Source organism: Variovorax sp. P2_H12 (assembly GCF_056403395.1).
On the sequence record NZ_JBFUFO010000025.1, the window covers coordinates 54,316 to 264,091 of the forward strand.

At 66.8% G+C, this 209,776-nt stretch carries 223 protein-coding genes, 3 tRNA genes, 3 pseudogenes and 1 riboswitch (1 of these 230 cut by a window edge); of the genes and pseudogenes, 117 read left to right on the forward strand and 112 right to left on the reverse strand.

Features of this window, described 5'->3' with window-relative positions:
* Window positions 1-826: the 3' portion of an ROK family protein gene (locus tag AC1DYK_RS19245; protein ID WP_478167757.1), read on the forward strand. 251 nt of this gene lie to the left of the window's left edge; only the last 826 of its 1,077 coding nucleotides appear in the window; its start codon lies beyond the left edge, outside the window; it ends in the stop codon at window positions 824-826.
* A gap of 45 nt (window positions 827-871) precedes the next feature.
* On the opposite strand, the gene AC1DYK_RS19250 is transcribed toward AC1DYK_RS19245, so the two are convergent.
* The 4 genes from AC1DYK_RS19250 to AC1DYK_RS19265 form a co-directional block, all read right to left on the reverse strand.
* Entirely contained in the window at window positions 872-1,549 is a 678-nt protein-coding gene (locus AC1DYK_RS19250; protein WP_478167948.1) for a dienelactone hydrolase family protein, read from the reverse strand.
* Between the two features lie 75 nt (window positions 1,550-1,624).
* The gene (locus AC1DYK_RS19255) at window positions 1,625-3,007 is read right to left on the reverse strand and encodes a phospholipase D-like domain-containing protein (protein ID WP_478167758.1); all 1,383 of its coding nucleotides are present in this window, start codon (window positions 3,005-3,007) and stop codon (window positions 1,625-1,627) included.
* Window positions 3,004-3,672: a glutathione S-transferase family protein gene (locus tag AC1DYK_RS19260; RefSeq protein ID WP_478167759.1), complete on the reverse strand. Its 669-nt coding sequence runs from the start codon at window positions 3,670-3,672 to the stop codon at window positions 3,004-3,006. Before AC1DYK_RS19260 ends, AC1DYK_RS19255 begins: the two co-directional genes overlap by 4 nt.
* A gap of 160 nt (window positions 3,673-3,832) precedes the next feature.
* Complete coding sequence (locus AC1DYK_RS19265) at window positions 3,833-4,948, reverse strand: 5-methyltetrahydropteroyltriglutamate--homocysteine S-methyltransferase (protein WP_478167760.1); 1,116 nt, start codon at window positions 4,946-4,948, stop codon at window positions 3,833-3,835.
* Window positions 4,949-5,094: 146 nt separating this feature from the next.
* Here AC1DYK_RS19265 and AC1DYK_RS19270 point away from each other — a divergent pair, with 146 nt between their 5' ends.
* From AC1DYK_RS19270 to AC1DYK_RS19310, 9 genes are all read left to right on the forward strand, one after another.
* Window positions 5,095-6,198, forward strand: coding sequence for an aromatic ring-hydroxylating dioxygenase subunit alpha (locus AC1DYK_RS19270; RefSeq protein ID WP_478167761.1), 1,104 nt, complete (start codon window positions 5,095-5,097; stop codon window positions 6,196-6,198).
* Entirely contained in the window at window positions 6,195-6,956 is a 762-nt protein-coding gene (locus AC1DYK_RS19275; protein WP_478167762.1) for a GntR family transcriptional regulator, read from the forward strand. Before AC1DYK_RS19270 ends, AC1DYK_RS19275 begins: the two co-directional genes overlap by 4 nt.
* Window positions 6,957-7,101: 145 nt before the next feature.
* Window positions 7,102-8,112, forward strand: coding sequence for a PDR/VanB family oxidoreductase (locus tag AC1DYK_RS19280; RefSeq protein WP_478167763.1), 1,011 nt, complete (start codon window positions 7,102-7,104; stop codon window positions 8,110-8,112).
* Between the two features lie 159 nt (window positions 8,113-8,271).
* Window positions 8,272-9,444: an ABC transporter substrate-binding protein gene (locus AC1DYK_RS19285; protein ID WP_478167764.1), complete on the forward strand. Its 1,173-nt coding sequence runs from the start codon at window positions 8,272-8,274 to the stop codon at window positions 9,442-9,444.
* Window positions 9,445-9,471: 27 nt separating this feature from the next.
* Window positions 9,472-10,344 carry a branched-chain amino acid ABC transporter permease gene (locus tag AC1DYK_RS19290; RefSeq protein WP_478167765.1) on the forward strand — a complete coding sequence of 291 codons (873 nt, stop codon included), beginning with the start codon at window positions 9,472-9,474 and terminating at the stop codon, window positions 10,342-10,344.
* The gene (locus tag AC1DYK_RS19295) at window positions 10,344-11,399 is read left to right on the forward strand and encodes a branched-chain amino acid ABC transporter permease (protein ID WP_478167766.1); all 1,056 of its coding nucleotides are present in this window, start codon (window positions 10,344-10,346) and stop codon (window positions 11,397-11,399) included. The genes AC1DYK_RS19290 and AC1DYK_RS19295 overlap by 1 nt, the downstream gene beginning before the upstream one ends.
* Window positions 11,396-12,169, forward strand: coding sequence for an ABC transporter ATP-binding protein (locus AC1DYK_RS19300; protein ID WP_478167767.1), 774 nt, complete (start codon window positions 11,396-11,398; stop codon window positions 12,167-12,169). Before AC1DYK_RS19295 ends, AC1DYK_RS19300 begins: the two co-directional genes overlap by 4 nt.
* Window positions 12,162-12,866: an ABC transporter ATP-binding protein gene (locus tag AC1DYK_RS19305; RefSeq protein WP_478086351.1), complete on the forward strand. Its 705-nt coding sequence runs from the start codon at window positions 12,162-12,164 to the stop codon at window positions 12,864-12,866. The genes AC1DYK_RS19300 and AC1DYK_RS19305 overlap by 8 nt, the downstream gene beginning before the upstream one ends.
* 55 nt (window positions 12,867-12,921) lie before the next feature.
* A complete protein-coding gene (locus AC1DYK_RS19310) occupies window positions 12,922-13,314 on the forward strand; it encodes an SRPBCC family protein (protein ID WP_478167768.1) in 393 nt (130 codons plus the stop codon).
* 124 nt (window positions 13,315-13,438) lie between these two features.
* Here the strand turns inward: AC1DYK_RS19310 and AC1DYK_RS19315 are convergent, their stop codons facing one another.
* Window positions 13,439-14,056, reverse strand: a complete 618-nt coding sequence (locus tag AC1DYK_RS19315) for an NAD(P)-dependent oxidoreductase (protein WP_478167769.1) — start codon at window positions 14,054-14,056, stop codon at window positions 13,439-13,441.
* A 44-nt stretch (window positions 14,057-14,100) separates the two neighbouring features.
* On the reverse strand, window positions 14,101-14,793 hold the full coding sequence (locus AC1DYK_RS19320) for a DsbA family protein (protein WP_478167770.1): 693 nt from the start codon (window positions 14,791-14,793) through the stop codon (window positions 14,101-14,103).
* Window positions 14,794-14,870: 77 nt separating this feature from the next.
* Between AC1DYK_RS19320 and AC1DYK_RS19325 the strand changes: the two genes are divergently transcribed.
* Window positions 14,871-15,830 carry a LysR family transcriptional regulator gene (locus AC1DYK_RS19325; RefSeq protein ID WP_478167771.1) on the forward strand — a complete coding sequence of 320 codons (960 nt, stop codon included), beginning with the start codon at window positions 14,871-14,873 and terminating at the stop codon, window positions 15,828-15,830.
* Here AC1DYK_RS19325 and AC1DYK_RS19330 read toward each other — a convergent pair.
* From AC1DYK_RS19330 to dnaG, 4 genes are all read right to left on the reverse strand, one after another.
* Entirely contained in the window at window positions 15,775-16,899 is a 1,125-nt protein-coding gene (locus AC1DYK_RS19330; RefSeq protein ID WP_478167772.1) for an HPP family protein, read from the reverse strand. The two genes, AC1DYK_RS19325 and AC1DYK_RS19330, sit on opposite strands and share 56 nt — an antisense overlap.
* 247 nt (window positions 16,900-17,146) lie before the next feature.
* Window positions 17,147-18,388 carry a multidrug effflux MFS transporter gene (locus tag AC1DYK_RS19335; protein WP_478167773.1) on the reverse strand — a complete coding sequence of 414 codons (1,242 nt, stop codon included), beginning with the start codon at window positions 18,386-18,388 and terminating at the stop codon, window positions 17,147-17,149.
* A gap of 84 nt (window positions 18,389-18,472) precedes the next feature.
* Window positions 18,473-20,788, reverse strand: a complete 2,316-nt coding sequence (gene rpoD / locus AC1DYK_RS19340) for an RNA polymerase sigma factor RpoD (protein ID WP_478167774.1) — start codon at window positions 20,786-20,788, stop codon at window positions 18,473-18,475.
* Window positions 20,789-21,076: 288 nt separating this feature from the next.
* Window positions 21,077-23,023 carry a DNA primase gene (dnaG, locus tag AC1DYK_RS19345; RefSeq protein ID WP_478167775.1) on the reverse strand — a complete coding sequence of 649 codons (1,947 nt, stop codon included), beginning with the start codon at window positions 23,021-23,023 and terminating at the stop codon, window positions 21,077-21,079.
* 81 nt (window positions 23,024-23,104) lie between these two features.
* On the opposite strand from dnaG, the gene AC1DYK_RS19350 reads away from it, so the two are divergent.
* Entirely contained in the window at window positions 23,105-24,070 is a 966-nt protein-coding gene (locus AC1DYK_RS19350; protein WP_478167776.1) for a YihY/virulence factor BrkB family protein, read from the forward strand.
* Here the strand turns inward: AC1DYK_RS19350 and AC1DYK_RS19355 are convergent.
* Complete coding sequence (locus AC1DYK_RS19355) at window positions 24,018-24,776, reverse strand: 3-hydroxyacyl-CoA dehydrogenase (RefSeq protein WP_478167777.1); 759 nt, start codon at window positions 24,774-24,776, stop codon at window positions 24,018-24,020. The genes AC1DYK_RS19350 and AC1DYK_RS19355 overlap by 53 nt on opposite strands.
* 155 nt (window positions 24,777-24,931) lie before the next feature.
* The gene (locus AC1DYK_RS19360; RefSeq protein WP_442282454.1) at window positions 24,932-25,489 is read right to left on the reverse strand and encodes a phasin family protein; all 558 of its coding nucleotides are present in this window, start codon (window positions 25,487-25,489) and stop codon (window positions 24,932-24,934) included.
* Window positions 25,490-25,658: 169 nt separating this feature from the next.
* Here AC1DYK_RS19360 and AC1DYK_RS19365 point away from each other — a divergent pair, with 169 nt between their 5' ends.
* Entirely contained in the window at window positions 25,659-26,597 is a 939-nt protein-coding gene (locus AC1DYK_RS19365; RefSeq protein ID WP_478167778.1) for a histone deacetylase family protein, read from the forward strand.
* Window positions 26,594-27,028, forward strand: a complete 435-nt coding sequence (locus AC1DYK_RS19370; protein ID WP_478167779.1) for an acyl-CoA thioesterase — start codon at window positions 26,594-26,596, stop codon at window positions 27,026-27,028. Before AC1DYK_RS19365 ends, AC1DYK_RS19370 begins: the two co-directional genes overlap by 4 nt.
* A 113-nt stretch (window positions 27,029-27,141) precedes the next feature.
* Here the strand turns inward: AC1DYK_RS19370 and AC1DYK_RS19375 are convergent, their stop codons facing one another.
* Together AC1DYK_RS19375 and AC1DYK_RS19380 are read right to left on the reverse strand one after the other, a co-directional pair.
* The gene (locus tag AC1DYK_RS19375) at window positions 27,142-27,537 is read right to left on the reverse strand and encodes a hypothetical protein (RefSeq protein ID WP_478167780.1); all 396 of its coding nucleotides are present in this window, start codon (window positions 27,535-27,537) and stop codon (window positions 27,142-27,144) included.
* Between the two features lie 51 nt (window positions 27,538-27,588).
* Window positions 27,589-27,822, reverse strand: a complete 234-nt coding sequence (locus AC1DYK_RS19380; protein WP_478086330.1) for a CsbD family protein — start codon at window positions 27,820-27,822, stop codon at window positions 27,589-27,591.
* A 187-nt stretch (window positions 27,823-28,009) separates the two neighbouring features.
* Between AC1DYK_RS19380 and pncB the strand changes: the two genes are divergently transcribed.
* Genes pncB through AC1DYK_RS19405 form a run of 5 tightly spaced genes read left to right on the forward strand, consistent with a single transcriptional unit; the run spans window position 28,010 to window position 34,158 of the window.
* Complete coding sequence (pncB, locus tag AC1DYK_RS19385) at window positions 28,010-29,227, forward strand: nicotinate phosphoribosyltransferase (protein ID WP_478167781.1); 1,218 nt, start codon at window positions 28,010-28,012, stop codon at window positions 29,225-29,227.
* Window positions 29,224-30,654 (forward strand): sodium:proton antiporter, encoded by a 1,431-nt coding sequence (locus tag AC1DYK_RS19390; protein WP_478167782.1) that lies wholly within the window; start codon window positions 29,224-29,226, stop codon window positions 30,652-30,654. The genes pncB and AC1DYK_RS19390 overlap by 4 nt, the downstream gene beginning before the upstream one ends.
* Window positions 30,655-30,656: 2 nt before the next feature.
* Entirely contained in the window at window positions 30,657-31,643 is a 987-nt protein-coding gene (locus AC1DYK_RS19395; RefSeq protein WP_478167783.1) for a 2-hydroxyacid dehydrogenase, read from the forward strand.
* A gap of 8 nt (window positions 31,644-31,651) precedes the next feature.
* Window positions 31,652-32,998, forward strand: coding sequence for a DNA recombination protein RmuC (locus tag AC1DYK_RS19400; RefSeq protein ID WP_478167949.1), 1,347 nt, complete (start codon window positions 31,652-31,654; stop codon window positions 32,996-32,998).
* Entirely contained in the window at window positions 32,995-34,158 is a 1,164-nt protein-coding gene (locus AC1DYK_RS19405; RefSeq protein WP_478167784.1) for an MFS transporter, read from the forward strand. Before AC1DYK_RS19400 ends, AC1DYK_RS19405 begins: the two co-directional genes overlap by 4 nt.
* A 67-nt stretch (window positions 34,159-34,225) precedes the next feature.
* On the opposite strand, the gene AC1DYK_RS19410 is transcribed toward AC1DYK_RS19405, so the two are convergent.
* The 3 genes from AC1DYK_RS19410 to earP form a co-directional block, all read right to left on the reverse strand.
* Window positions 34,226-35,095, reverse strand: a complete 870-nt coding sequence (locus AC1DYK_RS19410; protein ID WP_478156543.1) for an LOG family protein — start codon at window positions 35,093-35,095, stop codon at window positions 34,226-34,228.
* Between the two features lie 128 nt (window positions 35,096-35,223).
* A complete protein-coding gene (gene efp / locus AC1DYK_RS19415) occupies window positions 35,224-35,778 on the reverse strand; it encodes an elongation factor P (protein ID WP_478086321.1) in 555 nt (184 codons plus the stop codon).
* A 122-nt stretch (window positions 35,779-35,900) separates the two neighbouring features.
* Entirely contained in the window at window positions 35,901-36,971 is a 1,071-nt protein-coding gene (gene earP / locus AC1DYK_RS19420; protein WP_478167785.1) for an elongation factor P maturation arginine rhamnosyltransferase EarP, read from the reverse strand.
* Between the two features lie 47 nt (window positions 36,972-37,018).
* Here earP and AC1DYK_RS19425 point away from each other — a divergent pair, with 47 nt between their 5' ends.
* The 4 genes from AC1DYK_RS19425 (at window position 37,019) to AC1DYK_RS19440 (ending at window position 40,979) form a co-directional block, all read left to right on the forward strand.
* The gene (locus tag AC1DYK_RS19425; protein WP_478167786.1) at window positions 37,019-37,501 is read left to right on the forward strand and encodes an OsmC family protein; all 483 of its coding nucleotides are present in this window, start codon (window positions 37,019-37,021) and stop codon (window positions 37,499-37,501) included.
* Window positions 37,502-37,506: 5 nt separating this feature from the next.
* On the forward strand, window positions 37,507-39,471 hold the full coding sequence (uvrC, locus tag AC1DYK_RS19430; protein WP_478167787.1) for an excinuclease ABC subunit UvrC: 1,965 nt from the start codon (window positions 37,507-37,509) through the stop codon (window positions 39,469-39,471).
* A 69-nt stretch (window positions 39,472-39,540) separates the two neighbouring features.
* Entirely contained in the window at window positions 39,541-40,107 is a 567-nt protein-coding gene (pgsA, locus tag AC1DYK_RS19435; protein ID WP_478156542.1) for a CDP-diacylglycerol--glycerol-3-phosphate 3-phosphatidyltransferase, read from the forward strand.
* Window positions 40,104-40,979: a DMT family transporter gene (locus AC1DYK_RS19440; protein WP_478167788.1), complete on the forward strand. Its 876-nt coding sequence runs from the start codon at window positions 40,104-40,106 to the stop codon at window positions 40,977-40,979. The genes pgsA and AC1DYK_RS19440 overlap by 4 nt, the downstream gene beginning before the upstream one ends.
* Here the strand turns inward: AC1DYK_RS19440 and AC1DYK_RS19445 are convergent.
* Window positions 40,969-41,904 carry a LysR family transcriptional regulator gene (locus AC1DYK_RS19445; protein WP_478167789.1) on the reverse strand — a complete coding sequence of 312 codons (936 nt, stop codon included), beginning with the start codon at window positions 41,902-41,904 and terminating at the stop codon, window positions 40,969-40,971. The two genes, AC1DYK_RS19440 and AC1DYK_RS19445, sit on opposite strands and share 11 nt — an antisense overlap.
* A 75-nt stretch (window positions 41,905-41,979) precedes the next feature.
* On the opposite strand from AC1DYK_RS19445, the gene AC1DYK_RS19450 reads away from it, so the two are divergent.
* From AC1DYK_RS19450 to AC1DYK_RS19470, 5 genes are all read left to right on the forward strand, one after another.
* Window positions 41,980-42,870, forward strand: a complete 891-nt coding sequence (locus AC1DYK_RS19450; RefSeq protein ID WP_478167790.1) for an alpha/beta fold hydrolase — start codon at window positions 41,980-41,982, stop codon at window positions 42,868-42,870.
* A 3-nt stretch (window positions 42,871-42,873) separates the two neighbouring features.
* Window positions 42,874-43,959, forward strand: coding sequence for a tartrate dehydrogenase (locus AC1DYK_RS19455; protein ID WP_478167791.1), 1,086 nt, complete (start codon window positions 42,874-42,876; stop codon window positions 43,957-43,959).
* A 225-nt stretch (window positions 43,960-44,184) separates the two neighbouring features.
* On the forward strand, window positions 44,185-44,457 hold the full coding sequence (locus AC1DYK_RS19460; protein WP_007830705.1) for an HU family DNA-binding protein: 273 nt from the start codon (window positions 44,185-44,187) through the stop codon (window positions 44,455-44,457).
* Between the two features lie 16 nt (window positions 44,458-44,473).
* A tRNA-Val gene (locus AC1DYK_RS19465) sits at window positions 44,474-44,549 on the forward strand.
* 178 nt (window positions 44,550-44,727) lie between these two features.
* Window positions 44,728-45,861, forward strand: a complete 1,134-nt coding sequence (locus AC1DYK_RS19470) for a site-specific integrase (RefSeq protein ID WP_478167792.1) — start codon at window positions 44,728-44,730, stop codon at window positions 45,859-45,861.
* Here AC1DYK_RS19470 and AC1DYK_RS19475 read toward each other — a convergent pair.
* The 17 genes from AC1DYK_RS19475 to AC1DYK_RS19555 form a co-directional block, all read right to left on the reverse strand.
* The gene (locus AC1DYK_RS19475; RefSeq protein ID WP_478167793.1) at window positions 45,826-46,281 is read right to left on the reverse strand and encodes a phage protein NinX family protein; all 456 of its coding nucleotides are present in this window, start codon (window positions 46,279-46,281) and stop codon (window positions 45,826-45,828) included. The two genes, AC1DYK_RS19470 and AC1DYK_RS19475, sit on opposite strands and share 36 nt — an antisense overlap.
* Window positions 46,278-46,517 (reverse strand): helix-turn-helix domain-containing protein, encoded by a 240-nt coding sequence (locus AC1DYK_RS19480; protein WP_478167794.1) that lies wholly within the window; start codon window positions 46,515-46,517, stop codon window positions 46,278-46,280. The genes AC1DYK_RS19475 and AC1DYK_RS19480 overlap by 4 nt, the downstream gene beginning before the upstream one ends.
* Window positions 46,514-46,780 carry a hypothetical protein gene (locus AC1DYK_RS19485; protein WP_478167795.1) on the reverse strand — a complete coding sequence of 89 codons (267 nt, stop codon included), beginning with the start codon at window positions 46,778-46,780 and terminating at the stop codon, window positions 46,514-46,516. Before AC1DYK_RS19485 ends, AC1DYK_RS19480 begins: the two co-directional genes overlap by 4 nt.
* An 88-nt stretch (window positions 46,781-46,868) precedes the next feature.
* Window positions 46,869-47,342, reverse strand: coding sequence for a hypothetical protein (locus AC1DYK_RS19490; RefSeq protein ID WP_478167796.1), 474 nt, complete (start codon window positions 47,340-47,342; stop codon window positions 46,869-46,871).
* The gene (locus AC1DYK_RS19495; RefSeq protein WP_478167797.1) at window positions 47,339-47,836 is read right to left on the reverse strand and encodes a hypothetical protein; all 498 of its coding nucleotides are present in this window, start codon (window positions 47,834-47,836) and stop codon (window positions 47,339-47,341) included. Before AC1DYK_RS19495 ends, AC1DYK_RS19490 begins: the two co-directional genes overlap by 4 nt.
* Complete coding sequence (locus tag AC1DYK_RS19500) at window positions 47,833-49,749, reverse strand: ParB/RepB/Spo0J family partition protein (RefSeq protein WP_478167798.1); 1,917 nt, start codon at window positions 49,747-49,749, stop codon at window positions 47,833-47,835. Before AC1DYK_RS19500 ends, AC1DYK_RS19495 begins: the two co-directional genes overlap by 4 nt.
* Before the next feature lie 16 nt (window positions 49,750-49,765).
* Window positions 49,766-50,545 carry a hypothetical protein gene (locus AC1DYK_RS19505; protein WP_478167799.1) on the reverse strand — a complete coding sequence of 260 codons (780 nt, stop codon included), beginning with the start codon at window positions 50,543-50,545 and terminating at the stop codon, window positions 49,766-49,768.
* Window positions 50,545-51,234 (reverse strand): deoxynucleotide monophosphate kinase family protein, encoded by a 690-nt coding sequence (locus AC1DYK_RS19510; RefSeq protein ID WP_478167800.1) that lies wholly within the window; start codon window positions 51,232-51,234, stop codon window positions 50,545-50,547. Before AC1DYK_RS19510 ends, AC1DYK_RS19505 begins: the two co-directional genes overlap by 1 nt.
* Window positions 51,231-51,614, reverse strand: coding sequence for a hypothetical protein (locus AC1DYK_RS19515; protein ID WP_478167801.1), 384 nt, complete (start codon window positions 51,612-51,614; stop codon window positions 51,231-51,233). Before AC1DYK_RS19515 ends, AC1DYK_RS19510 begins: the two co-directional genes overlap by 4 nt.
* A complete protein-coding gene (locus AC1DYK_RS19520; protein WP_478167802.1) occupies window positions 51,611-51,892 on the reverse strand; it encodes a hypothetical protein in 282 nt (93 codons plus the stop codon). The genes AC1DYK_RS19515 and AC1DYK_RS19520 overlap by 4 nt, the downstream gene beginning before the upstream one ends.
* Window positions 51,892-52,116: a hypothetical protein gene (locus tag AC1DYK_RS19525; RefSeq protein WP_478167803.1), complete on the reverse strand. Its 225-nt coding sequence runs from the start codon at window positions 52,114-52,116 to the stop codon at window positions 51,892-51,894. Before AC1DYK_RS19525 ends, AC1DYK_RS19520 begins: the two co-directional genes overlap by 1 nt.
* On the reverse strand, window positions 52,113-52,370 hold the full coding sequence (locus AC1DYK_RS19530) for a hypothetical protein (RefSeq protein ID WP_478167804.1): 258 nt from the start codon (window positions 52,368-52,370) through the stop codon (window positions 52,113-52,115). The genes AC1DYK_RS19525 and AC1DYK_RS19530 overlap by 4 nt, the downstream gene beginning before the upstream one ends.
* On the reverse strand, window positions 52,367-52,756 hold the full coding sequence (locus tag AC1DYK_RS19535; protein ID WP_478167805.1) for a hypothetical protein: 390 nt from the start codon (window positions 52,754-52,756) through the stop codon (window positions 52,367-52,369). Before AC1DYK_RS19535 ends, AC1DYK_RS19530 begins: the two co-directional genes overlap by 4 nt.
* Window positions 52,753-52,965, reverse strand: coding sequence for a hypothetical protein (locus AC1DYK_RS19540; protein ID WP_478167806.1), 213 nt, complete (start codon window positions 52,963-52,965; stop codon window positions 52,753-52,755). The genes AC1DYK_RS19535 and AC1DYK_RS19540 overlap by 4 nt, the downstream gene beginning before the upstream one ends.
* A complete protein-coding gene (locus AC1DYK_RS19545; RefSeq protein ID WP_478167807.1) occupies window positions 52,962-53,177 on the reverse strand; it encodes a hypothetical protein in 216 nt (71 codons plus the stop codon). The genes AC1DYK_RS19540 and AC1DYK_RS19545 overlap by 4 nt, the downstream gene beginning before the upstream one ends.
* Window positions 53,178-53,341: 164 nt before the next feature.
* Window positions 53,342-53,635 (reverse strand): hypothetical protein, encoded by a 294-nt coding sequence (locus tag AC1DYK_RS19550; RefSeq protein WP_478167808.1) that lies wholly within the window; start codon window positions 53,633-53,635, stop codon window positions 53,342-53,344.
* Between the two features lie 10 nt (window positions 53,636-53,645).
* On the reverse strand, window positions 53,646-54,224 hold the full coding sequence (locus AC1DYK_RS19555) for a hypothetical protein (RefSeq protein WP_478167809.1): 579 nt from the start codon (window positions 54,222-54,224) through the stop codon (window positions 53,646-53,648).
* Between the two features lie 83 nt (window positions 54,225-54,307).
* Here AC1DYK_RS19555 and AC1DYK_RS19560 point away from each other — a divergent pair, with 83 nt between their 5' ends.
* The 27 genes from AC1DYK_RS19560 to AC1DYK_RS19690 all read left to right on the forward strand — a co-directional run bounded on the left by AC1DYK_RS19560 (window position 54,308) and on the right by AC1DYK_RS19690 (window position 79,208).
* Entirely contained in the window at window positions 54,308-54,532 is a 225-nt protein-coding gene (locus AC1DYK_RS19560; RefSeq protein ID WP_478167810.1) for a hypothetical protein, read from the forward strand.
* Window positions 54,533-54,548: 16 nt separating this feature from the next.
* Entirely contained in the window at window positions 54,549-54,872 is a 324-nt protein-coding gene (locus AC1DYK_RS19565) for a hypothetical protein (protein WP_478167811.1), read from the forward strand.
* 119 nt (window positions 54,873-54,991) lie between these two features.
* Window positions 54,992-57,388 (forward strand): VapE domain-containing protein, encoded by a 2,397-nt coding sequence (locus tag AC1DYK_RS19570; RefSeq protein WP_478167812.1) that lies wholly within the window; start codon window positions 54,992-54,994, stop codon window positions 57,386-57,388.
* A 361-nt stretch (window positions 57,389-57,749) separates the two neighbouring features.
* Complete coding sequence (locus AC1DYK_RS19575; protein WP_478167813.1) at window positions 57,750-58,058, forward strand: hypothetical protein; 309 nt, start codon at window positions 57,750-57,752, stop codon at window positions 58,056-58,058.
* Between the two features lies 1 nt (window position 58,059).
* Window positions 58,060-58,851: a hypothetical protein gene (locus tag AC1DYK_RS19580; RefSeq protein WP_478167814.1), complete on the forward strand. Its 792-nt coding sequence runs from the start codon at window positions 58,060-58,062 to the stop codon at window positions 58,849-58,851.
* Window positions 58,852-59,017: 166 nt separating this feature from the next.
* Window positions 59,018-59,548, forward strand: coding sequence for a hypothetical protein (locus AC1DYK_RS19585; RefSeq protein WP_478167815.1), 531 nt, complete (start codon window positions 59,018-59,020; stop codon window positions 59,546-59,548).
* Window positions 59,545-61,602: a phage terminase large subunit family protein gene (locus AC1DYK_RS19590; protein ID WP_478167816.1), complete on the forward strand. Its 2,058-nt coding sequence runs from the start codon at window positions 59,545-59,547 to the stop codon at window positions 61,600-61,602. The genes AC1DYK_RS19585 and AC1DYK_RS19590 overlap by 4 nt, the downstream gene beginning before the upstream one ends.
* Window positions 61,599-61,889 (forward strand): Mor transcription activator family protein, encoded by a 291-nt coding sequence (locus AC1DYK_RS19595; RefSeq protein WP_478167817.1) that lies wholly within the window; start codon window positions 61,599-61,601, stop codon window positions 61,887-61,889. Before AC1DYK_RS19590 ends, AC1DYK_RS19595 begins: the two co-directional genes overlap by 4 nt.
* A 70-nt stretch (window positions 61,890-61,959) precedes the next feature.
* Window positions 61,960-62,508 (forward strand): hypothetical protein, encoded by a 549-nt coding sequence (locus AC1DYK_RS19600; RefSeq protein WP_478167818.1) that lies wholly within the window; start codon window positions 61,960-61,962, stop codon window positions 62,506-62,508.
* Window positions 62,505-64,016: a phage portal protein gene (locus tag AC1DYK_RS19605; protein WP_478167819.1), complete on the forward strand. Its 1,512-nt coding sequence runs from the start codon at window positions 62,505-62,507 to the stop codon at window positions 64,014-64,016. Before AC1DYK_RS19600 ends, AC1DYK_RS19605 begins: the two co-directional genes overlap by 4 nt.
* Entirely contained in the window at window positions 63,958-65,955 is a 1,998-nt protein-coding gene (locus AC1DYK_RS19610; RefSeq protein ID WP_478167820.1) for a phage major capsid protein, read from the forward strand. Before AC1DYK_RS19605 ends, AC1DYK_RS19610 begins: the two co-directional genes overlap by 59 nt.
* Before the next feature lie 26 nt (window positions 65,956-65,981).
* The gene (locus tag AC1DYK_RS19615) at window positions 65,982-66,278 is read left to right on the forward strand and encodes a head-tail joining protein (RefSeq protein ID WP_478167821.1); all 297 of its coding nucleotides are present in this window, start codon (window positions 65,982-65,984) and stop codon (window positions 66,276-66,278) included.
* A gap of 3 nt (window positions 66,279-66,281) precedes the next feature.
* Window positions 66,282-66,728 carry a hypothetical protein gene (locus tag AC1DYK_RS19620; protein WP_478167822.1) on the forward strand — a complete coding sequence of 149 codons (447 nt, stop codon included), beginning with the start codon at window positions 66,282-66,284 and terminating at the stop codon, window positions 66,726-66,728.
* Between the two features lie 12 nt (window positions 66,729-66,740).
* Window positions 66,741-67,382 carry a phage tail tube protein gene (locus AC1DYK_RS19625; RefSeq protein WP_478167823.1) on the forward strand — a complete coding sequence of 214 codons (642 nt, stop codon included), beginning with the start codon at window positions 66,741-66,743 and terminating at the stop codon, window positions 67,380-67,382.
* Window positions 67,383-67,488: 106 nt separating this feature from the next.
* Window positions 67,489-67,857, forward strand: a complete 369-nt coding sequence (locus AC1DYK_RS19630) for a hypothetical protein (protein ID WP_478167824.1) — start codon at window positions 67,489-67,491, stop codon at window positions 67,855-67,857.
* A gap of 77 nt (window positions 67,858-67,934) precedes the next feature.
* Window positions 67,935-68,189: a phage tail assembly protein T gene (locus tag AC1DYK_RS19635; RefSeq protein ID WP_478167825.1), complete on the forward strand. Its 255-nt coding sequence runs from the start codon at window positions 67,935-67,937 to the stop codon at window positions 68,187-68,189.
* On the forward strand, window positions 68,190-70,361 hold the full coding sequence (locus AC1DYK_RS19640) for a hypothetical protein (RefSeq protein ID WP_478167826.1): 2,172 nt from the start codon (window positions 68,190-68,192) through the stop codon (window positions 70,359-70,361).
* Window positions 70,358-71,290 carry a hypothetical protein gene (locus tag AC1DYK_RS19645; protein WP_478167827.1) on the forward strand — a complete coding sequence of 311 codons (933 nt, stop codon included), beginning with the start codon at window positions 70,358-70,360 and terminating at the stop codon, window positions 71,288-71,290. Before AC1DYK_RS19640 ends, AC1DYK_RS19645 begins: the two co-directional genes overlap by 4 nt.
* A 17-nt stretch (window positions 71,291-71,307) precedes the next feature.
* Window positions 71,308-72,162, forward strand: a complete 855-nt coding sequence (locus AC1DYK_RS19650) for a DUF2163 domain-containing protein (protein ID WP_478167828.1) — start codon at window positions 71,308-71,310, stop codon at window positions 72,160-72,162.
* Window positions 72,159-72,584: an NlpC/P60 family protein gene (locus tag AC1DYK_RS19655; protein WP_478167829.1), complete on the forward strand. Its 426-nt coding sequence runs from the start codon at window positions 72,159-72,161 to the stop codon at window positions 72,582-72,584. The genes AC1DYK_RS19650 and AC1DYK_RS19655 overlap by 4 nt, the downstream gene beginning before the upstream one ends.
* Complete coding sequence (locus AC1DYK_RS19660) at window positions 72,581-75,793, forward strand: phage tail protein (RefSeq protein WP_478167830.1); 3,213 nt, start codon at window positions 72,581-72,583, stop codon at window positions 75,791-75,793. Before AC1DYK_RS19655 ends, AC1DYK_RS19660 begins: the two co-directional genes overlap by 4 nt.
* On the forward strand, window positions 75,790-76,845 hold the full coding sequence (locus AC1DYK_RS19665; protein ID WP_478167831.1) for a hypothetical protein: 1,056 nt from the start codon (window positions 75,790-75,792) through the stop codon (window positions 76,843-76,845). The genes AC1DYK_RS19660 and AC1DYK_RS19665 overlap by 4 nt, the downstream gene beginning before the upstream one ends.
* The gene (locus AC1DYK_RS19670) at window positions 76,845-77,669 is read left to right on the forward strand and encodes a hypothetical protein (RefSeq protein WP_478167832.1); all 825 of its coding nucleotides are present in this window, start codon (window positions 76,845-76,847) and stop codon (window positions 77,667-77,669) included. Before AC1DYK_RS19665 ends, AC1DYK_RS19670 begins: the two co-directional genes overlap by 1 nt.
* A 4-nt stretch (window positions 77,670-77,673) precedes the next feature.
* On the forward strand, window positions 77,674-77,937 hold the full coding sequence (locus AC1DYK_RS19675; RefSeq protein ID WP_478167833.1) for a hypothetical protein: 264 nt from the start codon (window positions 77,674-77,676) through the stop codon (window positions 77,935-77,937).
* Window positions 77,934-78,119 carry a hypothetical protein gene (locus tag AC1DYK_RS19680; protein ID WP_478167834.1) on the forward strand — a complete coding sequence of 62 codons (186 nt, stop codon included), beginning with the start codon at window positions 77,934-77,936 and terminating at the stop codon, window positions 78,117-78,119. The genes AC1DYK_RS19675 and AC1DYK_RS19680 overlap by 4 nt, the downstream gene beginning before the upstream one ends.
* Window positions 78,119-78,619 (forward strand): hypothetical protein, encoded by a 501-nt coding sequence (locus AC1DYK_RS19685; RefSeq protein ID WP_478167835.1) that lies wholly within the window; start codon window positions 78,119-78,121, stop codon window positions 78,617-78,619. Before AC1DYK_RS19680 ends, AC1DYK_RS19685 begins: the two co-directional genes overlap by 1 nt.
* Window positions 78,620-78,674: 55 nt before the next feature.
* A complete protein-coding gene (locus AC1DYK_RS19690; protein WP_478167836.1) occupies window positions 78,675-79,208 on the forward strand; it encodes a DUF2514 family protein in 534 nt (177 codons plus the stop codon).
* A 70-nt stretch (window positions 79,209-79,278) separates the two neighbouring features.
* Here the strand turns inward: AC1DYK_RS19690 and AC1DYK_RS19695 are convergent, their stop codons facing one another.
* Window positions 79,279-79,779 (reverse strand): pilin, encoded by a 501-nt coding sequence (locus AC1DYK_RS19695; protein WP_478167837.1) that lies wholly within the window; start codon window positions 79,777-79,779, stop codon window positions 79,279-79,281.
* A 146-nt stretch (window positions 79,780-79,925) separates the two neighbouring features.
* On the opposite strand from AC1DYK_RS19695, the gene AC1DYK_RS19700 reads away from it, so the two are divergent.
* A complete protein-coding gene (locus AC1DYK_RS19700; protein ID WP_478167838.1) occupies window positions 79,926-80,264 on the forward strand; it encodes a hypothetical protein in 339 nt (112 codons plus the stop codon).
* A 1-nt stretch (window position 80,265) separates the two neighbouring features.
* Here AC1DYK_RS19700 and AC1DYK_RS19705 read toward each other — a convergent pair whose 3' ends face one another.
* The 4 genes from AC1DYK_RS19705 to AC1DYK_RS19720 form a co-directional block, all read right to left on the reverse strand.
* Window positions 80,266-80,649, reverse strand: a complete 384-nt coding sequence (locus AC1DYK_RS19705; protein ID WP_478167839.1) for a hypothetical protein — start codon at window positions 80,647-80,649, stop codon at window positions 80,266-80,268.
* Between the two features lie 68 nt (window positions 80,650-80,717).
* On the reverse strand, window positions 80,718-80,963 hold the full coding sequence (locus tag AC1DYK_RS19710; protein WP_478167840.1) for a hypothetical protein: 246 nt from the start codon (window positions 80,961-80,963) through the stop codon (window positions 80,718-80,720).
* A 10-nt stretch (window positions 80,964-80,973) separates the two neighbouring features.
* Window positions 80,974-81,303 carry a hypothetical protein gene (locus AC1DYK_RS19715; protein ID WP_478167841.1) on the reverse strand — a complete coding sequence of 110 codons (330 nt, stop codon included), beginning with the start codon at window positions 81,301-81,303 and terminating at the stop codon, window positions 80,974-80,976.
* Window positions 81,300-81,581, reverse strand: a complete 282-nt coding sequence (locus AC1DYK_RS19720) for a hypothetical protein (protein WP_478167842.1) — start codon at window positions 81,579-81,581, stop codon at window positions 81,300-81,302. The genes AC1DYK_RS19715 and AC1DYK_RS19720 overlap by 4 nt, the downstream gene beginning before the upstream one ends.
* A 196-nt stretch (window positions 81,582-81,777) precedes the next feature.
* Here AC1DYK_RS19720 and AC1DYK_RS19725 point away from each other — a divergent pair, with 196 nt between their 5' ends.
* The 3 genes from AC1DYK_RS19725 to AC1DYK_RS19735 all read left to right on the forward strand — a co-directional run bounded on the left by AC1DYK_RS19725 (window position 81,778) and on the right by AC1DYK_RS19735 (window position 84,352).
* Window positions 81,778-83,691 (forward strand): SurA N-terminal domain-containing protein, encoded by a 1,914-nt coding sequence (locus AC1DYK_RS19725; RefSeq protein ID WP_478167843.1) that lies wholly within the window; start codon window positions 81,778-81,780, stop codon window positions 83,689-83,691.
* Between the two features lie 30 nt (window positions 83,692-83,721).
* Window positions 83,722-83,797 (forward strand) — tRNA-His (locus AC1DYK_RS19730).
* A 216-nt stretch (window positions 83,798-84,013) separates the two neighbouring features.
* Window positions 84,014-84,352 (forward strand): H-NS histone family protein, encoded by a 339-nt coding sequence (locus tag AC1DYK_RS19735; protein WP_442282432.1) that lies wholly within the window; start codon window positions 84,014-84,016, stop codon window positions 84,350-84,352.
* A 175-nt stretch (window positions 84,353-84,527) separates the two neighbouring features.
* Here AC1DYK_RS19735 and AC1DYK_RS19740 read toward each other — a convergent pair whose 3' ends face one another.
* Window positions 84,528-85,514, reverse strand: coding sequence for an NADPH:quinone oxidoreductase family protein (locus AC1DYK_RS19740; protein WP_478167844.1), 987 nt, complete (start codon window positions 85,512-85,514; stop codon window positions 84,528-84,530).
* A gap of 128 nt (window positions 85,515-85,642) precedes the next feature.
* Between AC1DYK_RS19740 and surE the strand changes: the two genes are divergently transcribed.
* The 5 genes from surE to rlmD are packed head-to-tail and all read left to right on the forward strand — an operon-like array spanning window position 85,643 to window position 90,589.
* A complete protein-coding gene (surE, locus tag AC1DYK_RS19745; RefSeq protein ID WP_478167845.1) occupies window positions 85,643-86,416 on the forward strand; it encodes a 5'/3'-nucleotidase SurE in 774 nt (257 codons plus the stop codon).
* A 1-nt stretch (window position 86,417) separates the two neighbouring features.
* Window positions 86,418-87,191 carry a protein-L-isoaspartate(D-aspartate) O-methyltransferase gene (locus AC1DYK_RS19750; protein ID WP_478167846.1) on the forward strand — a complete coding sequence of 258 codons (774 nt, stop codon included), beginning with the start codon at window positions 86,418-86,420 and terminating at the stop codon, window positions 87,189-87,191.
* A gap of 11 nt (window positions 87,192-87,202) precedes the next feature.
* Window positions 87,203-88,120 carry a peptidoglycan DD-metalloendopeptidase family protein gene (locus tag AC1DYK_RS19755; protein ID WP_478167847.1) on the forward strand — a complete coding sequence of 306 codons (918 nt, stop codon included), beginning with the start codon at window positions 87,203-87,205 and terminating at the stop codon, window positions 88,118-88,120.
* Between the two features lie 4 nt (window positions 88,121-88,124).
* Window positions 88,125-89,114 (forward strand): sigma-70 family RNA polymerase sigma factor, encoded by a 990-nt coding sequence (locus AC1DYK_RS19760; protein ID WP_478167848.1) that lies wholly within the window; start codon window positions 88,125-88,127, stop codon window positions 89,112-89,114.
* A gap of 41 nt (window positions 89,115-89,155) precedes the next feature.
* Window positions 89,156-90,589: a 23S rRNA (uracil(1939)-C(5))-methyltransferase RlmD gene (gene rlmD, locus AC1DYK_RS19765; protein ID WP_478167849.1), complete on the forward strand. Its 1,434-nt coding sequence runs from the start codon at window positions 89,156-89,158 to the stop codon at window positions 90,587-90,589.
* Between the two features lie 43 nt (window positions 90,590-90,632).
* Here rlmD and AC1DYK_RS19770 read toward each other — a convergent pair whose 3' ends face one another.
* Window positions 90,633-91,334 (reverse strand): Bax inhibitor-1/YccA family protein, encoded by a 702-nt coding sequence (locus tag AC1DYK_RS19770; RefSeq protein ID WP_478167850.1) that lies wholly within the window; start codon window positions 91,332-91,334, stop codon window positions 90,633-90,635.
* A 182-nt stretch (window positions 91,335-91,516) separates the two neighbouring features.
* Between AC1DYK_RS19770 and AC1DYK_RS19775 the strand changes: the two genes are divergently transcribed.
* On the forward strand, window positions 91,517-91,924 hold the full coding sequence (locus AC1DYK_RS19775) for a GlcG/HbpS family heme-binding protein (protein ID WP_478167851.1): 408 nt from the start codon (window positions 91,517-91,519) through the stop codon (window positions 91,922-91,924).
* A 170-nt stretch (window positions 91,925-92,094) separates the two neighbouring features.
* Here AC1DYK_RS19775 and hemP read toward each other — a convergent pair whose 3' ends face one another.
* The 13 genes from hemP to bfr all read right to left on the reverse strand — a co-directional run bounded on the left by hemP (window position 92,095) and on the right by bfr (window position 103,267).
* Window positions 92,095-92,307 (reverse strand): hemin uptake protein HemP, encoded by a 213-nt coding sequence (hemP, locus tag AC1DYK_RS19780; protein WP_478093588.1) that lies wholly within the window; start codon window positions 92,305-92,307, stop codon window positions 92,095-92,097.
* A gap of 95 nt (window positions 92,308-92,402) precedes the next feature.
* Window positions 92,403-92,816: an ExbD/TolR family protein gene (locus AC1DYK_RS19785; protein ID WP_478167852.1), complete on the reverse strand. Its 414-nt coding sequence runs from the start codon at window positions 92,814-92,816 to the stop codon at window positions 92,403-92,405.
* Between the two features lie 5 nt (window positions 92,817-92,821).
* Window positions 92,822-93,538: a MotA/TolQ/ExbB proton channel family protein gene (locus tag AC1DYK_RS19790; protein WP_478167853.1), complete on the reverse strand. Its 717-nt coding sequence runs from the start codon at window positions 93,536-93,538 to the stop codon at window positions 92,822-92,824.
* 20 nt (window positions 93,539-93,558) lie between these two features.
* On the reverse strand, window positions 93,559-94,245 hold the full coding sequence (locus AC1DYK_RS19795) for an energy transducer TonB (protein WP_478167950.1): 687 nt from the start codon (window positions 94,243-94,245) through the stop codon (window positions 93,559-93,561).
* Window positions 94,246-94,348: 103 nt separating this feature from the next.
* A complete protein-coding gene (locus AC1DYK_RS19800) occupies window positions 94,349-94,621 on the reverse strand; it encodes a (2Fe-2S)-binding protein (RefSeq protein WP_478088183.1) in 273 nt (90 codons plus the stop codon).
* A gap of 114 nt (window positions 94,622-94,735) precedes the next feature.
* Complete coding sequence (locus AC1DYK_RS19805; RefSeq protein ID WP_478167854.1) at window positions 94,736-95,416, reverse strand: Fe2+-dependent dioxygenase; 681 nt, start codon at window positions 95,414-95,416, stop codon at window positions 94,736-94,738.
* 85 nt (window positions 95,417-95,501) lie between these two features.
* Entirely contained in the window at window positions 95,502-97,895 is a 2,394-nt protein-coding gene (locus AC1DYK_RS19810; RefSeq protein WP_478167855.1) for a catecholate siderophore receptor Fiu, read from the reverse strand.
* 232 nt (window positions 97,896-98,127) lie between these two features.
* On the reverse strand, window positions 98,128-99,492 hold the full coding sequence (locus AC1DYK_RS19815; RefSeq protein WP_478167856.1) for a sulfite reductase subunit alpha: 1,365 nt from the start codon (window positions 99,490-99,492) through the stop codon (window positions 98,128-98,130).
* Window positions 99,489-100,529 (reverse strand): FAD:protein FMN transferase, encoded by a 1,041-nt coding sequence (locus AC1DYK_RS19820; protein WP_478167857.1) that lies wholly within the window; start codon window positions 100,527-100,529, stop codon window positions 99,489-99,491. The genes AC1DYK_RS19815 and AC1DYK_RS19820 overlap by 4 nt, the downstream gene beginning before the upstream one ends.
* A gap of 40 nt (window positions 100,530-100,569) precedes the next feature.
* Window positions 100,570-101,373, reverse strand: a complete 804-nt coding sequence (locus tag AC1DYK_RS19825) for a DUF4198 domain-containing protein (RefSeq protein WP_478167858.1) — start codon at window positions 101,371-101,373, stop codon at window positions 100,570-100,572.
* Window positions 101,374-101,409: 36 nt separating this feature from the next.
* Complete coding sequence (locus AC1DYK_RS19830; RefSeq protein ID WP_478167859.1) at window positions 101,410-101,931, reverse strand: DUF2271 domain-containing protein; 522 nt, start codon at window positions 101,929-101,931, stop codon at window positions 101,410-101,412.
* Window positions 101,932-101,949: 18 nt separating this feature from the next.
* Window positions 101,950-102,594, reverse strand: coding sequence for a PepSY-associated TM helix domain-containing protein (locus AC1DYK_RS19835; protein ID WP_478167860.1), 645 nt, complete (start codon window positions 102,592-102,594; stop codon window positions 101,950-101,952).
* A 196-nt stretch (window positions 102,595-102,790) separates the two neighbouring features.
* Entirely contained in the window at window positions 102,791-103,267 is a 477-nt protein-coding gene (gene bfr / locus AC1DYK_RS19840) for a bacterioferritin (protein WP_478167861.1), read from the reverse strand.
* A gap of 216 nt (window positions 103,268-103,483) precedes the next feature.
* Here bfr and ahpC point away from each other — a divergent pair, with 216 nt between their 5' ends.
* The 7 genes from ahpC to AC1DYK_RS19875 all read left to right on the forward strand — a co-directional run bounded on the left by ahpC (window position 103,484) and on the right by AC1DYK_RS19875 (window position 111,807).
* On the forward strand, window positions 103,484-104,056 hold the full coding sequence (gene ahpC, locus AC1DYK_RS19845; RefSeq protein ID WP_478167862.1) for an alkyl hydroperoxide reductase subunit C: 573 nt from the start codon (window positions 103,484-103,486) through the stop codon (window positions 104,054-104,056).
* Between the two features lie 83 nt (window positions 104,057-104,139).
* Window positions 104,140-105,726, forward strand: a complete 1,587-nt coding sequence (gene ahpF / locus AC1DYK_RS19850; RefSeq protein ID WP_478167863.1) for an alkyl hydroperoxide reductase subunit F — start codon at window positions 104,140-104,142, stop codon at window positions 105,724-105,726.
* Window positions 105,727-105,945: 219 nt separating this feature from the next.
* Window positions 105,946-108,165, forward strand: coding sequence for a TonB-dependent hemoglobin/transferrin/lactoferrin family receptor (locus AC1DYK_RS19855; RefSeq protein WP_478167864.1), 2,220 nt, complete (start codon window positions 105,946-105,948; stop codon window positions 108,163-108,165).
* Between the two features lie 24 nt (window positions 108,166-108,189).
* Complete coding sequence (locus tag AC1DYK_RS19860; protein ID WP_478167865.1) at window positions 108,190-109,263, forward strand: hemin-degrading factor; 1,074 nt, start codon at window positions 108,190-108,192, stop codon at window positions 109,261-109,263.
* Entirely contained in the window at window positions 109,260-110,138 is an 879-nt protein-coding gene (locus tag AC1DYK_RS19865) for a heme/hemin ABC transporter substrate-binding protein (RefSeq protein WP_478167866.1), read from the forward strand. Before AC1DYK_RS19860 ends, AC1DYK_RS19865 begins: the two co-directional genes overlap by 4 nt.
* Entirely contained in the window at window positions 110,135-111,172 is a 1,038-nt protein-coding gene (locus AC1DYK_RS19870; protein ID WP_478167867.1) for a FecCD family ABC transporter permease, read from the forward strand. The genes AC1DYK_RS19865 and AC1DYK_RS19870 overlap by 4 nt, the downstream gene beginning before the upstream one ends.
* A complete protein-coding gene (locus AC1DYK_RS19875; protein ID WP_478167868.1) occupies window positions 111,169-111,807 on the forward strand; it encodes an ATP-binding cassette domain-containing protein in 639 nt (212 codons plus the stop codon). The genes AC1DYK_RS19870 and AC1DYK_RS19875 overlap by 4 nt, the downstream gene beginning before the upstream one ends.
* 275 nt (window positions 111,808-112,082) lie before the next feature.
* On the opposite strand, the gene ppsR is transcribed toward AC1DYK_RS19875, so the two are convergent.
* A complete protein-coding gene (gene ppsR / locus AC1DYK_RS19880; protein WP_478088216.1) occupies window positions 112,083-112,904 on the reverse strand; it encodes a posphoenolpyruvate synthetase regulatory kinase/phosphorylase PpsR in 822 nt (273 codons plus the stop codon).
* Window positions 112,905-113,103: 199 nt separating this feature from the next.
* Between ppsR and ppsA the strand changes: the two genes are divergently transcribed.
* The 7 genes from ppsA to dnaB all read left to right on the forward strand — a co-directional run bounded on the left by ppsA (window position 113,104) and on the right by dnaB (window position 119,368).
* Window positions 113,104-115,497: a phosphoenolpyruvate synthase gene (ppsA, locus tag AC1DYK_RS19885; RefSeq protein ID WP_478167869.1), complete on the forward strand. Its 2,394-nt coding sequence runs from the start codon at window positions 113,104-113,106 to the stop codon at window positions 115,495-115,497.
* 214 nt (window positions 115,498-115,711) lie between these two features.
* On the forward strand, window positions 115,712-116,194 hold the full coding sequence (locus AC1DYK_RS19890) for a hypothetical protein (protein ID WP_478167870.1): 483 nt from the start codon (window positions 115,712-115,714) through the stop codon (window positions 116,192-116,194).
* Between the two features lie 161 nt (window positions 116,195-116,355).
* A complete protein-coding gene (gene rpsF / locus AC1DYK_RS19895) occupies window positions 116,356-116,730 on the forward strand; it encodes a 30S ribosomal protein S6 (protein ID WP_286610166.1) in 375 nt (124 codons plus the stop codon).
* A 4-nt stretch (window positions 116,731-116,734) separates the two neighbouring features.
* Window positions 116,735-117,031, forward strand: coding sequence for a primosomal replication protein N (priB, locus tag AC1DYK_RS19900; protein WP_478167871.1), 297 nt, complete (start codon window positions 116,735-116,737; stop codon window positions 117,029-117,031).
* Window positions 117,032-117,049: 18 nt separating this feature from the next.
* On the forward strand, window positions 117,050-117,331 hold the full coding sequence (rpsR, locus tag AC1DYK_RS19905) for a 30S ribosomal protein S18 (RefSeq protein WP_007830781.1): 282 nt from the start codon (window positions 117,050-117,052) through the stop codon (window positions 117,329-117,331).
* 13 nt (window positions 117,332-117,344) lie between these two features.
* A complete protein-coding gene (rplI, locus tag AC1DYK_RS19910) occupies window positions 117,345-117,797 on the forward strand; it encodes a 50S ribosomal protein L9 (RefSeq protein WP_478090842.1) in 453 nt (150 codons plus the stop codon).
* Window positions 117,798-117,967: 170 nt separating this feature from the next.
* Complete coding sequence (gene dnaB, locus AC1DYK_RS19915; RefSeq protein WP_478167872.1) at window positions 117,968-119,368, forward strand: replicative DNA helicase; 1,401 nt, start codon at window positions 117,968-117,970, stop codon at window positions 119,366-119,368.
* Window positions 119,369-119,480: 112 nt separating this feature from the next.
* Here the strand turns inward: dnaB and AC1DYK_RS19920 are convergent, their stop codons facing one another.
* The 7 genes from AC1DYK_RS19920 to AC1DYK_RS19950 all read right to left on the reverse strand — a co-directional run bounded on the left by AC1DYK_RS19920 (window position 119,481) and on the right by AC1DYK_RS19950 (window position 124,622).
* Window positions 119,481-120,176 (reverse strand): helix-turn-helix transcriptional regulator, encoded by a 696-nt coding sequence (locus AC1DYK_RS19920; RefSeq protein WP_478167873.1) that lies wholly within the window; start codon window positions 120,174-120,176, stop codon window positions 119,481-119,483.
* 56 nt (window positions 120,177-120,232) lie between these two features.
* Window positions 120,233-120,688, reverse strand: coding sequence for a GyrI-like domain-containing protein (locus tag AC1DYK_RS19925; RefSeq protein ID WP_478167874.1), 456 nt, complete (start codon window positions 120,686-120,688; stop codon window positions 120,233-120,235).
* A gap of 20 nt (window positions 120,689-120,708) precedes the next feature.
* Window positions 120,709-121,158 carry an EVE domain-containing protein gene (locus AC1DYK_RS19930; protein WP_478167875.1) on the reverse strand — a complete coding sequence of 150 codons (450 nt, stop codon included), beginning with the start codon at window positions 121,156-121,158 and terminating at the stop codon, window positions 120,709-120,711.
* A 14-nt stretch (window positions 121,159-121,172) separates the two neighbouring features.
* Window positions 121,173-121,547 carry a VOC family protein gene (locus AC1DYK_RS19935; protein WP_478090847.1) on the reverse strand — a complete coding sequence of 125 codons (375 nt, stop codon included), beginning with the start codon at window positions 121,545-121,547 and terminating at the stop codon, window positions 121,173-121,175.
* A 145-nt stretch (window positions 121,548-121,692) separates the two neighbouring features.
* Window positions 121,693-123,438, reverse strand: coding sequence for a PhoH family protein (locus AC1DYK_RS19940; RefSeq protein ID WP_478167876.1), 1,746 nt, complete (start codon window positions 123,436-123,438; stop codon window positions 121,693-121,695).
* A 190-nt stretch (window positions 123,439-123,628) separates the two neighbouring features.
* Window positions 123,629-124,105: a peroxiredoxin gene (locus AC1DYK_RS19945; RefSeq protein WP_021006537.1), complete on the reverse strand. Its 477-nt coding sequence runs from the start codon at window positions 124,103-124,105 to the stop codon at window positions 123,629-123,631.
* A gap of 133 nt (window positions 124,106-124,238) precedes the next feature.
* On the reverse strand, window positions 124,239-124,622 hold the full coding sequence (locus AC1DYK_RS19950) for an Mth938-like domain-containing protein (RefSeq protein WP_478156523.1): 384 nt from the start codon (window positions 124,620-124,622) through the stop codon (window positions 124,239-124,241).
* 67 nt (window positions 124,623-124,689) lie between these two features.
* Between AC1DYK_RS19950 and AC1DYK_RS19955 the strand changes: the two genes are divergently transcribed.
* The 6 genes from AC1DYK_RS19955 to AC1DYK_RS19980 are packed head-to-tail and all read left to right on the forward strand — an operon-like array spanning window position 124,690 to window position 130,811.
* Complete coding sequence (locus tag AC1DYK_RS19955; protein WP_478167877.1) at window positions 124,690-125,913, forward strand: pyridoxal phosphate-dependent aminotransferase; 1,224 nt, start codon at window positions 124,690-124,692, stop codon at window positions 125,911-125,913.
* Between the two features lie 27 nt (window positions 125,914-125,940).
* Window positions 125,941-127,263 (forward strand): homoserine dehydrogenase, encoded by a 1,323-nt coding sequence (locus tag AC1DYK_RS19960; protein WP_478089935.1) that lies wholly within the window; start codon window positions 125,941-125,943, stop codon window positions 127,261-127,263.
* Window positions 127,263-128,759 (forward strand): threonine synthase, encoded by a 1,497-nt coding sequence (locus AC1DYK_RS19965; protein WP_478167878.1) that lies wholly within the window; start codon window positions 127,263-127,265, stop codon window positions 128,757-128,759. The genes AC1DYK_RS19960 and AC1DYK_RS19965 overlap by 1 nt, the downstream gene beginning before the upstream one ends.
* Window positions 128,760-128,771: 12 nt before the next feature.
* Window positions 128,772-129,317, forward strand: coding sequence for a molybdopterin-guanine dinucleotide biosynthesis protein B (mobB, locus tag AC1DYK_RS19970; RefSeq protein ID WP_478156521.1), 546 nt, complete (start codon window positions 128,772-128,774; stop codon window positions 129,315-129,317).
* The gene (locus AC1DYK_RS19975; protein WP_478167879.1) at window positions 129,310-130,557 is read left to right on the forward strand and encodes a molybdopterin molybdotransferase MoeA; all 1,248 of its coding nucleotides are present in this window, start codon (window positions 129,310-129,312) and stop codon (window positions 130,555-130,557) included. Before mobB ends, AC1DYK_RS19975 begins: the two co-directional genes overlap by 8 nt.
* A gap of 2 nt (window positions 130,558-130,559) precedes the next feature.
* Window positions 130,560-130,811, forward strand: coding sequence for a MoaD/ThiS family protein (locus tag AC1DYK_RS19980; protein WP_478089931.1), 252 nt, complete (start codon window positions 130,560-130,562; stop codon window positions 130,809-130,811).
* On the opposite strand, the gene dapA is transcribed toward AC1DYK_RS19980, so the two are convergent.
* Window positions 130,798-131,688 carry a 4-hydroxy-tetrahydrodipicolinate synthase gene (dapA, locus tag AC1DYK_RS19985; protein WP_478167880.1) on the reverse strand — a complete coding sequence of 297 codons (891 nt, stop codon included), beginning with the start codon at window positions 131,686-131,688 and terminating at the stop codon, window positions 130,798-130,800. The genes AC1DYK_RS19980 and dapA overlap by 14 nt on opposite strands.
* A 251-nt stretch (window positions 131,689-131,939) precedes the next feature.
* Between dapA and AC1DYK_RS19990 the strand changes: the two genes are divergently transcribed.
* The gene (locus tag AC1DYK_RS19990) at window positions 131,940-132,416 is read left to right on the forward strand and encodes a molybdenum cofactor biosynthesis protein MoaE (RefSeq protein ID WP_478167881.1); all 477 of its coding nucleotides are present in this window, start codon (window positions 131,940-131,942) and stop codon (window positions 132,414-132,416) included.
* Window positions 132,417-132,553: 137 nt separating this feature from the next.
* On the opposite strand, the gene AC1DYK_RS19995 is transcribed toward AC1DYK_RS19990, so the two are convergent.
* Window positions 132,554-133,546, reverse strand: coding sequence for a Bug family tripartite tricarboxylate transporter substrate binding protein (locus AC1DYK_RS19995; protein ID WP_478167882.1), 993 nt, complete (start codon window positions 133,544-133,546; stop codon window positions 132,554-132,556).
* A 90-nt stretch (window positions 133,547-133,636) separates the two neighbouring features.
* Here AC1DYK_RS19995 and clpB point away from each other — a divergent pair, with 90 nt between their 5' ends.
* Together clpB and AC1DYK_RS20005 are read left to right on the forward strand one after the other, a co-directional pair.
* Window positions 133,637-136,258, forward strand: a complete 2,622-nt coding sequence (gene clpB / locus AC1DYK_RS20000) for an ATP-dependent chaperone ClpB (RefSeq protein ID WP_478167883.1) — start codon at window positions 133,637-133,639, stop codon at window positions 136,256-136,258.
* 5 nt (window positions 136,259-136,263) lie between these two features.
* The gene (locus tag AC1DYK_RS20005; protein WP_478089926.1) at window positions 136,264-136,605 is read left to right on the forward strand and encodes a hypothetical protein; all 342 of its coding nucleotides are present in this window, start codon (window positions 136,264-136,266) and stop codon (window positions 136,603-136,605) included.
* On the opposite strand, the gene AC1DYK_RS20010 is transcribed toward AC1DYK_RS20005, so the two are convergent.
* The 6 genes from AC1DYK_RS20010 to AC1DYK_RS20035 form a co-directional block, all read right to left on the reverse strand.
* Entirely contained in the window at window positions 136,606-138,426 is a 1,821-nt protein-coding gene (locus AC1DYK_RS20010) for an AMP-dependent synthetase/ligase (RefSeq protein WP_478167884.1), read from the reverse strand.
* Window positions 138,423-139,241 (reverse strand): ABC transporter ATP-binding protein, encoded by an 819-nt coding sequence (locus tag AC1DYK_RS20015; RefSeq protein ID WP_478167885.1) that lies wholly within the window; start codon window positions 139,239-139,241, stop codon window positions 138,423-138,425. The genes AC1DYK_RS20010 and AC1DYK_RS20015 overlap by 4 nt, the downstream gene beginning before the upstream one ends.
* A gap of 123 nt (window positions 139,242-139,364) precedes the next feature.
* Window positions 139,365-140,546 carry an ABC transporter substrate-binding protein gene (locus AC1DYK_RS20020; protein ID WP_478167886.1) on the reverse strand — a complete coding sequence of 394 codons (1,182 nt, stop codon included), beginning with the start codon at window positions 140,544-140,546 and terminating at the stop codon, window positions 139,365-139,367.
* A 23-nt stretch (window positions 140,547-140,569) separates the two neighbouring features.
* Window positions 140,570-141,607, reverse strand: a complete 1,038-nt coding sequence (locus AC1DYK_RS20025; protein WP_478167887.1) for a branched-chain amino acid ABC transporter permease — start codon at window positions 141,605-141,607, stop codon at window positions 140,570-140,572.
* Window positions 141,607-142,488, reverse strand: coding sequence for a branched-chain amino acid ABC transporter permease (locus AC1DYK_RS20030; RefSeq protein ID WP_478167888.1), 882 nt, complete (start codon window positions 142,486-142,488; stop codon window positions 141,607-141,609). The genes AC1DYK_RS20025 and AC1DYK_RS20030 overlap by 1 nt, the downstream gene beginning before the upstream one ends.
* Window positions 142,485-143,345: an ABC transporter ATP-binding protein gene (locus tag AC1DYK_RS20035; RefSeq protein WP_478167889.1), complete on the reverse strand. Its 861-nt coding sequence runs from the start codon at window positions 143,343-143,345 to the stop codon at window positions 142,485-142,487. Before AC1DYK_RS20035 ends, AC1DYK_RS20030 begins: the two co-directional genes overlap by 4 nt.
* Window positions 143,346-143,463: 118 nt before the next feature.
* On the opposite strand from AC1DYK_RS20035, the gene AC1DYK_RS20040 reads away from it, so the two are divergent.
* Both AC1DYK_RS20040 and arfB read left to right on the forward strand, forming a co-directional pair.
* The gene (locus AC1DYK_RS20040; RefSeq protein ID WP_478167890.1) at window positions 143,464-144,141 is read left to right on the forward strand and encodes a TetR/AcrR family transcriptional regulator; all 678 of its coding nucleotides are present in this window, start codon (window positions 143,464-143,466) and stop codon (window positions 144,139-144,141) included.
* Window positions 144,142-144,144: 3 nt separating this feature from the next.
* Complete coding sequence (arfB, locus tag AC1DYK_RS20045) at window positions 144,145-144,558, forward strand: alternative ribosome rescue aminoacyl-tRNA hydrolase ArfB (protein ID WP_478167891.1); 414 nt, start codon at window positions 144,145-144,147, stop codon at window positions 144,556-144,558.
* On the opposite strand, the gene AC1DYK_RS20050 is transcribed toward arfB, so the two are convergent.
* Window positions 144,527-146,239, reverse strand: coding sequence for a SulP family inorganic anion transporter (locus tag AC1DYK_RS20050; RefSeq protein WP_478167892.1), 1,713 nt, complete (start codon window positions 146,237-146,239; stop codon window positions 144,527-144,529). The genes arfB and AC1DYK_RS20050 overlap by 32 nt on opposite strands.
* A gap of 70 nt (window positions 146,240-146,309) precedes the next feature.
* Between AC1DYK_RS20050 and AC1DYK_RS20055 the strand changes: the two genes are divergently transcribed.
* Window positions 146,310-147,707, forward strand: a complete 1,398-nt coding sequence (locus tag AC1DYK_RS20055) for a coniferyl aldehyde dehydrogenase (RefSeq protein WP_478167893.1) — start codon at window positions 146,310-146,312, stop codon at window positions 147,705-147,707.
* A gap of 10 nt (window positions 147,708-147,717) precedes the next feature.
* On the opposite strand, the gene AC1DYK_RS20060 is transcribed toward AC1DYK_RS20055, so the two are convergent.
* Window positions 147,718-148,560 carry an AraC family transcriptional regulator gene (locus AC1DYK_RS20060; protein ID WP_478167894.1) on the reverse strand — a complete coding sequence of 281 codons (843 nt, stop codon included), beginning with the start codon at window positions 148,558-148,560 and terminating at the stop codon, window positions 147,718-147,720.
* An 89-nt stretch (window positions 148,561-148,649) separates the two neighbouring features.
* On the opposite strand from AC1DYK_RS20060, the gene AC1DYK_RS20065 reads away from it, so the two are divergent.
* On the forward strand, window positions 148,650-149,891 hold the full coding sequence (locus AC1DYK_RS20065; RefSeq protein ID WP_478167895.1) for an MFS transporter: 1,242 nt from the start codon (window positions 148,650-148,652) through the stop codon (window positions 149,889-149,891).
* A gap of 21 nt (window positions 149,892-149,912) precedes the next feature.
* On the opposite strand, the gene arsC is transcribed toward AC1DYK_RS20065, so the two are convergent.
* The 5 genes from arsC to AC1DYK_RS20090 all read right to left on the reverse strand — a co-directional run bounded on the left by arsC (window position 149,913) and on the right by AC1DYK_RS20090 (window position 153,531).
* Entirely contained in the window at window positions 149,913-150,278 is a 366-nt protein-coding gene (gene arsC, locus AC1DYK_RS20070) for an arsenate reductase (glutaredoxin) (protein WP_478167896.1), read from the reverse strand.
* Window positions 150,279-150,289: 11 nt separating this feature from the next.
* Window positions 150,290-150,964 (reverse strand): glutathione S-transferase, encoded by a 675-nt coding sequence (locus tag AC1DYK_RS20075; RefSeq protein WP_478167897.1) that lies wholly within the window; start codon window positions 150,962-150,964, stop codon window positions 150,290-150,292.
* Window positions 150,965-151,028: 64 nt separating this feature from the next.
* Complete coding sequence (locus AC1DYK_RS20080; RefSeq protein WP_478167898.1) at window positions 151,029-151,541, reverse strand: 6,7-dimethyl-8-ribityllumazine synthase; 513 nt, start codon at window positions 151,539-151,541, stop codon at window positions 151,029-151,031.
* A gap of 86 nt (window positions 151,542-151,627) precedes the next feature.
* Window positions 151,628-151,785, reverse strand: a riboswitch (FMN riboswitch).
* A gap of 106 nt (window positions 151,786-151,891) precedes the next feature.
* On the reverse strand, window positions 151,892-152,983 hold the full coding sequence (locus AC1DYK_RS20085; protein ID WP_478167899.1) for a DNA glycosylase AlkZ-like family protein: 1,092 nt from the start codon (window positions 152,981-152,983) through the stop codon (window positions 151,892-151,894).
* A 56-nt stretch (window positions 152,984-153,039) separates the two neighbouring features.
* Window positions 153,040-153,531 carry a SixA phosphatase family protein gene (locus AC1DYK_RS20090; RefSeq protein WP_478167900.1) on the reverse strand — a complete coding sequence of 164 codons (492 nt, stop codon included), beginning with the start codon at window positions 153,529-153,531 and terminating at the stop codon, window positions 153,040-153,042.
* Window positions 153,532-153,667: 136 nt separating this feature from the next.
* On the opposite strand from AC1DYK_RS20090, the gene AC1DYK_RS20095 reads away from it, so the two are divergent.
* From AC1DYK_RS20095 to AC1DYK_RS20110, 4 genes are all read left to right on the forward strand, one after another.
* Window positions 153,668-154,177, forward strand: a complete 510-nt coding sequence (locus AC1DYK_RS20095; RefSeq protein WP_478167901.1) for a C40 family peptidase — start codon at window positions 153,668-153,670, stop codon at window positions 154,175-154,177.
* 115 nt (window positions 154,178-154,292) lie between these two features.
* Window positions 154,293-155,531: a thiamine pyrophosphate-dependent enzyme gene (locus AC1DYK_RS20100; protein WP_478167902.1), complete on the forward strand. Its 1,239-nt coding sequence runs from the start codon at window positions 154,293-154,295 to the stop codon at window positions 155,529-155,531.
* Between the two features lie 2 nt (window positions 155,532-155,533).
* Window positions 155,534-156,547, forward strand: a complete 1,014-nt coding sequence (locus tag AC1DYK_RS20105; RefSeq protein ID WP_478167903.1) for an alpha-ketoacid dehydrogenase subunit beta — start codon at window positions 155,534-155,536, stop codon at window positions 156,545-156,547.
* Between the two features lies 1 nt (window position 156,548).
* Window positions 156,549-157,811, forward strand: a complete 1,263-nt coding sequence (locus tag AC1DYK_RS20110; protein WP_478167904.1) for a dihydrolipoamide acetyltransferase family protein — start codon at window positions 156,549-156,551, stop codon at window positions 157,809-157,811.
* Window positions 157,812-157,822: 11 nt separating this feature from the next.
* Here AC1DYK_RS20110 and AC1DYK_RS20115 read toward each other — a convergent pair whose 3' ends face one another.
* The 4 genes from AC1DYK_RS20115 to AC1DYK_RS20130 all read right to left on the reverse strand — a co-directional run bounded on the left by AC1DYK_RS20115 (window position 157,823) and on the right by AC1DYK_RS20130 (window position 161,917).
* A complete protein-coding gene (locus AC1DYK_RS20115) occupies window positions 157,823-158,440 on the reverse strand; it encodes a DUF2894 domain-containing protein (RefSeq protein ID WP_478167905.1) in 618 nt (205 codons plus the stop codon).
* Between the two features lie 62 nt (window positions 158,441-158,502).
* Window positions 158,503-159,144, reverse strand: a complete 642-nt coding sequence (locus AC1DYK_RS20120; protein WP_478167906.1) for an OmpA family protein — start codon at window positions 159,142-159,144, stop codon at window positions 158,503-158,505.
* A complete protein-coding gene (locus AC1DYK_RS20125) occupies window positions 159,144-161,234 on the reverse strand; it encodes a DUF802 domain-containing protein (protein WP_478167907.1) in 2,091 nt (696 codons plus the stop codon). The genes AC1DYK_RS20120 and AC1DYK_RS20125 overlap by 1 nt, the downstream gene beginning before the upstream one ends.
* On the reverse strand, window positions 161,231-161,917 hold the full coding sequence (locus AC1DYK_RS20130) for a DUF3348 domain-containing protein (protein ID WP_478167951.1): 687 nt from the start codon (window positions 161,915-161,917) through the stop codon (window positions 161,231-161,233). The genes AC1DYK_RS20125 and AC1DYK_RS20130 overlap by 4 nt, the downstream gene beginning before the upstream one ends.
* A 168-nt stretch (window positions 161,918-162,085) precedes the next feature.
* Here AC1DYK_RS20130 and AC1DYK_RS20135 point away from each other — a divergent pair, with 168 nt between their 5' ends.
* On the forward strand, window positions 162,086-162,721 hold the full coding sequence (locus tag AC1DYK_RS20135; protein WP_478167908.1) for an FABP family protein: 636 nt from the start codon (window positions 162,086-162,088) through the stop codon (window positions 162,719-162,721).
* Between the two features lie 388 nt (window positions 162,722-163,109).
* On the opposite strand, the gene AC1DYK_RS20140 is transcribed toward AC1DYK_RS20135, so the two are convergent.
* The 9 genes from AC1DYK_RS20140 to AC1DYK_RS20180 form a co-directional block, all read right to left on the reverse strand.
* Window positions 163,110-163,988: a sugar phosphate isomerase/epimerase family protein gene (locus tag AC1DYK_RS20140; protein WP_478167909.1), complete on the reverse strand. Its 879-nt coding sequence runs from the start codon at window positions 163,986-163,988 to the stop codon at window positions 163,110-163,112.
* A gap of 7 nt (window positions 163,989-163,995) precedes the next feature.
* Window positions 163,996-165,183 (reverse strand): dihydrodipicolinate synthase family protein, encoded by a 1,188-nt coding sequence (locus AC1DYK_RS20145; protein WP_478167910.1) that lies wholly within the window; start codon window positions 165,181-165,183, stop codon window positions 163,996-163,998.
* A gap of 8 nt (window positions 165,184-165,191) precedes the next feature.
* Window positions 165,192-166,367 (reverse strand): Gfo/Idh/MocA family protein, encoded by a 1,176-nt coding sequence (locus AC1DYK_RS20150; protein ID WP_478167911.1) that lies wholly within the window; start codon window positions 166,365-166,367, stop codon window positions 165,192-165,194.
* Between the two features lie 25 nt (window positions 166,368-166,392).
* The gene (locus tag AC1DYK_RS20155) at window positions 166,393-167,367 is read right to left on the reverse strand and encodes a tripartite tricarboxylate transporter substrate binding protein (protein WP_478167912.1); all 975 of its coding nucleotides are present in this window, start codon (window positions 167,365-167,367) and stop codon (window positions 166,393-166,395) included.
* A gap of 35 nt (window positions 167,368-167,402) precedes the next feature.
* A complete protein-coding gene (locus AC1DYK_RS20160) occupies window positions 167,403-168,848 on the reverse strand; it encodes an enolase C-terminal domain-like protein (RefSeq protein ID WP_478167913.1) in 1,446 nt (481 codons plus the stop codon).
* 8 nt (window positions 168,849-168,856) lie between these two features.
* The gene (locus tag AC1DYK_RS20165) at window positions 168,857-169,639 is read right to left on the reverse strand and encodes an ABC transporter ATP-binding protein (protein WP_478167914.1); all 783 of its coding nucleotides are present in this window, start codon (window positions 169,637-169,639) and stop codon (window positions 168,857-168,859) included.
* A 10-nt stretch (window positions 169,640-169,649) separates the two neighbouring features.
* Entirely contained in the window at window positions 169,650-170,654 is a 1,005-nt protein-coding gene (locus tag AC1DYK_RS20170) for an ABC transporter substrate-binding protein (protein ID WP_478167915.1), read from the reverse strand.
* A 35-nt stretch (window positions 170,655-170,689) separates the two neighbouring features.
* On the reverse strand, window positions 170,690-171,463 hold the full coding sequence (locus AC1DYK_RS20175) for an ABC transporter permease (protein ID WP_478167916.1): 774 nt from the start codon (window positions 171,461-171,463) through the stop codon (window positions 170,690-170,692).
* A gap of 142 nt (window positions 171,464-171,605) precedes the next feature.
* Window positions 171,606-172,253, reverse strand: a complete 648-nt coding sequence (locus AC1DYK_RS20180) for a TetR/AcrR family transcriptional regulator (protein WP_478167917.1) — start codon at window positions 172,251-172,253, stop codon at window positions 171,606-171,608.
* A gap of 98 nt (window positions 172,254-172,351) precedes the next feature.
* Here AC1DYK_RS20180 and AC1DYK_RS20185 point away from each other — a divergent pair, with 98 nt between their 5' ends.
* Window positions 172,352-174,079: a thiamine pyrophosphate-binding protein gene (locus AC1DYK_RS20185; RefSeq protein WP_478167918.1), complete on the forward strand. Its 1,728-nt coding sequence runs from the start codon at window positions 172,352-172,354 to the stop codon at window positions 174,077-174,079.
* Window positions 174,080-174,145: 66 nt separating this feature from the next.
* On the opposite strand, the gene AC1DYK_RS20190 is transcribed toward AC1DYK_RS20185, so the two are convergent.
* Together AC1DYK_RS20190 and AC1DYK_RS20195 are read right to left on the reverse strand one after the other, a co-directional pair.
* Window positions 174,146-174,574 carry an SWIB/MDM2 domain-containing protein gene (locus AC1DYK_RS20190; protein ID WP_478167952.1) on the reverse strand — a complete coding sequence of 143 codons (429 nt, stop codon included), beginning with the start codon at window positions 174,572-174,574 and terminating at the stop codon, window positions 174,146-174,148.
* A 173-nt stretch (window positions 174,575-174,747) separates the two neighbouring features.
* Window positions 174,748-175,674, reverse strand: coding sequence for a DMT family transporter (locus AC1DYK_RS20195; RefSeq protein ID WP_478167919.1), 927 nt, complete (start codon window positions 175,672-175,674; stop codon window positions 174,748-174,750).
* A 30-nt stretch (window positions 175,675-175,704) separates the two neighbouring features.
* Between AC1DYK_RS20195 and AC1DYK_RS20200 the strand changes: the two genes are divergently transcribed.
* Together AC1DYK_RS20200 and aceA are read left to right on the forward strand one after the other, a co-directional pair.
* Entirely contained in the window at window positions 175,705-176,115 is a 411-nt protein-coding gene (locus AC1DYK_RS20200) for a gamma-glutamylcyclotransferase family protein (protein ID WP_478167920.1), read from the forward strand.
* Window positions 176,116-176,360: 245 nt separating this feature from the next.
* The gene (aceA, locus tag AC1DYK_RS20205; protein WP_478156505.1) at window positions 176,361-177,692 is read left to right on the forward strand and encodes an isocitrate lyase; all 1,332 of its coding nucleotides are present in this window, start codon (window positions 176,361-176,363) and stop codon (window positions 177,690-177,692) included.
* Between the two features lie 78 nt (window positions 177,693-177,770).
* Here aceA and AC1DYK_RS20210 read toward each other — a convergent pair whose 3' ends face one another.
* On the reverse strand, window positions 177,771-178,733 hold the full coding sequence (locus AC1DYK_RS20210) for a GlxA family transcriptional regulator (RefSeq protein WP_478167921.1): 963 nt from the start codon (window positions 178,731-178,733) through the stop codon (window positions 177,771-177,773).
* Window positions 178,734-178,846: 113 nt separating this feature from the next.
* On the opposite strand from AC1DYK_RS20210, the gene AC1DYK_RS20215 reads away from it, so the two are divergent.
* The 12 genes from AC1DYK_RS20215 (at window position 178,847) to AC1DYK_RS20270 (ending at window position 188,411) form a co-directional block, all read left to right on the forward strand.
* On the forward strand, window positions 178,847-179,158 hold the full coding sequence (locus tag AC1DYK_RS20215; RefSeq protein ID WP_478167922.1) for a putative quinol monooxygenase: 312 nt from the start codon (window positions 178,847-178,849) through the stop codon (window positions 179,156-179,158).
* Between the two features lie 218 nt (window positions 179,159-179,376).
* Window positions 179,377-181,284: a threonine--tRNA ligase gene (thrS, locus tag AC1DYK_RS20220; protein WP_478167923.1), complete on the forward strand. Its 1,908-nt coding sequence runs from the start codon at window positions 179,377-179,379 to the stop codon at window positions 181,282-181,284.
* 98 nt (window positions 181,285-181,382) lie between these two features.
* On the forward strand, window positions 181,383-182,009 hold the full coding sequence (gene infC / locus AC1DYK_RS20225) for a translation initiation factor IF-3 (RefSeq protein ID WP_478167953.1): 627 nt from the start codon (window positions 181,383-181,385) through the stop codon (window positions 182,007-182,009).
* Between the two features lie 150 nt (window positions 182,010-182,159).
* Window positions 182,160-182,363, forward strand: a complete 204-nt coding sequence (gene rpmI / locus AC1DYK_RS20230; RefSeq protein WP_028253491.1) for a 50S ribosomal protein L35 — start codon at window positions 182,160-182,162, stop codon at window positions 182,361-182,363.
* A gap of 24 nt (window positions 182,364-182,387) precedes the next feature.
* Window positions 182,388-182,747, forward strand: a complete 360-nt coding sequence (gene rplT, locus AC1DYK_RS20235) for a 50S ribosomal protein L20 (RefSeq protein WP_012747009.1) — start codon at window positions 182,388-182,390, stop codon at window positions 182,745-182,747.
* A 133-nt stretch (window positions 182,748-182,880) separates the two neighbouring features.
* A complete protein-coding gene (pheS, locus tag AC1DYK_RS20240; protein ID WP_478087016.1) occupies window positions 182,881-183,957 on the forward strand; it encodes a phenylalanine--tRNA ligase subunit alpha in 1,077 nt (358 codons plus the stop codon).
* 23 nt (window positions 183,958-183,980) lie between these two features.
* Window positions 183,981-186,413: a phenylalanine--tRNA ligase subunit beta gene (pheT, locus tag AC1DYK_RS20245; RefSeq protein WP_478167924.1), complete on the forward strand. Its 2,433-nt coding sequence runs from the start codon at window positions 183,981-183,983 to the stop codon at window positions 186,411-186,413.
* Window positions 186,410-186,781 carry an integration host factor subunit alpha gene (locus AC1DYK_RS20250; protein WP_442282333.1) on the forward strand — a complete coding sequence of 124 codons (372 nt, stop codon included), beginning with the start codon at window positions 186,410-186,412 and terminating at the stop codon, window positions 186,779-186,781. The genes pheT and AC1DYK_RS20250 overlap by 4 nt, the downstream gene beginning before the upstream one ends.
* 63 nt (window positions 186,782-186,844) lie before the next feature.
* On the forward strand, window positions 186,845-187,306 hold the full coding sequence (locus AC1DYK_RS20255; RefSeq protein ID WP_442282332.1) for a MerR family transcriptional regulator: 462 nt from the start codon (window positions 186,845-186,847) through the stop codon (window positions 187,304-187,306).
* A gap of 26 nt (window positions 187,307-187,332) precedes the next feature.
* A tRNA-Pro gene (locus AC1DYK_RS20260) sits at window positions 187,333-187,409 on the forward strand.
* A 231-nt stretch (window positions 187,410-187,640) separates the two neighbouring features.
* Complete coding sequence (locus tag AC1DYK_RS20265; protein WP_478167954.1) at window positions 187,641-187,964, forward strand: Arm DNA-binding domain-containing protein; 324 nt, start codon at window positions 187,641-187,643, stop codon at window positions 187,962-187,964.
* A gap of 315 nt (window positions 187,965-188,279) precedes the next feature.
* On the forward strand, window positions 188,280-188,411 hold the full coding sequence (locus AC1DYK_RS20270; protein WP_478167925.1) for a hypothetical protein: 132 nt from the start codon (window positions 188,280-188,282) through the stop codon (window positions 188,409-188,411).
* Between the two features lie 722 nt (window positions 188,412-189,133).
* On the opposite strand, the gene AC1DYK_RS20275 is transcribed toward AC1DYK_RS20270, so the two are convergent.
* The 7 genes and pseudogenes from AC1DYK_RS20275 to AC1DYK_RS20305 all read right to left on the reverse strand — a co-directional run bounded on the left by AC1DYK_RS20275 (window position 189,134) and on the right by AC1DYK_RS20305 (window position 200,023).
* A complete protein-coding gene (locus AC1DYK_RS20275; RefSeq protein WP_478167926.1) occupies window positions 189,134-190,417 on the reverse strand; it encodes a GH36-type glycosyl hydrolase domain-containing protein in 1,284 nt (427 codons plus the stop codon).
* Window positions 190,369-190,950, reverse strand: a pseudogene (locus AC1DYK_RS20280) (hypothetical protein); the annotation flags it as partial. The pseudogene AC1DYK_RS20280 and the gene AC1DYK_RS20275, both read right to left, overlap by 49 nt.
* A gap of 39 nt (window positions 190,951-190,989) precedes the next feature.
* The gene (locus AC1DYK_RS20285; RefSeq protein WP_478167927.1) at window positions 190,990-196,866 is read right to left on the reverse strand and encodes a glucoamylase family protein; all 5,877 of its coding nucleotides are present in this window, start codon (window positions 196,864-196,866) and stop codon (window positions 190,990-190,992) included.
* Window positions 196,863-197,081: a hypothetical protein gene (locus AC1DYK_RS20290; RefSeq protein WP_478167928.1), complete on the reverse strand. Its 219-nt coding sequence runs from the start codon at window positions 197,079-197,081 to the stop codon at window positions 196,863-196,865. The genes AC1DYK_RS20285 and AC1DYK_RS20290 overlap by 4 nt, the downstream gene beginning before the upstream one ends.
* Window positions 197,082-197,342: 261 nt before the next feature.
* Entirely contained in the window at window positions 197,343-197,552 is a 210-nt protein-coding gene (locus AC1DYK_RS20295) for a hypothetical protein (RefSeq protein WP_478167929.1), read from the reverse strand.
* A gap of 554 nt (window positions 197,553-198,106) precedes the next feature.
* Window positions 198,107-199,849 carry a SagB/ThcOx family dehydrogenase gene (locus AC1DYK_RS20300; RefSeq protein ID WP_478167930.1) on the reverse strand — a complete coding sequence of 581 codons (1,743 nt, stop codon included), beginning with the start codon at window positions 199,847-199,849 and terminating at the stop codon, window positions 198,107-198,109.
* 18 nt (window positions 199,850-199,867) lie between these two features.
* The gene (locus tag AC1DYK_RS20305) at window positions 199,868-200,023 is read right to left on the reverse strand and encodes a putative 2OG-Fe(II) oxygenase (protein ID WP_478167931.1); all 156 of its coding nucleotides are present in this window, start codon (window positions 200,021-200,023) and stop codon (window positions 199,868-199,870) included.
* A gap of 396 nt (window positions 200,024-200,419) precedes the next feature.
* Between AC1DYK_RS20305 and AC1DYK_RS20310 the strand changes: the two genes are divergently transcribed.
* Window positions 200,420-200,728 (forward strand): hypothetical protein, encoded by a 309-nt coding sequence (locus AC1DYK_RS20310; protein WP_478167932.1) that lies wholly within the window; start codon window positions 200,420-200,422, stop codon window positions 200,726-200,728.
* A 176-nt stretch (window positions 200,729-200,904) separates the two neighbouring features.
* On the opposite strand, the gene AC1DYK_RS20315 is transcribed toward AC1DYK_RS20310, so the two are convergent.
* From AC1DYK_RS20315 to AC1DYK_RS20340, 6 genes and pseudogenes are all read right to left on the reverse strand, one after another.
* A complete protein-coding gene (locus AC1DYK_RS20315) occupies window positions 200,905-201,081 on the reverse strand; it encodes a hypothetical protein (protein WP_478167933.1) in 177 nt (58 codons plus the stop codon).
* 381 nt (window positions 201,082-201,462) lie between these two features.
* Entirely contained in the window at window positions 201,463-201,672 is a 210-nt protein-coding gene (locus AC1DYK_RS20320) for a hypothetical protein (RefSeq protein ID WP_478167934.1), read from the reverse strand.
* A 172-nt stretch (window positions 201,673-201,844) separates the two neighbouring features.
* Entirely contained in the window at window positions 201,845-202,159 is a 315-nt protein-coding gene (locus tag AC1DYK_RS20325) for a hypothetical protein (RefSeq protein ID WP_478167935.1), read from the reverse strand.
* Window positions 202,160-202,286: 127 nt separating this feature from the next.
* Window positions 202,287-202,502, reverse strand: coding sequence for a hypothetical protein (locus AC1DYK_RS20330; protein ID WP_478167936.1), 216 nt, complete (start codon window positions 202,500-202,502; stop codon window positions 202,287-202,289).
* Window positions 202,503-202,542: 40 nt separating this feature from the next.
* Window positions 202,543-202,818 carry a hypothetical protein gene (locus tag AC1DYK_RS20335; RefSeq protein WP_478167937.1) on the reverse strand — a complete coding sequence of 92 codons (276 nt, stop codon included), beginning with the start codon at window positions 202,816-202,818 and terminating at the stop codon, window positions 202,543-202,545.
* A 362-nt stretch (window positions 202,819-203,180) separates the two neighbouring features.
* A pseudogene (locus AC1DYK_RS20340) lies at window positions 203,181-203,372 on the reverse strand (VIT1/CCC1 transporter family protein); the annotation flags it as partial.
* A 244-nt stretch (window positions 203,373-203,616) separates the two neighbouring features.
* Here AC1DYK_RS20340 and AC1DYK_RS20345 point away from each other — a divergent pair.
* The 3 genes and pseudogenes from AC1DYK_RS20345 to AC1DYK_RS20355 form a co-directional block, all read left to right on the forward strand.
* A complete protein-coding gene (locus tag AC1DYK_RS20345; protein ID WP_478167938.1) occupies window positions 203,617-204,300 on the forward strand; it encodes an SOS response-associated peptidase in 684 nt (227 codons plus the stop codon).
* Between the two features lie 23 nt (window positions 204,301-204,323).
* Entirely contained in the window at window positions 204,324-204,611 is a 288-nt protein-coding gene (locus AC1DYK_RS20350; RefSeq protein ID WP_478167939.1) for a hypothetical protein, read from the forward strand.
* 544 nt (window positions 204,612-205,155) lie between these two features.
* Window positions 205,156-205,545: pseudogene (locus tag AC1DYK_RS20355) on the forward strand (CoA transferase); the annotation flags it as partial.
* Here AC1DYK_RS20355 and AC1DYK_RS20360 read toward each other — a convergent pair.
* From AC1DYK_RS20360 to AC1DYK_RS20370, 3 genes are all read right to left on the reverse strand, one after another.
* Window positions 205,445-205,717, reverse strand: a complete 273-nt coding sequence (locus AC1DYK_RS20360; RefSeq protein ID WP_478167940.1) for a DUF1488 family protein — start codon at window positions 205,715-205,717, stop codon at window positions 205,445-205,447. The pseudogene AC1DYK_RS20355 and the gene AC1DYK_RS20360 sit on opposite strands and share 101 nt — an antisense overlap.
* Window positions 205,692-205,958, reverse strand: a complete 267-nt coding sequence (locus AC1DYK_RS20365; RefSeq protein WP_478167941.1) for a hypothetical protein — start codon at window positions 205,956-205,958, stop codon at window positions 205,692-205,694. Before AC1DYK_RS20365 ends, AC1DYK_RS20360 begins: the two co-directional genes overlap by 26 nt.
* 116 nt (window positions 205,959-206,074) lie before the next feature.
* Window positions 206,075-206,764 carry a Crp/Fnr family transcriptional regulator gene (locus tag AC1DYK_RS20370; protein WP_478167942.1) on the reverse strand — a complete coding sequence of 230 codons (690 nt, stop codon included), beginning with the start codon at window positions 206,762-206,764 and terminating at the stop codon, window positions 206,075-206,077.
* A gap of 134 nt (window positions 206,765-206,898) precedes the next feature.
* Here AC1DYK_RS20370 and AC1DYK_RS20375 point away from each other — a divergent pair, with 134 nt between their 5' ends.
* Window positions 206,899-207,084 (forward strand): hypothetical protein, encoded by a 186-nt coding sequence (locus AC1DYK_RS20375; RefSeq protein WP_478167943.1) that lies wholly within the window; start codon window positions 206,899-206,901, stop codon window positions 207,082-207,084.
* Window positions 207,085-207,240: 156 nt separating this feature from the next.
* On the opposite strand, the gene AC1DYK_RS20380 is transcribed toward AC1DYK_RS20375, so the two are convergent.
* Both AC1DYK_RS20380 and AC1DYK_RS20385 read right to left on the reverse strand, forming a co-directional pair.
* Complete coding sequence (locus AC1DYK_RS20380) at window positions 207,241-207,798, reverse strand: DUF1003 domain-containing protein (protein WP_478167944.1); 558 nt, start codon at window positions 207,796-207,798, stop codon at window positions 207,241-207,243.
* Window positions 207,799-208,472: 674 nt separating this feature from the next.
* Window positions 208,473-209,189 (reverse strand): Crp/Fnr family transcriptional regulator, encoded by a 717-nt coding sequence (locus tag AC1DYK_RS20385; RefSeq protein WP_478167945.1) that lies wholly within the window; start codon window positions 209,187-209,189, stop codon window positions 208,473-208,475.
* Between the last annotated feature and the right edge of the window lie 587 nt (window positions 209,190-209,776).

The window sequence follows — 209,776 nt, forward strand, 5'->3', positions numbered from 1 at the left end:
CGACCAGGCGATCGGCCAGAGCGAGGCGTCCGAGGCTTCGGACGTGCTTCACGGCGCGATCGAGGCGTTCGCGCAGGAACTGGCCTGGGTGATCGAACGCTTTCTGCGCCAGCCGTCGTGGACCGGTGTGGAGCGGATCGTGATCGGCGGCGGATTCCCGGGCAGCGACGTGGGCGAGCGCGCCGTGCTGCAGGCGGCAGCCATGCTGCAGGACCTCAAGGTGTCGGTGGAACTGGCCCGGATCTGCCACGAGCCGGACGACGGCGGGCTGCTCGGCTGGGTGCACCTCGTGCCGCCGCCGGTGCTGAAGGGCCACGACGCCATCCTCGCGCTCGACATCGGCGGCACCAACGTGCGCTGCGGGATCGTCAAGCTGCGCAGGAAGCGCGCGCCCGACCTGTCGAAAGCCAAGGTGATGCGGCGCGAGAAATGGCGCCACGCCGACGAGCGACCGAGCCGCACGCTGCTGATCGACCGCCTGGCCGAAATGCTCGAGGCGCAGATCCGCTACGGCAGGAAGAAGGGCATCCGCCTGGCGCCCTTCATCGGCATCGCCTGCCCGGGCCTGATCCGCAAGGACGGCTCGATCTCGCGCGGCGCGCAGAACCTGCCGGGCGACTGGGACAGCGACAGCTTCCACCTGCCGAGCGAGCTGTGCAAGAAGATCCCGGCCATCGCCGGGGCGCCGACCGTGGCGCTGCTGCACAACGATGCGGTGGTGCAGGGCCTGAGCGAATTGCCGTTCATGCAGGACGTGAAGCGCTGGGCGGTGCTGACGATCGGCACCGGGCTGGGCAATGCCAGCTACACCAACAAGCCGAAGTAGGCGCGTCCATCGGGCCGCCGCATCGGCGGCCGCGACCGACCGCCGTCAGCCGAGTTCCCGGCCGAAGAAGCGCAGCGTGCGGTCCCAGGCGAGCTGGGCCCAGACGGCGTCGTATTGCGTGATGGGGATCCGGCCCGGGCCTTGCGCGGTTTCGTTGGCGAAGGCGTGATGGGCCTGGTAGCGATGCCCTTCATAGCGCACGCCCGCCGCGCTCAGCTTCTCTTCGAGGGCATCGACACCCGCAATGGCGAACGCCGCGTCCTGCGTGGCCCAATGCGCCATCAGCGGCACGGTGATCTTCGAGGCATCGACATACTCCAGCGGCGGGTAGCCATACCAGATCACACCGGCATCGGCCTCGGACGCCATCGACGAGGCCAGCAGGGTCAGCGCGCCGCCCATGCAGTAGCCGGTGACGCCCACCTTGCCGCCGCGCGCCTTCAGATACTGCAGCGCGCCGCGCACGTCCTGCGAGGCCGCGTCGGCGAAGTTCAGCCCGCTCATCAGATGGTGGGCTTCCTCGGCCTCGACGGTCTTCTTTCCGCGATAGAGATCGGGCACCAGCGCGGTGAAGCCGGCTTGCGCGAATCGCTGGGCCACACCGAGGATCTGGTCGTTCAATCCCCACCACTCCTGGATCACGACCACCGACCCGAAGGCCTTCTCGGCCTCGGCCAGATAACCTCGCACCGCGCCGCCATCCGGGCGCTTGAATTCGATCATGGTTCCCATGAGTCTCTCCTGATGTTGGGGTCAAGACAGGGAGTATCGGACATGGGGCATGTTCGCGTGCATCGCTCAAAGCTGGAAGGCGATCGTGAGCAGCAGCCCCTCGGCGACGTCGCGCAGCAGCCCCGGCGTGCGTGCCCGGTAGGTCTCGCCGGCCGAGGCGGTGGTCTCGATCCATTGCGCCAGCCAGTCGATCTCGCCGCGGCCGTAGAACACCACCGCCGCCTCGTGGTTGAGCAACAGGCTGCGCAGGTCGAGATTGATCGAGCCGCACAGCGCCAGGTCGTCGTCCATCACCACCGCCTTGGCATGGGCCATGAAGGGCAGCATCCTGAAGAGCACGCCGGCGCGCGCCAGGTCGCGCATGGTGCGGGCGCGCACGAAGTCGGCCAGGCGATGGTTCGAGTGCGCCGGAATCGCGATCGTCACCTGCACGCCGCGCCGGGCCGCCAGCCGCAGCGCATCGCGCAGGCCGTCGCCGGGCACGAAGTAGGGCGTGACCGCGAGCAGGCGATGCTCGGCGCGGAAGCAGGCGTCGATCAGCAGTGCCTGGGCCGTGTCCTCGGTCTGGTCGGGTCCGCTGGGCAGGAACTGCGCCGGGCTGCCGTCGCTGCGTGGTCCCGTGTCGGCGGCGATGATGCGCGACGTGCGGCCGCGCACCGAGGTCCAGTCGTGGTCGAACTGGCGTGCCGCCGCGGTCGCCACGTCGCCCCGGAGGTCGAAGGACAGGTCGCGCCAGGCCACCGGATGGGCATCGTTGCCGACGAAGTACTCGCCCGCGAGGTTCCTGCCGCCGGACCAGAGCCAGCCGTCGTCCGCGATCGTGAGCTTGCGGTGATTGCGCAGGTTGCGCGGGCCGCTGCGGCGCAGGCTGAAGATCGGGCGGAACACCGCCACCTCGGCGCCTGCATCGCGCAACGAATCGAAGTGCGAGCGCGGCAGCGACAGCGCGCCGAAGCCGTCGAGCAGCACCCGCACCTTGATGCCCCCGCGCGCTCGGCGCGAGAGCCGGTTGATCACCTCGTGCCCGAGCGCGTCGTCGCCGATGATGAACGTCGAGACGTCGACGGAATGCCGCGCGCCCTCGATCACCTCGAACAGCGCATCGCGCGCGGCGGCGCCGTCGGAATGAAGTCGCACGTCGCAGCGGCTGGGCGCGGCGAGGCCGAAACTCTCGACCAGGTCGGCCGCCCAGTGGCCCGCCGGCGCCGAACGCGGCGGCCGCGGCGTGCCCACGGGCCGCAGCTTGCGCTGGCCGAACACCAGGTACATCGGCAGGATCACATAGGGAAGCAGCGCGAGACCCATGACCCACGCGATGGCGGTGGTGGGCGCGCGCTGCTCGCGCCGCGCGCGGGTGGTGAGCACATAGACCAGCAGCGCGAAGGTCACCACCAGCAGGTGCTGCGATGGCGAGGGCAGCCAGTCGAGCAGGTCGTCGATGCGGTTCACGTGCGGAGAAGCGCCTGCAGGTAGGGCGGCACCGGACGCCCCTGCGATGCCAGGAACTGCATCATGGGTCCGACCACTTCGCGCACCGGGCCGCGCGCGCCCACGCGCTCGCGCCAGGCGAGCAGCCGGGGCGTGGCCCCGGTCATGGGAGCGCCCTTGCGTTCGGCGAACACCTGCGCCATGTAGAAGGCGATGTCGGCGAAGGAGTAGCCGCCGGCCAGGTAGTCACGCCCGGCCAGCAAGACTTCGAGCTCGGCGTAGAACGCCGTGCAGCCGGCGCAGGCCGCGAGCGCTGCCGGACTCTGCATCTCCTGCTGCAGCCCGAAGAGCCTGATCACATGAGGAAAGAAGACCTCGTCCGACATCAGTTCGAGCTGGCGGGCGCGCGCCCGGGCCGCGACTTCGCGAGGCCACAGCGCCGGCTCCGGCACGCGGTCCTCCAGGTACTCGAAGATCTGCGTCGAGTCGAACAGCTCGACCTCGCCGTCGATCAGCACCGGCACCTGCCGCTTGGGATTGACCCGAAGCACCTCGGGGTGCTTGGGCAGGTAGTGGTCGTCGCGGTCGAAAGGCACCATGACGCAGTCGAGGGCGACGCCCTTCTCGAGCGCCGCGATCTGCGCCTTGGCGCCGAACATGCTGAGGGGACCGGTGAAGAGCTTCATGGACACAGAGCCTACTTCACCCCGACCCCAATTCAAACCGGCCAGTGAAGCGAGGCCCTTTCGTGAAACACCGCGGAACTGGCTTTGCCAGGCCGCTGGTGTTGCCCCCGGCAGGGGGTGGGAGGGCTACACGAAGTGAGCCCGACCTGGGGGCGAGCTTTTACCCCCAGACTTCCTGGGCCGTCTCGACCACCAGCCGCAGCTTGGCGCGCTGCGCCTCGACCGCGATGTTGTTGCCATGCACCGTGCTGGAAAAGCCGCACTGCGGCGACAGCGCGAGCTGGTCGAGCGAGACGTACTTGGCGGCGGCTTCGATGCGGGCCTTGAGCTCGTCCTTGTCCTCCATTTCGCCGAACTTGGTGGTCACCAGGCCCAGCACCACGGTCTTGCCCTTGGGCAGGAAGCGCAGCGGCCGGAAGTCGCCCGAGCGGGCGTCGTCGTACTCGAGGAAGTAGGCATCGAGGTCCATCTCCTTGAGCAGCGCCTCGGCCACCGGCTCGTAGTTGCCGGCCGCCGCGTGGGTGCTCTTGAAATTGCCGCGGCACAGGTGCATGGCGAGGAGCATGCCTTCGGGCTTCTGCGCCACCACCTTGTTGATGAAGGCGGCATAGCGGTGCGGCAGCTCGTTGGGGTCGTCGCCGCGCTGGCGGGCGGCCTCGCGCATCTTCTCGTCGCACAGGTAGGCGAGGTTGGTGTCGTCCATCTGCACGTAGGTGCAGCCGGCCGCGGCCAGCGAGCGCAATTCGTCGCCGTAGGCCCTGGCGACGTCGTCGTAGAACACCGGGTCGAGCTCGGGGTAGGCCTCGCGGCTGATGCCGGCGCGGCCGCCGCGGAAGTGCAGCATGGTGGGCGAGGGGATCGTGACCTTGGGCGTGTTGCCCGCCGACACCTGGCTCTTGAGGTATTCGAAGTCCGCGAGCTGGATGTTCTTGGCATGAACGACCTTGTCGATCACGCGCATCACGGGCGGCGCCAGTTCCTCGGTGCCGTCGGGCTTGCGGATCGTGACCGGGATGTCGGTCTTCACGCCGCCCAGTTGCTCCAGAAAGTCGATGTGGAAATAGGTGCGGCGGAACTCGCCGTCGGTGATGCTCTTGAGGCCGATGTCTTCCTGGAATTTGACGATCTCGGTGATCGCCTTGTCTTCGACCTTGCGAAGCTGTTCGGGCGTGATCTCGCCCTTGGCCTTCTGCTCGCGCGCTTCGAGCAGGTACCGGGGGCGCAGGAAGCTGCCGACGTGGTCGTAGCGGGCAGGCAGGGCGGCGTGCTGGGACATGGGTGGGCTCCGTCGAATCTGGAAAAGAACGGTCGATCGTATCCGGACAGTGAACCCCTTCGCTGGATACAGAAAGATCGGTATTTACCCTGAATTTTGCCAAAAAGCATGGACTTTGGCTCATCAATGTATACATTGCGTATCCCATGAAAGCCTCAGACAGCCCTTTTCCGCTCAACGCCTGGTACGCCGCCGCCTATGACGTCGAGGTCTCGCACGCATTGCTGGCGCGCACGATCTGCAACCAGAAGCTGGTGCTCTACCGGCGCACCGACGGCCAGGTCGCGGCCCTGGAGGACGCCTGCTGGCACCGCCTGATGCCGCTGTCGCTCGGGCGGCTGGAGGGCGACGAGGTGGTGTGCGGCTACCACGGCCTGGTCTACAACAGCCAGGGCCGCTGCACCTTCATGCCGAGCCAGGAAACGCTCAATCCCTCGGCCTGCGTGCGCGCCTATCCGGTGGTCGAGAAGCACCGATTCGTCTGGGTCTGGCCCGGTGACCCGGCCAAGGTCGACCCGGCGCTGGTGCCCGACATGCACTGGAACGACGACCCCGAGTGGGCCGGCGACGGCAAGATGATCCGCGTCGCCTGCGACTACCGGCTGGTGGTCGACAACCTCATGGACCTGACCCACGAGACCTTCGTGCATGGCTCGTCGATCGGCAACCGCGAGGTGGCCGAGGCGCCTTTCGTCGCCACCCATGGCGACCGTTCGGCCACCGTCACGCGCTGGATGGAGAACATCGACCCGCCACCGTTCTGGGCCGGTCAGATCCACCATGCGCACGGCTACCGGGGCAAGGTCGACCGCTGGCAGATCATTCGCTTCGAAGGGCCCTGCACCGTCAACATCGATGTCGGCGTGGCCGAGGCGGGCAGCGGCGCCGTGCCGCGCGATGGTGCGCCGGGCGACCGCAGCAAAGGCGTCAACGGCTTCGTGCTCAACACCATCACGCCCGAGACCGACAAGACCTGCCTCTACTTCTGGGCCTTCGCGCGCAACTACTGCATCGGCGAACAACGGCTCACGCACCAGTTGCGCGAGGGCGTGTCGGGCATCTTCCGCGAGGACGAGCTGGTGCTCGAAGCCCAGCAGCGCGCGATCGACGACCGGCCCGACTACAGCTTCTACAACCTCAACATCGACGCCGGCTCGATGTGGGCGCGGCGGCTGATCGACCAGATGGTGGCGCGCGAGAAGCCGCGGGCGCCGACGATTCCGATCCAGCCCGCGGAGCTCGCCCGATGAGTGCGCTGCCCGTGGCCGGCGAGCCGGGCGAAGCCGGCGGCTCCCAGGCGGTCAAGGCCCAGTTGCGGCTGCGCGAGATGATCCTGGCCGGCGAGTTGCCGGGCGGCGCGCGGATCGCCGAAGTGGCAGTGTCGGAATTGCTGGGCGTCTCGCGCACGCCGGTGCGCAGCGCGCTGATGCGGCTCGAACAGGAAGGGCTGCTCGAAGCCCTTCCCAACGGCGGCTATGCGGTGCGCACCTTCTCGGAACGCGACGTGGCCGACGCCATCGAACTGCGCGGCACGCTCGAAGGCCTGTCGGCGCGGCTGGCCGCCGAGCGCGGCGCACCGCCGGTGGTGCTGCGCGAGGCCAGGGCCTGCCTGCGGCGCATCGACGAACTGCTGCGCGATCCGGCGCTCGACGACACCGCCTTCTCGCGCTACGTGGCCTTCAACGAGGAATTCCATCGGCTGCTGTCCGAGATGTCGGGCAGTGCGCTGATCGCCAAGCAGATGGAGCGTGTGATCAATCTGCCCTTCGCCTCGCCTTCGGGCTTCGTCGTGGTGCAGGCCAACTCGCCCGCGGCGCGGGACATGCTCCTGATCGCGCAGGACCAGCACGGCCAGGTGCTCGATGCGATCGAGAACCGCGAAGGCTCGCGCGCCGAGGCGCTGATGCGCGAGCACAGCCGCATCGCGCAGCGCAACCTGCGCGAAGCCCTGCATGGCGCCCAGAACCATCCGCTGCCCGGCGTGCAGCTGATCCGGAGGAGAGCATGAACCACCCCCGAAGCGCCTGCGGCGCCGCCCCCCCAAGGGGGCGATACCAGCCGCCTGGCAAAGCCAGATCCGCGGTATCCCTGGACTTGGGGCGTGACGGTTTCACGCGTCGCAGTTCACGCGACGCGCGTGCTGGAAATCTAAGATGAAAAGCGATATCCACTGGATGCCCGCGCGCATCACCTCGCTGCGCGACGTCAGCGCGACCGTGCGCGAGTTCGAGATCAGGCCCGAGTCGGGCATCGTCGACGGGCATGAACCTGGCGCCCACCTGCAGGTGCAGGTGCTGGTCGGAGAGCCCGGTTCGGGGCGCATGCAGAACCGCTCCTATTCGGTGGTCGGCGCCCCCGACGGGCGTGGCTGGCGGATCGCGGTCAAGCGGCTCGACGACGGCCGCGGCGGTTCGCTCGCGATGTGGCGGCTGGCCGTCGGCGACCGGCTGCTGGTGAGCGAGCCCCAGAGCCATTTCGGCCTCGACCTGACGGCGCCCGGCTACCTGCTGGTGGCGGGCGGCATCGGCATCACGCCGCTGGTCCACATGGCGCAGCGCCTGGGTGCGCTGGCCGAGCGCAGCGGGGTGCCGGTGCGCATGCTCTACGGCGCGCGCAGCGAGCAGGAGCTGGCCTACCTGTCTGATTTGCGGCTGGCGCTGGAGCCGCACCCGAGCGCGAGCGTGCAGGCCTACACCGGCAGCACGCCCATCGATTTCGCCGCCGAGATCGCCGCGCTGCCCGCGGGCGGCCAGCTCTACACCTGCGGTCCGGTGCCGATGCTCGAAGCCGTCAAGCGCGCCTGGGCCGCCGCCGGCCGGCCGCAGGCCGACCTGCGTTTCGAGACTTTCGGCAGCAGCGGCCGGCTCGCGACGCAGGCCTTCGAGGTGCGCATTCCGCGCCACGACCTGGTGCTGACCGTTCCCGTCGGCAGCACCCTGCTCGAAGCGCTCGAGGGCGCCGGCGTCCAGACCCTGTGGGACTGCCGGCGCGGCGAATGCGGCCTGTGCGCGATGGACGTGCTCGCGGTCGACGGCGAGATCGACCATCGGGACGTGTTCCTGAGCGAGCACGAGAAGGCATCGGGTCGCCGCATCTGCGCCTGCGTCTCGCGCGCGGTCGGCACGATCACGCTCGACTCCGCCTGGCGGCCCGACCCTCCGTGAGGCGCCGGACTGTCTGCGCGATCATCGCGCATTCGATTTGATGATCGCGCAGAATTTGATTCCACCGGGGCGAGCGCTAGGTGTTTGCCGGAGCCCGGGCTCGCTTGCATCTGGTCACAATATCCCCCGTCCCGCATCCCATTGAATCAGGAGAGTTCCATGCTTCGTCGCCACCTTGTCCAGGCTGCCAGCCTGACCGCCATCGCGCTGGCCATGCCCCTGGCCCACGCGCAAGACAACACCTTCAAGATCGGGATGATCCTGCCGATGACCGGTCAGCAGGCCTCCACCGGTCGCCAGATCGAAGCCGCCGCCCGTCTTTACATGGCGCAGCATGGCGACACGGTCGCCGGCAAGAAGGTCCAGCTGATCGTCAAGGACGACACCGGCCTGCCCGATGTCACCAAGCGCATCGCGCAGGAACTGGTGGTCAACGACAAGGTCAACGTGCTGGCCGGCTTCGGCATCACGCCGTCCGCGCTGGCCGTGGCGCCGATCGCGACCCAGTCGAAGACCCCCGAAGTCGTGATGGCCGCGGCGACCTCGAGCATCACCCAGGCCTCGCCCTACATCGTGCGCTCCAGCTTCACGCTGCCGCAGGTCTCGGTCGCGATGGGCGACTGGGCGCCGAAGAACGGCGTCAAGACCGTGGTCACGCTGGTGGCCGACTACGGCCCGGGCAACGATGCCGAGAAGTACTTCAGCGAGCGTTTCGAGCTCAACGGCGGCAAGGTGATCGAGAAGCTGCGCGTGCCGCTGCGCAACCCCGACTTCGCGCCTTTCCTGCAGAAGGTGCGCGATGCCAAGCCCGACGCGCTGTTCGTCTTCGTGCCCTCGGGCGCCGGTGCGGCGGTGATGAAGCAGTTCCTCGAGCGCGGCATGGACAAGGCCGGCATCAAGATGATCGCCACCGGCGACGTGACCGACGACGACCAGCTCAACGACATGGGCGACGGCGCGCTCGGCGTGGTCACCTCGCACCACTACTCGGCGGCCCATCCCTCGGCCATGAACAAGAAGTTCGTGGAAGACTTCCAGAAGGCCAACAAGAACATGCGGCCGAACTTCATGGCCATCGGCGGCTATGACGGCATGCGCGTGATCTACGAGGCCCTCAAGACCACCAAGGGCCAGGGCGGCGGCGACGCGCTGCTGGCCGCGATGAAGGGCCAGGTCTTCGAGAGCCCGCGCGGCCCGGTGCTGATCGACGCCCAGACCCGCGACATCACGCAGGACGTCTACCTGCGCAAGGTCGAGAAGAAGGACGGGCAGTTCTACAACATCGAGTTCGACGTGATCAAGCAGGTCAAGGACCCGGGCAAGACCAAGTAAGCCAGCCAAAGGGTTCCGGACAGTCGCATGCTGACAATACTTTTCGATGGCATCGCCTACGGCATGCTGCTGTTCGTGCTCGCGGTAGGCCTGGCCGTGACGCTGGGGCTGATGAACTTCATCAACCTCGCGCACGGCGCCTTCGCGATGGCCGGGGGCTATCTCACGGTGTTCGCGATGCAGAAGCTGGGCGTGCCGTTCCTGCTCTGCCTGCCGCTGGCCTTCCTGGTGGTCGGCGCGGCGGGGGCGCTGCTCGAACGCACGCTCTACCGGCCGATGTACGGCAAGGCGCACCTGGACCAGGTGCTGTTTTCCATCGGCCTGGCCTTCATGGCGGTGGCCGCGGTCGACTACTTCGTCGGCTCCTCGCAGCAGAACATCCACCTGCCCGAGTGGCTGCGCGGCCGCACCGAGATCGGCGACGGCGCGCTGCTGCTGGGCATGGGCCACTACCGGATCTTCATCATCGCGGTCTGCGCGCTCCTGACCGTGGTGCTGCAGCTGATCCTCTCCAGAACCCGCTTCGGCAGCCGGCTGCGCGCCGCGGTCGACGACCCGCGCGTGGCGGCCGGGCTGGGCATCAACGTCAACGTCGTGTTCCTGCTCACCTTCGCGGTGGGCTCGGGGCTGGCGGGACTGGGCGGCGCCCTGGGCGCCGAGATCCTCGGGCTCGACCCGACCTTCCCGCTCAAGTACATGATCTATTTCCTCATCGTGGTGTCGGTCGGAGGCACCTCGTCGATCACCGGGCCGCTGCTGGCCGCGCTGCTGCTCGGCATCGCCGACGTGGCCGGCAAGTACTTCATTCCGAAGATGGGCGCCTTCACGGTCTACCTGCTCATCATCCTGATCCTGATGTGGCGGCCGCAGGGGCTGTTCACGCGCAAGGGGGGCAAGTGATGACCAGCGACGCCGGGCCGCCCCAAGGCGCGAAGGGCCCCTCGGGGGGCAGCGAGGACACGCGAGTGCCGAGCGTGGGGGCACAGTCCTTCCAGCAACCGTTGCTTGAAAAGGCGCGCTGGCGGCCCTGGGAATACGCGCTCTGGGCGCTGGCCTTCGTGCTGCCGCTGGTCATGCCCTCGCACGCGCTGATGATCAACGAGATCGCCATCGTCGCGCTGTTCGCGATGTCGCTCGACCTGATCCTCGGCTATGCCGGCGTCGTCTCGCTCGGCCACGCGGGCTTCTTCGGCTTCGGCGCCTACGCCGCGGCGCTGTTCGCCAAGCACGTGATGCCCGATCCGACCGTCGGCCTGCTGGTGGCCGTCGTGCTGTCGGCCGCCCTCGGCGCGGTTGCGAGCATCACCATCCTGCGCGGCAGCGACCTGACCCGCCTCATGGTCACGCTCGGCACCGCGCTGCTGCTGCTCGAACTCGCGAACAAGCTCGACTGGCTGACCGGCGGCGCCGATGGCCTGCAGGGCGTGGAGATGGGGCCGGTTCTGGGCTTCTTCGCCTTCGACATCTCCGGTCGCACGGCCGCCTGGTACTCGCTGTCGGTGATGCTGCTGCTGTTCCTGCTGATGCGCCGACTGGTGCACTCGCCCTTCGGCGCCACGCTCAAGGCGGTGCGCGACAACCGGCTGCGCGCGATGGCCATCGGCATCCCGGTGGTCTCGCGGCTGGCCGTGATCTACACCGTGGCTGCGGCGATCGCGGGCGCCGCGGGCGCGCTGCTGGCGCAGACCACCGGCTTCGCCTCGCTCGACGTGCTGGCCTTCGACCGCTCGGCCGACGTGCTGCTGATGCTGGTGATCGGCGGCGTGGGCTGGCTCTATGGCGGCATCGCGGGCGCGATCGTCTTCAAGCTGCTGCAGGACACGCTGTCGACCGTCACGCCGCAGTACTGGATGTTCTGGATCGGCCTGATCCTGGTGCTGCTGGTGCTGGTCGGGCGGGATCGGCTCTTGAAGCCCTGGAACTGGTTCGGCGCGCGAAAGGCGGTCCGGTCATGAGCCGTACTCCAGCGAGCGAGATCGTGCTGTCCGCCACCGGCCTGGTGATGCGCTTCGGCGGCATCACGGCCACCAACGATGTCTCGCTCAACCTGCGGCGCGGCGCCCGCCATGCGCTGATCGGTCCCAACGGCGCCGGCAAGACCACGCTGATCAACCTGCTGACCGGCGTGCTCACGCCGACCGCGGGCCGGATCGTGCTCGAGGGCGAGGACATCACGCGCCTGGCGCCGCACCGCCGGGTCGCGCGCGGCATGGTCCGCACCTTCCAGATCAACCAGCTGTTCGATTCGATGACGCCGCTGGAGACGCTGGCGCTGGTGGTGTCGCAGCACACCGGCGTCGGCGCGCAATGGTGGCGCCCGCTGGGGTCGTCGAAGGCCGTGGCCGAGCGCGCCGGGCAGTTGCTCGAGCAGTTCCGGCTTGCCGACGTCGCGCAGCAGCAGACCAGGCACCTGGCCTACGGCAAGCGCCGGCTGCTCGAGATCGCGATCGCGCTGGCCTGCGAGCCGCGCGTGCTGCTGCTCGACGAGCCCGTGGCCGGCGTGCCGGCCGGCGAGCGCGAAGAGCTGCTGGAGACCGTGGCGGCGCTGCCGGCCGACGTGTCGGTGCTCCTGATCGAGCACGACATGGACCTGGTGTTCAGCTTCGCCGACCGCATGACCGTGCTGGTCAACGGCTCGCTGCTGACCGAGGGCGACCCGGACACGATCGCCAACGATCCCAAGGTGAAAGAGGTCTATCTCGGCCATGGAGCCGTGCATGAGTGAATTGCTTCGCATCGAGAACCTGAGCGCCGGCTATGGCGAGGCCGTGGTTGTGCACGACATCGCGCTGGCGCTCGGCGAAGGCCAGACACTGGCGCTGCTGGGCCGCAACGGCACCGGCAAGACCACGCTGATCAACACGCTGGCCGGCGCGACGCGCCAGCACGGCGGCAGCATCACGCTGGGCGGCGCGGCGCTGCACAAGCTGCCGCCGCACCAGCGCGCCGCGGCGGGCATCGGCTGGGTGCCGCAGGAGCGCAACATCTTCAAGTCGCTCACGGTGCACGAGAACCTCACGGCGGTGGAGCGGCCCGGGCGCTGGAACCCGCAGCGCGTCTACGAGATGTTCCCGCGCCTCGCGGAGCGCAAGGGCAACCTGGGCACGCAGCTGTCGGGCGGCGAGCAGCAGATGCTCGCGGTCGGCCGGGCGCTGGTGCTGAACCCGACGCTGCTGCTGCTCGACGAGCCGCTCGAGGGACTGGCGCCGATCATCGTCGAGGAACTGCTGCGCGCCATCCGCCGCATCACCCGCGACGAGGGCCTGGCGGCCATCATCGTCGAGCAGCATCCGCAGGCGATCCTTGCGATTTCCGACGAGGCGGTGGTGCTGGACCACGGCACCGTGGTGCACGCCGACCATGCGGCCACCCTGCGTGCCCAGCCCGAGGTGCTGGAACGCCTGCTCGGGGTTGGCCGCTAGGGCGCATCGGCCTACACTCGCGGGCCACGATCCAGGCTGATCGGAAAGGCGAACCATGGCATCGATTCGACAGGAAATCCAGGTCGCGGCGAGCGCCGAGACAATCTGGGACGCGGTGCGCGACGTTGGCGAGATCCACCGCCGGCTGGTGCCGGGCTTCGTGACCGACTGCTGGCTCGAGGGCGGCACCCGCATCGTCACCTTCGCCAACGGCCTCGTGGCGCGCGAGCTGATCGTCGATTGCGACGATGCGGCGCGGCGCCTCGCCTGGTCCGCGAGCGGGGGGCGCCTGACGCACCACAACGCCTCGCTGCAGGTGTTCGCCGAAGACGCCACCCACAGCCGCCTGGTCTGGATCGCCGACCTGACGCCGAACGAGATGGCGGCGCCGATCGCCGCCATGATCGCCGACGGAATGCGGGCGATGAAGAAGACCCTGGAAGCTTGAGTCCAGCCTCCGCCACGCGCTCTTCACGGGAGCCGCGGCGGAACCGGCTCCGCCGGGCCGCAGCGCGGCGCCCCCTGCAAGGGGGTGGGCGGCCACACGAAGTGAGGCCAACCTGGGGGTGTGCTCAATACCCCACGGTGAAGCGCTGGCGGGAGTGCTTCGGAGATTCGATCTCGTCGACCATGGCGATCGCGTAGTCCTCCATCGAGATCCAGCTCTTGCCGTTCGCATCGCTCAGCAGGCCGTCGCCGCCGAGCCGGAACCTCCTCGTGCGCGGGCCCGGCTCGAAGATCGCGGAGGGCGACAGGAAGGTCCAGTCGAGCGACTTTTCCGCCCGCAGCGCGGCCAGCATCACGCCGCCGGCCTTCGCTTCGGGCTTGTAGGCGTCGGGGAAGCCGGGCGTGTCGAGCAGCGCCACCCCCGGCGCGACCTCCAGGCTGCCGGCGCCGCCGACCACCAGCAGGCGCGGCACGCCGGCCTTCCTGGCCGCAGCGACGAGGGTGGCGGCATCGGTGCCGCCGGCGAAGCGGGTCGCGCTGAGCACGGCGTCATGGCCGCGCAACAGGGGAACCAGGGCGTCGACCGATGTCGCGTCGGCGGTCTTCACGGTCAGCCCGGGTCGGGCTTCGACGCCGTCGACCTTGCGCGCGATGCCGGTGACGCTGTGGCCGCGCGCCAGCAGTTCGTGGGCGATGCGTGAACCGGCGCGGCCGGTGATGCCGAGGAGGGCGATCTTGCTCATGTGGGATCCTTGGGTGGTGGTTGGAAAAAGGGCGATGCCGTGCTTCAGCCGAACGAAGCCGTCGGCGGCAGTGCGTCGATCAGGGCGTCGAGTTGCGCGGCCCAGGCCTCGGGTCGGCCGAGGTAGCGGCCGGTGTCCAGCGGCGTCAGCCGGCCGTCGGCGGTGGCGAGCGCCAGGGTCGGAAAGCCTTGTCCGCCGGCCCTGTCCAGCCAGCGCCGGCTGTCGTCGATATGGCGCTGGGTGGGCTCGCCGGCCAGGAAGTCGAAGGTGTCGGAATAGGCCGCGGCATCGAGGCCGAGTTCTGCAGCCAGTTCGCGCAGGACCGCTGCCTCGGCGATGCGGCGGCCTTCGACATAATGGGCGCGCTGCACGCGCTCGATCATGTCCAGCCCCCGGCCGGCCTCTGCCTCGGCCGCGAGCACCGCGGTCAATGGCGGCGCGGAGTCCAGCGTCGCGCCGGTGTCGTTCAGGAGTCCGTCGAAGTAGGCGGCGCCGAAGGGCTGGCCGCTGAGTTGGGCGATGCGATGGTCATGCGGCATCACGTAGTCGCGCCATTCGGGCGTGATGGCGCGCCGGTTGCTGCCGGTGAGCATGCCGCCGCCGTGGAATTCGATGGACAGGGCCGGCACGCTGCGCGCGGCTTCGATCAACGGCGCCGCGGCATAGCACCAGCCGCACAGCGGATCGAAGACATAGTGCAGGATCGCGCGCCGGGGAAGGGGGGACGATTCAGTCATGGCCCGAATCGTATGTTTCTTGATTCGATCAAAAAACCCCGTAGCATGCAATTATTTGTTGCTTGAATCGATCGAATATGGACCGCATCACCGCCGCCGAGGTTTTCGTCCGGATCGCCGAGCGCGGCAGCATGACCGCCGCCGCCGAGGCGCTCGACATGTCGCGCGCCATGGTCACCCGCTACCTTGCGCAGATGGAGCAGTGGGCCGGCGCGCGGCTGCTGCATCGCACGACGCGCCGGCTGAGCCTCACGGAGGCCGGCGAGGAAACGCTGGCGCGCTGCCGCCGGATGCTCGAGGCCGCGGCCGAGATGRCAATGGCCTCCAGCGCCGGGGCGGACCAGCCCCGTGGCCTGCTGCGCGTCGCCTGCGCGCAGTCGCTGGCCCAGGACGTGCTCGCGTCGGCGGTCGCCGACTACCTGCGCCGCTACCGCCAAGCAGCGATCGACCTCCACATCGATGCCCGGCCGGTGAATCTGGTCGAGGAGCGCATCGACCTGGCGATCCGCATCACCAACGAACTCGACCCGAACCTGATCGCCCGCCCGCTGGGCCGCTGCGCTTCGGTGATCTGCGCCTCGCCCGCCTATCTGGCCGCGCACGGCACGCCGCACAGCGTGCAGGACCTGGCGACCCACAACTGCCTGACCTACTCCTACTTCGGCAAGAGCCTGTGGCAGTTCGATCATGGCGACGAGCGCATCGCGGTGCCGGTCAGCGGGAGGCTCAGCGCCAACGAGTCGCAGGTGCTGCTGGCGGCGGCCCTCGAGGGCGCCGGCATCGCGATGCAGCCAGCCTATTCGGCCAACGGTCCGATCGCGCAGGGCCGGCTGGTGGCGCTGCTGCCCGGCTTCGTGCCGCAAGGCCTGGGGGTCTATGGCGTCTACGCGTCGCGGCGCCAGATGCCGGCGTCGCTGCGGGTGCTGCTGGATTTCCTGGTGCTGCGCTTCGCCGACCCGGCCCACTGGCCGCCGCAGGAACTCAGCCCTCCGGCCCCACCGCGCGGTAGAGCGCGCGCACGAAATCCGACTGCGTGATCATGCCGGTGAGGCGGCGCTCGCTGTCGATGATCGGAATGTGGTGGTGCCCGCCTTCGGAGAACAGTGGCACCAGCTCCGCCAGCGGGCGCTCCTCGCTGGCCACGCGCACCTGGCGCGTCATGATCTGGCCCACCACTTCGGGCTTGCTCGACATCACGCTGCGGGTCGCGCGGATCAGGTCGCGCAGCCGCCCGCCGATGCCGTCGTGGTGCTGCAGGTCGATCTGGCGGAAGAAGTCGGCCTGGGTGACGATCCCGACCACCCGACGCGTGCGGTCGATCACCGGCAGCGCCTTGATGCGGCGCTCGTGCATCAGCGACCAGGCCTCCTGCAAGGGCGTGCCGAACTCGGCCACCACCGGCTCGCGCGACATGATGTCGACGCAGCGCACCGTGCCCAGCCGCCGGCGCCAGGATTCCATCTCGGTCTCCCGGATCAGGGTTTCCAGGTCGTCGCGGCTGATGTCCAGCACCTGGTTGTAGCGTGCCAGCACGGCGTCGATGTCGGCGGAGCTGAAGCGGGTATCGGCCGTGGGCTGGCGCGGCGCCAGCTGCACATGCGGGTAGCGGCGGCCGGTCAGGCTGTTGTAGGCCACGCCGGCCAGCACCAGCAGCAGCGAATCGACCATCACCGGCAGGAAGGCGAAAGGCAGTTCGCCGGTGTGCGTGAGCACGGCCAGCAGCGCCACGGCGCCGCCCGGCGGGTGCAGGCAGCGCAGCGCGAACATCAGGCTGATGGCCAGCGCGGTCGCCAGCGCACCGACCCAGACGGCGTCGGGCAGCCAGCGGGCGCAGGCGACGCCGACCAGCGCCGCGAGGGTGTTGCCGCCGATCACGGGCCAGGGTTGCGCCAGGGGGCTGGCCGGCAGCGCGAACACCAGCACCGCGCTGGCGCCCAGCGGCGCGACCAGCCAGCCGCTGCCGCCGGCCAGCCATTCGCAAACCAGCCCGGTGAACAGCAGCCCGAACGCGGCGCCCGCGGCCGCGCGCAGGCGTTCGCGTCCATCGACCGGGGTCCGGCCTGGCAACCAGGCGCGCGCGAAACTCCGCAGGTCTTCGGTCCGCATCACTTCGTCTTTGCGCCGGGCAGGGGCGTGGCGCGCGGCGCATGAAGTCGTCGCTGCCCGAGGCCAGGTGCACCGCGGAACCGGCTTTGCCGGGCCGCTGGTGTTGCCCCCTTGAGGGGCTGAGGGCCGCGGCTCCGAGCCTGCCTGCGCAGGCTCGGACGGCTCGGACGGCCCCGAAGAGCCGCCACCTCCGGCGGCGACTCGGAGGCGGCTACACGAAGTGAGCAAGCAACGGGGGTGGGCGTCATCAGGCTGCCTCGCCGCCGGCGACCAGTCGCCCGATCTCGGGCCAGCGCCCGTGCAGCCAGACCCAGGCCACCAGCCCGACGCTGAGCATCAGCAGCGAGGTGGCGGCCAGCCACAGCGTGGAGTGCATCACCAGCGGCGCGATCACGCCGGCGACGACGCCGTTGGCCGTGGAGCCGATCACCGCCTGCAGCGACGAGGCCATGCCACGGCGCTCGGGGTGGAGGTCGAGCACCAGCAGCGTCACCACCGGCACCATCAGCGCCCAGCCGAAGGCGAACACCGCCAGCGGCCAGAGCGCCCAGGCGGCATGCGGCGGGAAGAGGGCGTTGGCGGCCACGTTGACGACCGAAGTCGCCAGCATGATCACGAAGCCGTCGCGGATCTGGCGCTTCGGTGCCACCTTGCCGGCCATGCGGCCGCTGGCCCAGGCGCCGGCCATGATGCCGCCGATGGTCAGGATGAAGAACCAGAAGAACTGCGTCGGCGCCAGCGCGAGGTGATCGCCGAGGAAGGCCGGAGCCGCCAGCACGTAGAGGAACATGCCGTTGAACGGCACGCCGCTGGCCAGCGCCAGCAGCAGAAAGCGCGGGTCGGAGCACAGGTCCCAGTAGCCGCGCATCAGGTGCCGGACCTCGAAGGGCTGGCGCTGGTCCAGGTGCAGCGTCTCGGGCAGCAGCTTGAAGTTGGCAACCCACAGCACCACGCCGACCCCGACCAGGAACCAGAAGATGCTGTGCCAGCCGAGGTGGACGAACAGGAAGCCGCCCACGATCGGCGCGATCGCCGGCGCGACGCCGAAATAGATCGTCACCTGGCTCATGACCTTCTGCGCCTCGGCCGGCGGGAACATGTCGCGGATCACCGCGCGCGAGACGACGATCCCGGCACCCGTCGACAGGCCCTGCAACGCCCGGAACAGGACCAACTGCCCGATGGTCTGCGACAGCGCGCATCCCAGCGATGCCACGGTGAAGACCGCCAGGCCCCACAGCACCACCGGCCGGCGCCCGAAGCTGTCCGACAGCGCGCCGTGGAACAGGTTCATGAAGGCGAAGCCGAACAGGTAGGCCGACAGCGTCTGCTGCATCTCGCCCGGCGTGGCGCCGATCGAGCGCGCGATGCCCGAGAAGGCCGGGATGTAGGTGTCGATGGAGAACGGGCCCAGCATGCCCAGCACCGCCAGCAGCACGGCCAGCGCCCAGCGCGGCGCGCGCCAGAGTTTGTCGGCATCGGGGTTCATGGTCGGTGTCTCCGGTCGGTTCTTGGTGCTCTTGAAAAAAGAAGGGCGCCCGAAGGCGCCTTTCTTGTCCGGCTTGCAGCGAGCCTACAGGGTATCAATAAAGCTGCGCAGCTTGTCCGAGCGGCTCGGGTGCTTGAGCTTGCGCAGCGCCTTGGCTTCGATCTGGCGGATGCGCTCGCGCGTCACGTCGAACTGCTTGCCGACTTCTTCCAGCGTGTGGTCGGTCGACATCTCGATGCCGAAGCGCATGCGCAGCACCTTGGCTTCGCGCGGCGTCAGGCTGTCGAGGATGTCCTTGACCACGTCGCGCAGGCCGGCCTGCATCGCGGCCTCGATCGGCGCCGTGTTGCTGCTGTCCTCGATGAAGTCGCCCAGGTGCGAATCGTCGTCGTCGCCGATGGGGGTTTCCATCGAGATCGGCTCCTTCGCGATCTTCATGATCTTGCGGATCTTGTCTTCCGGGATCTCCATCTTGGCGGCCAGGATGCCGGCGTCGGGCTCGAAGCCGAACTCCTGCAGATGCTGGCGGCTGATGCGGTTCATCTTGTTGATGGTCTCGATCATGTGCACCGGGATGCGGATGGTGCGCGCCTGGTCGGCGATCGAGCGGGTGATGGCCTGGCGGATCCACCACGTCGCATAGGTCGAGAACTTGTAGCCGCGACGGTATTCGAACTTGTCGACCGCCTTCATCAGGCCGATGTTGCCTTCCTGGATCAGGTCCAGGAACTGCAGGCCGCGGTTGGTGTACTTCTTGGCGATCGAGATCACGAGGCGCAGGTTGGCCTCGATCATTTCCTTCTTGGCATCGCGCGAGGAGGATTCGCCCTCGTTCATGCGCTTGTTGATGTCCTTGAGCTCGGCCAGCGGCACCACGACGCGCGACTGGATGTCGGTCAGGCGCTGCTGCAGTTCCTGCACCGGAGGGATGTTGCGCGCCATCACGGCGCTCCAGGGCTTGGCCGAAGCGGCCTGCTTCTCGACCCACTTGAGGTTGAGCAGGTTGGAGGCGACGCGGTTGCCGTTCTTGTCGTAGCCGCTGAAGTCGCGGATGAACTCTTCCTGCGGGAAGCCGCACTTGTCCACGATGATGCGGCGCAGCTCGCGCTCCTTCTTGCGGACGTCGTCGACCTGGGTGCGAACCAGGTCGCACAGCTTCTCGATCGTGCGGGCCGTGAAGCGGATGGTCATCAGCTCTTCGGACACGGCCTGCTGCGCCTTGGTGTACGCCGGCGTGCCGTAGCCTTCTTTTTCGTAGATCTTGTGGATCTTCTCGAACAGCACGGCGATGCGATCGAAGCGCTCGAGCGCGTCGCGCTTGAGTTCCTCGAGCTTCTTGGTCAGGGCCTTGGAGCCGCCCTTGCCGTCGTCGTCGTCTTCCTCGTCGAACTCGTCGAAGTCTTCCTCGGCCACGTAGTCGTCGGCCTCGTTGGGGTTCGAGAAGCCGTCGACGATGGTCGAGATCACGACCTTGCCATCACGGATCGTGGCGGCCATTTCGAGGATCGCGGCGATGGTCGCGGGCGAAGCCGAGATCGCTTCCATCATGGCCATCAGGCCGCCTTCGATGCGCTTGGCGATTTCGATTTCGCCTTCGCGCGTCAGCAGCTCGACCGTGCCCATTTCGCGCATGTACATGCGGACCGGGTCGGTGGTGCGGCCGAACTCGCTGTCCACCGTGGACAGGGCGGCTTCGGCTTCTTCTTCAGCTTCCTCGACCGTGGTGGCGGTCGGGGCGGTGTTGTTCAGCAGCAGCGTTTCGGCGTCGGGCGTCTGCTCGTAGACGGCCACGCCCATGTCGTTGAGCATGGTGACCACGACTTCCATGGTCTCGGCGTCGACCAGCTTGTCGGGCAGGTGGTCGGAGATTTCGCCGTGCGTGAGGTAGCCGCGGGTCTTGCCCAGCGTGATCAGGGTCTTCAGGCGCGAACGGCGCTTGGCCAGGTCTTCCTCGGACAGGACGGTCTCGTCGAGGCCGAACTCCTTCATCAAGGCGCGTTCCTTCGCCTTGCTGATCTTCATGCGCAGCGGCTTGACCTTTTCCTCGGTCGTCGTGGCCGCCGGTTCTTCACCGACCAGTTCGTCCTCGATGTCGGACAGGTCGACGTCGCTGGACGTCGCTTCGTTGCCGGCCTTGGGCTTGCGGCCGCGCTTGGCGCCGGTGGCGGTGGAGGTGCCGGCGGCCTTGGGCGGACGGCCTACTTTCTTGGCGGCGGGCTTGGCGGTGGTGGGTTCGGCAGGGACAGTCGTTTTGGTGGGCACGGTTTTCACTTTCGTTGCGGCAGACGCCTTGGAGGCGACGGCAGCCGTCTTGGTTGCCTGCAGCGCGGCGGACTTCGACGGTTTTTCTGCAGCGAGCTTCTTGGCAGCGGACACGGCAGGCTTCTTTGAACTGGGCATACGACCTCGTACAACAAGATGGACCAAGCGGAATCACACGCGCCTCAAACCCGGCGCAGGCAGGAGCACAAACACTGCGGCGTCGGGGACATGAATCCTCGAACAGCCGTCAAAAGGCAAGATGTCGGGCGAACATTTGGTGTGCAGTCCTTGCGGTGTATTGACCCGTTTCCCGTTGGGAAGTGCATTGCGCATGGGGTCGGCCCGGAGGTGCTGCTGTCGCTCTTGCCTAATTCGCCAGACGCTAGCGTCTAACTAAGCCTTACATTATAGCGCGCTGTGCGTTTTTCAAGCACTGTTTGAGCTCGGATTGAGGCGATTGCGCAACTCCAGCCGGCGCATCTCGAGCGCCTTGTAGCGCTCCAGCGCCCGTGGATCGCTGCCGACGGCGGCGATCGCCTCGCTCTGCTGGGCCTTGAGCAGGTCGTCCAGCATGTAGTCGAGGACATTGCGCAGCTCCCGGGCCGCGTCGGCCGCCTGCTCGCCCTCGGCGTCGCCGACCGGGCCGCCGTCGGAGCCGGTCATGACCCGCACCGCCAGCGACTCGAAGGCGAGGCCGCGCAGGCCCTCGCGCAACGCCGCCCAGGGTTGGGTGCCGTGCTCGTGGGCCTGGCTGTCGAGCCAGGCGAAGAGCTGGCCGTGGTCGCCGGGGAGGTCGCACAGCAGGGCGTGCAGTTCGTGCGACAGCGCCTCCCATTCGGCAGGATTCGAAAGCACCAGCCGTGCCGCTACGTCGGCCCGGCTGGTCGGCAGGCGGCGCCCGCCGGGCGGAGGGCGCGGGGCGGGCGGGCGGAAGGACTTGAAGCGCTTTTTTCCTGGGCCGGCGCGCGATTGCTCGTCGAACCACTGGTCGCGGCTGTCCCAGTCGTCATCGGAAAAGGGCGCGGGGGCGCGGGCCGGCGCCGGGGCTGGCGGCCGCGGTGCCGCTGCGGGCGCCCAGAGCTCGCCGAGCTCCTGGGCGCTGAGCTGCGCCAGGGCGGCCAGCTCGCTCAGCAGCTGGCGCTTGAGCGCCCCCTCGGGCAGCGCGCTCCACAGCGGCCGGGCATTGCTCGCCATGTGGGCCCGGCCTTCGGCGCTCGACAGCTCGCAGCCTTCGCGCGCCGCCTCGATCAGGAAGCGGCTCAGGGGCGTGGCCTCGCTCACGAAACGCGCGAAGGCATCGGCGCCGAACTCGCGGATGAAGCTGTCGGGGTCGTGCTCGGCCGGCAGGAACAGGAACTTGATGCTGCGCACGTCGGTGGCATAGGCCAGGGCGCCGTCGAGCGCCTTGCGCGCGGCGCGCCGGCCGGCGCTGTCGCCGTCGAAGCTGAAGACCACCGATTCGGTGAAGCGGAACAGCTTCTGGACGTGTTCGGGCGTGCAGGCGGTGCCGAGCGTCGCCACCGCATTCGGGAAGCCCAGCTGCGCCAGCGCCACCACGTCCATGTAGCCCTCGGTGACCAGCGCATAGCCGCGGTCGCGGAAGGCCGCGCGCGCCTCGTAGAGGCCGTAGAGCTCGCGTCCCTTGCTGAAAACCGGGGTTTCGGGCGAATTCAGGTACTTGGGCTTCTCGTCGCCGAGCACCCGGCCGCCGAAGCCGATGCATTCGCCCTTGACGTTGCGGATCGGGAACATCACGCGGTCGCGGAAGCGGTCGTAGCGCTTGGCGTCGCCGCCTTCGTCGGCCTCGCCGACGATCACCAGGCCGCTTTCGGCCAGGAGCGGATCGTCGTAGTCCGGAAACACGCTGGCCAGCGAGCGCCAGCCGGCCGGCGCATAGCCGATGCCGAATTGCCTGGCGATCTCGCCCGAGACGCCGCGGCCCTTGAGGTACTCGATGGCCCCGGGCGACTGGCGCAACTGCTTGCGGTAGGCCTCGCCGGCCTTCTCGAGCACCTCGGACAGCGTGGCCTGCTTCTGGCGTTGGCCGGCTGCGCGGGCGCGCTCCTCGGGCGAGGCATCGTCTTCGGGCACCTGCAGGCCGTACTGGCCGGCCAGGTCGTGCACCGCCTCGACGAAACCCATGCCGGCGTGCTCCATCAGGAAGCCGATCGCGTTGCCGTGCACCCCGCAGCCGAAGCAGTGATAGAACTGCTTGGTCGGGCTGACCGAGAACGAGGGCGATTTTTCCCCGTGGAAGGGGCACAGGCCCATGAAATTGGCGCCTGCCTTCTTGAGCTGGACGTAGCGTCCGACGATTTCGACCACGTCTGCGCGTGCGATCAGTTCCTGGATGAAAGAAGCGGGGATGGTCATGTAGGCTCGGAACTCCAAATGATACGCAAGCCGTCAAGCCCGCACCGGCCCCACGAACCGCCGATGGCCCGGAACCACCGAATGATCCGCCATTCCATCACCCATGCGGCCGGCCCCGTGCTGCGCCATCCGCTGCGCTTCGCCTGGCAGGCCCTCAAGAGCTTCAAGGCCAACCAGGGCCTGCTGCTGGCGGGCGCCGTCGCCTACTACGCCCTGCTGTCGATCGTGCCCCTGCTGATCGTCAGCGTGATCGCGCTGTCGCAGTTCATCGATCAGGCGGCCCTGCTGAGCGCGGTCGGGCGCTACCTCGAATGGCTGCTGCCGGGGCAGTCGCGCGCGATCGTCGCCGAACTGTCGAACTTCCTGAACCACGCCGAGGTGCTCGGGCCGGTGTTGCTGGTGACGATGATCTTCTTCAGCTCGCTGGCCTTCACGGTGCTCGAAAGCGCGATGTCGGTGATCTTCCACCACCGCAAGGCCGAGCATTCGCGCCACTACCTGGTCTCGGTGGTGATGCCCTACATCTACATCCTGTGCCTGTGCATCGGGCTGCTGCTGGTGACGCTGGTGTCGGGCGCGCTGCAGGTGATCGGGGAGGAGAGCGTCGAGTTGCTGGGCTACCGCTGGTCGCTGTCGGGCGTCTCGGGGGTGCTGCTGTACCTGCTGGGGCTGGGCGGCGAGATCTTCATGCTGACCTCGCTCTACCTGGTGATGCCGGTGGGCCGGCTGCGGCTGCGCCATGCGCTGATCGGCGGCGTGACCGCGGCGCTGCTGTGGGAGGTCACGCGGCGGGTGCTGGTGCTCTATTTCGCGACCCTGTCGCAGGTCAACGTGGTCTACGGCTCACTGACGACCGCGATCGTGGTGCTGCTGAGCCTCGAGATCGCGGCCACGCTGGTGCTCTTCGGCGCCCAGGTGATTGCCCAGTTCGAGCGCCTGGAGCGAACCGGAAGCCTCAAGCCGCCCGAGGACCAGGAGGGCGGCCTGGGCGAGATTAGCGCGGCGCCAGCCGGATCGCGCCGTCGAGTCGGATCACCTCGCCATTGAGCATGTCGTTCTCGATGATGTGCTTCGCGAGCTTGGCGTAGTCCTCGGGCGTGCCCAGGCGCGAAGGGAAGGGCACGCTGGCGGCCAGCGCGTCCTGCACTTCCTGGGGCATGCCGAACAGCATGGGCGTGCCGAAGATGCCGGGCGCGATCGTCATGTTGCGGATGCCGCTGCGTGCCAGGTCGCGCGCGATAGGCAGCGTCATGCCGACCACGCCGCCCTTCGAGGCGCTGTAGGCGGCCTGCCCGATCTGGCCGTCGTAGGCCGCGACCGAGGCGGTCGAGATCAGCACGCCGCGCTCGCCGGTGGCTTCGGGCTCGTTCTTGCCCATGGCGTCGGCGGCGAGCCGGATCATGTTGAAGCTGCCGATCAGGTTGACCGTGACGGTCTTGCTGAACACCGCCAGCGCGTGCGGCCCGTTCTTGCCCACGGTCTTCTCGGCCGGCGCGATGCCCGCGCAATTGACCAGCCCGACCAGCTTGCCCAGCTTCTGCGCCGCCGCGACCACCGCCTGGCCGTCGGCCTCCTGGCTGACGTCGCACTTGACGAAAACCCCGCCGATCTCCTTTGCGACAGCTTCGCCTTTTTCGGCCTGCATGTCGGCGATCACCACCTTGCCGCCGTTCACCGCGAGCATCCGCGCCGTGCCTTCGCCCAGGCCCGAAGCGCCGCCCGTCACGATAAAAACCTTGCCGTTGATTTCCATGTCGATCTCCAGATGTGTGCCGGCCATTATCGAAGAGCGGAACCACCCAAAAAAAAGGCCCTGTCCGAAGACAGGGCCCTGAATTGGATCCCGAAGGACCCAAGGAGACAATCGTCGCCCGCTCGAAGCGGGCTTTGAAGAGAGGCCGGCTAAGCTCAGCGCTTGCGGGTCGCGGTCTGAGCGGTGCTCTTGGCAGCGTTCACGGCGGTGGTCTGCACGGCCTGGAAGTTCGCTTCGGCGACGTCGGAAGCTTGCTTGACGGCCTTCTGCACCGATTCGAAAGCGTTGTTGGCGGCAGCCACGGCGCTCTTCATCACGGCAACGGCGGTTTCCGAACCGGCCGGGGCGTTCTTGGCGGCGCTGTCGACCAGGCCGACGAAGGCTTGCTGGGCTTCAGCGGCCTTGACTTCGAAAGCCTTGGTGAATTCGGCGCCGGTGCCTTGGGCGATGTCGTACAGGTGACGGCTGTAGGCAGCGGTCTTCTCGGCCAGGGGCTGGAACAGGCTGGCTTGCAGCGACAGCAGTTCTTGCGCGTCCTTGACGCTGAGCAGGGCTTGCGTGGTGCCGGCGGCTTCGCTGAGCGCAGCCTTGGAGGCGGTCACGTTCAGTTCGACAAGCTTCTCGACGCCTTCGAAGGCCTTGGTCGTCAGACCGAACAGGGTTTCGAGGCCGGCTTTTTGCGAAGAGATGATTTGGTCGGCGGTGAGGGACATGTGGATGCTCCAGTTGAATTGAAAAGGTCGGATCTCGCTTTGAGCTGCCCCTTCACTCATGTTGCGGTGCAGCATGGCCTCAAGTATAGGCAGCCGCGCGTTTCGGACAAGGGGTTTTTGCTGCTGTGCAGCAATTTAGAACGCGCCTTCTAAATCGTGTCCGCGGACAATGTTCCGCATGCGTGCGTTCAATTCCGGCCAGTTCGTTCTGCCCCTGCCCGCCGGCCATCGCTTCCCGATGGGGCGCTATGCCTTGCTGCGCGAACGGCTCGAGGCCCGGTTGCCCGAAGTCCGGATGATGGAGGCGCCGCGCGCCAGCGACGGCGAGCTGGCGCTGGCCCATACGCCGCAATGGATCGCGGCCATCAGCAACGGCAGCGCAGCGCCCGAGGCGATGCGCGAGATCGGCTTTCCATGGAGCGAGGCGATGGTCGAGCGCTCGCGCCGGTCGGCTGGCGCGACCATCGCCGCCTGCCGCACCGCGCTGGGGGAGGGCGTCTCGGCCAACATGGCCGGAGGCACCCATCACGCGAGCGCCGGCAAGGGCGGCGGCTTCTGCGTCTTCAACGATGCCGCAGTGGCCGCGCGGCTGATGCAGGCCGAGCAGGGACGGCGCGGGCGCTTGCCGCTCGGGGTGGCGGTGATCGACCTCGACGTGCACCAGGGCAATGGCACGGCCAGCATCTTTCGCGACGACGCCAGCGTCTTCACGCTCTCGCTGCACGGCGCGAAGAACTTTCCGTTCCGCAAGGAGGCGAGCGACCTGGATGTGGAACTGCCCGACGGCTGCGGCGACGCCGACTACCTGGCCGCGCTGGAGCAGGCGCTCGACGAACTGGAGCGGCGCTTCACGCCCGGCCTGGTGATCTATCTGGCGGGTGCGGACCCGTTCGAGCGCGACCGGCTGGGCCGTCTCAAGCTGAGCTTCGACGGCCTGGAGGCGCGCGACCGCCGGGTCTTCGATTTCGCCTGGCAGCGCCGCATTCCGCTGGCCTTCGCCATGGCAGGCGGCTATGCCAGCGATATCTCGGAGACCGTGCAGGTGCAGCTGGGCACCTTCAGGGTGGCGCTCGAGTACTGGCGGCGCTGGCAAAATGCCGCGCCATGAGCGTTCGACCGTCCCCCCATTCCCGCAGCAGCTACCGCAGCTTTCGCAGCATCCCGACGCGCTGGGCCGACAACGACATGTACGGCCATGTCAACAACGTCGTCTACTACGCCTGGTTCGACACCGCGGTCAACTCCCTGCTGATCGAGCGCGGGGCGCTGGACATCCACCAGGGCACGACGGTCGGTTTCGTGGTGGAGACCCAGTGCAACTATTTCGCGCCGCTGGCCTTCCCGCAGGCGGTGGAGGCGGGCATCCGGGTGGCGCACGCCGGCAGTTCCAGCGTGCGCTACGAGATCGCGCTGTTCGCAGAAGGTGCGCAAACCGCTGCGGCACAGGGCCATTTCGTCCACGTCTACGTCGACCGGACGACCCAGCGCCCGGTCAAGTTGCCGGCGGCCTTGCAAGCCGTGATCGACGATCTGAAATAGAAACACCCCTTTCCAGGGTCCTCGCGGAACCGGCTTTGCCGGGCCGCCGAGGACGCCCCCGGAAGGGGGTGGGCGGCTACACGAAGTGAGCCAACCTGGGGGAGAGCTTGGGCCTACATTTTTTTGACTTCGGCCATGCCCTTGGCTTCGTCGGCCTTTGCCTGCTTCTCGCAAGCGTCCTTGGCATCGCCCTTCAGGTCGTCGCACTTTTCCTTGGCGACTGCGTAGGCGGCCTTCACCTTCTCTTCCGCCACGTTGCGGGCATGGGCCTTGGTCGGCTTGTATTGCTGCTCGAGTTCGGCCATGGCCACGTTTTCCTTGCCCTTGGCGTCCTTCTCGCAGACGTCCTTGGCGTTGTCCTTCAGCGTGTCGCACTGCGCCTTCGCGACCTTGTAGTCGGCCTCGACCTTCTCCTTGGCGACCTTGTATTCGTCCGAGGTCATGGCGCTGGCCTGGCCGGCGACCAGGCAGGCCGATGCGATGGCGAGCATCAGGAAATGTTTTTTCATAGGGTGTTCTCCAGAGTTAAGCAATGGGTGTGACGAGGCGGGCGTCGACCTTCAGAGCCGCTCCGTCCAGATCTCCGAGGGGCTGCGGCCATCGCGGCTTTCCCAGTCGGCGACCTGCTTCTCGGCCTCCTCCCGGCTGATGCCGTGGCGTTCCTGGATGCGGCCCAGCAATTGGTCGCGCTTGCCGGCGATGACGTCGAAATCGTCGTCGGTCAACTTGCCCCATTGCTCCTTGACCTTGCCCTTGAACTGCTTCCAGTTGCCTTCGACGGTGTCCTTGTTCATGACGTATCTCCTTCAGGTTCAGATGGTTGCTCGCCGACCGGAGCGCTTGCTGGCCGGCGTGAGGACACTCTCGCGTGACGCCGCTGTCGCCCTGGTAGGACGCCCGGGGAAGGGGCCGTAGGCACTTGCCGACGCGGCCCGTGATAATCGAACGCACACCGAAATCCGGAGACCAGCGCGCCGCACCATGATCATTCACAGCCTGCTCGATACCGACCTCTACAAGTTCACGATGATGCAGGTGGTCCTGCACCACTTTCCGGGCGCGCGGGTGGAGTACCGCTTCAAGTGCCGCAACCCCGGCATCGACCTGGCGCGCTTCGCGGTACAGATCCGCGAGGAGGTGCGGCATCTCTGCTCGCTGCAGTTCCGCGAACCCGAGCTGAGCTACCTGCGCTCGATGCGCTTCATCAAGAGCGACTTCGTCGACTTCCTCGGGCTCTTCCGCCTCAACGAGAAGTACATCGACATCGTTCCGCAGCCCTCGGGCGAGCTGGAGATCAGCATCAAGGGGCCGTGGCTGCACACCATCCTGTTCGAGATCCCGGTGCTGGCGATCGTCAACGAGGTCTACTTCCGCAACACCCAGCCGCAGCCGGACCTCGCCGAAGGCCGGCGCCGGCTGGAGACCAAGATCGCCCAGCTGCAGGACGACAAGCTCGCCGACCTCAAGATCGCCGACTACGGCACCCGCCGGCGCTTCTCCAAGGACTGGCATGAAGAGGTGCTGCGCACGCTCGCCGGCCGGCTCGGCGCGGTCACCACGCCAGCGCCGCTGCACGCGATGTCGAAGCTGCCGCAGCTCGCCGGCACCAGCAACGTGCTCTACGCGATGAAGCTCGGCCTGATCCCCCTGGGCACCATGGCGCACGAGTACCTGCAGGCCTGCCAGGCCCTGGGTCCGCGGCTGCGCGACAGCCAGATCTTCGGCTTCGAGTCGTGGGCCCGGGAGTACCGCGGCGACCTCGGCATCGCGCTGTCCGACGTCTACGGCATGACCGCCTTCCTGCGCGACTTCGACCTTTATTTCTGCAAGCTCTTCGACGGCGCGCGCCACGACAGCGGCGACCCCTTCCAGTGGGGCGAGCGCATGCTGGCCCACTACATCGCCAACCGGGTCGATCCACTGACCAAGACGCTGATCTTCAGTGACGGCCTCACCGTGCCCAAGACCATCGAGCTCTACCAGCAGTTCCGCGGCCGCTGCCAGCTGGCCTTCGGCATCGGCACCAACCTGACCAACGACCTCGGCTACGAGCCGCTGCAGATCGTCATCAAGATGATCCGCTGCAACGACCAGCCGGTGGCCAAGCTCTCGGACACGCCTTCCAAGAACATGTGCGAGGACGAGCGATACCTGGCCTATCTGCGCCAGGTCTTCGAGATTGCGCAGCCCGTCGCATGAGGGCCGTGCGATTTTCCAGCCGCTGGCTGCGCCTGCTGGCGGCCGGCTCGCTGACGATGGCCTTCCCGGCGCTGGCCGCCGCCGCCGATTTCGATGGCGGCAGCCTGTCGCCGTTGTGGGGCGTGCCCTTCGCCGGCATCCTGCTGTCGATCGCGCTGCTGCCGCTGCTGGCGCCTTCGTTCTGGCACCACCATTACGGCAAGGTGTCGGCGGCCTGGTCGCTGGCCTTCCTGCTGCCCTTCGGCCTGATCCATGGCGCTCCGCAGGCCGGGGCCCAACTGGTCCATGCGCTGCTGGCCGAGTACATCCCGTTCATCATCCTGCTCGCGGCCCTGTACGCGGTGGCCGGCGGCATCCACATCCGCGGCAACCTGCGCGGCTCGGCGGGCCTGAACACCGCGATCCTCGCGATCGGCGCGGTGCTGGCGAGCCTGATGGGCACCACCGGCGCCTCGATGCTGCTGATCCGGCCGCTGATCCGCGCCAACGACAACCGCAAGCACAAGGTGCACGTGGTCGTGTTCTTCATCTTCATCGTCTCGAACGTCGGCGGCTCGCTGACGCCGCTGGGCGACCCGCCGCTGTTCCTCGGTTTCCTGAAGGGCGTCGACTTCTTCTGGACCGCGCAGAACATCCTGCCCGACACCCTGTTCGTGGTCGGCGCGCTGCTGGCGCTGTTCTATGCGCTCGACCGCTTCTACTTCCGGCATGAGGGCGTCACGCCCTTCGACCCGACGCCCGACACCCGCAGCCTCGGCTTCGACGGTGTGGTCAATTTCTGGCTGCTGGGCGGCGTGCTGTTCCTGGTGCTGCTCAGTGGGGTCTGGAAATCGCCCGTGAGCTTCGACATCCAAGGCACCGTGGTCGGGCTGCCGGGCATCGTGCGCGACGTCGGCCTGGTCGCGCTCACGCTGCTGTCGCTCAAGCTCACCGCGCCCAAGGTGCATGCCGACAACCAGTTCGGCTGGGGCCCGATGGCCGAGGTGGCCAAGCTGTTCGCGGGCATCTTCCTGACCATCGTGCCGGTGATCGCGATGCTCAAGGCCGGCCTTGACGGCCCCTTCGGCGCGATCGTCTCGGCCGTGACCCGGCCCGACGGCCAGCCCGACCCGGCGATGTACTTCTGGGCCACCGGGATCCTGAGCTCCTTCCTCGACAACGCGCCGACCTACCTGGTGTTCTTCAACACCGCCGGTGGCGATCCGCAGGCGCTGATGACGACCTACGCGACGACGCTGGCGGCGATTTCCGCCGGCGCCGTCTTCATGGGCGCCAACACCTACATCGGCAACGCGCCCAACCTGATGGTCAAGGCGATCGCAGAGAGCCGCGGCGTGCGGATGCCCAGCTTCTTCGGCTACATGCTGTGGTCGGGTGCGATCCTGATTCCGCTGTTCGTCCTCACCACCCTCATCTTCTTCCGTTGACCATGACCAAAGCCAAAGTCCTCGTCGCCCGTTCGATCTTCCCCGAGACCATCGCCCGGCTCCAGGCGCATTTCGAGGTCGAGTCCAACCCCAACGATGAAGACTGGAGCCCGGCCCAGCTGATCGGGAAGCTGCAGGGCAAGCAGGGCGTGTTCACCACCGGCAGCGAGCGCATCGACGCCGCACTGCTCGCGGCCTGCCCCGAGCTCAGGATCTGCGCCAACATGGCGGTCGGCTACAACAACTTCGACCTCGACGCCATGACCGCGCGCGGCGTGCTCGGCACCAACGCGCCGGACGTGCTGACCGAGACCACGGCCGACTTCGGCTTCGCGCTCCTGATGGCGACCGCGCGGCGGATCGCCGAGAGCGAGCATTTCCTGCGCGCCGGCCAATGGAAGAAATGGAGCTACGACATGTTCTCGGGCTCCGACATCCATGGCTCGACGCTCGGCATCATCGGCATGGGCCGGATCGGCCAGGGCATCGCGCGGCGCGGCGCCCTCGGCTTCGGCATGAAGGTGATCTATCACAATCGCTCGCGTCTCGATGCCGGGCTCGAGGCCGCATGCAAGGCCAGCTATGCGAGCAAGGAAGAGCTCCTCAAGACCGCCGACCATGTCGTGCTCGTGGTGCCCTACTCGCCGGCCTCGCACCACACCATCGGCGCCGCCGAGCTGGCGCTCATGAAGCCGACCGCGACGCTGATCAACATCGCGCGCGGCGGTATCGTCGACGACGCGGCGCTCGCCGCCGCCTTGCGCGACGGCCGCATTGCCGCCGCCGGTCTCGACGTCTTCGAGGGCGAGCCCACGGTGCACCCCGACCTCCTCACCGTGCCCAATGTCGTGCTGACGCCCCACATCGCGAGCGCGACCGTGCCGACGCGGCGCGCGATGGCCGACCTGGCGGTCGACAACCTGATCGGCTTCCTGGTCAACGGCAAGCCGGTCACGCCGTTGAATCCTGCCGTGCTTGCGGGCCACTGACGCCCGTGATCGAGACCTGGATCCTGCTGGCCCTCGCGGCCCTGAATTTCATCCTTGTGCTGTGGCTGCTGCTGCGCCCGGCACCGGTTCCCGACCCCTCGGCGCTGATCGCCGCCCTGGGCGCCGGCAACGAGCGCGTCGAGCGCGAACTGCGCCACGAGATCAGCGATTCCTCGCGCGGCGCGCGTCAGGAAACCGCGCAGGCCTTCGCCACTTTCCAGCGGGCGCTGCTGCACCAGGGCGCGGAATCCACGCGCACGCAGAACGCGCAGATCGACGCCTTCGCGCAGCAGCTCGCGCTGCTCCAGAAGACGCTGGCCGACACCTTGAACACGCAGCTCCAGGGCTTGAGCGAGTCGAATGCGCGCCGGCTCGCCGAGGTGCGCGCGACCATGGAAACCCAGCTCGCGCAGCTGCAGCAGAGCAACACCGCCAAGCTCGACGAGATGCGCCAGACGGTCGACGAGAAGCTGCAGAGCACCCTCGAGGCCCGGCTCGGCGAGAGCTTCAAGCAGGTGGCCGACCGGCTCGAGCAGGTTCACAAGGGCCTGGGCGAGATGCAGTCTCTGGCCGTCGGCGTCGGCAGCCTGCAGCGCGTGCTGACCAACGTGAAAACCCGCGGCGTGTTCGGCGAGGTGCAGCTCGAGGCGCTGCTCGAGCAGGTGCTCACCAACGAGCAGTACGCGCGCCAGGTCGAGACCAAGCCGCGCAGCGGCCAGCGGGTCGATTTCGCGGTCCGCTTTCCGGGCCGCGGCGGTGATGGCGCACCGGTCTGGCTGCCGATCGACGCCAAGTTCCCGCGTGACGACTACGAGCGCCTGCTCGACGCTCACGAGCGCGCCGATGCCCCCGCCGCCGAGCTGGCGGCCAAGGCGCTGGAGGCGCGCATCCGCAGCGAGGCCCGCTCGATCGCCGAGAACTACCTGGCGGCGCCGCACACCACCGATTTCGCGATCCTGTTCCTGCCGGTCGAGAGCCTCTACGCCGAAGTGCTGCGCCGGCCCGGCCTGATGGACGCCATCCAGCGCCAGCACCGCGTGACCCTGGCCGGACCGACCACGCTGCTGGCGATGCTCAACAGCCTGCACATGGGCTTTCGCACGCTGGCGCTGGAACACCAGGCCTCCGAGGTCTGGAAGGTGCTCGGCGCGGTCAAGACCGAGTTCGAGCGCTACGGCGAATGGGTGGCGCGCATCAAGGAGCAGGTGGCCAAGGCCTCCGACACGCTCGACAAGGCCGACACCCGCGCCAAGCAGATGCGGCTCGCGCTGCGCAAGGTCGAGGCGCTGCCCGAGGCGCAGTCGCAGGTGCTGTTGCCTCCGACGGCCGACATCGAGGGCGACGACACCCCGTGAAAGGCTCCGAACTGCTGCGCGTCATCGGCGCCCAGGTGTGCCTGCATGCCACGATGGCGGGCATGCGACTCGCCACGCCGCTGCTGGCGCTGCAACAGGGGCACAGCGCGGCGGCGGTCGGCGTGCTGATCGCGCTGTTCGCGCTGACCCAGGTTTTTCTGGCCCTGCCGGCGGGGCGCTTCGCCGACCGGCACGGGTTCAAGCGGCCGCTGTGGCTGTCGGTCCTCGCGGCGTCGGTCGGCGCCGGGCTGGTGGTGGTGTTCCCGGTGTTTCCGGTCATGTGCCTCGCCGCCTTGCTGACCGGCGGTGCCACCGGCGCGACGGTCATCGCGCTGCAGCGCCATGTGGGACGCTCCGCCACCAACGCCACGCAGCTCAAGCGCGTGTTCAGCTGGCTGGCGATCGCGCCCGCGGTGGCCAACTTCGTCGGGCCTTTCCTGGCCGGCATGCTGATCGACCACGCCGGCCGCGCACCGGCGGACCTGCTGGCCTACCGGGTGTCGTTCGCGGTGATGGCGGCCCTGCCGCTCATCTGCTGGATGCTCGCGCGCGGGGCGCACGAGCCGCCGCTGACCGCCCCGGCGGCGGGGGCCATGCAGACCCGCGCGTGGGACCTGCTGCGCGAACCGATGTTCCGTCGCCTGCTGTTCGTCAACTGGCTGCAGTCGTCGAGCTGGGACGTGCATGCCTTCGTGCTGCCGGTGCTGGGCCACGAGCGGGGCATCAGCGCTTCGGTGATCGGCTCCATCCTCGGCGCCTTCGCCATCGCGGCGGCCGCCATCCGCGTGGTGCTGCCCCTGATCGCCTCGCGGGCGTCGGAGCGCAGCGTGATCCTGAGCTCCACGGTGGTCACGGCGCTGGTGTTTGCGGTCTATCCGTTGCTCGACTCGGCCCTGACCATGGGCCTGTGCTCGGTGATCCTCGGCTTCGCGCTCGGGGCGGTGCAGCCGATGGTGATGAGCATGCTGCACCAGATCACGCCGCATGCGCGGCATGGCGAGGCGCTGGGCCTGCGGCTGATGACCATCAATGCATCGAGCGTGGCGATGCCGATGCTGTTCGGCGCGCTCGGCGCGCTGATCGGGATCGCAGGGGTGTTCTGGGTGGTGGGGGGCGTGCTCGCCCTCGGGGCGCGTGCGACCTGGGGCTTGAAGGTCTGAAGCGTCGATGCCGGGGCTGGCGCAGCAGGCGCTTCGCCCCGAAGACGACCGGGCCTGAGCGCTCCGGTCAGAGCTTGTAGAAGCGCTTGATGGTGTCCCAGGCGTCGGCGGGTGCGTCGACGTACTCGATCAGCTTCACGTCGTTGGGCGAGATCACGCCTTCCTCGGCGAGAAACTCGAAGTTGATCAGCTGCTTCCAGTAGTCCGAGCCGAACAGCACGATCGGCACCGGCTTGGCCTTGCGGGTCTGGACCAGCGTGATGACCTCGAACAGTTCGTCCAGCGTGCCGAAGCCGCCCGGAAAGGCCACCAGCGCCTTCGCCCGCATCATGAAATGCATCTTGCGGATCGCGAAATAGTGGAACTTGAAGCTCAGCGCCGGCGTCACGTAGGGGTTGGCTTCCTCTTCCATCGGCAGCGCGATCGCCAGCCCGACCGAGATCCCGCCGCCTTCGTAGGCGCCGCGATTGGCCGCCTGCATGATGCCGGGGCCGCCGCCGGTGCAGACGAAGAGCTTGTCCTCCGGGTCGCAGTCATTGCTGTATTGGGCCACCAGCTTGCCGAAGGCGCGCGCCTTCTCGTAGTAGTGCGAGCTGCGTGCCAGCTTGCGCCAGCGTTCCGCGGCCACGCTGTCGCCGGCGGCATCGGCCTGTGCGATCAGTGCGCCCGATTCCTCCTCGCTGCGAAAGCGCGCGCTGCCGAAGACCACCACCGTGTTCTCGATGCCGTGGGCGCGCATCTCGATGTCGGGTTTCATGAGCTCGAGCTGCATGCGCAGGCCGCGGGTCTCGCGGCGCAGCAGGAACTCGGGGTCGGCGAAGGCCAGCCGCGAGGGGTCGGTATGCAGCGGCAACCCCTTGTCCGCGTGGGACTGCAGGGTGGCCCAGGCGTCGGCGAGCCGCTTGTCGTGAAGGTCGTGTGTGCTGTTGTTGTCCATGGTCGTGCAGGCAAAAGCGGGTTCTGGATTGTGCGCGTTGCAGGTTCCGGGCCTGGGGAGGGTCACGCGGACGGCCATACGCAAAAAAGGCTCCCGCGGGAGCCTTTTCTTTCGTGAGTGGCGGCCATTCAGACGCGCTTGCGGTATTCACCCGTGCGGGTGTCGATCTCGATCCGGTCGCCCTGGGCGACGAACAGCGGCACGCCGATATCGAAGCCCGTGGAAATCTTGGCCGGCTTCATGACCTTGCCCGAGGTGTCGCCCTTGACGGCCGGCTCGGTCCAGGTGATTTCGCGCTCGACGCTGGTCGGCAGTTCGACCGAGATCGCCTTGCCGTCGTAGAACACCACTTCGACCGGCATGCCGTCCTCGAGGTAGTTGAGCGAGTCGCCCATGTTCTCGGCTTCGACTTCGTACTGGTTGTACTCGGTGTCCATGCAGACGTACATCGGGTCGGCGAAGTAGGAGTAGGTGCACTCCTTCTTGTCGAGCACGATCTGGTCGATCTTGTCGTCGGCCTTGAAGACCACTTCGGTGTTGAAGTTGGCGATCAGGCTCTTGAGCTTCATGCGCACGGTGGCGGAATTGCGGCCGCCGCGGCTGTATTCGGTCTTGAGGACGACCATCGGGTCCTTGCCGTGCATGATCACGTTGCCGGCGCGGATTTCTTGAGCGATTTTCATAAACAGGGGTCTCTGGATGTAAGCCGCTCGTTGCACATGCACCGCGGCGGGTTCAGCGGAAGCTGCGACTGACGAAGCCAGCGAAGCTGACTCGGCGCCGGAATTCCGCAAAGCTCACAATTTTAGCTTTTTTGGGCGATGAAACGCCGCAGGCGCGTCAAAAGGTCCTCTTGCCCGAGCAGGCGAGAGCGCGCCGCCAGGCTCGCCGATGCCCAGGATCCAAGGGTCGCCCGGTCCAGAACCGGCAGTTCGCCGTCGCCGATGCCGCTCCAGAGATGGTGGAATCCGCGCAGCGAAGGGGGCGCCTCCAGCCAGTCCAGGAAGGCATCGAGCTTGCTGTGGTGGGCATCGTCGTCCTGCGGATAGATCTGCCACACGAAAGGGGCGCCGGCCCAGAGCGCGCGCACCAGCGAGTCCTCGCCGCGGACGAAATTGAGGTCGCAGGCCCAGAGCAGGCGGTCGAAGTCCGGCTGCGGCAGGGTGGGCAGCCAGGTGATGGAGAGGGCGCCGCGCCGGGCCGGGCCGGGCGGCAGCGCAGCGCTGGCGCGCCCGGCGGTCACCAGCAGCCGGGTCGGTTCGGCCGCGCTTTCGAACTGCGCCAGCAGCGCATCGAGCGCCGGCGGCTCGTAGCAGAACAACGAAACCAGCCGCTCGCCTTGCCAGGCGATGCCCTGGCGCTGCAGCCAGGCGGCGCGGTCGAAGCACTCGCGCTGCGCCAGCAGGCCGGGTTCGCGCAGCAGCCCGCCCGTGCGCCCGGTGAAGCCCGGATAGTAGAAGTGCTTGGTCAGGCCGGCGCCGGGTTCCCGGAACACGGGCGAGGGGAGGCCGTGCAGCCGCTCGACATAAGGTTCGGCCGAGAGGTATTCCAGATTGATCCAGCGGCGGCTGGCGCCATCCTGTCGCCTTTGTTCGGCGAACCGGGCGACGGTTTCGGGTGCCGGATCGCAGCCGAAGGCCTCGACCAGCACGTCGGGCGCCGGGGCCGCGGCGGCCGCCTGCGCGGCGCTGGCCGGCGTCCACGGGACGACCGCGACGCCCTCGCAGCCGCCGGGCGCCATCCACGCCAGGGCCGCCGGGTCGTCGATCCACAGCCGAACCGTGTCGCCTTGCCCGGCCAGGGCGGCCGCGAGGCGCCAGCAGACGCCGACGTCGCCATGGTTGTCGATCACCTTGCAAAAAATATCCCAGCGCATCGCGGGATACTCTACAGCCCCTCATGAAGACACCGGAGACAGCGCCCATGGCACATCACTCGGCCGACATCCTCTGGCTCCGCGGCGGCCAGGACTTCGTCGGCAACCGATACAGCCGCCGCCACACGATCCGCTTCGACGGCGGCGCCGAGTGGGTCGGCTCTTCCTCGCCGCACGTGGTGCCAGTGCCGCTCTCGGACCCCTCCGGGGTCGATCCCGAAGAGGCTTTCGTCGCCTCGCTGTCGAGCTGCCACATGCTGTGGTTCCTGTCGATCGCGGCGTCCCGCGGCTTCTGTGTCGAGCGCTATGCCGACAGCGCCAGCGGCCGGATGGGCCACACGGCCGACGGCAAGATCGCGATGACCGTCGTCACCCTGCATCCGGAGGTGCAGTTCTCGGGCGACTCGCTGCCGTCGCGGGAGCAGCACGAGGCGATGCATCACTCGGCGCACGACCAGTGCTTCATCGCCAATTCGGTCAAGACCGATGTCCGCTGCGAGCCGGTGCTGGTGGCCGCCGCGCCACAATGAGGGCGATGTCAGAGACCCGACCCGCGCATTCCGACCAGCTGCTCAGCGAAGTGGCGGCATTGCCGCAATTGCCCGGCGTCTACCGCTATTTCGACGCCGCGGGCGCGGTGCTCTACGTGGGCAAGGCGCGCAATCTCAGGAAGCGGGTGGCGAACTACTTCCAGAAGAGCCACGGCGGCACCCGAATCGGCCACATGATCTCGAAGATCGTGCGCATGGAGACCACGGTGGTGCGCTCCGAGGCCGAGGCGCTGCTGCTCGAGAACAACCTGATCAAGTCGCTCAAGCCGCGCTACAACATCCTGTTTCGGGACGACAAGAGCTACCCGTATCTCAAGATCGCCTCGCACGCCTTTCCGCGCCTGGCCTACTACCGCGGCGCGGTCGACCGCAAGCATCGCTACTTCGGCCCCTACCCGAGCGCCTGGGCCGTGAAGGAATCGATCCAGCTGCTGCAGAAGGTGTTCAAGCTGCGCACCTGCGAGGACACGGTCTATGCCAACCGCACCCGGCCCTGCCTGCTCTACCAGATCAAGCGCTGCACCGCGCCCTGCGTGGGCCACATCGGGCCCGAGGCCTACGCCCAGGACGTGGCCAATGCCGAAGCCTTCCTGATGGGCGACACGCAGGCCGTGCTGACCCAGCTCGAGGCGCGCATGATGGCCCATGCCGAGAAGCTCGAATTCGAGCAGGCGGCCGAACTGCGCAACCAGATGTCGGCACTGTCGCGGGTGCTGCACCAGCAGTCGATCGAGATCGCCTCGGACAAGGACGTCGACATCCTGGCGGTCAAGGTGCAGGGCGGCAAGGCGTGCGTGAACCTCGCCATGGTGCGCGGCGGCCGGCACCTGGGGGATCGGGCCTACTTCCCGGTGCATGTGGAGGACGCGGCGCAGATGCAGCACGCCGAAGCCGAGGGCGACGACGGCCCGCCGCCGGCCGATGCGGTGGAGGTGCAGGTGCTCGAAGCCTTCATCGCCCAGCACTACATCGACGTGCCGGTTCCGGCCACGCTGGTGCTCAGCGAGCTCGTGAGCCGCGAACTGATCGAGGCCGTGTCGCAGCAGTCCGGCACCCGCATCACCGCCGTGTTCCACCCGCGCGAGCAGCGCCGGCTGTGGCTCGAGATGGCGTGCAAGAACGCCGGGCTCCAGCTCGCCCGCCTGCTCGCCGAAGAGGGTTCGCAGCAGGCGCGCACGCGCGCGCTGGTGGAAGCGCTCGAGCTGGCCCCCGACGACCTCGACAACTTCCGCGTCGAGTGCTTCGACATCTCGCACACGGCGGGCGAGGCGACCCAGGCCTCGTGCGTGGTGTTCGAGCATCACGCGATGCAGAACCGCGAGTACCGGCGCTACAACATCGAGGGCATCACGCCGGGAGACGACTATGCGGCGATGCGCCAGGTGCTGCACCGCCGCTACGGCAAGCTGGCCGAGGCGATGGCGGCCGAGACCGATTCGCCGACGGCCGGCGACGCGGACGGGGCGGGCTCCGACCCCAAGCCGGGCACCCGCTCGGCCCGCATGCCCGAACTGGTGCTGGTCGATGGCGGCAAGGGCCAGGTGTCGATGGCGCGCGAGGTGTTCGGCGAACTGGGCTTGCCGCTGTCGCTCATCGTCGGGGTCGAGAAGGGCGAGGGCCGCAAGGTCGGCCTCGAGGAGCTGGTGTTCGCCGACGGCCGCGAGAAGGTCTACCTCGGCCGCGACTCGGCCGCCCTGATGCTGGTGGCGCAGATCCGCGACGAGGCCCACCGCTTCGCGATCACCGGCATGCGCGCCAAGCGGGCCAAGGTGCGGGTCGGCGGCAGCCAGCTCGAGGACATCCCGGGCATCGGCCCCAAGCGGCGCGCGCGCCTGCTGCAGCGTTTCGGCGGCATTCGCGGCGTGGCGGCGGCGAGCGTGGAGGACATCGCCTCGGTCGACGGCATCGCCTTCGACCTGGCCGAGGAGATCTATCGCGCCCTCCACTGAATTCGGCCGGCGGCAGCGAAGTGAGCCAACCTGGGGGAGCGCTTCATCCGTCATGACACAATCGCCGCCATGTTCTGGACCTTGCCGACGATCATGACCTGGACGCGCATCGTCGCGATTCCCTTGATCGTGGGCGTGTTCTACCTGCCTTTGGCCGAGCCGATGCGCAACCTGATCGCCACGGTGATGTTCATCGTCTTCGCGGCCACCGACTGGCTCGACGGCTTCCTGGCGCGCCGCCTGAAGCAGACCTCGGCCTTCGGCGCCTTTCTCGATCCGGTGGCCGACAAGTTCCTGGTCTGCGCCTCGCTGCTGGTGCTGGTCCACCTGAACCGCGCCGATGTCTTCGTGGCGCTGATCATCATCGGCCGCGAGATCGCGATCTCGGCGCTGCGCGAATGGATGGCGCAGATCGGTGCCAGCAAGAGCGTCGCGGTCCACATGGTCGGCAAGGTCAAGACCGTGGTGCAGATGGTGGCGATCCCGTTCCTGCTTTTCGACGGCGTCCTGTTCGGCGCGATCGACACCGGCACCTGGGGCCAGTGGCTGATCTGGATCTCGGCCGTGCTCACGGTCTGGTCGATGGTCTATTACCTGCAGAAGGCGATTCCCGAGATCCGGGCCCGCGCCAAATGACCGGCGCGGCCCGGTCGGCGGGCTGGCTTCAGGCGATGCCGGCGGTCTTCGTGCTCATCTGGAGCACCGGCTTCATCGTGGCGCGCTATGGCATGCCCTACGCCCCGCCGCTCAAGTTCCTCGCGGTGCGCTTTGCGCTCTCGACGGTCTGCTTCCTGGTCTGGGTCCGGTGGGCGCGTGTCGCCTGGCCGCGAGATCGGGCGCAGTGGGCGCACCTGGCCGTGACCGGCGTGCTGATGCAGGCCGGCTATCTCGGTGGCGTCTGGGCGGCCGTGCGCGCCGGCATGGGTTCGGGCCTGGCCGCGCTGCTGGTCAGCATTCAGCCCGTGCTCACGGCGATCTGGCTGTCGATGCGCGGCGGCACCGTCACGCGCTCGCAGTGGGCCGGCCTCTTCCTCGGTTTCGCGGGGCTGGTGATGGTGGTCTCGCGCAAGCTGGGGCAGGGCGGGGAGGTCAATGCGCTGACCATGGCGCTGGCGCTCACGGCGCTGTTCTCGATCACCGCCGGCACCCTGTACCAGAAGCGCTTTCTCGCGCCCTGCGATGTCCGCAGCGCGAGCGCGATCCAGCTCGGCGCCGCCTTGCTCGCGACCTTGCCCCTGGCCGCGCTGGAGGTCGACCCGATCCAGTGGAACCTGGCCTCCGGCGGTGCGATGGCGTGGTCGGTGCTGGCCCTGTCGCTGGGCGGCAGCTCGCTGCTCTACATGCTGATCCAGCGCGGCACGGCCACCGCGGTCACCAGCCTTCTGTACCTGGTGCCGCCGTGCACCGCCGTGATGGCCTGGCTGCTGTTCTCGGAGCCGATCACGGCCTTGACGCTGGCGGGCATCGCGATCACCGCGGTCGGCGTCAGCCTGGTCGTCAGGCGCTAGCTTCTTTCCAGGGTTCGCCCCTGAACCGCTCGACCAGGAAGTCGATCAGGAGCCGGACGCGGCGCGGGGTCTTCGGACGCCAGGGCGCGACCCACTGGATGTCCGCATCCGGCATCGCGAACGGCGGCAGCACGCGCACCAGTTCGCCCGTTGCGAGTTGCGGCGCGATGTCCCAGAGGCTGCGCAGCATGATGCCGTGACCGGACAGGCACCAATCGCGCACCATCTCGCCCGAGTTGCTCGCGAGCGGGCCGCGCACCCGCACCCGTGCCGTGGCGCCGTCCCTGGCGTGACGCAGCGTCCAGAGCGCGAACTCGCGCTCGTTGCCCTCGCTGTTCTCGCGCGCCACCAGGCAGTCGTGCCGTGCCAGCGCGGCGACATCCGCCGGTGTGCCGCGGCGCGCGAGGTAGTCCGGGCTCGCCGCCAGCACGCGCTGGTTGCGGGCGATGCGCCGCGTGACCCAGTCGCCGGCGCGGCGATGCTGCGGGGCCCACAGCCAGACCGCGCCGTCATAGCCATCGGCACCCAGGTCCGGCAGCTTTTCGGCCAGCGTCAGCTGGATCTCCAGCCCCGGGTGCTGTTGGTTGAAGTGCGCCAGCGCCGGGCCCAGCCAGCGCCGGCCGAAGCCGAAGGTGCCGGCCAGCCGCACCGTGCCCACCAGGTCGCGCTGCCGCTCGCCGAGTTCGTTCTCGAGGGCGGCGAAGCCTTCGAGCAGGCCCTTGGCGTGCTGGCATACGGCTTCGCCTTCCGCGGTGACGCTGAGCCGGCGCGTGGTGCGCTCGAACAGCCGCTGGCCCAGCCGTGCCTCCAGCGCACCGAGCCGCTTGGTCACGACCGAGGGCACCACGTCCAGCACCTGGGCGGCGCCGGCCAGGCTGCCGCGGTTGCGGACCGCCAGCACGAGTTCCAGGTCACTGCGTTCCATTCCTGCCATTCGGGAAATTATCAATTGGCTGATTGTTGCTTGCCGCTGCATGCCGCGCAACGCACAATCGCTCGCATGTTCGATGCCTTCTCCCCCTTCGACCTGTCGCGCGACGGCGTGCGCCTGCACGGCCGCATCGGCGGCAGCGGGGCGCCCCTGCTGCTGCTGCACGGCCATCCGCAGACCCATGCGAACTGGCACCGCGTGGCGCCTCGGCTGGCCGAACAATTCACGGTCGTCCTGCTCGACCTGCGAGGCTACGGCGATTCGGGCCGGCCGCCGGCGGACCCGGCCCATCGCAACTACTGCAAGCGCGAGATGGCGCTCGATGCGCGCCACGCCATGCAGCAGCACGGCTTCGCGCGCTTCGGCGTGCTCGCGCACGACCGCGGCGCGCGGGTCGCGCACCGGCTGGCGGCCGATCATCCCGAAATGGTCGATCGGCTGATGCTGCTCGACATCGCGCCCACGCTCGCGATGTACGAGAACACCTCCGACGCCTTTGCCCGCGCCTATTGGCACTGGTTCTTCCTGATCCAGCCGCCGCCGCTGCCCGAAGCGCTGATCGACAGCGATCCCGTGCGCTACATCCGCAGCGTGATGGGCGGCCGCCATGCAGGCCTGGCGCCTTTCGCCCCCGAGGCTCTGGCCGAGTACGAGCGCTGCGCCGCGATTCCCGGATCGGCGCAAGCCATTTGCGAGGACTATCGCGCCTCGGCCGCGATCGATCTCGACCACGACCGCGCGGACATCGCCGCCGGCCGCAAGCTGGTGCAGCCGCTGCGCGTGCTGTGGGGCGCGCACGGCGCGGTCGGGCGCTCGTTCGACGTGCTCGCGCTATGGCGCGAGCGCGCCGATCGCGTGGCGGGCGGCGCGCTGCCGTGCGGCCACTACATTCCCGAGGAGGCGCCCGCCGAATTGCTGGCCGAGGCACTTTCTTTCTTCAACGTGAACTCCAAGGATTGAGACATGAGCGCCCAACGCATCGCAGTCATCGCCGGCGACGGCATCGGCAAGGAAACCATGCCCGAGGGCCTGCGCGTGCTGGATGCCGCGAGCCGCAAGTTCGGCCTCGACCTGAAGTTCGATCACTTCGATTTCTCGAGCTGGGAGTACTTCGAGAAGCACGGCAAGATGCTGCCCGACAACTGGAAGGAGCAGATCGGCGGCCATGACGCGATCTACTTCGGCGCGGTCGGCTGGCCCGAGAAGATCGCCGACCATGTGTCGCTGTGGGGATCGCTGCTGCTGTTCCGGCGCGAGTTCGACCAGTACATCAACCTGCGGCCGGCCCGCCTGATGCCGGGCATCGTGGCGCCGGTGGTGCGGCGCGACGGCACGCCGCGCGAGGCCGGCGAGATCGACATGTACATCGTGCGCGAGAACACCGAGGGCGAGTACTCGAGCATCGGCGGGCGCATGTACGAAGGCACGGCGCGCGAGATCGTGATCCAGGAGACCGTGATGTCGCGCGTCGGTGTCGACCGGGTGCTCAAGTTCGCCTTCGAGCTGGCCCAGTCGCGGCCGAAAAAGCACCTCACGAGCGCCACCAAGTCGAACGGCATCTCGATCACCATGCCCTACTGGGACGAGCGGGTCGCGGCGATGGCGAAAGGCTATCCGGGCGTGACGCTCGACAAGTTTCATATCGACATCCTGACCGCCCACTTCGTGCAGCGGCCCGACTTCTTCGACGTGGTGGTGGCGAGCAACCTGTTCGGCGACATCCTGTCCGACCTCGGCCCGGCCTGCACCGGCACCATCGGCATCGCGCCGAGCGCCAACCTGAACCCCGAGCGCACCACGCCGTCGCTGTTCGAGCCGGTGCACGGCTCGGCGCCGGACATCGCGGGCCGGGGCATCGCCAACCCGATCGGGCAGATCTGGTGCGGCGCGATGATGCTGGAGTTCCTCGGCCACAAGGCGGCGCACGACGCCATCCTGGCCACGATCGAGAAGGTGCTGGCACCCGGCAGCGGCGCGCCGCGCACCCCGGACATCGGCGGAACCGCGGGCACTGCGGATCTGGGCCAGGCGATTGCGCAGGCTCTTTGAAAAGCGGTTCGCCAAAACGCCACTAAAATCGCGCTCCTCGCTGTGTTTCACGGGGCAGCGTCGTATTGACACCCCGTAGACCTGTGGTTGTAATCCCTGTCGGCAGTGCGCTGCCGGCGCATCAGAACTGCCATCCATTTTTCTGTACCACACCCCGCGGCGACGCCATGGGGCTGGCGCAGCCTCTGATGACCCTGATCAACAATTTTTCTACAAGGGGCCCTTGTGAACAAGACCGAACTGATTGAGCACATCGCAAAGAACGCCGATATTTCCAAAGCCGCTGCCACGCGGGCACTCGAATCCACCATCGGCGCCATTCGTACCACGCTCAAGAAGGGCGGTTCCGTGTCGCTCGTCGGTTTCGGCACTTTTGCGGTCGGCAAGCGCGCCGCCCGGACCGGCCGGAATCCGCGCACCGGCGACGCGATTAAAATCAAGGCCGCCAAGATCCCCAAGTTCCGTCCCGGCAAGGCGCTCAAAGACGCGCTGAACTGAGACATCGTTTAAGGTGGGGTGCTTAGCTCAGTTGGTAGAGCGGCGCCCTTACAAGGCGTAGGTCGGGGGTTCGAGCCCCTCAGCACCCACCACCGAAAATCCAATGAAATCAAGGGCTTAGAGTAAATATAGGCCCTTTTTCTTTGCTCATTTACCGGCCTGAAAGGGAGCCAAAGAGAGCCTCTACCAGCCAAAAAGAGTTGTCTACCAGCCGAAACTAATCCCCGGCAAGCCCTACACTGCCGGCCATTCAATCGAAAGGCGGGGGCCATGGCCGGCAAGAAAAAATTCGCGAACGGGACGGTGCAATACACGTTCAAGAGAGCCGGCCTGCTGGAGAAGCCGATCTACATGACGTTCCCCAACGAGGTAGAGGGCGACGCCTTCGCTCAGCGCGTGGAGCTGCTGCTCGACCGCGGCATCGTGCCGACCGATCTTCAGCAGCCGAGCTCAGCCCGCATCACCACGATCAAGGACCTGGTGCGCGCATACGAGCGCGATGCGCATCCGACGGCGAAGGACCGCGGTCAACTCACTACCATCATCAAGTCCCGGGGCGACACGCACCTGCCCTCGATCAACGCGGGCTGGGTCGATGATTGGATTTCGGAGTTGAAGCGCATCGAGAAGCTCGCACCGGCAACCATTCGCGCGAAAGTCGGCGCCCTGGCCAGGTGCACGGACTGGGGCCTGCGCAAGGGGCACCTCCTGATGCCCGACCATCCGTTGCGCACGTTGCCAGACGGTTACGCTCAGTACACGAAGGCCGATGCTGATCTCGCGGGTGTGAAGCGCGTCGACGTCGAGCGCGATCGGCGCCTCGAGGAGGGCGAGTTCGAGCGGATCCTGGCGGTCATCGATGGCGGCGTGCTGCCGCGCAAGCAGCGGCCGCTCGCGCTCGATGACCCGAAGGCGCTGCGGTGCATGTTCGTGCTGGCCGTCGAGTCGGCGATGCGCATGCGCGAGATGTATACGCTGACACTCGACCAGGTCGACATCAAGAAGCGCACCGTCTTCTTGGACAAAACGAAAAACGGCGACAAGCGCCAGGTCCCGATGTCGTCGACCGCGGTGTCAATCCTCAAGGACTTTCTGGCGGTCCGCCAGGCGGCGGGGGCGAAGGCCGCCGACACTGTCTTTCCGTGGGTGCCGCCCGACTGGAGCGCGAAGGAGCTGGACGCGACGTCGGACTATCTCTCGAAGCTGTACATCGGCATCTTCGAGGTGGCGAAGTGCGAGCAGCTGACTTTCCACGACCTGCGGCACGAGGCGACCAGCCGGCTGTTCGAGAAGACCACGCTCTCCGAGGCGCAGATCATGAAGATCACCGGCCACAAGGCGCACCGCATGATGATGCGGTATGCGAACCTACGCGGCAGCGACCTGGCTGCGCGCCTTTGGTGAACTCACAGCTCGGGGCAAATGTCGCCGAATTTGGACGCCACGTATGCTCGCATGGCGGCGAGAAGAGGAGTCGGTCCGGGCATCCCATCGCGATACGTCACATCGACGCTCGCCTCTGCCGTCTTTCCAGCCGCCCAAGCCCTTGCTGTTCGGGTGCAGCGCGGCCCATTGCTGGCGCTCTTCGTCTAGTTGGTTCGGATCAATGGGCTCGACGAAGACGGTCGTCGGCCACAGCACGATGCGCTCGCGCTCGATGATCGGTCCGCCATCAGCCCATTCGTCTGACGGCATGAAGGCCTCATTGCAATCCGGGTCCCACACCGCACCGCCCTTCAGTGGGTCGATGAACGCTTTCGAGCGACCCTCGGCTTTTGCCACCCATAGGTCCAGCGGCGAGCCGGTGAGTTCGGAGGTCTTCATGCCGGGATTCTGCCCGAGCTGGTCCGCGTCGGGCGCGCCAGGGGGCGGCGCATGCGGCTCGCGGTCTGCCTGACGATTTCGCCTTCGATGTGCGCGAGCACGTCCTTGGTGAGCATCACGTAGGCGCGGCCCACCCGGGCGGCCGGGATCGCGCCGGCGCTGATCAAGTCGAGCACCGTCTTCGGGTGCACCTTCAGGAGGTCTGCGGCGCCTTGGATGTCGACGGTGTGGCTCAAGGTTGCTCTCCCAGGCCCATCTCGCGGGCCTCATTGATGGCGTCGGCGATCGCGCAGTGCAGCGAGGTGTGCTGCGCGGTGACCTCCATTTCGGTGTTGCGGCGCTTGCCCTTGAGCTCGATCTTGTAGCCGGTGATCTTGCGGGGCTCGCGGTAATCCGTCAGCGTCCAGACGCGCAATGCGCCGAGCGTCTCCGCTTCGGCCCAGAGGTCGTCCAGGCTGAGCTGGCGGATCGGTGTGATGTGCATCGTGGTCGGAATCATTTGCGACGGTTCCTCCATGCATCGGCCCATGTGTAGCGCTCGGGCCACCAGTCGCGGAGCGCGCGCACGAAAGCAATAAGGCGGCGCTTCATAAGTTTGCTCGCGCTGCCTTGGCGGCGTCGAAGGGCGCGAACGGATCGGCAACACGGCCGGTGTCCACGTCGATGTCGGCAATCTTCACGCTCACGCGGTCGTTGTCGTACAGGCTGATGCCCTTGGCGAGCATGTGCTGCGGCGTGCCGTGCAAAGCGAAGGCGACGTAGTGCAAGGCTTTCCGGTAAGCATCGATCTCGGACACCGCCGCTGCCTGCGCTGGCCTGGCAAAAGATGCGATGGCGCGCGCCCATCCCCGAATCACTGCGCCATCTTCGACGCCGACGCGGCTCGCCATCGACAGCAGGTAGCCATGCAGGCCGTCTAGCTCTGCCGGCTCGGCTGCTGCCTGCGCTGGTTCGGCTGCGGGTGCGGGGGCAAGGGGGGTGCCATCGGGGGCGCAGCCATGCGCGGCTAGGTACGCGGCACGTTCCTCCGGGGTGCGCTCACGCAGTCGGATGGTAGTCATGCTGCGGCGGCCTCCAACAAGCGAACATCGATGACTCGCCCGCCCGCCTGGTAGACGCGGGTCTTGGCCACTTCGACCGCGCGACTGACTTCACGGGTGCTCAGCTGCTCGAGCTGGAACTGGTGCAGGCGGATGGCCTCCACCACGTCATCGAGCTCTCGGTAGTAAAGGGCGGTCTGGCGCCAGGTGCCGGACGCCAGCGCGCGCTCCCGGATCCCGAAGAGAGCCTGCTCGGCACTCTTCAGATGCTCCCGAAGGCCGCGGACGACGCCCTGGTCTTCGATCGCCAGCGCCACCTCGACAGAGCTAGCCAGCACGCACCACTGCGTCTCGGTCGCAACTCCTTCGCGGAGCGCCTTGAGCGCGCTGCGAATGGGGACCATGAGGCGTCCCATCTCGCCCGCCGTCAGCGTCGTGGCGCGGTTGATCACCACGTCGACCATGTTGATTGCCGGCTGAAAGCGCACGCGGCGTGGAGGTCTGCCGCGGCTCATTGCGCTCCCTTGGGCCAAGGCCATGCTGCGAGGGAGGGGGTCGCCGGCTCGGCCTGTTCCTCGGGCGCCGGCTCCCCGCCTGGCCCAGCATCGAGCTCTTGCAGCGCGGCAGCGATGCTCGCGCTTGCCTCCTCTTTCGTCGTCTTCGCCTTGGGCGCTCGCGCCGCAGGCTTCGATTTTTTTGCGCCTCCCTTCGCACTTCCCTCCGGCTGCGCAGCCAGTTCGTCGCCGGCGGGAGCTTTTTGCTCTCGTTCGGCCCGAATGTCGGCCTGCGCTTGTGCCTTGATGTCGTCCAGCGAGATGCCCAGGAGGCCGCACAGCTCCCCGAGGACCGGTGCCGAGGTGCGCGCGGAGCGTTTGCCATCCGTCCACTGGTAGCCGGGGATGCGATCGCCGTTTGCCAGCATCAGAAGGACGGCGAAGCCGACTTCGTTGTCATCGGTCGCGCGCACGGTCGACGCAATGAGCTCGTCGTCGGCGTTGTCGAGGCCGAGCGCCTGCATCGCGTCGTCCTCACTGCAGCGCTGATCGACGCCAGAGATCTCCATGATCAGCACACGCATGAGGTTCGCCGTCATTGCGCGGATCTCGCCCGCCTTGACACGCGGCGTGATGGCGGCCAGGGCGGTGGCGCGCCAACGCTTCTGGTACTCGGCTTCCAACTGCTGGCGCTCTTGCTCTGCCGCGTAGTCGTCGTCGGCCTTGCGTTCCTTGGCCCGATCCTTCGGCGACTCGGCCGCGTGCCTGACGCGTGCCTTGGCGTTGCTCGCCACCTCGTCAGAAATCACTTCGATGAGCTCGCCCGATTCCGGCGCGACCAGTAGCGCGACCTTCTTCAGTTCCTTGGCGGTCAGCAATTCCCGCAGCGGCTTGCCACCCAGCACGAGGTCCTCCAGGCAGGTGTAGCCCCGCAGATACGACGAGGTCCCGTGGGGCATGACTTCCTTGGCCTCACGCCCTTCGATCACCTCCATGCCCTTGGCCCGTGCCATCGCGACCAGGCTTTCGGAGTGCGCGGCTTCCTTGCCGTGGAAGCACGTCGGATCGATGCACACGTCGGGGCCGTCGACGTCGGTGAACAGATCGGGATTCGCGCCGGTGCGCTTCGGGCAGGCCGGGCAGGCGCCGGCGGCCGGCACCAGGCTGGCGTCGATGATCGAGAACTTCGCGCTCGACAGCTTCAGCATCACGTTCTGCTGCACCCAGGTCTGGAGCGCGCGGTAGCTCAGCCGCGGCGAGCCCTGGTGGTCCTTCTCGGTGGCGGCCTCGAGCGCCTTGACCTGCAGCTTCTCGTCGGGAATCCGGGCGATCAGCAGCGCCTTGCTGCCGTCGATGTCGCCACGGCGCAGGGCCTCGCGCGGGCCGCTGGTCAGGTCGAGCAGCTTGAGCCGGCCGTAGACGTAGGCGCGGCTCTTGCCGATCCGCTCGCCGACCTGTTCCTTCTGCAGGCCGGTCTCCTCGCAGAGCCGCTGGTAGCCCTCGGCCTCCTCGAGCTCGGTGAGGTCGTCGCGCTGCAGGTTCTCGACGATCTGGATCTCCAGCACGTCGGCGTCGCTGAGCGTGCGGATCATCGCCGGGATCGACTTCTGTTGCGCGAGCTTGCTGGCCCGGTACCGGCGCTCGCCGGACACGATCTCGTGCGTCGGGAGCGGGTTGCCGTCGCCGCGGTTGCGGAACGTGTCGGCCAGGCGCGCAGCCGGGAGCGGCCGCACAAGGATGGGCTGATGCACGCCGCTCGCCTTGATGCTCTCGACCAGGTCGGCCATCTTGGCCTCGTTGAAGGTCTTGCGCGGATTGGTCAGGCTGGGCGAGATGAGTGCCAGGTCGAGCACCGCGAACTGGTCGGCCGCAGGTGCTGCGACGTCGTCGGCGATTTCGGTGCCGCTGTCCGCGGCGTATTCCTTGAGGGACATAGTTGCTCCTTTCGGCTCAGAGAGCCGGCATGCTTTCGGTGGGGATGAGGGGACGCAGCCGGGTGGCCATCGTTTCGAAGGCGGTGCGCGCCTTGAGCGCCGCCGCGTGCAACTGCCACAGCGCGAGCGTGGCCTTCGCGAGCTCGAGCTGGGCGGCGCGGGCCGCGATCAGCTCAGGGTCCTCCGGCTCGGGAGCAGGAGGCGTCCAGCCCGGGAGGGCCAGCGCAATCTTTCCGTCGACGACATGGCGTTCGAGCGCGCCCTTCTTGAGGGCGGACTTGAAGCTCGCGGTGATCGTCGCCTGCGGGATCTCGAATCGCCGCGCGATCTCGACGTAGGTGATGCAGCCGCCGTGTTCGTGCAGATGCTCCAGCACCTTTGACGGTGCGCTGAGCGGCTGAGGCTTGTACGGCGTGAGCGATCGCCGGCCAGGCGTCAGCGCGCGCAGCTTGAACTGGTTGCGCCCCGGCCCCAGCTCCACGGCCATGAATCGACGGTCGTTCGTGTCGCCCGGCAGAAAGTCGGCATGGCCGGTCGTTGCGTGGAAGGTCGGTGTCGCCGGCGCCGAAGGCTGTACAGCCGGCGCAGGTGGCACATAGCGCGGCGCCTCGAGCACCTTCTGCGCGCCTGGCGCGCTCTGCCTGCCGTTGAACAGGCTGGGGATCGCCATGGCGTCGTAGGCACCGGGCCTGCTCGACCTGGTCGTCAGCTCGGCGCCGGTGTAGATCTCGCGCGAGAACGGGATTCGCGGCCCCGCCACGCTCGACAAGATGGTGTCGTCGACGATGTCCTTCATCACTGCGGCACCGTGACCTTGACGCCCGCGATGCCGCATTCCAGCGCCGTGAACTCGCCCAGCACGAGCTGCTGCAGGTGGCGCAGGTCGTGGGTGTTTGCGATGACCGCGGCCGGCTTGAAGATGCTGCCGTCCGTCGAGCTGATGTGGCCTCCCTCAGCTGCGCCGTCGCAGCCGGGGCGCGTGACCTGCCAGAGCAGGCCGCCGGCCGCATGCACGGTGTCGGCTTCGTTCTCGAACCGGACGTCAGTCAGTACGAAGCGGGCGGTGCCGTTGCGGTGCATCGTGGCCACGCGCTCGAGGACGATCCGGGTCCAGTAGCGCGGGTCGCGCTTGCGCCGGTACTCGGTTCCCCACCATTGCAAGATCTGGCGCGGCGACCGCGGCGCCGTGAGCCACGCGGGCGAAAGGTGCCCGAGTTGATCGCGGCCGTCCTTGCCGATGGTCATGGCCACGGCAGCGAGGAAGTCCTGGGGCGCCCGGTTCATCGCCAGCGCGGTGATCGCGTGCTGCTTCGTCGACGGGTGCGAGAGATAGACCGGATCGACCTGAAAGCCCTCGGACACTTCCGCGCGCAGGGCGTCGGCGAATGCGAGCTTTCGAAATCCGAGGTGGGTAACGAGAAGGTCGGCAACGGTGTCCTTGCCGGTGCCGGCGAAGCCGGTAAGTCCGATGATGTGCGTCTTCATGTGGCCTGGGTCAGGGGGGAGTTGAGAGCCACGGCCTGGACGTGCGGGAAGGTGATCCGCATGCCGGTCAGGTTCGTGGTGAGGGTGATGTGTGCGCCACGCTTCAAGGTGGCGGCCTTCTGCTCGGCCTGCTTGCGGGTGGCCTCGCTGTAGAGCTGCTCTGCGTGGATCGTTCGCTTGAGGCCGGAGAGCGGGCGCACGTCCATGCACAGCACGGGCAGGGGGTGCTGGTCGTCGCCGACCAGCTTCGTGCGCACCTCGGCGGCATGGATCAGCACGCCGACGATCTCCAGCACCAGGTCGCCGTGCGCGATGGGTGCCGAGTCGGCGGCGAACATGTCCGGCGCGCTGGCCGGTGCAGACGTGTGCACGGCGCTCACTTGAGTGCTCCCATCCAACTGCTGATGGGTTCGGCCTCGCAGGCGTCCTCGACGGCGCGCGCAACCGTGCCGATCGCTACGCAGCCGAAGAGCCAAGTGGCGAGTGCAGCCAGCAAGGCCTTGCCGAAGCGGTGACGAGGGTGAGGGTTGGCCTCGAAGTGCTCGACCTTGGTCGACTGCTGCCAGGGCGTCGACCACATGGCGCGCGTGCGCGCGAGGTCGGCCAGATGCCGTTGCTTCAACATCGCGACGATGTCGGGGGAGAGCTCGTGACGCATCAGCACCACCGCCAGACGGCGCCGGCGACTCGATGGAGCAGCGGACGAGGGGTGGACGTGCGGCGCTCGAGCAGCGCCTCCTGGATGAGCTCTGCGTCGGCATTCAGCGGCGCCGGGCCCGGCGTCCAGCGCGAGCCAATGAGGATCCCGGTGCGGGTTCCGACCAGGCCGTTGGCCGGCGGGCGCACTTCACGGTCGAACAGGTCGGGGCGGAGGATGCTCATACGGCGTCCTTTCGCGGCACCAGCGCCTGGTGGCAGTTGGGGCAATGGCCGTCGGCCGGCTCGATGTCGGCGGGCCACGCCTGCCGGCAGTGCATGCACAGCCAGTCGGTGGCCTGGGTGCGCAGGACGGCCCGCATGCGGTCGGCCTCGGCCTGGGCGGCATCAGCCAGGGCCAGGGCCGCCACCAGGCGCTCGCGGATGCTCACGGACAGCGCCAGGGCGGCGCTTGCCTGGTCGATAGTGGAGGCGCTCACGATGCGCTCCCGGTGGCCTTGGCGATGACGTCGAGCACTCGCTTGTGCACGGCGGAACCGCGCAGGTTGTCGCTGTACTCCAGCAACTCGGTCAAGCGCTCCAGCAGCTCGGCCACCAGCTCGTCGCGGTCGTCGAACGGCGTCAGCTCGTGAGCGGGCACATGCTGATGCCAGATGCTGATCTCTCGGTCGTCGGTACTACGCGCCGGGATGACGATCGGGGCGTCAAGCACGATGTCGGCCTGCAGCACGCGATCGCTGTCGATCGAGAGCCCGCGGACCACACCGGTGACGCGCTGACCCAGATGATCGCGGTGGCGAACGTGCTGGCCGAGGCGCAGCGAGATTTCAAAGCCGGGCCCCGGCGCGTGCTGCGCGGTGCTCATACAAGCCTCCAGTGGTCCGGGGGCATGCCGGTGGGCTTGATCACGCGCTCGTTGCGGACGTGGGGCACGTCGTTGTTGAAGGCCGGGATCTCCTTCACGCCGTCGATCGTGACGTCGACGTTGTTCAGGAAGTCCTTGCGCTGCTGGTCCAGTTCGTGCGGAGCAAGCGGCTGCGGTTTCGCCTCGAGGTAGTGGATGGAGGCGCTCACGAATCGGCCCTCAGCAACTCGTCGGCTTGGTCTTTTGCAACCCGGCACGCGGCACGGATGGCCGTCTCGTAGGCGCCTTGCGGGGCCTCGAGAATGTGGCCGCCGTATGCTGCGTAGATGCCATTGATCACCGCGACTTGGCACTGGCGGTGAAACGCCCGGTCGCTCGGTGTCAGCGGCTTGCGCGGCGGCTTCGGCTTGTGGATGGTCATCACTTCACTCCTGTGTGGTGGGCGAGTGAAGGGGATCATAGCGAATCGCTAGAACTAAACAAGCGATTCGCTAGAAATATTTTCGCGATGGTGGGAAATCACCATCTAGCGGACGAAAAAATGCCCGCGCACGGCGGGCTTTCGGGAAGGCGGCAGTCGCCTACTCAGCCAAACTCTGGGCGGTAGGGGTCCCTGAGCCGCCTGGGCAAGCCGCCAATCGGGGGCACGGCCGGCCAGGTCTCCCGGATCGGGCCTGCCGCGGTGTAGCCAGACGAGCCAGACTCCGCGATCTTGTCGGCGATGGCATTCAGTCCCTTGATGAGCGCGTAGCCGGCGAACTGGAGCCGCTCGGAGTACTCCCCGTTCACGCCGAACGAAGTTCCCTCGTCCGTTTTGATGATGTGGATCATGCCGTGCAGCTCACCCCGCTGTTCCTTGGCCGTCAAGTCCGCCAGCATCGCTGCGGTATTAGAAGTTCTTGCGGCCACCTTGCGCCGCAGTTCGATTACGTTGCCCACTTTGTTCCATCTTCTTGGTGTCCAAGTCAAACAGCTGACTCGGTGGGTCAGTTTCGCCGCGCTGGGAGCCAATTGCTCGAACGCTCAATTCTTCATAGATCCGCTGTGCAATAGTTCCGCTTTCTTGTGGTCTTTGCGCTAGACGAGAGAGCAAAGGTTCTATAGATATCCGAGTCAGCTCATCGGCATTGGAAATAGCCGCTGCCAGCACATTGAGAGCCTGTAGTAGCGAATCAGGTGCTGGGTTTGGTGCTGGTGCCGCTGCGGGTGAAGAAGCGGCCTCCACGTCATCCGCATCGAACCAGCCGCGGCCGAGTTGCAGCGCGTCCTCGATGGCGCGCGCGGCAGTGGGGCCAAGCGCCTTCGCGCTCCTTGTCCCGTCTTTCTTGGGTGGCAGCGGAGTCCGCTTGATCACCTGGTCGAGCGATGCCGCACTTTGGTTGGTTGCCTGCGCGAGGCGAGAGAGACCTCCGTGCCTCTCAACCAAGGTGATGAGTTTCCTGCGTCGGCGATCTGCGATCGTTTCCATGTTCGTGGTTCTAGCAGAGAGCTAGGCGAATATTCCTAGCGAATCGCTTGTGGATCATCTAGCGAATCGCTAAGATGGCGGTTATGGCAAAGCACCTTTCTCCCGAAGACCGCAGGCGGATCGCGTCCGTCACCGGCCTGAACGAGCAGTACCTGTACCAATGTTTGACCGGCAAGCGGGACATGAATCCAGCAGCTGCGCGCAAGGCCGAGGACGCCACCAAGGGGGAGGTGACGCGGCAAATGCTGTGCCAGAAGACCTATGCGGGCATCTGGCCCGAACTTGTCCATGCGCAGGCGTGTGTTTGATATGCAGGTAAGAGACATGACGGAAGCGTCTTCGATGTCGCAAGAAAAAGCACGGAAAGCGTTCACCCGCGTTTTGCAAGCGATGGAAAAGCCCGGGACGGGTGGCGCCGCCGCCGCCGAAATGGGCACCTCCGACACCTCGGTCAGCAGGATCAAAAACGAGCATCTGCAGGGGGCCATGTGCCTTCTCTACGCGCTCGGTTTCAAGATTGTCGAGGACGGGGTGCAGGTTGTCGACGCTGAGACCTACGCCTTCCTTACTCGGTCCCACGCGCGCGTCATGGCGCGCGCTCCCGATCTGATCTGGAAATCCGATTCTGAATTCGGAGCCATTTCATGAGCGCGCCGGCCATTCCGATTCCGCCTGTCACCGACGACGACATTGCAGCAGCCGACTCCATGTTCGGCTTGCTGCCGCCAGAGTCGCCACCCGCCCCAGGGGCAGCGGCGGCATAGCAGATGACAGATGTCCTCCAATTCCCGCCGGTGACAGCACCGGTGTGGGAGAGCATCCCTGAGTCTCTGGCGACCCGCCAGCAGTGGCTCCTGTGGAAGTTCGAATCGAAGGAAGGGCAGAAGAAGCCCGGGAAGATTCCCTACTACGTGGGCGGGGGTCGGCGCACAGGCGGGCAGGGCGACGATCGCGATCGCATGCGGCTGGCGACACTACCCATCGTGCGCAAGGCATTCGATCGCGGCGGCTGGCACGGCATCGGCTTCGCGTTCCTTCCAGGCGATGGTCTGATCGGCATCGACCTGGACGGCCAGCTCGAGGCGGACGGCCAGTGGTCAGAGCGCTGCCGGAACATCGTTGGCGCTTGCGAAAGCTTCACCGAGATCTCGCCCAGCGGCAAGGGCGTGCACATCATCGTCGCCGGCGAGACGACGACGAACAAGAGCAACGACATCGGCCTCGAGGTGTTCTGCGCCCGCCAGTTCTTCACGTTCACGGCCAATCGGTTCCCGAACACGCCGGCCGAGGTGCAGCCGATCACCGAACTGGCATTGCGACGCCTGCACAAGACGATCGACGATGCCAAGGCAGCAGCGCAAGCCGCCAAGCGGCCGGAGCCTTCTCCTTCGGCCGGGCAGACCCCGCCCGCGCAGCCAGCAGCGTCGGGCTCTGACGACTTCAGGCGAGTCAACGATGCCGCCATGGCGTCATTCGCCGCCTGGGTGCCGACGTTGTTCCCCGGCGCGATCGCGCGCGGTGCTGGCTACCGCGTCACATCGAAGGCGCTCAATCGCGACCTGCAGGAAGATCTGTCGATCGCGCCAGAGGGCATCGTCGACTTCGGTGTCGCGGACATGGGCGATTCGAAGCAGGGTGCTCGCACGCCGATCGACCTGGTCATCGAGCACCTGCCCGCGGCCAAGCCGGCCGACGCGCTGAAGTGGCTCGCCCCGCTGGTCGGGGTGGAGCTCAGCAAGCCTGCCCGGCAGAAGAAAAATCGCGACCTTCCGGCTCCCGCTGGGGAGCCGGGGGGCGGGGGTAATGGCGGCGGTCCGCGGCCGGCGTCAGTTGGCGGAAGCGGCGAAGACGACGATGCCCACGACGAGGTGCTTTCCATGCTCGTCAAGGGCAAAGGCGGGCGGCCTGAGGACTGCCGCGAGAACGTCCTCTACTGCATGCTGAACGATCCAGCCCTGCGCGGCCTGATCAAAAAGAACGACTTCAGCCAACTGCTCGAGCGCAGCAAGGATGCCCCGTGGGGCCGCCCTGCAGGCGAGTGGGACGAAGAAGACGACCTGATGCTGGGCGAGTACCTGCTGCGCACGTACCGGCTCGGCATCAAGGGCAAGGGCACCTTGCGCGACGGCGTGCTGATGGCGGCACGGCTGAGCAAGTACAACCCGATCGTCGACTGGATCAAGGCCGAGGAATGGGACGGCGTGCCGCGCATCGAGCACTGGCTGACCGATGTGTTCGAGGTCGAGGATCGGCCTTACACCAGGCTGATCGGCAAGTGCTTCATGATGGGCCTCGTCAAGCGAGCGATCCAGCCGGGCTGCAAGTTCGACTACATGCTCATCCTCAAGGGCGAGCAGGGCCTCTCGAAGTCGGGCGCCTTCCGTGCGCTGGCCTATCCCTACTTCACCGACAACGCGATCCGCATCGGTGACAAGGACAGCCAGATGGCGATGCAGCTCGCCTGGATCGTCGAGTCGGCCGAGCTGGAGTCGCTCAACAAGTCCGAGACCACGCTGATCAAGCAGTTCCTCTCCGCCCAGGAGGACTGGTACCGGCCGCCCTATGGGTCGCAGATGGTCAAGGCCCCTCGGCACTCGGTCAACGTCGGCACCACCAACGCTGACACCTTCCTCAAGGACGCCACTGGCGATCGCCGCTTCTGGCCGCTGGAGGTCAAGGTGGTCCACCTCGAGGTTCTCGCTGCAGCGCGCAGCCAGCTGCTCGCCGAGGCCCTGCACCGCGTCAAGGCCGGCGATCAGTACTGGCCGACCAGGCAGGAGGAGAAGGAGCTGGTTTTCCCCGAGCAGGAGCCGTTCAAGCGCCGCGACGAGTGGGAGAACTACCTCGATGAATACGTCAACGCCGACCACGGGACGCTGTCAACGGACGGCCCCCGCCGGGATCGCGACTTCTTCGGGTCGACCGAACTCTACGACAAGGCCTTGAACATCAAGGCCGATCGGATCGACGGCAACGGGCAGATGGATTCGCGGATCTCGAACGCGATGAAGTCCCTCGGCTTCATCCGCCACCGACAGACCACCGGCAAGCGCCAGCGCGGATATCTGCGCCGGCCTGTTGTCCAGGAGACCAGCGAGGCGCTGCAAGCCCCTCAGGGCGGCCCGCAGGCCGTAGAGGAGGAGGGCCATGACCTCCCGTTCTGAAATCGACGCACGCCTGGCTGGATGCCATGCGGTGGTCTCGCCCCGTGCATGCGTTTGCGCAGCCGGTCCTGACGCCATCGCCGTCCACCCCCGTCCACCCTCTGTCCAGGGGGGGTGGACGGCGCAAGTCGTTGATGCGATTGAAGAAAACCCCATCCGTCCACCCGTCCACCCTAAAGCGGCGTCCGGCCTTCACACGTGCAGGCGCGCAGACAGGCGGGCGCGTGTCTGCGCGCGCGCTCGCGGGCGCAGCTCACCCACACACCTTGGTCGGGGTGGACAGGTGGACGGATCCAGCATCCATGCGGGTTTGCGCCGTCCACCCCCCGTCCAGCCCCTCACTCAACAGGAGCGAAGCACCATGACCGAGCCAGCGAAGAGAGTGGACATGCGCGCCACCATGCCGATGACAGCCGATTGGATCGCCCGCAAGCGCCTCGACTGGGGCCTCGAGCACGTCAACCACTGCCTGCGCCGCGGCACCGTCGACAAGGCGCCCGGGTTCTTCTATGCCATCGAGGGCGGCCAGGTCGTCGGCACACCGTTTCCGGCTGACCATCCGGCTGCGGAGTGGCAGCAGTACGCCGTCGTCAATGGATGTGGGTTCGCAGCCTTCATCGCCGAGCCGATGCAGACATCTGCACAAGGCGCGCAGGCAAAGGGGAACTGAGATGCAGATCACCGTCACCGACAACTTCCCCGACGTCAAGCGTATGCTGGGCGAGCAGCAGGGCCAGATGCCGTTCGCCCTGGCCTTGGCCATCACGCGCACAGCACAGGACGTGCAGAAGGCTGAGCGCGATGAGATGGGCTCGGTCTTCGACCGCCCGACCCGCTACACGCTCAACTCCCTGTTCCTCAAGCGAGCGACCAAGCAGACCCTCGAGGCTCGTGTGTGGCTCAAGGACTACTACGAGCCGAACTTCCTGCTGCCTCAGATCGAGGGCGGTGCGCGCCGGCAAAAGCGCTTCGAGCAGCTGCTCGTGCAGCGTGGAGCGATGGCATCGGGTGAGCGCGCGGTACCGGGCGAGGGCGCCTCGCTGGACACCTACGGCAACATGAGCCGCGGGCAGATCGTCAAGATCCTCAGCCAGGTCAAGGCCTTCAACCTCGCAGGCGCGAACCAGAACGCATCGGGCAGCAAGCGCAGCAAGGCGCGCCGTTCGCGTGAGGAGTACTTCATCAGCACGGGCAAGGGCGCGCACCCGCGCGGCCGTGGCGCATGGAAGGGCGGGCAGCATGCCCAGCACTTGCCTCGTGGCATCTGGGTGCGCACCAGCTTTGGGGCATGGGGCACGGCAGTGAAGCCGGTCCTGTTGTTCGTTTCGCGCGCGACCTACCGGGTGCGCTTCCGCTTCTTCGACGTGGCGAACACCACGGTAGCGCGCGTGCTGCCGGGTCACATCCAGTCAGCCGTGGCCCACGCCCTCAACACGGCGCGGCCGGCGAAGGGTGCCGCATGACCCAGGGGCAGATTCAAGAAAGGGATGGCTCGAGCCGGGGCCCCACCCCCCGGTCTGGGTCCTCCCTGGAGGGGCCAGTCAAGGGTAATTCGAGGCCCGTTGTCGCGCTAGTGCGTGGGCCGGCACTAAGTTAACGGGTAGGTCAACAGTGTCCAAAGTCAACCTCATGTCCCTCGCGGCCTACGCGAAGCACCGCGGCTGCTCGAAGGCCGCGGTCACCAAAGCTGCGCAAGCTGGCCGGATCTCCCTCATCGACGGGCAGATCGACGCGATGATCGCCGACGCCCAGTGGAAGGCGAATACCCGCGCGCGGATGCCAGCTCGCGCGGCGCGCGATGAGGCCGGCGCTCCGGCGGGGGCCGATCTGCTCGGCGCCGGCGGCGACGTGGCGGCGCCTGGCGGCGATGACTACTGGGACTCCCGCGGCCGGCGCGAGGCGGCGGAAGCCGAGCTCGCCGAGCTGAAGGTCGCCGAGCAGCGGCGCGAGCTGATCCGAGTGTCGGCCGTCGAGACCGTGTGGTCGTCGTCGCTCGCCGCTGCCCGTGAACATCTGCTTCAGGTGCGCGCCCGCTTGGCACCGTTGCTCGCGGCTGAAACCGACGTGTTCAAGATCGAGCAGCTGCTCGACGAGGAACACAGCCAGGCGCTGCAGCTGTTGTCCGGCGCAACGGTGCGCAAGCCGGAGGAGTCTGCTTGAGCGCTCGCGATCTCCCCGACGACGTACCCCGCGCCATCGAGATTCTCGATCGGTGCAAGGCGCGGTTCTTTGCACCGCCGCCGCGGATCGACACATCGGAATGGGCCGCCGCCTACCGCTTCATCGCAAAGGGCTCCGAGCGCGGGCAGTGGCGCAACGCGCGCACGCCATACCTGGTCGAGCCGATGGCCGTCGCCAGCGCGTTCTCGCCGTATGAGCGCATCGTGCTGATGTTCGCCACGCAGCTCGGAAAGACCGAGGTGCTCTACAACTCGATCATGCAGCGGATCCACACCGAGCCGCAGGACATGATGATGGTGCAGCCCACGCTGCAGGATGCGCAAGACCACAGCGGCCAGCGATTCCTGCCGACGATCCTGCAGACGCCGATCATGCACGGCCTGGTGGCGGTCCAGCGCAGCCGCGACGAGTCGAGCAGCTGGCGGGCGCGCAGCATTCAAGGTGGCTTTGCGGTGTTCTTCGGCGGCGCGAACAGCGCGAGCTCGCTGGCGTCCAAGCCCCTCGGGTTCGCGGTGGCCGACGAGGTGGACAAGTGGCCGGCCGACGTCGACAACCAGGGCCCGCCGCTCGGCCTGCTCGAGGAGCGCATGAGCAACTTCAGCCGCCGCAAGCTGATCATCGCGAGCACGCCGACGATCAAGGATGCATCGGTCATCGAAGCCGAATACCTCGCAAGCGATCGCCGGAAGTACCACGTGCCGTGTCCGCATTGCGGCGAACGCCAGATCCTCGTGTGGGGCGCTGGTGTTGAGCATGGGCTGCAGTGGCTGAAGACTGCCTCCGGTGCCGCGCGTCCGGAGACCGCCGTCTATGTCTGCCTGCATTGCGGCGCGACCATCGAGGAGCATCACAAGACCGAGATGCTCGCCGGCGGGATCTGGATCCCCGAGGCGCCCGGGGCCGGCCGCGGCAAGCGCGCCGGCTTCTGGCTCAACAAGCTGTACAGCCCGCTCGGCTGGCGCAGCTGGGCCTCGCTGGTGGAGAAGTGGGACGATGCGCAGAAGAAGAAAAAGACCGGCCTGGCCGGCCCGCTGAAGGAGTTCATCAACTCGAGTCTGGCTGAGACCTGGGCGGAGCAGGGTAGCGGCGCCGACAGTGAAGCGCTGCGCCGCCGTTCCGAGGGCTACGACATGGGCAAGGTTCCCCTGCGCGGCCTGATGCTCGCGATGGGTGTCGACACCCAGCCCGACCGCCTCGAGGCGCGCGTATGGGCGTACGGTCGCGGCGAGGAGAGCTGGCTGGTCGATCGCCACATCATCTACGGCGATCCGAACCTCGATGAGAACACCGAAGGCTCACCCTGGACGCGGCTGACCGAGATTCGCCGCACGCCCGTCATGCACGTCAGTGGCGCGCAGTTGCTGATCGAGGCGACGTGCGTCGACAGCGGTGGCCACAACACGCATGCGGTGTACAACTATTGCCGGCACCACGCACACGCGCACGTCATGGCAGTGAAGGGCGCGAGCCAGTACGGCCGTCCGGTGCTCGGCAAGCCAAGCCAACTCGACGTGAACTGGCGCGGCCGTAGCATGCCGCGCGGCATCAAGGTGTGGCAAGTTGGCACGGACACCGCAAAGCATTTGCTCTACGGGCGCATGCGCTTGACGACGGCGGGCCCGGGCTTCGTCCACGTGCCGGCCGCCTTGAAGGAGAGCGACGAATTCGAGCAGATGACCGCGGCCCGGTTGCTGCCAGTCGTGGTGCAAGGCAAGCACTCTCTGCGCTGGATCACACCGCAGGGCCAGCGCGAAGAGGCCGGCGACTGCATGGTCTACGCCTACGCCGCCGCGTGTTACCTGGGAATCCAGTCGTTTCGGGAGCCCAGCTGGGCGGCGCGCGAGCAGCGCATCGCACCACGCGAGCCCGATCTCTTTGGCCAGGCCGCCGCCCACATCGAACCAGAAGCGCCGGCGCCTGGTGCTGCCCATGAATCACCGGCGCAGCCAGCCCCCGCCGAGCTCAAGCCGGCCGACGCGCCGCGCCCCTTCCTCCACCGTCCATCCAAAAGACCCCCCTCCAGATCATGGTGAACACCAAAGACATCGTCCTCGACATCCTCCACCGCGTGAGCTCGGCGATCGAGGCGAGCCCCACGGGCTGGACGCCCGCAGTCGCGCAGGCCGTAGAAAAAGAGATCCGCGCCGACTGGGGCGGAGATCGCGTGTTCATTGCTCGGCGTACGGGGGAGGGGCACAGTTCCCGCAACAGTCGGATCATGCGCGACTACCTCACGGGAGAGCGGCTCTCGCTGCTGTCCCGGCGCTATCAGATCTCGGAGCGCCAGGTGCTTCGGATCATCAAGGCGCCCACCAAGTGACACGCCGAGCCTTACCGATGTCACCTGCGCTGTTGAATAGTCCGATCCAAACCGTCTGAAGGCGCGCCTCGTGGCCATTGAAATCCCGAACACTGAACCCTCCAGCATCGTGGCTGGCGACACTGCCAAGTGGACGCGCACGCTTGCCGACTATCCCGCCGATGACGGATGGTCGCTCGGCTACGAAGCCGTCAATGCGGGAACTCGCTTGGCTTTTCAGGCGACGGCCGATGGTGCGGACCATGCGATCGTGCTGTCCGCCACCACTACCGCGACGTACGCGCCAGGTGCGTATGACTGGCGGGCTCGCGTCACGAAGGGAGCGGAAGTCTTCACTGTCGGCACGGGCCGCCTGCAAGTGCTCGCGGCCTTCGATGCTGCAATTGACGCGCGGTCGCACGCACGCCGCACGCTCGAGGCGATCGAGGCGACTATCGAAGGGCGAGCCAGCAGCTCGACCGGGGAATACGAGGTCGCTGGCCGAAAGTTGAAGTACATCCCAATCGCCGACCTGCTGGTCCTGCGGGACAGGTATCGCCGCGAGGTCGCGTCTGAAGACGCGGCCGCTGGCGTCGGCAAAGGCCTTAGCGGCCGCATCCAAGTGAGGTTCGGTCCTTGAGCAAGTCAAACATCTGGCAGCGCGCCCTTGAGCGACTGCGCGGGGGAAAGCCCGCTGGCGCCAATGTGCGGCGCTTTCAAGCGGCCCGAGTTGACCGGCTGTCGGCCGACTGGCTGGCGACCCAGGTCAGCATCAACGAGGAACTTCGCTCCGACCTGGATCGTTTGCGGTCGCGCGGTCGCGAGCTCACCAACAACAACGACTATGCGCGTAAGTTCCGCGGGATGGTCGAGAACAACATCGTCGGCCCGACCGGCTTCAAGTTCCAGGCCCGCGTCGAGAACTCCCCTGGGAAGCCCGACCAGATGGCCAATGCGGCCATCGAGGATGCGTTCTCGCGGTGGTGCCAGTCTTGCGACGTCACCGGCAAACTGTCGTTCCGAGACTTGTGCGAGGGGCTGGTAGGCGGTCTGCCTGCTGACGGCGAATTCCTCGTGCGCCTGGTGCGTGGCGCGGACGCAAAGAACCCCTTTAACTTTGCGCTGCAGGTGATCGACGTCGACCGCATCGACACCACCTACAACGGCAGCGCGACCGGCTCGGGCAATACCGTCATCATGGGCGTCGAGGTGGACGACTACCGCCGCCCGATCGCGCTGCACCTGTTCGAGTCGCACCCGAACGACGGCGCCCGTACCATGCGCCGGCGCATCCGCATTCCAGCGGAGGATCTCCTGCACGGGTTCAAGGTGGAACGCGCCGAGCAGATGCGCGGCATCCCGTGGATGGCGCCGGGCATGCTGAGCCTGCACCACCTCGGTGGCTTCAAGTTGGCCGCCCTGCTTGCGGCGGAGCACGGCGCCAATCACTTCGGGTTTTTCGAGCAGTCGCTCGACGCCCAGGCTGGGCCTCCGATCGGCCAGACCGACACCACGACCGGCGAGACGATCACGACCTCGCAGCCCGGCATCTACGACACCCTGCCGCCCGGCTACACCTTTACCCCGCACGAGAGCAAGTATCCGAACGAAGTCTTCGGGCCCTTCGTCAAGACGACGTTGCAGCGGATCGCAAGCGGATGGCGCGTCGCCTACCATTCGCTGGCCAACGACCTGGAGAACGTCAATTTCTCCAGCATCCGCAGCGGCACGCTCGAGGAGCGCGATCGGTGGGCGTCAGATCAGCAGTGGTTCACGGACGCATTCCTGGAGCCGATTGCTGCCGAGTGGCTGCGAATGGCGTTGCTTTCCGGCGCAATCACCATGCCCAATGGAAGCGCGCTGCCGGCCGCGAAGGCGTCCAAGTTCTCCGCTCACGAGTGGCAGCCGCGGCGCTGGGATTGGGTCGATCCGAAGAAGGACATGGAGGCGCGAATCCTCCAGGTGCGAGCTGGCCTGATGTCCCCGCAGTCGCTCTCCGCCCAGATGGGGCGCGACTTTGGCGACACGATGGTGCAGATCAAAGCGGCACAGGAGCTGGCTGCAGCTCTTGGCATTGCCTTGCCGGCCTATGACGCCACTCCTGGAGCGTTGCCCCCTGGAGGGTCGGCGGCCGAGACGGTCGATTGAGCGGGGCATAGTGACATTGCGCGCCTTACGAATGTCACCCCTGCACCGTTGCAATAGGCGCATGAGCTCAGCACTCCCCGTCGCACTGCGCAAGCACCTCAACCCGCAGGGTCAACTCGCCAGGTCCTTCGTCCTGGATCGGGCCGCGGTCGATGAAGAGGCGCGGACCGTCACCCTCGCATTCGCGAGCGAGACGCGCGTCGACCGCAGCTGGTTCGTCGAGGTCCTGGACCTCAGTCGCAAGGCGATGCGCATGGAGCGCCTCGCCGCCGGTGCGAACCTTCTTTGCGACCACGACGCACGCGATGTCGTCGGGGTCATCGAATCTGTGGAGATCGGCGCGGACAAAGTAGCCCGCGCCGTGGTGCGCTTCGGTCGAAGCGTTCGAGCAGAGGAAGTCTTCCGGGACGTGGTCGACGGTATCCGTCGCAATGTCTCGGTCGGCTACATCGTGCACGAAGCGGTACTGGAAGGGACGAAGGATGGGCAGGACACCTATCGCGTCACCGACTGGGAGCCCTTCGAGGTTTCGCTGGTCAGCGTTCCTGCTGACGCAGCGGTCGGTGTCGGTCGCAGCCTAGCTGCGGAGCCGGCCCAGTCTCTCTCTCAACCCTCTTCATTGGAGCAACGCGCTATGTCGCAAGAAAATCTCGCCACCCTTGCCGCCGCTGCGGCCATCGCTGCCGCCTCGCCGGCCATCGAAACCCCCGCTCAACGCAACCACGCCGCTGAGATCAGCAAGATCGCGGCCGGCATGCCCGGCGGCGCCGAGCTGGCCATGCGCGCCATCCAGGCCGGCCAGACGGTCGAGCAGTTCCAGGCCGACGCCATCCGCCATCTGTCGAGCAAGCCGCTGCCGACTGCTGACATCGGCATGACGCGCGCCGAGACGCGCCGTTTCAGCGTGGTGCGCGCCATCAACGCGCTCGCCAACCCGACCGACGTCGCTGCCCGCCAGGCCGCTGCGTTCGAGTTCGAATGCTCCGAGGCTGTCGGCAAGCGAATGGGCAAGGCGGCCCGCGGCTTCTTCGTGCCGCACGAAGTGCAGAAGCGCGACCTGACCGTCGGCACCCCCACCGCCGGCGGCAACCTGGTGGCGACGGACCTTCTGGCCGGCGACTTCATCAGCCTGTTGCGCGATGCGATGGTCGTCAACACCCTGGGCGCGCGTTTCATGTCTGGCCTGGTGGGCCAGATCGCCATCCCGAAGCAGACGGGCGCGGCCACCGCCTACTGGGTGGCAGAAAGCGGCTCGCCCACCGAAGGTGCGCAGACCTTCGGCCAAATGACCATGTCGCCGAAGACCGTTGGCGCGTACACCGACATCAGCCGCAAGCTGATGCTGCAGTCCAGCCTGGACGTCGAGAACCTCGTCCAGACGGATCTCGCCACCGTCCTGGGTCTCGCGATCCAACAAGCCGCCATCAGCGGCACCGGCGCATCCAACCAGCCGAGCGGCATCCTGACGCAGGTGACCGCCTCCGTGGTGGGCGGCACCAACGGCCTGGCTCCCACCTGGGCGCACATCATCGAGCTCGAGTCGGACGTGGCCGTGGCGAATGCAGACGTCGGCACGCTGGCGTATCTCACCAACGCCAAGGTGCGCGGCAAGCTGAAGGGCACGGAAAAGTTCGCCGGCTCCAGCGGCGCGCCCGTTTGGGCCGATGGCAACACGCCCCTGAACGGCTACCGCGCCGGCGTCACCAACTCGGTGCCGAGCAACCTGACCAAGGGCACGGCTGTCGGTACCGCCTCGGCGATCATCTTCGGCAACTTTGCCGACCTGGTGGTCGGCCTCTGGGGCGGCCTGGACATCCTGGTGGATCCGTACACCGGCGGCACGGCCGGCACCGTGCGCGTGATCGCGATGCAGGACGTCGATGTGGGTCTGCGCCACGTCGAGAGCTTCGCCACGATGGTCGACGCTCTGACGGCCTGATCGGCTCGTCAGCACCGCACAGAGCCATGCGCCTCGCCGAAGACCTCGACGTGTTCCTGCAGGAGTTCGGCGTCCCCGCGACGCTGGGCATCGTGCAGACGCGCGTGGTCTTCGGGGCCGAGGGCGTCGCGGTGCTTGGGGGTCTCGTGGAATCCACGGGCCCGGAGTGCCTGGCGAAGGCCTCGGATGCCGAAGGCCTCGTCAAAGGCGCGTCGATCACGATCGGCCCTGACGACGAGATGCCGGCAACGGCATACACGCTGGTCGGCCGGATGCCTGACGCTACCGGCCGCATGGTGGTGCTTCAGCTGCGCGAGGGCTGACCGATGGCCCACGTACAGCAACAGATCCTGGACGGGGTCGCCGCCGCCCTGATCGCCGCGAACACCGCCGCTGGCCCGCGGGTCTTCGTCGACCGCATCGACCCGCTGGAGGTTGAAGACCTGCCGGTGCTATTGGTGCAAGAGGCCCCTGAAGGCGAGACAGTGGCACCGGAAACGTTGAGCGGCCTCGAGCAGCGGGCGTTCTCCGTTCTGGTCACCAGCGTCGTCGCTCACGCCACGGACTACGGCCGCCAGGCGCGCGACCTTGGCCTGGAGGTCGAGCACGTCCTCGGCGTTCCGGCATTCGCGATTCCGAAGCCCGGACGGGCTCGCATCTCTTCGTCACGCATGACGCTGAGCGGCGATGGCAAGGAAGCCATGGCTGCTCGCGAGCAGACCTGGCGCTTCACGTATTTCACCCGGCGCGGCGCGCCGGACACCGCTTCTTGAACGGAGATCCTCATGTCTGATATCCAACTCTGGTCCGACGTTGACGTCGACGTGCAGACCGTACTCGGCGCTGCAAAGCCCATCACAGCCATCACCAAGGCGACTTCCGCGGTTGTCTCGGCGCTCGCGCACGGACTGATCGTCGGTGACTTTGGCCTGTTCAAGGTGCAAGGCATGATCGATCTCGACTATGCCGTCGCGAAGGTCACTGCGGTGACCACGGACACCCTCACACTCGGAGGCATCGACTCGACACTATTCGGCACCTTCGTGTCGGGCACCGTCGAGAAGGTCACCTTCGGCGCGAGCGCAGCAACCTTCACGGAAGTGAGCGCGGCCGGCGGCGAATCCGAGCAAGTTCTGATTCAGACGATCCACCGCCGCCGAGGCTACAACATCCCGGGCAACGAGACGCCGCTGGTGTTCACCTTCGGCTCGCTGTGGGTGCCCTCCGATCCCGCATTGATCGCGCTCAAGGCAGCATCGCGCGCTCGCTCGGTTCTGGCGATGCGCTTCACGTTCGCGGATGGCTCCGTCGGTGTGTTCGCTGGCGTGCCTGCCGCGAGCTTGACGCCGAATGGCTCTGCAGGCGCCCCGGTCACCACGCCCGTGGTCGTGAACGTGCGCGGCCTGTTCCAAGACTACGCCGTCTGATCTTCACAGGAGGGTCCGGCGCACGGCAGGTTGTCGAGCAGCTGGCTAAGTGGGCAATGCCCAGCCTGCCTGTGGACCCCACCCACAACTGAAGGTCCGAATTCCCATGGCACTCAACCGCAGCCAGATCTCGCTGCCCGAACTCCCGAAAGAAGTGGTCGCAGTGGAAAGCCTCGGCGGCGAGGTGATCGTGCGCGGCATGCTGCTCAGCGAGCGGCTGGCCAGCGACGGCGTGCACGCGTCTGCACGCAAACCCCAGGAGGGGGAAAGCGAAGGCGACGCTCACGCCCGTGCGGGCGCCGCGATCATTTTTCGAACGCTGCACACCTGTGTCGTCGACGACTCGGGTGGCCGGCTGATGACCGTACAGGAGTGGGATGCATTCGGCACCGCCCACCAGACCGACGCTTTCCGCCTTTTCAACGTCGCAATGCGGCTGTCAGGGCAAGACCTGGGTGACGTCGAAAAAAACTGAGAGACCAGCCGGATAGGCGCTTCGCCTTCGCCCTCGCTGCCCGGCTGGGCTGCACCGTAGACGAGTTGGGCAGGCGCATGAGCGCTCAGGAGTTCGAGGAATGGAAGGTCTTTATCCGGCACGAGCAAATGCACCCTGGGGTTGCCCGAGTGCGGCACGCGCAGGTGCTTGCTGCAATCTTCCAGGGTGCCAGCACGCGCCGCGGCGGCAAGGCTTGGGCGGCTGCGGACTTCCTGCAGGCCGACCCATGGGCAGCGCCGGCCGCGCCGACGGCTCGCCGCCTCTCAGCTGCTCAGCAGATCAAAGCGATGTCCAGGCGGGGGCGTAGGTAGATGTCCACCACCAAAGCAGAAGTCATCCTGTCCGCAACGGACAAGACCAAGGCAGCATTCGCCAGCGTGAGCCGCTCCCTCGATGGGATGAAGACGGGCGTGGCCTCGCTCAAGGGCGGACTGGCCGGCATCGGGGCGGCCATCGGCACGGCATTCGCGGCCGGCCAGCTGCGCGGCGCAATCGACCTCCTCGACAAGCTCGACGACCTTTCGGAGAAGACGGGCATCACGGTCGAAAAGCTCAGCGAACTTCGGTTCGCGGGGGAAGCTGTGGGGACCCCGCTGGAAGCATTGACGAGCGGGGTGCAGCGGCTCAGCAAGCAAATGAGCGAGGCTGCTGGCGGCAACAAAGAGGCGATCGAGACATTCAAGACCTTGGGCGTTGAGGTGAAGAACGCCGACGGCAGTCTTCGCAATAGCGAGGATGTCCTCGGTGATCTTGCGGATCGCTTCGCAAGCTATGAGGACGGCGCTGGCAAGGCGGCGCTCGCTCAGAAGATCTTCGGCAAGAGCGGCGCCGACATGATCCCGCTGTTGAACCAGGGGCGAAAGGGGATCGAGGCCCTGAGAGTCGAAGCGCAGCAGCTGGGCGCGATCTACGGCGGCGAGCTTGCCAAGGACGCCGCCAGCTTCAACGACAACCTGACAAAGCTCCGCCTGGCCTCTGAAGCTGCGGCGATCTCAATCGGTGGCCCGCTGTTGAAGTCGCTCAACAGCCTGCTGAGCCAGTACCTGGAGATAAAGAAGCTTGGCTCGCTCGATCTTGTCGTAAAGGATGTGGCCAAGGGCTTCCTTGACCCGAACTTCTCCAAGCTCTCGGCGAACCCCGGAGCCGATGTGAAGGCCCTGATGGGCGAGCGCGAGCGGTTGCAAAAGGCGATGCAGGACGCCGTCGTGGAGAACGTCGGTGGCCCCGAATGGGTTAAGCAGACCAACAAGGCGCGCCAGAAGGATCTGGACGATGTCAATCGATACCTGGAGATCTCCAAGGCACGGCAGCGCGTGGAAGTGCTTGGCAGCATCAGCGGGGACGATGCCGGCGACGCTGTGTCGCGTCGCTTCCGTGAGAAGCCGAAAGGTCAGGCTCCCGTTATCCCGTCTGGTGGCGGGGGCGGCGGCGGCAAAGGCCAGAAGCCGAAGGATCAGGAGGCCGATGCCAAGCGCTATCTTGAGACGCTGGACAAGCAGCTCGAGCGCACCGAGCAGCTGAGCCAGGTCGAGATCGCCCTGGCCGAGATCCGACGCATCCAGGCAGAGGGCGGCGTGGTCACCGAAGCCATGAAGCAGCAGATCCTGCTGAAGGCCGCGGACATCGACGCGACCAAGGCGCTGACCGAGGCCGAGAAGAAGCGCGCCGACGAGCAGGAGGAAGCTCAGAAGCGAATGTTTGAGGCCCAGGACGAAGCCAAGAAAATCTTCGAGGACACGCGCACGCCGCTCGAGGAATACACCGCCTCCGTTGCCAAGCTCAATGAGCTCTACGACCAGGGCTATCTCCTCGCCGACACCTACTCGCGCGCGCTGCTGAAGCAGGGCCAGGTCCTCGAGGAAGCCCAGAAGCGCGCAAGGGAGGCGGGAAACCAGCAGGACGAATACAGCACGCGGATGGCCGAGAACATTCAGGACTCGATCGGCTCGGGCCTCGTGGACATCATGGAGGGCAACTACAAGAGCATCGGCGACGGCTTCGTCAAGATGCTCAACCGCATGGCCGCGGAGGCCGCCGCTGCCCAGCTCGCGCGCGCCATGTTCGGCGACCTGGCCAAGGGGGGGGAGGGCGAAGGGTACTTCGGCGGCATCCTGAAGCAGTTCGGCGGCGCCTTGACCGGAAAGAGCAGCAAGAGCAGCGGAGCGGGCGGCGACGCGCTCGAAGGCCTGCTTGCCAGCAACAACGCTTTCGGGACAGGCGGCGGCGCATCAGGCGGCGGCTGGCTTGCCTCGCTGATCGGTGGCATGGCGAGCTTCGACGTCGGCACCGACTATGTGCCCGAAGACATGATCGCCAAGATCCACAAGGGCGAGAAGATCATCCCTGCCGCTCAGAACAAGCCGGGTGCTGGCGGCAATGTGTATCTCACGCAGAACTTCCCGGTGGGCACCAATCGGAAGACGACCGATATGGCGGCACGCGACGCCGGCCACGCGATCAGCCGCGCGCAGAGGAACTCATGAGCATCGTCGTCTACTCCGATGTCATCGTCCCCGACGAAGTGATCCACGCAGGTGTCACCGGCTCGCAGACGCGTGAGAACGACCGAAGCCGCAACAAGGGTGGCTTCAGCACCGTCAACGCCGTGCGCGACGTGACCACCCGTTCCTTCCAACTTGGCGTCGTGCCCATGGAGACCGGACTCTGGGAGCTCGTGGAGGCTATGTACGAAGTGACAGATGCCGGGACGTACGGAATGCTCCTGCGTGACCCGAAGGACTCTGTCGTTTCAGGTTCCAGAGGCGCACTCATGGGCTATATGGCCGGCGTGCAGTCCGGGGTGTCCGGTCGTGGGAATGGCGGGCCGCTTTACATCCTCCAGAAGCTGTACTCGCCCGAAGGCACCACTCGCACGCGCGCTCGTGACATCACGCGCCCGCTCGGGGCACCTGCGATGCTGCGGGGCGGCACGCCGATCGTTGTCGGTGTCGCGGCCGGGAACGTCTCGCTCGCCACTGGCCCGGTCTATGTCACCTTCGTGCCTGACGCGACCCGCACCGTCAGCGGCGTGACGGTCGGTGCGACCACGCAGGTGACGCTCTCCTCGGCCATCAGCGGCTTGGTGACCACGACGGGCAAGCTGTGGCTCCAGGGCCTGAGCGGGGCCGACGCGGCCCTGCTGAACAACCTCGCGCACACAATCACCAACATCGCCGGCGCGGTCTATACGATCTCGACCAACACGGCCGGGAAGGCGATCACCGCGGGCAGCGGGCAGGGCCACAAGTACCCGCAGCCCGATGAGACGCTCACCTGGTCGGGCTCGTTCTACGTACCGGTGCATTTTCGCGACGACAACCTGGACTGGGCCATGGTCGCGGCCGCCGAGGATCCAGAAGACCGACTGGTCCAGGGGCCATCGGTCTATCTCGACGAGGTGCGCGAGTCGTGAAGGCGCGCTCCATCGCATTGGCGGCGCACCAGTCGCTGGGGTCCACCACGCTCGCCTGGTGCTGGAAGGCGACGCGGCGGGACGGCTATGTGCTGGCTGTCACGACCTCCGCGCGCGACCTCCTGTTCGAAGGCGTGATCTACCGCTCGAAGGACGGCTTCAACCCTAAGGCCATCAGCCAAGAGGCCAGCGCCGCGGTCGTGAACACCGAGGTCGAGGGGGCGCTGTCCGATGAGATCACCGAACCCGACTTCGAGGCGGGCTTGTGGGACGGCTGCACGGTCGAGATGTTCGAGGTCAACTATCGCTCGCTGTCGGACGGAGCGATGCGTCTCGCGACGTTCACCATGGGCGACATCAAGGTGACGCGCTCGGCCTTCAATGCCGAGATGCGCGGCTTGACGCAGCGGCTGCAGAAGACGGTCGGCCGGCTGGTCACGAAGGGTTGCCCGTGGGTCTTCGGCTCGATCAGCCCGGACAACTTCACGCCAGCCTGCAACAAGGCTCTCGGCCCGCTGACCGTCACGGGAACGCTGACCGGCGTCACCGACCTCCGCACGTTCGCGGACAGCGCTCGAGCAGAGGCTTTGGACTACTTCGGCGCGGGCGTGATCGAGTTCACCAGCGGCGCGAACGTCGGCCAGGCGCTGGAAATCTATTCCTTCGCCTCGGGTGCTTTCGTCACCTACCTCCCGTTTCTGAACAACCCGGCGATCGGCGACACGTACACGCTCACCCCTGGATGCCGCAAGCGCTTCACCGAGGACTGCCGCACCAAGTGGGCGAACACGCCCAACCACGGCGGCTTCGAGCATCTGCCCGGCCCTGACAAGGTGCTCGGCCTGGGCGGCACCGAAGGGAGCAACCTGTGACCGGCGCCGAGATCGCCGCCGCGGCGCGCGCGCTGCTCGGGGTCCGCTACTTGCACCAGGGGCGCAGCCGCGCCGGCCTGGACTGCATCGGCCTCCCGGTCCTTGTGCGTGCGGAACTTGGCCTGCCCGCTCTGGACGCTGCGCCCGGGTACGCCAAGACCTCGACCGCCTTCGAGATGCTGGAGTTCTGCCGCTCGCACATGACCGAAGTCGCGCCGGCCGAGATCCAGCCCGGCGACATCCTCGTTCAGATCGACGGCATCGGCCGCCACATGGCGATCGTCTGCGATTACCCGCTGTGCCCTGACGCGCTCGGAATCATCCATGCGTGGCTACCGAATCGCCGCGTCACCGAATGCCGGCTGGATGAACGCTTCATGCAGACCGTGCGCGGCTGCTTCCGCTTCAAGGAGATCGCATGAGCGGCCGCGCACTCGGCACCGTCATCGGCGCCGTCGTCGGGTTCTTTATTCCTGTCGTCGGCATCGCCGTGGGAGGTGCTATCGGTGGCGCCATCGGCGGCCTGTTCGACAAGGGGCCGCATACGGAAGGCCCGCGCCTGGATGACCTGAAGGTCCAGTACTCGACCTATGGCGTTGGAATCCCGAGGGTCTATGGAACGGAGCGCTTCAACGGAAACGTCATCTGGTCTACCGACAAATTGGAGATCGCGACGACGACGGAGGCGGGGAAGGGCGGCGGCGGCGCGACCAACACCAGCTATCAGTACTACGTCCACATGACGATTCTGCTGTGCGAGACCCCGCGCGACGGCTCCACGGTGGCGATCCGCAAGCTGTGGAAAGACGGGAAGCTCGTCTACGACATCAGCTCGGGGATCTCGATCGGCTCGGCCCTTGCGACCGCGGACAGCCCTTACACCTCGCTCGAGCTATTCCAAGGCGAGATCACGCAGCTCCCTGACCCCATCGAGGAATCGTGGACGGGCGGCCCTGGCTCCTGCTCGGCCTATCGCGGCGTCGTTCGCATGCGCCTGATCGCGGTGGAGTGTCCTGGCGGGCGCGTTCCTCAGTTCAGCGCCGAGCTGATGGTGAATCCTGCTTCGGGCAACGAGTCGGTGCTTGGCACCGGAAGCGTGATCAACGGCAACGCCAGCACGATCATGCAGCCGCGGTCGCACATCCCGACCAACGGCGACCCGATCCCTGTCTTCATCAAGCAGAACGTCGGATCTGACCAGTCGATCGGCGCCTATGCTCTCGGCCTGGACTACGTGAGCAACGTTGCATCCTCGCCGCTTCTGAGCATCTGGGGCGCCTATTCGCACCTCACGGGCCGCAGCGACATCCCGCTTTGCGCGATTCGGGGTATCGGCCCTGGCGGGTCTCCCGACAGCGGGAACCTCAACTTCTACGACGGCAACGGCGTGCTCGCGAAGGCGCTCGCGGTCGATACGCTGCAGATCACAAGCTCCGGGCGCTATTGCAAGTTCGGGAACTACGTGTGCGTGAGCAGCGACCCCGGCAGCCTGCAGAAGCTCACGAAACTGCACGAGTGGGACTCCGGTGAACTTGTTGGCTCGGCGACCGGAAGTGACCCATTTGATATTCTCCTCACGGCCAACTTCGCGTGGCTGGTCTACAAAGACCCGTCGAGCTACCGCTACACCGTGGAGGTTCGCAGCCTCGTCGATTTCTCGGTTGTCACTTCGGGCATGCTGCCGACCGACTTCGGCGCGGTCCTGAATGCGACGAGCCTCTGCGTCGGCGCCACGGTCGACACCATCGGCGCGGTCACGGTCTACAACACCGTCGTTGGACCATTTCTCGCCACGCTCTGGAAGATTGATGTCTCGGTCACGGCGACTGCGATCGACACCAGCGCGGTCTCGTACCCGTCTGGTCTGCTGGTCGACGACTCCCGGATTGCGATTCATGGGACCGACGTCTATGGCGTTTCCCAACTGACCACGGCTGGCCCGACGTGGACCATGACGCCGTTCATGTACCGCTTCGGCGTGGCGATGCCGACCGCAGCGAAGGTCAGCGACATCATCGCGGCTGAGTGCGAACTGGCCGGCGTCACGACCTACGACGTGAGCGGCATCCCCGACTCGGATACTGTGATCGGCTACAAGCTCGCCAACCCGGCCAGCGCGCGCGCCAACATCGAGCCGCTGCTGACCCTGATCGGCGGCTATGTGGTCGACGAGGACGGTGTGACGAAGTTCCGCAAGTTCGCGGACATCACGTCGGTGGCGACCATCAGCTTCGACGAACTCGGCCAAGCCGAGGGCGATGCATCGGGCGAGGCCATGCCTCTCAACCGCACGCAGGAGATCGACCTCCCTCGCAGCGTCACGACCAGCTACATCGAACAGACCAGCGACTACCAGACAGCCGCCGAGACGGAAGTCCGCCAGGTCACCGACGCGACCGAGGACGTGCAGATCCAGCTTCCGATTTGCGTCACTTCGAACCAAGCGAAGAAGGTCTCGCAGATGGCGCTGTACGACCGCTGGCGCCGGCAGAACAGCCGCAGCGCGATCGTCTCGCGCAAGTTCGCCGCGGTCAGCCCCGGCGATGGCGTTACCGTCGAATACCCGCGCGGCACGTTCAAGCTGTGGCTCGTCCTGTCGACCAACGACACCGGGGCGGTGTGCGAATGGAGCCTGTGCCCAGGCGATGCCTCCATCTTCACGCAGACGGCGACCGGCGCGACCGGCTACGTCGGACAAGTGGTCGCGCCTCTCGCCGCCCCGCTGCGCGCTCAGATCCTGGACATCCCCCCGGTGCGCGATGCCGACAACAACGCCGGCCCGTATGTCGCTCTCGACAGCTACGCAGCGGTTCCTGCTGACGGGGAACTGTTCGTCGGTGACGATGACACCTCGCTTCTGAGCCGCGGCACGGTCTCGGCATCGGCGCCCATCGGCTTCGGTGAGACGACCGGGGCGTGGGCTCCGCTCACCGTCGACGAAAAGAGCGTCATCACCGTCAGCCTGGGCGACGACGTTTTCGCAAGCGTCACGCGCGATGTCCTTCTTTCGGGCGGTGGCGAGCATTGGGCTTACGGTGCGGCTGGCCGGTGGGAGATCGGAGCATCGGCGCAGGGCACCAGCCTGGGCGGCGGCCGGTACACCCTGATGACCCATCTGCGCGGCCTGTTTGGCACAGAGCGGTTTGTCGGCACGCAGCAGATCGGTGACACCTTCGTCCTGCTGCGTATAGCCGGGATGCTTCGCCCTGACACGGGCGTCGGCGGGATCGGCCAATCCAAGAGCTATCGCGCCGTCACCAAGGGGCGAAGCAAGGACTCCGCTGCCTCGCAGACCTACGCCAACACCGGGGAAGGCTTGATGCCTCTCAGCCCGATCAATCTGCGCCGCACTGACACGAACGATTTCACGGTCGATCGTCGTTCGCGCCTGGCGATGAACAACTCGACCGGCGCGCTGCCGTTGGGTGAGGCGACCGAAGCCTACTCCTGGGCCTTCTACAGCTCGGGCACCTACGCGACGTTGCTCGGGACCGTCGTCACCAACACCGCGACCGTCACGGCGGCGCAGATCGCCGCAATCGGCGTCACGCCATCGGCTACGGCCTTCCTGAAGGTCCGGCAAGTCAGCGACTCCATCGGCCCCGGCCACGAACTACAGGCAACAGCATGAGCACCACAGCACTCCAGCAGATCGCAGCGGCGGCCAATTGGCATCTCCGGGTCAATGAAAACTTCGTCTCGGTCTCGCCGTCTGCGTTGTACGGCGTCAACCCTGCGACGACGACCGGCCTGACGCTGGGCTACCTCGGTGGCGAGTTCAACGGCACCACGCCGGCCAATGGCACGGTGGTGCTCACGGCCAGCACCACGAACTATGTGGTTGCGCACCTGACTACCGGCGTGGTGACCACGGCGACCACCACCACGAACTGGCTGAACACCGCGACGTACATGCGGCTGTACCAGGTGGTCACCGGGGCCTCGACGATCACCACCATCACGGACAAGCGGCAGGCATTCGGCGCGCCGAGTCCGAGCGGCACCGTGGCAGGTTCGGACAAGCAGATCCAGTACAACGCATCGGGCGCCTTCGGCTCCGAGGCGGCGTTCGCCTACGACTACACCACCAACACCCTGACGGTCGACAAGATCACGCTCAACGGGCTGCTGCTGACGCTCGCGTCGGCGACGGGCGGGGCAGGGTTGAACATCCCTCACGGCGCGGCCCCGACAGCCCCGGCGAATGGCGATGTGTGGACGACGACGGCCGGCATGTACGCGCGCATCAACGGCGGCACGGTCGGCCCCTTCGCGCCGGCTGGCGGCTCGGTGGCCTGGGGTTCGATCACTGGCACTCTGGCATCGCAGACGGACCTGCAAGCGGCGCTCGACCTGAAGCAAGCCCGCTCGCCCAACGTGCAGTCTGTGGCGTCGTCGGCGACGGTCACCCCGACGTTCTCCAATGACATGGTGAAGGTCACGGCGCAGGCCGCGGCGCTCGCCTTGGCCAACCCGACCGGCACCGCGATCGACGGCCTCGGCATCGTTATCCGCATTAAGGACAACGGCACGGCGCGCGCGATCAGCTACGGCACGCAGTACCGGGCTGTCGGCGTGACGCTTCCGACCACGACCGTGATCAGCAAGACGGTGTACCTGGCGATGATCTACAACAACGACGATACGAAGTGGGATGTCGTCGCCGTGGGGCAAGAAGCATGATGCCGATCGCCGCAATGCGGCTGAAGAAGGTCGGAATCGACGCCAACGCGCTCGCGATCTACAACGCCCTCGTCGCCTATTGGGACATGGAGGACAACGTCAGCTCGCCCACGCTGCTCGACTCCAAGGGCAGCAATCACCTGACGCTGCGCAACACCGCTGGGGCGGTGAATTCCAACGGCATCACAACCCCCAGCGGGCTGGTGAGCCGTGGCTACAACCCGAACATGGGAACTGGTCAAACGGCCTACATCCCGCGGAGCAACACGAACCTCGACCTCCCGAACTCCGACTTTTCCTTCGGCGGCTGGTTCACGTCCATCGCCAACGTGGCGGGCAGCGGCCGGTTCATCATGGGGCGGGTCGGAAGCACAGGGAACGCAACGCAAGCGTACATCTCTATTGAGGGCGCAGATAACAAGGTGAAGTGGCAGGCCACTACGGACGGGACGGTCGGCGGCCGCATCATCGTTGATACCGGATTCATCTTCACCGCCCTGACGTGGGTGCTCATCATCGGGACGCTGAACCGCACTAGCAATCAACTCGAAATCCGGTTCCGCCAGGTTGGCGCGGGGTCGATGACCAAGGTCACCGGCTCCTTCCCCTCTGCGATCTACACCACGTCGAACGTCTCGAATTTCAACATCTCGGGCGGCCTATCCAGCGACACCACGTACTTCACCGGCGGTCGCGAGGGTGTGGTTCGCGCGGATGAGTGCTTCTACGCCACCAAGGCGATCAGCGATGCGGAGTTTGACTACCTCTACAACGGCGGCAACGGCAAGAACTTCGCGGCGATTCGGGCCGACTCCGGGAACTGACCCCATGAGCGAAGACAAGATCGACAGCGGCATCGGGGAACTGCGCGACCGCATGGGCAAGGTCGAAACCGACCTTCAAGAGAACACCGCAACGACCAAGAGAATCGAAGCCAAGCTCGGGAAATTCATCGAGTTTCTGGACAACCTCGAGGGAGCGATGAAGGTCATGGACGTCATCGCCAAGGGCGCAAAGCCGATCGCGTGGGTGACGGGCATCGTCGCGGCGGTCGCGGGCTGGTGGGCTGCACTGAGGGGAGGTTTCCGATGAGCGACGTTATCAACCTGGCGGGCGGGCGCAAGTTCCTGCTCTGCGTCGGCTGTGGGGCGGTCACGTCCGTCCTGCTGTGGTTCGGCAAGCTCGAGAGCGGCGCCTACGCGACGATCATCCTCGGCACCGTGGGCGCGTTCATCGTGGGCAACGTGGCCGCCCAGAAGAGGGGCGCCGAGTGATGGACCTCCAAACCGCAATGCCTCTCCACCAGGTGCTAGAGGAGATCATCAATCCCGGCCTGGCCATGCTCCCGATGAAGATGGACACGCCGAAAGCACGGCTGATGCTGCTCACGATCGGGCGGCAAGAGTCGCGCTTCCGGTATCGCCGGCAGCAGGGCAACGGGCCTGCCCGAGGTTTCTGGCAGTTCGAACGGGATGGGGGCGTAAAGGGTGTCATGACCCATCCGGCCACGACAGGCCATGCGCATCGGGTATGCGCAGAGCTTGGCATCCCATGGGAGCGGCCGAACGTCTGGGCTGCGCTCGAAACGAACGATCTGCTTGCCGGCGTCTTTGCCCGGCTCAACCTCTGGTGGGCGCCTGGTTCGCTCCCGGAGATCGGCGACTACGAGGGTGCATGGAAGCTCTACGCCAACGTCACATGGCGCCCGGGCAAGCCTCACCGCGAGACATGGAACGGCTACTACGACGAGGCGCGTGCAGCGCTGGGGATCTGACCATGTACGGTGCGCACTTCTGGAACTTCGTCGGCTGGTGGCTACGGGGTGGCCGATGACCTGGCTCTACACCTGGGCCGCAGGGAAGGCTGGCTGGCTGGTCATCATCGGCGCGCTCTTGGCCGCGGTGATGTTCCAGCAGGTGAGGGTGAGCAACGCCCGGGCCGGCGTCGATCGCGCGCGGACCGAGTTGGCCAACTACCGCGCCACCCAGGCCGAGGCCGCCCGCCTGGCCGAGCGTTCACGCCGGGAAACTGAACAACGATGGGCCCGAGCGGCCGAAGGAGTGGCGATCGATGGCCAAAAGAAACTCGACGTGGCGCGTGCAGCTGCTGATCGCGCTGGCGCTGCTGAGCGGCGGCTGCAGCAGCGTGTCGCCGCCTTCCTCGCCTCCATCCGTCGAGCCTCCGCAGATTCCGGCATTACCGCCACAGGGCCGGCAGCCGCCGACCCCGCTGTTCTGCTTGCCGACCTGTTCGGCCGCGCTCGAGAAAGAGCTCGGCTCCTGGGAGAGTTCGCTGACGCTGCCCACGCGCGCGGTCAGACCTGCGAGCGCTACGCAGTCGGACTACAGCCTTGGGACCGGTGATTTCAATCCATAGCCGGGCAGGCGTAAAAAAGCCGCCCGAGGGCGGCTTCTGTTTGAGGCACTATGGCGCTTACTTGCAGGAGCCCGGCAGGTAGCGAGTATCAAGCGGGTTGGTCGCGTCGGTGGCGCACTTCCACGCCGCAATGACCTTGCCGCCGTCCTTCGTGCCATCCATCGCCGTAGCCATGGCGGCATCGATGTATGGAGTCAGAGCGATGGTGTCCTTGTTGGCGACAACAGACCCGCCAAGACCGGCCGGCTCGCCGACGACGGTGATGACGCCGTTGAGGTCAACCGCGAGGCTCTTGACGTACTTGCTGGCCGTCGTGGAGCAGGAATTTGGCAGGCTGGTGCTGATGTCGATAGCCGATGCGCTTTGGTACATCTCGGTGACAGAAGTGCGGCAAGACGAAGCGGCCAGGATCATTTCTGAGACCTTGGCGCGCACGGTGTAGTCCTGATAGGCCGGCAGCGCGACAGCGGCCAGGATGCCGATGATGGCGACGACGATCATCAACTCGATGAGGGTGAAGCCGGCTTGGACGCGGCGGGCGATGGTGCGATGGTTCATTGAAACTCCTGTTGAGGCCGAGGACCAATCCCCGGACGGGTAGCTCACCGCAGCAAATGTGCCAAGCCGGAGATATGTAAAAAAATGTGCATTAGTGCACATGGCACGGCATGATGCGACGAAACGCGGCACGGAGAATGACCAATATGACGAAGGCTCTGACAATTCTTGTCACGCTCGCTCTGTGCGGCGGGGCGTCGGCCGAGACCCTGCGCGAGGCGACCCGCGAGGCGATGCGACTATGTGTCGAGCTGGATGCGCAATCGCTCGAGCATTGTGGTACGGAGATGGCCGGCAGGACGCCACAGCACAGCGCCGCGCGCAAGGCGGTCATGAGGATGAGCCTGCTGCGGAACCTCGAGGTCCGCCGTTGCGAGATCGTCGAGCCCAATGGGACCGACTGCTACTTCAAGGCTGAGTGGCAGATTGAAGCCGGGGCGTCTGACATCCTCGTCGGGCCGGTGCAGTACCTACCGCCGCGCTGAGCTAGTCCGCCAGCTTTTGGAGTGTTTGGGCGACTTCGAGCAACTCGTCGGGGTTGTCGATGAAGTGCTTCAGTGCGATCCGCGCGATCTGACGATTCTCAGGCGTCAGCAACTCTAGCCCCTCACGGAGATAGCGCAGGCAGCTCACGAGGTCGCGGCCTTCGGGTGAAGCACCGTCACGGAAGAACCACCCCTTCCGGCCCGGCAACCCCTCAATCAGGTCCATCGTCCTCGCAGTGAGGGGGCGCATGCCAGCGAGGATGCCGCGGATCTGCTCGCCCGACTTGTGGCCGATTGCATTCCCAAGCGCCTTGCTGCTGCCCATCTCGTCGACGATGAGCGCGAGCCGCTTGCGCCTCCAATCAGAGATTTCGTCGCTGTTCATGGGCGGGGAACATAGCACGCCGCCATGAGTGCGTGGGCTCAGTGCTCGCCCCGCCTCTGTGCTGATCGTCAGCCGACCGGACTGGCGTCCTCGTCCTCGCCCGAAGCTCTGGGCCCGCAACGCTCGTCGGTCACCAGCTTGAAAAGCTCCACGCAGCCAGCGTCGAAGGCTTCCATCCAACTCGGGAAGGATTCGACGCTTGACTCGATGTCGGTCCAGACCGAAGCATCCTCTATGCTTTCGTGGAGCACCCAGTGGAAGTGGCCGGGATCCGGCTCGTCAACGAAGACGGTGATGTGCCGTAAATGTGTCATGGCCGGCATCCTAGCCCTTCAACGCCGGGGCCTTCATCCGTGCCATCGCGTCCAGCCGGCGTAGCGCCTGGCGTGCGGCCGCCAGATCGGGCGTCTTGCCGGCATGCGTCTCAAGCTGGTCCAGGGCCTTCGCGAGCAGGGCCGCGTCGTCCACCTTCGGCGGATCGCGCGGGATACGAACGGCGGCGTCCTCGTCCTCGGGCAGCACCGCCACGTCGGGCGATGCGTTCTGCTCCCCGGCGCCCGTTGTGGCATATCCGCCCGCAGAGGTCTTCGTCAGCACGGTGCCGCGCCGGAAGAACCGGAACTTGGCGCCGACGGGCAGCTCGGCGAAGGTCATTTCGCTTCCGGCTTCGGCTGTCGACGCTGGTAGGGCGCATCAGCAGCGATCACCTCGTCGCCTCCCTGCCGGATCTCCTTCGACGCCAAGATGGGCTCTGCGCCCGGGTATCGAGCCGCTGCTTGCTCGATCGTCATCTTGAACGTCGACGGCGATGGCTTCTTGCGCCACGCGCTGGGCGGCAGCATGAAGGTGTAGTACTCGGCGTCTTTCATGGCTGGATAAGCATACAGCGCACCGAAACGGAGGGGCGTGTGGCCGCGCAGAGTAAAATGCACGGCGTCTGTATGTTGGGTGGCGTTGTTAGTTGGCGCCGTCTGTAAGCTGTTGATCCGTAAGGGGAAGCCAATCCCTTACAAGGCGTAGGTCGGGGGTTCGAGCCCCTCAGCACCCACCACCCGATGCAAAGAAGGCGAACTGACGGTTCGCCTTTTTTCTTGCTGCGTCAATATCCGTCCTAGAGAGTGCTCAAGCATGTTTGATTCCTTCCGCAAGTACAACAAGATCATCATGGTGTTCTTGTTCTTGCTGATCATTCCCTCGTTCGTGCTGTTCGGCGTCGATCGCTATCAGGGGGGCGGCCAGGGCGAGAAGGTCGCGCACGTGGCGGGCGTCGACATCACGCGGCCCGAGTGGGATGCCCAGCACCGCAACGAGGTCGATCGGATCCGGCAGCAGGCGCCCAACATCGAGCCGGCGCTGCTCGACTCGGACGCCGCGCGCTATGCCACGCTGGAGCGCATGGTGCGCGAGCGCGTGCTTGCCGCAGCGGCAACGAAGTCGAACATGTCGGTCTCCGAGGAGCGGCTGGCACGGATGTTCGCGGCCGATCCGGGCCTGGCAACGTTTCGCACCGCCGACGGCAAGTTCGACCGCGAAACCTTCATGCGTGCGACCGGCCGCACGCCCGAGCAGTACGAAGCCTCGGTGCGCGCCGATCTCGCGACGCAGCAAGTCTCGCTGGGCGTGTCCGGCACGGCCTTCGCCACGGCGGCGCAGGCGGCGGCGACGCTCAACGCCTTCTATGACCGGCGCGAGGTCCAGGTCGCGCTCTTCAAGCCCGCCGACTTCGCCGCCAAGGTCAATGTCAGCGACGCCGACCTGCAGGCTTACTACAAGGACCACACGGCGCTGTTCCAGGTGCCCGAGCAGGCGAGCATCGAGTACCTGGTGCTCGATCTCGACGCCGCCAAGAAGGGCATCGCGGTCAGCGAGGCCGACCTGCGCAGCTACTACGACCAGAACGCCGCCCGCTTCGGAAGCAAGGAGGAGCGGCGCGCCAGCCACATCCTGATCGCAGCGCCTGCAAGCGCCCCGGCCGCCGAGCGCGAGCAGGCACGCGCGAAGGCCGAGCAGTTGCTCGCCGGCATCCGCAAGGCCCCCGACACCTTCGCCGACGTGGCGCGCAAGAACTCGCAGGACCCCGGCTCGGCGCAGAAGGGCGGCGATCTTGACTTCGTGACCCGCGGCGCGATGGTCAAGCCTTTCGAAGACGCGATGTTCGCGCTCAAGAAGGGCGAGATCAGCGGCCTGGTCGAGACCGAGTTCGGCTACCACATCATTCAGCTCGTCGACCTCAAGCCTGCCGTCGTGCCGCCGTTCGACAAGCTGCGCGCCACGATCGAGAACGAAGTGCGCAGCCAGCAGGCGACGCAGGAATTCGCCAAGGCCGCCGAGACCTTCACCGACATCGTCTACCAGCAGCCCGACAGCCTCAAGCCGGCGGCCGAAAAGCTCAAGCTCACGATCCAGACCGTGGCCAACGTCGGGCGCACCCCGGCGCAGGGCGCGACCGGCGTGCTGGCCAGCCGCAACTTCCTCAATGCGCTGTTCGCTCCCGATACGCTCGAGCGCAAGCACAACACCGAGGCGATCGAGATCGGCGCCAACCAGCTGGCCTCGGGTCGCGTGGTCCAGTACTCGCCGGCGCGGACTCTGCCCTTCGACGAGGTCAAGGACAAGGTCCGTACGCTGCTGGTCGCCGAGCGCGCGGCGGCGCTGGCGCGTGCCGAGGGCGAAGCCAAGCTCGCGGCCTGGAAGACCGATCCGGCAGGCGCCAGCTTCGGCGCGCCGATCACGGTGTCGCGGCTCGAGACGCAATCGCAGCCGGTGCCGGTGATCGAAGTCGCGCTGCGCGCCGACACCGGCAAGCTGCCGGCGCTCGTCGGTGCCGACCTCGGCGCCCAGGGCTATGCGGTGGTGCGCGTGATCAAGAGCGTGCCGCGCACGCCACCGGCGCCCGACATGGCCAAGCAGGAGAACGAACAGTTCGCCCAGGCCGTGGGTGCGGCCGAGACCGCCGCCTACTACAACCTGCTGAAGAACCGTTTCAAGGCAGAAATTCTGGTGCCGAAGCCCGCAGATTCCACTTCGATGGCCGGACGCTAGTTTTTTGACGCTACAATTGATGGCTCTACGGTGGCTGTAGCTCAGCTGGTAGAGTCCCAGATTGTGATTCTGGTCGTCGTGGGTTCGAGTCCCATCAGCCACCCCAAAGACATTCGTCAGCAAAACAGGCACTTCGGTGCCTGTTTTGCTTTGTGGAGCCGAAGCGGGCACCGTTTCCCGGATCGGGCCCGTCACGGGGGCCGTCGCTGCTCCACGTCTTTGTAAAGCTGCAGTCGAGTGCCCCGAGATTTCTTGTTGCCCTGCTTGCGGCAATTGGAATATGAATTAGAATTTTGGCTTTCCAATTAGAGGATAAGCACAGATGGCCTCAACCCTTGCAGACATCAATTCCCAGATCAAGAAGCACGACGAGCAGATCGCGCAATTGCGCAAGCAAGCCGAGGATCTGAGAAATCAGGAGCGGGCTGGCGTTATCGAGGAGTTGCGCAAGAAGATCGCCGAATACGGCCTGACCGCCAGCGACCTGAAGCTTGGCGTGCGTGCCGGCAAGCGCAGTGCTGGCGTCGCTGCGCCCAAGAGCGCTGCCAAATACCGCAGCCCCACCGGCGAGACCTGGTCCGGCGGCCGTGGCCGCAAGCCGCGCTGGATCACCGAGGCGCTGAACGCCGGCAAATCGCTGTCGGACTTCGAGATCAAGTAACCCTCGTCCGTCCGCAGTCAAAAAAGCCCGCTGCCGCGGGCTTTTTTGCGTTCGGGGGGCCGGCAAAGCCAGGCCCGTTCGTGAAACACCGCGGATCCGGCTCCGCCGGTCCGCCGGTGTTGCCCCCGGTAGGGGGTGGGCGGGCTACACGAAGTGAGCCCAACCTGGGGGCGAGCTAATTAATCAGGACCAGCTTGCCCTTGACGCCGCGCGAGCCCATGTGCGCATAGGCGGCGCGAAGTTCCGACATCGGCAGGGTCTGGTCGATCACTGGCTTGACCTTTCCCTGGCTGTACCACTTCGCCAATTCGGCCATCATCTGGGCATTGGCCTTGGGTTCACGGCGCGCGAAATCGCCCCAGAACACGCCGACCAGCGATGCGCCCTTGAGCAGCGTCAAATTCAATGGCAGCGAGGGGATCGGGCCGGCGGCAAAACCGACCACCAGATAGCGGCCGCGCCAGGCGATCGAGCGGAATGCCGGTTCGGCGAATTCGCCACCCACCGGGTCGTAAATGACATCCGGGCCTTTGCCGTCGGTCGCGGCCTTGATCGCGTCGCGAAAGCCATTGGGCAATGCATGCGTCGTGTAGTTGATCGCCGCGTCGGCGCCAATGGACTTGCAAAGCTCGCATTTTTCTTCGGTCGATGCGGCTGCAATGACCCTGGCTCCCGCGGCCTTGGCAATCTGGATGGCTGCGGTGCCGACACCGCCAGCCGCGCCGAGTATCAGCACCGTCTCGCCGGCCTTCAATTGAGCGCGGTCCATCAATGCGTGCCAGGAAGTCGCGTAGGTCATGACAAAGGCCGCGGCATCGACGTGGCCGAAGCCGTCGGGCAATGGCATGCACAGCGCCGCCGGCGCCAGCGTGTGGGTGCCGAAGCCACCGGTGCCTGACAGGCACGCGACGTTCTGTCCGACCTTCAGGGTCGTGACGCCTTCGCCGACCGCGGCGATCACGCCCGCATATTCGGAGCCGGGAACGAACGGCAGCGGCGGCTTCATCTGGTACTTGTTCTGCACGATCAGCAGGTCCGGGAAATTCAGGCTCGCGGCCTTGATTTCGATCAGCACCTGTCCCGGGCCCGGTGTGGGCGTCGGCAGTTCTTTCCAGGTCAGCGCCTCGACGCCGACGGGGTTTTCGCAGAGCCATGCGTGCATGCTCGTGTCTCCTGTGAATGAGTCTGGGGTCTATGGAAAATCCGGGTCATGATAGGCGGGCGGCGCAGGCGGTGCATGTCCCAGCCGTGACGCACCGCCGCCTACAATCGCCGCCACTGACTGATGCCATGAAGATACTTATTTCGAACGACGACGGCTTCCAGGCACCCGGCCTCGTCGCCTTGCACGACGCGCTGAAGGACGTCGCCGAGGTCGAGGTGGTCGCACCCGAGCACAACAACAGCGCCAAGTCGAACGCCCTCACGCTGGCCGCGCCGCTCTACGTGCACAAGGCGCACAACGGCTTCCGCTATGTCACGGGCACGCCCGCCGACTGCGTGCACATCGCCCTCAAGGGATTGCTCGACTACCGGCCCGACCTGGTGGTGTCCGGCATCAACAACGGCGCCAACATGGGCGACGACACGATTTATTCCGGCACCGTCGGCGCCGCCATGGAGGCCTATCTGTTCGGCATCCCCGCCATCGCCTTCTCGCAGATCGAGAAGGGCTGGGCGCATGTCGATGCCGCGGCGCGCGTGGCACGGCGCCTGGTCGAGCAGATCGAGCGCGAGCAGATGCTCGGTGGCAATGCCTTCCTTCTCAATGTCAACGTGCCGAACCGGCCCTTCGACGAACTGAAGCCGGTCAAGGTCTGCCGCTTGGGGCGCCGCCATGCGGCCGAAAAGGTGATCACGCAGGACAGCCCGCGGGGCGAGACCATGTACTGGATCGCCGGTGCCGGCGGGGCGAAGGACAGTGGCGAAGGGACCGATTTCCATGCCACTGCCGCGGGCCACGTGGCCTTGACGCCGCTGCAGGTCGATCTCACCGATCACTCGAACCTCGCGCACTGGGGCGACACGATGGCGCGTGTCGCGCGCAGCGCGGCGGGGGGCTGACTTGGGCAACCAACGGCCGGGTTTTCCCGTACGCCTGACGCCCACGGCCTCCGCAGCGACCCGCGGGCGCATGCCCGCCGTGCCGCTCAAGCCGATGGTTCCGACGACGCCCTCGATGGCCTCGGACGCGGTGCGGGCGCGCATGGTCCAGCGGCTCGCCGCCCAGGGCATCGCCGACGCGCGCGTGCTGCGTGCCATGGGCACGGTCGAACGCCATCTGTTCGTCGACAGTGCGCTGGTCAACCAGGCCTACGAGGACACCAGCCTGCCGATCGGTCTGGGCCAGACCATTTCGAAGCCGAACGTGGTGGCGCGCATGATCGAACTGCTGCTCGGCGCGCCGGCCCTGGCCAACAAGCCCGGCGAACGCCTGGGCCGCGTGCTCGAGATCGGTACCGGCTGCGGCTACCAGGCGGCCGTCCTGAGCCATGTGGCGGCCGAGGTCTACAGCATCGAGCGGCTGCGCGGCCTGCACGAGCGGGCGAGGGTGAACCTGCGGTCGTTCCGGCTGGCGACCGTCCATCTGATGCTGGGTGATGGCATGGTGGGCTATCCGAAGGGCGCGCCGTATGCGGGCATCATCGCCGCAGCGGGCGGCGAGGCGGTGCCCGAAGCCTGGACCGCGCAGCTGGCCGTCGGCGGCCGGATCGTCGCGCCGACCCAGTCCGCGACCGGCGGCCAGGCGCTGGTCGTCATCGACAAAACAGCGCGCGGTCTCGAGCGCCGCGTTCTTGAGGCTGTTCACTTTGTCCCCCTAAAATCGGGAATTGCTTGAAGGGAAGAACAATGCAGGGTATTGGCAATCGGAGCTGGCTCTCCGGCGTCACGCTGGTGGGTGTGCTCGTGATTGCGGGGTGTGCCTCACCACGCGGTCCGGTGCCGGTCGAAGACCGCGGCACCATGACGCAAGCGCCGGGCGCGACGAACGGGTCCGGCGTTCCCGGCGGGCCTCCGATCACCACCGATGCATCGGGCAAGCCGCTGCCCGGGATCGAGAACTATGGCAAGCCCGGCTACTACGCCGTGCGACCGGGCGACACCATCCGTCGCATCGGCATCGAGACCGGGCAGACTTGGCAGAACATCGCCCGCTGGAACAATCTCGACAATCCCGACCTGATCGAAGTCGGCCAGGTGCTGCGCGTGATCCCGCCGACCGGCGCGACCGCTGTGGCGGCAGCGCCCGCCACTGACGCCGCGCGGCCCGGGACGCAGCCGATCGTCGCACCGGCCACCGCAGCGGCAGCGGCAGCGGCAGCGGCAGCGGGTCCGGCGGTCAAGCCCGCAGCACCCGTCACCGCCTCGCCGACCCCGCCGGCCGCAGCTTCGGGCGACGAGGACGTGGGTTGGATCTGGCCCGCGCAGGGCTCCTTGATCGCCGGGTTCGACGAATCCAAGAACAAGGGCCTGGACATCGCCGGCAAGGCCGGCGATTCGGTGCTCGCCGCCGCGGACGGGCGCGTGGTCTACGCTGGCGCCGGCCTGCGTGGCTACGGCAACCTCATCATCCTGAAGCACAACAACACCTATCTCACGGCCTATGCGCACAATCGCACGCTGCTCGTGAAGGAGGACCAGTCGGTGCAGAAGGGCCAGAAGATTGCCGAGATGGGCAACAGCGATGCGGATCGCGTCAAGCTGCATTTCGAAATCCGCCGCCAGGGCAAGCCGGTCGATCCGGCCCGCTACCTGCCGACGCGTTAGCGCCATGGCCGCCTCTCGCCCTCATCGCACCGCGGACGTGCGGCGAGTGGCGGGCAACGGCGGCGACATCCAGCCCGAGGCTCGCTTCTCCGAGCAGGACCCGGACGACAGGGCGGGCGACGCGTTGCCGGTCGGACTGGGCGGCGGCGACTCGCTGACGATCTATCTGCGCGAGATCCGGCGCACCCAGCTGTTCACGCCCGACGAGGAGTACCGCACCGCCTGCGCCGCGCGCAGCGGCGACTTCGCCGCCCGGCAGTCGATGATCGAGCACAACCTGCGGCTGGTGGTCAACATCGCCAAGGGCTACCTGGGGCGCGGCGTGCCGATGGCCGATCTGATCGAGGAAGGCAATCTCGGCCTGATGCACGCGATCAACAAGTTCGAGCCCGAGCGGGGCTTTCGTTTTTCAACCTACGCGACCTGGTGGATCCGGCAGGCGATCGAGCGGGCGGCGATGATGCAGGCCCGCGCCATACGCCTGCCGGTGCACGTGGTGCGCGAGCTGCATCAGGTGATGCGGGCCCGCCGCGCGCTCGAGGGTGACGCCGATTTCCTGGCCCGCCGACCCGATGGCGTGCGGGTCGAGGACGTGGCTGCGCTGCTGGGCCGCGAGGTCCAGGAAGTCGCCGATCTGCTGGCGCTCGCCGAGGCGCCGCGCTCCCTCGATGCCGGCGGCGAGCGCGGCGACGACAGTTTCACGCTGGCCGATACCGTGGCTTCGGACGATGAGGGCTGCGATCCCATCGGGGTCACGCAGACGCACGAGGTCGAGAAACTCCTCGACCGATGGATCCTGGTGCTGAGCGAACGGGAGCGCGAAGTGCTCGAAGGCCGCTTCGGCCTGCACGACCGCGATCCCGAGACGCTCGAAGTGCTGAGCGTGCGCCTGGGCCTGACGCGAGAGCGCGTGAGGCAGATCCAGAACGAGGCGCTGGCCAAGATGCGCCGGCAGCTGGTGCGGGCGGGCGTGCAGCGCGACGCGTTCCTGTAGCGGCCGGCGCTCGCCGCCCTCGGCCCTGAGACAATCGGGGGATGACGGAAGCTACAGAGAAGAAGGAAGCGCCCCCCGCGCGCGATGAATGGTTGCAGGTCGAGTCGCTCGATCTCGATGCCCAGGGCGTGGCGCACAAGGCCGACGGCATGGTGGTGTTCATCGAAGGTGCGTTGCCCTTCGAGGAGGTGCGCTTCAACGTGCACCGCAGGAAGAACAACTGGGAGCAGGGCACGGTGACCGCGATCAACCGCGAGTCGTCCCAGCGCGTGCGCCCGGGGTGTCCGCATTTCGGCCTGCACGCGGGTGCCTGCGGCGGCTGTAAGATGCAGCACCTCGATGCGGCGGCACAGGTCGCGGTGAAGCAGCGTTCGCTCGAGGACAACCTCTGGCATCTCGGCAAGGTGCGGCCCGAGAACGTGCTGCGGCCGCTCGAGGGGCCGGCCTGGCACTACCGCTACCGGGCCCGCCTGTCGGTGCGCCACGTGGTCAAGAAGGGCACGGTGCTGATCGGCTTCCACGAACGCAAGAGCCGCTATCTCGCGGACATGAAGGTCTGCCCCGTGCTGCCGGCCCAGGTCAGCGCCATGCTGATGCCGTTGCGCGAGCTGATCGGCTCGATGGAGGCGCGCGAGACCTGCCCGCAGATCGAACTGGCCTGCGGCGATTCGCCCAGCGGCACCGGACTCGGCGTGATCGCCCTGGTGCTGCGGCACCTGGAGCCGCTGTCCGATGCCGACGTGGCGCGCCTGAAGGCCTTTGCGGCACGCAACGAAGGCGTGCAATGGTGGCTGCAGTCCAAGGGCCCCGAGACAGTCAAGCTGCTCGAGGAAGGCGGCCCGGCGCTGGCCTACGGGCTGCCCGAGTTCGGCGTCACGATGCCGTTCAAGCCGACCGATTTCACCCAGGTCAATCCGCACATCAATCGCGTGCTGGTCGGTCGTGCGCTGCGCCTGCTCGACGTTCGGCCGCACGAGCGCGTGATCGACTGGTTCTGCGGCCTCGGCAATTTCACGCTGCCGCTCGCGAGCCGGGCGCGCGAGGTGCTGGGCATCGAGGGCAGCGACACGCTGGTGGCGCGCGCCACCGCCAATTTCGAGCGCAACCGCGCCGCGGTGCCGGGTCGCGGCGAGCTGGTGCCGACCACGTTCGTCGCCCGCAACCTTTTCGAGATGACGCCCGCGATGCTGGTGGCCGACGGCGCCGCCGACAAGTGGCTGGTCGACCCGCCGCGCGAAGGTGCTTTCGCGCTCGCCAAGGCGCTGGCCGATCTGCATCAGCAGGTCGAGCTGCACGACGGCGGCTGGGCGCCGCCCCAGCGCATCGTCTACGTGAGCTGCAACCCCTCGACGCTGGCGCGCGACGCCGGCCTGCTGGTTCACCAGGCGGGCTACCGTTGCACCCACGCCGGCGTGGTGAACATGTTCCCGCACACGGCGCACGTCGAGTCCATTGCGGTTTTCGAGCGCGCATGAAAAAGGGCCCCTCGGGGCCCTTATTCATGCAGCGCCGAAGCGCTCAATCCCGTTCGCCGCCGAAGATGCCCAGCAGCGCGAGCAGGCTCTGGAAGACGTTGAAGAGGTCGAGGTACAGCGCCAGCGTGGCGCTGATGTAGTTGGTTTCGCCGCCGTCCATGATCTGCTTCAGGTCGTACAGCATGAAGGCCGAGAAGATCCCGATGGCGGCGACCGAGATCGCCATCATGCCGGCGCTCGAACCGACGAAGATGTTGATGATGGCGCCGACCATCAGCACCAAGGCGCCGACGAAGAGCCACTTGCCCATGCCCGACAGGTCGCGCTTGATCACGGTCGCCAGCGAGGCCATCACGAAGAAGACGCCGGCGGTGCCGCCGAACGCCGTCATGATCAGCTCGGAGCCGTTCTTGAAGCCCAGCACCATCGCGATCAGGCGCGACAGCATCAGGCCCATGAAGAAGGTGAAGCCCAGCAGCACCGGCACGCCGGCGGCCGAGTTCTTGGTCTTCTCGATCGCGAACATGAAGCCGAAGGCGCCGCCCAGGAAGACGATCAGGCCCAGGCCGCCGGTCAGCGCGCGGGTGATGCCGGTGGAAACGCCCAGCCAGGCGCCCAAGACGGTGGGCAGCAGGCTCAGGGCCAGCAGCCAGTAGGTGTTGCGCAGGACGCGCTGGCGTTCTGCCTGCGGCAGCGTCTGGCCGTAGCCGACGGAGGTGTCGAGGGTGTTGACGCGGTCGTTCATTGCTGAGCTCCTGGGTTGGCTGCAACGCTGCAGTTGGGCGCATTCTAGGGGGCCGCAAGGCCGGACCCGCAGAAATCCCTCATCACCGGACGCATTCCTGCAGTGATTTCGCCTGCTGCGAGGGCGGCTGCCTGCCATCCTGAACGCTATGCTTCAGGGTTGCTCAACTTTGCTGGAAGACCATGAAGACCAAATCCTTTCTCGAACTTGCCGACCTCAAGGCCATCGCCGCCGCAGCCGAAGCCGAGGCGCTCAAGAACAACTGGGCTGTGACCATCGCGATCGCCGACGACGGCGGCAACCTGCTGTGGCTGCAGCGTCTCGACGGCGCAGCGGCCCTGTCGGCTCATATCGCGCCGGCCAAGGCCCACACGGCGGCCATGGGGCGGCGTGAAAGCAAGACCTTCGAAGACATGATCAACGGCGGCAGGACCTCGTTCCTGACGGCTCCGGCCATCGAAGGCCTGCTCGAAGGCGGCGTGCCGATCGTGAAGGACGGCCAGGTGATCGGTGCGGTGGGCGTCAGCGGCGTCAAGTCGAACGAAGATGCGCAGATCGCCAAGGCCGGCATCGCCGCCCTGGGCCTCTGAAGCGCAGCCGCAAAGCAAAACGCCGTCCTCGGGACGGCGTTTGTACGTTGGTCAGCGTGAAAAAAAGCTTGGCTAGTCGGCGAACCGTTGGCTAGCAAAAAACGACCCTTCGGAGATGAATCTCCTCGAGTCGCCCCACGATGAAACTTGCGCGAGGGGCGGGCTGGGTCCTATTTGGTCAGGATCAGCTTGCCGAGTTTGGTGGCTTGCAGACGATAGAGCGAGCCGTTGTGCAGGATGCCGACGGCCTTGCCGCCCTTGAGGAGTTCCGCGCTTTCCAGCAGCGGAGCGGGACGGGCCACTTCGGCGGCAGCGCGACCGCCACCCGCGTGGTCCAGCGACGGATGGTTCAGCACGGTGAAGGCGTTGGGCGTTGCGGACATTCGAAGACTCCTGTGTCGAAGCGGTTGGTTAATGATAACCATTCGCAATTAAAAGTCAATCGCCGCGATTGAATTTTTTGACTTGCGTGCGGCGACTACTTCGGTTCCGGTTCGGTGATGAAGCCGATCTTGCGCACCCCGGCCTGCCGTGCCGCCGACATCGCCTGCGCGACACGCTCGTAGCGCACCGCCTTGTCGCCGCGGATGTGCAGCTCGGGCTGCGGATCCTTGGCCGCCTCGGCGGCCAGCCGGCCGACCACTTCGGCGTCGTCGATCTTCTGCTCATTCCAGTAGTAGCTGCCGTCGGCGGCGACCGTGAACAGGATGTTCTGGGGCCTGGTCTGCTCGGGCTCGCTGCTGGCGCGGGGCAGATCGATGTTCACCGCGTGCTTCATCACGGGCACCGTGATGATGAAGATGATCAGCAGCACCAGCATGACGTCGACCAGCGGCGTCATGTTGATCTCGTTCATGACCTCGTCGGGTTCGTCCTGTGTTCCGAAGGCCATGGCAGTCAGACCTTCTTGAGCGGAACGACCGTGGCTTCGCCGCCGCCGCTCTGGACGCGGGCGCCGGTCACGAAGTAGGCGTGCAGGTCGTGCGCGAAGCTGTTGAGCTTGGTCAGCACGAACTTGTTGCCGCGCACCAGGGCGTTGTAGCCCAGCACCGCGGGAATGGCGACCGCCAGGCCCAGCGCCGTCATGATGAGCGCTTCGCCGATCGGGCCGGCCACCTTGTCGATGGTCGCCTGGCCGGCGGAGCCGATGCTCATCAGTGCGTGGTAGATGCCCCAGACGGTGCCGAACAGGCCGATGAAGGGAGCCGTGGAGCCGACCGATGCGAGGATCGCCAGGCCGCTCTGCAGGCGCGCGGTGAATTCGTCGATGCCGTTGCGCAGGGCGCGGGTGATCCAGTCGCTGACGTCCAGCGCGTCATGCAGATGGGCCTTGGTGTTGCGATGGTGGGCTGCGGCTTCGCGGCCTTCCAGCGCGAGCGCCCGGAACGGGTTGCCGTCGTCCTTGCCGAGCTTGGCGAGGGCGGTGGCGAAGTCCTCGCTGTGCCAGAAGTCCTGCGAGTGCTTCGCGAGGCGCTTGTACCTGATGACGTCGATCGCCTTGATCAGGATCACGATCCAGGACGCGAGCGACATGCCGATCAACAACAGCGCGACAGCCTTGGTGACGAAGTCGCCTTGCTGCCAGACGTTCATCAGGCCAAAGTGGGAATCCATAAATACTCCAAAAAAGAAAGCTATTTCTGAGTGAAGACGACCGGAGCGTCGTACGGCATAGTTTGTGCCACCCCGCCGACCTTGCCGGGAGAGAAGCGGCATCTCGACATCGCCTCTCTCGCCGCCTCGTCCAATCGTTCGTAGCCGCTCGATCGGCTGATTTCGACTTTTTTCGGCAGGCCATCTGCGCCCACGAGAACCGTGAGGATCACTTTGCCTTGCTCGCCCAGGCGTCTGCTCATCGCCGGATACTGGGGCTTGCAGCTCTGCGCGTAGTCGGCGTCGGTGGACGGCAGTTGAACCGAGGGCGGAGCGGGCGGCGCGGCGGGCGGTGCGGGTGGCGCCGGCGGTGCGGGTGGGGCCAACGGTGCCGGGGGTGGAGGCGGCTCGATGCTGCCCGTGGGCGCGTTCGGCGCCGGCGTCGGCTTTGGCTCGCGGATGGCCTGGGGACGCGGCGGTGGCGGCGTTTTGACGACCTGGGGCTTTGGCGCTGGCGGCGGCGGCGGAGGGGGTTCCTTGGGCTTCGGCGGCTCGATGAACTCGCTCAGGATCTCGACCGGAATCACCACCTCGGCCGCGCGGCGCAGCAACCCGCTTTGCAGGGCCCAGAGTGCCGCGACGTGGAACAACACCACGCTGCCGGCGATGATGGCGTTGCGCGACAGGCCAAGGGCCGAGGGAGGCGGGGAAAAGCGGTCAGACACGATCAATCATTCGAATGCGGACGCCCAGAGGTGTCCCGGTGCAGCAAAACCGCTACGCTAACGACTTACTTGCGAAGAATCCACCAGACCGAACTGGCGACCAGGATCAGGCTGCCGCCGAGTGCCGCGAAGAGTTCCATGCGTTGCTTTCCTTGATGGAATTGGCAAGCTGGATCGCCTGGGTGCCGGTTTCGCGGTGAAGCGCGGCGACCGGGTGCGAGGCACTGCATTGCGCGACCACGTCGCGCGCGCAGCTTTCGCACTGGCCGCACTGGGTGGCCACGCCGAGCTCGAACTGCACTTCGTCGAACGTCATCCCGGCGCGTGCATGACGCGCGATTTCACGGTCGGAGATTCGGCGGCAGACGCAGACGATCATGGCGGTGAAGGCGGCTTGTAGCTGGCTGTTTGAAGAAGGCTCGATTATAAATACGAATTCTTCGCATTTGCAATAACTATCGCGGAAGCAGGGTCAGCCGGTCCGCCCGAATATCTAGACTTCGGACCACATGCGCAGCAGGTTGTGATATTGCCCGGTGAGCGCGATCGATTCCTCGCATTCCCCGAGCCGGCCGCGCAGCTTCTCGATCACCTGGTCCAGCTCGAACAGCATGGCCCTCTGGCGGTCGTCGCGCACCATGCTCTGCAGCCAGAAGAACGAGCAGACGCGGGCGCCCCGGGTCACGGGGTGGACGCGGTGCAGGCTGCTCGAGGGATAGAGGATGAGGTCGCCCGCGGGCAGCTTGACCTCGTGCGTTCCATAGGTGTCGACCACCTCGAGTTCGCCGCCCTCGTAGTCCTCCGGATCGCACAGGAACAGGGTGCAGGACAGGTCGGTGCGCAGTTGCTCGCCGGTGCCCGGCACCGAGCGCACCGAACCGTCGACGTGCAGGCCGTAGTGCTCGCCGCCCTCGTAGAGATTGAACAGCGGCGGCACGAAGCGCAGCGGCAGGGCGGCAGAGAAGAACAGGGGATTCCGGGCCAGCGCGCCCAGGATGGTCTTGCCCAGTTCGCGGCCGACCGCGGATTGCTCCGGCAACTGCCGGTTGCGCTTGACCCGGGCGCCCTGGTCGCCGACCGTCTCGCGGCCGTCGACCCACTCGGTGGCGTCCAGGCTGGCGCGAATCTCGCGCACCTGGTCTGCGCTCAGAACGTCGGGGACATGCAGCATCATCTTGCGGTTTCCTCAAAGAAAAAGCCCCGGCGCGGGGCCGGGGCTCGAGTGTCGCAGCCGGAGGATGCGACGGCATTGATCCGCGTCAGAACGCGAAGTTGGCCGTGATGCGGGCCGAGCGCGGGATGCCCGGCACGTAACGGTAGCCGCTCTTGTTGATCGCGGCGACGTATTCCTTGTCGAACAGGTTGTACAGGTTCAGTTGGAGTTCGACGTTCTTGTTGATGCGGTAGGAGGCCATCGCATCGAACACCCAGTAGGCATCGGTGTAGGCCGGTGTGCCGACCGCACCGTCGAAGCCGCGCGTGAGCTTGCCGTTGTAGCGCGCGCCGCCGCCGATGGTGAGTCCGAACGGGAACTGGTAGCTGGTCCAGGCGGTGAACGCCTGTTCCGGCGTGTACGGGATCACGTCGATCCGGTCCGCCGCGTTGGATGAACCGTTGACCTTGGTGTCCATGGTCGTGAGGCCGGCGCTGATGCCCCACTGGTCGGTGATCGCACCGGCCACGCCGAGCTCGATGCCCTGCACCCGCTTCTTGCCGTCCTGGGTGTAGACGGCCGTGTTGGTCGGATCCTGCACGATCTCGTTGCGAACCTCGGTGCGATAGAGCGCCGCGGTCAGCGAGAGACGCTTGTTCAGCACGTCCCACTTGGTGCCGATCTCGTAGGTGTCGGCCTTCTGCGGCGCGAAGTCGACGCGCGAGGCGCTGTTGCCGGTGCCCGAGGCGGCGAGCGAGAAGTTGGCGCCGCCCGGGGGCTGCGCCGAGTTGCCGTAGGCGGCGAAGAAGCTGGCGTTCTCGACCGGCTTGTAGACCACGCCGATCTTGCCGGTCCAGAGGTCGCCCGAGGTCGACAGGTTGGTCGGCGTGATCGGGAAGGTGGGGCCGGTGCCCATCGTGGTCGCCCAGTAGTCGGTGCTGTAGTGGTCGTAGCGCAGGCCGCCGGTCAGCTGCCATTGCTCGTTGATCTTCATCGTGTCGAAGGCGTACAGGCTGACCGTGTCGGTCTTGCCGTAGTTGCCGGTGCCGTTCGGGATCCGGTTGTAACCGATCACGTAGGGGTTCGGGTTGTACAGGTTGGCGACCGGCCAGGAGCCTGCGGGTGCGAAGGTCGTGTTGACCGACGCGAAGCCCGGGCCGAAGTAGTTCGCGTTGTCCTGACTCTCGCGCATCAATTCCAGGCCGATGTTCGCGGTGTGGCTGAAGCTGCCGGTGTTGAACTTCGACGACAGGCTGGTCTGGTTGACGAAGATGTTGTTTTCGACGTCCTTGTTGGTTGGCAGGTTGCGCGTCGTCGTCCAGGTCGCGGGGTTGCTCGGATTGACCGTGTTGATGAAGCCTGCGGTCACGGCAGGCACCGTGCCCCGGTAGGTGTTGGTGTTGCCGACGCGGCTGGCCGTCAGGCCGCCGAGCATGAACGACGTCAGCATGTAGTCCTGCGTGGTCTGGCCCCAGCGCGTGACGTTACGCACCGTCATGTCGGGCGTGATGTCGTGCTCGACGCGGGCCGTGAACATGTTGGCCGTGACGTCGTTGAAGTCGGAGCTGGTGCCGTAGAAGTTGCTGGGGTCGACCTTCGAGGCGTAGTTCAGGAACGTGCGGCGCAGGATCGGCGAATTGATCAGCAGCGCATCGGGCGTGGTGTAGCCGGGCAGGCCGATGGTCGGGACGCCGCCGTCGGGGATGTTGTTCTGCTTGACGTACAGGTAGTCGAGAAACACGCGGGTCGGCGTGTTGAGGCCGAAGGCCAGCGAGGGCGCGATGGCCGAGCGCTTGTTGTTGATGAAGTCGCGGCCGTCCACGCCGGAGTCTTCGGCCACGGCATTCAGGCGGAAGGCCGTGCCCGAGCCGTCGGCGCCGCTCACCACCTTGTTCCAGTCGATGGTGCCGCGCTTGTAGCTCGCGGTGCCGAAGCCGAGCGAGCCCGAGAAGCTGTCTTCCAGCCTGGGCTTCTTGGTGATCAGGTTGATGTAGCCGGTCGGCGAACTGCGGCCGACGTCGGTGCCCGACGGGCCCTTGACCACTTCGACCTGCTCGACGTTGAAGACATCGCGCGAGAACGAACCCAGGTCGCGGATGCCGTCCACGAAGATGCTGCTCGAGGCGTCGAAGCCGCGCATGAAGATCGAGTCGCCGGTCGTGGTGTTGCCGTTTTCGCCGAGGAAGAAGGCGCCGGCACCGGGCGTGTTGCGCAGTGCCTCGGTCAGCGTGGTGGCGCCTTGCTCGCGCATCAGGGTTTCCGGAATCACCTGGATCACCTGCGGGATGTCGATCAGCGGCGCGGTGAACTTCGGGTTGGCCGAGTTGTCGACCTTGAAGTCGGTCGCGGCGCTGTCTTCGACTCGGACTTCCTTGAGGGTGTTCGTGGACGTCTGCGCGCCGGCAGGCAGCGTCAATGCGAGAAGGGTGGCGGCGGCGGCACTGCCGAAGGGGGGCAGCGCGCGCGCGACGGCGTGCTTGCGGCTCTTGATGTAGGCCATGGAGGGATCCCAGGTGAAAGCAAAACTGAGAGCTCGACTGGCGGGTCCCTGCGCGTCCTCGGCGTGGAGGCGGCTGGATTGGCTGGGTGAGCTGATTCGCGGAAGAAGCGAAGTCAGTGAATGATAATGAATCTCAATACGATTGTTAACGCAGCGTTAACGTTGAGAGAAATTTCGGAGGACGCTTGGGTCTATTCGTTGCTCGAGCGCAACTGACAGGGCGCCGGGCGGCTCAGTAGACGTCGCGGCGGTAGCGGCCGCTGGCCTGCAATTCGCCCATCGTCGCCTGACCGGCGATCTGTCGCAGCGCGGCATCGACCCCGGCCGCCATGCCCTGCAGGCGCCCGCAGACATAGATCGCCGCACCGCGGGCGATCCAGGCGCTGACTTCCGCGTGCAGGTGGAGCAGCCGATGCTGGACGTAGAGCCTTTCGGCCTGGTCGCGCGAGAACACCATGTCGAGCCGCTGCAACATCCCTGTGCGCTGCCAGGCCTCGATCTCGTCGCGGCAGAGGAAGTCGTGCCGCGCATGGCGTTCGCCGAAGACCAGCCAGTTGTCGTGCCGGCCCAGGGCCGCGCGGGTGCGCAGATGGCTGCGCAGTCCGGCCAGTCCGGTGCCGTTGCCGATCAGCAGCAACGGTCGTGCGGCGTTGTCGCCGAGCCGGAAGTTGCGGTGCGGGCGCAGCCGCAACTGGACCGTGTCGCCCAGGGGCAGGGTCGACGTCAGCAGGCCCGAGGCGGCGCCGAGCGTGCCGTCCGGATGCTGCTCCTGGCGCACCAGCAACTGCAGCTCGCCGTCGCTGGGGATGGAGGCGATCGAATAGTCGCGTGGGCGTCCGGGGTCGCTCGCGAGGGCGAGTTGCGCGAGATCGCCGGACGCCCAGTCAGGCGCCGGCCCGGCGGCCGGCGTGAACGCCAGGCGATAGACCGGCGCGCCCGCGCTGCCTTCGTTCAACAGGGTGCGGGTGGCAAGGCGCCAGGGAACGGAGATGGTTTCGGGCGGCTCTTCCGGCCCGGCATCCGGTGCACCGCCGCACTGCGCCTGCCAGGCGGCCAGGGTGGCGGGCTCGGCGTTGTCGACCTCGATGCGCTCGAAGCTGCGCCTTGCGCCCGCCGCATGGAGCCATTCGTCGAGCAGGCGGCCGAAGCGGCAGAAGTTGGCGTACTGGCGGTCGCCCAGCGCCAGGACCGCATAGCGCAGCGAGGAGAGCTCGGCCGCCGAGCCCATCACGCGCTCGGCGAACATGCTGGCGCCGTCGGGCGCATCGCCTTCGCCATAGGTGCTGGCGATGAACAGCGCCCGGGGCGTGCTGCGCAGGAGCTCGGCGTCGGCGTCGTTGAGCGACATCACGCGCGCCGGTGTTCCGGCCTCGTGCAGCCAGCGGCCGGTCTGCCAGGCGAGGGCCTCGGCCTGGCCCGTCTGGCTCGCGAACAGCACGAGCGTGGCGGCTGCGGGCTCGTTCCCGGCCAGTGCCGCGGCCCGGCGTGCCATGGCGTCGTGCTGCCGGCGCTGCCGCCCGTAAATGGCCGCGCACAGCGCGATGTAGGCCAGCACGGTGAGGCACGCGGCCAGCGCTCGCAGGGCGGGCTCGGTCATGCGGCGAGGGCCGGGGTCGGCCAGCGATCGCTGGTGAAGGTGCAATGCCCCTCGTCGCCGCGGCGGACGAAGAGCGCGGCGAGCCCATGCCGGTGGGCGAAGGCCAAGCCGTCCTCCGGCCCCAGCACAGTCAGCACCGTGGCGAGTGCGTCGGCCTGCATGCACTCCGGGTGCAGCACCGTCACCGAGGCGAGCGCGTGGCCGACCGGCTCGCCGGTGCGCGGATCGAGGGTGTGCGACCAGCGCCGGCCCTCATGCTCGCGCGCATGCCAGCGGTCGCCCGAGGTCGCGATGGACAGGCCCTCGAGCGCCACCCGATGGGTGGTCCCGGCCAGCGCTTCGACCAGCACCTGCCAGGGGTCGCCGTCGGGGCGACGACCGGCCGCGCGCAATTCGCCGCCGACCTCGACCAGAAAGTCGCACAGTCCGAGCGTTCGCAGCGCGGCGGCAACCTGGTCGACTGCGAAGCCCTTGGCGACGCCCGACAGGTCCAGCGCGGCGGCGCCCGGTTGCACGATCGAGCGCGTGGCGGGGTCGAGCGCCACGCGCTGCCAGCCGACGCGTTGACGCGCCTGCGAGAGTTCGGCCGGGGAGGGCGGCCCTGCGACCGGTGCGTCGGCCTGCGCGCCGAAGCCCCAGAGCGCGACCAGCGGTCCGATGCTCGGGTCGATGGCTCCGTCGCTGGCTGCCGCCCACTGCAGGGCACAGGCCAGCACCTCGGCGAATTCGGGTTCGAGCACGTGCCGGCTGCCGGCGTCGGACCGGTTGAAGCGGCTGATGTCCGAATCGGGCTCCCAGGTGCTCATCTGGGCGACCACGCGATCGAGCGCGCCCTGCGTGCCGGCGCGCACGGCATCCAGCGCGATCATGCGCGGATTGTCGAAGCGCAGCGACCAGGTGGTGCCCATGGTGCGGCCCGCCAGCGTCTGCAGGCTGGACGGATCGGCGCGGCGCGGCCGGGGCGTGTTGGCGTAGCCGCCCGCGCGCCAGGTCGCGAAGGAGGGGCTCGGCTTCCCCTCAGGCGAGGACATGCTCACGGCGCGTCAGGCTCGCGCCCGGGGGCGAGCAACATGGTTTTCAGGGCATCACTTCCAGGGTTGCGGCGTAGCTCAGACGCCGTTCCTTGGCCTGCGGCACCGAGGTCTTCTTGTCCGTGGTGCTGGTGTCGAGCCAGTACATGCCGGCCTCCGGCCAGGTCACGCTGAACTGGCCCTTGGCATCGGTCTTGAGCTTGAGCTCGTCGAGCTTGTCGCGGTAACGCGTGTTGCCCAGCGTGACCGTGACCTCGAGGTCCTTCGCGGGCTGGCCGTCGAGCTGCAGTGTGAAGCTGGTCTTCTCGCCCTTCACCAGATCGGTCGGATTGGCCGTGACCAGTTCGAGGCCCTTGCCGGTCGGACGCAGGGTGCTGGGCTTGCCCACGGTGACGAAAGTCTCGTTGCGGCCGGCCGATTGTGTGATCTCGAGCTCCAGCGCGTCGGCCGGGATCTGGCTCGCGATGTTCTCGGCCGTGCCGCGGGCGCGCTTGGGCTGTCCGGTGGCCTTGTCCTTCCAGCGTGCGAAGACGCCGTCGTTGACCAGTGCCAGGCGATAGGTGCCGGGCTGGGTGAGGTTCAGGTCGAACACGCTGCGCAGCTTGCCCTTGAAGACGTTCTCGGCCTTCAAGGCACTGCCATCGGGCGCGGTGACCGCCAAGGTGTCCAGGCCGAGCGGGACGTGATTGAAGAAGAAAAGGTCGTTCGAGACGGCGGCATCGACCGTGATCCAGTCGGCCTTGGACAGCACGGTGCTCGAGGGCATCAGCCATGCGTTGTGAGCCTGGACGGCCGCGGTGCCGGCGCAAAGGGCGATGCCGAGGGCGAGGGTGCGCAAAGAGAACTTCATGATGGGATTCCGGTGATGTTGGAGGCGAACCGAGCATCAGGGCTTGAGCTCGAGCTTCACTTCGCCGAGCTCGCTGGTGCCCGCGACCTGCGACTGCTCGGTCTTCGCCGGCGGCCACTGGAAGGGGATGCTCACGATTTCGCGACCGCCGACTTCGCGCGCCGCCTCGACGTACAGCTTGTAGGCGCCCGGTGCCAGCTTGGGCAGCGCCACCGAGCCTTCGGACAGGTTGACCTGATGCTTGCCCGCGGGCCGCGTCGCGCTGCTCACGCCGTCGACCGGCATCTGCAGTTCGCGACCGGTGCGCCGCCACCACTGGCGCATGTCCTTCAGCCACTTGGTGCCTTCGCCTTCCGCGTTGCCCTTGTTCTTGACGTCGTACCAGACCGCGAGCGTGCTCGCGACCGATTGGTCGGGCCGCTCGATCCAGGCCGCCACATAGGGGCGGTGGTATTCGGCCACGCTGAGGCGCGGCACCTCGATGTTGACGGTGAGCCCCGCGGCGAAGGCCGGCGCGCCGAACAGGGCGGCGAGCGCGAGGGAATAGCGAACTTGCACGAAGACCTCTTTCCTGGATCAGTGGATGAACAGCAGCGCGAGCAGCACCGGAATGACCAGGCCCATGCCGACCATCGGCCAGGTGAAGGGCCGGTTGCCCGCATGCATCTTGAGAATGAAAAGACCGGTGATCGAGAACACCAGCGTGGCGACCGCGAAGATGTCGATGAACCAGCTCCAGGCGGCGCCGCTGTTGCGGCCCTTGTGCAGGTCATTGAAGTAGGACAGCCAGCCGCGGTCGGTGCGCTCGTACTCGGCCTCGCCGTCGGCCAGGTTGAGCCGCAGCCAGGCATCGCCGCCGGGGCGGGGCAGCGAGAGGTAGATCTCGTCGTCAGACCACTCGGCGTCTCGCCCTGCGGTGTCGACTGCCCATTGCTTGCTGATCCAGCCCTGCAATTCCGCGGGCAGTTCCGCCTTGCCCTTCTGCGCCTTGGCCGCGGGCAGTTGCTTCTGCAGTGCCGCGCGCAAGTCATGGTCGATGGTGCCGGTCCGGCTGCTGACCTTCGGCTTGGCCTCGATGCTGGCCGCGTGGTTGAGCGTGAAGCCGGTGATGCCGAACAGCAGCAGGCCGATCAGGCAGAGCGCCGAGCTGACCCAGTGCCATTCGTGCAAGGTCTTGAGCCAGTAGGCGCGGCGGCGGCGGTCGGTGGTGGCGGCGGTCATCGGAGCCGGCGATTCTAGTCCTACAAATGCGAATGAATGCTATTTGCATAGCGCTGGCCTGTGCCGAGTCCGCTTCATCGAGGTGGCTTCAGCCCTTACCCCCTCTGCTTGTCGCGCTCCTGATTCGATAGCAATGAAGTTTCGTAAAGGCAAAAAAAAGCGGGGCATTGCCCCGCTTGCACGGCGTCGCGCCGGCCTATTCGATCTCGCCCATCTGTGACTGCAGGTAGTTCTGCAGGCCGACCTTGCCGACCAGGTCGATCTGGGTCTCGAGGAAGTCGATGTGCTCCTCGGTGTCGTCCAGGATCTCCTGCAGCAGGTCGCGCGAGACATAGTCGCGCACGCTTTCGCAGTGCGCGATGCCGGCCTTGATCGTGGCTTGCGCGCCGGTCTCGGACTTGAGGTCGCAATCGAGGATCTCGGGCACGTCCTCGCCGATCTGGAGCTTGGCCAGGTCCTGCAGGTTCGGCAGGCCGTCGAGCATGAAGATCCGGTCCATGAGCTTGTCGGCGTGCTTCATCTCGCCGATCGACTCCTCGTATTCCTTCTTGGCCAGCTTGTCCAGGCCCCAGTGCTTGAGCATCCGGTAGTGCAGGAAGTACTGGTTGATCGCGGTCAGCTCGTTCTTGAGCTGCGCCTGCAGATGATCGATGACTTGTGGGTCGCCCTTCATGGTTCTTCCTTGTTCTTAAAGGGTGGATTGTGGGAGCCTGCCGCCGGGCGGCGCAAGTAATCCCATGCGCCGGCGCTCTGCATGCGGGTGAGGGTGATAGGTGTTCGCATTCATAGGGGTGGGCAATGCATTTAATAGTTCATGACTATGAAAAAGTGGAGATTGGTAGTTATACTAATCACTCGCACTTTTCATCAGCCACCAAGGAAATCCAATATGTCCCTGATCAACACCGAAATCGTCCCGTTCAAGGCCACCGCGTATCACAACGGCAAGTTCGTGCCCGTCAGCAACGAGAACTTCAAGGGCAAGTGGTCGGTCGTCGTGTTCTACCCGGCCGACTTCACCTTCGTGTGCCCCACCGAACTGGGCGACCTGGCCGACCACTACGCTGAGTTCCAGAAGCTGGGCGTCGAGGTGTATGGCGTGTCGACCGACACCCACTTCACGCACAAGGCCTGGCACGACACGTCGGACACCATCGGCAAGGTGAAGTACCCGCTGGTCGGCGACCCGAGCCAGCAACTGGCCCGCGCGTTCCAGGTCCTGATCGAAGAAGGCGAAGACGCCGGCCTGGCCTACCGCGGCACCTTCGTGATCGACCCCGAAGGCAAGATCAAGACCATCGAAGTGCACGACAACGGCATCGGCCGTGACGCTGCCGAACTGCTGCGCCGCGTGAAGGCTGCCCAGTACGTCGCGGCTCACCCCGGCGAAGTCTGCCCCGCCAAGTGGACCGAAGGCGCCGAAACGCTGAAGCCTTCGCTCGACCTGGTCGGCAAGATCTAAGCCGCCTCGTTCGCGCCACGGCCCGGGCGCGCTTGCTCCCGGGCTTTTTTGTTTCCATCGCATTTCCAAAGAGAGAGATCACCATGCTCGACGCCGGCACCAAATCGCAACTCAAGAGCTACCTCGACCGCATCACGCAGCCGATCGAGATCGTCGCTTCGCTCGACGACAGCAAGGCGTCGGGCGAGTTGCAATCGCTGCTGAAGGACGTGGCCGAATCGTCGCCGCTGGTCAAAGTCACCGAGAGCCGCGACGACAACCACCGCAAGCCCTCGTTCTCGATCAACCGGCCGAGCGAAAACCATGGCCCGCGCTTCGCGGGTATTCCGATGGGCCACGAATTCACCTCGCTGGTGCTGGCGCTGCTGCAGGTCGGCGGCTATCCGCCCAAGGTCGACGAGGCCGTGCTGCAGCAGATCCGCGCGCTCGACGGCGATTTCGAGTTCGAGATCTACATCTCGCTGACCTGCCACAACTGCCCCGACGTGGTCCAGGCGCTGAATCTGATGGCAATCCAGAACCCGCGCATCAAGACCACGATGATCGATGGCTCGCTGTTCCAGGACGAGGTCAAGGAACGCCAGATCATGGCGGTGCCGACCGTGTTTCTCAATGGCACCGAATTCGGCCAGGGCCGCATGAGCCTCGAGGAGATCCTCGCCAAGATCGACACCAGCGGCGTCGAGCGCGAAGCGAAGAAGATCGCCGGCAAGGAACCGTTCGACGTGCTGATCGTCGGCGGCGGCCCGGCCGGTGCGGCCGCCGCCGTGTACTCGGCGCGCAAGGGCATCCGCACGGGCATCGCTTCGGAGCGCTTCGGCGGCCAGGTGCTGGATACCATGGGCATCGAGAACTTCATCTCGATCCGCGAAACCGAAGGGCCCAAGTTCGCGCTCGCGCTCGAGGAGCATGTGCGCGACTACGACGTCGACATCATGAACCTGCAGCGGGCCGCGGCGCTCGTGCCGAGCGCTCCGGGCAAGGACTTCATCGAGATCAAGCTCGAGAGCGGTGCCTCGCTCAAGAGCCGCTCGGTCGTGATCTCGACCGGCGCGCGCTGGCGCAACATCAACGTGCCCGGCGAGCACGCGTACAAGAACAAGGGCGTGGCCTACTGCCCGCACTGCGACGGCCCGCTGTTCAAGGGCAAGCGCGTGGCGGTGATCGGCGGCGGCAATTCGGGCGTCGAGGCGGCGATCGACCTGGCCGGCATCGTCGGCCACGTGACCTTGGTCGAGTACGACACGCAGTTGCGCGCCGACTCGGTGCTGCAGCGCAAGCTGCGCAGCCTCGCCAACGTCAAGGTGATCACCCACGCGCAGACCACCGAGATCACCGGCGACAGCCAGAAGGTCAATGGCCTGGTCTACAAGGACCGCGCGAGCGGCGAGAGCCACACGGTGCCGCTCGAGGGCGTATTCATCCAGATCGGCCTGGTGCCCAACACCGACTGGCTCAAGGGCACGGTCGAGCTCTCGAAGCACGGCGAGATCGTGGTCGACGCCAAGGGCCAGACCTCGGTGCCCGGCGTGTTCGCGGCCGGCGATGCGACCACGGTGCCGTTCAAGCAGATCATCATCGCGGCCGGCGACGGCGCGAAGGCGGCGCTGAGCGCCTTCGATCACCTGATCCGCAGCTCGGCGCCGGCGGAAGAGGCGGTCGCCGCCTGATGCGTTGAAAGCGCCGCGATCCATCTCGGATGGGTCGCGGTGTCTTCTGCTGGGTTTCCGATCCCTCATTCAGACGGGGGGCAATTGGCAATAATAAGAATCATTCGCATATGATTGTGTGTCGGGCCAAGGCCTGATTTCACCGCCAGCCAGGCTTTCGCGCGCAGCCCTTGCGCGCCGTCCAGCGAGCAGTTCGTCAACTGTTTTCTGGACCCTCAAGTGGCACGCTCACCTGCCTTCGCGCATCGACTTCAAACGCTCCCCTGGCTGATCGCCTGCGGCCTCTCTACCTTCGCCGCGGCCCAGGAGGCCGGCCCCGCCCGAATCGCGGCCCTCGGCGAGATCGTGGTGAGCGGCTCGCGCTCCGAGCAGAACAGGGAAGACGTCCCGGCCACCATCGAGGTGATCGACCGCCAGCAGATCGAGTTCGAGCAGATCCACGACATCCGCGACGCGGTGCGCGACATTCCCAACGTCTCGGTCCGGCGCGCGCCCGCACGCTTCGGCCTGGCGGCCGGGAACACCGGTCGCGACGGGAATGCAGGCTTCAACATCCGCGGCCTCGACGGCAACCGCGTGCTGCTGATGACGGACGGCATCCGCATGCCGCGCAGCTACGTCTTCAGCGCCAACGCCTTCGGCCGCGACTACTTCGACCTCGGCCTGATCGAGCGGATCGAGATCATCAAGGGGCCGGCCTCGGCGCTCTACGGATCCGACGGGCTCGCCGGCCTGGTCAACTTCATCACGCGGCAGCCCGAGACCTTCCTCGCCGACGGCAAGACCTTCGGCGGCAGCGCGAACGTCGGCTACAGCGGCGACGACAACGGCTGGCAGGGTGGGGTCACGCTTGCGGGCAAGGCCAGCGACACGGTGAGCTGGCTGATCTCGGCCAACGGCAGCCGTACGCACGAGCTCGAGAACATGGGCACCAACGACGCCCGCAATTCGGACCGCACCGCGCCCAATCCGGAGCGCACCGACAGCAAGTCGCTGCTGGCCAGAGTGATCGTCACGCCGAACGCCAGCCTGACCCACAACCTCACGTTCGAGTACGTCGACCGGTCGACCGGCTACGACCTGCTGTCGGGCATTTCGAAGCCGCCGTTCGCCTCGACGTCGGTGATCGGCCTCGGCGCGCTGACGCAGTTGCAGCGCGACCGCCTGACCTGGGACGGCCGGCTGCGCGTGGACTCGGTGCTGGCGGACAACCTGCTGGGCTACCTGAGCTACCAGAAGTCGAATTCGCAGGAGCTCGCCTGGGAGAACCGCTACACCGCCGCCGACCGGATGCGCGACGTGACCTATGGCGAGAACACCTGGCAAGCGGGCCTGCAGGCCGACAAGACCTTGCGCATGCCCGGGGACTGGTCGCAGCGCATCACCTACGGCATCGACTACACGAACACGCAGGTCGAGAACCTGCAGACCGGGCTGGTGCCGCCGGTCGGCGAGGTCTATCCGCTCAAGCGGTTCCCCGACACGACCGAGAAGACCGCGGCCTTCTATGTGCAGGACGAGTTCATCCACGACCAGTGGAGCATCACGCCCGGGGTGCGCTTCGACCGCTTCGACATCGATGCGGATCAGACCGGCTTCAACGCCCGCGCGGTGTCGCTGTCCGACTCGGCGGTCTCGCCCAAGCTCGGCGTGCTGTTCCGGGCGACGCCGCAATGGACCGTCTACGGCAACTACGCCTCCGGCTTCAAGGCGCCCAACGCGTTCCAGGTCAACAACTTCTTCGAGAACGTGGTTTCGGGCTACCGGACGATTCCCAATCCGGGCCTGAAGCCGGAGACCAGCCAGAACTTCGAGATCGGCACGCGCGGCCGCGCCGGCATCCTGAATTTCGAGGCCGCGGTCTTCACCGGCACCTACAAGGACATGATCGAAAATGACCGCCAGATCGGCGGCGTGTTCGGGTCGCGCACCCATCCCGCGACCTTCCAGTCGGTCAACATCGGGCGCGCGCGCATCGACGGCTTCGAGTTCAAGGGCGAACTCGACTGGACCACGCAGGGCACGGGCTTCTCGCTGCCCTTCGCCTACGGCCGCACGAACGGCGAGGACCGCACCGCCAACGTGCCGCTCAACTCGGTCGACCCGGAGAAGTTCATGGTCGCCCTCCAGTACCAGGCGCCGACCTGGAGCGTGCGCCTCGATGCGGTTCACTATGCGGCCAAGAAGCGCAGCGATGTCGATCCGGCCGAAGTCACCACCGGCGTCCAGTACCTCACGCCTTCGGCCACCACGCTCGACCTGAACGCCCAGTGGCGCATTCGCCGCGACCTGCGCCTGAACGTCGCGCTGGTCAACCTGACCGACAAGAAGTACTGGATGTGGAGCGATGTCCGCGGCCTCGCGTCGAACTCTCCCATCGTGGACGCCTACACGCAGCCTGGCCGGCACTTCAATGTGTCGCTCGTGGCCGATTTCTGATTCACCTCACCCAAGCAGGAACTCATGACGACCAACGAACTCATCCGCGAACGATTCGCCGCGCTGCGCGCCGAAGGCAAGCGCCACAAGGACGCCGCCGAGGCGCTCGGCATCAGCGAGGGCGAGGCCATCGCCGCCCATGCGGGTGCGCATGACCGGGCGCTGCATGCAACGCCGCTGCGCGGACCGTGGCTCGAGTTGCTGCAAGCGCTGGAACCGTGCGGTCCGGTGCTGGCGCTGACGCGCAACGCCTCGACGGTGCACGAGAAGACGGGCGTCTACCGGAACCTGTCCGGCGGTGCCCGGATGGGCCTCGCGCTCGGCGAGGAGATCGATCTGCGGCTCTTCTTCAGCCACTGGCATGCCGGCTTCCTCGTCAGCGAGGCGGCCGCGAACGCGGGCCAGCCGCCGTCGCTGAGCCTGCAGTTCTTCGATGCCAGCGGCGTGGCCGTGCACAAGATCTTCGCCCGCGATGCGACCGATCGCGATGCCTTCCAGTCGGTCGGCCAGGCGCATGCCGATGCCGCGCAGCTTGCTGCCTTCGGCCCGGGCCAGCCCAAGGCGCCGCCGCGGCCCGACCGCGAGATCGACGGCGCCGGCTTCGCCCAGGCCTGGGGCGGCATGACCGACACGCACCAGTTCTTCGGGCTGCTGAACAAGTTCGAAGTCGAGCGACAGCAGAGCTTCCGCCTGACCGAGGGCCGATTCACGACACGGGCCGCGCGCCTGGCGGTGCGCGAGCTGCTGCACGAGGCCTCCTTCGCGGGCACGCCCATCATGGTCTTCGTGGGCAGCCCGGGCTGCATCCAGATCCACACCGGACCTGTGGTGCGCGTCGAACCCCTGGAGATGCGCGGCATGCAGTGGCTCAACGTGCTGGACCCGGGCTTCAACCTGCACCTGCGCGAAGACCTGATCGAGAGCGTCTGGATCGTCGAGAAGCCGACCAGCGACGGCGTCGTGACCTCGGTCGAGGCCTTCGACCGCGAGGGCGGCCTGATGGCGATGTTCTTCGGTGCGCGCAAGCCCGGTGTTCCGGAGCGCGAGGACTGGCGCGAGCTGGTGCGCAAGCTGCCGAGCGCCGAGGTGAGCGCATGACGAGGGCGACGCGAGAACGGCGCGACACGCTTCGACTTCTCGGCGCTTGTGCGCTGGCCGCCGGCGCGTGGCCCGCCGCTGCGCAGGGCCCGCGCGCGCCGCGCCTGGTGGCCGTCAGCGGCGCCATCACCGAGGTGGTGTTCGCGTTGGGGGCCGAGTCGCAGTTGGTCGGCACCGACACCACCAGTCTTTACCCGGAGGCCGCCCGCCGGACGCCGAAGGTCGGCTACATGCGCCAGCTCTCCGCCGAAGGGCTGCTGTCGCTCAAGCCCGATGCGGTGATCGCCACCACGGAGTCCGGGCCGCCGGTCGTGCTCGATCAGCTGCGTGCGGCCGGCGTCAGGCTGGAACTGGTCGAAGCCGATCACAGTTGGGGCGAGGTGCAGCGCAAGGTGGCTGCCGTGGGCCGCGCGGCGGCGCGCGAGCCGCAGGCGCGCGAACTGGTGACGCGGCTCGATGCCGAATGGTCCGAGGTGCAGCAGCGCGTGGCGGCGGACGCGGCCGGAACGCGCAAGCCGCGCGTGCTGTTCGTGTTGTCCCACAGCGCGAGCCCGCAGGTGTCGGGAGAGAGGACGGCGGCCCATGCGGTGATCGGCTTCGCCGGCGGTGTCAACTGCCTCTCGGGCTTTCAGGGCTACCGGCCGATGACCGCCGAGGCCATGGCCAGCGCGGCTCCGGATGTGATCATGACCACCACCCAGAGCATCGAGGCGCACGGCGGTGCAGAGAAGTTCTGGCAGCGCCCGGAACTCGCGTTGACGCCGGCCTTCAGGAAGCGGGCGCTGGTCACGCAGGATGCCTTGCTGCTGCTGGGGTTCGGTCCGCGCCTGCCTCTCGCCATCAGCGAACTGCACAAGAGCTTTCGCGCGACATGAGCGGGCGGCTGACGATGCGCGCCACCCTGGCGGGTGGCCTCGTGCTGTTGCTGCTGAGCTTCGCCATCGGCGCCGGTTCGGGCGCCTACGCCATCAGTGCCTCGCAATGGCTGGGCGTGTTCGGCTCGATCTGGCAGGGCGGCGCCGATGCGTCGCCCGAGTACCTGGTGTTCGTCAACATCCGGCTGCCGCGCCTGATCCTCGGCGTCGCTGCCGGTGCCGGGCTCGGCATGGCAGGCACCCTGATGCAGGGGCTGTTCCGCAATCCGCTGGCCGACCCGGGCCTGATCGGCATCAGCAGCGGCGCCGCGCTGGCGGCCGGCGTCACGATCGTGCTCGGCGCCTGGCTGATGCCGGTGCTGCCGCGCACGCTTGGCAGCTGGACGCTGGTCAGCATGGCCTTCGGCGGTGGCTTCGTGGTGACGCTGCTGATCTACGGCCTGTCGCGCAGCGAGGGCAGCACGCGCATGGCGCTGATGCTGCTCGCGGGCATCGCGATCAACGCGCTGGCGGGGGCCGGGCTCGGCTTCCTGAGCGTGATGGCGTCGGACGAACAATTGCGCAGCCTGCAGTTCTGGCTGCTGGGCAGCCTGGGCGGCGCGCGCTGGAGCGCGGTGCTGCTGGTCGGCGCGATCGTCGGCGTGGCGCTGTGCATTGGCCTGACGCTGGCCGCGCCCTTGAACGCGATCGCGCTGGGCGAGGCGCAGGCGACGCTGCTGGGCGTGGACGTCGAGCGCGTCAAGCGGCGGGCGATCCTGGTGACCGCTTTCGCGGTCGGCGCGGTCACGGCGACCACCGGCATCATCGGCTTCGTCGGCCTGATCGCGCCGCATTGGATCCGGCTGGTGGCGGGGCCCGACCATCGCGTGGTGCTGCCGGGGTCGGCGCTCCTGGGCGCGGTGCTGGTGCTGACCGCCGACACGGTGGCGCGCACTGCGATGGCGCCGACCGAGCTTCCGCTGGGGGTGCTGACCGCCTTCATCGGCGTGCCGATGTTCCTGCTCATGCTGCGGCACTTCCGGGGACGCATATGACGCTCGGCTGCATCGACGCCGACGTGCGCATCGGCGGCAAGACCGTGCTGTCCGGCGCCAACATCACGCTGCACCCGGGCCGGGTGACGGCCATTCTGGGCCCCAACGGCGCGGGCAAGTCCACCCTGCTGTCGGTGCTGGGCGGCCAGCGCCGGCCGGATCGCGGCCGCGTGCTGCTCGACCGCCTGCCGCTGGCCGAGCACAAGACCGCGGCACTGGCCCTGCGCCGGGCCCTCATGCCCCAGGAGAGCGCGGTGGCCTTCGACTTCACTGCGCAGGACATCGTCGCGCTGGGCCGTTTTCCCCACCGCGGCACGCCGAGCCGGGACGAAGACGGCATCGTCGAAGGCGCGATGGCGCTGACCGATGTGTCGGCGCTCACGCACCGGGTGCTCAACACCTTGTCGGGGGGCGAGAAGGCGCGCGTGCAGATGGCACGCATCGTGGCCGTCCTGCACGACCTCAACCTGGCGCGCCGCTATGCCGACGACGTGGTGGTGCTGGTCGGCGGCGCCGGCGTCCACCAGGGGCCGGCGGCGCAGGTGCTGCAGCCGGCGCTGATCGAGCGCGTGTGGGCCATGCCGTGCCAGCCGGTGAACGCCGCCGACGGGATGGTGCAGTACCTGTTCGGCTAGTGGGGCTCGCCCCCAGGTTGGCTCACTTCGTGTAGCCGCCCACCCCCGACCGGGGGCGCAGTCAGCGGCCCGGCGAAGCCGGTTCCGCGACTGCTCACCAACGGGCGCGCTCCGCGCAGCCGCGGAGATGATCGCAGCGAGCGCCGGATTCCGCGGCCTGCGCAGCCAGGCCCGTTCGTGGAACACCGCGGAACTGGCTTTGCCAGGCCGCTGGTGTTGCCCCCGGTAGGGGGTGGGCGCCCGGACACGAAGTGCCGGGCAACCTGGGGGCGAGCCTAGTACGTCAGGCGTTCCGGCCGCAATTCCTGCAGGATCGTGGTCGCGATCTCCTCGATCGACTTGGTGGTGGTCGACAGCCAGCGGATGCCGGCCCGCCGCATCATCGCCTCGGCCTCGCTGACCTCCTGGCGGCAGTTCTCGAGGCTGGCGTAGCGCGAATTCGGCCGGCGCTCGTTGCGAATCTCGCTCAGGCGCTCGGGCTGGATCGTGAGCCCGAAGATCTTCTTGCGATGCGGCATCAGGGCCGGCGGCAGCTGACGGCGGTCGAAATCCTCGGGGATCAGCGGGTAGTTGGCCGCCTTCAGGCCGTGCTGCATGGCGAGATACAGCGAGGTCGGCGTCTTGCCGCTGCGGCTGACGCCGACCAGGATCACGTCCGCGCCCTCGAGATCGCGGTGGCTCTGGCCGTCGTCGTGCGCCAGGCTGAAATCGATGGCCTGGATGCGGGCGTCGTATTCCTTGCTCTTGCTGACGTCGCTGAAGCGGCCGATGCGATGGTTCGATTTCATCGCGAACTCGATCTCGAGCGGCCGCACGAAAGTTCCGAACATGTCGAGCAGCATGCCCTTGCAGCCGGTTTCGATCACTTCGAGCACTTCCATGTTCGCCAGTGTCGTGAACACGATCGGCCGCACACCCTCGATTTCGGCCGTGTGATTGATCTTCCGCACCGCCTGGTGCGCCTTGTCGGCGGTGTCGGTGAAGGGCAGCCGCACGTGGCGGGGCTTCATCTCGAACTGGGCCAGAACGGCATTGCCGAAGGTCTCGGCGGTGATGCCGGTGCCGTCGGAAACGAAGAAAACAGTGCGCGTTTGCATATTTTGGCGACCTTGTCCTGCGGCACGCCGGACTCGGCCGCGCCTACAATTCGCCCCATTATCGGGAATGCCGGGCGCTTTCCCCTCAGCCTTCCCCTTCGAATTCCAGCATGCACCCCCCGCCGATGCCCAGAGCAAGAAGAACGATCGCGTCGCGGCGCCTGCATGCAGCATCAGTTTCAACTTCTGGAGCTTTCCCATGTCTGCACTGTTCGAAGCGACCGCCCTGGTCGTACCGTTCGAAAACCTGAGAATGACCGACGTCGAGTCGGTCGGTGGCAAGAACGCCAGTCTCGGCGAGATGATTTCCCAGCTGCCGCAGGGCGTGCGGGTCCCCACCGGCTTCGCCACCACGGCCCATGCTTTCCGCCAATTCCTGGCGCACGACGGCCTGGCCGACAAGATCAGCGCCAAGCTCGCGACGCTCGACACCGAGGACGTGCGCGCGCTGGCCACGGTGGGTGGCGAGATCCGTGCGCTGGTCGAGGCCCAACCCTTTCCCGCCGACCTGCAGCAGGCAATCGCCGAGGCTTTCGCGACGCTGTCGGCCGGCAATCCCCAGGCCAGCTTCGCGGTGCGTTCCTCCGCCACCGCGGAAGACCTCCCTGACGCTTCCTTCGCGGGCCAGCAGGAGACCTTCCTCAACGTGGTCGGCATCGAGGACGTGCTGCACAAGATGAAGGAAGTCTTCGCCTCGCTCTACAACGACCGCGCGATCAGCTACCGGGTGCACAAGGGCTTCGCCCATGACGTGGTGGCGCTCTCCGCCGGCGTGCAGCGCATGGTGCGCAGCGACCTCGGCGCGGCCGGCGTGATGTTCACGATCGATACCGAGTCCGGCTTCGAGGACGTGGTCTTCATCACCTCGAGCTACGGCCTGGGCGAAACCGTGGTGCAGGGCGCCGTGAACCCCGACGAGTTCTATGTCCACAAGCCGACGCTGCGCGCCGGCAAGCGGGCCGTGATCCGCCGCAATCTGGGTTCCAAGCTGATCCAGATGGAGTTCGCGAGCGCCGCGGAGAAGGCGGCCAGCGGCAAGCTGGTGAAGACCACCGACGTGCCGGCCGAGCAGCGCAACCGCTATTCGCTGACCGACGCCGACGTCGAGCAACTGGCGAAATACGCGCTGGTCATCGAGGAACACTACGGCCGTCCGATGGACATCGAATGGGGCAAGGACGGCACCGACGGCCAGCTCTACATCCTGCAGGCGCGTCCCGAGACCGTGAAGAGCCAGCAGCAGGGCAAGGCCGAGCAGCGCTACAAGCTGCTGGGCCGCGGCGCCATCCTGGCCGAGGGCCGCGCGATCGGCCAGAAGATCGGCACCGGGCCGGTGCGGCTGGTCCACAACATCAGCGAGATGGACAAGGTCCAGGCCGGCGATGTGCTCGTGACCGACATGACCGACCCGAACTGGGAGCCGGTGATGAAGCGCGCCGCCGCGATCGTCACCAACCGGGGCGGGCGCACCTGCCACGCGGCGATCATCGCGCGCGAACTCGGCATCCCGGCGGTGGTCGGCTGCGGCGACGCCACCGACCTGCTCAAGGACGGCACGCTGGTGACCGTGAGCTGCGCCGAGGGCGACACCGGCTTCATCTACGACGGCCTGCTCGAAACCGAAGTGACCGAGGTCCAGCGCGGCGAGATGCCCGGCATCGACCTCAAGATCATGATGAACGTGGGCAATCCGCAGCTGGCCTTCGACTTCGCCCAGCTGCCGAACCACGGCGTCGGCCTGGCGCGGCTCGAGTTCATCATCAACAACAACATCGGTGTCCACCCGAAGGCGATCCTCGACTACCCGAATGTCGATGCCGACCTCAAGAAGGCGGTCGAATCGGTGGCGCGCGGCCATGCGTCGCCGCGGGCCTTCTACGTCGACAAGGTGGCCGAGGGCATCGCCACCATCGGCGCCGCCTTCTGGCCCAAGCCGGTGATCGTGCGCCTCTCGGACTTCAAGTCCAACGAGTACCGCAAGCTGATCGGCGGCAGCCGCTACGAGCCCGAGGAAGAGAACCCGATGCTGGGCTTCCGCGGCGCGGCGCGCTACCTCAGCGGCGAGTTCAGCGAGGCCTTCGCAATGGAGTGCGAGGCGCTCAAGCGCGTGCGCAACGAGATGGGCCTGACCAACGTGCAGATCATGGTGCCCTTCGTGCGCACCCTGGGCCAGGCCGAGCGCGTGACCACGCTGCTGGGCGAGCACGGCCTCAAGCGCGGCGAGAACGAACTCAAGCTGATCATGATGTGCGAGGTGCCGAGCAACGCGATCCTGCCCGAGGAGTTCCTGAAATTCTTCGACGGCTTCTCGATCGGCTCGAACGACCTGACCCAGCTCACGCTGGGCCTGGACCGCGACTCCGGCCTGGAACTGCTGGCCGCCGACTTCGACGAGCGCGACCCGGCCGTCAAGGCGCTGCTGGCGAAGGTCATCAAGGCCTGCAAGGACCAGGGCAAGTACGTCGGGATCTGCGGCCAGGGCCCCAGCGACCATCCGGATTTCGCGCTCTGGCTCGCCGAGCAGGGGATCGAGTCGATCTCGCTCAACCCCGACAGCGTGATCGAGACCTGGAAGCAGCTCGCCAAGCGCTGAGCGGCTGCGAGGGGCGGTGGTGGCAGATTTGTCACCGCCGCGCAACGACCTGGTCACGGTCTTCGTGTAATCCTCGCGTCAGCTGGCTGTATTTGCAACCAGATGCTTCTTTGGTGTCAAACTCGCCGGATCCCGGGGCGCGGTTGTGCTGAAGTCGCACCAGGACCATTTGCCGGCCCTGCCATACGCCCTGACCTTGACGTCGAGGAACCCCATGATTCTTGTCAAGACCGAAGCCGGGCAGCGTGTTCTCAAGGACCGGTCCATTGCGCTGACGCCACGCCAGCGCACCGCGTTCATCCTTTTCGATGGCAAGCGAAGCGTCGGCGAGGTGCTCGAGTCCGGAATGGGCGTGAGCCGCGAGGAGATCGACCAGATGGTCGGGCAGGGGCTGCTGGCGCGGGTCGGGGAGGGTGCGGCCGCGGTTGTGGCCGTCCCCGAGGCGCTTCCGGTTGCCGCCGCGCCCAAGCCTGCAGCGGATGTACCGGAGGCCGCGCGCTCGGACCAGCAACGCTACAAGGACGCCTATCCGATCGCCACCCAACTGACCGGCAGCCTGGGCTTGCGCGGCTTCAGGCTCAACCTGGCGGTCGAAGGCACCTCGAACTGCGAGCAACTGCTGGAGCTGTTTCCCAAGATCCAGGCCGCGGTGGGGCCCGAGAAGGCCTCGGCGCTCGAACGGGCGCTGCGCGGCTGACCCGCACGGCCCCCCTCAAGGGGCCTCAGGCCACCCGGGAACGGCCCGGCGCCGGCCTGAGTGCTATAATTTACGGCTTTGCCTTGCCACACCACGTCTGACGCCGCGGGTGGCTCAACCCCTTTCCTGCCAACCGCGGGAAAAATCCACAAGGAGTGCCAATGCGTCACTATGAAATCATTTTGCTGATCCATCCGGATCAGAGCGAGCAGGTTCCGGCCATGCTGGAACGCTACAAGGGCCTGATCACGGCCGGCGGCGGCAAGGTCCACCGCGTTGAAGACTGGGGCCGCCGTCAGCTGGCCTACCAGATCAACAAGCTCAACAAGGCGCACTACCTGTGCGTGAACATCGAAGCCGAGCAGACCGTCATGGCCGAACTCGAGCACGCGTTCAAGTTCAACGACGCCGTTCTGCGCCACCTCACCGTGGTCAAGAAGAAGGCCGACACCGGTCCTTCGTCGATGATGAAGACGGTCGAGCGCGAAGAGGCCCGCAAGGCCCAGCAGGCCGAATACGCCGCCAACAACAACTGATGAGGTGAGCGCTGCCGCGGTCAATCAGCTGGTGCTGACTGCCTGCGTCGCCGAACTCGGAGCCTTGCGTTACACGCCTGCCGGATTGCCCGCCATCGACCTGCGACTCGAACACGAGTCGACAGTGACCGAAGCGGCCCAGCCCCGACAGGTCAAGGCGGCCATCAAGGCCGTCGCGTTCGGCGCAGTGGCCGAGCGGCTCGCAAGGCAGGAGCTGGGCAGTCTCTGGCAATTCCAGGGCTTCCTCGCCACACCGGGTACGGCCAAGCATCCCGTGCTTCACATTCAAGAATTCAACTAATTTTCTAGAGGTCCAAAAATGGCCACGTTCAAGAAATTCAACAAGGACAAGCGTCCGAAGCGCAACACCCAGTCGCTGCTGTTCAAGCGCAAGCGCTTCTGCCGCTTCACCGTCGCCGGCGTCGAAGAGATCGACTACAAGGACATCGACACCCTGCGCGACTTCATCAGCGAAAACGGCAAGATCATCCCCGCACGCCTGACCGGCACGCGCGCGATCTACCAGCGCCAGCTCAACACCGCGATCAAGCGTGCCCGCTTCCTCGCGATGGTGCCGTACAGCGACCAACACCGCGTCTAAGGAGCCAGATACCATGCAAGTCATTCTTCTGGACAAGGTCGTCAACCTCGGCGTGCTCGGCGAAATCGTCAAGGTCAAGGACGGTTACGCTCGCAACTTCCTGATCCCGTCGGGCCGTGCCCGCCGTGCCACCGAAGCCAACAAGGCCGAATTCGAAGCCAAGCGCGTCGAACTCGAAAAAGCTGCTGCCGCCAAGCTGGCCGAATCGCAAGCCCAGGGCGAGAAGCTCGCCGGCACCACCGTCAAGCTGACCCAGAAGGCCGGCGTCGACGGCCGCCTGTTCGGCTCGGTGACCAACAGCGACATCGCCGAAGAGCTCAACAAGCAGGGCTACAAGGTGGCGAAGTCGCAGGTGCGCATGCCCAACGGCCCGATCAAGGTCGCTGGCGACAGCACCGTCAGCGTCGCGCTGCACACCGACGTGGTGGTCGACATCACCGTCGCGGTCTACGGCGAAACCGCCTGATCGCCCGACGCGCTTCGCGCGCGTGGAAGAGCCGCCTTCGGGCGGCTTTTCTTTTTCCGGGCGGATGGGTTGTCCCAGACGCTGCACCGGAAGATCACCGCTTATTCACAGCCTTGTCCACGTGACGCCGCGCCCGCCGCCGCTTAGCATGCATGGTTGCAAGGAACTTCATGTCCGCAGTTTTTTCCTACGCCGATAACGACCCGTCGTCCGACCGCCAGATCGCGCAATTGCGCATCCCACCGCATTCGATCGAGGCCGAATCGAGCGTGCTGGGCGGGCTCCTGCTCGACAACAGTGCCTGGGACCGCATGGCCGACGTGGTGGTCGACGGCGATTTCTACCGCCACGAGCACAAGCTGATCTACGCGGCCATCGGCACGCTGATCAATGCCAGCAAGCCGGCCGACGTGATCACGGTCTACGAGCAGCTGCAGAACCTCGGCAAGGCCGACGAGATCGGCGGGCTCGGCTACCTCAACTCGCTCGCCCAGTACGTGCCGAGCGCCAGCAACATCCGCCGCTACGCGGAAATCGTGCGCGAGCGTTCGATCCTGCGCAAGCTCGTGAGCGCCAGCGACGAGATCGCGACCAACGCCTTCAACACCCAAGGCAAGGCGGTCGACAAGATCCTCGACGAGGCCGAACAGAAGATCTTCAACATCGGTGAGGAAGGCACGCGCATGAAGCAGGGCTTCCAGGGCATGGACTCCCTGGTCGTCGAACTGCTGGACCGCGTGACCGAGATGGCCGAGAACCCGAACGACATCACGGGCGTGCGCACCGGCTTCTACGAGTTCGACAAGATGACCTCCGGCCTGCAGCCGGGCGACATGATCGTGCTGGCCGCGCGCCCTTCGATGGGGAAGACCTCGCTGGCGATCAACATCGCAGAGCACGTGGCGCTCAACGAAGGCCTGCCGGTGGCGGTGTTCTCGATGGAAATGGGGGCCTCGCAGCTGGCGGTGCGTATCGTCGGCTCGATCGGCCGCATCGACCAGGGCCACCTGCGCACCGGCAAGCTGACCGACGAGGAATGGCCGCGCCTGACCGAGGCGATCGAGAAACTGCGCAACGTCTCCCTGCACATCGACGAGACGCCCGGCTTGACCACCAGCGAGCTGCGCGCCAATGCGCGGCGCCTGGCGCGCCAGTACGGCAAGCTCGGCCTGATCGTGGTCGACTACCTGCAGCTCATGAGCGTGTCGACCAGCATGAACGACGAGAACCGCGCCACCGCGGTGGGTGAAATCTCGCGCGGCCTGAAGATGCTGGCCAAGGAACTCAAGTGCCCCGTGATCGCGCTCTCGCAACTGAGCCGCGGCGTCGAGAGCCGGACCGACAAGCGTCCGATGATGAGCGACCTGCGCGAATCCGGCGCGATCGAGCAGGATGCCGACATCATCATGTTCATCTATCGCGACGACTACTACGACAAGAACAGCAAGGAACCCGGCGTCGCCGAAGTGATCATCAGCAAGCACCGGAACGGCCCGACGGGCACCGTCAAGCTGGCGTTCCTGAAGCCGCTGACCAAGTTCGAGAACCTCGCCGGCGGCAACGACTTCTAGGCCGGCGCCGGGCCGCCAGCGCGGCGAAGTCCGCGCTTCGCACAGACGGGCGGCCTGCTGCTTCCCCCTCGGGGGGCGGCGACCACACGAAGTGAAAGAGCGTGGGGGCCATCTAGGCGGTCCCGCCGGAATCGGCCTTGAGCTGGCGCAGCATGTCGGCCAGGGTCTTGCCGGACTCGTCCCTGAAACGCTCCGGCAGCACTTCGATGGCGTCGATGCGGTCGAGCCGGAAGCCGCGGAAGTCGTTGCGCAGTTCACACCAGGCCGAGAAGGTCCAGACCTTGCCCCAGTAGAAACAGCCCAGCGGGCGCACCGTGCGCTGGGTGGGGGCGCCCGCGACGTCGCGGTAGTCCATGCGCAGCTTGTGGCGCGACTGCACGGCCTCGCGCAGCGTCTGCAGCCGCGACCGCGTGCCGGCGTCGAGCACGTAGGCGGGGGCGTAGAGCGCCAGGCTTTCGGCCGATACCCGGGCCGCCGGCGGCAGCACCGACAGGATCTTGCCGAGCGCCGATTCGATGTCGCGCGCCATCGCGGCGTCGACCCAGCTTTGCGCCAGGCGTGCCGATGCCACCAGTGCCGCGGCCTCGTCCTGCGTGAACATCAGCGGCGGCAGGTCGAAGCCCGCGCCCAGGCGATAGCCGACGCCCGCTTCGCCCTCGACCGGCACGCCCTGGCGCTGCAGGTCGGCGACGTCGCGGTACACCGTGCGCTCGGAGACCTCGAGACGGCGCGCAAGGAAGGCGGCGGTGGTGAGCCGCCGCCCACGAATGATCTGGACGATCTGGAACAAGCGGTCGGCACGGCGCATGGATCGGGATCAGCTTCCCAGGAGTCTGGTTTCGAAGTCGAGGAGCGCGAGCTTTTTCAGTCCGTCAGGACTCCGATGTGAATGGCGACCTGGTCGGGCCCGCTGTAGGCCTCGAAGTCGCTCTGGTAGCGGCGCCGGATTTCCGGGTGAGCGTCGAAATAGTGCCAGATCGCCTGCCAGACCGCGAGCACCATCTGCGGCATTTCGCCTTGCCCGGTGAACACCAGGTAGTCGCCGCCCTCGATCCGCACCGTCGCAGGGCCATCGGCCACCGCGACGCCGGTCGTGATGTCGAAGGCTCCGTGCGCGTCGGTCTCGTAGGCCGAGTAGACGCCGTAGAGCCGCATGTCGTCGATGCGGTGAGGCGTCGTCTCGTAGACGCGCTCGCCGAAGAAGCGGTTCCAGAGCGTGCCGATGCGCGCGGCCTCGGGGTCGCTCTCGTCGCGGTTCGTGGTGCGTGCGGTGAGTCCGGCGACCTTGAAGGGATCGAGGCGCTGAAGTTGGGGCTGCATGGTTCTCTCCATCATGGCATTCAGAGGTTGAGCCCTTTGCGGTCGGCCTTCATGGCCGCCGCGATCAGGCGGAAATCGTGGTCGTTGACTTCGAACATGCCGAAGCGGAACTTGCTGCCCCAGCGCTTCGGGTCTTCGACGAAATCGAACTGTTCGATCAGCGGCAGGATGGGCGCTTCGCTGGCGGCGGCGTAGTGCACGTCTCGTCGCCATGGCACGAAGCCGTTGCCCATGTCGGCCTCGTAGGGCTCGTCGCCGTGCACGACGCCGATCGACACGAAGTTCTGCAGCCTGTCGGCGCCGCCCAGTACCGTGGTCGGCGAATAGTAGGCGACATGGTCGCCGGCCTTGATGCGCTTGAGCGGTGCAAGCTTGCCGTGGCCGACCTGCATGAAGCCGCCTTCGGCATTGTCGCGTCCGCGGCGCGCATGCTCCGCGCTGGCGACGGCGATCAAGTTCCTGTGGGTCATGGCTGTCACCGATTTCAGGCCAGCGCGTGCAGGCCCACTTCGTTGCCTTCGGTGTCGCGCAGAACGGCAAAGAAGCCCATGCCCTCCGGCAGCGCGGTCTTCGGCGTCACGATCCCACCGCCTGCCGCGGCGACGCGCGACAGGGCGGCGTCGATGCTCGGCATGCAGTCGAGATAGATCCGCACGCCGCTGCCCGCCGCTGCGGCGCGCGGGCCGCCGGCCATCAGGCATCCGCCGGTGGCCGGCTCCTGATAGGGAAAGATCGCCATCGGGTCGCCGCCCATGGCCTCGCGTTTCAGCGTGCGGCCGAGCACCTTCTCGTAGAAGGCTTGCGCGCGGTCGAGGTTCGCAACGGGAATCTCGAACCAGTTGATGGTGGTGGCAGTCATGGTGCTCTCCTGTGTCAGTGATTGAAGCCTCCATGCTGCGCGGAGCCTCCTGACAACGTATTGTCAGGAGCCTTCAGCAGACCAAAAAAAAGGCCCGCGCGCAGCGCAGGCCCATTCGTAAAACGCCGGGCAACCTGGGGGCGAGCTACAAAACTTCGCTGGCGAAGTCGGCGAGGCGTGAGCGCTCCCCGCGCGCCAGCGTGATGTGCCCGCTGTGCGGCCAGCCCTTGAACTTGTCGACCGCAAAGGTGAGTCCCGACGAGCCTTCGGTGAGGTAGGGCGTGTCGATCTGCGCCAGGTTGCCCATGCAGATGATCTTGGTGCCCGGGCCCGCGCGCGTCACCAGCGTCTTCATCTGCTTGGGCGTCAGGTTCTGCGCCTCGTCGATGATCACGTACTTGTTCAGGAAGGTGCGCCCGCGCATGAAGTTCATGCTCTTGATCTTGATGCGGCTGCGGATCAGCTCGTTGGTGGCCGCGCGGCCCCATTCGCCGGCACCGCCGCCGTCACCCTTGGCCAGGAACTCGAGGTTGTCGTCGAGCGCGCCCATCCAGGGGCCCATCTTCTCCTCCTCGGTGCCGGGCAGGAAGCCGATGTCTTCGCCCACGCTCACGGTCGCGCGGGTCATGATGATCTCGGTGTAGCGGCGGTCGTCGAGCACCTGCGTCAGGCCCGAGGCCAGCGCCATCAGCGTCTTGCCGGTGCCGGCGGTGCCGGTCAGCGTGACGAAGTCGACCTCCGGGTCCATCAGCAGGTTCATCGCGAAGTTCTGCTCGCGATTGCGTGTATTGACGCCCCAGACCGCGTTCTTGGCCGAGCCGTAGTCCTTCAGCGTCTTGAGCACCGCGGTCTTGTCGCGGATCTCGGTCACGCGCGCATACATGCTGGGCTCGCCGGGAGCCTCGAAGTAGACGAACTGGTTGATGAAGAGGTTGGGCACGATCGGGCCGCTGATCCGGTAGAAGGTGCTGCTGCCGCTTTGCCAGCTCTCGATCGTCTTGCTCTGGCGGGTCCAGAAATCGGCCGGCAGCGCGAGCGAGCCGGCGTAGAGCAGGTCGCCGTCCTCCAGCGTCTTGTCGTTCTGGTAGTCGTCGGTCGCGAGGCCGAGCGCGCGTGCCTTGACGCGCATGTTGATGTCCTTCGACACCAACACCACCTCCTGCTTCGGACGGCCGGGCGCCTCCTGGGCGTAGAGCTCGCGCAGTGCCTGCACGACGCCGAGGATCTGGTTGTCGGCCTTGCCCTGCGGCAGGCTGGTTGGCAGCGTGTAGTCGAGCGGGGCGGTCTGGAAGAACAGCTTGCCGCCGGCCTCGCGGTGGCCGGTGGTGTCGAGCTTCAGCCCCTTGCCGATGTCGGCACCCTGGGCGCCGGCCAGCGCGTCGAGCGTGCGACTGGTCTGGCGGCCGTTGCGCGCGACCTCGGTGGTGCCTTTCTTGTGGCCGTCGAGCTCTTCCAGCACGATCATCGGCAGGAAGATGTCGTGCTCCTCGAATCGGAACAGGCACATCGGATCGTGCAGCAGCACATTGGTGTCGAGCACGAAGAGCTTGGCCGGGCCGTTGGATTTGCTGCGCTTGGGACGCGCCGGCGCTTGGGGCGCAGGGGCAGGGACGGCCTTGGCGCGCGTCTCGACCTGTACGGCGGGCTCCGGCACCGGGCGGGCCGGCGCCTTCGCCTTGGCGGGCAGCGGTGGCGGCTCGACAGGGCCGCCGGCCTCCGCGACGTGGCGATCGAACAATTCGAGCGGCTGGGGCCCGCTCGAGCCGCTTTGTTCAGTCCTGCGGTCGGACGAGCGGCGACCGTTGCGTCCCTGCGAGGAACGGGCGGGCGCGTCGTGCGCGTCCGGCGACAGCAGGGCGGCGCGTTTCGTGGGGGCGGGAGGCAGAGGCATGGGGGGTGTCGCTCGCAAAAGGAAGGGTGCCAGAAAGCGAAAAAGCCGCCTGAAGACCAGGGCGGCTTTGTTCGGTGGATGCGGTCGTGGAGCTCAACGGCATGAAGCCATTATGCACATCGCACGTGACGCAACCGGTGATCGTTGCGCTTCGCCAACGCGAGTGCGCAAAACCACACGAATTCAGGCTTCAGGCAGCTTTCTTGAGCGCCTTGACCGCCTTCAGGACGTCGTCGACGTGGCCCGGGACCTTCAGGCCCCGCCATTCGGCCTTCAGCACGCCGTCGGCGCCGATCAGGAAGGTGCTGCGCTCGATGCCCTTGACCTTCTTGCCGTACATGATCTTGTTCTTGACCACACCGAACATGTGGCACATCTTTTCTTCGGTGTCCGCGATCAGCTCGAAGGGGAGTTCGAGCTTGGCCTTGAATTCGTCGTGCGACTTCATGTTGTCGCGCGACACACCGAATACCGTGGCGCCGGCCTTTTCGAAGTCCTTGTAGCGGTCACGGAACTGCATTGCTTCAGTGGTGCAGCCAGGGGTATTGTCTTTGGGGTAGAAATACATGACCAGCACGTGGCCGAGGTGCGAGGTGTTCGAGACCTTCAGGCCGCCTGTCGCATTGGCGTCGAATTCGGGGATGGGTTTGTTGACAACGATCGCCATGAATCTTGTTTTCTCCGTTTGATTCCATGCCCGACCCGGTCGAAGCCCGTCGAGACCATGGAGGATTGGTCGTTGCTAACTGAGGAGGGCGAGCCACCGGTTCGCAACCCGCAATTTTACCCCGAAATGCCTCCTATTGCCCTTGGGGCTTCTCGATCAGGAGTGCGGCGACCACATGGCGGCCTTCGCTCGCGAGAATGTTGTAGGTGCGGCAGGCCGCCGGCGTGTCCATGGTCTCGACGCCGATGCGCTGCGCCATCAGCGGCTGGAGCCAGGCGGGTTGCGGAAATCGGATGCGCTTGCCGCTGCCGAAAATGATCAGTTCGGCGCCGAGCGCGGCCAGTTGTGCGAAGTGCTCCGCACCGAGTTGGCCGAATTCGCCGGCATCCCACTCGAAGCGCTCGCCGCGGGAACCGACCACCACGCTGGATTCGACCCGTTCGTTGTTGATGGCGACCCAGCCCGGGCCGTGTGCAGTGAGGGTCTGGACGTCGGATTTGTCGGGCTGTAGCTTCATCGAGGAGGGGGGGTGATCTGTGGTCAAATTATAGGTTTTCCCCTGCGCAGACCCCCTTGGAGGGACTTTGAAACCGCTCAAGAAATCGGCCAAGCTGGCCAATGTGCTCTACGACATCCGCGGCCCGATCATGGACGCCGCGAAGCAGATGGAGGAAGAGGGCCAGAAGATCATCAAGCTCAACATCGGCAATCTGGCGGTGTTCGGCTTCGATGCGCCCGAGGAGGTCCAGCAGGACATGATCCGCAACCTGCCGGCCTCGGCCGGCTACTCGGACAGCAAGGGCATCTTCGCGGCGCGCAAGGCGGTGATGCACGAGACCCAGAAGCAGGGCATCGCGGGCGTCACGCTCGATGACATCTATCTTGGCAACGGCGCCAGCGAGCTGATCGCGATGGCCACCAACGCGCTGCTCAACGACGGCGACGAGTTGCTGGTTCCGATGCCCGACTATCCGCTGTGGACCGCGGTGGCGAGCCTTTCGGGTGGCCGGCCGGTGCACTACCTGTGCGACGAGGACAACGGCTGGATGCCGAACCTGGACGACATCCGCGCCAAGATCACGCCGCGCACCAAGGGCATCGTGGTGATCAACCCGAACAATCCCACCGGCGCGCTGTACTCGGACGATCTGCTCAAGGGCATCGTCACGATCGCGCGCGAGCACGGCCTGGCGATCTTCGCGGACGAGGTCTACGACAAGGTGCTGTACGACGATGTCAAGCACACGGCGATCGCCAGCCTGTCGAAGGACGTGCTGACGCTGACCTTCAACTCGCTCTCCAAGAGCTACCGCTCCTGCGGCTACCGCTCCGGCTGGATGGTGGTGTCGGGCGACAAGAAGATGGCGCGTGACTACATCGAGGGCCTCAACATGCTCTCGAACATGCGGCTGTGCGCCAACGTGCCGGGCCAGTGGGCGATCCAGACCGCGTTGGGCGGCTACCAGAGCATCAACGACCTGGTCCATCCGGGCGGGCGCCTGCGCCGGCAGCGCGACCTGGCCTACGAGCTGATCACGGCGATTCCGGGCGTGAGCTGCGTCAAGCCCAGCGCGGCGCTCTACATGTTTCCGAAGCTCGATCCGAAGGTCTATCCGATCGAGGACGACCGGCAGTTCTTCCTCGAGCTGCTCAAGGAGACCAAGGTGATGCTGGTGCAGGGCACGGGCTTCAACTGGGCCACGCCCGACCACTTCCGCATCGTGTTCCTGCCGCACGAAGAGGACCTGCGCGAGGCCGTCGGCCGCATCGCCGGCTTCCTCGAACGCTATCGAAACCGGGGCGCCTGAGCCCCATTGCTCCAGAAGACGAATCGAATGAAACCCATCCAAGTTGGCCTGCTCGGCATCGGCACGGTCGGTAGCGGCACCTTCCAGGTGCTCCAGCGCAATCAGGAAGAAATCAAGCGCCGTGCGGGCCGCGGCATCGAGATCACCATGGTCGCCGACCTCGATACCGCGCGTGCCCGCTCGGTGGTCGGCGAGGGCGTACAGGTGGTCGGCGACGCGCGCGCCGTGATCGCCAACCCCGAGATCGACATCGTGATCGAGCTGATCGGCGGCTACGGCATCGCGAAGGCGCTGGTGCTGGAGGCGATCGCGGCCGGCAAGCACGTGGTCACGGCCAACAAGGCGCTGCTCGCGGTGCACGGCACCGAGATCTTCGCGGCCGCTCATGCCAAGGGCGTGATGGTGGCCTTCGAGGCCGCGGTGGCCGGCGGCATCCCGATCATCAAGGCGCTGCGCGAAGGCCTCACGGCCAACTCGATCCAGTGGATCGCCGGCATCATCAACGGCACCACCAACTTCATCCTGTCGGAGATGCGCGACAAGGGCCTGGACTTCGACACCGTGCTGAAGGAGGCGCAGCGCCTGGGCTACGCCGAGGCCGACCCGACCTTCGACATCGAGGGCGTCGACGCCGCGCACAAGGTCACGCTCATGAGCGCGATCGCCTTCGGCATTCCGGTGCAGTTCGACCGTGCGCACGTCGAGGGGATCACCAAGCTGGCGGCGCAGGACATCAAGTACGCCGAGCAGCTCGGCTACCGCATCAAGCTGCTCGGCATCACCAAGCGCAAGGCGCAGGGCATCGAGCTGCGCGTGCACCCGGCGCTGGTGCCCTCCAAGCGCCTGCTCGCCAATGTCGAGGGCGCGATGAACGCGGTGGTGGTCAATGGCGATGCCGTCGGTACCACGCTCTACTACGGCAAGGGCGCCGGCAGCGAGCCGACCGCCAGCGCGGTGATCGCCGACCTGGTCGACATCACGCGCCTGCACACCGCCGATGCGGCACACCGCGTGCCGCACCTGGCCTTCCATCCGGACGCGATGAGCGACCTGAAGATCCTGCCGATGGCCGAGGTCGTCACCAGCTACTACCTGCGCCTGCGCGTGGCCGACGAGGCCGGCGTGCTGGCCAAGGTGACCGGCCTGCTGGCGAGCGCCGGCATCAGCATCGACGCCGTGCTGCAGCGCGAGGCCGACGAAGTGGGCGGCGAAGGCTCGACCCAGACCGATCTGATCATCCTCACGCACGACACGCGTGAAGGCACGCTCGACGCCGCGCTGGCGGACCTGCAAGCGCTGCCGACCGTGCTGGCGCCGATCGTGCGCATTCGCAAGGAAGAGCTGTCCTGATGCGCTACCTGTCCACGCGCGGCCATCCGGACCGCCGCCGCTTCTGCGACATCCTGCTGGAAGGCCTCGCGCCCGACGGCGGGCTGTACCTGCCCGAGCAGTATCCGAAGGTCGATGCGGCCACGCTCGCGAAGTGGCGCGGGTTGCCCTATGCCGACCTGGCCTTCGAGATCCTCTCGCTCTACATCGACGACATTCCGCAGCACGACCTGAAGGGGATCTGCGCCCGCACTTACACCGCCGAGGTGTTCGGCACCGACGAGATCGTCCCGCTGCGCGAGCTCGAGGACGGCGTCTACCTCGAAGCCCTGTCGAACGGCCCCACGCTGGCCTTCAAGGACATGGCGATGCAACTGCTGGGCAACCTGTTCGAGTACGAACTGGGGCGCCGCGGCGAGCAACTCAACATCCTCGGCGCCACCAGCGGCGACACCGGCAGCGCGGCCGAGTACGCGATGCGCGGCAAGAAGGGCGTGCGGGTCTTCATGACCTCGCCCGACGGCCGCATGAGCCCGTTCCAGCAGGCCCAGATGTTCAGCCTGCAGGATGCGAACATCCACAACATCGCGATCAGCGGCGTGTTCGACGACTGCCAGGACATCGTCAAGGCGGTGTCGAACGACCTGGCCTTCAAGCGCAAGTACAAGATCGGCACGGTCAACTCGATCAACTGGGCGCGCTTGCTGGCGCAGGTCGTGTACTACTTCGCCGGTTACTTCCAGGCGACATCGGCCCCCACGCTCGGCACTGGCGTGTCCTCGCTGCCCCCCGAGGGGGCTCTTTCATCTTGGGGCGGCCCGGCGATGAAAGGCTTCAACGACAAGCAGGTCAGCTTCACCGTACCCTCGGGCAACTTCGGCAACGTCTGCGCCGGCCACGTGGCGCGCATGATGGGCCTGCCGATCCGCACGCTGGTGGTGGCGACCAACGAGAACGACGTGCTCGACGAGTTCTTCCGCACCGGCGTCTACCGCGTGCGCTCGGCCGCCGACACGCACGAGACCTCGAGCCCGTCGATGGATATTTCGAAGGCCAGCAATTTCGAGCGTTTCGTGTTCGACCTTGTCGGCCGCGACGCCGCCAAGACGCGCGCGCTGTTCGAAGGCGCACTGGGCAGCGCCGGCCGGTTCGACCTCAGCGCAGACCCGGCCTTCGCCGGGGCCGCGAACCGCTTCGGCTTCGCGAGCAGCCGCAGCACCCACGCCGACCGGCTGGCGACCATCCGCGACACCGACAAGCGATTCGCCACGCTGATCGACACCCACACCGCCGACGGCCTGAAGGCAGCGCGCGAGCATCTCGTGCCGGGCGTGCCGATGATCGTGCTGGAGACCGCACTGCCGATCAAGTTCGCCGAGACCATCGTCGAGGCACTGGGCCATGAGCCCGATCGACCCGCGCGCTTCGAAGGCATCGAAGCGCTGCCGAAGCGCGTCGTCAAGCTGCCGGCCGATGCCGAGGCGGTCAAGGCCTACATTGCACAGAACTGCGACTGACGTGGCGGGCACATGAAAGTCATCGGCTTCGCCGGCTACTCGGGCGCGGGCAAGACCACGCTGGTGGAGCGATTGATCCCGGTGCTCAAGCTGCACGGCCAGCGGGTCTCGGTGGTCAAGCATGCGCACCACAAGTTCGACATCGATCATCCGGGCAAGGACACGTTCCGGCATCGCGAGGCCGGCGCGTTCGAGGTGGTCGTGGCATCCGACAAGCGGCTGGCGCTGATTCGCGAGTTCGAGCGGCCGACCCAGCTCGGCGTGCACGAGCTCATCGCCGAGCTCGATGCCGGCGTCGATTGGGTGCTGGTCGAGGGCTTCAAGCACAGCGACCTGCGCAAGATCGAGATCTGGCGCGCGCCCGCGGCCGGCGAGGTCGCGCGGCCGGCGCGCTACATCGAGGACCCGTTCATCGTCGGCGTCGCGACCGACGATCCCGCAGGGCTGCCGCGGCCGACCGAGTTGCCGATCTTTGACCTCGACGACGTCGATGGCATCGGCGACTGGCTGCTGCGACATGCCGACCGTTTCGACTACAAGGTGGAGCACCATGGCTAGCACTTCCAACCGTCCGCCCCTGATGCCGCTCGACGAGGCGCTCGCGCGGCTGCTGGCGGCCGCCACGCCGCGCGTCGACACCGAAAGCGTGTCGACCTTCGAGGCCGATGGCCGCGTGCTGGCGCAGGACGTGGTGTCGGCGCTCACCGTGCCGCCGCGCGACAACAGCTCGATGGACGGTTATGCGGTGCGCAGCGCCGATTGCGCCACGGCCGGCGTCATGCTGCGGGTGGCCCAGCGAATCCCGGCCGGCAGCGTGGGCACGCCGTTGACCGCGGGCACGGCCGCGCGCATCTTCACGGGCGCGCAGATCCCCGAGGGCGCGGACGCGGTGGTGATGCAGGAAGACACGGCCGCGTTGCCGGAAGAAGGCGGCCTGGGCCGCGTGCGCATGGACATCGCACCGGCTGCGGGCCAGTGGATCCGCCGCGCCGGCGAGGATGTCGCGGCCGGCGACGTGGTGCTGTCCCGCGGCGAACGGCTCACGCCCGCAGGCCTGGGCCTGGCCGCAAGCGTCGGGCTGGACCGCCTGCAGGTGGCGAAGCGGCCGAGGGTCGCGCTGCTGTCGACCGGCGACGAACTCGTGATGCCCGGCGAGGTGGCGCCCGGGGCAATGAAGCCGGGTTCGATCTACAACTCCAACCGCTTCTTCATGCGGGCGCTGCTCGTGCGTCTCGGGTGCGAGGTCAGCGACCTGGGTATCGTGCCGGACCGGCGCGAGGCGACCATCGAGGCGCTGCGCGCAGCCTCGCTCAGCAACGACCTGATCATCACCACCGGGGGCGTGTCGGTCGGCGAGGAAGACCACATCAAGGGCGCGGTCGAGCACCTCGGACAGCTCGATCTCTGGTCGCTCTCGATGAAGCCGGGCAAGCCCTTCGCCTACGGCCGCATCGGCGATGCGCACCTGACCGGCCTGCCAGGCAATCCGGTGTCGAGCTTCCTGACCTTCCTGCTGCTGGTGCGGCCCTTCCTGCTGACCTTGCAGGGGGCGAATCGCGTGGCCCCGGAGCCGATCGCGATGCGCGCCGACTTCGACTGGCCGCGGGCCGACCGGCGGCGCGAGTTCCTGCGCGCGCGGCGCAACGCGGCCGGCGGCCTCGACCTGTTCGCCAACCAGAGCTCCGGCGTGCTGACCTCGATGGTGTGGGGCGACGGCGTGATCGACACGCCCGCGGGCCAGCCGTTCAAGGCCGGTGACACGGTGCAGTTCATTCCCTTCGCTTCGCTCTTGGGTTGAAGATGAAAGTCCATGTTCGCTACTTCGCCTCGGTGCGCGAGGCGCTCGGAACCGGCGGCGAAACGGTCGACACCGCGGCGTCCGACCTGGGCGCGCTGCGCGACGAACTGATCGCGCGCGGCGGGCCGCATGCGAGCGCCCTGGCGCGTGGCCGGGCGGTGCGCATGGCGCTCGACCAGATCATGAGCAGCGAGGCCGCCTTGCTGCGCGAGGGCAGCGAGGTCGCCTTCTTCCCGCCGGTCACGGGCGGCTGAGCGCTTCCAGCGTGGCGAGCAGGCGCGCGCGCCGCTCGGGCGCGACGCGCGTCATCGGCGAACGCAACTCGTCCTGCAGCAGGCCTTGCGCGGCCAGTGCCGCCTTCAAGGGGCCAGGGTTGGCGTCGGCGAACAGCGCTTCGATCAGCGGCAGCAGGGGCTGCCACTGCGCGCGCGCCTCTGTCAGCCGACCTTCGCCGAGCAGGCGCAAGACCGCCACGAAGCGCCCAGTTTGCAGGTGCGCACTCGCGGCGATCGCGCCGGCGCCGCCTTCGGCCACGGTGCTGAACAACTGCGCGTCCTCGCCCGCCAGCACCTGCAGCCGGCCGTCGGCGATCAGCGCGCGGGTCTTTGGCAGGTCGCCGCCGCAGTCCTTGATGGCGCGAATGCGCGGATGGGCCGCGAGCGCCAGCAGCGTCTCGCGCTCGATCGCGATGCCGGTGCGGTAGGGAATGTCGTAGATCAGCAGCGGCACCGCGCTGGCGTCGGCGATGGCGCCGAACCATTCGACAAGGCCGGCTTGCGAGGGGCGGATGTAGCTCGGCGCCGGCACCAGCAGACCGGCCAGACCGTGCGTGCCGAGTTCGCGCACCCAGCCCAGCGTCTTGCCCAGGTGGTAGCCCGACAGGCCCATGATGCGCGGCAGCGCGGGGGCCGCCCGGGCCACCGTGGCCAGCACGGCCAACTGCTCGTCGGCGTCGAGCGCGGCCGCCTCGCCAGTGGAGCCGCAGACGACGAAGCCCGCGATGCCGGTGGGCGCCAGCCGCTCGACCAGTGCCGCCAGCGCGGCATGGTCGACCGCGTGGTCGCGCAACGGCGTCACGAGCGGAATCCAGAGGCCCGAGAAATCGGGGGAGGGTGAATGAGAGTCTTGCACGCAGTGGTCCTTTCAGGGGTCGACCGATGGAGGAAACCACCGTCGAATGCGCGCACGCCACCCACTCTGGCCAGAGGCCTTGCAGTTCCGTCGCTCATCCGACGACGGAACCGAAGCTCCGGTCAGACGAGCTCGGGTTTTTCGGCTTTGCCTTGCAGGCGTGTGCAGGCCGCTTCTTCGCGAGAAGAAAGGCGGGATTGCAGGGCGCTGGAAGGCATCGCGCGAGTGTATCGCGGTGCCACAATCCGGTCATGACTCCCGCACGCGTTTCGATTCAGAAAGAGGACTTCGACCTGCAGAAGGAGGTTGCCGCGTTGCGCGCCGGCGACGCCCGGGTCGGTGCGGTCTGCAGCTTCATCGGCACGGTGCGCGACCGCAACGACGGCAGCACCGTGGCCTCGATGGAACTCGAGCACTACCCCGGCATGACCGAGAAGGCCATCGAGGCCATGATCGACGAGGCCCATCGGCGCTTCGACATCCTCGGCGCCCGCGTGATCCATCGCGTCGGGCTGCTGCAGCCGCAGGACCAGATCATGATGGTCGCCGTGACCTCGGCGCACCGCGGCGAGAGCTTCCAGGCCTGCGAATTCCTGATGGACTACCTGAAGACACAGGCGCCTTTCTGGAAGAAAGAGCAAACACCCGAGGGCGCCCGCTGGGTCGATGCGCGCGCCACGGACGACGAGGCCATGGCGCGCTGGGGCATCACCATCAGCAACGCTTAACCCCGAGCCCCGGCCGCGCGCAGCGCGCCGCCTTCGTGGGCTGCCGCGGAACCGGCTACGCCGGGCCGCTGGCAGCGCCCCCCGGCAGGGGGGTGGGCGGGCTACACGAAGTGAGCCCAACCTGGGGGGCGAGCCAGTTATTGCGGCTGGAAGCCGCTGGCCTTGATGATCTGCGCCCAGGTCTGGGTGTAGCTGCGGACCCGGCCGGCGAACTGGCCTTGCGGCATATAGCCGACCGTGAGGCCCATGGCGGTCAGGCGATCGCGCACGTCGGGCATCGCCAGCACCTTGGCCAGCGCGACTCCGAAGCGGTCGATCACGGGCTGGGGCGTGCCCACGGGGGCGAAGATGCCGTAGTAGGGCAGGTCTTCGAGGCCCGCGAGACCCAGCTCGGCGAAGGTCGGCACCTGCGGCAGCACGGCCTGGCGCTTGTCGCCGATCACCGCGACGACGCGGATCTTGCCGGCCTTCTGGTTCTCGATGAAGTCGGGAATGGAGCCGATGCCGGAGGAGATCTGGTTGCCGAGCATGTCGGCGAGCATGGGCGCGCTGCCGCGGTAGGGCGCGGCCTGGACATCAATCTTGTACTTGGCGCCGATCAGCTTGACGAGGAACTCGGGGATCGAGGCCGGCGCCGGGACGCCGATCGTGTCCTTGCCGCCGCGCTCCTTCCTGACCCAGGCCACGTATTCGTTGACCGACTTGGCCGGCGTGCCGCCCGATACGGCGAGCGCGTTGGCGAAGGTGGCGAAGCCCGCCACCGGCACGAAGTCGCGCGCCGGATCGAAGCCCGGGTTCTTGACCACCTGCGGCAGGATCGAGATCGAGTGGTCATGCGAGAGGAAGAAGGTGTGTCCGTCGGCCGGCGCCGCCTTGAGCGCCTGCGCCGCGATCTGGCCGCCGGCGCCGGCGCGGTTGTCCACGACCACCGAGGTGCCGAGCTCGTCCTTGAGCTTCTCGGCCAGCGTGCGGGCAATCACGTCGGTGCCGCCGCCGGCCGGGAATCCGACCAGGAGCCGGACCGGCGTGCCGGCCGGCTGGGCCAGCGCCAATCCCCCGGCGGCCAGCAGGCCGACCGTGAAAAAACCGCGCGCGAGGCGCGTGGCGCCACTCCATGTTGACTTCAGCATCTATCGACTCCAATGATGGGGGTGGAAAAAAGTCCGGGAGGTCTTGATATCGATCCGGAACGGCCCTATTTTGAATGCAGGAATCAAGCCATGCGCCAAGACAAACTCACTACCAAATTTCAAGAAGCCTTGAGCGACGCTCAGTCGCTCGCGCTGGGCAACGACAACGCCTATATCGAACCCGTCCACCTGCTGGTCGCCATGCTGCGCCAGGACGACGGCCCACGCGCGCTGCTCGAGCGCGCCGGTGCCAACGTGCCCGGTCTGCTGCAGGCCGCCGAGGCGGCGATCAAGAGGCTGCCGCAGGTCGAGGGCCACGACCAGGTCCAGGTCGGCCCCGAAACGGCCAAGCTGCTGCAGGCGACCGAGAAGGAATCCATCAAGCGCAACGACCAGTTCATCGCGAGCGAGCTCTATCTGCTCGCGGTGGCCGACAGCAAGGCCGACATCGGCAGCCTGGCGCGCAGCAACGGCGTGACGCGCAAGTCGCTCGAAGCCGCCATCGAGGCGGTGCGCGGCGGCCAGGGCGTGAACAGCGCCGATGCCGAAGGCCAGCGCGAAGCACTCAAGAAATACTGCATGGACCTCACCGAGCGCGCCCGGCTGGGCAAGCTCGACCCGGTGATCGGGCGCGACGAGGAAATCCGCCGCGCCATTCAGGTCCTGCAACGCCGCACCAAGAACAACCCGGTGCTGATCGGCGAGCCCGGCGTCGGCAAGACCGCCATCGTCGAAGGCCTCGCGCAGCGCATCGTCGCGGGCGAGGTGCCCGATTCGCTCAAGGGCAAGCGCGTGCTGTCGCTCGACATGGCGGCCTTGCTCGCCGGTGCCAAGTTCCGCGGCGAGTTCGAGGAACGTCTGAAGACCGTGCTGAACGAACTCGCGAAGGACGAGGGCCAGACCATCGTCTTCATCGACGAGCTGCACACCATGGTCGGCGCCGGCAAGGCCGAGGGCGCGATGGATGCGGGCAACATGCTGAAGCCGGCGCTCGCGCGCGGCGAGCTGCACTGCGTCGGCGCGACCACGCTCGACGAATACCGCAAGTACATCGAGAAGGATGCCGCACTGGAGCGCCGCTTCCAGAAGATCCTCGTGGGCGAGCCGAGCGTCGAAGCGACGGTCGCGATCCTGCGCGGCCTGAAGGAAAAGTACGAGGTCCACCATGGCGTCGACATCACCGACCCGGCGATCGTCGCTGCGGCCGAGCTGAGCGACCGCTACATCACCGACCGCTTCCTGCCCGACAAGGCGATCGACCTGATCGACGAGGCCGCGGCCAAGATCAAGATCGAGATGGACTCCAAGCCCGAGGTCATGGACCGGCTCGACCGCCGCCTGATCCAGCTGCAGATCGAGCGCGAAGCCGTGCGCCGCGAAAAGGACGAGGCCTCGCAGAAGCGCTTCGCACTGATCGAGCATGACATCGCCAACCTGCAGAAGGAAATCGCCGATCTCGACGAGGTCTGGCAGGCCGAGAAGGCGCAGGCCCAGGGCAGTGCGCAGATCCGCGAGGAGATCGACAAGATCAAGTTCCAGATCGCCGAGTTCACGGCCAAGGGTGACTTCAACAAGGTTGCCGAGTTGCAGTACGGCAAGCTGCCGGGGCTCGAGAAGCGGCTCAAGGAAGCGCAGGACACCGAGGCCAGCAAGGGCAAGTCCAGCGCACCCACGCTGCTGCGCACCCAGGTCGGCGCCGAGGAGATCGCCGAAGTGGTGGCGCGTGCCACCGGCATCCCGGTGTCCAAGCTGATGCAGGGCGAGCGCGACAAGCTGCTGATGATGGAAGACAAGCTGCACGAGCGCGTGGTTGGCCAGGACGAGGCCATCGGTGCGGTCGCCAACGCGATCCGCCGTTCGCGCTCGGGCCTGTCGGACCCGAACCGCCCGACCGGCTCCTTCCTGTTCCTCGGCCCCACGGGGGTCGGCAAGACCGAGCTGTGCAAGGCATTGGCGGGCTTCCTGTTCGACAGCGAGGACCACCTGATCCGCGTCGACATGAGCGAGTTCATGGAGAAGCACTCGGTCGCGCGCCTGATCGGCGCGCCGCCCGGCTACGTGGGCTACGAGGAGGGCGGCTACCTGACCGAGGCCGTGCGCCGCAAGCCCTACAGCGTGCTCTTGCTCGACGAGGTCGAGAAGGCGCACCCGGACGTCTTCAACGTGCTGCTGCAGGTGCTCGACGACGGCCGCCTGACCGACGGCCAGGGCCGCACCGTGAACTTCAAGAACACGGTGATCGTGATGACCAGCAACATCGGCTCGCCGATCATCCAGTCGATGGTCGGGCGGCCGACCGAGGAGATCAAGGAGGCGGTCTGGGATGAGCTCAAGAACTACTTCAGGCCCGAGTTCCTGAACCGGATCGACGAGACCGTGGTGTTCCATGCGCTCGACGCCAAGAACATCGAGGCGATCGCCGCGATCCAGCTCAAGGTGCTGACGGACCGCCTGGCCAAGATGGACCTCGGTCTCGAGGTGTCGCCGGCCGCGCTGGCCGAGATCGCCAAGGTCGGCTTCGACCCGGTCTTCGGTGCCCGGCCGCTCAAGCGCGCGATCCAGCAGCGGATCGAGAATCCGCTGTCGAAGCTGCTGCTCGACGGCAGCTTCGGGCCCAAGGACACGATCGTGGTCAACACCGACCCGATCCAGGCTCCGGGCCAGTTCGCGTTCCGCAAGGCCGGGGAACCAAGCGTCGAGGCCGTGGACTAAGAACGATGGTGAATTTTCTCGTCCGCCTGATCCTCTTCCTCCTGGGCCTGGTGTTCGCGGCCAGCCTGGCGGTCGCCGTGCTGCTGCTGGCGGCGGTCTGGGGCCTGCGCTATGGCTGGGCGCGTCTCACCGGGAAGCCGGTTCAGCCCTGGGTGATGCGCTTCGATCCGCGTGGCGGCTTCGACCGCTTCCGCGCCGCCGGCCGTCCGGCCGAGCCGAGCGCGTCCGACGTGGCGGGCGCCCGCGCCCAGGGACAGGCGGCCGACAGTCCGGTGCGATTGCGCGATCCGGGCGTGGTCACCGACGTGCAGGCCCGTCCCGTGCCGCGCGACGGCGGCGGCAACTGATCAGGCGCGGTACAGCGCCTCGATGTCGTCCGCATAGCGTTGGTAGATGCTGGCGCGCCGCACCTTCATGGTCGCGGTGACCTCGCCATCGTCGTGGTCGAGCTCCTTGGTCAGCAGGTGGAAGCGCCGGACCTGCGAGACCTGCGCCAGCTGCGCATTGCCGCGCTGGATCTCGGCGTCGATCAGTCCCCGCACCCGCGCCTGATCCACCAATGAGCGGAAGTGCGTGAACGGGATGCGTTCGGCCTCGGCCCACTTGCCGACGGTCTCGTAGTCGATCTGTACCAGCGCGCCGACGAACTTGCGGCCGTCCGCCACCACGATGCATTCCTTGATGAAAGGGCTGCCCTTCATCGTGTTCTCGATCTCCGAGGGCGTCAGGTTCTTGCCGCCGGCGGTGATCATGATGTCCTTCAGGCGGTCGACGATGCGCAATTGGCCGTCTTCCTCGCGCACCACGTCGCCGGTGTGCAACCAGCCGTCGCGGATCGAGGCCGCGGTGGCTTCGGGGTTCTTGTAGTAGCCCTCGAACACCATCTCGCCCTGCACCAGCAACTCGCCGTCGTCACCGACGCGATGCGCGGTGCCGAGCGTCGGCGGTCCGACGGTGCCGATCCGGACCTCGTCGCGGCGGTGGCCGGTGATCATGCCGGTCGATTCGGTCAGGCCGTAGACCTCCACCAGCGGCACGCCGAGCGCGCGGAAGAAGCGCACCACGTCGGGGGGGATCGGCGCCGCACCGGTCAGCGCGACCTTCGCTTGGCGCAGGCCGATGAAGTTCTGCAGCGCGCGCAGCACGGTCCAGTAAGCCAGTGCGAAGCGGGTTCGCTCGCCCAGGCTCCAGGTGCTGCGCGGCTTCTCGGCCAGCGGCATGCCCGCCGCCAGCGCGCGCCGGTACAGCGCGCGCTGCAGCCGTCCGGCCTCCTGCATCTTGATGCTGATGCCGGCGTGCAGCTTCTCCCAGATGCGCGGCACGCCGAGGAACATGGTGGGCGCGACCTCGCGCAGGTCTTCCTGCACCGTGCGGATCGATTCGCCGAAGTTGACCTGCGAACCGAGGTAGAGCGGCACGAAGGTCGAGAGCATCTGCTCGGCCACGTGGCACAACGGCAGGTACGACAGGTGCGTGGTGTCCCGGTCCAGCCCGAGCCGATCGACGATGCCCGGCACCGCGCCACGGATGTTGCGCCAGGAGATCATGGCGCCCTTGGGCTTGCCGGTGGAGCCCGAGGTGTAGATCATCAGGCCGATCTGGTCCAGCGTCTGGGTCTGCAGCGCGGCGTCGATCTGCGCCTGGCCGCCTTGCGCCGCGGCTGCGGCGCCGGCGCGTTCGACCTCCTCGAAACTGAGCACGCGTTCGCGCAGCGCGGGGTCGAGGCTGCGCAGGCCCTTGGTCTCGATGACGATGATCTTCGCGAGCCGCGGCAGCCGGTCCAGCGCCTCGATCACCTTGTCGGTCTGCTCCTGGTCCTCGCAGAGGATCACCTCGATGTCGGCATGGGCGACGACGTAGGCGATCTCGCTGCTCGGGCTGGTGGGGTAGATGCCGACCGTCACGGCGCCGACCAGCCCGGCGCCCATCTGCGCCAGCACCCACTCGATGCGGTTCTCGGACAGGATGCCCAGGTGGCCGCCGGCCGGCAGTCCGAGCGCGCGCAGGCCGAGGCCGAAGTGGCTGGCCCGGCGGTGGTAGTCGGCCCAGTGCACCGGATGCCAGATGCCGAAGTCCTTCTGGCGGATCGCGACCGCGTCGGGCCGCGTGCGCGCCTGCTCGCGCAGCATCTGCGGCAGGGTCAGCGCGGGAAGGGCATGGTTCGTCATGACAGCCAGCGCTTGCGGCGCTTGTAGTGCTTGAGGCCGCGGAAGCTGCGCGCCTCGCCGCCGCCGCCCACGCCGAGGTAGAACTCGCGCACGTCGGGGTCGGCCGCGAGCCGCTCGGCGCTGCCGTCGATCACGATCTTTCCGTTCTCCATGATGTAGCCGCGGTGGGCGACGGCCAGCGCCACGCTGGCGTTCTGCTCGACCAGCAGCATCGACACGCCGCGTTCGGCGTTGATGCGCGCGATGATCGTAAAGATGTCCTCGACCAGCTTGGGACTCAGGCCGAGCGAGGGCTCGTCGAGCAGGATCAGCTCGGGCTCGGCCACCAGCGCGCGGCCGATCGCCAGCATCTGCTGTTCGCCGCCCGACAGGTAGCCGGCCAGGCCCTTGCGGCGCTCGTGCAGGCGCGGGAAGTAGGCATAGACGCCATCGAAATTGCGCGGCGCCGGGCCGCGGCCGGTGTGCGCGTAGGTGGCGGCCACGAGGTTCTCCTCGACCGTGAGGTCCTCGAATACGCGCCGGCCTTCCATCACGTGGCAGAGGCCGCGCCGTACCAGTTGCTGCGGCGCCAGGCGGTCGGTCGAAGTGCCGTTGAATGCGATGCGGCCGGCCTGCAGTTCGCCGTCTTCGAGCGCCAGCAGGCCGGACACCGCCTTCAGCGTGGTCGACTTGCCGGCGCCGTTGCTGCCGAGCAGCGCCACGATCTCGCCGCGCGGCACGGCCATCGACAGGCCGCGCAGCACTTGCACCACCTTGTTGTAGACCACCTCGATGTTGTTGATCTCAAGGACCAGGTCCGCGGCCGCGCCTTGCATTTTCAGTGCTCCACCACGTGATCGCGTGACCCGCGACGCATGAAATCGGCGCAGTCCGATACCGGGGATACCGCGGAACCGGCTTTGCCGGGCCGCCGCAGGCGCTTCGGGGGGTGTTGCATCCTAGTCCAGCTTGATCCAGTCGGAGGACGGCACCATCTTCTGCGTCTTCATGTCGGCCGTGTACACGCGGCCCACCGGGATCGAGTTGCCCTTGATCGTGATCGGCACGCCGATCAGGCCGCCGGTATCGAAGTCCTTGATGGTGTTGAGTGCCGCCTTGAGGTTCTTGCCGTCGAGCGGCTTGCCGGCATCGAGCGTCCGCTTGGCGGCCTCGGTGAACAGCATCGCGGTCAGGAAGCCCTGGGTGTAGGCCGTGCTCTGGTACTCGGGGCGCATCTGGCGGATCTTGTCGAGCATCGGCGACTTGGCCGAGGTGTCGTAGTAGTAGCGGTAGGGCATCACGCCCATGAAGCCGTCACCGGCTTCGCCCATCTTCATGACGGTCGAGCTGTCCATGGTCCAGAAGGTGCCCATCCACTTGCTGGTCATGCCCATCTGCTTGCCCTGCTGCACGAACTCGGGGATCGGCGCCAGCACGTAGCCGTGGAAGATCGTGTAGTCGGGATTGGCGCGGCGCAGCTTGATGACCTCGGTCGACACGTCGACGCTGCCGGGCGGGGTCATGAGCTTGACCGGCACCGAGAGGCCCAGCTTCTTCGCCATCGCTTCGCTGGCCTCGATCGGGTCGCGGCCGAATTCGGAGTCGGAGTACACGAAGGCCACCTTGGCGCCGGGCTTTTCCTTGGCGATGTGTTTCAGCAGGATGCCGAACATCTCGGTGTAGTCGGGCCCGACCAGGAACTGGTTCGGGTACTTGGCCGGGTCGTTGAGCTCGGTCGCGAAGGAGGCGCCGGCCATCATGATCTGGCCGCTGCGGTCGAGCTCGGGGTTGATGGTCTTGGCGAAGCCCGTGGAGTCGCCGTAGTACAGGTTGACCTTGTTCTGGCTCGTGATCTTCTTGAAGGCGGCGACCGAGGCGTCGACCTTGTAGCCGGTGTCTTCCGGCACGTAGCGCAGCTTGCGGCCCTTGATGCCGCCGGCGTCGTTGACGATCTTCACGTAGTCGGCGATGCCGGCGTTGATGCCGATGCCGGCGAAGGCGAAGACGCCGGTCATCGGGATCGAGCCGCCGATCACGATGTCGTCTGCGGCTTGGGCATGCACCGCCAGCGGTGCGGCGAGGGCGGCCGAAGCGGCCAGCAAGAGGGTGCGGCGGCGTGCCGAGACGGGTTGCGGTTTCACGATGTCTCCTTGTTGGATGCGGCCTAGGTCTTGAACGGCCACAGATGGAAAAAGCGGCGAATGCGCCGCCACACTTCTGCGAGCCCGTGCGGCTCGAACACCAGAAAGCCGACGATCAGGAGGCCGAAGACGACCGTGCGCACCGGCGAGAGGAACACCGTCATCTCGGTGCCTCCGGGCAGCAGGTCGAACACCAGCTTGAGAAGCTCCGGCACCATCGTCATGAAGACAGCGCCGAGGATGCCGCCGAGGATGGTGCCCATGCCGCCGACGATGATCGCGGCCAGGAAGAAGATCGACATCAGGAGCGGAAAACTCTCGGGCGTGACGACCCGGAAGAAGTAGGCCCACAAGCCACCGGCCACGCCGGCGTAGAACGACGACAGCCCGAAGGACAGCAGCTTGTAGCGCAGCAGCGGAATGCCCAGCACCTCGGCCGAGATGTCGCGGTCGCGGATCGCGATGAAGGCCCGTCCGATGCGGGTGCGGAACAGGTTGGCGGCGCCCAGCACCATCAGCAGCGTCACCGGCAGGACCACCCAGTAGAGCCGGAACGAGGTGTCGAGCGCGAGACCGAAGATCTGCGCGGGCGGCAGCGACAGGCCGCTGGTGCCGCCCGTGAGCTTGAGATTCGCGAACAGGAAGTGCGCGATGAATGAAGCCGCGATGGTCGCGATCGCGAGGTAGAGGCCCTTGACCCGCAGCGAGGGAATGCCGACCACCAGGCCGCCGAGCATTGCCACCACGCCGCCGGCCACCAGGTTGAGCAGGAAGGGCGTGCCCAGCCGGGTGTGCATGATCGCGACCGTGTAGGCGCCCAGCCCCATGAAGGCGGCCTGGCCCAGGCTCACGAGCCCGGTGTAGCCGGTCAGGATATTGAGGCCGGTGGCACTCGCGACATTGATCGCCACCAGGCAGGCCAGATAGAGCCAGTAGTCGCTGGCCATGAAGGGGAACAGCAGCAGCAACGCGGCACCGAGCCCCAGCCAGGTCTTCTGGGTGCGCGAATCGAACAGCGCCGCGTCGGCGATGTAGCTCTGCTTGAGGGTTCCTATCCGCATCAGAGTCTTTCGATTTCGTGGGTGCCGAACAGGCCGTACGGGCGGATCATCAGCACGACGACCAGCACCAAGAAGGTCGCCAGCAGCTTGTATTCGCCGCCGAGGTACGAGCCCGCCAGCGCCTCGACCAGCCCGATGAAGACACCGCCGACCAGCGCGCCGAGCACGCTGTCGAGGCCGCCGACGATCACCACCACCAGCACCGAGAGGCCGAACACGCCCATCGACGACGAGATGCCGCCGATCGAGCCGACGATGATGCCGGCGACCGCCGCGATCATGGCCGAGGCCACCCAGGCGAGCGAGAACACGCGCGGCACGTTGATGCCCATCGAGTAGGCGGCGGCCTGGTCGGAGGCGGTGGCGCGCAGCGCGACGCCGCCGCGCCAGAAGCGGAACACCAGCAGCACCAGCACGATCAACACCAGGGCCACCAGGGCGCCGTAGGCCACCTTGGGCGCCAGGAAGGCGTCGCCGATCATCACCGGCGTCTTCGGCAGGAACTCGGGCAGGCGGCGCTGGTCGGCGGTCCAGACGATCTCGACCAGGCCGATCAGGATCGATGCCAGGCCGACGGTGACCATGAAGACCGAGATCGGCGGCTCGCCGAGCAGCGGCCTGATCATCGTGCGCTCGACCAGCGCGCCGAGCAGCCCGGTGCCCAGCACCGCACCGAGCACCGCCAGCCAGATCGGCAGCGAGAAGCTGGCGGCGAAGGCAAAGAACAGGTAGGCGCCGATCATCAGCATTTCGCCGATCGCGATGTTGACCACCCGGGTGGCCTTGTAGACCAGCACGAAGGCGAGCGCGGCCAGCGCATAGAGGCCGCCGCTGGCGACCCCGTTGAGGGCGATCTCGAACAGGTAGGCCCAGTCCATCATGCGGTTGGCGCCACGGCCGCGCCGCGCAGCTTCTCGCGCAGGGTGGAGACGTCCCCGGCGCCGAGGTAGGCCCGGATCACCTCGGGGTCGGCCTGCACCGCCGCCGGAGCGCCCTGCGCGATGACCTGGCCGAAGTTGAGCACCACCACGTGGTCCGAGAGGTCCATCACCATGCCCATGTCGTGCTCGACCATGAGCACGGTCACGCCCCATTCGTCGCGCACGTCGAGGATGAAGCGCGCCATGTCCTCAGTCTCCTCGCGGTTCATGCCGGCCACCGGCTCGTCGAGCATCAGTACGCGCGGCTGCATCGCCAGCGCGCGCGCCATCTCGACGCGCTTCTGCAGTCCGTAGGGCAGGGCCGAGACGGGGGCGTGGCGGATGTGGTCGATCTCGAGGAAGTCGATGATGCGTTCCTCGACGTCGCGCCGCAGCTCGGCTTCCTCGCGCCGGGCGCGGCCGAAATAGAGCAGGGCGTCGAAGACGTTGGTCTTGAGGTGCGAGTGGCGGCCGAGCTTGATGTTGTCGAGCACCGTCATGCCGCGGAACAGCGCGATGTTCTGGAAGCTGCGCGCGAGGCCGAGCCGGGCCCGTTGCGGCGCCGGCAGCGTCGTGATGTCGCGGCCTTCGAACAGCACCCGGCCGCTGGTGGGGTGGTAGAAGCCCGAGATGGTGTTGAAGAGCGAGGTCTTGCCGGCGCCGTTGGGGCCGATCACGGCCGTGATGGAGCCGGCCGCGACCTCGAAGCCGACGCCGCTCAGCGCCCGCACGCCGCCGAAGGCGAGCGTGAGCGACTCGACCTGCAGCACGGGGCTGGGCGGCATGGCGGCGTCGGGACGGGCTGGGGCGTCAGGCATCGATCAGGGTTTGCGCGGAAGGAAGTGGGGTTACCCGTGCGTAGAATTTCTACTCACCGGTAATGTTCGATGCGACGCCCTCCGGGCGGCATCGGGACTTTCCCGGGCACCCCGATCCATGGCCACCAGGACACTCCCCAAGCCCACAGGCGCCTCGCCCTGGAAGCCGGCCGGCGTCCGCGCGCAGCAGCGCGAGGCCAAGCGCAACGCAGTGCTGCAGACGGCCGCCAGGCTGTTCAACGAGCGCGGCTACCACGCGACCTCGCTCGACGACATCGCGCAGCGGTTGCACGTCAGCAAGCCCACGCTCTACTACTACGTGAAGAGCAAGGACGAGATCCTGCTCGAATGCGTGCGCACCGCGCTCGGCATGATGCAAGAGGGCATCGACGAGGTCCGGCGCGCCGGCGGCAGCGCGATCGACCAGCTCATGGCGTGCATGCGGATCTACTCCCGCATCGTGATGATGGACTTCGGCATGTGCGTCATCCGCATCGGCGAGGATCCGTTGCCGGCACCCCTGCGCAAGGAGCTGCGCCGGCTCAAGGCCGGCATCGACGGCGAGTTCCGCCGGCTCATTGCCGACGGCATCGCCGAAGGCTCGCTGGCGCCCTGCGACCCCAAGATGGCGGCCTTCGTGCTGGCCGGTGCGCTCAGCTGGATCGGCCGCTGGTACCGGCCCGGCGGCGGGCTCGACCCGGAGCAGATCGCCGAGCAGAGCATCGCGCTGCTGATGTCCGGCGTGCAGCAGCGGCCGGCGACGACGAGGAAGGCGGCGGCGCGCAAGTCAAAATAGCGGATGTCCACGCCGCGTCCGCCCGTTCTCATCGATCCCCTGGAAGTCGAATTCAGCGCCATCCGGGCCCAGGGTGCGGGCGGCCAGAACGTCAACAAGGTGTCCAGCGCGGTGCACCTGCGCTACGACATCCCCGCGAGTTCGCTGCCCGACGACGTCAAGGCGCGGCTGCTCGCCTTGCGCGACAGCCGGATCACCCAGGAGGGCGTGCTGGTGCTGAAGGCGCAGCGGCACCGCAGCCAGGAGATGAACCGCGTCGATGCGCTGGCGCGCCTGCAGGAGCTGGTCGACGGCGTCGCCACGCCGCCGCGCGCCCGCCGCGCCACCAAGCCGACTTATGGCTCCAGGCAGCGCCGGCTCGAAGGCAAGAGCCAGCGCGCGGAGATCAAGAGCCTGCGCGGACGGGTGAAGGACTGAGCGCTTCGGCCACCGCCGGTGGCCGCGCGAGAGCGGCCAGCGCCTCGCTGTCGGTCCGGTAGCCGAACAGCATCGGCCCCGGCGCCAGCAGCCCGGCGCGCTCGAGCACCTGCTGCGCCGGCAGTTTCAGGCCCGAGATGTGCAGCCGCACGCCCTGCGACTCGAGCAGGCGGCGGATGCTGCCGAACACTTCGGCGCCCGTGATGTCGATGCGGTTGATCGGGTAGGCGAAGAGGCAGACGTCGGTCAGCCCGGGCCGCTCGGCCAGCGCCACCGTGATGGCGCGTTCCAGCGTGCTGGCCGATGCGAAGTCCAGTTCGGCGTCCATGCGCAGCGCGTAGAGGTCGGGCGCCAGCGGCGGCAGATGCCACAGGTGGCGGTCGCGCAGGCTGCCGTCCGGGTGCAGGCCGACCTCGATGATGCGTGGATGCAGGTGGCGGTACATGTAGTGCGCCAGCGCGGCCAGCAGGCCGCCCAGCACACCCCAGTAGATCGATGGCGCGGTCGCGATCGTGAGCACGAAGGTGCCGAGCGCGATCGACGCCTCGATGCGGGAGATGCGCCACAGCGCGACGAAGGCCGAGGGCCGCAGCAGCCCGATGGTGGCGGTCGCGACGATGGCGGCCAGCACCGCCTGCGGCACGTGGTAGAGCAGCGGCATGGCCCACAGCAGCGCGGCGGCGACCACGGCGACGCTGAACAGCGTCGCCCATTGTGTCTTCGCGCCGGCGTACAGCGTGATGGCCGAGCGCGAGAAGGAGGAGCTGGTCGGGAAGGAGCCGGTCAGGCCCGAGGCGATCTTGCCCAGTCCCTGGCCGATCAGGTCCTGGTTCTCGTTCCAGAGCTTGCCGGCGCGCGCGTTGTCCACCTTGGCGCTCGACGCGGTCTCCAGAAAGCTCACCAGCGTGATCAGGAAGGCCGGCAGCAGCAGGTTGCCCAGGTCATTGATCGAGAGGCCGCCGGGCCAGTAGAAGTCCGGCAGGCCCGAAGGCAGCGTGCCGATCACCGCGCCGCCGTGCAGCGCATAGCCGACCACGGCGCTGATCGCCGCGGCGGCCGCGACCAGCGCCATGGTGGTCGGGAAGCGCGGCGCCAGCCGCTTGCCCAGCCACAGCATCCCCATGCCTCCGAGGCCGAAGGCGATCGCGACGAGGTCGGGCAGCGGGCCCTGCATCAGCTGCGTCACCGAGCGGCCGGTGTAGCCCAGCAGGGCCGGCAACTGCGAGAGCGTGATCAGCACGGCAGCGCCTTGCGTGAAGCCCATCAGCACCGGTGAATTGACCATCCGCAGCAGCCAACCGAAGCGGACCGCGCCCAGCGTCACCTGCATCAGGCCCGACAGCAGCGTGAGCCAGACCGCGTAGGCCACCCATTCGCGGCTGCCGGGAATCGCCAGTGGCGCCAGCGAGGCGCCGACCAGCAGGCTGGTGAGGGCCGTGGGGCCGACCGAGAGCCGGGCGGAGGAACTGAAGAGCAGCGCGATCAACGCCGGCAGCAGCGCGGCGTAGACGCCGGTCACCAGCGGCATGCCCGCCAGCGCCGCATAGGCCACGCCCTGGGGGATGACCATCAGCGCGACGGTGACGCCGGCCGCGGCCTCGTTGACGAGCAGGGCCCGGTCGGGGCGCGGCCAGGCGAGGAAGGGAAGCCAGCGCGTGAGCTGGGCGCGGGTCAGGGCCATGGGCGCGCGCCGCGGGAGGTTGGGGAATGCACCCGCCGATGATACGGAAGGGCCGGGGTAGATTCGCCTCATGACCGACCTGCGATCCCTCTTCGATGCCCAGCACCGGGCCAGCCGCGATGCGCCCGAGGTGCCCGTCGCCGAGCGGCGGGATCGGGTGCAGCGGATTCAGCGGCTGCTCGATGCGCATGGCGCAGCGATCGCGGCGGCGGTCGAGGCCGACTTCGGCGTCCGCTCCGCCGCGCTCACCGAGGTGGCCGACCTGCTGGTGCTGCGCAACCTGCTGGGCCAGCTCCTGCGTCGCCTCGAGGCCTGGAGCCGGCCGGTGCGCGTGCACACGCCGATGCAGCTGAAGCCCGCGCGGGCCTGGATCCAGCGCCAGCCCCTCGGCGTGGTGGGTGTCATCTCGCCCTGGAACTACCCGCTGCAGCTCTCGCTCGGGCCTGCGGCCACGGCGCTGGCCGCGGGCAACCGCGTGATGCTCAAGCCCAGCGAGCTGACGCCGCGCACTTCGGCGCTGCTCGCCGAGCGGGTCGCCGAGGCCTTCGCCCCGGAGGAGTTCGCGGTGGTCCAGGGCGACGCCGGCGTCGCGACGAAGTTCGCCGCCTTGCCTTTCGACCATCTGTTCTTCACCGGCTCGACCGCGGTCGGCCGCAAGGTGGCGCAGGCCGCAGCGGCCAACCTGACGCCGACCACGCTCGAACTCGGCGGCAAGTCGCCCTGCATCGTCGACGCCTCGGCCGACCTCGACGAGGCGGCGCTGCGCATCGCGCACGGCAAGCTGCTGAACGCGGGCCAGACCTGCATCGCGCCGGACTACGTGCTGCTGCCCCGCGGGCGCGAGGATGCCTTCGCGGCGGCCTGGCAGCGTGCGGTGGCGCGCCTGTTTCCGCGCATCGAAGGCAACCCCGACTATGCGGCGATCCTGGGGCAAGGGCACCTGGAGCGGCTGCGCGCGCTGCTGCAAGAGGCGAAGGACAGCGGTGCGCGCATCGTGCAGGCCATCGGCCCCGCCGATCCGGCGGCTCGCCAACTGGCACCAGCCCTCGTGATCGGCCCGGACCCGGGCCTGCGCCTGCTGCAGGAAGAGATCTTCGGCCCGATCCTCCCGGTGCTGCCCTGCGACGACAGCGAGGAAGCGATCCGCTACATCAACGGCCGCCCGCGGCCGCTCGCGCTCTACTGGTTCGGCACCGACACCGCGGCACGCGACCGGGTGCTGGCCCGCACGCTGAGCGGCGGCGTCACCGTCAACGACACGCTGATGCACATCGCGCACGACCACCTGCCCTTCGGCGGCGTCGGCGAAAGCGGCTGGGGCTCCTACCACGGGGAGGCGGGCTTCCTGCGCTTCACGCAGCAAAAGGCGGTGCTGGTGCAGTCGCGCTGGTCGGCCGGGGCGCTGATCTACCCGCCCTACGGCGAGCGATTCCGCCGGATGATGAAACTGCTGCGCTGGCTCGGTTGAGCCGGTTTCCTCAGTTGCGCTTCTTGTGCTGGAAGGCGGTCGGCGACTGCCCGGTCGCGGCCTTGAACATCGCGCAGAAGGCGCTGTCGGTCGCGTAGCCGCTCGCCGAGGCCACGAGGCTCACCGCCATGCCGCGTGCGAGCAACGGCAGCGCATGCGCCAGCACCGCCTGCTGGCGCCACTGCTGCCAGCTCATGCCGAGCTGGTCGCGAAACAGGCGGGCCACCGTGCGTTCGCTGGCGCCGATCTGCTGGGCGCGCTCGGCCAGCGTGGCGCGGTTGGCCGGATTGCGCAGCAGCGCCTCGCACAACTGGCGCAGGCGCTTGTCGGCCGGCAGCGGCACGTCGATGCGGATCTGGGTGGCGCGCTCGAGTTCGTCGACCAGCAGCGGCGCGATCCAGCGCTCGCGCTGCGCCGCGTGCGGATCGGCCGGCGGCAGGCCGTCGGGCGTGGTGTCCAGCGCCAGCATCAGCGCGCGCAGCAGCGGGCTGATCTCGAGCACCTCGCAGCGCTCCCAGACCGGGCCCAGCCAGCTGTGCAGGTACACGGTGCGCAGTTCGGCATCCTCGATCAGGGAGATGCTGTGCGGCATGTCGGCCGGGACCCAGAGCGCGCGCGAGGGCGGCACGATGTAGCTGCCGTCCTCGGTGCTCAGGCGGATCACGCCGCGGGTCGAGAAGGTCAGCTGCGGCCAGGGATGGCGGTGCAGCTCGACCAGTGTGTCGGCGTTGAGGAAGTGCTCCTTGGCCCGCAGCGGCCGCAGGGCGTCGGGCGCGTAGAGGTGTGGCGTGAGCGGGCCGACGCTGTTGGCGGGGGCGGGACCGGGCGCGAATGGGGCGGCGGTAGGCGGCATGAATTCGACAAATGTTGTCTCTGTATCGCCATTCTGCCGTGCCGGGCCGGCTTAGGATCGACCTCCACGCCAGTTTGTTGTTGCAATCCATGTCTTCCGCTTCTCCCGCCAGTTCCGCGCCCACCGTGCGCTCCGACGTCAAGCTGATCGGCCTCGTCGGCCTGGCGCATGCCGTCAGCCATTTCAGCCAGCTGTTGCTGGCGCCGCTGTTCCCATGGCTGAAGGACGCGTTCCACGTCAGCTACACCGAGCTCGGCGCCGTGCTGACCGTGTTCTTCGTCGTCTCCTGCATGGTGCAGGCGGCCTCGGGTTTCATCGTCGACAAGCTCGGGCCGCGGCCCGTGCTGTTCGTCGGGCTGGGCATGCTGGGCCTCGCGGCCTTCGGCTATGCGCTGGCGCAGAACTACTGGATGCTGCTCGGCTCGGCGGTCGTTGCGGGCATCGGCAACGGGGTGTTCCATCCGGTCGACTACACGCTGTTCAATCGCAAGGTGGCGCCGACGCGCCTGGGCCATGCCTACAGCGTGCACGGCATCACCGGCAGCCTCGGATGGGCGCTGGCGCCGGCTTTCGTGGTGCCGCTGGCGATGGCCTTCGGCTGGCGCGTGGCGCTGGCCTCGGGCGGCGCCGTGGCGGTGGTCGTGCTGGGGGTCCTGTGGCTCAACCGCAGCGTGCTGTCGCTCGACGTGAAGGCGGTGCAGAAGGCCGTCGGCGCGGACGCCGTGGCCGGCGGCGAGTTGGCCTTCCTGCGCATTCCGGCCGTCTGGATGTGCTTCGGCTTCTTCTTTTTCTATGCGATGGCGCTGAGCGTGGTGCAGACCTTCGCGCCGTCCGCGGCCGGGCGCCTGCACGAGGTGCCGGTGGCACTGATCGCGATCTGCCTGACGGTCTACATGGTCGCCAGCGCGGCCGGCATGGTGGTGGGCGGCTTCCTGGCCTCCGATCCGTCGCGCTGCGAGCGCATCGTCGGCGCCAGCTTCGGCGTGGCGGCGGTGCTGGCGCTGGTGCTGGCGTTCGCCGACCTGGCGCCGGCGCTGGTGCCGGTGATGTTCGGGGCGATGGGCTTCGCCTCGGGCATCGCCGGGCCGTCGCGCGACCTGCTGGTCAAGCGCTCGACACCCGCCAATGCCACCGGCCGTGTCTACGGCGTCGTGTATGCCGGGCTGGACATCGGGCAGGCGGTGGCGCCGCTGATCTTCGGCCGGCTGATGGACCACGGCCAGTACACCAGCGTGATCGTGGGCCTGGCGGTGGTGCAGGGCGTGCTGATCGCCAGCGCCTTCAACGTCCGGCGCGTCCGCCGCGAAGCACTGGTGCCCGCTTCGGCCTGAGGCTTCTTGCCTGCCTCGCGCTCAGCCCTTCGGAAGGATTTCGAGCACCTGCTCCGCCGGCCGGCAAAGGCGCGTGCCCAGCGGCGTGACCACGATCGGGCGGTTCAAGAGGATCGGATGCGCGACGATGAAGTCGAGCAGCTGGTCGTCGGTCCACTTCGTGTCGCCGAGTCCGAGCTCGTCGTAGGGCGTGCCGCGCTGGCGCAGCAGATCGCGCACCGGGACCCCCATCGCGGCGGCCAGCGCGCGCAGCCGCTCGCGGGTGGGCGGCGTTTTCAGGTATTCGATCACCTCGGGCTCGAGACCGTGTTCGCGGATCAGCGCCAGCGTGTTGCGCGAGGTGCCGCAGCCCGGGTTGTGGAAGAGGGTGACTTGGCTGGTTTGCATCCGCCGTATTCTCACGCCTCGGCGTCTTCCCATCCCGGGGTGAAGGGAAAGCGCGCGGCCCAGAAAGCCTGCAGCCGCGGATCGGCATCGACGCGCCGCACCACCTCGGCCATGCGCGGGGCTTCGCGGTAGAAGCGCAGGCGGCCCGGGGTCCAGCGCGAGAGCACGGTCACATAGAGGTCGAGCAGGCCGAGGCTGTCGCCCAGCAGGTAGGGGGTGCCGCGCGGCAGCTGCGCGTCCATCAGGCGCCAGCATTCGGCGATGCGCTCGGCACTGCGTTCGAGCACCACCGCCTCGGCCGCCACGTCCGCGGCCAGGCGCGATGGCATGTCGCGGACCCAGAACATCGAATAGATCGCGGCCGGGACGTAGACCATCCAGCGCAGGTACTGCGCGCGCAGCGGATGGTCGGCGGCGGGCGCAAGGCCGGCTTCGGGGTGGCGGTCGCCGAGCCAGAGCAGGATCGCGGCGCTCTCGGTCATGACCTCGCCCGAGGGCAGCACGAGGATCGGGACCTGCCGCAGCGGGTTGAGCGGCGCCAGCTTTTGGCGCTCGGATTCGCCTTCCCAGGGCGCCACGTCGACGATGTCGACCGGCGCGCCGATCAGCATGAGCGCGGCCTGAACAGGCGTGGCGCCCGAGCCGGGCGCACCGTGGAGGGTGTAGGGGCGGGCAGCGGTGCTCATCGCCGAAAGCGTACACCGCAGGCGCCGCATCTTCCAGCGCCTGCGAGGTCCGCGAGGACTGCGATCAGGCCGCGATCAGCGCATCGACGCGGCGCAAGCCTTCGATGGTCTGGACGCAGGCCTCGGCCACCTCGGTGCCCTTCACCGCGAAGTGCTGGTGGAAGTACTTGCGGTGTTCCACGTGCTCGTGGAAGTGATGCGGCGTGAGCACCGCCGACAGCACCGGCACGTTGGTCTCCAGCTGCACCGTCATCAGCGAATTGACCACCGTGGTGGCGACGAAGTCGTGGCGGTAGATGCCGCCGTCGACCACCAGCGCGCAGCCGACGATGGCGGCGTAGCGGCCCGAGGTGGCGAGCCGCTTGGCGTGCAGCGGGATCTCGAAGGCGCCCGGCACGTCGAACAGGTCGATGGTGTCGAGCGGCACGCCCTGGCGCTTCATTTCGGCCAGGAAGGCGTCGCGTGCCTGGTGGACGATGTCCGAGTGCCACTGCGCCTGCACGAAGGCGATGCGCTGGCCGCGCGGGGCGTCCGAGGCAGTGATGGCGGAGAGGGGAAGGTCGTTGATCTGACTCATGGTTTGCCTTTGCAAGGATTTCCTGAATCAGGGCGCACGAACCCGACGCCCGGCCGGCACGAGAACGTGCCTGCCCGACCACGGGATCGCGCTCTCTTTCATCCGGACTGTGACCGTCGGCCCCGGGATCTCACCAGGTCTGCTGACCCCGAGACTCATGCAGAGCCTCGGGCGCTCGCGGGCTCGTGCGGCTTGCGCCGCCATCACCGCCGGTGGGGAATCTCACCCCGCCCTGAGAACGCTGCTCCGGCTCGCGCCGAAGCAAGGACGGATTCTAGGCAAGTCCGGCCGGCCGCGCTGTCGCCCAGGGGCCAAGACCCCGGATCGGCCGGGGCTGGCGCGTCGGGGTCTCAGCGGCCGGACAGGAATTGCGCCATGCGCTGCATCTCATCGTCGAGCGCGGCGCGAAACGCGGCGCCCTTCGGCGGAGTGCCGGCATAGCCGAAAGCGGGCTGCAGCCGGCCGTCGCGCGCCGAGACGTTGGCCCATCCGATCACGCGCTCGTGCCACAGCATGGGCAGGGCGTAGTAGCCGAACTTCCGCTTGGGCGCCGGCGTGTAGGCCTCGAACTTGTACGTCCAGCCCCATAGCAGCTCGAACCGGCGGCGGTCCCACACCACCGGGTCGAACGGCGCGAGCAGGCGAAGCTGCTCGTCGGGCGCGTGGCGTCGCGAGGCCGGGTTGTCGTCCGCCGGCCAGTACCAGGTCGTGCCATCGATGCGGCAGCAGGCGAGCGCATCGCGCGCCAGGCGCAGCGCCGCCTGCGTCTGCACCGAGAGATGCGGGGCGCCGTAGCCGAGCAGGCGCACGAGATAGGTCAGGCTCGCAGCCGGCAGGGGCGCGTACTTGCGCACCACCAGATCGACCAGCGCGGCGGCGCGTTGCGCGCGGCCGGCGGGGCTGTCGTCGGCCGGCGGATGCGTCACCGCCTCGTAGACGCGCGTGCCGCTGTCGCGCCGCTTCACGCGCAGCATGCCGCGGTAATGCATGTCGTCGAGCAGGTGCGTGCTGGCGTTGCTCGAACCGCCCCAGTAGTTCTTCATGCGGCCGTGCGCGAAATGCTGCTCGACCTCGCGCGGATGCACCGGTCCGCGCTCGCGCACGAAAGCCAGCACCTCGGCCGCCTTGCGCCGGGTCTCGGCATCCCAGGCGCGGCTGGCCTCGCGCGGGTGCATCAGCGCCAGGTACTCGCGCGGCAGGAAGCCGTAGTTGACGAGGCAGTCTTCCTCGACCGCGAGCCGCGTGTAGCGACTCTCCAGATCGCCGGCACGGTAGTCCTTGACGCGATGGCGCAGCGTGAGGTCCTGCGCGCGCGCCGGCGCGCGGATCGGATCGGCCTGCACGAAGCCCAGGCGCTGGATCGCGCGCGGCAGCGTCGTGGGCGTGAAGAGGGTCCGCGCCACCGCGTAGCGGCGCAAGGCGTCGAGGGTCGGTTCAGGCATGGATCGGATTGCAACACGGCTGACGCGCGCATGTGGGTCCGCCGGACACCGCTCGGCTACCGTTTCGGCGCGTCCAGCTTCACCTTCGCCGGGGCGGTCTGCCTGACATCCGCCCATGTCTTCGTCTCGAAGTGGAACTCGGCGACCGCGCACGTGGGCATGTCGATGATCTCGCTCGACAGCCGGTGCGCGAGCTCGGTGAACTCGGGGTTGTGGCCGAAGAGCATCACGCGGCCCAGCTTGTCGTCGATTGCGCCGATGACGGCGAGCAAGTCGTCCGGGCTGCTGGCGTACATCCGTTCATCGACGACGATGTCCTTGCGGGGGTAGCCGATCTCGGCGGCGATGAGCTGTGCCGTCGTCAGCGCGCGCAGTGCCGGACTCGACACGAGCAGGTCGGGCTTCACCCCGCGCTTGCCGAGACGCTTGCCCATCATGGGCGCGTCCTGGCGGCCGCGATCGTCCAACGGTCGCTCCCGGTCGGGCAAGGACGGATCGTCGCGGCTCGATTTGGCATGCCGCACCAGAAACAAGGTCTTCACGATCACCTTTCGAGCTCGTTCTACTCTACACCCGCTTGGCGGCCAGGCGCGCGCCGCGGTGAGCTGGGCATTGGACCCGGAGGCGATCTTGAATACAGTACGCCCCACACCTCGACCCGCCATTCCGAACGACCGATTCATGATGCCCGACGCACCCGTTTCAACAACTCGTGCCCGCAACGCCCCGCTGCTGCGCCTGCTTCCGATCGCGGCCTGTCTCCTGGCGCTGGGCTGCGCGAGCCCGCCGGCGCCGGGGCCCGCCATCGGTGCCGCGTCGCTGACGGCCGAGCAATCGAACGACGCCGCGATCCATGCGCTGGGCCTGGTCGGCACGCCCTACCGCTATGGCGGCAATACGCCGGAGGGCGGCTTCGATTGCAGCGGGCTCATCGGCTACGTGTATCGAAAGAGCGCGGGTCAGGCGACACCGCGCACGGTGGCGCGAATGGGCGCCTTCGGCCGCCCGGTGGCCGTGTCCGAGATCCGCTCCGGCGACCTGGTGCTCTTCGGCGCTTCCACGCCTTCGCACGCGGGCATCTACGTCGGAGAGGGGCGATTCGTGCATGCGCCGTCGACCGGCGGCGAGGTGCGGCTCGATCGCCTCGACGGGGTCTACTGGTCGCGCCAGCCGGTGCAGGCACGCCGCCTCTGAGGGGGCTGTCCGCAGGCCGTCCCCGCACAGGTGCGCAGCGAAGCGTATTCCTTCGCTGAGCTTTGCGGCGCATACTGTGCCGGTGGCGCGACATGCTCGCGTCGAGAGAACGAGGATGAACTCGCCGCAACCTCTGCGCTTGTACGTGCCCGAGCCGACCGGGCGACCGGGTCACGAGACCGACTTCTCCTACCTGCACCTGTCGCCTGCCGGCGCCGTGCGCAAGCCGGCCCTCGACGCTTCGCCTGTCGACACGGCCGACCTGGCTTTCACGCTGGTGCGCGTGCTCGACGAGGACGGCCGCGCTGTCGGCCCGTGGGCGCCGGAGCCCGACGTGCCGCTGTTCCAGCGCGGCCTGCGCGCGATGATGAAGACCCGAGCCTTCGACGCGAAGATGCTGATTGCGCAGCGGCAGAAGAAGATCTCGTTCTACATCCAATGCCTGGGCGAGGAGGCCATTGCGACCGCCCATGCGTTCGCCATCCAGCCGGGCGACATGTGTTTTCCGACCTACCGACAGCAGGGCCTGCTGCTGGCGCGCGACGACATTCCATTGGCGGAGCTGATCTGCCAGTTGATGAGCAACGAGCGCGATCCGATGAAAGGGCGCCAGCTGCCGGTGATGTATTCGTACCGGCGCGCCGGCTTCTTCTCGATCAGCGGCAACCTGGCCACGCAGTTCATCCAGGCGGTCGGATGGGGCATGGCTTCGGCGATCAAGGGCGACACGAAGATCGCGTCGGCGTGGATCGGCGACGGGGCCACCGCCGAATCCGACTTCCACACCGCGCTGACCTTCGCACATGTCTATCGCGCGCCCGTGATCCTCAACGTCGTCAACAACCAGTGGGCGATCTCGACCTTCCAGGCCATCGCCGGTGGCGAGGCGACGACTTTCGCCGCGCGCGGCGTCGGCTGCGGCATCGCATCGTTGCGCGTCGATGGCAATGACTTCCTTGCGGTGCTCGCCGCGTCGCGCTGGGCGGCCGAGCGGGCGCGCGGCAATCTCGGGCCCACGCTGATCGAATGGGTCACCTACCGCGCCGGCGCGCACTCGACGTCGGACGACCCCTCGCGCTATCGGCCTGCCGACGACTGGCAGCATTTCCCGCTCGGCGACCCGATCGCCCGGCTGAAGCAGCATCTGGTGGGCCTGGGCGCCTGGTCCGACGAAGCGCATGAGCGCGCGCAAGAGCAACTCGAGGCCGAGGTGGCCGCTGCACTGAAGGAGGCCGAGCGCCATGGCGGTACGCTGATCGACGGCCATGTCCCGCCGCTCGAGTCGATGTTCGAGGACGTCTACAAGGACATGCCGGCGCACCTGCGGGAGCAGTTGCGGCAGGCGCGCGGCTGACCATGGCCCGCATGACGATGGTCCAGGCCCTGCGCTCGGCGATGGACGTGATGCTCGAGCGCGACCCGAACGTCGTGATCTACGGCCAGGATGTCGGCTACTTCGGCGGCGTGTTCCGATGCACCGAGGGGCTGCAGGTGAAATACGGCCGCTCGCGCGTCTTCGATGCCCCGATCTCCGAAGGTGGCATCGTCGGCTCGGCGATCGGCATGGCGGCCTACGGACTGCGTCCGGTGGTCGAGGTGCAGTTCGCCGACTACTTCTACCCGGCCTCGGACCAGATCGTCTCGGAGGCGGCGCGGCTTCGCTATCGCTCGGCCGGCGACTTCAACGCACCGATCACGATCCGCATGCCCTGCGGCGGCGGCATCTACGGCGGGCAGACGCACAGCCAGAGCCCGGAGGCGCTGTTCACGCATGTCTGCGGCCTGCGTACCGTGATGCCCAGCAATCCCTACGATGCCAAGGGCCTGCTGATCGCGTCGATCGAGAACGACGACCCGGTGATCTTTCTCGAGCCCAAGCGGCTGTACAACGGCCCGTTCGACGGCCACCACGACCGACCGGTGGTGCCCTGGTCGCAGCACGCCTTGGGCGAGGTGCCCGAAGGGCACTACACGGTGCCTCTGGACACGGCCGCGGTGTTCCGCGGCGGCGCCGATCTGACGGTGCTGACCTACGGCACGATGGTGTTCGTGTCGGAAGCGGCGGCGGCCGAAAGCGGCGTCGATGCCGAGATCATCGATCTGCGCAGCCTCTGGCCACTGGACCTGGCCGCGATCGTCGCCTCGGTCAGGAAGACTGGCCGTTGTGTCGTTGCCCATGAAGCGACGCGCACCAGCGGCTTCGGCGCGGAACTCGTGGCGCTGGTGCAAGAGCATTGCTTCTATCACCTGGAGGCGCCCGTCGAACGCGTGACCGGCTGGGATACGCCGTATCCGCATGCGCTGGAATGGGCCTATTTCCCCGGCCCGGCGCGGGTGGCTGCGGCGTTCAGGCGCGCGATGGAGGCATGACGTGTCCGGCAGCATCCATGTGATCAAGGTGCCCGACGTGGGCGAGGGCACCGCAGAGGTCGAACTCGTGGCCTGGCACGTGCAGCCTGGTGACGCGGTGGTCGAAGACCAGGGGCTGGCCGACGTGATGACCGACAAGGCCATCGTCGAGATTCCGTCGCCGGTCGCGGGCCGCGTGCTTGCGCTGGGCGGAGAGGTCGGACAGACACTGGCGGTCGGCGCCGAGCTGATTCGCATCGAACGGGCCGGCGACGCCGGGGCGCCCGTGGCTGCGCCTGCGCGAGCCGCCCCGCCACCTTCGCCCGCAGCGAAGCCCGCAGCAATGCCGCCGGCGCCAGCGACGGCGCAGCCACAGCCGGCGTCGCCGTCCGCGGCAGCCGCGGCGGACCGTCCGATCGCCTCGCCGGCGGTGCGCAGGCGCGCCTGGGAACTCGGCGTCGACCTGAAGGACGTCGCGGCCAGCGGCACCGCCGGCCGCATCGTGCACGCCGACCTCGACGCGCACGTCGCCGCACATGGCGCGCGGCCGCCGGACCGTGCGCCCGCCACGGGCAACGCCGAACGCAATGACCAGCAGGCGGTGCCCGTCATCGGCCTGCGCCGCCGCATCGCATTGCAGATGCAGGAATCGAAACGTCGCATTCCGCATTTCAGCTACGTCGAGGAGATCGACGTCACCGAGATCGAGACCCTGCGCGCAGCGCTCAACACGAAATGGAGCGCCGAGCGGGGGCACCTGACCTTGCTGCCCCTGCTCATGCGCGCGACGGTGCTGGCGGTGCGCGAGTTCCCGCAGGTCAACGCCCTCTTCGACGATGAGGCGGGCGTCGTCATGCGCCACGGCGCGGTCCACATCGGCATCGCCACGCAGACCCGGCACGGCCTGGTCGTGCCGGTCGTGCGGCACGCCGAGGCGCGCGACCTGTGGGCCATGGCCGCCGAAATGGGGCGCCTGGCCGAAGCCGCGCGGGCGGGCCGCGCGACGCGCGCGGAACTGAGCGGCTCGACGATCACCCTCAGCAGCCTCGGCGCGCTCGGCGGCATCGTGTCGACGCCTGTGATCAACCGTCCCGAGGTCGCCATCGTCGCCGTCAACCGGATCGTCGAACGCCCGGTGTGGCGCGGCGGTGCCGTCGTGTCGCGGCGGATGATGAACCTGTCGTCATCGTTCGACCACCGGGTGGTCGACGGCATGGACGCCGCTCGGTTCGTGCAGGCGATGCGCTCGATGATCGAAGACCCTGCGCTGCTGTTCGTCGAGTAGCGCCTGCGGCATCAGCCGGATCTGCTGCGCGCGCTCTTCCTGTGGCTCTCGGCGCGCGGCGTGTCCGTTCCCGCCAAGGCACTGGCGCCATTCACCTGCTCGAGCCACAACAAGGCGTCGACATAGGACATGAACCGGTTGAGGTACTCCGGCGACAGGTCGCGCATCAACGTGAGCGAGCGGTGCACGAGGTGGTGCGAGTTGAGAGGCCCGGCATTCTGCGGCATCTTCGCGAGTGACTGCGTCAGCCGTCGATCGGCGCTGAGCTTCGACCAGGTGCTTCTGAAGTACCTGAGCGTCTTCAGCTCGGCAGGGGAGGAGAGACCGGGCGCAGCGTCGCGTGCCGCCGCGCCGTCCCCGTGGGACGACGGATGCCGGCCGACGTGGTCGACGAGCTCCGCGAGCGGCCCGCGGCGCGACGGGCCTTGCACCGTGGTGGTCTCGTCTTCCGTGCACCTCGCCCTTTCGAGATCCTCGCCATACGCCGCAAGCAGCGTGGCCAGCCTGTCGTCCAGGATGCGTCGTGCGTCGCCATGGTGGGTGGCTGCCCGCTTGGCCAGTGCTTCGATGAAGCGAAGGCGCACGGGATCGAAACGATGATCGCCGCGCTGGCGCCAGGCGTCGATCATCGCGCCCGGGTCCATGTTCAGGACCGTCGGCGCCGCGCCGCTTTCACCTGCCTCGTCGCTGCTCACGGGGCGACAAGTTTGTTCGACGGTCGCGGCGTCGGCGCCATTTCCACGCGCCGGTTCTTCGAACGTCCGTCGGCATCGGCATTCGACGCCACCGCCTGCTCGGACCCGAAGGCTGCGGCAAAGACCGAGGCCGATGGGATGCCTTCCTCGATCAACGTCCGGGTCACCGTCAAGGCCCGCTGGGCCGACAGCTCCCAGTTGTCGGCGAACCGACGGTTGCCGTCCCGCACCTGCCGATCATCGGTGAAGCCGCTCACCATCAGGATCTCGTTGCGGGCCTGGAGGTAGGCAGCCAGCGGTGCGGTCAGGCTCTTCAGCAGTTGCCGGCCATCGGGCTGCAATTCGGCGGAGTTGACGGAAAAAAGCACGCTGCCGCTGATGCCGATGCGCCCGTTGTTCAGCGTCACCCGGCCCGCCGCCAGAGGTCCGGCCAGGGCTTGCTCGAGCGCCTGCAGCCGTTGCGCCTCCACCTGCCGCTGCTTGACTTCGGCTTCCAGCCGGGTCGCGAGTTCCAGTTGCATGCCGAGCACGCACACCAGGATCAGCACGAAGGCCCCCAGCAGCCCCGACATCAGGTCGCCGAAGACGGCCCAGACCGGCACTGTCGGCTCCAGGCCGGCGTCCATGTCCTCGGTCATCACGCTTCGCTGCCCACGGCTGCCCGGCTGCTGGCGAGCTGCTGCAGATCCTCGACGATCTGCTTTTGCGACATGATGCTCAGGTCGATGACTTCTCTCGCCTGCGTCACGTAGTAGTCCAGTTGCTCGTCGCTGCGTGCGATGGACTTGCTGAGCGCGCCCTCGATGCGCTGCAGATGGGTCACCAGCTTGTCGTTCGATTGACTGAACAGCTGCACGCCGAAGCCGAACGCTTCGCCCAGGCTCGCCACTTCGACGGCGCTGCCGGTGATCTGTGCGGCGACCTCGGCCATCTTCCCGGATTCCGCGTCGACCTTCTGCGTGAACCGCGTGCCGACACGGTCCAGCAGATCCGCCGACGCAGCGACCAGCGCGTCGATCGCGGCGCGCTGCTCGGTGGAGGCATGGTTCACGGCGCCGAGCAGGGTTTCGAGGGTTTCCAGGATGCGGCTGCGTTCCTCCAGCATCGCGTTGTCGCGGGCCATGCTGTCGGATAGTTTCTGGCGCAGTTCGGCGATCACTTCGGCCGCGGCGCGGGGGGCTTCCGAGGCGGTTTGCATGAGCTGGGCGATCTCGGCGATCGTATTCTTGGCGTGCGCTGCCGCCTGGGCGGAAATGCCGGTGGCGGTCTCCGCCAGCGTGTGGCAGATCTGCTGCTGCTGGCTCTCGGTGCGCGCGCCCGCCTGCTGCCATTCCTGCTGGAGCGACACGGCCATCGTCTCGAGCGCCTGGGTCCAGGCTGCCAGCCGCTGCTGGTCTCGCGATGCCATCTCGGTCTGCAGGTCCGCATGCGCCAGGTCCACCGTGCGCAGCAGCGAAGCCGAGTGCTGCTCGAAGGTCGCCGCCGCCGCCGCCAGCGCGCCCTGCGTGTCCCGCGACAGGTTTTCGCTGACGCGCTCCTGCTGCGCCAGGGCGCTGCGCCAGGTGTCCGACACGTTGCCGACCGTGGCTTCCAGCCGGGCGGAGACGTCCCCGATCAGCGATGCCGAGCGTTGCTCGAAGGTCTCGGCGAAGTGGTCGAGCGAGGTGCGCAAGTCCTGGGACTGCGCCTCGCTCGCGCGCTGGTGCCCGGCGAGCGCGGTCTTCCAGAGGTCCGCCACGGTGGTCGTGGTCGCTTCGAAGCGGGTCGAGAGCCCGTCCAGCTGCCGCTGCACGCTGTGCTCGACGGTGTCGTGCAGCGAGGCCGCCTCGCGCGCGATCCCGGCCATCGTGGCTTCGACGACCGGTTGGATCGTCGCGCCGGCAGTGCGGGCACTCTCGGTCAGGCTGTCCTGCAGGGATCGGCCGACGGAGGAGGCCAGGCCTGCATACACGGCCTCGGCCTTGCTGTGGAAGCTGTCCTGGCCGGAGATCAGGCGCTCGTTCAACGCCTGGCCCTGCCGTTCCATCGTCGCCATCATGGCCTGCAGCCGATCGACCAGTTCGGGCAACGCCTGGCCCTGCCGCTGCAGCAGCTTGAAGGACTCCTCGCGCTGATGGGCCAGCGAGAAGACACGCAGGGTGGTCGCGATCCGCGTGTCGAGCAGTTGCGCCGTCTGCAGTCTGTCGCGCCGGCACAAGGCGGAGACGAGGCCGAGCATGGCGGATGCGGCCACGCCCGCGAGCGAGGTGCCGAACGCCAGCCCCAGTCCCTTGACCGGGGCGGCCAGGGAGGAGCGGATGGCCTGCAGGTCCGACGCACTGTCCAGCGCAGTGCCGGTGCCGTTCAGGGTCACCACCATGCCGAGGAAGGTGCCCAGCATCCCCAGCAGCACCAGCAGCCCTGTCAGGTACGGCGTCAGGGCCGGGCCGGGCAAGCCGACGCGCTCACCCTCGATGCGCAGGCGCACCGCGTTCTGCAGGGAAGGGTGCAGTTGATCGAGCCAGTGGCCCAGGCTCGGGGGAGGATTCGGCATGTCCGCCACGGCGCGTGCCAAGGTGGAGGTGGCCTGGTGGAATCGGTGCAGCTCCAGCGCACCCATCAGGTAGAAGGCGCCGATCAGCACCGTGATCGCCAGTGCCAGCGGGTTCGTGCCGATGTACCCGACGCCGACCCAGCACACGGCGGCCAGGCCCACGAAGAATGCGGCGTGATGAAGAAATCTGGTCATGGGGACTTTGGTTGGCTCGTTCGAAGGGCTTCGAGCAGCCCTTCGACCGGTTGAAATCGAATATCCAGTTCGGCGAGCAGCACGCCTTGCATGTCCTTGGCGAAGACGTCCAGCCACTTGCCGGGCTGGACCTCACCCTCGGGCTCGTCCGGGGACGTCGCCTGATCGGCCCGGCGCAGACGCGCGAAGTGCTTTTCGAGCAGCGCGGGCACGGTCGACAGCAGGCGCTGCTCGTGCGCACCCAGCACCTGCTCCATGACCGCATCGACGGCCGCAAGTCGGGCCATGGCAGGCGATCCGGCCGCCAGCCTCGAACGCAGTCGACCGCGCAAGGGGCCGATGCCCGCTTCCATCGCCTGTTGCCTGGCGACATAGCGCCGACGGTATTGCGGGAAGTCGGTGGACGTGTCCATGGGGGTGGCAATGGCCTTCACCAACGCGGTTCGCACGCGCGTGCATTCGGCTTCGTCGGCGCTTCCGAAAGCCCGTGCGCCGGGTGTCGGAGTTGCCGGACTGCCGTCCAGCGCCGCGGACAGCGAGATGGCGTCGGTCCAACTGAGCCAATGACTCAATCGATCCGCGAAAGCCTGTTTGGATTCGGGAACGTCGGTGTCGGCCAGTCGCGCGAGCAAGCGAATGAGCGCCGAGCCGGTGAGACCTGTGCGCCGTGACACTTGCACCATACTGGGAAAACCGAGCATTTTACATCGGCCGCTCCCCGGGATGGCCTGTGCCCCGCGCGCCGGGTGGGGGCGGGACGTAGACTTGGGCTCGACGACCGGCCGGCGTCGGCCCAGGACCGGCCAATCGACCGGCTACCTCCACTCGACATCGCTCTTCCGGACTCCCCCATGCCCAACTTCCCCGACGACATCTACACCGAGCCTTCCAACCTGGATGGCGCAACGCTCGCCAACCTCGGACCGTTGCGCAGAATGGCCGGCCTGTGGCGCGGTGAGAAAGGCGTGGATGTCAAACCCAAGGCGCAAGGCCCGAAGACGCAGGTCTACGTGGAGCACTATGAGCTGCAGCCGATCGATCCGCAGACCAACGGCCCGCAAGTGCTCTATGGCCTTCGCTATCACACCTACATCCACAAGCCCGGCCAGACCAAGATGTACCACGACCAGGTCGGCTACTGGTTGTGGGAGCCTGCCACCCTTACCGTCATGCACACACTTGCAATTCCCCGAGGCCAGGTGGCGATGGCGAGCGGCAAGGCGAGCGCAGACGCGGACCGCTTCGAACTCACGGCCACGCGCGCAAGTCTGGTGAACGGCATCGTGTCCAACCCCTTCATCGAGCATGCCTTCACCACGCTGGAGTGGCGCATCGAGGTCGCCTTCAATGCCGACGGAACCTGGTCCTACGACCAGGACACCGTGATGCAGATCCAGGGGCTGGCCGAACCCTTCCACCACACCGACCGCAACACGCTCACCAAGGTCGGCGAGCCGTCGCCGAATCCGCTGGCGATGCGGGATTGAGTGCAGGTGCACGCGGCGATTTCCTACATGGAGAGTGCATTGAGGCCATTCAAGCTTCGCTCCCTTCAACCCACGACACGATGAAGCATGACGGAACCAGGAAACCTCGAGGATGAGGAACTGCTCAACCGAGCCCATCAGCTGCGCTTGCTGGCACTGCGCGGCCACTCCGAGGCGCGGGGCTCTGCCCGCGCTCACGAAGTCGAGGTACGGCGTCGTTTCGGAGTGGCCACAACCTTGAGCGCTCCCCTGGAGCCGGCGCCGCCGCGCCGCCGTCCGTTCTGGCGCTTCTGGTGAGTCCCTGGAGCTGCCGGGCGTCAGCAGCGCCGGCGCCCACGCCAGAGCGGAGTTGCTCGACACCCGGCATGCCGATCCTCCGGACCTGCGATCAGACCGCGCTGCGGTGCCGTTCGATGCAGGTCTGCAGCGTCTCCTCGCCCGGGCGCTGCCACCAGTCCAGCGCCGAGAAGATCTCGACCTCGCTGTAGCCAGCGAAGCCCGCCGCCTCGACCCAGCCGCGGATCTTCTTGAGCTCGACGACGCCGTCGCCCATCATTCCGCGGTCGGACAGCAGGTCGCGTGTCGGCGTCAGCCAGTCGCAGACGTGGTAGGCCAGCAGGCGCTCCTTGCCGGCGCGCGCGATCTGCTGCTCGAGCTTCGGGTCCCACCAGACGTGATAGACGTCGAGCGCGACACCCAGCATGCCCGAGCGCTGCGCGTCGAGCTCGTCGCAGAGATCGAGGGCGTGCTCCAGCGTGTTGATGCAGGCGCGGTCGGCGGCCTGCATCGGATGCAGGGGCTCGATGGCCAGCGGCATGCCGACCTGGCGCGCGTAGGCCAGCGAGGCGGCGATGCCGTCGCGCACTTCGGCGCGCGCCCGGCCGATGTCCTTGTAGGCGGCCTTGCCGTCGAGCGCGCCGGGCAGGGCGCCGACCACCAGCACCAGGCAGGGCGCGCCGAGTGTCTTCGCCTCGTCGATGGCGCGGCGGTTGTCGTCGAGCGCGGCCTTGAGGCCGGCGGCGTCGGGCGCCGGGAAGAAGCCGCCGCGGCAATAGCCCGAGAGGGCGATGCCGTGGGCCTTCAGCTGCTTCGCGATCTTGTCGAGGCCGACGCCCGCCACCTGGTCGCGCCAGGGACTGATGGCGCGGATGCCGCGCGCGGCACATTGGTCGATGATGCGGTCCAGCGGCACCTCGGCGCCGCGCTGCTTGCGGATCGTCGCCGTGTTGATCGACAGCCAGTCGTGGTCTTGGGAAAAGTCTCGCATCGTCCGCTCAATCCTCGACGCCATGCAGCGCCAGCAGCGCCTTCATCCGCCGCACTGCCAGCTCGGGCTGCTCCAGCAGGTTGGCCGCATCGGCCAGCCGGAACAACTCGGCGAAATGCTGCAGCGAGCGCGTGCTCTGCTGGCCCCCGACCATCGTGAAATGGCTCTGGTGGCCGTTGAGCCAGGCCATGAAGACCACGCCGGTCTTGTAGAAGCGTGTCGGCGCCGCGAAGATGTGGCGCGACAGCGGCACCGTGGGGCCCAGGATCGCGTGGAACTTCTCGACGTTGCCGCGCGCGAGCTCGCCCAACGCTGCGCTCGCGGCCGGTGCGATGGCGTCGAAGATGCCGAGCAGCGCATCGCTCTGGCCGTGCATCGGATCGCTGCCGTGGCCGTCGCCCGCGATCAGCTCGGCGTAGTTGAAGTCGTCGCCGGTGTACATCCGCACGCCGGGCGGCAGCCGGCGGCGCATCGCGATCTCCTTGTCCTTGTCGAGCAGGGAGATCTTGATGCCGTCGACCTTGTCCGGATGGGCCGCGATGATGCCGAGCGCGGTGTCCATCGCGCGGTCGACATCGGCCGTGCCCCAGTAGCCGGCCAGCGCCGGGTCGAACATGTCGCCGAGCCAGTGCAGCACCACGGGCTGCTTCGCCTGGCTCAGGATGCGGTCGTACACGCGCTCATAGTCGGCGGGGCTCTTCGCGACCCGGGCCAGCGCCCGGCTCGCCATCACGATCAGCTTGCCGCCGAGCGCCTCGATCGCGGCCATCTGCTCTTCGTAGCCGCGGATCACGTCGTCCACGTTCTTCACGCCGTCGAGGTCCAGGTGATCGGTGCCGCAGCCCGAGGCGACCCGCGCGCCCGGCATGTCCTTCGCCGCCTCGAGCGAACGGCGGATCAGCTCGAGCGAGGTCGGCCAGTCGAGGCCCATGCCGCGCTGCGCCGTGTCCATGGCCTCGGCCACGCCGAGGCCCAGCGACCACAGGTGGCGGCGGTAGCCGATGGTGGCGTCCCAGTCGACCGCGCATTGCAGCCAGGGGTCGACCGCGGCCAGCGGGTCGGCCACGACGTGCGCCGCCGAATAGGCGATGCGATTGAACTTGAGGCCCGCAGGCGGCATGGCGGGCGCGCGGCCGCGCAACGCGTACGGCGCGAGCGCGCCGCCGGCGACGGGGAGGGTGAGTGAGAGGGTCATCGGATGCCTCAGATCGTCAGCGCGGGCACGTCGACCCAGCGGCGGTCTTTCCAGCTTTCCAGCGCGCGCTCGACCAGTTGCACGCCCTTGGCGCCCTCGGGCAGCGTCCACTTGTAGGGGGCGTTCTCGACCACGTGGCGGATGAAGTGCTCCCACTGGATCTTGAAGCCGTTGTCGTAGACCTGCGAATCCGGAATCTCCTGCCACTGGTCGAAGAAGTTCATGGTCTGCTTCTCGTCCGGGTTCCAGACCGGGCGCGGCGTCGCGACCCGCGATTGCGCGCGGCAGGACGACAGGCCTGCGACGGCCGAGCCGTCGGTGCCGTCGACGTGGAAGGTCACGAGGTCGTCGCGGCGAACGCGCGTGACCCAGCTCATGTTGATCTGCGCGATCACCGGCTCGCCGTTGTGGCCCTTGAGTTCGCAGGTGGCGTAGGCGGCATCGTCGGCGGTGGCCTCATAGGGTTTGCCGGCTTCGTCCCAGCGCTGGGGGATGTGCGTGGTGCCCAGGCACGAGACCGACTGCACTTCGCCGAACAGGTTGTCCAGAACGTAGCGCCAGTGGCACATCATGTCCAGGATCATGCCGCCACCGTCTTCCTTGCGGTAGTTCCACGAGGGGCGCTGGGTCGGCTGCAGGTCGCCTTCGAAGACCCAGTAGCCGAACTCGAGGCGAACCGACAGCATGCGGCCGAAAAACCCGGCGCGGCGCAGCATGTCGAGCTTGCGCAGGCCGGGCAGGAAGAGCTTGTCCTGCACCGCGCCGTGCTTGAGGCCCTTGGTTCTTGCGGCCTCTTCGGCGAGGCGCGCGATCTCGACCGCCTCGTTGAGGTTGGTCGCGATCGGCTTCTCGCAATAGACGTGCTTGCCGGCGCGGATCGCCTTGGCCAGCAGGGTCGGGCGCATCTGCGTGGTGCCGGCGTCGAAGAAGACCGTGTCGTCCTTGTTCTCGAGCGCGCGGTCGAGGTCGATGCCCCAGCGCGCGATGCCGTGGGCCTTCGCCAGGGCCTCCATCTTGTCGGCGTTGCGGCCGATCAGGATCGGGTCGGGCATGACGGTGTCGCCGTTCGAGAGCGTCACGCCGCCCTGGGCGCGGATCGCGACGATGGATCGGATCAGGTGCTGGTTCATGCCCATGCGTCCGGTGACGCCGTGCATGATGATTCCGAGTCGTTGTTGTGCCATGGGGTTGTTCTCCGCTGAAAGTGGCTTAAGGGGTAGGCGACAGGCCGGCGGCCTTCACCAGGGTTGCGTTGCTTGCGATCTCGTCCTTGATGTAGGCGTCGAACTGCTCGGGCTTGAGCGTCCAGGCATCGGCGCCGAGCTTCAGGAAGCGCTCCTTGACCTCGGGGCTGGCGAGTGCCTTCGCGACCTCGTCGTGCAGCCGGTTGACGACGTCGCGCGGCGTCTTGGCGGGCGCCATCATCCCGATCCAGAAGTTGAATTCCGAGCCGGGCACGCCGGCCTCGGCGGTGGTCGGTACGTCGGGCAGCGCGGCCGCGCGCTTGGGCGAGCCGACCGCCAGCGCGAGCAGGTGGCCTTCGCGGATCTGGCCGATCACCGGCGCGATCGGCGAGAAGTAGTAGTCGACCCGGCCCGAGAGCACCTCGGTCACGGCGTCGGCCGAGCCCTTGAACGGGATGTTGGTGGCATCCATCTTTGCCGCCAGCTTGAACTTCTCGGCGTTCAGGTGGGTGGCGCTGCCCTGGCCGGCGGAGGCGAAGTTGATGGTGCCGGGCCTGGCTTTGGCGGCCGCGACCAGTTCCTTCAATGTCTTGATGTTCTTCGCCGGCGAGATCACCAGCGCATTCGGCAGGGTGGAGATCGGCGTGATGCCCGCGAAATCGTTCACCGTGTCGAAAGGCAGCTTGGCGAAGGTCGACGGGCTCACCGTGTGCGACGACGAATGAATCATGATCGTGTAGCCGTCCGGCGCGGCGGTGGCCACGGCCTGCTGGCCGATGGTGCCGCTGGCGCCGCCGCGGTTGTCGATCACCAGCGTCTGGCCCATGCTGGCGCCCATCTTGTCGGCGATCGCGCGGGCGATGATGTCGGTGGTGCTGCCGGCCGCGAACGGAACGATCACGCGGATCGGCTTGGTCGGATAGTTGGCCTCCGCGGCGACGCCGAAGGCGGCGGTGAGGGCGAAGCAGGCCAGCAGGCCGGCGCGTCGATTGAGTGTCATGAAGTCTCCTTGTGGTTTCTGATGAACGCGAGCCCCTAGAGCAGGGATGGCGCTTGCGAGAGGGGTCGCAGGCTCGTGAAGTCGGGGTCGGCGGCGTGGCCGAAGCCCGGCTGGTGCAGCGAGCCGATCGCGATCCGGCCCTCGCGGATCGCCAGGCGCGGCCGTCCGGCGCTGGTTTCGTAGAGGTCGCCATGGGCTTCGGCGAAGGCCTGCTGCTCGGCGGCCGGCGCTTCGCCGAAGCCATCGGCGTAGTGGTGGCCGTTGCGCTCGCAGTGTTCGAGGCCCAGCAGCGAGGCGAGCGCCAGGTCCTGCTGCACCGCCAGGCCTGCCTGGCAGGTCAGGTCCTCGGCCGACATGAAGCAGCGGTCGGCTTCGTGGCCGGCCGCCAGGTTCCACTGGTCGCAGCGAGCACGATTGATGACGGCCTTGTAGAGGCCCTTGCAGCCCTTGCTCGAAACGCCCCGCCAGCCGTGTTCGCGGCCGATGCGGAAGGCGTCGAGCGTGCCGTCGGCCTCGTCGAGCAGCAGCGGCGCGGGCGCATCGAGCGCGATGATCGAGGGATTCATGCTGGCCTCGCGAGGCAAGGGCTGCTCGAGGTACAGCAGCGCCTGCGGGCGGGCGGCCAGTCGCGGCAGAACGCGCAGGCCCGCGCACAGCGCCTGCAGCGCTTGAAGGTCGGCGTACTGCTCGTTGCCGTCGAGACTGAAGCGATGTCCCGGCGCTGCGGTATCGAGCGCCGCCAGCACGGCGTCGAGTCGCGCGAGGTCGGCCGCGGGGTCGCCGCCGAGCTTGATCTTGAAGTAGCGATGGCCGTAGCGGCGCACCACCGCGGGCAGGCTGACCGGCAGCCCGGCGGCGTCGTCGGTGTCGCCGTCGAGCGCGTCGAGCATGCCGACGGTGTGCCGTGCCTGCAGGCTGGAGGCCGGCGCCAGGTCCGCGAGCCAGGCATTCCAGTTCCATCCCCGGAGGTCTTCCACCTGTGCCGTGTCTTCGATGCCGACCAGGTTGTGCCGGAATGCGGCGTGGACCGGAACCTGGATGCAACGGCACAGCGCGTCGAGCACCGCGCGGTCGAGCACGGCCTGGCCGAAGGCCGTGGACAGCGCCGTGAGGCCCTTGGATTCACCGTGCGCCATCAGCGCCGCGTAGTGCCGGGCGAACAACGCGAAGGCCGCCACCGGTGCGCCTCGGGTGTAGGCCTCGGCCGCCGCCTCCAGAGCCAGCTGCAGGTGGCGAACGTTCTCCGCCCGACTGAAGCCGGGTCGCTTGTCGAACCAGCGCGGCACCATGAGTTCGGCCGCCCAGCCTTCGGCGGTGCCACGCGCGCCGCAATCCACCGTGGCGCGCACGAAGACTTGCGGGCAGCGCGTGAGCGTGACGGCGCCGAACTTGAAGGGCAGGCGCAGCGACATCGGGCGTACGCCGAAATCGACGGCGAGCACGCGCACGGCCGGCGCGGAGGACGAAGCGAAGGCGGTCACGGCAGGCCTCAGTGGGCGTCGAGCTGGCCTTGCGCGAAGAAGTGCGCGCGCAGGGTGCGGGCGTAGGCAGCGAAGCGTTCGCTCCCCATCACGTCGAGCGGACGCGGCCGTGGCAGGTCGATGTCGTAGATCGCGGCGATCGATCCCGGGCGCTCGCTCATCACGATCACGCGGTCCGACAGGAAGATCGCTTCGGGGATGCTGTGCGTGATCAGCATCACCGTCTTCTTCGAGGCCGACCAGATGCGCTGAAGCTCGAGGTTCATCTTCTCGCGCGTCATCGCGTCGAGGGCCCCGAAAGGCTCGTCCATCAGCAGCACCGAGGGGTCATGCAACAGCGCGCGGCAGATCGAGGCCCGCTGCTGCATGCCGCCGGAGAGCTGCCACGGGTACTTGTTCTCGAAGCCCGAGAGCCCCGCCATCTGCATCAGCTCGCGCGCTCGCTGGCGGGCCGCGGCCTTGGGCAGGTGACGGATCTCGGCCTGCAGCAGGATGTTGTCCTCGATGCTGCGCCAGGCCAGCAGCACCGCGCTCTGGAACACGATGCCGACGTCCTTCTGCGGTCCCGTGATCGGTTTTCCGGCCAGCGTGAGCATGCCGGCGCTGATCGGCAGCAGGCCGGCCACCATCTTCAAGAGCGTGCTCTTGCCGCAGCCCGAGGGCCCGACCACGGAGACGAACTCGCCTTCGCGGATCGAGAAGTCCAGGGGCTTGAGCGACTCGACCGCGCCGCCCTTGCTCTGGTAGGTCTTGGCAACGCCGCGTGCTTCGATGAGTGTGGCCAGGGTCATGAGGAAGCGGTCAGTTGGTCGGGAGAAAGTCCAGCGTCACGTAGTCCTCGGGCTTGCCGCGGGTGGCCGGGTCCATGCCGCCGTATTGCACCAGCAGGTCGAGCGAGTCGTTGACGTTCTTCATCGAGACCCGGTACGGGCGCTGGTTGGCTGTGTCCTTGGTGTGGTACAGCGCCACGCTTTGCTTCATGCCGACGATCAGCGTGTCGCGCACGCCGGCCTTCGGATTGGCCTTGAGCATGGCGTCGACCGCCGCAGCAGGGTCCTTCTCGGCCGCTTCGGCGGCGCGCGTGGAGGCCCGCATGAAGCGCTTCACGAGGTCGGGGCTCTCGGCGAGCAGGTTCTTGTTGACGATGATCCCGGAGCTGATCTGGTTCACGCCCGAGTCGGCGAAGCGGATCGGCGTGACCGGCTTGCCGGTGGCGTCTTGCAGCTTGATCGCCTGGTCCATCACGTAGCCCAGCAGCAGGTCGGCCTGGCCGTTGGTCACCGCGTTGAGCTTGGTCTGGGCGTCGCCCGAGACGATCTTCACCTGGTCGGGCTGGATGTTGTTGACCTTGAGGAACAGCGGCCACATCTGCGACATCGAATCGCCCGGCGTGGTCGCGACCGTCTTGCCGATGATGTCCTTCGGCGTCTTGATGTTCTTCTCGCTGAAACCCATCACAGACATCGGACTGACCTGGAACAGCACGCCGGTGGATTTCAGCGGCGCGCCCTTGGCGGCCGCCTTGATCATGGTCGTGACGTCGATGTAGCCGAAGGTTGCCGAGCGGGCGGCCACGGCCTGGGCCGTCACGGCCGAGCCGCGGCCTTCCTGGATGTCGAGGTCGATGCCTTCCTCCGCGTAGTAGCCGCGCTCCTTGCCGAGAAAGAAGGGCGCGTGCTCGCTGTACAGGTACCAGTTGAGCATCAGCGTGACCTTGTCCTGCGGCTTGTTCTGCGCCTGCGCGGGCGCCATGGCGAGCACCAGCGCCGCGGCGGCACCGGCGAGAAGCGAGGAAAGCATCTTCATGGTTGTCTCCTGAGTGGTTGGGGATGCAACGAAACTCACTGGACGTGGCGCTGCGAGGCGTGCCACGGGATCATCAGCCGCTCGACCCCGTCGACGGCGACGAACAGGATCACGCCGATGCTTGAGAGCACCACCAGCGCGGCGAACATCAGCGGCAGGTCGAAGTTGCCGTTGGCCACCTGCAGCACATAGCCGATGCCCGAGTTGGAGCCGACGAACTCGCCGACCACGGCGCCGACGACCGCCAGCGTCACCGATACCTTGAGGCCGCTGAAGATCGCGGGCAGGGCCTGCGGCAGGCTGATCTTGAAGAAGGTCTGCAGGCGGCTCGCGCCCATCGACCGCGCCAGGTCCAGCATGTCGGGCTCGACCGACTTGAAGCCCATCACCGTGGAGACCACGACCGGGAAGAAACCCAGCAGAAAGGCCGAGATCACCTTCGGAAAGATGCCGAAGCCGAACCACACCACGAACAGCGGCGCGATCGCCACCTTCGGGATGCTCTGCGAGAACACCAGCAGCGGATAGACGAAGGACTCGACGACGCGCGAGTAGGCAATCAACATCGCGATCGGGATACCGATGACGATCGTGAGTGCGAAGCCGCCGAGCGTGGCCAGCGTGGTCTTCCAGCTCTCGGCCAGCAGGCGAGGCCACTCGGCGATCAGCATCTTCACCACCTGCAGCGGCGGGGGAATCAGGTAGGCCGGAATCCGGAAGACGCGGATCGCGAGGTCCCACAGCACCAGCAGCATCAGGATGAGCAGGAAGGGCCGAAGCGCAGGCGCGAGCAGGAGTTTGCGAAGCATCGACGAGGGCGGTGGATGGATCCGGGAAATCGACGGCGCGCACGGCGAGCCTTCGCGCTTCAATTCACCAAAAAGTGAATTAGCGATTCTAGGAATCCGCTTGCCCGGCCGTCAATCGCCGGGCCACTAGGAAATACCCGTATCAGCGCAGCACGTAGCCCAGGACCAGGTCGGTCATGTGCGACAGGCGCTGTGCCATCGCCTTCGGTGCCCGCAGGTCGCGTCCGAACACCGCCGACAGCGTGTCGTTGTTCGACAGATAGAAGTAGCAGAGCGAGGCGATCGAGATGTAGAGCTGCACCGGGTCGACGCCGGCGCGGAACAGGTTGTCGCGCCGGCCGCGTTCCAGGACGCCGTCGAGCAGCTGGACCAGCGGCGAGTTCATCTCCTGGATGCGTTCGGAGCGCTTGAGGTGCGCGGCGCGATGCAGGTTCTCGCTATTGAGCAGCGTGATGAACTCGGGGTGCTCGAGGTAGTAGTGCCAGGTGAAGGAGATCAGCCGGCGGATCGCCTCGACCGGCTCGACCTCGTCCAGATGCAGCCGCTGCTCGGCCTGCCGGATGTCGGCGTAGGTGCCTTCGAGCACCGCGAGGAAGAGGTCGTCCTTGCTGCCGAAGTAGTAGTAGATCAGGCGCTTGTTGAGTCCGGCGCGCTCGGCGATGCTGTCCATGCGCGCGCCCGCCAGGCCGCGCTGCGAGAACTCGTCGCGCGCCGAGGCGAGGATCGCGAGCTGCGAGCGGTCCGCATCGCGCGAGCGAGGTTCGGCGGGAGCCGGAGTGGAAGCTTTCATGAAGAGAATTTAACCAATTGGTGAATTAAGGCAAGCCGGTCGAGGCACGCGGATAATTCGCGCACTCCCATTGCAGCAGCGAGAAAGAAAGAGCATCCATGCGTTCATCCCAACCTGCCGGCCACCTGATTGTCGAGTGCCTGGTCGAGCAAGGCGTCGAACTGGCCTTCGGTGTCCCAGGAGAAAGTTTCCTTGCGGTGCTCGACGGTTTTCATGCCTATGGCGATCGCATTCGCTTCATCGTCAACCGCCAGGAGGGCGGGGCGGCCTTCATGGCCGAGGCGCACGGCAAGCTGAGCAATCGGCCCGGCGTGTGCTTCGTGACCCGCGGTCCCGGCGCCACCAATGCATCGATCGGCGTGCACAACGCCTTCCAGGATTCCACGCCGATGGTGCTGTTCGTCGGCGATGTCGGCAGCGACTTCCGCGACCGCGAGGCCTTCCAGGAGGTCGACTATGCGAGCTTCTTCGGGCCGAGCACCAAGGGCTTCGCCAAGCGCGTGGAGCGCATCGACGATGCCGACCGCATTCCCGAATACGTGGCGCGTGCCTTCGCCACCGCGATGAACGGCCGTCCCGGCCCGGTGGTGCTGGTGCTGCCCGAGGACATGCTGCGCACGATGACCTCCGCCCGGCCACTCAAGCGTGTCGAGCCGGTGGCGGCCTGGAGCGACCCCGGCGCACTGCGCGCCTTGCGTGAACTGCTGCTGAAATCGCAGCGCCCCCTGGTGATCGCCGGCGGAGGCGGCTGGACCCCGCAGGCGGCGCAGGCATTGCAGCGCTTCGCCGAGAACTGGAGGCTGCCGGTGGCGAACGCCTTTCGCTTCCAGGACACTTTCGACAACCACCATCCACTCTACGCCGGCGACGTCGGCATCGCGATCAACCCGAAGCTGGCTGAGCGCGTCCGGCAGAGCGACCTGATCCTCGCGATCGGCCCGCGCCTGGGCGAGATGACCACCGGCGGCTACACGCTGCTCGAAGCGCCGAAGGCGAAACAGACGCTGGTGCACATGCACGCCAGCGCCGAGGAACTGAATCGCGTCTACCAGGCCGACCTGGCGATCAACGTCGGCATGGCCTCGGCCGCGCGCAGCCTCGAGGTGCTGAGCGCACCGACCGAGTTGCCATGGGAGGCCTGGACCGCGGCGGCCCATGCCGACTACCTCGCGAACCTGGAGCCGCAGCCGCTCGCCGGCCTGCCCGCCGACTCGCCGCGCGGTGCCGTCGACATGGTGGAAGTGGTCCGGCTGCTGCAGAAGCACCTGCCGCCCGATGCGGCGATCACCAACGGCGCGGGCAACTTCGCGAGCTGGGTGCACCGCTACTTCCGCTACCACGGCCTCGCCAAGGGCCACAAGACGCAACTCGCGCCCACCAGCGGCGCGATGGGGTACGGCGTGCCGGCGGGCATCGCGGCCAACATCGCGACCGGGCGCGTCGCCTTCACGATCGCGGGCGACGGCGACTTCCTGATGAACGGGCAGGAGCTTGCCACTGCCTCGCAGCATGGCGGCAAGAGCATCGTCGTGCTGCTCAACAACGGCATGTTCGGCACCATCCGCATGCACCAGGAGCGCGAGTACCCGAACAAGGTGAGCGGCACCGCGCTGCGCAACCCGGACTTCTGCGCGCTGGCCCAGGCCTACGGCTATGCCGCCGAACGCGTGACCGAGACCTCCCAGTTCGAAGCCGCGCTGCTGCGCGCGCTGGCGGCCGAGACCGGCACGCTGATCGAGATCCCGCTCGACCCCGAAGTGATCACCACCCGCGGCACGCTGAGTGCGATCACGAAGGCGGCCGAGGCGCAGGCCGGCGGCCGCTGAGAAAAGGCAAAAAAAAGCCGGCAGGTGCCGGCTTTTCCGAGGCAAGCGCGCGAGGCGCTTGCAGGCTTACTTGACGTGCTTGCCGATCAGCGAGGCCAGTTCGAACATCGACACTTGCGGCTTGCCGAAGATTTCCTTCAGCTTGGCGTCGGCGTTGATGTTGCGCTTGTTGGCCTTGTCCTGAAGGTTGTTCTTCTTGATGTAGTCCCACAGCTTGCTCACGACAGCGGTGCGCGGCAGAGGCGTCGAACCGACCACGGCGGCGAGCGCCGGGCTGGGGGTCAGGGCCTTCATGAACGCAGCGTTGGGGGTGCGCTTCTTGGCGGGAGCAGCAGCCTTCTTCGCGGGAGCAGCCTTCTTGGCCGGAGCGGCCTTCTTGGCGGGTGCTGCCTTCTTCGCGGGAGCAGCCTTCTTTGCCGGTGCAGCCGCCTTCTTGGCCGGAGCGGCCTTTTTCGCGGGAGCTTTCTTGGCCGGAGCCTTCTTTGCAGTTGCCATGGTTGATTTCCTTTTTTGGTTGGACACTTTCACCAATGAAAAGCAGTGTCTCCATCGGCATTGCGGATGCTAAAGGAGAAGAAACGCGTTTCCAAGGGAAAAAGCGACTTTTTCATTGGGGGCTGTTGTTTTTTCAGAGGGGAGAAAGCAGTGGCTTTCTCCAGCGAGAGGCTTCAGCTGCGGCACGAAGGCCATGTCGCGAGCACCACGCCGAGCAGCGCGAGCGCAAAAGCGACCACTTGCGCAGCCGCCAGTCCCTCGCCGAGCACCAGCACACCGACCATCGCGGCGCTCACCGGCAGCATCACGGTGAACACGCCCGCCTGCGAGGCGGGCACGCTCTTGAGACCGGTCATCCAGAGCCACACCGTCCAGATGCTCGCGGCCAGTGCGTAGACCAGCAGCAGGGTCCAGATGCCGATGGACACCGAGCTGAAGTCGAAGCGCAGCGCGAACCAGATGCCGAAGGGCGTCGACAGCACGAAGCCCCAGAGATTGATCAGCGAGGAGATGCGCTTGGGCCCGAGCCGGCCGGTCAGCGACTTGCCGATCACCGCGTAGGCGGCCTCGCAGAGCACCGCGCAGAACACCAGCAGGTTGCCCAGCCAGGGCATCGAAGAGCCGCTCGCGGCACTGGCGTGTGCGCCGGCCTGCGCGGGTGCGAGCGCGAGCAGGCCGATGCCCAGGCCGGCGCAGGCGATCGCCAGCCCGACGCGCGGCGTGATGCGCTCGCGCAGGAAGGCCCAGCTGGCGATCGCGACCACGGCCGGAATCGAGGCCATGATGACGCCGGCCGACACGGCGCTCGTCAGGCTGACGCCGAAGAGCATGCAGATCGAGAACAGGAAGTTGCCGAGGAAGGATTCGAGGAACACGAGCCCGCGTGTGCGAGCGGTCATCGATGGCTCGCCGGCCGGCCGCCGCAGCCAGTGCGGCATCGCCAGCGCCGCGATGCCGAAGCGCAGCCAAGCCAGCAGCAGAACGGGAAAGGCGGCCACCAGCGGTTTGGAGAGGGCGACATAGCTGCCGACCAGCGACATGCTCAACGCGAGGCAGCCATAGGCCACGAGGCGGCCGGGTGCGTGGGATGCGGTGTTCAATAGACGGGTGCCGTTCCGAGGATTGATTCGATGATGCCCGATTCCCATGCCGCCGCCGCCGCGGCGCCCCGCCAAGTCTTCGTCTACGGGACCCTGCGTGCCGGCGGCAGCAACGACATCGCCCGCTTCGCGCCGCCGCCCGAACGGGTCGCCGATGGCGTGATCGCCGGCACGCTGTACGACCTCGGCGCCTATCCGGGCGCGGTGCTCGGCGGCGAGGGCAGGGTGCGGGGGGAGATCTACCGGATCACCCCGGTGCTCGAAGCGCAGCTGGATCTGCTGGAAGAGGTGAAGCCTGACGACACGGGCGAATACATCAAGCGCGAAGTGCGGGTGCGCGTGGCCGAGGCGCAGCTTGTCTGCCTGGTCTACGAGATCCATCCCGGTCGCATCGCCGGCCGTGCAGCGATCGCCAGCGGCGACTGGTTTCGCCGCGATTGACGCGGATCGCATGTCGGTTTTCACGCGCGAAAAACTCGCTTCACATTATGAAATTTCGGACTGCTGCGCCGCAATAAAATTTCTCAATACAAGAAAAATAATTTCGCATTGAGAAAAATCGTCGTAAGTTATTGATTTCATTGATTCAAAAATATGTCTTCTATAAGACATAAGAGTCGTCGCCTGACTTACAGTAACTCCCACGACGCCACAGCGCCACCTCTCAATCAACCCTCGGAGTGACCATGCCCCAGACCCTCACAGAACAATTGAGCCGCGAACAGCAGATTGCCGCCCTCGAAAAGGATTGGGCGACCAATCCGCGCTGGAAGGGCGTCAAGCGCGGCTACAGCGCCGCCGACGTCGTGCGCCTGCGTGGCTCGCTGCCGATCGAGCACACGCTGGCCCGTCGCGGTGCCGAGAAGTTGTGGGAGAAGATCAACGGCGGCGCCAAGAAGGGCTACGTGAATGCCTTCGGCGCGATCAGCGCCGGCCAGGCGATGCAGCAGGCCAAGGCCGGCCTCGAGGCCGTGTACCTGTCGGGCTGGCAGGTCGCCGCCGACGGCAACACGTCCGAAACCATGTATCCGGACCAGTCGCTCTACGCCTACGACTCGGTGCCGACGATGGTCCGCCGCATCAACAACACCTTCAAGCGCGCCGACGAGATCCAGTGGGGCCGCGGCGTCAACCCTGGCGACAAGGAATTCATCGACTACTTCCTGCCGATCGTGGCCGACGCGGAAGCGGGCTTTGGCGGCGTGCTCAACGCCTTCGAGCTGATGAAGAACATGATCGCCGCGGGCGCCGCAGGCGTGCATTTCGAAGACCAGCTCGCCGCGGTGAAGAAGTGCGGCCATATGGGCGGCAAGGTGCTCGTGCCGACGCACGAGGCTTGCGAGAAGCTGATCTCCGCGCGCTTCGCGGCCGACGTGATGGGCGTGTCGACCATCGTGCTGGCTCGTACCGATGCCGAAGCCGCGAACCTGATCACCTCCGACCATGACGCGAACGACAAGCCCTTCCTCACCGGCGAGCGCACGCAGGAAGGCTTCTACCGCGTCAAGAACGGCCTCGAGCAGGCCATCAGCCGTGGCGTCGCCTACGCGCCGTATGCCGATCTCGTCTGGTGCGAAACCGGTGTGCCGGACATCGGCTTCGCCCGTGAATTCGCGCAAGCCGTTCACGCGGCCTGCCCGGGCAAGCTGCTCTCCTACAACTGCTCGCCATCGTTCAACTGGAAGAAGAACCTCGACGACAAGCAGATCGCTTCGTTCCAGGAAGACCTCTCGGCGCTGGGCTACAAGTACCAGTTCATCACGCTCGCCGGCATTCACATCAACTGGTACAACACCTTCCAGTTCGCGCATGCCTATGCCAACGGCGAAGGCATGAAGCACTACGTCAACATGGTGCAGGAACCCGAGTTCGCTGCGCGTGACAAGGGCTACACCTTCGTGTCGCACCAGCAGGAAGTCGGCGCCGGCTACTTCGACGACGTCACCACGGTCATCCAGGGCGGCTCGTCGAGCGTCAAGGCGCTGACCGGCTCGACCGAGGAAGAACAGTTCCACTAAGACCCGAGGGTCTCTGATTCATATCCCCGCGTGAGCCTCTCACGCGGGGATTTTTTTCGCCCGCGCTTCCCGGTGGGCTCAGTCGGCCACGCGCAGGTCGCGCACGCCCCGGCCCAGGCGCTGGCGCAGCAGCGCGCGCAGCGTGACGCCTTCGGCATAGCCCACCAGCGTCGCGATCTGCTCCAGGCTCCTGTCGCTGGTCTTCAGCAGATGCACCGCGCGCTCGACCCGCAGGTCCTGGAAATACGACAGGGGCGTCTTGCCGAGCACCTGTTGCAGCCGGCGCGCCAGCGTGCGCTTGCTGGTGCCGGCGGCGAGCGCCGCCTCGTCGAGCGAGAAGCCCTCGGCCAGCCGGCCGCGCGCCCAGCGTTCAAAGCGTTCGACGGTCGGGTCCGAATGGCTCAGATGGTCGGTGATCACGTAGGCGGACTGCGAGGGGCGCGAATCGACGATCAGGTACTTCGCCACCAGCGAAGCCAGTTCGGGGCTGGCCTGGCGCACCAGCAGCAGCGCCATGTCGACATGGCTCAGCGCCGCGCCCGCGGTGAGGAAGGCGCCCGAACTCACCAGCATGCGGGACTCCTCGAGCCGGACCGCGGGGTAGCGCTGTCGGAACAGGGTCGACAGCCACCAGGTGGTGGTGGCGCTCTGGCCGTCGAGCAGCCCCGATTCGGCCAGCACGAAGGTGCCGATGCAGGCCGCGGCGATCCGGACGCCGCGCGCCGACTCGTCGCGCAGCGACGCCGTGGCGTCCGCGATGTCGCGGCGCTGCAGCGCGAGCTGGAGCCCCTCGGGCATCTTCTCGCCGATCGCGGGGATCACGGTCCAGTCCGGCGTGCGCATCCGGCCGGCGGGTTGCACCGGAACGCCGAGTCCCTGCGAGGTCCGCACCTTTCTTCGCATCCCGACCAGCGCGACGTCGAAGGGCGGCTGCGCGAAGCCGAGCATGCCGGCGAGTTCGTTGGCGGTGCCGAAGACGTCCTGCACCGTCGCCAGGCCGGTATCGAACACGCCATCGAGTGCGAGGATGTTGACTCTCATGGCAATAACGATAGCAAAGATGTCAAAAATGCCAATAGAGCAAATCCGCGGCCCGGCCTAGAGTGACCCACGGTCGTCGCAATCTCGCGCCACCGCATTCACCGGAGATCCATATGATCAAGTACGCACTGTTCGCCCGCCTCGAGGCCAAGCCGGGCAAGGAAGCCGAGGTCCAGCAGTTCCTCGAAGCCGGTCTGGCGATGGCGCGCGAAGAGAAGACCACGCCGATCTGGTTCGCACTGCGCCTGACGCCGAGCACCTTCGGTGTCTTCGATGCCTTCGAGGACGAAGCCGGCCGCCAGGCCCACCTGTCCGGGCCGATCGCCCAGGCCTTGATGGCGAAGGCGCCGGAGCTGTTCGCCAAGCCACCGTCGATCGAGCCGATCGAGGTGCTGGGCCTGAAGAACGCCGCCGCGGCGAGCTGACGCCGCAGCGGATAGAATCGCCGGCTCAGACTCAGTACCAACAAGAGCGAGAAAGGCACCCTGGTTATGACACCGCGAACTACACCGCATGCAACGAGCGGTCTTTTCCCTGAAGGAAAAGGCCGGTAGGCCGCGCATGCTGGACATCTTCCAGCGCATCACCAAGCCAAGCGCGGTCCCCTGACCGCGCTTTTTTGTTTCTCGCCGAGGTTTCTTCCATGATCCAGATCACGCTTCCCGACAACTCGCAGCGCGAGTTTCCCGGCCCGGTTTCCGTGGCCGAGGTGGCCCGCTCCATCGGCCCCGGCCTGGCCAAGATGACGGTTGCCGGCAAGGTCGACGGCCGGCTGGTCGATGCCAGCGACGTCATCGACCATTCCGCCAAGCTGCAGATCATCACGCCCAAGGACGACGAGGGCCTGGAGATCATTCGTCACTCGACGGCCCACTTGGTCGGCCACGCGGTGAAGCAGCTCTACCCGACGGCCAAGATGGTGATCGGCCCGGTGATCGACGAAGGTTTCTACTACGACATCTCCTACGAGCGCCCGTTCACGCCCGAGGACATGGCCGCGATCGAAGCCCGCATGCGCGAGCTGATCGCGCAGGACTACGACGTGGTCAAGAAGATGACGCCGCGCGACGAGGTCATCGACGTCTTCAAGTCACGCGGCGAGGACTACAAGCTGCGCCTGGTCGAGGACATGCCCGACGAGAAGGCGATGGGCCTGTACTACCACCAGGAGTACGTCGACATGTGCCGCGGCCCGCACGTGCCGAACACGCGCTTCCTGAAGGTCTTCAAGCTCACGAAGCTGGCCGGCGCCTACTGGCGCGGCGACGCCAAGAACGAGCAGCTGCAGCGCATCTACGGCACGGCCTGGGCCGACAAGAAGCAGCTCGAGGACTACGTCCGCCGCATCGAGGAGGCCGAGAAGCGCGACCACCGCCGGCTCGGCAAGGAACTCGACCTGTTCCACATGGATGAGGCCGCGCCGGGCCTGGTGTTCTGGCACCCGAAGGGCTGGTCGATCTGGCAGCAGGTCGAGCAGTACATGCGGCGCATCTACCGCGACACGGGCTACCAGGAGGTCAAGGGTCCGCAGATCCTCGACAAGAGCCTGTGGGAGAAGACGGGCCACTGGCAGAACTACCGCGAGAACATGTTCACGACGGAGTCGGAGAAGCGCGAGTACGCGCTCAAGCCGATGAACTGCCCGGGCCACGTGCTGATCTTCAAGTCCGACCTGCGCAGCTACCGCGACCTGCCGTTGCGCTATGGCGAATTCGGCCAGTGCCACCGCAACGAGCCGAGCGGTGCGCTGCACGGCATCATGCGCGTGCGCGGCTTCACGCAGGACGACGGCCATGTGTTCTGCACTGAAGACCAGATCCTCGACGAGTGCGTGGCCTACACGGCACAGCTGCAGAAGGTCTACGCCGACTTCGGCTTCACGGACATCCTCTACAAGGTGGCAACGCGGCCGGACAACCGGGTCGGCTCCGACGAGCTGTGGGACAAGGCCGAGCACGCGGTCATGGAGGCGCTGCGCCGTTCGGGCGTGGACTTCATCATCACGCCGGGCGAGGGTGCCTTCTACGGCCCGAAGATCGAGTACACGCTGCGCGACGCGATCGGCCGCCAGTGGCAGTGCGGCACGATCCAGGTCGACTTCAACACCGCCGAGCGGCTGGGCGGCGAATACGTGACGGAAACGAGCGGCCGCGCCTACCCGGTGATGCTGCATCGCGCGATCGTCGGCAGCCTCGAGCGCTTCATCGGGATGCTGATCGAACACCATGCCGGCGCGCTGCCTGCTTGGCTCGCTCCGGTGCAGGTGGTGGTGCTCAATATCAGCGAAAATCAGGCCGATTACGCCGCGGAAGTTGCCAAAACGCTGCAGGATCAAGGGCTTAGAGTTTCGCTCGACCTGCACAACGAGAAGATTACGTATAAAATACGGAAGCATTCGTTGCAGAAGCTTCCTTTCATCCTCGTCGTAGGCGACAAGGAAAAGGAAGCAGGTGCCGTCGCAGTGCGCGCCCGGGGCAATGTTGACCTCGGTGCCATGTCGGTGGAGGCGTTCTCCCAAAAGATCGCTCACGACATCCAACACAAGCTTTGAATTTGAATGGATTCAAAGGCCGATTCAGTCGATCGGGCTGCTTGTGGGCGTGGACTCCCCGGCGTTCGCTACAGATTTTGTAGCAAGTTGTTTGAAGGATTCTGACCATCGCTACTGCATTTCGCGACCGCCGCCACCGCGAGGAACGCCAACACCGCCTGAACCGGGAAATCATGGCCCCGGAAGTCCGCCTGATCGGGCCCGAGAACGAGCCATTGGGTGTTGTGAGTCTTGCCGAGGCCTTGCGCCTGGCCGGTGAACAAGACGTCGACCTGGTCGAAGTTGTCGCGGCGGCCAATCCGCCCGTCTGCCGGCTGATCGAGTACGGCAAGTTCAAGTACCACGAGCAGAAGAAGGCGGCCGAGGCGAAGTCGAAGCAGAAGGTCATCGAGGTCAAGGAAATCAAGTTCCGCCCCGGTACTGATGATGGTGACTACAACATCAAGATGCGCAACATCCGGCGCTTCCTGGAAGAAGGTGACAAGTGCAAGATCACGCTGCGGTTCCGCGGTCGTGAAATCACCCACCAGGAACTCGGTCTGGCGCTGTTGCAGCGGATTCGCGACGAACTCGGCGACCTGATCCTCGTGGAGCAGTTCCCGAAGCTCGAAGGCCGGCAGATGATCATGATGATCGCACCGGGCCGCAAGAAGCCAGGCGGAGCGGCCAAGCCGGCTGCCGACGCAGCAGCGGCGACGCCGGCTGCGGCGCCCGCAACGGCTTGAGTCGACGCGAGTCGAAAATTTTTGCAGGGATTTCGCCCCTGAGCGCTCTCGAAAGGGGCGGGCAGGGGCGGGATAAAGAAGTGTCTCGGGGCCAACAAGCCCGTGGAATTTCCGCGGCGCCTCACGAGCACAAACTAAAGGAGCATTCACATGCCCAAAATGAAGACCAAGAGCAGCGCGAAAAAACGTTTCCGCGTTCGTCCCGGTGGCACCGTCAAGCGCGGTCAAGCCTTCAAGCGTCACATCCTGACCAAGAAGACCACCAAGAACAAGCGCCACCTGCGCGGTGCCACGGCAGTTCACGAAACCAACATGGTTTCGATGGCCGCCATGTTGCCCGGCAGCGGCATTTAACCCAGACGAACAAGGAGTACACACATGCCTCGCGTCAAACGTGGTGTAACGGCTCGCGCCCGCCACAAGAAGGTTCTCGCACTCGCCAAGGGTTTCCGCGGTCGCCGCGGCAATGTCTTCCGCATCGCCAAGCAGGCGGTGATGAAGGCAGGCCAATACGCCTACCGTGACCGCCGCACCAAGAAGCGCGTGTTCCGTCAACTGTGGATCGCGCGTATCAACGCCGCCTCGCGTGAACTGGGCCTGACCTACAGCCAGTTCGCCAACGGCATCCGCAAGGCCGGAATCGAGATCGACCGCAAGATGCTTGCCGATATCGCCGTGCACGACAAGGCCGCTTTTGCCGGCATCGTGGAGCAGGTCAAGGCCAAGCTGGCTGCTTGATCCTGCACAGCAGGCGGCCCGTCTCCGGACGGCGGCCTGCGCCCACGTCAAGGGCTGGCGCTTGAAAGGGCTCCAGCCCTTTTTTCATCGTGGCTCCAGCCCCGTTTCCTTTTTCATCTCGAAGATTTTCTCCATGAACGAGTTGGACTCCCTGGTCGACACCGCACGCGCCGCCTTCGCCACAGCGAAAGCCCCGGCCGAACTCGAGAACGCGAAGGCGCTGTTTCTCGGCAAGTCGGGCCGCATCACCGAGCTGATGAAGGGCATGGCGGCGCTCAGCGTCGACGAGAAGAAGTCGCGCGGCGCCCAGATCAATGTCGCCAAACAGGCCATCGAGGCTGCGCTCACCGAGCGCCGCCAGCAACTCGCCGACGAGGAACTGGCCGTGCAGCTGCGGGCCGAGGCACTCGACGTCACGCTGCCGGGCCGCCGCCGAGTGGCCGGCGGACTGCATCCGGTGAGCCGCACGCTGGAGCGCATCGAGGCGATCTTCTCGAGCATGGGCTTCGACGTCGCCGACGGCCCCGAGATCGAGAGCGACTGGCACAGCTTCACCTCGCTCAACAACCCGCCGAACCATCCGGCGCGTTCGATGCAGGACACCTTCTACGTCGACATCGACGGCGAGGACGGCGTGCCCTACAACCTGCGCCCGCACACCAGCCCGATGCAGGTCCGCTACGCGAACCAGCACGTGAAGAAGTACGCCGCGCAATTCGAGGCCGCGGCAGCCGACACCACCGGGACGGTCAAGGCGCCCGAGATCCGCGTGATTGCGCCGGGCCGGACCTACCGCGTCGACAGCGACGCCACGCACTCGCCGATGTTTCACCAGTGCGAAGGCCTGTGGCTGGGCGAGAACGTGAGCTTCAAGGACTTGAAGGTCGTCTTCACCGACTTCTGCCGCACCTTCTTCGAAAGCGACGACCTGGTGCTGCGCTTCAGGCCGAGCTTCTTCCCGTTCACCGAGCCGAGCGCCGAGATCGACATCCAGTTCCAGAGCGGACCGCTGGCCGGCCGCTGGCTCGAGGTCGCGGGCTCGGGGCAGGTGCATCCCAATGTGGTGCGCAACATGGGGCTGGACCCCGAGCGCTACATCGGCTTCGCCTTCGGCATGGGCCCGGATCGGCTCACGATGCTGCGCTACGGCGTCAACGACCTGCGCCTGTTCTTCGACGGCGACCTGCGCTTCCTCAGCCAGTTTCAATAAACGACAACGACGAGATCGACGAGATGCAATTCCCCGAGTCCTGGTTGCGCGAATTCTGCGACCCGCAGCTCAGCAGCGAAGCCCTGGCCGAGACGCTCACGATGGGCGGCTTCGAGGTCGAGGAGCGCCGGCCGGTGGCGCCGCCGTTCAGCAAGGTCGTGGTCGGCGAGATCAAGGAAGCCGCCCAGCACCCGAATGCCGATCGCCTGCGCGTGTGCCAGGTCGATGCCGGGCAGGGTGCCTTGCTCAACATCGTGTGCGGTGCGCCGAACGCGCGCGTCGGCATCAAGGTGCCGCTGGCGCTGGTCGGTGCCGAGCTGCCGCCCGGCGAAGACGGCAAGCCCTTCTTGATCAAGCTGGGCCAGCTGCGCGGCGTCGAAAGCCAGGGCATGCTGTGCTCGGCGCGCGAGCTCAAGCTCAGCGAAGACCACGGCGGCCTGCTCGAGCTCGCCGCCGATGCACCCGTGGGTGCCGACGTCCGCGAGGTGCTGAAGCTCGACGACTCGCTGCTGACCCTCAAGCTGACGCCGAACCTGGCGCATGGCCTGAGCGTCTACGGCATCGCGCGCGAACTCTCGGCACTCACCGGTGCGCCGCTCAAGAAGCCGGAGATCGCGCCGGTCAAGCCCGCGTTCGACGACAAGCTGCCCGTGAAGGTCGAGGCGCCCGAGCTGTGCGGCCGCTTTTCGGGCCGCATCGTGCGCGGCGTCGACACGAAGGCCGCGACGCCGGCCTGGATGGTCGATCGGCTGGCCCGCTGCGGCCAGCGCAGCGTCACGCCGCTGGTCGACATCTCGAACTACGTGATGTTCGAGTATGGCCAGCCGACCCACATCTTTGATCTCGACAAGATCCATGGCGGCCTCACGGTGCGCTGGGGCCGGCCGGGCGAGCAGCTGAAGCTGCTCAACGGCAACACGGTCACGGTCGATGGGAAGGTCGGCGTGATCGCCGACGACCGCGAGATCGAGTCGCTGGCCGGCATCATGGGCGGCGACGCCACGGCGGTGTCCGACGACACGCGCAACATCTACATCGAGGCCGCGTTCTGGTGGGCCGAGAGCATCCAGGGCCGTTCGCGCCGCTTCAATTTTTCGACCGATGCCGGGCATCGTTTCGAGCGGGGCGTGGACCCGAGCCGCACCGTCGAGATCATCGAACGCATCACGCAGCTGGTGATCGAGATCTGCGGCGGCCGGGCTGGCGCGATGGATGACCAGCGCTTGCGCTTGCCCGAGCGCAAGCCCGTGACCTTGCGCGTGGCCCGTGCGGCGCGCGTGATCGGCATGCCGCTCACGCAGGCCGACTGCGCCGCTGCACTGCGCCGCCTGTCGCTGCCGGTGGAGGAGGGCGACGGTACGCTGATCGTCACGCCGCCGCCGTACCGCTTCGACCTGCTGATCGAGGAAGACCTGATCGAGGAGGTGGCACGCCTTGTCGGCTACCAGAACCTGCCGACCACGCCGCCGATGGCGCCGATCACCGCGCGCCTGCGGCCCGAGGCCGAGCGCAGCCGCTTCGCGGTGCGCCAGCGGCTGGCCGCGCTGGGTTACCAGGAGACCATCAACTTCAGCTTCGTCGAGGCCCACTGGGAGCAGGAACTCGCCGGCAACGCCGATCCGATCAAGTTGCTGAACCCGATCGCGAGCCAGATGAGCGTGATGCGCTCCTCGCTCGTCGGCTCGCTGCTGCAGGTGCTCAAGTTCAACCTCGACCGCAAGGCGACCCAGGTGCGCGTGTTCGAGCTCGGCCGCGTGTTCCTGCGCGACGCCGCGGTCACGACCACCGACAGCACGGTCAAGGGCATCCACCAGCCGATGCGGGTGGCCGGACTGGCCTGGGGCGATGCCGAAGACGGGCGCTGGGAAGGCAAGGCCGAACGCGTCGACTTCTTCGACATCAAGGGCGATGTCGAGGCCCTGCTTGCACCGCGCGTGCCGACCTTCGAAACCGTCGAACATCCGGCGTTGCACCCGGGGCGCGCGGCGCGCGTGCTGCTCGACGGCCGTGCGATCGGCGTGGTCGGGGAACTGCATCCGCGCTGGCGCCAGAAATGGGACTTCGCGCAGGCCCCGCTGCTGTTCGAACTGGAGCTCGACGCGGTCATCGCCCGCCCGCTGCCGGTGGCGCAGCCGGTGCCCAAGCACCAGCCGGTCGAGCGCGACATTGCGGTGGTGGTGGCCGAGTCGGTCACGCACGATGCGCTGATGGGTGCCATCCGCGCTGCTTCCGACGCCAGCCTGCTGCGCGAACTCGCGCTGTTCGACATCTATCGTCCGGCAGTCGCCCGCGACGGCACGGTGGCCGCCGGCGGCCTCGCGGCCGGCGAGAAGAGCATGGCGGTGCGGCTCAGCTTCAACAGCGACAGCGCGCTGACCGACGAACTGGTCGAAGCGGCGGTGCGCAAGATCATCGATCAACTCGGCGCCGGTCTCGGCGCCCGTCTGCGGGTATGAACGCCATGGACTTCACGCTCGAGGCCCTCGAAACGCCGGCGCTCACCAAGGCGCACCTGGCCGACCTGCTGTTCGAGCAGATCGGCCTGAACAAGCGCGAGTCCAAGGACATGGTCGAGGCTTTTTTCGACCTGATCGTCAACAGCCTGATCGAAGGCACGGACGTCAAGATCTCGGGCTTCGGCAACTTCCAGATCCGCGTCAAGGCGCCGCGACCGGGCCGCAATCCGCGCACCGGCGAGGCGATTCCGATCGGCGAGCGGCGCGTCGCGACCTTTCACGCGAGCGCCAAGCTGAAAGAACAGATCCACGGAAGCATCGACGATACGGCCCCGCGAGAGGTCGAATGGAGCCTGGGCTCCGAATAACATTGGTACTCGGAGCGCCGGTGGAGTAACCTATGAGGTTTCGCTCGCACTGTCTTGATTTCAATGGAGAAAACCCTCCCGCCGATTCCCGTCAAACGCTACTTCACAATTGGTGAGGTGGGGGAGTTGTGCGGCGTCAAGCCGCACGTGCTGCGCTACTGGGAGCAGGAGTTCACGCAACTGCGCCCGATGAAGCGGCGCGGCAACCGACGTTACTACCAGCACCACGAGGTGCTCATGATTCGCCGCATCCGCGACCTGCTCTACGACCAGGGCTTCACGATCAGCGGCGCGCGCAACAAGCTGCAGGAGCTCGTCCAGTCCGAGCGCGAACGCCGCAAGTCCGGCGAGGTCCCGCTCGAGGGCATGGAGGCGATCGAGATCGACCAGGAGGAGTTCGACGCCGCGGTGCAGGACGACCTGGAGACGCACGAACCGGTCCGCCGTACGGTCGATCTGTCGCAACTGCTCCACCTGCGGCGCGAACTCACCGAAATTCGCGAGCTGCTCGGCTCGAATCACTGATTTCGAGCGGCTATAATCGAGAGCTTCGGTGTGTGGCGCAGCCTGGTAGCGCACTTGCATGGGGTGCAAGGGGTCGAAGGTTCGAATCCTTTCACACCGACCATAAGTAAAGACAAAGGCCGCTAGCTGCATACAGCTAGCGGCCTTTTTCATTGGAGAATCGGCCGCTTACAGGGCAATGGCGTACAACGACCGACATTGACTGCCAGTGAATTCCGGGGGTACAAACGGCGTTGCAGGCAGCGGTTTAGCGAGGAATTTGGGGTTTTGTACCCCCTTGCCCGAGTGATGCGGCCCACTTGCACCCCCTGTTCCCTGGAGTTGTACCCCATGCATCACCGATGCTCAGTGCCGCAACGCTATCTGCCCTCCTGAGCGCAAGCAGGCCCGGTTCAGTGATGCGGGCGGCCTTTACCTTCAAGTAAGTCCTGCTGGCTCGCGTCGCTGGTTTTGGAAGTATCGGATCGTTGGGGCTGAAAAGCAGCTCGCCCTAGGAAGCTACCCCGACGTGTCGTTGACGACTGCCCGTAAGGCGCGGGACGCTCGTCGCCAGCAGTTCACGGTGGCACAGTGCTCCTGGTCAGCTCGATACGGGTCCGCCGCACCTGAACTGGGTCTCGGCGCTGGCGTAGCTGGCCACGCCGCTGTTCTGCGATGAGGAGCTGACGGGAAGCACGCCCTTGCTCTTTCTTCGAGCAGAAAGCGGCCTCCGGTAAAGCTCAGCCTTCACTTCGCCGCCGTTGTACGTCAGCATGCCGCCAGGACGATGGCACTTGGAGTCCGTCACTGATTGGGACCATGCCGGTGGCCGTGGCGCACGCGGCCAGAACGGCGCTGGCCAGGACGCGAGCCTTCCGCCCCTCATGTCGCCGTCGCTACCTAAGGAGTCGCATGACGCATTCACTCAGGACCTGCGTCCGCGGCCTGACTCAAGGACCGTTGATTCACCGCGCCGGCCGACTACTAGGTGCACGTGAGCCACCTTCGCCGCATCATCATCTTCGCCGGCAAGCCCGATCTGATGTCGGTGATGCCGGTAATCGCTGCCGTAGCCCTGGACGAGGTGGACGACACATTGGAGATCTCCGAGCAAACAGAGATTTGAAGCGGGCGGCAATCAATGGGGCGTGCCGTCGATCGCAGAACTCGGCGAAGCGATCGGTCGATATGCCCGCCTTCCTAGGGGCTGCCATGTGGCCTAGCCGAACGGCAGCTTCCTGGAACTACCTCGGAATGGCGGTGCCGGCCATGACCTGACATCCAGATTCGCGGCCGAAGGTCAGGAACAGACTGATTGCAGCCGTTCGCTTGCGAACCGTGGATGTCTCTGATGGGCCCAAGAGCGACATTCGGCAGGTCAAAGTCGGCGCCGCATAGCGGACGTGCGCGGCGGACAGGGTCGATAGACGCCGGCGACCCAGCTCGCCGGGCAACGCGAACGCTCAGGCCAGCAGGCCAGCGACGAAATCGCCAAAGGCACGCACGCACCCTTCGGCTGCACCTGCCGCCGGCCAATGGCGACCAGCAAGATCGGCGGCGGTCCGTCCGCGACGAAGTCCGTCAGAACGCATCGCAGCCGGCCGCCCGCGAGCAAGACGCGCGCCGCCGATTCGTCGCCTGGACGATGCCCACGCCAGCGGCAGCGGGGTGCCCTGCAACGCATCCAGCGAGTCCATGGCCACGTTGCCGGCACGTGTTCGCCGACCGGCATGAAGTCGAGCGATAAACCTAGTCAGCCGGCACACTCTGGTGACGCCAATGAGACGCATCGTCTGTTCGCCACGGCATGGAGGCTGAGGGGCAGGCCGCCTCAAGAACTCGCCGCACTCAACCCACGCGCACTACCGCCCCGTCCGGCAACGCCCCCCATTGGATCCATTCGCCGATTGCGATGCGGTGCGTCGCCTCGCCCGATCCCACATCGCCCCACCGCAGCACGAACCCGCGTCCCGCCAACCTCAGCGTCATCTCGAAACCCGGCCAACCCACCGGCACCCTGGGCGTGAGCGAAAGCCGGTCCTCGTGCACCGTCAACCCCAGCAGGATCTCGACCGCAGCCCGATGCATCCATGCCGCGGACCCGGTGTACCAGCTCCACCCGCCACGGCCCGCATATGGGGCCTCGCCATGCACGTCGCCTGCCATCACATAGGGCTCCAGTTCATACACCGGTCCTTGTTCCGGATGCCGGGCGCGATGCGCGGGGCTCAGTCCCTCGAAAGTCTGCCAAGCGCCTTCGACATCGCCAGTCAGCGCCTGCGCGATGAGCGCCCACACGGCCCCGTGCGAGTACTGTCCGCCGTTCTCGCGTACGCCGGGGGGATAGGCCTGGATGTAACCGGGATTGTTCGTCGAATGCGCCAGGGGCGGATGCAGCCGCCGCGTCAAGCCTTGAGGTGCGTCGTACAGGAGCTCCTTCATCGAGGAGAGCGCCCGTGACGTGTGTTCTTTGTCCGAGGCCCCTGAGATCACAGCCCAAGCCTGCGCGATCAGATCAATGCGGCACTCCTCGCTGAGCGTTGAACCCAAGGGCGCGCCGTTGTCGAAGAAGGCCCGCCGGAACCAGGCGCCGTCCCACCCTGACGCGTGCAAGGCGGCGATCCAGCCCTGCCGGGCCGCTTGCCAGCGCTGTGCGCGATCGCCTTCGCCGCGTGCCTCGGCAAAGGGCGCGAAGCGCTCGACCACACTGCAGAGGAACCAGGCCAGCCATACCGACTCGCCGCGGCCTTCGTGACCTACGCGGTTCATGCCGTCGTTCCAGTCCCCCGTTCCCATCAGCGGCAGGCCGTGCACGCCGATCACGAGACTGCGATCGATCGCGCGCGCGCCATGCTCGTAGACGGTCGCGAGGCGGGTGCCGACCTGCGGGGCGTAGTAGGCGTCCTCGGCACCGAGTGGGATTTCTGGGCCTTCGATGAAGGGCACAGCCTCTTCGAGCACCGAGCGGTCCGCCGTGACATCGATGTAGTGCGCAGCAGCATAGGGCAGCCACAACTCTCGCCGGCAATCGCGGCGCAGGCGTCGAGGCCGCTGCCGCCGCGCGCGCCCAGGGTCTCGGGCAGTTCGACCGTGCCTCGCCCGGCGAAGAATTCGCTGCGGTCGCAGGTCCATTGCGCCGCGCCGCTCAGTCCTGCAAGCTGCACGAACCCGGTACTGCCGCCGAAGCCGGCGCTCGATTCGAGTTGCTCGGCGAACACCGCCGGCAGTTCCTCGGCCTTCCATGTGTGCACGGTTCGACGTTCCCCGCGAGCCGCTCCAAGCTGCCATTCGACCATCGCGAGGGCGCCCATCCGGCGTGGGGCGAACCCTTCGTTACGAACATTGACGTGCACCAGCTTCATTCGCTCATCGCGGTCGGCGAAGAAAGTGGTCTCCAGGCGCACATCGCGATGCAGGCATTCGAAGACCGTGTAGCCCTGGCCGTGGCGTACGCGGTGCGTGGCCGCGGAGGTACCTCGGCCGGTGGGCGTCAGCGGCAGCAGCTCGCGCGAGTCGAGATCCTGCAGCAGGTAGTGTTCGAAGGCCGGGTCGCAGACCGGATCGTTGGACCATGGCGTGATCTGGTGGAGTCGGCTGTTGACCGCCCAGGTGTAGCCGGCCCCCGATTCGGAAATCTGGAAGCCGAACGACGCATTGGCGATCACGTTGATCCATGGCCTCGCCGTGCGGCGGCTCAAATCGACCTAGAACCGGAACTCGCCGCATTCGGCATCGAAGTCGCCTTTCGGAGCGAGCGACGCATTCTCGACGTGGGTTGCGTGCGGGGGCGCCGAGAGCGTCGAGACTGCAACGCGCGACCCCACGCCCCCCTCGCTCGGTCTCACGGCTGCTTCGCGTAGCGCCGTCACCTGCGATTCGAGCGATCGTCCGTCGGCGGTGAAGACAACGCGCGCCAGGCTCGACAGCGCCGCCTTCTCCGAAGGCGCCACTTCGACATCACGCAGCAGGTAGAAGCCCGCCGTATCGTTTCGCGGAAAGCTGTTCTGCGTCTGCTGGGCGACGCGATTGCGCAGCGCTTCGATCTCCCTTTGCAGTGGCATCAGGTAGGAATGCGGCTCGCCGTTGAGCACCACCAGGTCGCACGCCACGCCGCCGAAGCCCCACCAGGGTTGGGCGCGAAGCAGCATGTCGACCAGGCCTTTTCCAGCAATGGAATGGATGGTGACCAGCACAATCGGCTTGTCTCCCGAGATCCCGAAACGCCAGATCTGCCGCAGGTCGATCAGGCTCCGATCGCGCATGACGCGAGGCGTGGTGTAAGTCAGGATGGTCGTAAGGTCCTGCAGCGCAATGTTCTTGGCGGGGTCGATGCTGAGATCGCGCAAGCGCACCTGCGCCAGCGTGGCGGCCATGCGTGTAGCGCGTTCCACGTGCATCGGCTGCAGGTAGCGGTCGATGCCGGGCATCAATGCTTCCACGTTGTCGTCGGCGGCGGTCGCGAAGGTCACGCGCGCGGTGGCGCCCGGTGCGATGGAAAGACGCACGCGCAGGCACGCGATCGGATCGAGGCCATTGATCGGCCTGCCGTCAGACGCCAGCGGCTGCAGATCGATCGCCGGCGCCGCGAGTGTGCGATTGCGCCCGACGAAAGCGCGTCGGTCGGTCATGCAGTCGACAGACAGCACCTGCGCATCGACCGATGCGACGAAGTGCGCGGAAGCAACCACCGGGTCGCCGTGCAGCCTGGGCCTGCGCGACATCAGCAGCGCACGCCAGCCCGGCTCCCAGCGGCTTTCTACGCACAGGTTGGCGAAGGCCGGATGCGCCTCATCGGCCTTGGGGTTGGACAGCACCGGTTCGAAGTAGGAAATGAGATCCAGCGTGCGCGTCTCGCTGCCCGTGTTGTGCAGCGAGACTGTACGCAGCTCGGTGTCGTCCTCCGGGCTGATGAGCACCGTGATGCGCGCCTGAAGACCGGGTCCGTTCGCGTCGAACTGAACCTGATCGGCCAGGAAGCGCGCGCGGTAGCGCCAGTGTTCGCCGGGCGCAGGAAGGGCGGTCAGCGAGGTGAGCGCGGGGCTGTGCGCGTCGCGCACGTAGAAGAAGGTGCCGTAGCCGTCGCGCAGCGGATCGTCCCGCCAGCGGCTCACGTTGAACGAGCGCCAGCGGCTCACGCCGGCGCCATTGGCGCGCAGCGCCACCGTGTACTGCCCGTTCGACAGCAAGTGCGTGGGCTGAAAGCCGGGTGCCATCGGATCGACCACGCGCGGCTGGAAAATCGGCGGCGCTTCGCCGGTCGCGGGCTCGGGCGGCGGGCGCGGATCGGCGCTGCCGATGATCTGCCGCGGCGTGCGCTCATGCATCAGCGATTCGTGCGCCTGCACCAGCGGCGCGCTGCCGAACCAGCGGCGCGGCGCATTGTCACGCACGGCGTTGCACAAAGCCACGAGTGACATGCCGTGGTGGTGCGCCATGACATTGCGCACGACGGTGAAGGGCTGCTCGGCGGGCTGGCGCGAGACGGTGAAATCGATCGCGTCGAAGAAGCCGAACTCGCCGCGTGCACCGAGCGACTCGAGCAAGCGCAGGTTCGACACCGCATCGGCTGGCCGAAGCAGTGCGGCCATCGCTGTGGCATAAGGCGCGACCACGCGGTCGGTCGGCGGCGTGCGACGCAGCGCAAGACGCGGCACCCCGAAGGGCGAGTATTGGTAGGCAAGGGAATGGTCCTGCGCGAAATACGCCGATTCGGAGACGCCCCATGGCAGGTTCTGCACCGAGCCGAAGGCCTGCTGCTCGCCGATCGCGGCGAGGTTCGCGACCTGCAGCAAGCCGCCGACCGGCTCCGCCATCACGAGCGCCGGCATCAGGTATTCGAACATTGAGCCCGACCACGACTTGAGGCCCGGCTTCACACCCACCGAAAAGAAGGGCCGGCCGAGCGCCATCCAGTGGCGCCGCGGCACGTCGCCCTTGGCGATGGCAAGGAAGCTCAAAAGGCGCGATTCGGAGGCGAGCAGGTCGTAGTAGCTCGAATCGAGCGCGTTCTCTTCCACCCGCAGACCGATGTGAAAGAGATGACGCTTGGTGTCGTAGAGCCCCCGGAAATCCATGCCGGCACACAGGGTCTCGCAGCGCTGCGCGAGCGCCTCCAGTCCGGCGCCATCGGCGTTGTCGCTGGCAAAGCTGCGGCAGGCCTGCGCGACGGCAATCAGGTGGCCCGCGAGATTGCCGCTGTCCACGCTGGACACGTAGGCCGGCGGCAGCATCCGCAGCGTTTGCGTGTCGTACCAGTTGTAGAGATGGCCCTCGTGCTTGTCGAGGCGATCGATGGTGTCGAGCGTCGCTGCGAGCCGGGCGGCGAGCGCCTTCGTGTCGATCCACCCGAACTCGCGCGCGCAGCAGCTTGCCAGCAGGTACATGCCGATGTTGGTCGGCGAAGTGCGGTGCGCGATGGTGGGCTCGGGCTCGAGCTGCAGGTTGTCGGGTGGCAGATGGTTGTCCTCGGGCCCGACCACCTGCTCGAAGAAGCGCCACGTGTCGTGTGCCAACGCTTCGAGATAGTCGCGCTGCTCGGCGGTCAATTCGCCTTCGGTTTCCCCTGGCGTGCGGCTGCTCCACCATGCGGCGACAGGGGCGAGCGCCCACAGTACGAAGAGAACGGCGCCCAGCCGCGGATGCGGGCTCCACAACGACGCCACGGAGAATGTGATGCAGACGGCGCTCGTGAGTGCCGCGCCGCGCAGGAACGCAGGGAGGTCGTAGCGCGCCTGTGTCTGCGCCTGGGCCGCGGTCGTCCATTCGAGCAGATGCCGGCGGCTCACCGCGAGCCGCCATGCGGCGCGGGCGGACGCGTCGAGCAGCAGCCGAGTCTGCGCCGCCAGCTGCACGAATTGCCACGTGGCGCTGACCGTGGCGCGCATCAGCTCGGTGGCTCCGACGTCGAAGAAGTGGGGCAGTTCGATCGAGCGCCGCGTCGGCACCAGCCCCGCGAGTGCCCCCAGCAGCGGCCCGAGGACAAGCGCCGCGCCGACGGCTGCGAGTCCCCAGTTCAACGGGAACGAATCGGTGAAGGCGACCCACGCGAGAAGTGCGGTCGATGCCGGAACGACCATGGCCCGTCGCAGGTTGTCGCCCATCTTCCACAGCCCGAGCGCATCGATGCCGAAGTGTCGCGCGCGCAGCATCAGCGGGACCAGTTGCCAGTCACCGCGCGTCCAGCGGTGGACGCGCGAGGCGGCGACGCCGGGGTGGTGCGGGTGGTCTTCGATCAGGACCAGGTCGCTCACCACGGCGCAGCGGGCCACCGTGCCTTCGAACAGATCATGGCTCAGCACGGCGCCGTCAGGCACCCGCCGGTCCAGCGTGGCATGGACGGCCTGCACGTTGAGCAGGCCCTTGCCGGTGAAGGAGCCGATGCCGAAGACGTCCTGGTAGAGGTCGGAAGCGCTGTTGCTGTAGGGGTCGAGTCCGCATTGACCCGCGAACATCCAGTGAAACAGCGAGCGCTCCTGCCGCTGCGGAAAGGGTGTGACGATGCGTGGCTGGAAGATGCCGAAGCCGGCCACCACGCGATGACCGGCTTCGGAGATCTGCGGCGCATTCAGCGGATGGGCCGCCACTGCGACCAGTTCACGCAGGGTGCCTGGAGGCAGGCCGGTGTCGCTGTCGAGCGTCATCACGTACGGGATGCGCGCTGCAAGTTGCATTCCCCCGGCCATCGGCACGAAGCCGCTTGCATCGCCGACAGCCAGCAGGCGAAGCAGCATCTCGAGCTTGCCCCGCTTGCGCTCCCAGCCCATCCAGCGCTGCTCGGTATCGGACCAGGTCCGTGGACGATGCAGCAGCGCGAAGCGCGGGGGAGCATCCGCCGGTGGAGGGTACGTTTCGTTGAGCGCTGCGATGCGCCGCGTCGCGTCGTCCAGCAAAGCCGCATCGTGCGGCATCGAGGCCTGCGGCGCGTCAGCCCAGTCCGTTAACAGCGCGAACTGCGCGTGATCCTCGCGGTTCGCTAGCCAGTGCAGTTCGAGGCGATGGGCGAGCTGGGCATTCGCCTCCAGCGAACCCAGCATCGACGGAACGACCACCAGCACCCGATGCGCTTGCGGAACGCCGGCCGCGAAATCCAGTCGTGGCAGCGCGCGTACGCGAGTCGATTCGGCCACGATACGGTGCACCAGCGCAATCACGGCTTCGGAGAGCGGCCATGCGAGCAGCACCAGCGCAACGATCGAAGTCCATGCCGCGTCCGGCCAGCCGATGCGGTTCAACCCATGTACCGCCGTGGCCAGCAACAGCGCGGTGCCGGCGACGATCGTCAGCAGGTAGAGCGGGAGGCGCCAGCTGCGATGGGCGATCCGTCGCAGCGCAAAGGGAGCCTTGCCGTTGCCGCGCGCAGGCGCCAGGGCGGCGATCAACGCCGGGCGGCCTTCGCCAAAGAGATAGTAGCCTGCCGTTCGTTCTGCTAGCGACCAGCGATCCTCGTCGTCGTCCGGTTCGTCCGGCTCGTGCGGGTCGGCGGCGACGTCGAAGGCCAGCCGCACCACTACCTGAGCGACTTCGCGCTCGGACCGGCGGCTGGCACGTGCGACCTGCTCCATCGCGTGCGTGATCTGCTGGCGCGTGATTTCACTTTCGCGTCTGAAGCTCGGCAGCTCGCGCAGCACGCGCAGCGACCGGCTGACCGGCTCGATCAGGTCGGCCCACTCGACCTGACCAATCATGCGCAGCGTGGTGATGATGTCGCCGACGGTGAGATTGGCGGCGGCCTGCGCGCTCTGCGCGTTGGCGATCAGCGCGGGGCCGTTCGGGCAGTGCTGCTCGGTCCATTTCACGAGAGCGGGGGTGTCGTCGCCGTGCTCGAGCGGAAGGCGTTGCCACAGTTGGGTGAGGTAGCTTTCCTGCATGCCGCGGCTTTGGAGCGCACGGTAGAGCACGTCCAGTTCTTGCGCGGAAAGCGACTCGGCCGTATCCCACGCCGCGTGTGCGACTTCGCTCGCCACCCTGTTCTCGGCGATGCTTTCGGCGACGCGACGCAGGTTTTCCAGCAGCACCACGCGCAGCGTGGTCGGCAGTGCCCACAGTTCGCCCAGCGTGAGTTCGTCAATGTCCTGATAGGCGTTGAGAAAGGCGGTGAACAGTTCCTCGTTCAGCACGCTGTCGGTATGGGCCACGTAGGCCCATGCAATGCCGTAGACGCGCGGTAGGCCGGCCAACGGCGCCGCGGCGAGCTTGGGCAGGCGCGCGTAATAGCTGCGGGGCACGCCCTCGCGAATCTGTTGAAGCTGCGCTTCGACGAGGTGGAAGTTGTCGAGCAGCCATTCGGCCGCTGGTGTCACATAGCGCCCGCTCTGCGAAATCAGCGCGATGTAGTCGAAGGCGCGGCGCAGTGACTTGAGGTTCTTGTCGACCCGCGGAAAAAAAGGCGTGGTGTCGCCGCGGGCGCTCCCACGCTGCACCACCTGCGCGCGGGCCAGGCTGTGGCCGTGCTGCTCGAAGCGTTGTGTGCCGAAGAGCTCGGCGCGGATCGGTGGTTCGACCGGTTCGTGGGGACGGAGGAGGAGTTCGCGTGCGTATTGGCTGAGCGTGTCGAGTCGGTCGACGACCGCGACAGCGCTCAAACGATCGCGAACAGTCCGATGGCGAGCACCACGGCCACGCAGACCATCGTCACGATGCGGCCGGCGGCGACTGAACGCACCCGCTGCAGATGGCGCCCCATTGCAAACCATCGCCCTTGTGCGAGCGCGCAATGTCGCATGTGGGTTGCTAGCGCATCGAAGTCGCCGCCGATGAAGTCGATTTGGGAACGGGCAAGCAGTTGCGGGGGAGACATGGCAAAGATTCCTCTGAACGAACCTTAGGCCGCCGCGCGATTGCGAGCGAAAGCTGTGAACGTGGGGACAGGGTACTCTTCATTGCATACCCCTAATTTCTCCTCAGCCGGAAATAGGCGTACGAAAAGGCGCACTTCGCGAGAGCCAGAGTCGCGCTGCTGGTCTTTCGTGAGGCAACCGCTCGGCAGCAATGAGATTGGCGCATTCGCCGACGCTGATTCGAGTGCTTGCCCGGCTGGGAAACTACGCACTGGACCAGGTCAATCCGGACTGCGCACATGACCCTCAATTTCGTCACGCGCGTCCCCAAGCGTCTGGTACGCGCGAATCAGCGCTACTCGAAGGACGTCCTGGTGAGTTTGCGCATCAAAGCTCCGATCGCTGCTCAGCGAAGTGGCTGATACGGCTGCGACAACGAGTTGCACCGCTTGCGCAAAGCGTGCTTCGTCGATTGCGGATCTTTCGCTCATGGGCAGCCTCCGGGGAAGATGATTGGTGCATACCGCGATGGACGGGGTAACGCCGCCATCAGTAGCCGAGTGCGCACCGATTCGACATGCTGATGCGCGACTGTACGCCTGCGCAGCGCGTTTCCCGGCCATGACAACCGCGCCGCCAACCCTGGCATGGCCTTTCGATTGCCTTGGATGCAGACGACCACTTCAATCCGGCGCATTGCGGCGGGCTTCAAGTGCGTGACCTACATTTTCGACAAGTGCGCCTCGGCCTGAAACCCCAGCCCACACCGACGGTGAATTGGCCCGGAACTTCCTGTGCGGGGGACGATCATACGTTCGTGATGCAACGGTGGACTCAGTGGCTCATCCTGCCACGGGAGCTTTGCTCCAAGGGGTTCGCCCCTTCCTCCCGCATTGCCCTGAAACCCGCCTCGTAGCGGGTTTCTTCGCAAGTCACCATTCGATCGTCGTCGCTCTACGTGCGGCGATCGCAGGCCAATGCTTCGTCCAACCAGACGGGCCACCCGCCGGGCAGTGCTTGCCCCGCGACCTCCGCGCTCGTTGCGTCACCCGCGGTCTGCACGACGCTTCAACTCGTCTTCATCATGCACACCATAGGGCGCCAGCGTGGTAAGTCGGCTGTCCGCCACCGGGCCGCCGATCGTGAAGTGATAGAGCGACTGGAACTCCAGGTTGCTGAAACCGAACACCCGGTGCACCGGATCGTCGAAGAAACAGCCGATGCCCGTGGCGCCTATGCCCGCCGCTTCGGCCTCCAAATACAACACCTGCCCGATCACCCCGGCTTCCCAAAAGAGCTGGCGATAGAACCAGGGCCCGTGCGTGAACAAGGCGTCTCGATACTCGGCGATCATGCCGAGCGAAAAGACCCCATCGCCCGCGATTTCCTGAAAGCAGCTCACTTGCGTCGCAAGCTGCCTCGCATCGCCGCATTCCAGCCTGCGAAGGGGAAGGTCCGCCGGGCACCCGGGAGGCTCGGACCAGTCGAAGTGCTCATGCATGGCGCGCTTCAGCTTGTCCAGCTTGGCCGGGTCGCGGACAAGTACGTACAGCCCTGGCTCGAGTCCGTCCACCCGATGAACAAACAAGGCCAGGTGGATGCGCGGCTCCCAGGCAATGGCATCCCAGGGCATCGGCCGCCGGTTCACCTCCAGTTCCACGCGCGGCATGACGCGCGCGAGCATGTCGTGGAAGCGCTCGGCCGTGATCGAGGTCCGGCCATCGCAGGCCAGGAGGCTGCGCCGTTGGCGGATGATGCGGCCGGCCGGTGGCCCGTCTGGGAGTGCTGCGCTTCGATCCGCCGGGGCAGGCGTGTCGAACAGGTCCAAGCCGTACCGCTCGCCGATCTCTTGACGTGAGGCGAGCGCCACCTCGTCGATGACGGTCCAGGCGACGGGGTCGTCGCGGCTGAGCCGGTTCGCAGTTCCGCGCCAGACTTGCTTCGTGAGCTGGCCCACCACCAGCGGATCCAGGCCGAGCGGCACCGCGCGCTGCGCGCCTGCACACCACGGCCCTGCCGAGTCGTTCGGCCAGATGAGCATGACGAGTTCCGGTTGTTCGCGCTCGGCGCCTGCGAAGTCCTCGGCGCGGTTCAGCCCCAGCAAGGCTTCGATGGTTTCATCGGCTAGGCCGTGCAACACGACAGCGCTCCATCCCAAAGTCGCGGCGGCGATGCGAAGCGTGCCGATGGCATGGCCCGCGTCGTGCTGACAATAGCGGAACGCGCGTTCGCCGTACTTCCACGCTTCGCGCCAGTGGATGGACGAGAAACCGACCAGAAAGGCCTGTGGGGGAAACTCCCGCATCAACTGCGCGAACCATTCGGCGGAGCCATTCGCGCGCCGTTCAAGGCCGTGTTCTCTCGGCGCGTAGTGGTACAGGCCGGGCGTGAGCGCCAGCCCGGGAAACACGCCGATCAGCAGGTAGCCCTCGGTGGGATGCAGGTTGCCGCTCGAAGGGTTGCTGCGCAGTGCCCAGCGCGTGCCACCCGCCTGCTTCCAGGCCGACAGCGCCAGCGCGTACTCGAACAACCGCGACAGTGAGCGGACCGTGAGCGGCGCGCTCGGCACCGCGCCCCGCCGATACATAGCTTCGTAGCGAGGCGACAGCGGCTCTTCGTCCGCGCCAAGGATGGGCAACTGTGTGAGCGGCGCCCCCTCGTAACGGCGGAGCGGGTTGGGTTGGTTCACCCAATCCAGGGCGCCGGTGGAGCGCGCATAGCGGTGGAACTGGTGCTTGGTGCGTTCGTGATAGCGCAGGACCGCTTCGAGCTTGTCGGCAGCGTCCATCAGGGTCTCCGTTTGGTGTCACCCGAGCGGTTTGCTCAACTGCTGCGTGAACGAAGAGAACATCAGGTTGAAGCTGACGCTGATTCGTTCTTCCTCGCTCATGTTGGCATCGACCGAGTGCTTCAGCAAGTCTGGAAACATCAGAAACGCTCCGTTGCGCACTTTGACCACCACTTCGGTGCCAGCCCGGCCCCCGCTGGGAGACGTTCAACGCTTGGCAATCGGCCGACGGCGCCCTTGGGCCAACGGGTGCACGCCGCTTCGACCCGCCGATGCCATTCCGGAAAGCCGGAAAGCGGTCGCTGGCGACTGTCAGCTCATGGCCGATCTGAGTCGTTGGCCGTCGCCGTGCGAAGGGCAGCAACCGCTGCATTCCGGTCTACCGCGGATGATGACCGGCATCAGGCAGCCGGAACGCCCGGTGCCTTCCGGGGGGGCTGCGCCATTGGTGTCGTGAGCGCCATCCACCGGACGCCTCAGTCTTGGCGTCGGTTGGGCGGGAACGCGGATTTCGCGGCGGGCACTGCTGGACTCCAGAGATCACGCAGCCCGCAACGCCTTTCAACAGCAATGGCCGTCGCCGCGGCGCTTGCCTTCGTCGGTGTGTTCGTGCGCCGCGCCGGCAAGGCTTCAGTGCGCGCTGATTGGGACGCACAGAAGCTGGGCGACGCGGAGGCCCGTCGCCTGGCCAGCACCGCACGAGAACAGCGCTTCGACGCGCGCCAGAAACGAACCGACAAGGATGCCCACGATGGCCAAGCAAAACTGGGGCTATTCAGACGCCGGATCTTCGTAGCTCTTCGCAATCGGTTCATTCACCTCGCTGTCAATATAGCTGCACAGCGTCTCGTCAAGGATGGGCACCTGTCCATTGAGTAGCCGCGTTCGGGCCGCTTGCACTGCGGCTTTGTGAGCAGCCTCCGGCACGCTGCGTCCGTTTAGATAGTCGGCAACCAAGGCTTCGGCGGCTTCCAAGAAAAGAGACATGCGCATCTCCCCCGCCCGGGGGCATATGGACCTTTCGCGGCAAGACTGACAGCGACCAGTGTGCGCGCTCAGCGAGGTTCGTTGCTCGGCGCGCGATATGGCCCCATTTGTATATCCGCCTGCGACTTCAAACTGCTCAAGAGCTTCAGCCACTCAGAGACCGCCTTCACCGACATCGCCACCCGCACCGGCGGCACCAGCACGTAGCTGGCCGCGGGCGCGACGCTGGCGCTGTCGGCTGCCACCAGCCTCTACGGCGAACTTGGCAAGCTCTGGTCCTCGGGCGGCGGCGCGCGCGCTAGCAGCGGGCTCAACACCAGCGCGGGGTGAAGGCGGCGCTGGTAGGGCTACGGCGACAGGGCGTCTCGGCGGGAGGCGCTGATCAGTGGTCGTGAGTGCTACCGTGCACGCGGCGGTCGCAAACGGGGCAGGGGCCACAGTAGCCTGTGATGTCTCTGGGCAGCACCCAGCCGCATATCGAGCAGTTGCGCGCGTCGATCCGAACGACTGCCTTCCCGTCCATCCCCCTTATGGCCTGAACGTCAGGAGCAACGCCCGATCGGTCGCATTCGTCGATCAGGTTGGATAGCTTGGGCTGTAAATCTGCCATGCTGCATTGTCCTCGCTCAATCCGGACTGCGCACATGACCCTCAATCTCGTCACGCGCATCCCCAAGCGTCTGGTACGCGCGAATCAGCGCCACTCGAACGACGTCTTGGTGAGTGGCCGCATCAAAGCTCCGATCGCTGCTCAGCGAATTGGCGGACACGGCTGCGGCAACGATCTGCACGGCTTGCGCAAAGCGCGCTTCGTCGATTTTGGATCTTTCGCTCATGGGCACCCTCCGGTAAAGGTTGGTGACATACCCGAAGGGCGGGGTAACTTCGCCATCAGTCGCCGAGACGCGCATCGAAACGACATGCTGATGCGTGACTGTACGCCTGCAGACCTCTGGATTGCCGCCTGCGCGCACCGGCTGGACGCGGGGCCCGCGCTACGATCCGTTCTTAAGCAGGAGTTTTCGACACGGCACTTTCGCTCGTCCCCAATGACACCGGTTGGTTGGTCGCGAAAGGCGTCGGCCAGCACCAAGGACCGCACTCGATCGACTCTACGAAATGGGCGGAAACCTCTTCTTGAAGTTCACGGTGGGCAGTCGAAACCCTGGCGGTGGGGACGATGTTGACGTACAGCTCTCGCTCGACCAAGTGCATCTGCTCATGCTGGGTGCGGCTGAAGGGCTTGTGCGACTTGGCGACGATCGAGGGCGTGCGACGCTCGCGGCTGAGCAGCACCGCGCGGGCATGAAAAAGCCCGTCCAAGCGGGGGATTAGCACCTCCATGCCGAGCGCGCGACACGCCCGCGCCGATGATTCCAGGTGCAAATCAGCATCTGGGCGAATACATCGGGCCCGGCGAGGTAGACCCGCGGACGGGAGGCAAGTGGGTTCACCAGAAGCGCCAGAACGGACGGCGGCGCGCCGGCGCCGGCTCCAGCGGGGCGTTCAATGTCGTGGCCGATCCGAAGCGGCGCCGAACCTCGACTTCGTGAACGTGAGCAGATCCCCGTGCCTCCGAGTGGCCGCGCAGCGCCAGCAAGCGAAGCTGATGGGCTCGGTTGAGCAGCTCTTCATCTTCGAGATTTCCTGGCTCCGTCATGCTCATTCCTCCTGCTCGGTCATGGTGGGGCTCCTGTGGCGTCATGCTATCCGGCGCGCGATTCGCCGTACCAAGTCTGGTGCACGAACTTCCCATGCTCATGCTCGATCCCCGAGAAGCTGATCGTGTCGGAGGCGCAAGCTACCAAGGTCGGTGCCCACAAGATGCCAAACGCTGGCTGCCTCTGGCCCGGGACTGACACGTAGAGCCCGAGGCGGGTCCGCCCCATCTTGTGGTCGAGCACCAGCATGCCGCGCGCCCACTCCTGATCGGCGAACTCCCGATCGCTCAACTTTTTGCCGCCCCGGTAGCGCCGCTTCATCCTGACCCGCATGCTGGATAAGCATACAGTCTTTTGCTATGCATGACGCCATGCCCTGTTGCTTGGTGTCGCGCTTGTCCTGGCGGCACTGGGCATCCTCATAGCTGACCGTCGTGAACCGCTGGAACAAGCGGGATCAACTTCAGCGGCAACCTGATCGGCGTGCGCCATCGCTCCATCGGCTTCGGCCAGGACGTCTTCCACTAGGCCGCGGAGATGATCCGCAACGACAAGAGCGCGCTGACGGGCCACCCCGACCAGGAGCGCATCAGCGCGCTGCGCAAGATCATCGATTCGAGCCTGTCCAGTGCGAGGGCGAAGACCGCCGCCCGCGCCGAGCACTCCAAAATGGATCGCCCGGTCGACATGGCCCCGGCCACCAGCCCCGCGACGCCGGTCACCAGAATGTTGCCGTGGCTCGGACCGGCAGCCGCGACGCCGATTGCGAGACTGGCGGTCGAGACGATGCCATCGTTGGCGCCCAGCACGGCGGCGCGCAGCCAGCCGATGCGGTCAGTGCGGTGACGTTCAGTGTGGCGGCGAAACGATGTCATGGTGCAGTGCTGTCGGTGGGTCGGTCGCAAGCAGGCCCCGACACAGGCGCCAGCACATTCCGGGCGGTAAGTCAGACCGGAGAACACCCATGATGCGGCGCCCGACCCGTCGAACCACGCTAACGCCCGCCAGTCGGTGGTTTGCTCGACGAGGTAGCTGCCGACCTGTGGCGCGACGATCGCCTGCGAGCCATGGCCCCAGCCCGGGCTACCGTCGAGTGGCTGAAGCCGATAGCATCTGAGGATGTGGAACCACTACCAGACGATTAAGGCGCGCGAACGTCTCCAGAGGCAGTTCGACGTCATCCTGCCGCCGAATTGGGTGGCACCGAACGGCGGCCACATCTACAAGCACAACCAAGCTCCGTTCGTCATCAATCCGGCAGGCCCCGACAACGCCGGAGGCCTTGAGCGGGAGTGCCTCATTGGGGAGTTCGGGCTGCTGCCTGCGCGCTCGCGCAAGCGCGATATCAAGCGCGACACGCTGAAGGCCAGGTCGGAAACAGCGGCGGAGGAGTTCTCCTACGCAATCCCCTGGCGGCGCCAGCACTGCGTGATCCCGGCCGACTGTATCTACGAGCCCGACTGGCGAACGGGGAAGGCGATCGAGACCCGCATCGAGCGCGTTGACGGGGATCCGATGGGCCTGGCGGGCTTGTGGGACCGGTGGGTCGACGCCGGCACCGGCGAGGTCGTTTTCAGCTTCACGATCCTCACGATCGACGCGACCACGCACGCGCTGATGAAGAACTTTCACCGCGCCGGCAAGGACAAGCGCATGGTCGTGATCCTGCCGGAGGCGATATACGACTTGTGGCTGGCGGCGCCCGCCGACGAATCGATGGCGTTCATGCAGCAGTACCCCGCCGAGCTGCTGGTGGCCACGCCTGAGCCGCTGCAGCACGCGCCGCAGGCCGGCCTGCTCTAGTCCACAGCAACGAGGAACGCACCATGATCGACGCGCTTGGGTTCATTTACGACGTGGCCAAGGACATCAAAGAACACTTCGCCTGGAAGGATGAAGACAAGCTCGTTGAGATCACATGGCCGCAGTCGTCGGGGTTCGAGAACGAGGCGAAGAAGGCCGGCTACGACATCGGATGGACCCGACTCGACAGGGTTGAGACCAAGAAGCTGGAGGGCTACGACGTTATGTTCGAGTTGGATAAGGCTGCAGGCTGGGTCCTTATACAAGAGGGGGTGACACATGCACGTCAACGCCTGCGAGCCGCTGCTTAAACTTCAGGCAGTCTCGGGGAGATTTCCCGGGGAGATTGACGGGGAATATCAGTAACGCGAGCAATAGCAAAGTCCGGTTGGGCAGTGAGCGTTTCTTTTGCAGCTTCATCGAGAGCCTCTCCCTTGTTCAGCGGTGCGCCGCGCCTCTTCATGGCGCGCCGCGCGATCGGCCAGCCGCGCACTCTCGGCAGCCGTCGCCTTGTAGTCGGAGAGGTCCGCGCGGGCCTCGGCGGCTTCAACTGGAGCCTTGCTCCATTGCACTTCCTTGACTGGCCAGCGCGCCGGTCAGCAGCAGCGCCCACAGCGCCCCGGGCAGCATGTCGAAGGCGGCGAAGAAGGCCTTCATTCGTCGTCTTCCGGCAGGTCGGGCAATGCGAACGGGTCCATCAGACACATCCACATCAGGGGCCAGAAAATGACCAGCATCAGCGGCACTCCGGCGCGGCCACGTCGATGGCCAGAGCGAACCGCGCGACGAGCCGATCACTGCAATCCTTCGCGGGATGACCCCACCGACAGCGCGCAGGAGCTTGACCTCGCAAGCCTCGCGCGCGACCGGCGGCCCTATGAGACCAGCGACGGCCACATCTGCGTGCTGGTCTACAACGACAAGCACTGGCGCAGCTTCTTCGAGGCCATCGGCCAGCCCGAGGTCTTCGCGGGCTCGGAGAGAACACAGTGGAACTCTTGCGCGAGTTTGGCTATGCCGATGAACGAATTCAGGAGTTGCTGTCTGATGCAGCGATACAAGGAGAGGCTACTCGGCTGGAAGGCCTCTGGCCTTCGTGAAGCTGCGAAGCCTGCTGTAGGCGCCGGGATTGCGCCCCGCGGGCCTATTCGATGCCTTTTCCCACTGCCTCGTGCAGGTCGTAGTCGCGCAGCATCACCGGTTCGACGGAGCCGCCCGATACGCGCCTGCGCACAGCTGCATTGAGTTCCTGCGCGTGAAGGTGGTAGGTCGCCAGCGGCTCGTCGTCAATGGCGGTCGACCGATAGCAGTAGTGCAACGTTTCCTTGCCGATGCTCGCACCAACGAATTTGTCATCGATGGCCACCCAGAAATGCACGGCGCCCGAGGCCTCATGAAAGAAGGGAGTGTTCGACATAGGAGGTCCTGGGATGGTTCTCGCGGTCGTCGATCCAGATTGACGCCTTGGTTTCAATGGCATGGATGGCATCGCCGCCGTTGGCAAATTGCCTGCACGAGATGATGTGGCACTGGCATACCTCGTCGAAGTACAGCACTGCCCCGGCGGCCACGGTGCCGTCGTAGGCAACGCTTGTGAGGTGGCTGCGTATCTCCCAGCCTTGATAGGAGGAGCGTGTTGAGTCGTGGTCGTGTTCCATGGTGCCTTGCTTGAACAGGGACTGAGCCCAATGTTCCCTTCTACGCCGGGCACCGCCACTCGTCGGTACGGCAGCGCACAGACACAAGCATCGGCCGCCGGATGCCCCGCATCGGTTCAAAGCAATCCCGCGTAGCTTTTCCTGTCCGCGGCATAGCAGGCGCACGCCGTTGCTTCGAGTCCTGGACGATCGAGCACGTTGAGGGTTCCGCGGTTGTACTCGATCAACCCACTGCGCTGCAGCGAACCGGCGGCCTCGGTGATGCCGACACGGCGCACGCCCAGCATGTAGGCGAGAAACTCATGCGTGACGTGGAAACTGTCGGCATGGGCGCGGTCCTGGCTCATCAGGAGCCAACGCGCGAGGCGCGGGCCGATCTGGTGAAAACGCAGGCAGGCAGCCGACGCGGCCAGCTGCGACATCGAGACCTGGATGTAGCGATCCAGCACTCGCTGCAGTGGCGCGTTGCGTGCCAGTTCGCGCTGGAAGTCGGCAGCAGTGATGCGCCAGGCCGCGCCTGCGCCCTGCACCAGCGCGCGCAAGGGCGCAATCTCCACGCCGAGGGCGAGGTTCGAGCCCAACATCCCTTCGCGACCCACCATGCCCACTTCCAGTCCGGGATGCTCGTCGATCTGCGCAACCAGCGAGATGAAGCCGTCGACGGGAAAGTAGACGTGAAGGGTTGGAGCGCCCGGCTCGTGGATCACTTCGGCCAGGATCAGATGGATCGGTTCGCAGACGTCCAGCAGCCGCCGGCGGTCATTGCGCGGGAGCAGTTCGATGAGGTGGTTCTCGATCGCGGCCAAGAGATGCTCCGTGTGAGTGGTACGAGCCACTCTGCGCGCAAATGTCCGGTGCGACTGTCTGCCAGCGCACAGACTTGAAAGCGACAGCGTTCTATGAATGATGTTTGAACGGCACCAGCCGAAGAAAGGCCGCCATGCAAAACTTCACCAAACCCTTCGTCAATCTTTCCACCGCGAATGCGGAACTCATCACGCGCTTTTCGCAGTTGCAGGAAATGGTCGACCTGGTCAACACCAGCGTACAGAAGTACCTCGAGCTCTCGAGCTGGCACAGAAGACTTTCGGAGGTGCGCCCGCGTCCGAGGCCCAGGCCGACCTGATCCGAAGTCTCACGGAAAACTATTCGACCTTCGCGCGAGAACACGCCGAAGCCCTCATGGGGATGGCCGCTGAAGCACAGGCCCAGATGTCTCAGCAGGTGGCGGACGCTTCGAAGATGGTGAACCCGACAGGTTCCCGCTAAGGCTTGTCGCAAGCTACGGCGACAGCGTCTTCTTCTCGATCAACCCCGTCAATAGCGCGAGTTGCTGCTTCTGGATCTCCAGCAACTCTTCCCATTGCCGCTCGCGCAATTGATCGATCTTGTCGTGCAGCAGCATGATCTCCAGTTCGGCCTTGAGGTTGACTTCGTAGTCGTGCTCTGCATGGATCCGGTCCTTTTCGGATTGCCGGTTCTGCGACATCAGGATGATTGGCGCCTGCACCGCCGCCAGCATCGAAAGAAACAGGTTGAGCAAGATGAACGGGTAGGGGTCGAAGGTCGTGCTGCGGGTTGCCAGGAGCAAGGCATTGAGCGCGACCCACAGCAGCATGGTCGCGCCGAAGAGCCCGACGAAGGTCCAGGAGCCGCCGAAGGAAGCGACCGCGTCTGCCGCGCGTTGGCCGAATGACTGTCCGCCATCAGCATCTTGCGCGACATTGCGCGAAACATGCGTTCGCTCAGCGACGTGTCGCGCGATGCGCTTCGTTCGCTCGTCGAGGGCGTCGTAGCGCGAACCCAGCAGCTTGGTTGCGATTTCTTCCGGTCGATGCATGTCTCCGCCTCCTGTTCGTCGGGTCGGAGTCCAAGACGCCTACGCCGACTGGGGCGTCCTCATCTGCTCCTGTGCCGTGCGCAGTAGACACCATTCCGACACGCACGCGTCGAAGAGAGCGATGTTCTGTGCGACTTCCGCTCGCAGCCATTGCCTGGCGCCTTCCTGCGCGTTGATGTCGGCCGCGAACCATGCTGCCCGCGCGTCGTCGCACGCGGCGCCGAGGCACCCCAGACCTGGGCGAAGATCGACAGGGTTTCATCTGCAGGAAGATCCGCCCAGATGATTCCCAACCCCGAGAGCGCATCTCGACGCTCGCTCAGGTCGACGTCGCTGCGGAAGTGGCCGTTGTCTTCCGCGATGGTGGCGCTCAGCCCGCCGGCCAGGACCGTCCAATTCCCCGAGTGTTCCGTCCACTTTGATTCCCGGACCGATCGATCAGGAGTCGACTCCGAGGCGGCCGCGTAGAACGCCGGGAGCTTGCCGCCACAACCAGCGCAGAATTTGGCCTCGTCGCGATTGACGGTGCGACAGAGCCTGCATACCACCACAGGCTGGTCGCAGGTCGGGCTTTGGCATGAAATCCTTACGCCCTTTTGTAAGGCGGCGCCGGGGCGCTGTCTGTACGGCAACGCACATCGCGCCCGATGCGCGACCCACGCCGCTTTCCCCGTCTAGATGGCGGTCTTGCGCGGAAGGAGCCTGTCGTACTCCTTCTTGACCACTGCATAGCACTCGCAGGAGCGCCGCTCCAGCCCTTGCCGATCCAACACGGAGATGTGGCCACGCGCATAGCTGATCAGACCGACCTTCTGAAGCTTGAGTGCCCCTTCGGTGACGCCTTCGCGGCGCACACCGAGCATGTTGGCGATCAGTTCCTGCGTCATCACGAGTTCATTCCCCTGCAGCCGGTCCAGGCTCAGTAGCAGCCAGCGGCACAGTTGCTGATCCAGCGAGTGGTGCCGGTTGCAGACCGCCGTTTGCGCCATCTGCGTGATCAACGCCTGGGTGTAGCGCAACAGCAGGTGAAGGACGGGCGCCCGGTTGAACTCCTCCTTGATCACCTGTGCCTTGAGCCGGAAGCCATGGCCGGCGCTTTGCACGACCGCACGGCTGGGGGTGGACTCTCCGCCCATGAACAGCGAGATGCCAACGATGCCTTCGTTGCCGACCACGGCGATCTCCGCCGAAGCTCCGTTCTCCATGACGTACAACAAGGAGACGATGGCGGTTGTCGGAAAGTACACGTGGCTCAACGTGGTGCCCGACTCATACAGCACCTGACCCAGCGGCATCTCGACCGCCTCCAGCTGAGGCAGCCAGCGCTGCCATTCGGCATCGGGCAATGCGCCGAGCAGGCAGTTTCCTCTCGGTTCGGGCTGAAGGGCCATCGTTTCCTCCGCATATTGGCTTTGAGGATGACCTGGGGCATGCTCGTGTGCACACCCCTCTTGCCATTGTAGGCACTTGAACCGAAAACCATGTCCGCTATCGCACAAACGGGCCGTTCGGTGGCGCACAGACAAGAATCTTGCATCGGCTCATGCTGCAATTTGACAGTCATCCGGCGCTGGTAGAGGTTGCTTCGGCGCCCTCCCGTCATGGGAGGTTCCTCGATGCCGGGACTGTCCCCAATTCCTTTGACGCAGGCACGAGGCCATCCGGGAAACCGAATCCGGAGCATAGCGACGCTGCCGCTGCGAGTCGTCAGTGCAGCCAGCGGACATCCGGCTTATCAGCCACGCGCTGCCTCGCGCAAGGCCATGCATCGCCGATGCGGGTGTCGACCGCGTGCGCAGTCCGGGCGAAGCGGCGGGCTCCAGGCCGAACATGACCTGCCCCCTCCCAGCCGTACCAGCGTAGTGGCAGCGAAGTCCGTCAACTTGGAGAATGACGGACATGAGAAAGAGCAGATACACCGAGGAGCAGATCATCGGTTTCATCAAGCAGGCCGAGTCCGGCTTGCCGATCAAGGATC

Bases quoted from the DNA above. Each gene is read 5' to 3' on its own strand.
- AC1DYK_RS20015 (WP_478167885.1), bottom strand. From the start codon at position 139,241: ATGCAAGGCGCGGCCGCGGACCTGGTCCTTGAGATCAACAACATCGAG.
- AC1DYK_RS19615 (WP_478167821.1), top strand. From the start codon at position 65,982: ATGCGCCTCGCCGAAGACCTCGACGTGTTCCTGCAGGAGTTCGGCGTC.
- AC1DYK_RS19695 (WP_478167837.1), bottom strand. From the start codon at position 79,779: ATGAACCATCGCACCATCGCCCGCCGCGTCCAAGCCGGCTTCACCCTC.
- AC1DYK_RS19825 (WP_478167858.1), bottom strand. From the start codon at position 101,373: ATGAAGTTCTCTTTGCGCACCCTCGCCCTCGGCATCGCCCTTTGCGCC.
- AC1DYK_RS19425 (WP_478167786.1), top strand. From the start codon at position 37,019: ATGGCACATCACTCGGCCGACATCCTCTGGCTCCGCGGCGGCCAGGAC.
- AC1DYK_RS19295 (WP_478167766.1), top strand. From the start codon at position 10,344: ATGACCAGCGACGCCGGGCCGCCCCAAGGCGCGAAGGGCCCCTCGGGG.
- AC1DYK_RS19495 (WP_478167797.1), bottom strand. From the start codon at position 47,836: ATGAGCCGCGGCAGACCTCCACGCCGCGTGCGCTTTCAGCCGGCAATC.
- AC1DYK_RS19630 (WP_478167824.1), top strand. From the start codon at position 67,489: ATGGCACTCAACCGCAGCCAGATCTCGCTGCCCGAACTCCCGAAAGAA.
- AC1DYK_RS19585 (WP_478167815.1), top strand. From the start codon at position 59,018: ATGTCCCTCGCGGCCTACGCGAAGCACCGCGGCTGCTCGAAGGCCGCG.
- ahpC (WP_478167862.1), top strand. From the start codon at position 103,484: ATGTCCCTGATCAACACCGAAATCGTCCCGTTCAAGGCCACCGCGTAT.
- AC1DYK_RS20200 (WP_478167920.1), top strand. From the start codon at position 175,705: ATGATGCCCGATTCCCATGCCGCCGCCGCCGCGGCGCCCCGCCAAGTC.
- ahpF (WP_478167863.1), top strand. From the start codon at position 104,140: ATGCTCGACGCCGGCACCAAATCGCAACTCAAGAGCTACCTCGACCGC.
- AC1DYK_RS19760 (WP_478167848.1), top strand. From the start codon at position 88,125: ATGGCCGCCTCTCGCCCTCATCGCACCGCGGACGTGCGGCGAGTGGCG.
- AC1DYK_RS20380 (WP_478167944.1), bottom strand. From the start codon at position 207,798: ATGCATCGACCGGAAGAAATCGCAACCAAGCTGCTGGGTTCGCGCTAC.
- AC1DYK_RS19475 (WP_478167793.1), bottom strand. From the start codon at position 46,281: ATGAAGACCTCCGAACTCACCGGCTCGCCGCTGGACCTATGGGTGGCA.
- AC1DYK_RS20145 (WP_478167910.1), bottom strand. From the start codon at position 165,183: ATGACCCTCTCACTCACCCTCCCCGTCGCCGGCGGCGCGCTCGCGCCG.
- AC1DYK_RS20100 (WP_478167902.1), top strand. From the start codon at position 154,293: ATGAACTCGCCGCAACCTCTGCGCTTGTACGTGCCCGAGCCGACCGGG.
- AC1DYK_RS19550 (WP_478167808.1), bottom strand. From the start codon at position 53,635: ATGCTGGCGGACTTGACGGCCAAGGAACAGCGGGGTGAGCTGCACGGC.
- AC1DYK_RS19575 (WP_478167813.1), top strand. From the start codon at position 57,750: ATGACCGAGCCAGCGAAGAGAGTGGACATGCGCGCCACCATGCCGATG.
- AC1DYK_RS19250 (WP_478167948.1), bottom strand. From the start codon at position 1,549: ATGATCGAATTCAAGCGCCCGGATGGCGGCGCGGTGCGAGGTTATCTG.
- AC1DYK_RS19275 (WP_478167762.1), top strand. From the start codon at position 6,195: ATGAGTGCGCTGCCCGTGGCCGGCGAGCCGGGCGAAGCCGGCGGCTCC.
- AC1DYK_RS19555 (WP_478167809.1), bottom strand. From the start codon at position 54,224: ATGGAAACGATCGCAGATCGCCGACGCAGGAAACTCATCACCTTGGTT.
- AC1DYK_RS19940 (WP_478167876.1), bottom strand. From the start codon at position 123,438: ATGCCTCTGCCTCCCGCCCCCACGAAACGCGCCGCCCTGCTGTCGCCG.
- AC1DYK_RS19310 (WP_478167768.1), top strand. From the start codon at position 12,922: ATGGCATCGATTCGACAGGAAATCCAGGTCGCGGCGAGCGCCGAGACA.
- AC1DYK_RS19930 (WP_478167875.1), bottom strand. From the start codon at position 121,158: ATGACCCACAGGAACTTGATCGCCGTCGCCAGCGCGGAGCATGCGCGC.
- AC1DYK_RS19875 (WP_478167868.1), top strand. From the start codon at position 111,169: ATGACGCTCGGCTGCATCGACGCCGACGTGCGCATCGGCGGCAAGACC.
- AC1DYK_RS19965 (WP_478167878.1), top strand. From the start codon at position 127,263: ATGCGCTACCTGTCCACGCGCGGCCATCCGGACCGCCGCCGCTTCTGC.
- AC1DYK_RS19265 (WP_478167760.1), bottom strand. From the start codon at position 4,948: ATGTCCCAGCACGCCGCCCTGCCTGCCCGCTACGACCACGTCGGCAGC.
- AC1DYK_RS19320 (WP_478167770.1), bottom strand. From the start codon at position 14,793: ATGACTGAATCGTCCCCCCTTCCCCGGCGCGCGATCCTGCACTATGTC.
- AC1DYK_RS20175 (WP_478167916.1), bottom strand. From the start codon at position 171,463: ATGCTTCGCAAACTCCTGCTCGCGCCTGCGCTTCGGCCCTTCCTGCTC.
- AC1DYK_RS20115 (WP_478167905.1), bottom strand. From the start codon at position 158,440: ATGATCGACGCCTGGCGCCAGCGCGGCGATCATCGTTTCGATCCCGTG.
- AC1DYK_RS19925 (WP_478167874.1), bottom strand. From the start codon at position 120,688: ATGCAGCCCCAACTTCAGCGCCTCGATCCCTTCAAGGTCGCCGGACTC.
- AC1DYK_RS19455 (WP_478167791.1), top strand. From the start codon at position 42,874: ATGAGCGCCCAACGCATCGCAGTCATCGCCGGCGACGGCATCGGCAAG.
- AC1DYK_RS19510 (WP_478167800.1), bottom strand. From the start codon at position 51,234: ATGAAGACGCACATCATCGGACTTACCGGCTTCGCCGGCACCGGCAAG.
- AC1DYK_RS19725 (WP_478167843.1), top strand. From the start codon at position 81,778: ATGTTTGATTCCTTCCGCAAGTACAACAAGATCATCATGGTGTTCTTG.
- AC1DYK_RS19545 (WP_478167807.1), bottom strand. From the start codon at position 53,177: ATGACCATCCACAAGCCGAAGCCGCCGCGCAAGCCGCTGACACCGAGC.
- AC1DYK_RS19330 (WP_478167772.1), bottom strand. From the start codon at position 16,899: ATGCGGACCGAAGACCTGCGGAGTTTCGCGCGCGCCTGGTTGCCAGGC.
- AC1DYK_RS19890 (WP_478167870.1), top strand. From the start codon at position 115,712: ATGATTCTTGTCAAGACCGAAGCCGGGCAGCGTGTTCTCAAGGACCGG.
- AC1DYK_RS19365 (WP_478167778.1), top strand. From the start codon at position 25,659: ATGTTCCGCATGCGTGCGTTCAATTCCGGCCAGTTCGTTCTGCCCCTG.
- AC1DYK_RS19565 (WP_478167811.1), top strand. From the start codon at position 54,549: ATGACGGAAGCGTCTTCGATGTCGCAAGAAAAAGCACGGAAAGCGTTC.
- AC1DYK_RS20345 (WP_478167938.1), top strand. From the start codon at position 203,617: ATGTGGAACCACTACCAGACGATTAAGGCGCGCGAACGTCTCCAGAGG.
- AC1DYK_RS19995 (WP_478167882.1), bottom strand. From the start codon at position 133,546: ATGCTGAAGTCAACATGGAGTGGCGCCACGCGCCTCGCGCGCGGTTTT.
- AC1DYK_RS20120 (WP_478167906.1), bottom strand. From the start codon at position 159,144: ATGACCGAGGACATGGACGCCGGCCTGGAGCCGACAGTGCCGGTCTGG.
- AC1DYK_RS19785 (WP_478167852.1), bottom strand. From the start codon at position 92,816: ATGGCCTTCGGAACACAGGACGAACCCGACGAGGTCATGAACGAGATC.
- AC1DYK_RS19525 (WP_478167803.1), bottom strand. From the start codon at position 52,116: ATGAGCATCCTCCGCCCCGACCTGTTCGACCGTGAAGTGCGCCCGCCG.
- dnaB (WP_478167872.1), top strand. From the start codon at position 117,968: ATGTCCGCAGTTTTTTCCTACGCCGATAACGACCCGTCGTCCGACCGC.
- AC1DYK_RS19665 (WP_478167831.1), top strand. From the start codon at position 75,790: ATGAGCACCACAGCACTCCAGCAGATCGCAGCGGCGGCCAATTGGCAT.
- AC1DYK_RS20180 (WP_478167917.1), bottom strand. From the start codon at position 172,253: ATGAAAGCTTCCACTCCGGCTCCCGCCGAACCTCGCTCGCGCGATGCG.
- AC1DYK_RS20330 (WP_478167936.1), bottom strand. From the start codon at position 202,502: ATGAGCATGACGGAGCCAGGAAATCTCGAAGATGAAGAGCTGCTCAAC.
- ppsR (WP_478088216.1), bottom strand. From the start codon at position 112,904: ATGCAAACGCGCACTGTTTTCTTCGTTTCCGACGGCACCGGCATCACC.
- AC1DYK_RS19620 (WP_478167822.1), top strand. From the start codon at position 66,282: ATGGCCCACGTACAGCAACAGATCCTGGACGGGGTCGCCGCCGCCCTG.
- AC1DYK_RS20320 (WP_478167934.1), bottom strand. From the start codon at position 201,672: ATGAGCGAAAGATCCAAAATCGACGAAGCGCGCTTTGCGCAAGCCGTG.
- AC1DYK_RS19640 (WP_478167826.1), top strand. From the start codon at position 68,190: ATGTCCACCACCAAAGCAGAAGTCATCCTGTCCGCAACGGACAAGACC.
- AC1DYK_RS19690 (WP_478167836.1), top strand. From the start codon at position 78,675: ATGACCTGGCTCTACACCTGGGCCGCAGGGAAGGCTGGCTGGCTGGTC.
- AC1DYK_RS19280 (WP_478167763.1), top strand. From the start codon at position 7,102: ATGAAAAGCGATATCCACTGGATGCCCGCGCGCATCACCTCGCTGCGC.
- AC1DYK_RS19990 (WP_478167881.1), top strand. From the start codon at position 131,940: ATGACTCCCGCACGCGTTTCGATTCAGAAAGAGGACTTCGACCTGCAG.
- AC1DYK_RS20190 (WP_478167952.1), bottom strand. From the start codon at position 174,574: ATGGCAACTGCAAAGAAGGCTCCGGCCAAGAAAGCTCCCGCGAAAAAG.
- AC1DYK_RS19610 (WP_478167820.1), top strand. From the start codon at position 63,958: ATGACGCCACTCCTGGAGCGTTGCCCCCTGGAGGGTCGGCGGCCGAGA.
- earP (WP_478167785.1), bottom strand. From the start codon at position 36,971: ATGCGCTGGGATATTTTTTGCAAGGTGATCGACAACCATGGCGACGTC.
- ppsA (WP_478167869.1), top strand. From the start codon at position 113,104: ATGTCTGCACTGTTCGAAGCGACCGCCCTGGTCGTACCGTTCGAAAAC.
- arfB (WP_478167891.1), top strand. From the start codon at position 144,145: ATGTCCACGCCGCGTCCGCCCGTTCTCATCGATCCCCTGGAAGTCGAA.
- AC1DYK_RS20005 (WP_478089926.1), top strand. From the start codon at position 136,264: ATGGTGAATTTTCTCGTCCGCCTGATCCTCTTCCTCCTGGGCCTGGTG.
- AC1DYK_RS19580 (WP_478167814.1), top strand. From the start codon at position 58,060: ATGCAGATCACCGTCACCGACAACTTCCCCGACGTCAAGCGTATGCTG.
- pncB (WP_478167781.1), top strand. From the start codon at position 28,010: ATGATCATTCACAGCCTGCTCGATACCGACCTCTACAAGTTCACGATG.
- rpsR (WP_007830781.1), top strand. From the start codon at position 117,050: ATGGCCACGTTCAAGAAATTCAACAAGGACAAGCGTCCGAAGCGCAAC.
- AC1DYK_RS20105 (WP_478167903.1), top strand. From the start codon at position 155,534: ATGGCCCGCATGACGATGGTCCAGGCCCTGCGCTCGGCGATGGACGTG.
- AC1DYK_RS20365 (WP_478167941.1), bottom strand. From the start codon at position 205,958: ATGGAACACGACCACGACTCAACACGCTCCTCCTATCAAGGCTGGGAG.
- AC1DYK_RS19960 (WP_478089935.1), top strand. From the start codon at position 125,941: ATGAAACCCATCCAAGTTGGCCTGCTCGGCATCGGCACGGTCGGTAGC.
- AC1DYK_RS20250 (WP_442282333.1), top strand. From the start codon at position 186,410: ATGAACGCCATGGACTTCACGCTCGAGGCCCTCGAAACGCCGGCGCTC.
- AC1DYK_RS19815 (WP_478167856.1), bottom strand. From the start codon at position 99,492: ATGACCGAGCCCGCCCTGCGAGCGCTGGCCGCGTGCCTCACCGTGCTG.
- bfr (WP_478167861.1), bottom strand. From the start codon at position 103,267: ATGAAGGGCGACCCACAAGTCATCGATCATCTGCAGGCGCAGCTCAAG.
- AC1DYK_RS20125 (WP_478167907.1), bottom strand. From the start codon at position 161,234: ATGACCAGATTTCTTCATCACGCCGCATTCTTCGTGGGCCTGGCCGCC.
- AC1DYK_RS20335 (WP_478167937.1), bottom strand. From the start codon at position 202,818: ATGAAGCGGCGCTACCGGGGCGGCAAAAAGTTGAGCGATCGGGAGTTC.
- AC1DYK_RS20080 (WP_478167898.1), bottom strand. From the start codon at position 151,541: ATGAGTCAGATCAACGACCTTCCCCTCTCCGCCATCACTGCCTCGGAC.
- AC1DYK_RS19860 (WP_478167865.1), top strand. From the start codon at position 108,190: ATGACGACCAACGAACTCATCCGCGAACGATTCGCCGCGCTGCGCGCC.
- AC1DYK_RS20210 (WP_478167921.1), bottom strand. From the start codon at position 178,733: ATGAGAGTCAACATCCTCGCACTCGATGGCGTGTTCGATACCGGCCTG.
- AC1DYK_RS19270 (WP_478167761.1), top strand. From the start codon at position 5,095: ATGAAAGCCTCAGACAGCCCTTTTCCGCTCAACGCCTGGTACGCCGCC.
- AC1DYK_RS19335 (WP_478167773.1), bottom strand. From the start codon at position 18,388: ATGAACCCCGATGCCGACAAACTCTGGCGCGCGCCGCGCTGGGCGCTG.
- AC1DYK_RS19500 (WP_478167798.1), bottom strand. From the start codon at position 49,749: ATGTCCCTCAAGGAATACGCCGCGGACAGCGGCACCGAAATCGCCGAC.
- AC1DYK_RS20185 (WP_478167918.1), top strand. From the start codon at position 172,352: ATGCGTTCATCCCAACCTGCCGGCCACCTGATTGTCGAGTGCCTGGTC.
- AC1DYK_RS20155 (WP_478167912.1), bottom strand. From the start codon at position 167,367: ATGACACTCAATCGACGCGCCGGCCTGCTGGCCTGCTTCGCCCTCACC.
- pheT (WP_478167924.1), top strand. From the start codon at position 183,981: ATGCAATTCCCCGAGTCCTGGTTGCGCGAATTCTGCGACCCGCAGCTC.
- AC1DYK_RS19950 (WP_478156523.1), bottom strand. From the start codon at position 124,622: ATGAAGCTACAGCCCGACAAATCCGACGTCCAGACCCTCACTGCACAC.
- AC1DYK_RS19560 (WP_478167810.1), top strand. From the start codon at position 54,308: ATGGCAAAGCACCTTTCTCCCGAAGACCGCAGGCGGATCGCGTCCGTC.
- AC1DYK_RS20025 (WP_478167887.1), bottom strand. From the start codon at position 141,607: ATGCGGATAGGAACCCTCAAGCAGAGCTACATCGCCGACGCGGCGCTG.
- AC1DYK_RS19395 (WP_478167783.1), top strand. From the start codon at position 30,657: ATGACCAAAGCCAAAGTCCTCGTCGCCCGTTCGATCTTCCCCGAGACC.
- AC1DYK_RS19390 (WP_478167782.1), top strand. From the start codon at position 29,224: ATGAGGGCCGTGCGATTTTCCAGCCGCTGGCTGCGCCTGCTGGCGGCC.
- AC1DYK_RS19675 (WP_478167833.1), top strand. From the start codon at position 77,674: ATGAGCGAAGACAAGATCGACAGCGGCATCGGGGAACTGCGCGACCGC.
- AC1DYK_RS20050 (WP_478167892.1), bottom strand. From the start codon at position 146,239: ATGGCCCTGACCCGCGCCCAGCTCACGCGCTGGCTTCCCTTCCTCGCC.
- thrS (WP_478167923.1), top strand. From the start codon at position 179,377: ATGATCCAGATCACGCTTCCCGACAACTCGCAGCGCGAGTTTCCCGGC.
- AC1DYK_RS19375 (WP_478167780.1), bottom strand. From the start codon at position 27,537: ATGAAAAAACATTTCCTGATGCTCGCCATCGCATCGGCCTGCCTGGTC.
- pheS (WP_478087016.1), top strand. From the start codon at position 182,881: ATGAACGAGTTGGACTCCCTGGTCGACACCGCACGCGCCGCCTTCGCC.
- AC1DYK_RS19570 (WP_478167812.1), top strand. From the start codon at position 54,992: ATGACAGATGTCCTCCAATTCCCGCCGGTGACAGCACCGGTGTGGGAG.
- AC1DYK_RS19980 (WP_478089931.1), top strand. From the start codon at position 130,560: ATGAAAGTCCATGTTCGCTACTTCGCCTCGGTGCGCGAGGCGCTCGGA.
- AC1DYK_RS20360 (WP_478167940.1), bottom strand. From the start codon at position 205,717: ATGTCGAACACTCCCTTCTTTCATGAGGCCTCGGGCGCCGTGCATTTC.
- AC1DYK_RS19300 (WP_478167767.1), top strand. From the start codon at position 11,396: ATGAGCCGTACTCCAGCGAGCGAGATCGTGCTGTCCGCCACCGGCCTG.
- AC1DYK_RS20375 (WP_478167943.1), top strand. From the start codon at position 206,899: ATGCAAAACTTCACCAAACCCTTCGTCAATCTTTCCACCGCGAATGCG.
- AC1DYK_RS20140 (WP_478167909.1), bottom strand. From the start codon at position 163,988: ATGCGAGACTTTTCCCAAGACCACGACTGGCTGTCGATCAACACGGCG.
- AC1DYK_RS20170 (WP_478167915.1), bottom strand. From the start codon at position 170,654: ATGAAGATGCTTTCCTCGCTTCTCGCCGGTGCCGCCGCGGCGCTGGTG.
- AC1DYK_RS20290 (WP_478167928.1), bottom strand. From the start codon at position 197,081: ATGTCTCCCCCGCAACTGCTTGCCCGTTCCCAAATCGACTTCATCGGC.
- AC1DYK_RS19935 (WP_478090847.1), bottom strand. From the start codon at position 121,547: ATGACTGCCACCACCATCAACTGGTTCGAGATTCCCGTTGCGAACCTC.
- AC1DYK_RS19370 (WP_478167779.1), top strand. From the start codon at position 26,594: ATGAGCGTTCGACCGTCCCCCCATTCCCGCAGCAGCTACCGCAGCTTT.
- AC1DYK_RS19635 (WP_478167825.1), top strand. From the start codon at position 67,935: ATGAGCGCTCAGGAGTTCGAGGAATGGAAGGTCTTTATCCGGCACGAG.
- AC1DYK_RS19775 (WP_478167851.1), top strand. From the start codon at position 91,517: ATGAAGACCAAATCCTTTCTCGAACTTGCCGACCTCAAGGCCATCGCC.
- AC1DYK_RS19755 (WP_478167847.1), top strand. From the start codon at position 87,203: ATGCAGGGTATTGGCAATCGGAGCTGGCTCTCCGGCGTCACGCTGGTG.
- rpsF (WP_286610166.1), top strand. From the start codon at position 116,356: ATGCGTCACTATGAAATCATTTTGCTGATCCATCCGGATCAGAGCGAG.
- AC1DYK_RS20310 (WP_478167932.1), top strand. From the start codon at position 200,420: ATGGCCGTCGCCGCGGCGCTTGCCTTCGTCGGTGTGTTCGTGCGCCGC.
- AC1DYK_RS19625 (WP_478167823.1), top strand. From the start codon at position 66,741: ATGTCTGATATCCAACTCTGGTCCGACGTTGACGTCGACGTGCAGACC.
- AC1DYK_RS20095 (WP_478167901.1), top strand. From the start codon at position 153,668: ATGCCCGACGCACCCGTTTCAACAACTCGTGCCCGCAACGCCCCGCTG.
- AC1DYK_RS19410 (WP_478156543.1), bottom strand. From the start codon at position 35,095: ATGGACAACAACAGCACACACGACCTTCACGACAAGCGGCTCGCCGAC.
- AC1DYK_RS19975 (WP_478167879.1), top strand. From the start codon at position 129,310: ATGGCTAGCACTTCCAACCGTCCGCCCCTGATGCCGCTCGACGAGGCG.
- AC1DYK_RS19770 (WP_478167850.1), bottom strand. From the start codon at position 91,334: ATGAACGACCGCGTCAACACCCTCGACACCTCCGTCGGCTACGGCCAG.
- AC1DYK_RS20010 (WP_478167884.1), bottom strand. From the start codon at position 138,426: ATGACGAACCATGCCCTTCCCGCGCTGACCCTGCCGCAGATGCTGCGC.
- AC1DYK_RS19920 (WP_478167873.1), bottom strand. From the start codon at position 120,176: ATGCGCCGTGCCGACCGCTTGTTCCAGATCGTCCAGATCATTCGTGGG.
- AC1DYK_RS19700 (WP_478167838.1), top strand. From the start codon at position 79,926: ATGACGAAGGCTCTGACAATTCTTGTCACGCTCGCTCTGTGCGGCGGG.
- arsC (WP_478167896.1), bottom strand. From the start codon at position 150,278: ATGCAAACCAGCCAAGTCACCCTCTTCCACAACCCGGGCTGCGGCACC.
- AC1DYK_RS19535 (WP_478167805.1), bottom strand. From the start codon at position 52,756: ATGAGCACCGCGCAGCACGCGCCGGGGCCCGGCTTTGAAATCTCGCTG.
- AC1DYK_RS19715 (WP_478167841.1), bottom strand. From the start codon at position 81,303: ATGACCTTCGCCGAGCTGCCCGTCGGCGCCAAGTTCCGGTTCTTCCGG.
- AC1DYK_RS19315 (WP_478167769.1), bottom strand. From the start codon at position 14,056: ATGAGCAAGATCGCCCTCCTCGGCATCACCGGCCGCGCCGGTTCACGC.
- AC1DYK_RS19445 (WP_478167789.1), bottom strand. From the start codon at position 41,904: ATGGAACGCAGTGACCTGGAACTCGTGCTGGCGGTCCGCAACCGCGGC.
- AC1DYK_RS20040 (WP_478167890.1), top strand. From the start codon at position 143,464: ATGGCCACCAGGACACTCCCCAAGCCCACAGGCGCCTCGCCCTGGAAG.
- AC1DYK_RS20385 (WP_478167945.1), bottom strand. From the start codon at position 209,189: ATGGCCCTTCAGCCCGAACCGAGAGGAAACTGCCTGCTCGGCGCATTG.
- AC1DYK_RS19380 (WP_478086330.1), bottom strand. From the start codon at position 27,822: ATGAACAAGGACACCGTCGAAGGCAACTGGAAGCAGTTCAAGGGCAAG.
- efp (WP_478086321.1), bottom strand. From the start codon at position 35,778: ATGAAAATCGCTCAAGAAATCCGCGCCGGCAACGTGATCATGCACGGC.
- AC1DYK_RS19835 (WP_478167860.1), bottom strand. From the start codon at position 102,594: ATGACCGCCGCCACCACCGACCGCCGCCGCCGCGCCTACTGGCTCAAG.
- AC1DYK_RS19790 (WP_478167853.1), bottom strand. From the start codon at position 93,538: ATGGATTCCCACTTTGGCCTGATGAACGTCTGGCAGCAAGGCGACTTC.
- AC1DYK_RS19735 (WP_442282432.1), top strand. From the start codon at position 84,014: ATGGCCTCAACCCTTGCAGACATCAATTCCCAGATCAAGAAGCACGAC.
- AC1DYK_RS19350 (WP_478167776.1), top strand. From the start codon at position 23,105: ATGATCCGCCATTCCATCACCCATGCGGCCGGCCCCGTGCTGCGCCAT.
- AC1DYK_RS19870 (WP_478167867.1), top strand. From the start codon at position 110,135: ATGAGCGGGCGGCTGACGATGCGCGCCACCCTGGCGGGTGGCCTCGTG.
- AC1DYK_RS19305 (WP_478086351.1), top strand. From the start codon at position 12,162: ATGAGTGAATTGCTTCGCATCGAGAACCTGAGCGCCGGCTATGGCGAG.
- AC1DYK_RS19805 (WP_478167854.1), bottom strand. From the start codon at position 95,416: ATGATGCTGCATGTCCCCGACGTTCTGAGCGCAGACCAGGTGCGCGAG.
- AC1DYK_RS19865 (WP_478167866.1), top strand. From the start codon at position 109,260: ATGACGAGGGCGACGCGAGAACGGCGCGACACGCTTCGACTTCTCGGC.
- AC1DYK_RS19810 (WP_478167855.1), bottom strand. From the start codon at position 97,895: ATGGCCTACATCAAGAGCCGCAAGCACGCCGTCGCGCGCGCGCTGCCC.
- AC1DYK_RS20275 (WP_478167926.1), bottom strand. From the start codon at position 190,417: ATGGACCTGCGACCGCAGCGAATTCTTCGCCGGGCGAGGCACGGTCGA.
- AC1DYK_RS20055 (WP_478167893.1), top strand. From the start codon at position 146,310: ATGACCGACCTGCGATCCCTCTTCGATGCCCAGCACCGGGCCAGCCGC.
- rpmI (WP_028253491.1), top strand. From the start codon at position 182,160: ATGCCCAAAATGAAGACCAAGAGCAGCGCGAAAAAACGTTTCCGCGTT.
- AC1DYK_RS19355 (WP_478167777.1), bottom strand. From the start codon at position 24,776: ATGGAAATCAACGGCAAGGTTTTTATCGTGACGGGCGGCGCTTCGGGC.
- AC1DYK_RS20060 (WP_478167894.1), bottom strand. From the start codon at position 148,560: ATGCCGCCTACCGCCGCCCCATTCGCGCCCGGTCCCGCCCCCGCCAAC.
- AC1DYK_RS20030 (WP_478167888.1), bottom strand. From the start codon at position 142,488: ATGATGGACTGGGCCTACCTGTTCGAGATCGCCCTCAACGGGGTCGCC.
- uvrC (WP_478167787.1), top strand. From the start codon at position 37,507: ATGTCAGAGACCCGACCCGCGCATTCCGACCAGCTGCTCAGCGAAGTG.
- AC1DYK_RS19685 (WP_478167835.1), top strand. From the start codon at position 78,119: ATGGACCTCCAAACCGCAATGCCTCTCCACCAGGTGCTAGAGGAGATC.
- hemP (WP_478093588.1), bottom strand. From the start codon at position 92,307: ATGTCCGCAACGCCCAACGCCTTCACCGTGCTGAACCATCCGTCGCTG.
- AC1DYK_RS20295 (WP_478167929.1), bottom strand. From the start codon at position 197,552: ATGAGCGAAAGATCCGCAATCGACGAAGCACGCTTTGCGCAAGCGGTG.
- dnaG (WP_478167775.1), bottom strand. From the start codon at position 23,023: ATGACCATCCCCGCTTCTTTCATCCAGGAACTGATCGCACGCGCAGAC.
- AC1DYK_RS20135 (WP_478167908.1), top strand. From the start codon at position 162,086: ATGCCCAACTTCCCCGACGACATCTACACCGAGCCTTCCAACCTGGAT.
- AC1DYK_RS19660 (WP_478167830.1), top strand. From the start codon at position 72,581: ATGAGCGGCCGCGCACTCGGCACCGTCATCGGCGCCGTCGTCGGGTTC.
- AC1DYK_RS19710 (WP_478167840.1), bottom strand. From the start codon at position 80,963: ATGACACATTTACGGCACATCACCGTCTTCGTTGACGAGCCGGATCCC.
- AC1DYK_RS20215 (WP_478167922.1), top strand. From the start codon at position 178,847: ATGATCAAGTACGCACTGTTCGCCCGCCTCGAGGCCAAGCCGGGCAAG.
- AC1DYK_RS19520 (WP_478167802.1), bottom strand. From the start codon at position 51,892: ATGCGTCACGAGCTCTCCCCCGACATCGTCGCGATGTTGAAGCAACGG.
- AC1DYK_RS19260 (WP_478167759.1), bottom strand. From the start codon at position 3,672: ATGAAGCTCTTCACCGGTCCCCTCAGCATGTTCGGCGCCAAGGCGCAG.
- AC1DYK_RS19645 (WP_478167827.1), top strand. From the start codon at position 70,358: ATGAGCATCGTCGTCTACTCCGATGTCATCGTCCCCGACGAAGTGATC.
- surE (WP_478167845.1), top strand. From the start codon at position 85,643: ATGAAGATACTTATTTCGAACGACGACGGCTTCCAGGCACCCGGCCTC.
- AC1DYK_RS19800 (WP_478088183.1), bottom strand. From the start codon at position 94,621: ATGATCGTCTGCGTCTGCCGCCGAATCTCCGACCGTGAAATCGCGCGT.
- AC1DYK_RS19440 (WP_478167788.1), top strand. From the start codon at position 40,104: ATGACCGGCGCGGCCCGGTCGGCGGGCTGGCTTCAGGCGATGCCGGCG.
- rpoD (WP_478167774.1), bottom strand. From the start codon at position 20,788: ATGCCCAGTTCAAAGAAGCCTGCCGTGTCCGCTGCCAAGAAGCTCGCT.
- AC1DYK_RS20350 (WP_478167939.1), top strand. From the start codon at position 204,324: ATGATCGACGCGCTTGGGTTCATTTACGACGTGGCCAAGGACATCAAA.
- AC1DYK_RS20075 (WP_478167897.1), bottom strand. From the start codon at position 150,964: ATGAGCACCGCTGCCCGCCCCTACACCCTCCACGGTGCGCCCGGCTCG.
- AC1DYK_RS19740 (WP_478167844.1), bottom strand. From the start codon at position 85,514: ATGCACGCATGGCTCTGCGAAAACCCCGTCGGCGTCGAGGCGCTGACC.
- AC1DYK_RS19945 (WP_021006537.1), bottom strand. From the start codon at position 124,105: ATGGCGATCGTTGTCAACAAACCCATCCCCGAATTCGACGCCAATGCG.
- AC1DYK_RS20300 (WP_478167930.1), bottom strand. From the start codon at position 199,849: ATGGACGCTGCCGACAAGCTCGAAGCGGTCCTGCGCTATCACGAACGC.
- AC1DYK_RS19360 (WP_442282454.1), bottom strand. From the start codon at position 25,489: ATGTCCCTCACCGCCGACCAAATCATCTCTTCGCAAAAAGCCGGCCTC.
- AC1DYK_RS19290 (WP_478167765.1), top strand. From the start codon at position 9,472: ATGCTGACAATACTTTTCGATGGCATCGCCTACGGCATGCTGCTGTTC.
- clpB (WP_478167883.1), top strand. From the start codon at position 133,637: ATGCGCCAAGACAAACTCACTACCAAATTTCAAGAAGCCTTGAGCGAC.
- AC1DYK_RS19485 (WP_478167795.1), bottom strand. From the start codon at position 46,780: ATGATTCCGACCACGATGCACATCACACCGATCCGCCAGCTCAGCCTG.
- AC1DYK_RS19490 (WP_478167796.1), bottom strand. From the start codon at position 47,342: ATGACTACCATCCGACTGCGTGAGCGCACCCCGGAGGAACGTGCCGCG.
- rplI (WP_478090842.1), top strand. From the start codon at position 117,345: ATGCAAGTCATTCTTCTGGACAAGGTCGTCAACCTCGGCGTGCTCGGC.
- AC1DYK_RS19505 (WP_478167799.1), bottom strand. From the start codon at position 50,545: ATGAAGGACATCGTCGACGACACCATCTTGTCGAGCGTGGCGGGGCCG.
- AC1DYK_RS19705 (WP_478167839.1), bottom strand. From the start codon at position 80,649: ATGAACAGCGACGAAATCTCTGATTGGAGGCGCAAGCGGCTCGCGCTC.
- rplT (WP_012747009.1), top strand. From the start codon at position 182,388: ATGCCTCGCGTCAAACGTGGTGTAACGGCTCGCGCCCGCCACAAGAAG.
- rlmD (WP_478167849.1), top strand. From the start codon at position 89,156: ATGACGGAAGCTACAGAGAAGAAGGAAGCGCCCCCCGCGCGCGATGAA.
- AC1DYK_RS20035 (WP_478167889.1), bottom strand. From the start codon at position 143,345: ATGCCTGACGCCCCAGCCCGTCCCGACGCCGCCATGCCGCCCAGCCCC.
- AC1DYK_RS19680 (WP_478167834.1), top strand. From the start codon at position 77,934: ATGAGCGACGTTATCAACCTGGCGGGCGGGCGCAAGTTCCTGCTCTGC.
- AC1DYK_RS19450 (WP_478167790.1), top strand. From the start codon at position 41,980: ATGTTCGATGCCTTCTCCCCCTTCGACCTGTCGCGCGACGGCGTGCGC.
- mobB (WP_478156521.1), top strand. From the start codon at position 128,772: ATGAAAGTCATCGGCTTCGCCGGCTACTCGGGCGCGGGCAAGACCACG.
- AC1DYK_RS20065 (WP_478167895.1), top strand. From the start codon at position 148,650: ATGTCTTCCGCTTCTCCCGCCAGTTCCGCGCCCACCGTGCGCTCCGAC.
- AC1DYK_RS20150 (WP_478167911.1), bottom strand. From the start codon at position 166,367: ATGGCACAACAACGACTCGGAATCATCATGCACGGCGTCACCGGACGC.
- AC1DYK_RS19285 (WP_478167764.1), top strand. From the start codon at position 8,272: ATGCTTCGTCGCCACCTTGTCCAGGCTGCCAGCCTGACCGCCATCGCG.
- aceA (WP_478156505.1), top strand. From the start codon at position 176,361: ATGCCCCAGACCCTCACAGAACAATTGAGCCGCGAACAGCAGATTGCC.
- AC1DYK_RS20130 (WP_478167951.1), bottom strand. From the start codon at position 161,917: ATGGTGCAAGTGTCACGGCGCACAGGTCTCACCGGCTCGGCGCTCATT.
- AC1DYK_RS19670 (WP_478167832.1), top strand. From the start codon at position 76,845: ATGCCGATCGCCGCAATGCGGCTGAAGAAGGTCGGAATCGACGCCAAC.
- AC1DYK_RS20165 (WP_478167914.1), bottom strand. From the start codon at position 169,639: ATGACCCTGGCCACACTCATCGAAGCACGCGGCGTTGCCAAGACCTAC.
- AC1DYK_RS19470 (WP_478167792.1), top strand. From the start codon at position 44,728: ATGGCCGGCAAGAAAAAATTCGCGAACGGGACGGTGCAATACACGTTC.
- AC1DYK_RS20255 (WP_442282332.1), top strand. From the start codon at position 186,845: ATGGAGAAAACCCTCCCGCCGATTCCCGTCAAACGCTACTTCACAATT.
- AC1DYK_RS20085 (WP_478167899.1), bottom strand. From the start codon at position 152,983: ATGCCTGAACCGACCCTCGACGCCTTGCGCCGCTACGCGGTGGCGCGG.
- pgsA (WP_478156542.1), top strand. From the start codon at position 39,541: ATGTTCTGGACCTTGCCGACGATCATGACCTGGACGCGCATCGTCGCG.